Source organism: Paenibacillus dendrobii, assembly GCF_009807035.1.
Lineage (GTDB): Bacteria > Bacillota > Bacilli > Paenibacillales > Paenibacillaceae > Paenibacillus_AQ > Paenibacillus_AQ dendrobii.
The window spans coordinates 175,624-400,363 of the sequence record NZ_WUBI01000005.1; the positions used below are offsets into that span (position 1 = coordinate 175,624).

Consider the following 224,740-nt stretch of genomic DNA (forward strand, 5'->3'; position numbering starts at 1 on the left):
GATGGCATCCGTACCGACTGATCCTTCTGCCAGGTGTCGGGCCTGCACGATACCTGGCTGCAGCTGCTCCGTTCCCACCGCTTCTGCTGCCAAGTGTCGGTAGCTCACCGATCCGTCTTCGATGGCATCCGTACCGACTGATCCTTCTGCCAGGTGTCGGGCCTGCACGATACCTGGCTGCAGCTGCTCCGTTCCCACCGCTTCTGCTGCCAAGTGTCGGTAGCTCACCGATCCGTCTTCGATGGCAAGGGAATGTACTGCCCCTGCGCCCATATGTTCCTTGCCTACTGCCCCCTTGGCGATTTTGGATGAAAAGATGCTTCCATCCGCCAGCTTGCTGGACGTAACAGCCTGATCCTGGATTTTATCCGTTGTCACGCTTTCCGGTGACAGCTTAAGGGAAGTCACCGCATGATCTGCCAGGTGAACAGGAGACACAATCGCCGGGTTCAGATGCTTGGAGTGAATGCTTCCCGCCGCAAGCTGATCGGATGTGACCGAATCTTTGACCAGCATTTCGGTCTGAATAATCCCCCGCTGCAGATGTTCGGTTGAGATGGCACCTGGACGGATATGGCGGGATATGACTGCGTCATCAACGATCACTTCCGAGTTTACGCTCAAATCCGCCAATTGCAGACTGCCAACGGCACCTGGACGGATATGTTCGCTGCTAACTCCCTCTGCAGCAAGGATGTCACCGCCAACCGATTGTTTGGCCAGCTTTGCAGCTGTAATGCTCGCATCGGCCAACTTCTCTTCCGAAACCGAAGCGGTCTGAAGTTGGCTGTTTCCAACAGCTTCCTTTGCAAGATGTTTTTCCTCAACTGCTCCAGGGGCGATATGACTGCCCTGAATGGAAGATTGCTGCAAATGCCTGGATTCTACGCTATTCTGTGCCAGATGGTTCCCTCGAACGGCTTCCTGACGGATATGTTCTACGGTCACAGAATCCGGGGCAAGCTGCCCTTCCTGAACTGCACCCCGTGCTATATGACGTGTTTGGATCGCTTCATTGGCGATCTTGCTTGGAAGTATGCTCTGATCGGCAATTTTCGAAGAAGTGACGGTCTGCTCCACAATATGGACGGTTCCTACGGACTGCTCTTCCAGCTTTACGGAACCGATGCTATGATCGGCAATATGCACGGCAGTAATCTCACTTGCACCAATATGACTTCCATCTATGGTTCCTTTCGCAAAATGAATGCCCATCACCGCTGATGGGGCTATGATTTCCGAAGTTACAGCCCCCTTCTGAAGATGGCGATCTGTCAAGGATTTCTCGGCAAGCTGCCCGGAACCAATGCTGCCCGCCGCTATTTGCCCGCTGCCTATGGAGCCGTCCGCGAACAAATCTCCTGTAAGGGATTGGCTCCGGAGATGGAAGCCGTCAATAGAGCGTTCTTTGATTTTCTCCCCGCCGATTTCGCCGTCGCGGATCTTCGATGCCGTTACGGCCCCATCCGCCAACTTCGAGGTATCCACGGCTTCATTCGTCAGATGATGGGCGCGGATGCTTGCACCGGCAATTTTACTTTCCGTCACGGCTTCATTCTGGAGCAATTCACTAGAGATGACCATTTCGGCAAAATGACGGGAGCGAATGGATCCGTCAGCAATTTTATCCGCTGCGATCGCCTGATTCTGCAGTTTGGCTGACGATATACTGCCTTCGCTGATTTTATCGCCGTCGATGGAATGGTCCCGAAGCTTGCTTCCGCTGATTGAGTTATTTACCAAATGCTCTTCCGTAATCGATAGCGGTGCAATTTTGGAGGCCGTAACGGCACCTTCGGCCAGATGGATTTGGGCAACAGCATAATCGGCAATAGCCTCGCCATCCACGGCGCCATTTTTTATTCTCGCCGAGTCAACAGCTCGGAGAGCTATTTTGGAGGTGATCACGGCCCCGTCGCTCAAATCCTCCGAATAAATAAATGGCTGCGCCGTGTCCGGCAGCTTCTTTTCGGCAATGATGTCCTCCTTCACCTGTTGTGTCATACCTATCTCTTCGACCAATTCCTCGGCTGCAGTGTCTAGGGTACCTATGATTACCTCTTCAAGCTCTTCTATTTCTTCAGACTCTTCTATCCCTTCTATCCCTTCTATCTCCTCTATCTCTTCCCACTCTTCCTGACTTACCTCTTCATACTCCTCTTTGCCTACCGTTTCCGGATGTTCGGAGATTTCGCTCTCCGGCAAGGTTTCTGAGGTAACTGAACTGACCAGGGCATTCGCATCTTGATTCTTAGGTTCGTATATCCTGATCGGTTTGTCGATCAAGCCCAGCTCATGCAAATTCGGATTATCTACATAGTAACGGCTTCTGCCAGCTTTATTGGACCGTTTGTTACCCTTATTTTTCAAGTGTTATCGCTCCCTTCCTGACGGTATCATCCTTTGGCATCATATGCGTCGGAATAGGCCTTTGTCACTGAAGATCCAGCTTTTGCATCATTTCATGCCAGCGTGCAGCAGTGTGCTTCCATTGAAAATATTGTGCAGTTCTCAATCGCCCCGCCTGCCCGAGCGAGCGGCGCAGCTGTTCATCACAAAGGAGGCGGATCAGCGCAGGACCCAACCCCTCTTCTAGTGTGGTTTGCGGCAGCAAAATACCGGTGGCAGCATCCTCTACGATTTCCGGTATACCACCCGCATCGGATGCAACAACAGGTACCGCTGAAGCCATCGCCTCTACATTAACCAGTCCGAAGGCTTCTCCTTCAGCGGAAGGAACGACAACGACATCTGCCAAATGGTACCAGTATGAGATGGCGGGGTAGGAGACAAATGGAACAAAAGTCACATGGTTTGAATAGAGCTCTGCCAAATCATGTAAATGGACTTCATAGGCGGTCCTGCGGCTGGAGCTGTAAAAGGGGCTTCCGACAATAAGCACCATCACGTCCGGCACAGCCTGGACGATCTCCGGCAGGGCGCCAAGAAGATGATGCACCCCTTTGATCGGCAGCAATCTTCCCGCATACATAACCACGCGTCTTCCCTGCCATCCCTTGTTCACCAGCTTCGATTCGCGCAAGGCTTCGGAATACGGGTTCCAACGCGGCATGAAATCCAGCAGGCTCACACCAAGAGGATTCACGCTAATCTTGTGAACCAGAAGGGGATGACGGACAGCAAGCTCCTTTTTCAAATACTCGCTGTTCACTACAATTTCGTCCATTGGCAGCAGCATACGTTCAGCGGTCAGCCGATCAGCATAAGGCGAAGAAATATAAGTAAGCGAGTGGATGGTTGAGACAACCTTGGCCCCAGGCATTGCCTGTTTGATCCGGCGGGCCAACCAAGGACGGTTCTGTACGTCGATAACCCCGGGCTTCCATTCCAGCAAAGAACGGATGACGCCGGAGGCGTAACGGGTTCCGCCCTGCAACCGATACACCGGTAGTCCTCCGTCGAGGCTCCCTTTCACCGGCTGGTTTGGTTCCTGTACGCCATAAATCCTGATGTCGAAGCCTTCGGGCACCAAAGGCAGCATCTGCTCCACCACCCGCTCGACGGAGCTGCTCCGGCCTGATGGGATAAAAAATGAACCCGGCGTCACGACGGCAGCCTTTTGCTTTTGCACCTGCTGTTTCCTCCCATCCCGCTATATGTTTTTTATCTGAAATCGAGAATCTTCTTGCTCTAGCCTATACAGGTGATGGGTATCGCGGTGACACTCCAGGTGGATCAGCAATAAAAATAGGCGGCGCACGGACGGACAAACGTCCCTTACTGACATGAATCATGCCGCATAGACTATACAACCAAAGGAACGCCATTAGGCAAGGAGGGATATAACATGTGGTTTTCTTATGTCGGTATCCTACTGAATGCAGCCATGCACCGAGGAATTCCGCATGGAAGAACCGGGCAGGAATCCCTTGCCAATTATGAGGAAGCCGCCCGTATTTACGGTCTGATTCCATGTTACATCCGGCTTCAGGATATCAATATAGGAAGCGGACAATGCACGGGATACGTGCTCAGTGAGGAAACTTATAAGCCCATCCGCCTTCCCATTCCGCGTATCATTCATAACCGGGCCATCTATCTGGATGCAGGCTCGCAACATAAAATCAATTCCCTGATAGGTCAGGGTTATGTCATTTTCAACGCTTTTAACCGTTACGGAAAAGATGAAATCCATCAGCTTCTTCAAAAAGATCCGCTACTGTCGCCCCATCTTCCGGAAACCCGAAATGCCACATCCTCTTCCATTGCGGAAATGATGCGGCATTATGATGATATTATTATGAAGCCTTGCGCCGGAAGCATCGGACGCGGCATATTGCGGCTGCATAATTCAGGTTCCGGTTGGAAACTCACCTATTCGCCAAGCGGAAGGTCTCGTGGCTGGAGGACGGTCGCACTGCGTCAAAAGATGCTGCCGGCAATTCTCCAAAGACGTGTTGCCGCCATTCCTTACCTGGTTCAGGAGCGAATTCCCCTGGCGGAGTATAGGGGTCGGCCTTATGATCTGCGCATCTCCGTTCAGAGGGGAATCGACGGACACTGGAGCATTACCGGCATGTACGCCAAAGCCGCTTCCTCACGCACCTTTGTGTCGAACGTCGCGCAGGGCGGCAAAGCGATGTCCGTTGAGACCGTTCTAAGTGAAAGCCTCCCCAATCTATCCTCCGATAAGATCATGGCCGATGTGCGGAAGCTGGCTCTGCGTATCGCCGAAAGGCTGGAGTTTCATCTTCCCTACGCTGCCGATTTCGGTCTCGATATCGGGCTTTCCACATCCGGAAAACCCTATTTTATTGAATGCAACGGGCGCGACCAGCGTTACGGCTTTTGCAAGGCCGGACTCAAAGAGCTATGGATGGAGACATACCGCCAGCCCATGGCTTACGCCCGGTATTTGCTCAGCCGCTAATGTTCGCCAATCATGCCAGAGGACGCCAATCCTCAGGCATGGTAGCGGACATCCGTGATGCCCAGCCAAGGGAAATGGAGCGCGGCGGCATAGGCGGCGAAAGAAGCGAGGACAAGCAGCATGAGGACGATTCCGTCTATCCAGCAAATTCTCGAAGGGTAAAAGTAGGTCCGTTCCCTGCCCCCTTGTCCCTCAAACTGCTTGGCTTCCATGGCAACCGCAACGCGGTGGGCACGGCGGATGCTCTGAGATAACAGTGGAACTGCGTACATCCGAATATGCTCGGCCAATCCCTTCAGACCTTTGCCCCTTATCCGTGCACCCCTGACCTGGAGCGCCTGCCTACGGATCAGAAATTCCTCCCACACCATCGGCAGCAGCCGGATTGAAGCCATAAAGCTGTATGCATACCGCGGTGCCAACCTGAAGCTTTGCATCAACGCGTAGAAAAGTTTCACAGAAGGAGTCGTGCTTACGAAAAGAAGCCCTTCGGCTGCAAAAGCGATGGATCGAAAGCCCAGATGAATCCCTCTGTAAAAGCTTTCCTCGGTGATGCGTACCAGCCCCCACTGCCACCATAAGGTATCCCCTTTGCCAAATAAAATCATGGTACTGGAGGAAGAGATGAAGAGCAGCATAAAAGGCAGGACAATCAGCAGCGTTTTCCTGACCGGGAAGCCGCCAAGAATGAACAGGAGCAGGGTATAAACCGCAGCTTGATTAATCGCAAAATCGATGCTGCGCGTCTGCACGGTGACCAGAAACAACACGATGAATAAGACAAGCTTGAATGCAGGATTGGCACGCTGCAGAATCGTAGCGCGGGAAGGCGTCAGCAGCTCGATCATGTCCCCACCCGCCTTTCTTCGTGTAGTCCCGCATCCGGCCGTTCATTAACTACGCCATCCAGCACCTCCCAGACACGGGTGGCGGCATGCCGGACGATCCCTTCCTCATGCGTCACCATGACAATGGCAGCTCCCTTCGCCTGCATTTCCAGGCAATAATCCAGGATCGCAAATGTGTTTCTGGCGTCCTGTCCAAAGGTGGGTTCATCCAGCAGAAGGATTGGTTGCCCGCACACGACGGCGGCGGCTATGCTTAATCTTCTCTTTTGCCCCATAGATAGCTGATAGGGATGACGCTGCTCCAAGCCCTCCAGATGAAAGGAACGAATAAAACGACGTGAGGTTTCATCCACCTGATTCAGGGATGTCATCCCCGGGTTCTTCAAGGAAAATCCGATTTCCTCCTGCACAGTCTCCGCTACAAACTGGAACTCGGGATTTTGGAATACATAACCGATCCGGTCTGAAGGCGGACAGACCTTTTTTCTCCGTTTCCGACTAGCACCGGCTGTTTCCGGGATTCCTTCTCCGCATAACACATATTGCCCGCTGAAACGGAGAAGACACATCAGACTCAGCAAAAGGGAGCTCTTCCCGGCTCCGTTCGGACCGGTAACCGCAATAAAATCCCCCGGATAGACCTCAGCTGCCTCAACATAAATAACCGGACGGTTCGCGCGAAAGCCCGTATATTTCTTCAGTGCTAAAAGCGGAGTCAGACCGCTGCGTGATGCAGAATTTTCGGCTTCGGCCTGCCGGATCTCCATCAGCCGGATGAAATTCTCCCAAACGCCCGGATACCAGATGCCATACTGCGCAAGCTCCCGCCGGAAGGTACGGAATATCCACTCCGGGCTGCCGTCTCCAATAATGCTCCCGTCTGGAGAGAATAAAATAATCCGGTCCATTCGGTCCGCAATTTCTTCAAGGCGATGCTCCACCACCACCAACGTGCGCCCTTCCGCCGCATGCCACACGGCTTCCCACATCTGCTTCCTCCCATCGGGATCAAGAAGCGCGGACGGTTCATCCAGAAAAATAACCTCCGGCTCCAGAAGGAGCACCGAAGCCAGCGCGAGCCGCTGCTTCATGCCCTGGGACAGGCTGTCCACCGGCACATGAAGCTCATCCGGATGCAGTCCGACGGCATCGAGCACCTCCCGCATCTGCCGCACCATATGCTCACGCTCGATTCCGCGGTTCTCGAGGACAAAAGCCAGCTCTTCATCCACGTAGGGCATGCAGAACTGAGTGTCCGGGTCTTGAAAGACATATCCTCTGGATGCCGGAACTATAATTTCATCCGCTTTGAGCGGCACCTCAATGACATGCGGAATCAGTCCTCCCAGAATTTGCAGAAGAGTGGATTTGCCGCATCCGCTGGGTCCGAGCAGCAGAACCCTCTCCCCCTTTTGAATCGATAGGGATAGATCCTTGAATATAAAGCTGCCCTCTCCCGGAAATTTAAGCCGGAGCTCCGTTACGGATGCCGCAACCGTATCCCCTCCTTTTCCGGCAGTGCCATGGTTAATCATGGTCCAGTGCTTCATAATCCCGTTTGGACACCGGACGGAGCAGCTGCGTTACGCCTGTAGCTTCGAGTGCCTTCGCAAGCGCAAACGCCAGATACCCTGCCAAAATAGCCGAGCTGACGATACGAAGCGCGTATTTAAAGAGCATCATCCAAAGCGTATAATCCGTCACGTAGCCGTAATATACATCCACCAATAGAGATCCGAGCGCCGCCGCGGCGCCCGCAAACGCTGCCGTTCCCATTCGGAAGCTGCGGTAACGAAACACGGCGAAAATCAGCTCTGCCGCAAGCCCCTGCACCAAGCTGTACAGCACCAGTTGTATGCCCCACTCGCTGCCAAACATAATTTCCACATGAGCAGCCGCAACCTCTGCCAGAATGGCGACCCCAGGTTTGCGTATCAACAGCATGGCCAGTGTCGGCGCTAGAAACCATACCCCGTATACAAGCTCATCCGCCTGAAAAAACAGCGGTTTAAACAGATCGTACACCGAACCCCAAAAATGATACACAACACCGATCACGAGCGACAGCAAAATCGTTACCAGCAAATCGCTCAAACGGAGCCCCTTTCGTTTTTCCATAGTCAATGCGTGATTCATCTTACATCTTCCTCTCCTTTTTTTGAAAAACAGGCATTAAAAAAACCGCCTGGATATGCAAACAGAGACGGTCAAATAAGCCCCGGAGGGGACTATCACGAATTCTCTACGCTGGCATTATCCAGTTCAGATACCCGGTCAGCAGCGGACAACAGCTGCAATCTCAGCCTGATTCACTCAAGCTCCCGCATTCCATATGTAACAGACGAACCTTTCGCAAAGCTTGTACAAGCGAAGGCATCCGTATCCTGGTTCCAAAATACACCAAATCCTGCTTTGTTGGCAATAGAAAAAATCAGCGGCCGATGTCACTTACCTATCGTTATTGCTTAAAACGGTATTCTATGTCAATATATTTCAGAGTGTTCAAAAAACAGCATTTTGCAAAATTCGATCCCGGCCGCATCCTTTTGCAACCAACTAACGGCTGTTTACGTTAAGCTTATATATCGTCATAGCACCATCCGAAGGGAGATTAAGCATGGCAAAAGAATTTCTGAGACTGATGACAGAGCTCTCCTCGAGAAAGTGGCTTTCTGCATTGATGGGACGCTTCTCTCACAGCAGACTCAGCCGGGGAATCATCCCTACTTTTATCAAAAGCTATCAAATCCCCGCCCATGAGGCGGAGAAGGAAATACATGAATACCGAACCTTGAACGAGTTTTTCTCGCGCCGGCTGAAGCCGGGCATGCGTCCTGTCGCGGAAGGCTCTGATGTCCTGACAAGCCCAGTCGACGCCAAAATTACGGCGATGGGCGAAATCAGCACGGGAACGATCCTGAACGTAAAGGGACAAGACTACTCCGTGGCGGAACTGCTGAATTTTTCTCCTCATCTGGAGTTGTACAAACACGGATATTTCTTTGTTTTATATCTCAGCCCGACGGACTATCACCGCATACATTCGCCTGTCACTGGCGTCCGCACGGAAAGTGAGCATATTAAGGGACGCGCTTACCCGGTAAACGAATTCGGGATGACCCAAATGAAGTCGGTATTATGCCGGAACGAGCGGCTGATTACCTATATCGCCGGCGAATATGGTGAAGTGGCTGTCGTCAAAGTGGGTGCTATGAACGTGAGCAGCATCCGATACAATGATGAGTCCGTGTCACGCTGGAACAACGGCGATGATCTCGCCTATTTCGAGTTTGGATCAACTGTCGTGCTCTTAACCCAGGATGGAACCTTTACCCCTCGTTCAGATCTGAAGCACGGAGATCAGGTGAAAATGGGGCAGCTTCTCGGAACGCTTCATCCCCAGCTCCCACGCTCGAAAGGTTAACTACGACCGCCTGAGCACAGAAGCCATCATTCTCTGAAAGAGGCGACCCGGCAGTGCCGCCTTGGCTCCCAGGGTAAGCCTGGTGCTGCGGGGCAGCGCGTACCGGAATGCCGGACGCTTCTTACAGGCAATATGCGCGACCATCCGGGCGACCTCTTGGGGGTCGCCTCCTTGTTGTGCGCTTTTTTGCGAGAAGGCAAGCACTTTGTCCAGCATAGTCTGATAAGGTGATCCGGGTGCCGTACTCATTTGGGTGAAGCCTTTGTCCCAAATCGGCGTGCCATAGGCTCCCGGCTCCACCATAACGACATCAATGCCGAATGGCTCTGTCTCCAGCGCAAGGCATTCGCTGAAGCCTTCCACCGCGAATTTAGAAGCAGCATATGGACCGTAGCCCGGGAATCCGATCCGGCCGCTGATGCTGCTCATCTGGATGATCCGGCCCTTCCGCTGTTCCCGCATCAGGGGAAGCACCGCCTGTGTCACTCGCACCATCCCGTGAAAATTCGTATTCATCTGCTCCTGCCATACCTCGGCAGGCACGTCCTCAATAAATCCTCCGTATGCCGTCCCTGCATTGTTCACAAGTACATCCAAACGGCCATGTTGATTCTTTATGTATGCCGCAGTCCGCTTCACTTCGTCCTCACGGGTTACATCCAGTTGGACGATATGAACCCGGGCATTCACACCCGCCTGCTCCGCAGCATCCTTCAGCTTGCCTGCTGTCTCCATTCTACGGATGCCTGCAATCACAACAAAGCCGCGCAGCGCCAGTTCGATGCAAGTCAACAAGCCGAAGCCGCTGGAGCTGCCGGTTACCAGAGCAACCGGATCTCCTTGACATGATGTCATCATATCCCCTCCTTACACAGGAATGGCGTTGAATAAAAACGGCTTTCCATCCAGATAATGACGGATCAGCGACAAGCTGTACGGCTTGCTCTCCCGCAGCTCTGCCGCTTCCCATGGGTGCGGAGCATGGAAACTTTGGTTTTCTATCAACGATTTGATAAAAAAGGTTTCCAGCGAATGGACCGCATCCGAATCAGAGGGAAGAGGCAGAAGGCTCTCATAACCGTCCAGGAACATTTGCCGCTGCGCCGGATACAAGCCTATGAAAGCCTGCGCCAGATCATATGCATAATAGCCATATCCGCAGCGCCCAAAATCGATAGGGAACGACTCACCGTCTTTGAATACCAAATTTCCCTGATGGAAATCAGCGTGGATCATACCGAAGCGATGCCCGTCCCTTGGCATTCCAGACATATGGGCTGTGATTTTGCTAGCGGCTTGCTCATACAGGCCAAATTCCTCTGCTGTCAGGAAACAGCGGTAATGCTTTTGGAGTCGATCTACTTCCTGCTCGAACCTCTCTATTCCCCAAGTGGGACGAATAAAGCCCTCCGAAGGATGGAATGTCTGTGCTGCCTCATGCATCCTGGCCAGCAGAACCCCCATTTTGCGAACCAGGCTCTCGTTGAAATTCCCTTCCCAGTGTTCGCCTTCAATCCATCTCAACACGGATACCTTCCAGCTTTGTCCCCGTTCGGTTTCCACTTCAGTAACATAAGAGCCTTCCAGATTGGCTACTCCTGTCGGAACCGTTAAACCATGGTTTGCCGATAAATCATCAAGCCATTCTAGTTCCGAAGAAATTTCCCGCGAAGACGCCGAGCCCGGATGAATGCGCAGCAGATAGGAACTGGCAGCTCCATCCTCGATTTTATAGGTCACATGCTCCGAGACCTGAAGGAAAATAAGATTCTCTTCATGTAAATCATATTGCTCTAGCGCAGCCGTTAAAGCCGCTTCGGCCTGGACTAGCAGCAATCTTCGGCTGTCTTCCGTATCTGCATTAAATGCTTCGTTCATTGTTTGTATGCCCCCTCGTCAATATCTGCATTATGGCTGTATTGGTAGAATAACATATTTGCTGTAATCCTTTTTTCATTTGGGTACCGAGTAATCAAAAAAAGCAGCCACGGCTCCAAACTCCCGTGCTGCCCTTTATAATCAATACGTTCTCAAAACCACAAATCCATTGCAGGCTCGCTGGCCTTGTACCGGCGCATCCGTGTCCGGACCACGCTGCGGCCGCCATGGAAAATTTCGCGTCTGCGTATTCTCCGTCTGTACGTCATCCGCGCTAACCCCCCTTCGTTTCATGAACCATGTTGTGTACTTCACCCTATTTACCCGAGCTTGACATGGCCGAAACAAAACCAGGATTAACGGATTTCCGAAGGCTTTTTGCCTGTATACTGCTTAAATTGCCTGCTGAAGAAAAAGATATCACGGTAACCCAGCGCATCCGCTACTTCCGTCACATTCATTCCCGCATGCAACAGCAGATGCTGAGCGCGCTCGATTCTTGTCCGTATGATATAGGACTGTACCGGCGTTCCAATCAGCTCCTTGAACTTGATCGAAAAATAACGCGGGGAGAGGCCGGCACGGGCCGCAAGATCCTCGACGCGGTGAGGCTTGCCAGGATGCTGCTGAACGTAATTCGCAATTTCGTGAATCACTTCGGTCAGCTGGTTGCTGACTTTCTTCTCTTCCGGCTGCTCGCGGTCATGCCGCAGGAGATGGATCATCAGCTGCTTCAAGATCAGCTGTCCTTCCTCTTCGGCGGCAAACGTGTTGACAAGGAACAGCCTCACGTATCTGGCAAGCATATATTCAAAATCAACCGTATCCGTCAGGCGACGGTAAGGCAGCGGTACCTCGCTTACCGGCTCGGATATTCTGAAGTGGCTGTATGTAAGCACAAGAGGCTTCTGCGGATTATGAATCGCGCTCGTATGGTCTCCGGGTCTGAACAAAAAGCAGCTGCCCTTGCCGACCTCAAAAGATTCATCGTTGCGGATGACCGTCCCTTCGCCGCTCCACACATAAAATAGATCGTAGTTTTCAAGCGCTTTCTCGCGCTTTTGCCATTTCCACCCCGGCTCGCATACAATCTTCGCTAAAGAAGGCAGTATTTGAAAAGAAGATGGCGACGCATGCAGCATGTCGTCATTCCCCCTTGCTTATAAACTAAATTCACCTTGTTACATGCTGTAAATTCGAAATATTTACCTACTGATCCGCAGGTTAATACATACTTTGGATCACATATATGTACATCATACTCTTTCACGAGAAATTTTGCACATCCTGCCACGCAGCGCGCATTCTGAGGATTCCGTCCGTAATTCGCTCCTCCTCCAGATGAGCAAAACCGAAGCAGGCCGCGGGAGGCCCTTCATTCAGCCAGTATACCCTGGCATCCCGGAAGCAGATCCCATGCCGATGTGCCGCTTCATAAAACGCTCTGTATTCATCAGGCGATTTGCGCCACTCTGCATACACGTGCAGACCCGCATCGCCAGGCATCAGTTCAAAAAGATCGCCCATCTGTTCCTTCATCATTTCTGAGAAATGCCGATGTCTGGCACCGTAGAGCCTCGTCAAACGGCGTACATGCCTCATGTATCCCCCTTTGGACATAAATCGGGCAAGAGCCCGCTGCTCAAGAAGTCCGGGAGACATCGGTTCATACAAAGATTTGGCGCGCATTGCGGCCGCCACCAGTCCTTCCGGCAGCACCGCGTAGCCCAGCCTGAGCCCCGTGAACATTGTTTGAGAGAACGAGCCGATATAGATCACCCGCTCCTGCGTGTCCAGCGCCTTAAGCGGTTCAATCGGCTTGCCTCCGAACCTGAACTCGCTGTCGTAGTCATCCTCAATAATAACCGCATCATGCCGCTGTGCCCAATCGAGAAGCTCGCGTCGCCGCTCCAGGCTCAATACAGCTCCCGTAGGATATTGCCGGCTGGGTGTCACGAAAAGTATTCCCGCTTCCCAGTCCTTCGGCACAATGCCCTGCCTGTCCACGGTCGCAGGAGTGGCGATTCCTCCGCAGGCCTTGATGGCTCTGCGGATTCCGTGAAATCCGGGATCCTCCACCACAGCCGTCTCCCCCTCATTCATCAGCAGCTGGAACAAAAGTACAATGCCCTGCATCGAACCGCTGAATAAAACGATATGCTCCGGCCGAGCCATAATTCCGCGCGTCACGCGCAATTGGGCCGCTATGGCCTCGCGCAATTCACTATCTCCTTCCGGGGGAGCCTTATGCTGCAAACGGCTTCCTTTGCGGCCGCCTGCATAAGAAAGTGCGCTCCGCCATTCCTCATACGGAAAACGGCCCATCTCAAGTGGCTGATTTATGAAGCTGATTTCTGCCTGCTCCGCCGGATCCACGGGAATCCGCGGCAGTTGAAGCAGCCGTTCGCCCCAGTTTGAAAGCTTCACTGGCGTCTCCTTCATTTTTTCCTGCGGACGGGGCGAATAGCCTGCATGCGTAACAAAGGATCCCCTGCCTGTCTCGGCATGCACATATCCTTCTGCCATCAGCATATCGTAGCTCTGGGCCACTGCTCCCCTGGATAAGCCGTACAGTTCTGCCAGCTCCCGGGTCGAAGGCAGCTTCATTCCGCCAGGTAACCGCCCATCCTGAATCGCTTCCCTCAAAGCGTGATAAAGCGCCAAATACTTGAAGCGGTACTTATCGAGATAAGCTTCCATGTGGAGCGTCAGATCCATGTCCTTTACCCTCCCCTTCCATGACAATCCCCTCTGCCATTCGCTGACAGCAGCTGCATTGATATCTTCACAATAAATTGGACTATAAATTTTAATCTAAATTGGATCTTTTTCCTTGTCAATGACTCCGTTATGATGTCAACAACTTACAAATAGAAGTGGGGGAAGCCTGAATGAGAAGAAAGGAATTCAGCGTCAAGGAAGAGCAAGAGATTCATGATTTTTTATCCGGTATGAGCTTTGGTTTTCTAGGCACCATCGGGGAGGACGGCCGGCCGCGTGTCACTCCTTTGAATTATGTATACGACGGAGGGATTTTCTATTTTCACGGGAGCCGGATCGGCGAAAAAATGGAGCATTTAAAAGCCAATCCGCATGTCAGCTTCAGCGTAGCCGATGAGTATGCCGTCATTCCGTCCTATTTTACAGATCCAAGCCTCGCATGTCCCGCTACATCCTATTTCAAAAGCGTAACGGCAACCGGTACCGCTGAAGTGGTAAAGGATTTGGAGGAAAAAGCCGCCGCCTTCTCCATGCTGATGAAGAAGCTGCAGCCGGAAGGCGGTTATGAGCCGATTGAAGCATCCAATCCGGTGTACGCACCAAGACTCCGCAATGTAGCCGTGGTCAAAATCGTTGCGGACCATATCAGTGCCAAGTTCAAATTCGGACAGAATCTCACGAAGGGAAAAAGGGAACAAGTATTATGCGGACTCGAGTCTCGCGGCGCGGATAGAGACATGGAAACCGCTGACCATATACGCAGCTGCGTGCCGCTTGCCCGCAAACCGAAAGCGGACAAGGCAGCCCAAGGCTCGGAAGAAGATTATTGATCCATGTTTTCTTCGTCAAGAAGCCGTCTGCGAAGCCGAATTTTATGGAAGAACTTCCTCCTGTGGAGAGCAGTGTTCCGGCGAAGTCCGAAAGAAGCGGGTCCGTCGAAAACCCATGAATTCTTCCTCCTAAAAAGCTCCTTTTTCCGTGACGGTTCCTGCTGCAGGTGATATAATGTTAGGCAGTTAAAACGGATAATCTTACATGGGGATTTTGCAAAAAAATCCTGACATTACAACCGATTCGGAAGGATGGAAGAAATGTTAAACCCAATCGCTGAACAATTGAATGAAGGCGTTAAATCCGGCAACCCGCATGTGTATGAGATGCTGTCTACGCTGGGCAAAGAAATCTATTTCCCAAAAGAAGGTATTTTGAGCCAATCTGCCGAAGCGTCCGGACATGCTAAAAAGTACAATGCCACCATTGGTATTGCGACTGAAGGCGGCATCCCGATGCATTTGGACGTCATTCAAAGCAAGCTCTCCGCTTTCCAGCCTAAGGATCTGTACCCGTATGCTCCTCCCGCAGGCAAGCCTGAGCTTCGGACCGCATGGCTGACCAAGATGAAAGAGGAGAACCCTTCCCTGCGCGAGAAATCGCTGAGCAGCCCCATTGTAACCAATGCACTGACACATGGACTGAGCGTCGTTGCCGATCTGTTCGTCAATGAAGGAGACGCGGTCATTTACCCTGATAAAAACTGGGAGAACTACGAGCTGACCTTCGGTATCCGCCGTCATGCGGAAATCGTGAACTACCCGCTCTTCACCGATGAGATGATGTTTAACAGCCAGGGTCTTCGCGAAGCGCTTCTTGCCCAGAAGGACAAAGGCAAAGCAATCGTGATCCTGAATTTCCCGAATAATCCTACCGGCTATACGCCCGGCCTTAAGGAAGGCAATGAGATCGTTGATGCCATCAAGGAAGCTGCAGAAGCGGGCATCAACGTGGTTGTGGTAACGGATGACGCCTATTTCGGATTGTTCTTTGAAGATTCCCTGAAGGAATCCCTGTTCGGCAAGCTGGCGGATCTTCATCCGCGCGTGCTCGCTGTCAAGGTCGACGGCGCCACCAAGGAGGAATTCGTATGGGGCTTCCGCGTCGGGTTCATTACCTTTGCTTCCGACAGCAAGGAAGTGCTGAATGCACTGGAGCAAAAAACGCTGGGCATCATCCGCGCTACGATCTCAAGCGGTGCCCATCCTTCCCAAACCTTCGTGCTCGAAGCGCTCAAAGCGCCTGAATTCCATGCGCAGAAGGAAGAAAAATTCAATATTATGAAAGGCCGTGCCAACAAAGTTAAATCTCTGCTGGACAGCGGCAAATATAAAGACGTATGGGAATACTATCCTTTCAATTCCGGATACTTCATGTGCCTGAAGCTGAAGGATATTCATGCTGAAGAGCTGCGCACGCATATCCTTCATCAATACGGGGTCGGAACGATCGCTCTGGGTGAACATGATCTGCGCGTCGCCTTCTCCTGTATTGAGGAAGAATATCTGGAAGAGCTTTTTGATCTGGTGTATCAGGGTATTCAGGATCTGAAGAACAAATAAATCAGCCCGCACACGACATTTTCGAATAACAATGTTTTTTGATGAGGAACGGGTAATTGCCCAAGCACAGTCTTCCCCCGGGACATAAGATACGGTGTAACCAAAACAATCCATTGCAAAGGGGAATGAACAATGAGCGAAGAAGTAAGAGGCGGATACGGATACGGTTGTGGACACGGAATGTTTGGCAACACTGGTGCAATCCTGGTTCTCTTCATCCTCCTGGTCATCATCACTCGTTCTTTCTGGGTATAATCTCACACACTTAAATCAACAAGAATCAGCTGAAGCAAAAAAGCAGAAGGCCGGAAAATCCCCGGTCTTCTGCTTTTTTTATGTTTAGAAATTACAACAAAGCCGGATTGTTCTTCAACATTCATTGCTTTGAGCAGATTCCGGCACTATTCGTCATCGTCGTCATCCGCGGTTTTCTTGCGTCCCGCAAAAAAACGGAACAACAGGCAAAGAATCACGCCGGCGGCAAGCGTCATGAATGCCGTACCCAGCCGGCCCGCCCCGGTCCCTAGAAGCGGCAGCCAAATCAGCACCGCTAACAGAAGCTGAATCTGAAAAGCAAGACCGATCGCGTTCGTGCGTCGGCTTCCGGGAGGAATCGGATACACATGGAGCCAAAAGGATTCACTGTGATAGCGCAGCAGCGATGACAGCTGCACTCCTGCCAGAAACACGAAGAACAAATAAATCCCGCTTCCAAGCATGCCGCTCCGGGTCCACCAGACCAGAAGAGCCCCCAGAATGCCGGCTCTCAGAACAATACCAAATATGTCGCTCCGCACAAAGCTTTTCATCAAGAGATACCGGTAAGCGGCTTCCGGTTTCCATGGGATCCGGTTGCCCGCCCATGACAGCCACTTTCTTGAATAGATCCGTTGCTGTCTGCCCGGTACGTTGACAAACCAGCCCAGCATCATCAGAACGCGGCCGCTGTGGGTCTTCTCCTGCGCGATCAGTCTTTCCCATGCCACAAGATGCTTGGCGGGAATGCGAAGGGCTACGAAATAGGTGACGGCAAGCAATAGGATAAAGATCATGCTTCTACCTGCGGGCTGCCACAGCCATGCGGCTATGGAAAGCGCAAGAATCACGTACCGAAGCAGCCGATAGGCCATCGACGTCCGCCGCGATACCATCCGCAGTTCCTTCCAGCATCCATAGCTTGCAAGAAGTTTAAGCGCGACAAGAACGATCAGGAAAAACCAAAAGGCCTTCGGATGTGTATCACTACGTACATAAAGCGGCCATGAAATCAGAAATACGAGGGCGATTCCCAATAACTTATAGATTACGCCGCTGATCCAGCTTGCATTAAAATATTGGCTCATTTTGGATTCCTGCGGCAGCAGGAAAACGGTATCCGCCGGCTGCAGATACGTTCTAAAGCTGCTGTTGACCGTGAGCGGCACGAACAATATCAACATGATCCAGCGGATGGGAAGGCCTTCGGGAATATGCTGAACCAGCGAAGTGTACCATGCCGAAAAAGCGATTAGCAAAAACAACAGCAGAACGGCCACTCCGCTCTGGATGACGTAGCCGAGATATGGCATGACCTCTTTTCCCCAGAATCGGCCGCGGCGTTCCAACCTAAGCTTAGTCAAGTCCATATCAATCCCTGCCTTGCACGAGGGTATAGAACATGTCTTCCAGTCCTGCCCCGGTAGTTCCTGCCTGTGCGGCGATTGACTGCAACGATCCTTGGGCAATGACGTTCCCCTGATGCAGAACGATAAACCGGTCGCAATAATTTTCAATGGTCGATAGAATATGTGAGCTCAGCAATATTGATGAGCCGCCTTCCTTCAATTCAACCATGAAATCCAGCAGAGACCGGATGCCCAGCGGGTCCAGCCCGAGGAAGGGCTCGTCAATAATATAAAGCGAAGGACGCGCCACAAATGCGCACATAATCATCACCTTCTGGCGCATCCCTTTGGACAAATGCGTCGAAAGGCTGTCCATCTTGTCCTGCATCCGGAATATCCGCGCCAGCCTGTCCGCACGTTCCTCATAATCTCCGCGTGCCACATTATATGCTCTCGCCGTAAATTCCAAATGCTCGCGTACCGTCATTTCCTCATATAAAAGCGGGGATTCCGGAACAAAAGCCAGCGAGCTGTGATAGGTTTCCGAATCTTCTTCCCTCTTCTTGCCTTGGACCCGGATTTCCCCTTTCTGGGGATTCATCAGTCCGAGAATGTGCTTCATGGTTGTACTTTTACCCGCACCGTTCAAACCGATAAGCCCGACCATTTCTCCGGGCTTCACCTGAAAGGAAATATCATGCAGCACAGGACGGTTCAAGCTGTAACCGCCGCTGAGTCCCTGTATATCCAGCACCGTATTGCCGTTCATTGCTTCACCTCCATGAAATGCCAATCCGTTCTTCGTTTAAGGGCGTTTTTTGTCTTTCAACCATTTTGGTGCGCCTTTGTTCTTGCGCTCCCGCTCCCGTTCGCTGCGGCTTTGGCGTTCTGTGGGCTTGCCTCCACGGAAGGGTTCATTCTTGCTTTTCGCCGGACCGGATGGCTTACGGATATTTTCCTTGCCTTGCCGTCTCTCCGCGGAACCTTGATCCGAAGCTTCGGACGAGATTCGGGCTTTGTCATCCCTAACCGCTCCTATCGGCTTTCGAGGCGTAGATGATCTCTGAACGGAGGATGCCGCTCTGGGTTCAAGCACTTTCCCGCCGTACATTCTTCGTTCCTCCAGCGAAATGCCAAGCTCTTTTGCAAACTTGTTCATGATGAAAATCTGCCGGTTCGTTACCAGAGAGATGACAAGACCACTGCGTCCCATCCGACCTGTGCGCCCCGCCCGGTGAACATAATGTTCGGAGTCGAGCGCAGGATCGTAGTTCACAACCATCTCCAGCCCTTCGATATCCAGGCCGCGGGCCGCAACGTCGCTGGCCACGAGCACCTTGAACTTGCCATTTCTAAAGCCTCTTAGCACCCGGCTTCTGACCATCTTATCCGCATCCGCATACAACGCTTCTGCGGATAACCCCATAAAGTTGAGCTTTGCTTGCACTTCCGCGATCGATTCCGTCTGGTTCACGAAGACCATCGCTTTCTTGGGATTATAGTGGCGGATCACTCTGCGCAGGTTTTCCATCTTATCGCGCTCTTCGCCGGCGAAATAGATATGTTCGAGCCCCTTGGCTGTAGACTGGTCCGGATCAATTCCGATTTCCACCGGATTCTGCATTTCACGTTTCACCAGGGAAGCCGTTTCATTGCTAACCGTTGCCGATAAAAAGACCAATTGTCGGTCACGAAGGGCGCTCCGGAAAATCCGGTCTACATCGCCAGCACCTCCAAGCTGAAATACCTGGTCCACTTCATCCACCACAATGGTGTTGACCTGGTGCATTTTCAGCTTGCGGACTTCAATAAGCTCCCGCACTCTGCCCGGTGTACCTATGATTAGCTGCGGATGCTGCTTCAGCTTCTCCACCTGGCGTTTCAGGGCGGCGCCTCCGATCAGGCCAAGCACCTGAATGCCTCGAACCTGTCCATATTTCTCGCCTTCCCTGACGATCTGCATCGCAAGCTCCTGCGTTGGCGCAATCACGAGCTTTTGCGGCGATTTCAGATCAGGATCGATATTCTGTAGTATGGGTAGCAGGTAGGCAAGCGTCTTCCCGGTTCCTGTTTGCGAACGTGCCAGCACATCCGCTCCTTTCAGAATAGCCGGGATGGCCTCCGATTGCACCGGAGTCGGCTCCGTTATTCCGTATTCCGACAGGCCGTCGGCCAATGGCTGCTCAAGACCCAGCGTTGTAAATGAAGTTGCGTTCATCAAATTCCATCCTTTATATAAGTCATTACTATTCATTATATGATAAAAGAGCCGCCGTACCAAAAGTTAATTCGGAAAATGTGCCACAAATCCGATTCCAGAAGTTTCTACATCAAAAGAAAAAACCGGCTCACCTTGAGCCGGCCGGTTATTTTTTATTCATCATCCGGTATGTAAGTTTGTCTGAAAGGCGCGGAAACAGCTGATATATACGCATGGCGGCAGCCGCTTTGAATGGAAGGTTCAGCTCTTCCTTACCCGTCTTCATGAGCTGTACAATTTTGCGTGCCACTTGCTCCGGTTTCATCATCAGCCATTTCACATTGCTCACATATCCGCCCGAGGGATCCGCGATATCAAAAAAAGGCGTATCGATCGGTCCGGGGTTGACGGTTGATACGATGATTCCCGTCTCTCTCAGCTCCTGCCGCAGGGCATTGCTAAAACCAAGCACCGCATGCTTGGTTGCTGTGTAGGCGGTCGATTTCGCCGTACCGATCTTACCCGCCATAGAGGCGATGTTCACAATCTGACCGCACCGGCGTTCAAGCATATGGGGCAACACGGCTTTCGTGCAGCGCACGGTCCCCATATAATTCACTTCCATCATCCGCTGAAATGCTTCCGCGGGCATGTCCACCGCATTCTCGAATTTCCCGTATCCCGCGTTGTTTAGCAGAATATCGATCCGGCCGTATGTCTTGATGACTTCATCCATCATCTGTCTCACCTGGTCGTCCCGGGTCACATCCACCACTTTGATCTCATGCTTTCCGGCCATCCTGCGCGAGGCTTCAGTCAGTTTGTCATGCGATCTGGCCGCCAGTATCGGAACCGCTCCCTCGCTGCTAAGCATTTGTGCCGTCAGTAGTCCGATGCCGCTTGATGCTCCCGTGATAACAACCACTTTATTCTCCAACATGATTTCAGTTCCTCCCAAGGGATGCGTCGTTCAACTTCAATTTGAACTTCACGCATGAATACCCTTATTTTATGAAATCATGACCTGAATATCCAGTTCTCCGATACCATCCATTAAGAGAGGGATACTGAGCGCCTTTTGCGGAAGGAACGCTGTAACATGCTCGCTCTTGACGACTTTCGGCGGCGTAATATCGACGTTCACTCCCTGGTTGGACAAAATCGTACTGGCGTTACCGCTGATCATGTTTCCAAGCTCCGATATCGCGCTTTGTCCCATCTCGTCCATTTCGGTTAGCACGAAACCTCCCATCATGGCGGACACCATCCGCAAAGCAACACGCTCGTGAATGCCGAATATTACATTTCCGTTCATTTGTCCGGTCATTCCGATTTGTATCCATATATGGTCCTGAATGAGCTCCACATTTTTGATTCCCAGGCTTCCCGTCGAAGGCGATACCTGGATGACCTGCTCAATAACAAGCCGTGCGGATTCCAGAAAAGGATTAATAACCTCCGCTTTCATTTTCTGATAGACACCCCTTCCACTGTAGATTGCAGGACACGCTCCAAAAGTCCCATTTCTCTTTGAAACAATTATACGTTAAACCCTTAAATAAATCACCAAAAATTCACACTTGATTTTAGAACCAGGGCATAAATACCCTTATAAACGATTCTTTTTTCCTATTTAGGAAAAAAGAACACAAAAGCCTGATAAATATATCGGTCCTTTAGTTACAAATTTGAATACCATGGCGAATTTTGTAGAATCTATTTTTTAAGATGTTCCTACTTTTTCCTTCTTGTATGGAAGTCCGCGGCTTCCATTGCCGTGACTTTCCGAATCCCATATAATTAAAGGATATACATATGGTCGAAACTCAGCTGTAGGGTAGAAATAAGGTCTAAGGAGGAACTGCATGAACATCAGTCAACTGGAGACACTGATTACCATCTCGAAGACGATGAGTTTCCGCAAAGCCGGGGAACTGCTAAATTTGACCCAGCCTGCCGTATCCGCCCAAATCAAGAGTCTGGAAGATGAGTTCAAAACCGTTTTGGTAGACAGAAACCAACCGGTTACGCTAACGGACCGCGGAGAAGTATTTCTTGAACATGCCGAACGAATTTTGGCCGTTGTGGAAGAGCTTAAGCTGCGTCTTTTCGATCTGGAGCATATTCCCCAGGGGCATATCGTCCTTGGCACGACGACCTCTATTGCCATTCAAATTTTGCCTAGAGTGTTATCTTATTTTCAGAATCAGTTTCCTTTAATCAAAACCTCAATTCAGTCCATGGCATCCTCGCAGATTTACACGAGCGTGGAAAACGGGCAGATCGATGTTGGAATCGGTTACCTGATTGAACGCAATCCCAATTTAATGACATCGGTCCTTTATTATGATACTTTCGAGCTCATAGTTTCGCCGCGCCATCCGCTTGCCAAAAAGACGACGGTTTCCATGGATGTGCTGCAGGATATGCCACTGATTCTGCTCTCGCATGATACGGTCGGCAGACGTTTCACGGATGAAATATTCAAGAATCACGGCCTTGTCCCTAACGTTGTTATGGAGCTATCCAGCAGCGAGGAAATCAAGCGAATGGTCGAAATCGACCTCGGCGCCGCCATCATGTCCAAGCAATCGGTCGCAAGCGAGCTGCGCCAAGGCACGCTCAAGATCATTCCGCTGAGGGAGCTCGAAGTCAGTCATCCTGTAGGTGTGATATATAAATCGGGCAAATATCTCAATTCAGCCATGCAGCAATTTTTAAGCGACCTCAAGGGCATGCCTGAGACACAGTTCATCAGCTCTGAATAACATGTACAGCTATTTTTAAGGAAGGGAGTCTTTCTCATGAAATTCGATCTGCATACTCATCATTTCCGCTGTGGACATGCGGACGGAAACATCCGTGATTATATCGAGGCCGGCATTGCAGCAGGTCTGCAGGCGATCGGTATCTCTGACCACACTCCGTATTTCGGGGAAAAGGAAGAACAAGCCTTTCCGCGCATCGCAATGGGCAAGTCTGAACTCGCCCGCTATGTTCAGGAAGTGCTTGAACTCAAACAGGAGTATGAAGGAAAAATCGACGTGCTGCTCGGTATTGAATCCGATTATTTCCCCGAACATGCTGAAGTCTACCGTAAGGTTCTAGCGGAGTACCCATTTGATTACATTATCGGTTCGGTACATAGCGTTGGCGGAGTCAGCATTTTCAACAAAAACCGCTGGAAGGACCTAAGCGATAGACAGCATATCGAGGTCAAGGAAGAATATTATAGGCTAATCCAGGATTCGGCCCGGAGCGGTATGTTTCAAATTCTCGGTCACATCGATGCCATGAAGGGAAATTACCCCGCATTCTCTGATATTCCGGCTGAAGCTATTCTCGATGAAACGCTGAAGGTGATTGCGGAGAACGGCGTTGCCATTGAAATCAATACATCAGGCAAAACCAAGCTGAGCGGCGGATGGTATCCGGCAGAGGCCATACTTGAGCGGGCGTGTCATTTCGGGGTGAATGTTACCTTTGGCTCCGATGCGCATAAGCCTCAACGCGTAGCGGATGAGCTGGATCAGGTTGCAGAACGGCTGAAGGCGATCGGTTTTACCGAATGGGTATATTACAAAAATAAACAGCAGGTCCGCGTGCCGTTGTAAGGCTTAACCTGGGCAAAAAAAATGGACCCGTCACGTGCGGGTCCTCAAACATCATTTATATTTTCAAAAAGGGGGTCATGCAATAAGTGTACCCCGACTCTGTTAGAGACGCATAACAGCAATATTTCAATTGTGTTACAAAGCTTACCTTCGCATTACAAGCTTCTGCCAGCTTCCTTCTGAGCAAGGCCTTTCGCCCGTCTGGAGCGCCCGGAACGATTGACAATCACGATGCCGGCAACCACGAGCGCCAGTGACAATCCAATCCACGCAGAAACCCTTTCATCCAGCAGCACCGACGACAACAGCACGCCGAATACAGGAATCAGGAAAAGGTACAATGACACCTTGCCTACGGCATTGTATTTCATGACCGTGTTCCATAGCGCGAATCCTGCGGCCGACAGTACCGATAAATAGGCTAGCAGCAGCCAGCCCTTGGCGTCAAAATGAAACGGCGCAAAGCCGCTTCGTACCGCTCCTACGAGCAGAAGGCCCAATCCTCCAGCCAGCATCTGTTTCCCTGTCAACGCAATTACGGATTCCTGAGCACTTTCCTTGCGGAAAAGCACATTGCCGAAACCGCCGAAGGCCGCCGATGCCAACAGCAGCAGAGCTCCAAAGCCAAAATGGAACTGGACTCCCTGCTGGGCAAATCCCATAACCAGAATGCCGAGAAATCCCAGCATAAGCCCAAACCATTTCGCCGGGCTGAGTCCCTCCGTCTTGTCCATCATTCTTGCCGAAAGAATCTGAAACAACGAGGTGGAGCCGACCAGAATCGAGCCCTCAATCCCTGAACTGAAGCTGAGACCCGCATACAGCACCAGATACTGCATAAAGGTCTGAATAAAGCCCAACCGAAGAAGCCGTGGCATCGAGAGCGACTTTCTGCCGCTGCCTCGGTTCTGCCCCATCAGCATGGCCAGGATCATCAGAATCAGTCCTGCAAGCGCGAAACGGTAACCTGCAAATACCCATTCACCAAATACGTTCTTTGAATCAATTTGAAAATGCTCATAGCTGATCTTAATGACAGGCAGTGCGCTTCCCCAGAGCAATGTAGCCCCTGCGGAACTGATTAATATGCCTGCCGGATGTCTAAACCAAGTTTCTGCCTTCACCTTGCTGTCTTAATCTCCCTTCAATCCTTACCAACATGCTCAGAGCCTGCAGTATTGCGGGCTTGAAATTGTTGATCTGTAAGACTGTATATTTTCATCTCGAGCGGTGCCGCGAAAAACATTCTTTTCTGATTTAGCGTGCGTTCCAGCTCCATGCCGTTTTTTTGCATGACGCGTTCCGAAGCCTCATTCACGGCGTGGCATCTGCCCTCCACGCGCTGCAAATGAAGCTCATTGAATGCATATCGCAGCAGTATGCCCAGAGCCTCGGTGGCCAGCCCCCGATGCCAGAACCTGCGATCCAGCATGTAACCAATCATGGCGTCGCGGCGTTCCTGCCTCCAGTTCTGCAAAGATACGACCCCGACTGGCCCCTCCACCTCCGGCAGCCAGATTCCGTAATGCATCGAGTCCGGCCGTCTTGTATTCAGCAGCTCGGCGGCAACCCGGCGCGACTTTGTGAAGCTGAAAAAGGACCCCTGAGTGACATATTTCATCACAAGCGGGTCAGAAAGGATGGCCAAGAGGCAGGGAGCATCCTTTTTTTCAATCTGCTCCAGTCTCACCCTTTCACCCCTTAGCACTGGCGGAAATCGAAATTTTTCTGCGAACATCCCATCCCTCTCCTTCTTTCCAACTGAAACACGATAAACGGGTTCTCTTCTGCGGAAAACTACGCCCTGCCTGCTCTCAGCGTAAAGATCGTGAGCTCCGGTTTGCACAGGAAGCGTATCGGCAGATGGGTCTCTCCAATGCCCCGGTTGACGTACAGAGGCATCGAACGGTCTCCGATCGCATAAGCTCCCATAATATACTTTTTCGATCCGGGAGGCGTAAGCATCGCACCCAGGAAGGGAAGACGCACCTGCCCGCCGTGGCTGTGCCCGGAGAACTGCAGATCGAATGGATACAAGGCCGCTGTGTCGGCATAATCCGGTTCATGCATCATCAGAAGGGTAAACAAGCCTTCGGGAACACCGTGTAAGCCTTGTTCGGGATCCGGACGGCCCATAATCTGATCATCCAGCCCGACGACGGCAATGGTCCCGCCCTGATGCTTTACCAGCTTATGCTCATTTCGCAGCACGCTGAAGCCTGCCGTTGCCAGCATCTCGACGACGTAATCCGGGTGAACCAGATAGTCATGATTGCCGAGAATCGCAAACTTCCCGAGCCCAGCCTGCATTGAAGAGAGCAGCGGAAGATACTTCGGCAGTGCATCCGTTCCGGAATCAACCGTATCGCCGGTAAAGAGAATCATATCCGGAGATTCGCCGTCTATCGCCTCGGCCAGCTGTGAGATATCACTTTCGCGTGAATGAAATCCGAGATGCAGATCACTGAACTGAGCAAGCACGAGGCCATCAAATGCGGCCGGGAGCCTTGGACAGCGCAGAGTCAGCCGAGTCACCTCAAGCTGTCTCGGCTCCCAGAGCCAAGCATAGCCTCCAGTCATCATGCCGGCACCCAAAATGACCGCTCCGGAGCGCTTTAAGAACGCCCTCCGCGTCATCATGCCGGACTTCCGGCTATTTTTCATTTGCTGGAAACTCCCTGTATAATAGAAATATGAGAAATCCCTGTTAGTCTTGCGATGATAGAATGACCTTCCTACCGCTGAAAACTTAGAAATACGATAATCATAGAATGAATGGAAAAGGATGAAGCTATATGTATAACGATACCATGGCAGACCTTATTCAGAAACAAAAACATTTTTACAGAAGTGGCGCAACCCGTCCATTCGAATATCGCCTGCGCCAGCTGAAAAAACTCAGGGAGGCATTAATAGCCAATGAAAAACAGATCATCGAAGCTTTAAAAATGGATTTGAACAAAAGTGAATTCGAAGCGTATTCAACGGAAATCGGTATTGTATATGAGGAGTTATCCTTTACGATTAAACATCTGCGGAGTTGGATGGTTCCGAAGAAGGCCAAAACGGCATTGACCCATTTCGGAAGCAAGGGACGTATTATTCCCGAACCCTATGGTACAACACTTATTATAGCCCCGTGGAATTACCCCTTCCAGCTGGCTGTGTCTCCCCTGATCGGTGCACTGGCAGCAGGCAATACCGCTGTCATGAAGCCTTCTGAGCTGACGCCAACCATGTCAACACTGCTGGCCAAGATCCTTGGCAGCGTCTTTGAAGAGGAATACGTGGCTGTGATCGAGGGCGGTGCCGATGTCAGTCAGGAGCTGCTAGCCCAGCCTCTAGACTACATATTCTTCACAGGCAGCGTGAACGTTGGCAAAATAGTCATGCAGGCAGCCGCGAAGCAGCTGATTCCGTTGACATTGGAACTTGGAGGCAAAAGCCCGTGCATCGTACACGCGGATGCCCCTTTGAAGCTTACCGCCCAGCGGATCGTATTCGGCAAGTTCACCAATGCAGGGCAGACCTGCATCGCACCCGACTATTTGCTCGTGCACCGAAGCGTGAAGACCGAGCTTATCACCTGCATTCAGGAGGCTATTCGGGAATTTTACGGCCCTGACCCTTTATCCAACACATCCTACGGACGAATCGTATCTGAAAAGCATTTTCATAGACTCGCTTCCTTTCTTCAACATGGAAACGTTGTTTCCGGAGGCAGCACCTCGCCAGACAATCTGACCATCGAACCTACGCTGTTGGAACAGGTGACATGGGATATGCCCGTCATGCAGGAGGAAATCTTCGGCCCTATCTTGCCGATCATGGAATACGACCGCATCCAGGAAGCCGTGGATATGATCAACGCCCGTCCAAAACCGCTTGCGCTTTATTTGTTTACACGTGAACCTGAAATCGAAGAGACGGTTGTCGGCAACGTCTCGTATGGCGGCGGCTGCATCAACGATACGCTGATGCACATTGCGACCCCTTACCTGCCTTTTGGAGGCGTGGGCGAGAGCGGCATGGGAGCTTACCATGGCCGGGGCAGCTTCGATACCTTTACGCATTACAAAAGCGTCTTGAAACAAACCAATCTGTTCGATTTTACATTCCGTTACCCTTCCTCCAAAAACGGTTTGAAATACCTTCGCAAACTGCTGAAGCCTTAAGGCCATAGGCACATGCCTTACAACTCTTCCGGAAGTTTATCGTCCGGACCGGGACTGAAGATTCTGCGGAATACGCTGAGCATCGACAATGCATAAGCGACGGTAATAAAGCTAAAACAAATTTCCATGATGACGGCCAGTCTGGAGGTGCTGTCTACAGGAGCGATATCGCCATAACCCACAGTAACGAAGGTTGCCACGCTAAAATATAAGAAGGATATGAGCTGGCTCAGCAGGTCATTGCCGATATTATTTCCATCAAACGTATGATGCCCGAACAGCTTGTAGATGGATGTATAGATGATGGTGAAAAAGAAGACACAAGTCAGCGCGGCCGTACTGATCCGGATCAGCAGCGTCTTCATGTACACCTTCTTCTTCTTTAATACCGACTCCGCGATCCGGTTGAATATATACAGCACGTAAAAGATGACGGATACGAGACAAAACAGCAGGATAAGCGCCCTCATCCCCCCATTTCCGGGTACGATGGTCATCAGGTCAATCAGTCCGAACAAGTCCTCCAGCGATACCAGCACATAGATGATTATCGGTGCTAACAGTACGGCTTTGCTCGTCCATTTCTTCTCCAGGCTGTAGAAAATATACATCAGTACAATCAAACCGGATACATTGATAATCCACATCCACCATGACATGACGAGCACGCTCCCGCATATTACCGGTATCGCCGGTTTACTACTAAAGCGATCCGTAATCTTCGATTTGGGTCTATTAATAAGGCCTTAATTCTGATTACCCCGGCACAGCCTTTTAAACGCAGCCTTCGAAATATTCGGCATATCCCACACCGCCATTCACTCCTCTCCAGAATTCCAGAAAAAAGAGCCTCCGCTTCCGCAGCTGCGCGCTGCGATGACGGAGGCTCTTTCATATCTAGGCTTAGCGTTACACGCTCAACCATTTTTTGAACAAATGCTTGGTCGTTTGCTTGTTGATTTCGGCAATGGAAGTCGTCAGCGGGATGCCTTTCGGACAAGAGCGTACGCAGTTCTGCGAGTTACCGCAGCCTTCGATACCGCCATCCTCCATCAATGCATCCAGACGCTCTTCGGCGTTCATTTCGCCCGTTGGATGGGCATTGAACAGACGAACTTGTGAAATGGATGCAGGACCGATAAAGTCGGACTTGTCATTGACGTTCGGACAAGCTTCAAGACAAACGCCGCAAGTCATGCACTTGGAGAGCTCATAAGCCCATTGACGCTTTTTCTCTGGCATACGCGGACCAGGTCCCAGATCATACGTACCGTCGATCGGAACCCACGCTTTAACGCGCTTGAGCGCATTAAACATCCGGCTGCGGTCGATGATAAGGTCGCGGACAACCGGGAAAGTTCTCATCGGCTGTACGCGGATCGGTTGTTCCAATTTATCGATCAAAGCGGCGCAAGCCTGGCGCGGTTTGCCGTTGATGACCATGGAACACGCTCCGCAGACCTCCTCGAGACAGTTCGACTCCCAGCACACTGGTGCTACTTTTTCACCCTTGTTATTCTGCGGGTTACGCTGAATTTCCATCAGGGCGCTGATTACGTTCATACCCGGGCGATAAGGAAGCTCGAACTCCTCAACATATGATGCAGCGTCCGGGCTGTCCTGACGGGTAATGATAAACTTCACTGTTTTGGTAGAAGCAGTTTGTTCCGCCATGTCTAATCCCCCTTCTTACTTCTCTTTGGAATAGTCGCGGATCCGCGGCGGGATCAACGAAACGTCAACCGGTTCATAAGAAATTTCCGGACCATCAGGCGTCCAAGTCGCTTTGGTGGTTTTCAGGAATTCTTCATCGTTGCGATCCGGGAATTCCGGCTTGTAATGCGCACCGCGGCTCTCATTGCGCAGCAGCGCTCCGAGCGTCATGGCTTCGGCAAGCTCAAGCATGTTCCATAACTGACGCGTAAAGGACGCACCCGGATTGTTCCAGCGCGATTTATCGTTAATGTTAATGTTCTTGTAGCGCTGCTTCATGTCTTTGATTTTGCCGATCGTTTGCTCCAGCTTGTCGTTGTAGCGAACAACCGTCATGTTGGCATTCATCATTTCGCCGAGCTCTTTATGGATGCCGTACGCGTTCTCGTTGCCATCCATTTTGAGAATGTTCTCGTATTTGTCATCCTGCTGCTTTTTATATCTTTCGAACACACTCGACGATACGTCGGCAGCGGATTTCTTAAGTCCTTTGATATATTCGACTGCTTTTGGACCGGCTACCATGCCGCCATAAATAGCGGATACGAGCGAGTTCGCGCCCAAACGGTTCGCGCCGTGGTATTGGTAATCACATTCACCTGCAGCAAACAATCCCGGAATATTCGTCATTTGGTTGTAATCGACCCACATGCCGCCCATGGAATAATGCACAGCAGGGAAGATTTTCATTGGGATTTTACGAGGATCGTCGCCGACGAATTTTTCGTAAATTTCGATGATGCCGCCAAGCTTAACGTCCAGTTCCTTCGGATCTTTATGCGACAGATCGAGATAAACCATGTTCTCGCCGTTGACGCCGAGCCCTTGGTTCACGCACACGTCATGAATTTCGCGTGTCGCGATATCCCGCGGAACAAGGTTGCCGTAAGCCGGATATTTCTCTTCAAGGAAATACCAAGGCTTGCCGTCTTTGTACGTCCAGATCCGTCCGCCTTCGCCGCGTGCGGATTCGGACATCAGGCGCAGCTTGTCATCCCCTGGAATAGCCGTCGGGTGGATCTGGATGAATTCGCCGTTCGCGTAATGAACGCCCTGCTGGTAAACCGCGCTTGCTGCCGTACCCGTATTGATGACCGAGTTGGTCGTTCTGCCGAAAACGATGCCTGGGCCTCCGCTTGCGAGAATAACTGCATCCGCAGCAAACGTATGGACTTCCATCGTACGCAGATCCTGCGCGCAAATGCCGCGGCATACGCCATCGTCATCGATTACGGCGGACAGGAATTCCCAATGCTCATGCTTCGTAACAAGTCCTTCCGCCTCATGGCGGCGTACCTGCTCATCCAATGCATACAGCAGCTGCTGGCCTGTCGTTGCGCCCGCATATGCCGTACGGTGATGCTTTGTTCCGCCGAAACGACGGAAGTCGAGCAGACCCTCTGGAGTCCGGTTGAACATAACGCCCATACGGTCCATCAAGTGAATGATGCCTGGAGCCGCTTCGCACATTGCTTTTACCGGAGGCTGGTTGGCAAGGAAATCGCCGCCATATACGGTATCGTCAAAATGGATCCAAGGGGAGTCGCCTTCACCTTTGGTGTTAACAGCTCCGTTAATTCCGCCTTGCGCACAAACGGAGTGCGATCTTTTTACAGGTACCAAAGAAAACAAGTGAACATGGACGCCGGCTTCTGCTGATTTGATGGTTGCCATCAGACCAGCCAGACCGCCGCCCACGATAATAATATTATTTGTTGCCATGCACGCTCACTCTCCTTAACTAAGAACTGACTTCACTGTATCAAGCAATACCGTTGCTTCCTGGAATTCCGCTCTGCGGAATGCAACCATGGACAGCACCAGAATCAGGGCCACCAGAACAAACAGCGTCATGCAGATGTATGAAGATACACGCTGCGCGCGCGGTCCGACCGTGATGCCCCAGCTGACGAAGAAGGACCACAGACCATTGGCGAAGTGAAAGGATGCGGATACAACGCCGATGAGGTACAAGATAAACAGACCCGGCTGGATCATGATGTTATGCATCACGCTGCCCAGTTCTTCATGCGTTACATGACCGAGTGCCAGCTGTATACGAGTCTCATACACGTGCCAGATGATGTAGACAAAGGTAATCACACCCGTAATCCGCTGGAACAGATAACGCCAGTTGCGTGAATACTGGAAGCGTCCGTTATTCGGCTTGGCCTGGTAGGCAATGTACAAACCGAAAACGCCATGGTAAATCAGCGGAAGATAGATCAACACCCACTCAAGCAGAGTAATGAGCGGAAGATCGTTGATCAATTTTACACCGGCGTTAAAACGCGCGGGACCTCCCTCAAATGCGCCAAAATTCGTCAGCGCATGCTCAATGAAAAACAAGCCGAGCGGAATGACTCCAAGAAGCGAATGCAGCTTTCTGGAATAATAACCATTCATAGATTGACGTGCCCCTTTCTCACTATACAACGTTTTCAAAATTCATTTTTCGACATTTCACAGCCGTTCTCCTATCAAGTGTGAACAACTTGTGGCATATTTCATGTTACTCTTTTTTTTCTTATAATGGAATTGCAATATAATTATTAATCGTTATAATCTAGATGCATAAGTATAAACTTGCAGTGATCTATTTAACAAATCGAAAGAGAAGGTGAAACCGAATGTTCGAGGACTTGGACGTATTCGCCACCATTGTTGAGCAGTCCAGCCTCAATAAAGCATCCAAGCTGCTCAATTTATCACAGCCCGCCCTATCCCGTAAAATCTCCAAGCTCGAGGATGAGCTCGGCGTCAGTCTGTTCAACCGGCGCGGCAAAAGACTTGAACTGACCGCTTTCGGACAAACTGCGTATAATTTCGCCCTCGAACAGCGGCAGCAGAAGCTTAAATTCATGCAGATGATTGCTAAGTATAAAGGAGATGACCAAATCTCCGTAACGCTCGGAGCCAGCCTGACAACGCTGCAGACGACACTGCCGCCGCTGGTAACCGCCTTCATGGAAAAGCATCCGACTGCCGAGCTGAAGCTCATCACAGGCAAAACGCATGAAATCGTATCCGCTGTCCGCGACAAAAAGCTCGATGCCGGCATCGTTGCTTCCTCCATCGAGGAACCCGGGCTGCGCTGTACCACCCTATTCGACGATCATCTGGAGCTCGTTCTTCCCAAGAACCATCCGCTTGTTGAGCAGGAAGGTGTAAGCATGGACATGCTTCACGGACTCCCCATGATTATATTCTCAACGGGAACATGGTATCGTAAACTTACCGATGACCTTTTTCATCGTGCAGGTGTCGTCCCGGACATCAGAATGGAGATGGATTCATTTGAAGCCATCGTGCGTCTACTGCCTGCCTGCAAGGCCGCTGCACTGCTGCCCAAATCCTATTTGCGCAGCCAGCTGCTGGACGATAATGATCTCATTATCATTCACATACCTGCATTAAAAGAAACCCGGCGCACCACCTCGCTGATTTATTCGGAAAACGGAGGATTGAGTGCCGGGGCTAAACGATGGATTGAGGAAACCAGGGCCATATTCGGACAATATGTTCATCAGCATGATTCATAAATTCTCCAAGCTAAGCAATCTTCCTGGAGAATGGGCATACTGCTATATTATTTCTTGCAATGAATCTAAAGATACCGTACCGATGAACAAGAATCACTTTCTAGCAAAAACAAAGCTGCCCCTCAAAGTAGTTATGTCTACATCGAAGGGCCGTTTTCATATTTAGGGATGATAGTTTAAGGATCGATGCCATTACTTTTCATCGGCTGATCCAGCAGCCGCAGTAGTGGAGGCGACGGGCTTAATCTCCAGTCCCAGTTTGCGCGCAACGAGTCCGGTGGTGCTGGCCTGAAGCAGGATCGTCAGCATTATCGCCATAAAAGTCACCGCTGAAATCGTGCCCGCATGCGCGAGCCCCATTCCGGCAATCATTCCTGACAAAGCAGCGGGGATCACCCCGGTTTCACGTACCCACATCATAAACAGCAGCTCGCGCCATGACCACTTCACCTTGCGGTCTGGCAGCGCGCACAGCAGGACAGTTAACGGGCGGGCAATAAACATCAGCACCAGTACCGCCGCAAGACTCGGCCAGAAGTAATCGCCGAGGGAGCGGAAATCCACCTGGCTGCCCAGCAGAATGAAGATCAGCATCCTCATCATAACGCTGGTATTATCCGCGAAGGTCCCTGTCTCCTCCAACTTGTCGTCCATGGACAACCCCATCGTATCCGCATTCCCCCAGATCAATCCGGCTACAAAGGTCGCCATAAATCCGCTGACATGAAGCGTGTCTCCTATTAAATAGGAAGAAAGTGCGACAACGATCATGGCAATCGTCGTATAATCTTTCAATACGCCAAGCCGGAAATGAGCTACCAAGTAAGTAAGTACGATCGAAACGACAGCTCCCACGATGATGCCGCCGACGGCGGTTTTGACAAAGTCCCAGGCCATGGTTCCGATCTGCAGCGACTTGCCGCCTGTTACTGCTGCCAGCAGTGCAAAGGTTAGGATAGAGCCGGTAGCGTCATTAAACGCCGATTCGCTTTCTACCGTCTCTCTTACCCGCTCTTTGATTTTAACCTGTTTAAAGACCGGAATAATGGACGCCGGATCCGTCGAAGCAATAACCGCTGCCGCCAGAAAGGACAAAATCCAATCCAGTCCGAACAAAAAATGAACGGCTGCGCCCACAACACCTGTCGTGATAATCACGCCGGGGACACTTAGCAGTGAAAGAGTTATCCATACCTTTTTCAGTCCGCTCAGCCTGAGGTTTCTTCCGCCATCGAACAAAATTAGCGCTGAACCTACGGTCAGAATCAGCTGATTGATCAGCGAGCTGCTAGCGGTGTTAATGAGGTGAAGACCCCTGCCGAGCACCATGCCGGCAATAATAAATACAGCAACGTCAGGCAATCGGAGCCAGGATGCAAGTCGTCCGGACAGCATCCCGACGGTAATAATGAATAGCAGCAGGATTAAAATATGATGAATGATTTCGGTAGTCGAGGATTCCATGGCTGATCACTTCCCGCTCTTGCTTACATTAACGGCTTCGCTCTCGAATTGGTCGATATTCGCATTTGAACCGATGATGACCATAATATCCCCTGAATGAAGTTGATCCATCGCTGTCGGGGCAACTATTATTTTGCCTTCACGATGTAGAGCCACGATACTGCAGCCGAATTTCGCGCGGGTGTTGACCTCGCTTAAGGTTTTTCCGTTCAGGGATTCAGGTACCGTCATTTCGACGATGCTGTATTCCTTAGAAAGTTCGATATAATCGAGCAGATTCGGCGTAACGAGCTGATGGGCCACACGGATCCCCATGTCCCTTTCCGGAAAAATCACCCGGTCCACGCCAAGCTTGCCCAGCGCGCGTCCATGCAAGATCGATATCGCTTTGGCCACAACGGTGCGAACCCCAAGATCCTTCAGCAAAATCGCCGCAAGAATGCTCATTTGGATATCATCGCCAATGGCCACGATACCGCAGTCGAAATTGCGGATCCCGAGCGATTTCAGAACCTCCTCATCCGTGGCGTCCGCCACAACCGCATGAGTCAGATATTCGCTCATATTGCTGACTACTTCTTCATTTTTGTCAATGCCAAGCACCTCATACCCTAGATCGATCAGCTCCAGCGCAAGACTCGAACCGAAACGCCCCAGACCGATGACAACAAACTGCTGTGTTTTCATTTCTCCCCTGATGCTCCTTATATAATTAAATTTCTGTTATATATATCTACCCGATAATAATTTTCCCTTCGGGATGGCGATACAATTCCTTGCCCTTCTTTGGCCCCAGCGCGTACGCCAGCGTAAGAGGTCCTAACCGCCCGGCAAACATGGTGAGACTGATCAGAATCTTGCCGACCAGCGTTAAGTGCGGAGTAAGCCCCAAGGTCAGTCCGACCGTTCCGAAGGCAGAAGTTGTTTCATATAGAATGGTCAAGAAGTTGCTATCTTCGGTCGTTGATAACACCATGGACACCCCTACCACCAAAAACAAAGCCAGGAAGGTAATCGTCAAAGCCTTGAAAATACGTTCCTGGGCGAGCCGGTAGCGGAAAAGCACAATATCATCGCGACCGCGAATCATTGCCAATACGGCGCCGACCAAGATTGTAAAGGTTGTCGTTTTGATGCCGCCGCCCGTCGATCCCGGCGATGCACCGATAAACATCAATATAACCATAAAAAATTGGGAAGCCTGCCGCATCCCGGCCAAATCCAGCGTGTTTGCCCCCGCCGTACGCGGCGTAACCGACTGGAAGAACGAAGCCAGGATCTTGCCTCCCCAATTTAAGGATCCCAGCGTTTTCGGATTCGTGAACTCGAAGATAAAAATAACTACCGCACCGACAATGATCAGCGCCCCCGTCATGGAAAGCACCACTTTGGAATGCAGTGACAGCTTGCGGTTTTTGCGGAAATCCACCAGGTCTGACAAGACGATAAAGCCGATGCCTCCCGAAACAATCAGGAACATCACAACGATGTTCACGAGAGGATCGTATACATAACCCGTCAGGCTGTTAAAATGGCCGAAAAGATCAAATCCAGCATTATTAAACATCGACACCCCGTGAAAGATCCCGAAATAGATCGCCCGGCCGACCGGCATGTCAAATGACCAGCGGACAGCAAACAGAATAGCGCCGCAGGCTTCAATAACAAGTGAAAAAATCAGTACCTTGCGGATCAGGCGCACGATGCCTTCCATTGTGTTCTGGTTCATCGCTTCCTGCAGAATCAGACGGTCACGCAATGAAATTCGGCGTTTTAAGGCCAAAGAGAACAAGGTAGCCATCGTCATGAAGCCCAGACCGCCGACCTGAATCAACAGCATGATCACGACTTGTCCAAAAGTACTGAAGAACGTGCCTGTATCTTTGACGACCAAACCGGTTACACATGTTGCCGAGGTAGCCGTGAATAATGCATCAATAAAACGAAGCGGCTTGCCCGTTGTATTGGAAATCGGCAACGAGAGAAGTATGGAACCGATCAGGATAATCCCGGCGAACCCCAGGACGAGAATTTGCGGGGGAGCCAATCGAAACCACTTGAATTTAGCCGTCAACATAGTCACCTCTACTCAAAAAAGTCAAAATAAAAAAAGCATCGGAAATCCAATGCCTTTCGGTTTGGGCTCCTGCTGCATAGCGCCTACGAGGTTAGCTGACGGATTCGGGCATGCACAGGTTGCCCTATTCGCTCATTGCAAGCGAAATTCACCCCTAAATAATGGTTCCCCCGTTTTCGAACGGAAATTCGGCGTACGTATTTAATATTCAATTGCATCAAAATTATAATCCTAATTGTTTTACATCACAAAGCCATTTTTTGAATAAAAACCTTGAAATACAGCCTGATTACATCACAATTCCCATAAAAGTCTGCCATTCTCTCGCGTTTACAAAACTTTTCCTTGGTTTTCATCAATTTTTCATGCAAAAGCTCATGAAACTGGCTTTAGGTAGACATCGTATGCTATGTTTACGTTTATAATATGTATATAACCACAATATAACCATGTTAAAGGGGGGCAACCCATGAATCCCGTCGGACAACCACTCCACCTCAAGGCCAATTATAAAAGGCTGGGAGTGTTCGCGGTCATCGGTCTTGTTCTATTCATTCTGTTCCAGGTCCTGCCTTCTACCGCTTCGGAAACGCTGGAGCAGCAGAACACAAAGGTCATCAGCAAGGAGCAGGCTCAGAGCGCAGCCGTGACGTTCGCTCAAAATACCCTTCATCTACAGATCGACCTGAGTAAGGATGCGCTGGTTACCTATCAGTCCAGCTCCGATTTGTACGGATATTTATCCAAGGAAAAGCTGCTGGACAAATACAACAAAACATATGAAAAGAACTATCCTTATGACGTTTTCCGTGTTCGCTTGACCGAGCAGGGAGATAACGGGCATACCAGTGTCGACGTACATATGAATTCAGGCAAAGCGGTTGCTTTTTCCATCACGCCGCAGTATTCGAATTATGCGGCTGCGATGGCAGTAACGAATAAAGAGACGCGTAACAATAAGCTCCGGATTGTGGAGGGCGACATCAAGCTGGAGGATAAGGAACAGCTTGCCGAGCCTTGGCTCGAACAGCTTGGCTACGATCCTGATCAACTGAAGGTTTCCACCGGTGCCAACGACGCAGGACTTGTGTATACCGATCCAAACCAATCGATCGGGGGCTCGAATCTCCAGTTGAAATTCACCTTTGAGGACGGAGCGATTCATTCCTTCCAGCCTGCCTTCTCCATTCCAGATGCGCATACGTCCTATGTAGACAAGGAAACTTCGTTAGCCAGATGGCTCACGATTCTGGGGTATGGACTGTTTACTTTTGTGCTTGGCGTGCTTGCCATTGTGTACAGCGCGATAACCAGGCAGCATACCTCTTTTAAGAGGGGGATATTCCTAAGCGTTTTTTATTTCGCGGTAGCCACGTTCAGCACCTATAATATGCGGCCCTCGCTTGAAGCAGAGGGGCTTTCCGGCTTGGCATTTACCATCGGCATGATCGTTCAAACGTTTTTTAATCTCGTCATGGCTGCCCTCCTGTACTTCTCTCTGGTCGGCGGAGACGGGCTATGGCGCAAAACGGGCTCAAATGCCTGGGCACGGGTTAAAGAACCCGGATACGGACCTTACGTGCTTCACAGCATGTATACCGGATATCTTTGGGCATTTATCCTGATGGGTGTGCAATCCGTCATTTACATTGTGCTCGATAAAACGATTCACAGCTGGTCGACGACCGATGCGACCCAATCGCCTTACAATATGCTGTACCCTTGGCTGCTGCCGATTATGGCCTGGATGGCCGGCATTTCCGAGGAGGCAGTGTATCGTTTATTCGGGATTCCGATGCTCAAGAAGCTCGTACGAAATACCTTTGTGGCCTGTCTGATTCCCACGCTGATTTGGGCGCTCGGGCATACCCTTTATCCGATTTATCCGGTCTATACGCGGCCGATTGAGCTGACGGTGATCGGACTTATTTTCAGCTTTATCTTCCTGAAGCACGGCTATATAGCCGTCATGTTCAGCCACGTCGTCTTCGACAGCGTCCTCATGAGCTTCAGCCTGTTTGCCCTAGGGGACGTGCCGGACATCCTGGCAGGCATCGTCACCATTATCATGCCGGCGGTCGTCGCCTACCTTGTTTATTGGTTTAATCGCAAAAAGAAAAAGGAGCCATATGTCATGACTCCTCATCCTGAAGGGCTGCAATAATCTGCTTGGCAAGCTTATCACCTATAGAAAGAGGCCGGAAATCATCGATGCTGGCCTCTTTTATTTTTTTCAGGGATCCGAAATGCTTGAGCAGCAGCTTGCGCCGTTTCTCTCCAATGCCTGGAATCGAATCCAGTTTCGACACCACCATGGACTTGCCCCGTTGTTCCCGGTGAAAGGTGATTGCAAAGCGGTGAACCTCATCCTGAATCCGCTGCAAAAGATAGAACTCCTGGCTGTCGCGCGGCAGGTTCACTGGTTCGGCCGGGTCGCCAACCATCAGCTGCGCGGTTCTATGCTTCACGTCCTTGACCAATCCGCATACCGGAATAAACAAACCCAGCTCATTCTCCAGTACATCCACAGCCGCGGAGATTTGGCCTTTGCCTCCATCCACGACAATCAAATCGGGCATCTCAAGATTCTCCTTGAGAACGCGCTCGTAGCGACGGCGGATTACCTCCCGCATGGTTCCATAATCATCCGGTCCCTGAACCGACCTTACTTTATATTTGCGGTATTCCTTCTTATCCGGCTTTCCGTCAATAAACACGACCATGGCGGAAACGGGATTGGTTCCCTGGATATTGGAGTTATCGAAAGCTTCGATCCGGTGTAGATGCTCAATGCCAATGGATTGTCCCAGACTGGACGCCGCCTTGAGGGTTCTTTCTTCATCCCTTTCGATCAGTCTGAACTTCTCATCCAAGGACACCTTCGCATTTTCGATTGCCATCCCTACCATTTGCCGCTTCATGCCGCGCTGCGGTACCAGAACCTTAATGCCAAGCCATTCCTGAAGGGAAGAGGCTGCTCCGGCTGCATCGAGGATATCTGCACCATCCGCCTCTCCGTCAGCCTTTTCCTCCTCCGCATCCTTGGGCATTTCCGGCAGCAGGATCTCCTGTGGCAGCGCAGGATTATCGCTGTAATACTGGGTCACGAACGTCATGAAATCGCTGTAGGCCTCGCCATAGAAAGGAAAAGCCGAAGCGTGCCGCTGCACCATCTTCCCCTGTCGCATATACAGGATCTGTACGCACATCCAGCCTTTGTCCACGGAAAATCCGAGAACATCCCGATCCCTGGAATCTGCGGTCGTAATCTTCTGCTTCTCCATAATTGCATCAATGTTCATGATTTGATCGCGAAGTTCTTTAGCCCGTTCAAAATATAGCTCCTCGGCGGCCTCTTCCATCTTTCGCTGAAGCTCCTTCTTGATCTCCTCATGACCGCCGCTCAAGAATGATGTAATTTCTTGCGTAATCCGATCATACTCTGTTTGTTGGACTTCTTTTTCGCAAGGAGCTAGGCATTGACCCATATGGTAATAAAGGCAGACCTCTTTCGGCATCACGCCGCATTTGCGTAAGGGGTACATGCGGTCGAGCAGCTTTTTGGTTTGCTGGGCCGCATAGGCGTTTGGATAAGGGCCAAAATATTTGGCTTTATCCTTCAGGACCCTTCGGGTCACCTCAAGCCGCGGATGCGGTTCATTCGTGATTTTTATATATGGAAATGTCTTGTCATCCTTGAGCAGGACATTATATCTCGGTTGATGCGTTTTAATCAGATTACATTCCAGAATGAGTGCTTCAATGTTGCTGCCAGTAACGATGTATTCAAAATCCCGGATGTCCGTAACAAGCCGCTGCGTTTTCCCGTCATGACTGCCGGTAAAATAAGAACGAACACGGTTTTTCAGCACCTTGGCCTTGCCGACGTAAATAATTTTCCCTGCCGTATTCTTCATCAAATAACATCCGGGCAGATCCGGGAGAAGCGCGAGTTTGTGGCGTATATTTTCTATGGCCTTTTCGTAATCCTGTCGTGTTTCACTCATTTCGTCCATTGGTTTTCCTCCTCCCGAGACTGCAGCCTGATATCGCAATAAAAATTTCCGCTAAAGGCGGTCTGGCTTCTGTGGAATTTCTTCGATCAATATTTTTATTTAGATATCAGAATGCATCACTTCACAGTAAACTCTCCCTGATATCGCAATAAAAATCTCCGCTAAAGGCGGTCTGGCTTCTATGGAATTTCTTCGATCAATATTTTTATTTAGATATCAGAATGCATCACTTCACAGAAAACTCTCCCTGATATCGCAATAAAAATCTCCGCTAAAAGCGGTCTGGCTTCTATGGAGTTTCTTCGATCAATATTTTTATTTAGATATCAGAATGCATCACTTCACAGAAAACTCTCCCTGATATCGCAATAAAAATCTCCGCTAAAAGCGGTCTGGCTTCTATGGAGTTTCTTCGACTAATATTTTTATTATATGTGTAATCCGTCAAAATCCAAAGAGCGATTTATAATTGGAGAGGACTCATCGCAGCGAACAAAGCGCCTCCGGAAATCCGGAGGCGCATCATATGATGGATCGTGAATTGCTTGATTATTGATGTTTGGCAATGACGTTCTTCAGGTTTTCCTTGGAATTCAGACCTACCACTTTATCAACCGGTTGGCCGTCTTTGAAGAAGATCAGTGTCGGAATACTCATCACGCCGAAACGGGAAGCCGTTTCCGGATTTTCATCCACGTTCAATTTGGCAATTTTCAAGGAATCGCCCATCTCATTGGAGAGGTCATCCAAAATCGGAGCAATCATTTTGCAAGGACCGCACCATGGCGCCCAGAAGTCAACCAATACTGTACCTTGACCTTCAATTTCAGCATTAAAGGATTGGTCAGTTACATTCACAATAGCCATAAAATTTTTCCTCCTTATTAAACAGCTGAATTTCATCAAACTGATATGTCTTTGCGGACAGTTTAAGTATACCACATTTTTTCTGAAAATGTGAAATCCTTAATTACAGATCATGTGTATGAATCTGCCAAAAGTGTGAAACTGATGGTTGTACACTGTCCGAAGATTCAGTCTCCATGAATTAAATTAAACGGATTTAGTCAGGCTTAAACGGATGTCGCCATTCATAGCCTTTTCCTGGGCGCTCATGCCGGAAAAGTCCGTTCAATCTCTATAAAGTATTCACCATATATTCTTTACAAATTCTTTGGAAATTGGGTATACTAATGTTAACTCGGGTTTCTCTGTCAATGACCTTGCTCATTTACATAAAGTGAAACCATCCTGAGGAGGCATTGTAATCATGGATGCAAACGTTCACGCTAACGATCCGCGGAAACACGTAAACGAAGAGCCGCGCAATGACTTGATGGACCTCATGAATGGCTTTGGAGGCATGGCTTTGCTCATGACTCTCATCTTCGCCGTCATGGTCATCATTAAGTTTGTTATCTCCGGCTAACAAGCTCGAAGATGAGCTGAAGTACAAAAAGCCTGGCCTTTCGCCTCTTTCGGCAGAAGGTCAGGCTTTTTTCTATTTTCAGACGATATCGGTTCTAGTTCCTGCTGCGCCGCTGATTCTCACCATGCAGATGCACCACATCCACAAACGGCGAAATGCGGTCCATCAGCCGCTGCCCCTTGTGCATTTCTTCGCCGTCCTTGCTTGTAAAGCTGAGATGCTTTTCAAGGCCGCCCAAATCATAATTGGATGTATAGAAGGTTGGCTTGCGGTTCATACGGAAATTAAGAATGGCTCCCAATACGTGGTCACGTACCCAAGGACTAATATTCTCCGCACCGATATCATCAAAGATCAGCAGGTCGCAATTCTTCATGACCTCGACCGTATCCTTCAGCTTCTGATTGTCCTGCAGCATGGATTTCAGATCTTCCACAAATTCGGGCATATACACAATCACGCCGGTGTAGCCGCCAATGGCCAGTTCATGCAGCAGATAGCTCATCAGGAACGTCTTGCCCGTTCCGAAGGAACCGTACAGGTACAGTCCCTGTGGGGTAAGCCCCTGCTCCTTAACATCACGGATATAGCGAAAAACCTGATTTACCGCCGGTGCACGAAGACGGTCCTTACCCATAATTTCCACTTCATTGTATCCTTCTTGAAGAGCGCGCTCATCCACGTAAAAACTCCGGATGCGTTTCTTGATTTGGTCCTCATTCTGCTGTGCGATCTGCAGAGAGCAGGGAGCCTTGCGCTCGACAAGCTCAAGCTGTCCGTTCAGAACCGACGTCTCAAGCTTGCTGAAGTGCCCCTCAAAATCATTAGGACATTTCGCAAGTCCCGGACAATTGCCGCAGTTGCGGCGGTCATTTACATACTGGTACAATCGCGGAAGATTGGTTCGCAGCATGTCATGATCCAGCTCCGGATGTTCTTCGCGAAGCTCCTTGACAATCGGATCGCTCAGCAGTTCATCGAATATGGCCTGTGATCTTTTCAGAAAGGACGGTCCTTTCATTTGCTTCAATACCTGACCTAACGATTCCAAGCTAGCTCCTCCTTTCTTCCCCAAGCTTGTTGGCTTGCTTCAGATTATACTCCTTTTTTCTTGCTCGCCTGCATCTCGGCCGCCATCCGCAGCATGGCTTCGAATTCTTCCTCGCTAACCGCATCCATGGATTTATTTTCCTGGGCAATCGGAATTTCAGGCTTCATTCTCACGGGTTTGCTGCCGTATGTACGGGTTCTCCCGCCCCCGGAAGCGGCTGCCTGCTTTCCTTTGACCTTGGATTGGTCGCGTATATATTGAACGGCTTTCTCGTACGTATTTACTTGCTTCAGCAGCATGTTTGAGGCAATGGCTTCCACAAAGTTACGGTTGATACGCTGCTCGTTGCCGCTTGAAGTCAGAAGTGACATCAAATAATGGATGAGTATATTGATGACCTCTCCCGGCAGTTTGTAGCTATGATCGATTTTATCAAAAATATCAAAAAAGTTATCCGGTACAGAGCCTGGAAAAAAGGTCTTCAGCAGTTTCGTATACGGTTCATTGCGCAGCATCATATTATACTGGTGAATATCACATTTGGACTGGAATTGGACCGGAACATCGACATAATATTCCATCTCGACGGCATGCTCTAGCGGAGCCGGATCCTGGGCTTCCTCATTCTGGCGGAATGAAACCACCTTGCCTGCATAGACCTCGCGCTGCTCCTGCCGGCGTTTGTCCTGACGGAAGTGCAGGTTAGCGTTGCGCTGAAGTTCGTCAAGGGCAATGGAGCCGTCCGTGTCGAACACCCCATCCTCATCCAGCAGCCGGCACAAATCCTGTACGCTAAGATCATATTTGTTCACCACATATTGAATGATCCCCATCTGATCATGATTGAATCGAAGCTTCTCGACATGCGCCCGATTGACGGAATCCTTCGGAAAACGGAGGATAATGTCCGCATAATTCAGCGTATCCTCGTCCTCAGACAACCTGACTCCGGGCTGCCTTGCGGTAGATACTTCGGAAAGCGCCTGTTCCAGTTCATAATCGATGACATGCGTGTTCAATTCGAAGATGTCGTAAAAGGCCAGCGAAATATTCTCTTTGTGACCGGATGACGAACCCGAAAATTCCTCCGGTTCCCTTGCCCACAGCTCTTCGCGGAGCGCCAGCACGGCAAACTTGCCGATCTTGTCCCGAAGCAGCAGCGTCAGATGCTGGGTGTTAAAAAACTCCGCTGGCGTCAGCGGCTGCTGAAGCTCGTATTCATAAATATAATCCTCATGTTCCGGCATATACATGCGGCAGGTCTGAAGCAATCCTACCGCCTCCAGACGCGAGGCTTGCTCGATCAGAAATTTGCGTCCCTTTTCACTCGGCTCAAGCCCCAGTGTCAAAAAAAGGCGGCGCTGCTGCTCGAGCGGCGAATAACCCAATTTCTCTATAGGAATCTGCTGAAACAGCAGTTGATATAAACTGATTGCGAAGGCTCCGACCATGGGCTGGTAAATCGAGCTGAGCATTCTGCTGTCCAGGCTGCTTAAGCAAAAATCGCGATATACGCAGTACCTGTGATTTTCCGTAAAATGCAGCAGGCTCTTCATGTGCATATTTTTGGCTCCCCCCATCGTAACGTAGACTTTCTCTATTCTATCATAAATGGAAACTCTGCTCCGATATATTTCGACGATTATTTTGCCGCCAAATGAATCCAGTCCGCCATATCCCTAATGACAGCTTCAGGTACATTCGCGGCCAATCGGTACTCATCTCCCGTCGAGGGCTCCCCATATAAAGCATACATGTGATTCAGGCCAGGATATGATTTATACGTTACATCCTTCCTGCTGTCAAGCGCTTGTTTCCATACCTTCAAGCTGGAAGGAGGAACCTGCACATCATTTTCTCCCTGGAGGATGAGGAGCGGTACATGCTGGCTGCGCGCGATCAGAGGGCCGCTGTATCCGCGGATATCGTACCACCAATAAGGGCTTGGCAGCGGAAACAAGGCGGGCAGACGTTCCGTGGAGTACTCATCATCATGAAGCAAATCCACGGCGGTCTGCCACATTTCGACCTTCTCCTGCTTCCGCTCCAGTTCAGCGGCGCTTTCATGATTGTCGACGGCCCGCTTCAGAATGGCCTTGTATTGCCCGAGCATCAGATCCTCCAGCGATCCCGAAGGAGCCGACAGGAGCATCCCTCCTGCGACAGCTTCTCCTGATTCTTCCTCCAGAATTTTCGGGACAAGCATCCCTCCCTGACTATGACCAAGCACATAGATCCGGCCGGGATCGATTCGCTCATCCTTCTGGAGCAGCGTGATCGCAGATAAACTGTCATCTATCGTTTCTTCTTGAACCGTAAAATCAGGCGTTAACGAGCGGTTAGGATATTCGTAAGTCCGTTTGGAGTAGCGCAAAACGGCAATGCCTTCATTCGCCAGTCCGACGGCGATATCCCGGAACATTTTGCCTCCCCCGGTTGATTCATCTTGATCGTTCGGACCCGATCCGTGAACCAATACGACGGCAGGAACTTTTCCAGCGGAATGAACGGGAACAGTCAGCGTTCCAGGCAGCGGCAGGCTCTTGGTTCCAACGGTTATTTGCTGCTCCGTGTATTGCCCGGGACGATCATATGCGGGAGGAGTGTATGTATCGGGTGCGTTCCGAAGCAAGGCTAGATCATCCAGCCTGCTGCCCATATCAAAACGCAGTTCCATCCGAAAGCTTTTTCCGCGCGGTGTCTGAAAGGTTAGATTCGCATTTTTATGTACGCTGTCCTCTGTGGATTCAGCCCTGAGCAGTGTCCAGGAACCGTAGGTATCCTCCAGACTGGCCCTGTAATTCTCCAGCGCATCATCCGTAAAAATCCCCGCCAAGGAGGCATTCATCATCCCCCTGGCCAGCTCGAAGTCGCCCTGCTGCAAGAGCCTCATCCAGTACATTCCTCTTCCGATCGTATCCTCTTGGGCCGGCACCCACTGCCCGCTATGGAGTTCCATATTGACACCCAGGGCTTTGTTGAAGGATTCAAGCGGTATACAGACCCGGCCCTCCTCATTCATGGCTGCAGGTCGATCAAGAGCAAAATCCTTTTCATTTAACGTAGTCAGACTGCTGCCTAGGACCATCTTCCATTTCCGGCCGCCTAGCGTCACCTTCAGCATCTTCTCCCCGTTGACCCACAGCGTGCTTCCTCCCAGAGCCTGGGTGGCCGCCCGCACCGGTATCATCACCGGATCGGCAGCCGCTTCAGCGTTGTTCCCGGGAAAAAAACAGCATATCATGATGATCATCGCCAATAAAAGGCCATAAAATCTCTCTTTCAATACTACGCCTCCCTCCCAGTCAAAATGATTCTTTCATACGATACCCGTTCAATAGATGAAGCAAAACAGCCCTCCTGCAGGAGAGCTGTCCAATTTCGTCATGATTAAAACATTTTGAATCCGCTTTTGCGCAGTTTTTGAATCGACCATCCGCTGATGACAGCTCCCGCCAGACCTGCGAGGCCCGTCAAATAATCTACGACGCGGAAGGATTCCAAATGATTCAGGAAAGATACTTCGCCGCGGTCCCATAACGAATATACCACGAGCGGCAAAATAACGACGATAAACAAGTAAGAAGGAAACCATGTCGTCTTCATTAACATATTTAAGATGAAGCCGATACCGAACATCATCACGAAAAATAAAACCATTAGCACAAACACAGGAATAAACTGCATGTTAACCTGCTCACCTCTTCTTTTCTCTGACCCGCTCTTTCCGTTAGCAACCGTAACCGTTCACATATTCCGAAAATACCAGGATATTATAAAAATGAAATAAAGCTTGTTCTATCATCATCATGGTGTAAGTGCCAAAGAAAACCACCTTCTTAATCATCAAGAAGATGGGAGATTAAACTTTAATTCATTTTATGTAGTAAGTTTACTAGAAAATTTGTCACGAAGCAACGAACAATAATTGAATAGATTGTGACTTCATTTGCTCTTTCCCTTGCGGTTGGCTACAATATATAGAAGGTGTTTGAAGATAGAACGAGTTAAAGTGAACATCACTTTAGCCCATTCTATAAAGCAACTAAACTTGGGAGTGATCGATAAAATGAACGAAGCAGCATCCACTTTAGAAGGCTGGTACGCTCTTCATGATTTTCGTTCCATCAACTGGACAGCCTGGAAAACTGCAGACGACGAAGAACGCGCTATGGCGCTTGATGAACTGCAGGAGTTTATGAAAGAATGGTCTGAAGTCGAATCGGCCAATCAAGGCAGCACCGCTGTCTATACGATCGTGGGTCAAAAAGCCGATTTCATCGTCATGCATCTGCGTGAAACGCTCGAAGAACTTAACGCGGCGGAAACCGCATTTAATAAAACCCTGTTTGCCCGCTTTACAACGAAATCATATTCTTATGTTAGCGTAGTGGAGCTAAGCAACTATCTCGCAGGATCCGGCGACGGCGATCCTATGGAAAATCCGCATGTCATCGCGCGTCTGAAACCGATTCTGCCTAAAACGCAATACATCTGTTTCTATCCGATGAACAAAAAACGCGACCAAAATGACAACTGGTACATGCTCGACATGGATGAACGCCGCAACATGATGCGCAGTCATGGATTGATTGGCCGTTCTTATGCCGGCAAGGTGAAGCAGATCATTACCGGTTCCGTTGGCTTTGATGACTGGGAATGGGGTGTCACCCTGTTCGCCGACGATGCGCTGCAGTTCAAGAAGCTCGTATACGAAATGCGCTTTGACGAGGTCAGCGCGCGTTTTGCCGAATTCGGAAGCTTCTTTGTGGGAACGCTGCTTACCGCAGAAACATTCGAAGAGATGCTGAAGGTATAGACTCGATAACGAAGCATCAAAAAAGCTTGCTACCCTAAAGGGAGGCAAGCTTTTTTTGGTGACAGGTTGCAGGAATTATTCCTCCTCCTGCTCCTGGTTTTTTAGCGATTCCAGAAATTCCGCCGTTGCGCGGTCGCGGTCACGGCTTTTTTCCTTTAACCTTTCAATAGCAGGCAGAATCAGAATGTCTATTTCCTTTTGCACCGGATAAACCAGATCATAACGGTTCTGATCCTCCAGATAGCCTCCGACTTCCATTAAAGCATTGTAGCGGTCCAGCTCATCCCTCGTCAAAAGTGAGCGAACCTGAACGCTGCAGTGGCGCATCTTACAAGAACTTCCCTTTTTTCAATACCAGCGGAATCCCGCCGATAATGAAGAGATACCGCATATCGACCAGCTTCTTCAGCTGCGCAGCTCTCCAGCCTTTGATCAGCTTGTCACCAACAACGGCAATTCCCTCCCCTTTACCCAAGGAAGCAACGGTACCTTTGTTGCTGTACGCAAATTTTCTTGGCTGTTGGTTGCGGATCGCGGCCACGATATTATGGGCGCAGCATACGCCTTGCTGCATGGCGATCTGGGCGGTAGGCGGGTATGGACGGCCTTCCGGATTAAAGACGAGGGCATTGTCCCCAATAATATAAATATGATCATGGCCTGGCGCATGCAAATATTCATCGACCTTCACGCGCCCGCGGGCCGTTTCAAAACCAGCCGCCTCGATCATGTGGTTGCCCCGGATTCCGCCGGTCCATACCACTGTAGCAGCCTTAATTTCCTCACCGGTAGCAAGCAGAACGCCATCCGGAGTACACTCCTGAATTGCCACGCCAATCTTGAAGGTAACCCCTTTTCTTTTGAGCACATCCATGGCATATTCCACAAGTTCAGGCGCAAAACCTGGCAGCGCGGTTGGTGCTGCCTCAACGTTATATATGTTGACCAGATTCGGATCCACATCATACTCTTTGCAAAGCTCCGGAATCCGGTCTGCGAGTTCGGCCACAAATTCGATACCGCTGAAGCCTGCTCCGCCAACAACGAAGTTCAGACGCTCCTGCGGATGTCTTTCATTTTTATATAGCGCAAATTGATATTCAATATGCTTGCGAATCAGTCGGACCGAGTTGATGCTGCGGATCGTCATCGCATAGTCGGCTAGGCCAAGAATGCCAAAACTCTCAGATTCGCCGCCAAGAGAAATTACGAGGTAATCATAAGAAAGGGTTCCATCCTCCAGAATGACCTTTTTCTCATGTGGCCGGATTTCCTGAACGGAGGATTTCACCAAATCAATTTTAAATTCATCAATCAGCTTCGAAATGGGAACACGTGTATTTTCAACGCTATCCGTGCCGGCGGCAGGCATATGCAAATGGGTCGTAATATAATGGTAATCATGACGATTTACTAAAGTAACATCTGCTTCATTATAGTTCAATTCCTTTTGAAGTCGCTGTGCTGTCAAGATACCTGCGTATCCTGCGCCAAGGATTACGATCTTGGGAATGTTGCTCATCATCTTGCTCCTTCCAAATCCTTCTTTTTGTATATTTATATATTTGTGATACATTACAAAACTTATTGTGAAATTATACACTTTTATATTTAGGAAGCAGCCCGATCTCAACAGCTTATGAGACAGGAATCGCATCTATTCTGACAACTGTGGAAACTTTTATCAGCGGTCAATTAAAAATGATTAACACATAAGGCGAAAATGTCTGGAATTCGACAAAAAGATGGTAATGCACAATTGAAATGATAGCTACTTTCAGGCAAAAGATCAAGTCCTATTTGGCCCTGATTCTCCGCGTCCCACGCCGGATTTCGCGGGAATTTCCGCTGCTTTAGTCGTTTCGGCAATCTCTTGTTTTCATAAGTTCCCTTCCAAGGGCTTTCCAGCAAACTTTTCAGTCTGAGCCGGGATATATTATAATGAGAAAGGTTATTATCTTGATTATCAAGCTGGAGGTGCTTATATACAATGACTTCACACGCAGAAGGTGTTGAAATATCCGACCTGCTCATCATTGGAGGAGGTCCCACAGGTATGTTTGCATCCTTTTATTGCGGGATGCGCCAAGCGTCTGTCACTCTGATCGAGAGTATGCCTCAGCTCGGAGGACAGCTTACCGCCCTATATCCGGAAAAATACATCTATGATGTGGCCGGTTTCCCCAAAGTAACGGCTCAGGAACTCGTAGATAATTTGTCCAAGCAAATGGATTTGTTCCAGGCGAATGTACGACTGGAGGAAAGAGTCATTTCCCTCACGAAGCAGGACGAGCGTCATTTCATCGTGACGACAGATAAAGGAGAATATCATTCCAGATCCGTCATCATTACGGCGGGAGTGGGTGCGTTCCAGCCCCGGCGCCTTGAAGTTGAGGGAGCGGAGAAATACGAACACTCGAACCTCCACTATTTCGTGAATGATTTGAACAAGTTTAAGGGTAGAAAAGTTCTGATTACCGGCGGCGGCGATTCTGCCGTGGACTGGGCTCTCATGTTGGAGCCGATTGCAAAACAGGTTACGCTCGTTCACCGCCGCGACAAATTCCGCGCGCATGAACACAGCGTCGAGAATCTGATGAATTCCAAGGTCAACGTGGTAACTCCTACGGAAATTACCGGGCTTCGTGGCGAAGATGCCATCACTACGGTAACGCTCTCTCATGTGAAGACCAAGGAAACACAGGATATCGAAGTCGATGACGTCATCGTCAACTTTGGCTTCGTTTCTTCGCTGGGCCCTATTGCCGAGTGGGGCATTGAAATCGAGTCCAATTCCATTGTGGTGGACTCCAGAATGGAAACCAACATACCAGGTATCTTTGCTGCAGGTGATATTACCACCTATCCGGGCAAGCTTAAGCTGATTGCCGTAGGATTTGGCGAAGCACCTACCGCTGTAAACAATGCCAAGGTATATATTGATCCGGATGCCAAGCTATCTCCGGGACACAGCAGCAACATGAAGCTGTAGCAACCTTTTCCATAGATCAAACCACAAAAAAGGGTATCCTTGTTCTGGCTGCCAAAGCTGCAGTCAACAAAGGGTACCCTCATTTTTCATATCGGCTCTATGTATCTCGATAATAGATTCTACACCTCCAAAACGCCTTCAGATGGGAAGCCTATCGTAACCTTCATAAGGAAATCATAACGATGGATGTGTAGCGAATTCTTCTTAGTGAACGACGCTCGGCTGGACAGCCTCAAGATTCCGTTTATGAATCTCCGCTAGGAGCAGGGTTATGAAGTCCCGGTCCAGCATCAATTCAACCGCTGCGTGATAAGAATCCAGAAGCATTTCATCCGTTAAGATAGCCATTCTTTTCACATCCTTTCCTATTTTTTCCTCAAAACTATCATAGCAAACATTCATAAGTGGAACAAGCGTTCGCAGTATCCACAGGCTCTTGTGGAAATCCTGTGTATAATTTGTTAGCAAGTGTCGTAATATCAATGAAAATGCAGTGGATTCTGGGGATAATAGTTATACACAGGAGAGATTATGCTTTAAATGAGCTAAAATTTTTTTATTCTTTCTAGTAAAAATGTTCCAATCTATCCTTCATTACCCTCATTACGGTTAACTAAACATTCTTCCTTCTATTTTCAGGAAGACTTACTGAGGTCTCGTATTCACTTCAAAAATCCATATTTTCCCGCTATAATCCAATCCGTAATCAAAGCCGAGCTCCCCAATGCCAGGGAAATGCCTTTCCAGTATAGCCGTGCATTTCCGGGTGAGATGACGCATTTCATTCCGTTTGGCCGCCGAAGAAATGTGGGGCAGCGATCGACGAAGCCCTTCTCTGCAGCTAAGCAAATATCCGCCTTTGCTCAGATTGGTCACGAACAGACCGCTTTTGGCCAATCTTCCCACCATCGCCCTGAACTCCCATTGAGATCCGTTCTTCACATATTTAACCCGGTAATCAATGGGACGTCCGCTGATCCGCGCCAAATGAATTCCCTGCTGAATCAGATACTTCCGCTTTACCTTCACCCGCAAAAGCGCGTTATACATATTTTGAAAGGATGCATAGTGGCTCGTTTTGAAAGAATGGGTGATGCTGTAGCGCGTTCCGGATTGGGTGACCTTGATGACACCGTATCCCCCGCCCCCTACAATCGGTTTGACGACAACAAATCCATAGACTCCAAGCATCACCTGAAGATTTTCCTTATTCAGTCCTCTTGTTTGCGGTATATAAGGGGCCACTTCGGGATCTGTCAGCAGTGCTTCGGTTTTCAGCCACTTGCTTGCCAGCTGTCTTCCCCCCACTAGTACCGCCTCCTTTCCTCGCTCATATCTTTTAACATACTCGTAAGGCGAACTTCGCTCCTGTATGTTTGTACATGACGGATGAATCTACCAAAAAAACGGGGGAATGCGGAGTAAAACCTTCGTAATGTTGCCATAATAGTTCTATTGGCGTCTATGATTTTATGGGCTATAATGGGATTTGAATGTTACAAAGGGAGGAAACTTGACCGTGGCTGAATTTTTTAGAATATTGTATTGGATCGCGATTGTCGGCATGTCGATCTCGCTTGCTGCCGTAACCATTGGAATTTTCGCCATTGGATTTAAATTCATTAAAGATAAACGCAAGGGACTGGGTACAGGCTGCATCGTGTTTTCCCTTCTTGCAGCAGCCATGATAGTAATGATGGTCAACCACACCTTTATTGTTCCTGCGTCCTGAGATCTCAGCAGCACCCATACAAAGCAAAAGGCTCACACCCTGCTTCTAAGAAGCGGTGTGAGCCTTTTTATTATGCTTATCGCTTAAAAGTTGAGAATCAGCACTCTTCAGGAGCCGGCTTGCCAGCATTCGTAGCCGTACGGAAGGAAGCTCCGCAGCCGCATGTTGCCGTTGCATTCGGATTGCTCATGGTAAAGCCGCCGCTCATGCCCGCATCCTCAAAATCGATTTCAAGTCCGTTAATCAGTGGCAAGCTTTGTTTATCCACAACGACCTTCAGGTCTTTGACGTCCATGTACACGTCGTTTTCGGACTCTTCATCGTCAAACCCCATCGCGTAGGAAAAGCCGCTGCAGCCGCCCTCCTGCACGCCCAGACGAAGAAACATGTTCGGAATCTCCTGGTCGGCCAGCATTTCTTTAAGCTTATCGGAAGCGGAATCGCTAATGTTAATCATAGGTCACCCTCCTTAGTGTTACTTAAGCTCAGTATACTCCACAAATTTGATCCTCTCAAGTAACGGCTGCCTTTCATCCCTTCGGAATGCGGAGCTTTTTTACTGCCTACCGTATTGCGGAGCCAGAACGTGCGGTTTATAATAGGGTGGGTGACGAGGGAAAGGCAAATGTCGGAATTTTGTCACCGCCATGACAATGGTCTGCCATAAATTTTTGTTACTTTTTTCACAAAAGTACTTGATCTTCCAAAGCTTAAGGCAAGCAGACCTGCCGCCTATACTTAACCGGCCATTGCTCTTTCGGAGCGCATTAACAAGCCGTTATACAAGACTTGATTGAATGAAGCCGGACACCTTCCGACGAGCGGATTTTTTTGTGTTTTTTTACCTAAACCGCATCCCATTAAATGAACAGGAGGAATGGATATGTCCATAATCGTTACATCGAATTCCAGCAAGAGAATGGAAGAAATCGCTGAAAAAGTACGCCACGGGGAGCGTCTAAACCTCGAAGATGGTGTATTTCTTTATGAAACGGATGATTTATTGACCCTGGGCCAGCTGGCTAATGAAGTCAATCTGCGCAAGAACGGCAAGAAGGTCTATTTTATAGAAAATATGAGCCTTTACTTCACCAATGTCTGCGAAGCCAGATGCGCATTCTGCAACTTCAGAAAAGACCTTGACGATGAGGGTTCCTACACGCTGAACGGTCAGGAAATGATCGAATACGTTGAGCAGCATATTCACCCGGGCGTACGCGAATTCCATATTGTCGGCGGGCATAATAATCATATGCCTTTCCAATATTATGTGGATTCCCTGCAGGCGCTGACGGACCGCTTTCCCGAGGTTACACTGAAGGCGTATACGGCAGCAGAGATCGAATTCTACACCCGTATCAGCGGACTCAGCACCGAGGAAGTTCTGAAGGAGCTGCAAAAGGCTGGATTGAAATCGCTGACGGGCGGCGGTGCCGAAATTCTGTCCGATCAATACCGCAAAAAGATGAAGGTGGATAAAGCGAACGTAGAACAATACCTCGACGTTCACAGAACCGCGCACAAGCTGGGCATGAAAACCCACACGACCATGCTTTACGGATCGATTGAGTCGCATGAGGACCGCATCCGCCACATGATGCAGATCCGCGAACTGCAGGATGAAACGAACGGCTTCCTGGTCTTCATTCCGCTCTCCATGCAGCCAAGAAATAAAAATGCGGGCATCATGCGCCGCAACTCAGCATACGAGGATTTGAAAACCATCGCGATCAGCCGTCTGATGCTCGATAATTTCAATCACATTAAAGCTTACTTCATCAACATCGGACCGCAACTGACTCAAGTCTCCCTCTCCTTCGGCGCTTCCGACGTTCATGGCACCATTCTTAAAGAACGCATCAGCCATGCCGCTGGAGCCCTCACGCCGGAAGGATTGACCCGCGATGAGCTGATCTGGCTCGTTAAAGGCGCGGGACGAATTCCGGTTGAACGGGATACGTTCTACAATGAAATCAAAGTATATGAGTAAGAATACCTGAAACTCATTGCACCCCAGAACTCTGCACAAGTATTTATTTTTCCAACTGAGGATTTTTCTACACCATTAAAGCCGATGTAAAGAAAGGATAGACGGACCCCATGAGAAAATTTGTCATTCTAGGTGGAGGCTATGGCGGTCTTGCCATGATTCAAGGTCTGATCAGCAGCCACCTGCCGCCTGATATTGAGCTGGTGCTGGTGGACCGGATGCCGTTCCAGGGCATTAAAACGGAATACTACGCGCTTGCGGCGGGAACGGCTTCAGATTTTGATCTGCGGATCCAGTTTCCAAACCATAACCAGCTGACCAAACGGTACGGTGAAGTGACTTCCATTGATCTCGAAAACAAAATGATCCATATGGAGCAGGACGAACCGATCGAATATGATTATCTGGTGATTGCTCTTGGATGTACCGACCGTTATCACGGCATTCCGGGCGCCGAGCAGTTTACTAACAGTATCCAGACATTTTCCAGCACCAGACAGACGTATCAGCGCCTGAATGATGTCAAACCGTATGGGCAGGTTCATATTGTCGGAGGCGGCCTCAGCGGCGTTGAGACGGCTGCTGAGCTTCGCGAGAGCCGGCCTGACCTGAACATTACCATTCTGGACCGGGGCAGTCGCGTGCTTTCCGCTTTCCCCTCCACCGTATCTGCGTATGTCGAGCAGTGGTTCCGGGATCATGATGTCAATACCAGATCGCATATCTCCGTTTCCCATGTTGAGGACGGCGTTGTGTACAACGGGGACGAGCCGATCCATACGGACGTCATCGTATGGACCGCTGGGATTCAGCCGGTTAAGGTCGTCCAGGACCTGAATGTGCCCAAAGATCCGGGTGGACGCGTTCTGCTCAACTCCTACTCACAAATTCCGGATCATCCGGAAGTCTATGTTGTGGGCGACTGCGCAAGCATTCCTTTTGCGCCAAGTGCACAGGCTGCAGGCGCGCAAGCTGAACAGGTTGCAGAGATTCTGCATGCCCTCTGGCGCGGCGATACGCCGAAGCTTCATAAGATCCGCCTGAAAGGCACGCTCGGCTCGCTCGGCAGCAAAGCCGGCTTCGGACTGATGGGGAAGACCTCCGTAAAAGGAAGAGTACCCCGTCTCTTGAAGAGCGGGGTACTCTGGTTGTCCAGACGCCATTTCGGCTAATCCAGCTCGAGGCTGTCCCAGGCCTCGAGTTCTTTTATTTTCGCCATAATGGCTTCTTGCAGCTCGTCCGCGCTGTCGGCGTCGATAATCTCGCCGTTCACCATCGCGAAGGGCATCATGGCGCATTGGCCGCAGTTGCTAAGGCAACCGTATTCTATAACATCATAATCCGGATTCTCTTCCAGATTGTCCATGACTTCATCGGTTCCAAAATGCATGTTGTTCGTGCAGAATTCGATGATGGGTCTCACTTGGTATCACCTGCTTCAGTTATATAAATTCATGAAATGAAGGACTTATATCTTAGTTTAGCCATGGTTGGCTATAATATCAATGGTTGGCGTCCTTCAATCTAAAGAATAGAATATTTTTAACTTTCATGACCAGAGCAGATATAGCCATTTTATTTTATCTCCATTTGTAATATAATAATCATTATAGGAAAGGAGTTGAATCTAATGAGCGAAAACGCACAAAGCACCATGTATGATGACGTAGCAGAAGTGCTGGATAAACTTCGTCCGTTCCTTCAGCGCGATGGCGGTGACGTGGAACTGGTTGACGTGGAAGACGGCATCGTGAAATTGAAATTGATGGGTGCCTGCGGCAGCTGCCCAAGCTCCACGATTACACTCAAAGCCGGGATTGAACGCGCCCTCGTTGAAGAGGTTGAAGGCATCAACGACGTTATTCAAGTATTCTAATCCCATTCAATAATGGTACACAAAAGCCCTGCGCTTCGTAAGAAGGCAGGGCTTTTTTTTGTACTTGCTATGATTGGGCATTCGTCGCCGGTTCAATCCATGGACGTATAGGGTCCAAGCCGCCGGAAATATCCATGATATTTCCCGTAATAAAGTCCGAGTCATGATGGCATAAGTAGCGGATGACGCGCGAAATGTCTTCACCGCTTCCCGGTCTTCCGCGCGGTGTCTCCCCGTCCTTAAGGCCCGAAACCTCCGCGATGGACTTCTCTTTGTTGTCACCCCGGATATCTCCGGGACAGACCATGTTTACGGTAATACCAAAAGGTGCTTCTTCCACCGCCAGGGTTTTGGTAAAGGACACGAGCCCTGTTTTCGCTGCAGCATAGACGGCACGATGCGGCCAGGCTCTCGCTTCCGCTGCATGACCGTAACCGAAATGGATAATACGTCCCCACTTTTTATGACGCATGGCCGGCAACACGAAATGATCCAGCAGCATTGTCCCCACCAGGTTCCCCTGAATCAGCGACAGGATTTCTTCCTGGGTATACTCGGAGAACAGTCTCCTTTCCCGGATAAAGGGGCCGGCATTATTCACCACGATGTCTGCGCTCCCAAGCCGGGACTCCACTTGACGCACCAGTTCCTCGATCTGGGAACCGTCGGAGATATCCGCTTGAACCGCAATGCATCGGACTCCAAGTTCTTCAATCCTTTGTTTAAGCTCTTCAGCTTCGGATCGGCTGTGCACATAATTGAGCGCAATATCACAGCCTTGCTCCGCCAGGGTAAGCGCCGTCATTTTTCCTAGACCTTTTGCGCTCCCCGTAATAAGGGCGATTTTGTCCTTCAATGAAAATCCTCCTTTCCAGCCGAAGCGTCATTCACACATTCATCAGGGATGTAAGCTTAATTACCTATATCCAAAACCGATTTATATAACGTCTATAATTCATTCTTATGTAATCCCACTTCATCTAGTATAAAAGATTTAACGAGGCCTCACAACATGGGCAACTTTTCTCTGGGAAAGTCCCTCCCCTAACCCGCAAAAAAAGATCCGCGAGCAAATCCTGCTCGCGGATCTTGGTATGATGGTGTACGAAATATCTCAGATTTAAAATGCCGGAATGACAGCGCCTTTGTATTGGTCCTCGATGAATTTTTTCGTATCGTCGGAAGTCAGGGCAGCGGCCAATTTCTTGATGGCATCGGAATCCTTGTTGTCCGGACGAGCTACCAGAATGTTGGCATAAGGGTTATCCTTACCTTCAATGAAGAGCGCATCCTTCAGCGGATCGATACCGGCATCCAGGGCATAGTTCGTGTTGATGACTGCCAGATCGAATTCAGCCAATTGCCGCGGAAGCATAGCCGCATCGGATTCCTTGATTTTAATGTTTTTAGGATTTTCAACAATGTCTTTGACGGTAGCTTGGATCATGTTGTCTTCTTTCAGCTTGATCAGACCGTTTGCAGCGAGCAGGCTCAGTGCGCGTCCGCCGTTGGTTTTATCGTTGGGAATGCCTACAATCGCACCTTCTGGAAGCTCATCAACGGATTTGTGCTTTTTGGAGTATGCACCCAGCGGTTCCACGTGTACAGATACAACCGGTACCAAGTCCATTTTGCGTGTGGCATTTTCATCATCGAGATAAGGCTTGTGCTGGAAAAAGTTAGCGTCAAGCTGTTTCTGGAACGTCTGAACATTCGGCTGTACATAATCGGAATATTCCTTGATTTCGAGTTTTACGCCTTCTTTTTCAAGAGCGGGTTGGATATGCTTCAAAATTTCCGCGTGCGGTACGGCCGTTGCACCTACAGTCAATGTTACCGTTTTGGCTTCCGTACCTTTGTCATCTCCTCCGGCAGCCGGTTTTTCCTCGGTATTTTTATTGCCGCAAGCAGCCAATGCCACCACCAGAACCAAGCTGAGCAAAGCAAACAATCCTTTTTTCATTGTAAATCCCCCTTAAATTTATCGATTTAATATGATTTATGAATGGAAGGTTCCGTACATGTTATTTTTCTCTGAAGAAAAATCATGCATACGTGAACCTTCCTATATCACATCCGAGATTCGGATGGTATTACTGACATCAGTTATTTGCGTGTAAAATGCTTGACGAGCCGGTCACCGGCCATCTGCAGCACCTGCACCAGAATGATCATGGCGAGTACGGAGATGATCATGACTTCCTTCTGGTAACGATAATATCCATAACGGATGGCCAGGTCACCCAGACCCCCTCCACCTACCATACCGGACATTGCGGTATAAGATACGAGCGTAACCACGGTAATCGTGACCCCTGCGAGCAGACCCGGTCTTGCCTCAGGCAGCAGCACTTTCATAATAACCTGCCAGGTAGAAGCTCCCATCGACTGGGCTGCTTCCAGCACTCCCCGATCCACCTCGCGCAGCGAGGTTTCCACCAGCCTTGCAAAGAACGGAGCGGCTCCAATGACTAGTGGCGGTATAGTCCCGAGCACCCCAAAGGATACTCCGACAATCGCAACCGTTAAAGGGATCAGCGCCAAAATCAAAATGATAAACGGCACCGACCGCAAAATATTAACGATCACCGATAATATTGTATATACGGTCCGGGCCCATCCGTTCGTGGAACGCGAGGTCTGGTACAACAGCACGCCAAGCGGCAGACCCAGGATCAAGGTGAAGACCGCAGAAGCACCGAGCATTTTGAGCGTATCCAGACTGGCTACGCCAATCTCATTCCAGTCCAGCGTCGAAAAATCAAGTCCCCACATCAGTCAAGCACCTCCACATCCAAGCCTTCAGACGTCACCTTGTTAATGGTTTGCTCAATCTGACCGGGCTCCCCTTCCAAGCGAACAATCAGCTGCCCATAAGGGATATCCTTGATTTTGGAGATGGTTCCCTGCAAAATCGCAAAGTCTACGCCCGATTCCCTCGCTGTTCTGGACAGGATGGAATCATATGTTTTCTCACCCAGGAAAGTCAGCTTGCACAGACGGGATGAACCATCATGCGGCGCCTGCAGCGCCAGTTGGGCCGACTCGCCTGCCTGACCCAGGATGAATTCGCGCGTAACCGGATGCTGCGGCTTCAGGAATACTTCCGTAACCGCTCCCTGTTCCACAATCCCACCCTGATGAATGACAGCCACCCGGTCGCAGATACTCTGGATGACATGCATTTCATGCGTGATCAGGACGATAGTCAAATGGAACTTCTCGTTAATGTCCAGAAGCAGCCTCAGAATCGAGTCCGTCGTTTGCGGGTCCAGCGCTGAGGTGGCTTCGTCACACAGCAGGACCTGCGGATCGCTGGCGAGCGCGCGGGCAATGCCTACCCTCTGCTTCTGACCGCCCGATAGCTGCGCCGGATACTTGTCGCGGTGGACCTCCAGACCGACCAAATGCAGCAAGTCGTTGACCTTGGCCTCTATCTCTTCCTTGCCCATATGAGCCAGTCGCAGTGGAAAAGCAATATTATCGTATACGGTCGCCGAACTCAGCAGGTTAAAATGCTGAAAGATCATTCCGATCCCGCGGCGTTTGCTTTGCAGTTGTTGCTTGTTCAATTTCGTCAGATCCACGCCATCCACCCAAACCTCGCCGGAAGTCGGCCGTTCGAGCAGGTTCATGCAGCGTATCAATGTACTCTTGCCGGCGCCGGAATGTCCAATCACGCCGAAGATTTCCCCTTTGCGAATGGTCAGATCAAGGCCGGACAAAGCTTCAGTCGTTTTTGCACCCTTGCCGTATTTCTTGGTAACCTGTTTCAATTCTATCAATCTGAAGCTCTCCTTTCTTTGAACCTTTTGGACCTGGCCTTTTATAGCATCTATCGTTCATAACCGACTTAAAAAACGGTAACAGACAAAATAAAAAGCCCCTCTTGACGGAATCAAAAAGGGCTCTTCGTATATGAAGTCGCTTCCTTTCTCATCTGCCAAGCCGCAGGAATCACCTGCAGTTGTAGGAATTAGCACCATGTCATTTCAGAATTGGCTGTCGCCTCATTCTCAAATCGGTTGCCGGGCTTCATCGGGCCTGTCCCTCCGCCTCTCTCGATAAGAAAAAATGTATGCAATTAAAGTTGCTTTTTCATGATTTTCAGTATAATAACTTTTTCATTCTTTGTCAAAAGGAAAATTGTTGAACCTCCTACACTTTCATTCCTTTTTTGGCCCATAATTCGTTCGCGAAGCGATATGCGGCAATCATAGATTTGCAGACCATATCGAGCCCCTGCTTCAAATCATCCAGATGTTTATCCAAATCTTCCAGCTCCACCTTATCATGAAGTCCCTGATGGCGTTGCCACAGATCATCCTGCATTTCGGCATTCATGTAATGTATCTCCGCATTCCGCCGTTTCCGCAGCGCGCTTAGAGGGCTCCGGTAATCATCCTTGATTCGGGCCAACTCTTCCGCGAGTTCGGGATACTGCTTCAGGTAATGAAGCTGTCTTAGCACCGTGAAGTATGAGTAATGGGCTTTGACCTTGGAGGTATGCAAATCAAATAGTTCATTCAGCACCGTTCCCAGCTTATCCAGAATGGAAAACACACGAATAAAGCCATTTTTATAAAAATAGACATACCTTGCATACTCGCCCTGCTCTTGGATATTCATGTCATCAACGTAGCCGGTCTTCACCTGTTTGCGAAAAAAGCAGGCGGCATACCAGCTTTGTTCAAGCTCATCTACCGAAGATACCAGGCCGCGGGTCCAAATCTCCAGCTTGCGGAAGTCATGGCTGGGATCCTCATTTTTCTCGATCTCCTTTTGCAGCAGCTGAATCGTTTGGAACATGGTTTCAATCGCTTCTTCCAGAAGCCCGTTATTATGACGGGGCATTTCACCAAGCAGTGTTCGCAGCATAGGTTATCTCTCCCTGCATTATAATTACGTAAAATAGCTCTTTTCTCTTCAGGATCCGATGATATGTACGCCATACCTGAATCTTCTCACATGTAATTAAACAGTTCAGCATCGTGATTAAACGACTCGGGGACAAATCACTTGCTTTCATTTTTCAAATGCCACGCCCGCCACAGGTACACTGCACTCTGCTCTTAGCATGTCCCTAAGTAAACTCCGTTCATTCTCGCGGTCTTGCCCCATGCCTCATGGCCTCGCGTTCACAAACAAAGCCCCCGAATGGCTTCGCGGACTTTGTCGATGATGCTTATTCACGTTCTTCTACACGTTTGATGCGGTTCTTAATTCCTCCACAGGTTCTTTTCCAAGCTGCCATACCCTGACACTCAGATAGCAAAGTACGCCGAACAGCGAAGAAATCAGCAAATTATGGAGCAGAGCCGCAAAAATATAGACTTCAGGCTTGCTTAATGTATACACGATTCCTGCCCCGCTGAACACTTGCATCAGGCACAGAATCGCCGCTGCAATTCCCAGACCCGCAAGCTCGCGGCTGCCTCTATGGAGCTTGTAAGCAAAGTAGGCCATAACCACGACCGCGATAAACAGCAGAAGTGCAGCCAGACGGTGTATGAAGGCAACGGCTACGCTGCCGGTCAGTTCCGGGATCAGCTTGCCGTTGCAAAGCGGCCAACCCGAACAGCCTCCCGCCGAGCTGGTATGGCTTACATAAGCACCTACATAGACCACGATATACGAATAGATAGTAACCATCCAGACAAAGTTGCGGAAAGCAAAGCTTACCGGAGCATGCTCCTTCTTGACAGCCAAGTTCCGATCCTTGTCCATTTTCCGTGCTCCAAGCGCCAGCATCAAAGAACTGGCAAAAGCGATCAAAGAGAACCCGAAGTGAAACGCAAGCACGGCTGAAGACTGGTCATATATGACAGCCATGGCACCCATTAAAGCCTGTACAAGCACAAATATAAGCGTCAGTACAGAATACGTACGCAAGTCCCTGCGGTTTTTGGCGAACAGCCAGAAAGCCACGACGACGGCTACCGCCGTCAGCCCCGCCATGCCGCTGACCAAGCGGTGGGAATATTCGATTAACGAAGCAATGGTATGTGCTGGAACAAACTGCCCTCGGCACAAAGGCCATTCATGGCCGCAGCCGAGACCCGAATCGGTCTTGGTTACGACAGTCCCGCCGAACGTCGCGAAGAACATCACAACAAAGGTCAGGTAGCTGAGCCATTTCAATTGTTTGGTATTCAAATTTCTCTCACCTGCAGCTCAAATTAAAAACGCTCCATCCGTTCTGAAGCGCTTCGTATATTTACCAATCTCATCTATTATACCTGATAAAGGGCACGGGAATATACCCACTTTGTGACAAATTGCCAAGAAACCGCATTCTTTTTGCAAAAAAGACAAGAACACCGCTCTAATCCGGCCAGAGCGGTGCACATTTCATTAATATTTGTGGATGGTTCTGTACACATCCAGAGCCTGTTGCAAAAAGCCTTCAATTTCCTCGCGCGACTTACGCAGCTTGTTGACCAGGCGCACGAGCTCCCGGCCGTCGGAAAAGGCGACAAAGCTTGGAATCCCGAGAATATTCAGCTCCTGGCTGACATCCCCTACCTTGTCTACGTCTACTTCCACAAGGGTCATGTCATTGGCGAACTTTGTTTCGACATCCGGCATAAACGGATCCATAAATTTACAATCTCCGCACCAATCGGCTTTGAAAATGGCGACAGTTAAACGCGGCGATTGAATCGCAACTTGAAATTCAGCTTTTGAAGTGATCTTTTGCATCTATAATCAGTCCTTTCTGAACATTTCTTGTCCAATTCTTTCTTTAGTGAATCAAAATACAGAGTGGAAGTCAAATTTTTGAGCCATACTGTAACTAAGCTCATTTCACACGGAAAGGAAGATCCGTCCATGGCGGAGAAGGAGGAAGACCGTTCTACATTCCAGGGTGTTGTCCGTCTCGCAATGACGCTGCCACAAACAGCAGCTGAAGCGGTCAAAGGAAAATATGCCTGCTGGAAGGCATCTCAGCTTCTGACCAAGGAACGCAGGCCGTTCGGCTGGAAGGAATCGGCTGCGCACAGTATTCGCGATCAGCTGGAGCGGCTGCTGAGTGACCGCAGCCGTATACGTGACAGCGCATTTGGCAAGGAGGAGGCTGCAGCGCCACTGTTGCCGGAGGATCGGGATATCGTACAAAGGATACGTATATCAGCACTTGAAGCGAACCGGAGCAATATCACGCGTACAGAAGCTTATTATGAATGCTACCTGGAATTTCCGGAGCTGCATTGGGCTTTTCTCGCTCATATGGTTTCCCGAAACGCAGGCTGGAATATGACTGATTTGAAAGGCGGTCTGCTGTCCGACGTAGTTGCCGATCAGTTTCGTGAGGATATGTATCAAATGCTGGAGCGAAGCAATGCCCTGATTTTTCTGGACGCTTATCCGCAGCTTCTTCTCTACATGCACAGCCGAAAGCTTGGGAGAAGCCTGTTTCATCTTCTGCCTGAGTTTCGTGTTTCCGCTTTTATGCGCCCCTTCTGGGAAAGGTTCTGGATTGAGCGCGACAGTGCGCTGCTCGCGGTCGGTCTCATTATCAACGAGCAAAACTATATTGAGGGCAGGGTGGTCCAGAACAGCTATTTTCAAAAAAATATTTTGCGGAGCCCTGCCTTCACTCTACACGGCAGATTCCAGATGAATCAGGTTATTTTCCCGATGCTTGTCAAGAAGGAAATCCGGACAGACCAGGAGGATGCATCCGAACCCCCGTCTGCCAAATCCGAAGAATCGCGGGAAAATACCGGACATGAAGAAGAAACCTGCCTTAACGGATGCCGAGGCATGGTCGGCCTGGTTCTGGAGCAGTTTTCCAATCTCGAGGAGCGGATCGCATTCGGTAAAGCCTTATATGCCATGCTGTTCGGCTACAAGGATGTGCTGAACGGGGTGCAAGCATTTGCAGCCGAAACGGAACATCGCGGCTCCAGACAAGAGTATTGGCCCAAGCTGTTCACCAGCGACAAAAAAGCAGCCCTGAACTCTCCAGGGGAGAGTTCGGAGCTGCTCAAATCGGAATGGCTGCCACCAGGCAAAAGGTTATATAGCCCTTCTCTGAACGAGGTGTGGCATGACGTGCCTTATGAACCGATTACCCGGTATGACTGGTTCAAAAGCAGATCAGCCATCGATCAAGTGACGCGTCCGAAAAGGCCGGTATGGATTGAAATGACCCATGCCCACCGTTACGCCGTGCAAAAAACCGCTCTCACCCATGATGCGGAAAGAGCGGTAACCAAGTGAAATTCCAAATTAAAAACAGACGGTCTGCTGACAGCTCCTCGGTTTAAAGCTCTATTGGCCTTGTGAACCACCCGTCTTAAAGCGGGATGGCTGCAAACGCATCAAAGGACGAAGAAGCTTTTGCACCTTGCGCGGATAACTCGTAAGTTCATGCTGACGCAGCACGCCAAGCATGATCATCAGCACCAGGTAAAGCACGACGACCGCTCCTCCTACGATCATGCAAGTAATCAGAAAAGCCAGACGATCCGGCATAATGCGTGTCAGCTGAACCCCCGCCTCGTTTAATCCATAACCTACGGCTGCCGTCAGGATCACGGTTAACAAGAAGCCTGTCCAACGTTTGCCAAGAATTGAGAACGGCACGATGACCTTCAGCATTCTGAGATTGAGCAGCGTGATCACCAGGAAACAAAGTCCGGTCGCGGCAATGATGCCGTAGATACCTAGCCAAGGTGCGAGCAGGTAGCTGCCGGCCAGTTTCACCACGATCCCTACCATGACGTTCACCATGGACACCTTCGCTTTATTCACGCCAAGGAGAATGGAGTTCGTAGTCATCATCGTAATCTGGAAGATCGTACCGAAGGTAAGCAGCATAATGAGCCAGCTTCCGTCAAGGGTGCTGAACAGCAGTCCGTTAATGGAGTAGGCTGCCGTACACAGCGCGATCACGATCGGCATTCCCGTTAATACAGAAATGCGGAGCGCCAGCGTCATCTGCTGCTGCAAATGCTCCTGGTCCTTCCGGGCAAACGCCGCCGAGATGACCGGGATCAGCGAAGTACTGAGCGCAATGGCCAGAATCGGCGGAATGCCGGCGATGCTTTGGGCACGTTGTCCGAGAATTCCGAGCAGCTCCGTCGCCTTCGCCTCCCCGATTTGACCGATCAAGAGCGGATTGACAATAGACGAGTCAATAAAGTTAACCGCCGGAACGGTTAGCGACGAAAGAACAATCGGAATAGACAGCGTAAAAATGTCTTTGTAAATTCGCAACATTGGCAGCTGCGTGATAGAGCCTTCCTGGATCATCGCAGCCTTATCCTGCTTACGGATTTTCACCGTATAATACAGCATAATCGCAAATGCACCGATGCTACCGAGCACCCCTCCGAAGGAAGCGCCCGCAGCGACCCAGCTTCCGCTGTAGCCGGATTTCAGGAGGACATAGGCCAGAATAATGGCCGTACCTACACGCGCGAACTGCTCAACGATTTGCGAAATGCCGCCGGCAGCCATATTGTGCCTTCCTTGAAAATACCCCCGCATCATGGCAATGGCCGGAAACAGCAGCAGCGCAGGAGCCAAAGCACGGATGGATAAGGCGGCTTCAGGCACTTTGGAGACGTAAGTCGCATAATACGGTGCCAGAACATACAGCAGTACTGTAATAATGACACCCGCAAATACCGCAAACAGCAGCGCCGCATGATATATCTGCCGAGCCTCACCAGGCCGTTTTAAAGCGTACCGTTCCGATACCATCTTACTCAGCGTGCTCGGAATGCCGGCAGTCGCAACCGTAAGCAGCATCAGATACACGTTGTTGGCAATGGAGAATGAAGCCTTGCCGACATCATCAAACAAATGATCCAGGGGCACCCTTTGGACCAGCCCCAATACCCTTGCCACCAAAGCTGCAGCGGCCAGGATAAGCGTACCTTTTATAAACGATTCTTTTTTAGCCAAAACCCTATTCCCTTCTTTCCCCCAGCGAGCACACCCCATGGAGCATATGTCTTACACTTAAAAAACAGCAATCCAGATAAAGAATACGACAATCATGACAATTTGCAATATAATTTTCATAACCATGCTGCTGAACAGCCCAACCAGGGTTCCGTAGCCCACTTTTGCGGCTTTCGAAACCGAAGAGCCGACCAAAAGTTCACCCACAAAAGCCCCTAGAAACGGTCCGATGACGAGTCCGAAGGCCGGGATGACGAACGGCCCGATAATGACGCCGATGGTACTGAGTATAACAGACAGGCGGGAGCCGCCAAACTTCTTCGTTCCCCAGGCGCTGACCGCATAATCGGCTACGAACAATACGATGATGATCAGCGCCTGTATGATCCAGAACCATACATTGAAGTGCCCGAACGTAAAGAACCAGCCGTATACGAAAAAGGCAACAAAAATGGCCACTGCTCCCGGAAGTACGGGAAATATCGCTCCGGCCAGCCCGACGGCGAACAGGGCTATGATCAGAATCCATCCGAGTATAGCCATAGGCTTCGATCTCCTCTAATGATATAGATTGAATCCAATGCATCTATTCTTGGGCTCATTCTATACTAAAATAAATTTTTCAATCACTTTCGCAATTCCGTCTTCATCATTACTTGAAGTTACAAAATCCGCGGCTTCCCTCACCACCTGCTGCGCATTTCCCATGGCTACACCAAGTCCTGCAGCCTGGATCGCTGCCAGATCATTCATGCTGTCACCGACGGCAATCACCTCGTTCATCTCCAATCCGAGTAAACCGCAGACCTTTTGAATTCCAGCTGCCTTGTTCACTCCCTGCGGGTTCACCTCGAGATTATGAGGCGAAGAATTCGTAATTTCAAGTCCACCCATATCCTGAAGCTTCATCAGAATACGATGGCGTGCATCATCATCTTCCGTGTGAAAACCGAATTTAAGCCATTCCCCATCCATAATTCCGTCAGTCCATTCATCGCTGTTGTACATGCGGTCAATGGAATAAGCCCAGTACCAGCAATCTTCCTCCACCGCGAGATCATGCATGGCGATGATAAGCTTCGGATCCATTAAGGAGCGCTCATACAAATCATGCGGAGAACGCCATACCTCACTGCCATTCACCGTTATCATAGGAGTTGTCAAGCCCAGCTCCTCTCCGTAAGGAAGCGCACTCCCGAAACTTCTTCCGGTCGATAGACATACATGAATGCCCTGATCCTTGGCCTTCTGTATCCACTTGGACGTCACTGGCGAAATGATATGCTCACTTGTCAGCAGGGTACCGTCCATATCCAGCGCGAGCAGCTTATATTTGTTATTCATGCTGTTACCCCCTAAATATTCTCTTTTTCACGATTCACGCACACATACGGACATTTTACCATAAAGCCGGGGAGGGTCACAAAAAGGTTTTTCAACCAGGAACTGGCCGGGTTCATCTTAGATCCAGAGCAACCGGCTCTCGTTCGTTCTGGATATGAATCAGGGGCAGGCCCGGGTTTCCCCAAAGCCTGCCCCTGAAATGTTCCGGAATTAGAATCAATCAGATATTCCTAATGGCTGCCGGTTGCTGAATTGCCGCTGGCTTCATTGGTATCTGTGGACTTATTGCCTTTCGGCACCCCATCCAGCCCATACACCTTGTCATAAGCATCAAAGATTTTGCGCGCGATCGGCGCGGCACTCTGCGAACCAAAGCCGCCTTCCGGAATCATAACTGCAACGGCGAGCACAGGATTATCACGCGGTGCATAAGCGATGAATACGCCGTTATCCACCAGCTGATGGCCAACCTGCTGCGTCGAGGTACCCGTCTTCCGTGCGAAAGCATAAGGGAAATCACCGAAGGCCGACACATCACTCTTCATGCCGCGGCGAATTTCATTCCAATAGGATTTAGGGAAATCCGCCGTGTTCAGCACCTCCGGCTTGAAGGTCTTCACGATGTTCCCCTTCTCATCGGTGATTTTGCTGACCAACTGCGGTTTCATCCGCTTGCCTTCGTTGGCGAGCATCGCCGTATACTGCGCAAGCTGCAGCGTTGTATATTTACCCTGCTGTCCGAAAGACGCATAGGCCATCGCAGACTGCGTACTTCCTGCCTGTTTGACGTTCGTATATTCCTTGCGTCCCTTCCATTCGCCGGGAAGCCCGCTTCCCGTCAGAACGCCAAGACCGAATTTAGTCATATACTCGTCCCAGACAGTAATACTCTTATCCTTGTATTTGTTATAGAGCCTTGTGCCGATCATATCGACCATAAAAGCATTCGAGGATTTCTCGATCGCCCTTGCCGGATCCATGCCTCCGTACACATGCCCCTGGGAGTTTTGAACGCGGGTCTGATGACCTTCCTTACCGAAATAAGCCGCGCCTTTATCCTGATAATAGGTATTCGTCGTAATAAGGCCTTCATTCAGTCCCAGCAGTACGCTGAGCGGCTTCTGCGTAGAACCGAGAAGCACGACAGACTCCGGATGGTCCCCTTTTTTACCTGGGTTAAAGGAACGGATCGTACCGTTCATGTAGATATTCTGGATTTTCTTCCAATTTTCCGGCGTTACGCTGCCCGTCTGCCAGACATTCGTATCGTAATCCGGCATGCTGGCCATGGCTACCACATTGCCTGTCTTGACTTCCATCGCCACAGCAAACCCGGTCGTCGCATTGGGATGAAGCTTGCCGGAAACCGGGTGGCTGTGAAGCCAGCTCAATTGCTCCGTGATGGCCTGTTCCGTAGAAACCTGAATTTCCTTATTGATGGTCGAGTAAATATTGTCTCCTTTGACCGGCGGTACGATTTCATCAACGCCCTCCGGCATATTGCGCGGATTGATCGGAACCTTCTTGTAGCCGTTTTTGCCCCTGAGTTCGTCCTGGTACATCAGCTCAAGTCCGTCAAACCCAACAAATTCCGGCTCCGTATATACGAGGCCTGGGTCCTTCGTAACGTCGCTGCTGCGCTGCTGTTCATCAATCCCTTTATACTTACTTAAGGTTTTCGAACCGCTAAACGTACGGATGTACCCGATGGTTTGGACTGCTACAGTGTCCGGATCGTAATGGCGGACGCTTTCTTCCTCAATGGCGATGCCCGGAAAATCGGATTTATGCTCACTGAAATATGCGATCTCCTTATCCGTCAAATCCATTTTGATCCGGCGCGGCGAATAGCCCGCATACTTTTTGTAATCCAAATCCATGGCATCCATAATATCCTGCTTGGTCATTTTCTCCGCGTTCGGATTCCCGTATTTATCAAACACCTCCAGAAGCTGCTGCGCAATTTGCTCAGCCTCAGGCCGGTTTTTGCTGCCGTTCTTTTCGCTGTAATCCTTCATCAATGTAATATAAAGCGATTGTGTCGGAGTCGAATATGCCAGCTTTACGCCTGAAGCATCAAAGATCGTTCCCCGGATAGGAGGAAGCGGCACATCTTTGACAATATTGCTGGATTCCTTTTCAGTCAGGGTAGGCCCCTCGACAAACTGAAGGATGGCAAGTCTGATAATAATGACACAGAAGATGATAAAAGTGCTGAAAAAGAACAGATTGATTCTTAAATTCAGATTTCCTTTCTTTTTCGTTTCTTCCTGCTCCGGATGGTCCGGTGTGTATTCGCTCACCGGCTCCCCCCCTCTCTAACTACGATGTTCAAAATAACAATGTTTATTTTAGCATACATGAAGGGGGCTCGGCATCTTTCGCTAGGGTTTGATCTTTTTCGAGTAAGGGAAAGCGGCAGCACAGGTCATATTCTCCTGTACTGCCGCTTTAAAGTTCTCCTTATTGCTGTTTTTTGGAAGCCTGCTTGCCTGCCGTTTCACCAATGGCATCCTGATTTTGCGGCTGTTTTTTCGGTACGCCGTCCAGCCCGTAAGCCTGATCATAGGCATCGAAAATCTTTCGGGCTATCGGGGCAGCACTGTACGCGCCGAATCCGCCTTCCGGAATGACTACCGCAACCGCCAGCTTCGGATTATTGCGCGGGGCATACGCAATGAAGACCCCGTTATCTATAAGGCCGTCTTTTCCTGAGTCCTGCTGCGATGTGCCGGTTTTTCTGGCAAAATCATATGGAAATCCGGCAAAAGCTTCGCTTACGTTCGTATTCATTCCTTTTCGAATCAGCTTCCAATAAGAAGCGTCGAATTTAACCGTATTCAGCACTTCGCGTTTGTTTTGTTTAATTACCTTGCCGCTCGCATCCGTGATTTTGCTGACGATTTGCGGCTTGATGCGCGCGCCCTCATTCGCGAGCGTAGCTGTGTATTGGGCCAGCTGCAGCGGCGTATATCTGCCCATTTGACCGAAAGAACCATAGACAAGAGCAGCTTGGGGACTACCAACTTTGCTGTTCCGTTCCTTCGAATGAATATATTCCTTTCCCCCAAGCCATTCTTTCGGCAGATCAATCTCTGTCGCTACCCCCAAACCAAAGTCCGTCATGTAATGATCCCAGATGCCGATTCCGTCATCCCCGTATTTCTTGTACAGCTTGTTGCCTATCATGTCGACCATAAACACGTTGGAGGAATGCTCGATGGCGTCGGCAGGCGTGCGAAAATAGCCGTAGGGGTGTCCCTGGGAATTGCGGACGGGTTTTTGCTCCTTCCCAAAATAGGTGATCCCCGTGTCATTGTAAGTCGTAGTCGTCGTAATAAGCTTTTCATTTAATCCGACGAGCACGCTCAGCGGTTTAATCGTCGACCCGAGCAATACAGCTGAATCAAACTTATGTTTTGATTTGCCGGAGCTCAGCGGAGTAATGGCCCCATTTTGATAATTTCCGTTCAGTTTATTAAAGTCAGCCGTCGAGGCCGAACCCGTCCCCCATATGTTCGTGTCATAATCGGGAATGCTGGCCATCGCCACGATATTTCCCGTATCGACTTCCATGGCTACCGCGTAGCCGGTGACGGCTTCGGGATGCGTTTTGCCGGATACCGGATGGGAATGCAGCCAAAGCAACTGATCCTTAATGGCTTGCTCCGTTTTCAACTGGACATCTTTGTTGATCGTCAGCCAGACATCATTACCTTTGTCCGGCGCAACGATGTCCTCCACTTCCTCGGGAATATTGGCCGAGCTAACCGACATGACTTTATAGCCGTTTTTGCCTCTCAGTTCATCTTGAAAGGATAATTCGACGCCGTCAAAGCCGACAAGCTCATCCTTGGTATATGTATCTCCAGGTGCCGCCGTTCCTTCGGTGCTTTCAGCCCTTGCTTTATCGTAGACTTTTAGAATTTCCGTACTTTTAAAAGATTTGACATAACCAACCGTCTGGACGGCTACTGTATCCGGATCATACTGCCTGACCGTTTCTTCGATAATCTCAATCCCCGGAAAATCAGATTTATGCTCCATAAAATATTGGATTTCCTTCTGATTCAAATCCTTCTTAATGCGGCGGTGCACATATCCCTGATCCTGTTTGGACTCGAGATCCATCGCTTCCAGAACTTCTGCCGCAGTCATGGACGGGACGGAATGATTTTCGAACTTCTTAAAGGCCGCCGCCATCTGTTCGGCAATGTTCTCGATCTCCGGACGGTTCTTCTTGCCCTTTTCCGTTGCCTTGCTGTAATCCTTCATCAAAGTAATATACAGCGATTCGACAGGCTTCGAATACGCAAGCTTGACACCTGCGGCATCTAGAATATTACCACGGCTGGGCGGAAGGGGAATTTGCTTCGTATTTTGACTGGTTTCCTCTTCCGTCAGACTCGGAGCATCCATAAACTGAATGAATGCCAGGCGAACAATAACAATGCAAAAAACAACAAAAGTGCTAAAGAAAAACATATTGATGCGCATATTCTGGCTTGATTTATTCTCAGCTTCTATATCCTCCGGCGATTTTGCAGACGTGAACAAGCTCAAAGTCCATTCCCCGTTTCTTTGAGATCCAATATTAACGCTCAACATATAAATTTTAACATATATACCCAGCATAAGGAAATTCATTTCCCGGGCTATAACCGTAAAATCATGTGATCAGGTAAGGGTCATCAATGGATTTGGAAGGGGAGCCGAAATGATGGGGAGGGAAACATAATGAACGGCCCAATCAGGATAGAAAGAACGCTGGAGTCAGCCCTAGACGCGGGCCGGCATGGTGGCAGTTTAAATGATACTTGCGGGCCCGCTTCTCTGGTGAATTGATGTGATAAAGTGATGCAAGAATGTCACCCATACACCGCAAGCCATTTTTTCAATTGATGTTTCATCATTTCACGGTACTGAACGGGTTCAAGAATTTCCGCTTCAGATCCATATTGAGACAACCAGCTCAGAAATTCGCGAACATCCGAAATCGTAAGATCAATGATTATGCTTCCATCCGTTGCGGCCGTTTCTGCTATCGGGGTAATAAACGTCTTCTCCTTGTACTTCGGAATGACCGCCGAGGAGAGTCTGATCTTAAATGCTACCGATTCTTCTTCTTTCCCACGAAAATAGTTCTGCCATTCTTGCTGTGTATGGGTATGTACTTTAATAAAGACATCGTCCAGGACAACGACCCGCTCAAAACGGTTCAGACGGTAAGTATACATTTCACCCGTATTGTGGTTGCGTCCGACCAAATAAAAGCGGCGTTGCCACGGAATCAGCAGGTAAGGATCTATTTTACCGTAAAGAAGCTCATTTCGCTCCGGAATATAATATTCGGCCTGTATGATCTGCTGGGACAATGTTGCTAGTAAAATCGGCATAAGATACTCAGACTGCTCCTCCCCGGACTGCGTGCTCACCGTTTTCCCCGGCTGGTGATGCTCTCCTTCCTGTAGCTCGGTTTCCATTCGGTCCACTTTCTGTTTATGATAGGCTGCCATAACCTTCTCGTAGGCTCCTTCGAATCCTTCCGGAAGCAAAGGCTTGATCTGATTCATTACCTGGGCGACAGTCGTGAACGCCTCAAGCTCATCCTCAGTCCAGTCGAAGGGATATAAAGCAAAGCGGCCGATGAACTGATACCCTTTTCCGTATCCGAGATGGGTTATAGGTATGTGCATGGCACTAAGGGCTTCCATATCACGGTAAATGGTTCGTTCGCTGGTACTGCATCTTTCAGCCAACTCTCTGGCCAGTATCCCCGGTTTAGCTTGTACTAGTGTAATAATGCGCATTAAACGAATTAATCTGTCAGTCATGTGGATTCTCCTAGCTCATATAGTAAATTAGACTCATGTTAAAATTGCGTGATGTAGTCCATTCGACTTGTAGCAAAGCGAATCCTGCCTAAAAAACCCTGTCCTGTTTGCTCCTCCAGACGTATGTTTCAGACTGGTTTCTTCGAAGTTACGAAAAGAATTGAACACACATAAAATGAACTAAGGTTAATTCTGCTTGTCTCGTGAAAGATGAAGTCATACAGAAGAAAGTTACCTTTTCTTTGGTCCATTCAGTAACTCAAAAGTTTTTGATTTTTAACACCTTGCGATTTCGATACGTACTAACATAGTGCTCGCTGAGCTGATAAAGCATGTCAGCCTCTTCCAGCAAACGTGTATCCGTGAAACGCGCAGCTTCAATCAGGAGCTCATCGCCCTTTCGCCGAAGCAGCCACTCTCCTTGATCAATATCGCCGAATTCGAATAGCTGAATAGCCTTTTTCAGTACGGTCTGGGTTTCCAAAAGCTTGACATGCTTTCGCACATGGAAATCTTCCGGCTGCTGTAAAAGACCTGTATGATACGTGTAATTCATATATAATTCCTTCACGGGAAGTTCCTTAATGCGCTCTTTGTTCTTTTCCTTGAATTTCCATTGTGCAGACAAAACGCCATGCATGCCGGCATTTTGGGCTTGAAGAGCAAGTTCGATGGCTATAAACTGCTTTACACCATCGTACAGATGACCGAGAGGAATCATGATTGACTGTCCCAGGTTTTTCATTGCCTTCGCTCCGTGAACGCGGACCAGAGAAACTTGCGGTTCAAACCATAAATGCAGCTGCACATCTTGGGCGATCAGTTTGGGTGTATTTCTCTTTCTTGATTGACGGAAGGATCCCCCATACCATTCAACCAACAAAATGACTTTATTGGAGCCGCTTGCAAAGATATGACTGCGGTTCCATGTAAAATTTTCCTGAATACCTGACTGCATGGATTTCACCCCTTTTCTTGTCATCTTTATATCGTACCAATACGCGCTGACATCATAGTGTCACGGAACATACGTTCGTACGATATATTTCCTACATCCTACCATAATTTCTTCGAAATTTGAGTCATTCGTTGTATTCTTAAGCTTTAATTCCCCCCATCCTCGACAAAATGCGTAAAAAGACCTACACAAAACCTCTTATAGTATATAAGAACTACACCTAAATATATGTCGAAATATGTAACAAAGGCATGAAAAAACCGTTTTATTTTATTTATACGCAAATTTTTTCTCTTGTCCACTTGCACGGTTCCAGAAAATTACAAAAAACCCGTAATCCAGATGGATCACGGGTTTTTATCGCCTGGTTATGATATTATGATACAAAATCAGCTGATTGCTGCACCCACTCCAGGTTCAGACGGCTTACCCGTCGGTTCATGTGTAAGCACCGGTGCGTATGTTACTTTATCGATCCAAATCTCCCGTCCCACGGGCTTGCCGTTTACGGTGATCAGCATTTTTTTGTATTGTTGTTCTTTTTCCATTTCAATCTTCTCCTTTAACTTTGCATAGCCTGTGCTGCAGTCCATTCGTCGGCCTCAGCCTAATCTATGTTTATGAGTGTATTTTTTAATAGATGAAGTTCTCGGGAACGAACTCATATGTGAACGGGATTCTCGCGGCTACTTACTAGATATACCCTCTGAGAGCCATTCCTAAACTTTGAATACTTTATTCATCTCGATCCTTATCAATCAAATGCAAATACTTTGGGGTAATATTAGGTAACCAGGCATGTTTCATATTATGCGGCGGGTGGTGAACATATGAAAAAAAATCAAAAACTTTATCATAGATCTTCTTTTCGACAAATCAGCATGCTTGTCATCATGATTTTCGGCTTGTTCCTTACGGGCTCATTTGCCCATGCGAATTATTTTGACGATTTCTATAATGGAGTGGAAAAATTCTCCGATCTGCCAGGCCAGGTCAATCAGCTGAAACAGAATTACCAAGAGACCCTCGATGAGCTGGAACGAACAAAGCAAAGCGCAAAAGCCTTCGAGGAACAAAACGCGCAGCTCGTGGAACAGAACCGTCAACTGGCTGAAACTGTAGATCAATTGAAGGAAGTTAATGAGCTCAAGGATGCCAAGACCCATAAATTCAAAATCATGCTGATTACCGTTATCCTGCTCGTAGTAGGATATTTCGTCATCATTCGGGTTATCCGTTTCGCCATGCGGCAATCCAACCGGAGAAACCGATTGTAGATTCAATGACATGCTGAAAGGAGGAGAGCTTAGTTGAATATCGGAATCCGGGAATCCGGGGGAGGGAATGGACAAGCAGTGGATTTCTCGCTTGGAGAAGGAGAAGCCATGCATATTCTTCATCCGGAGCAAATTCTAACCTACCGAGGTCCCTCCGACGGTCGCAGTGACCGCCTGATGAATGTAAAGGGAATGTATCGAAAAAAGAGGCTGATTCAAGCAGATATGAGCGGTCCCTGCCAGTTTACTGCCGCGGTACCTCCTGGTTTTGCCATTAAGGCAGTTGAACTGAAAGATTACAGCGATCTGCTCTATGATTTTCGTAATCTTTTCTTTTACAGCTCGGGCATCGAGATGCATACCCGGATATTAAAAATCAAAAATATGCTGATCACGAAAGATGCAGTGAAAATGAAATTTTCCGGCGCGGGTACGGTCGGATTATTGACCGAAGGCGCTGTCTACGAAGCGGAGCTGCATCCCTCCGAACCGCTATATGTCGATGCTGGCAGTCTGGTAGCTTATCCTGAGAATGCCAGGCTCGAACTGACCGTCTACGGCAATACGCTGGCCAGCCAGCGCATGAATTATCACTGGAAAATGACCGGATCCGGTACGGTATTGTATCATGCCGGTCAGCAGACCAGCCGCTTGCAACAGGAAATGGAGCAAGACGGTTTATTGAAAAGAATTTTGCGTGAAGTGATTCCATTCGGCGGTGTGATTATCAAATAAGGGTATACGCATCGCCTTTTTCTGTCATATAATCTCTTTATCCATTTGATGAGAGCAGGAGGTTTATATGTCAGTTCCTACCCTAAACAGCGCGGCTCCGCAAAAAGAACGGCAGCCACTTGCCGGTTCCGATGCCAGCGCTACCGTCTTTCGTATACTGGTTGCAATCAGTCTCGTGCATCTGTTTAACGATTCGATTCAATCGGTAATCCCGGCCATCTTTCCTATTCTGAGATCTTCCATGCACCTGAATTATACGCAGATCGGGTGGATATCGTTTGCCATAAACTTTACTTCGTCCATCATGCAGCCCGTCGTCGGCTGGTTTGCAGACCGTAAACCGACACCCGCCCTTTTACCGATCGGGATGGGCTTCACCTTTACGGGCATGCTTTTGATGGCCTTCGCGGATACATACCCGGCAGTGCTGTTGGCTGTCGTATTCGTTGGTCTTGGCTCGGCAGCTTTCCATCCGGAGGGCTCCAGAGTATCCCATATGGCATCAGGTTCGCGCAGAGGTCTCGCCCAGTCCATTTTCCAGGTCGGAGGCAACGCAGGACAATCCCTTGCGCCGATGCTGACCATGTGGATCTTCATTCCGCTGGGTCTCTTCGGAGCGATCTGGTTCACGCTCGTTGCCGCTGCAGGCATTGCCGTACAGATCTATGTTGCCAGATGGTATGGCCGAAAGCTCCAAAGCGGCGCACAAGTGAAGAAAAAGGCGGCGGCACGACAGCTGAAGCCCGAGGTGCGTTCTAAAGTCCGGTTCGCCATTGTCATGCTCATTCTGCTTGTCTTTGTCCGGTCTTGGTACAGTTCCTCTATCAGCACCTTCTTCCCGTTCTACCTGATTGATCATTACGGATTAAGCGTGAATGACGCCCAAATCTTTATCTTTCTCTTTCTCGGTGCGGGAGCGGTCGGTACCTTCTTCGGCGGTCCGCTCGCTGACCGCTTCGGTAAACGGAATATGATATTCGCATCCATGGCGCTTGCCGCCCCGCTCGCCCTGCTGCTTCCGCATGTCGGTTTGTGGGGAGCAGGGATACTGCTCGCACTGATTGGCCTGATCGTCTTCTCAAGCTTCTCGGTGACCGTCGTTTATGCCCAAATGCTCTTTCCCGGTAAAATCGGCACGGTTTCCGGGCTGATCACTGGTCTTGCTTTTGGACTTGGCGGTCTCGGAGCGCTCGTTCTTGGCAAATGGATCGATATGGCTGGCGTCAATACTGTTATGACCATTTGCAGCTTCCTGCCGATCCTCGGCATCCTGACCTTCCTGCTGCCATCGGATAAGCTTCTGAACCGCTGGTCCAGCGGAAACGGGGAGTAACGAAACCATAAAGCCCTCAAACTCGTCCGGCGGTTTACTCCGCCAGACGGACTCGAGGGCTTTTTTATATTTTATTCGAATTCTCTTTCAGCCTCGCAAGAATTCTTCGCTTCCGATATAGCATTTTTCCCGCCTCCGCTACATCTTCCATCGTCCCCTTATTACTGATCGAACCGAACAAAATCCCGGCAACCGGCACAAGCTGGAACAGCTTTTTCCAGCCGAAGCTGTCCCGGTACGTTTGGACGACTTCACGCCAGCCTTGTATCTGCGAGAATACCTGCAGAGATTTATCCTCTTGCTCGAAATCTGCAAGCTCATCCAGCACTGCCTTTTTGCCGACGATATCGGCGGAAGCGAACTGCAGGCATTTGACGATAAACACCCTTTCCTGCTCCGAACGCGGATCGTAACCGTAGCATAGAGCCATTTCCTGCAACACCTTCAATGATAAGCCCAGCACCATCGGAATATCCACGGCCAGCGTAAACACGCCTCCGATACCGGTCGTAGCCCCCTGCGCCGCAGCGAACTTGACGCGGCGGCCGATCAGTTCATCCGCCGTCCGATCCATGACCTCAAGCGGCAGATGGGTGGCTTGTTCCAGCGTCAGATCATTCGTCTTCCCGCCATAATCACGTTCTTGCGACTTGCGCGCTTCTTCGCTCAGGGAGACCCGGGAGGCAGCTTGAAGCAGCTTCAACACGCTTTTTTCCTGGACGAGATACTGTCCTCCGGTTTGCAGAAACCGCCCCACCTCCCCGAGCGCATCGCCAAGCTTATCCCGAATCCGTTTCGGAGTCAGCTTGTCCAGCAACAGGAACGGTAACCGGCTTAGCTTCTCCCAGAACCACGCCTGCTTCTGATCCTTTTCCCACGCTTCGATTTTCTTCAGTTCTCCCGATAAATAAGCGCTATCTTCCACGGCTTCCATGATGAACACCTCTCTCGTCCGACTCCGCTTCCGTCGGATATGATAACTGCCTGTTTTTGCACGGGTAATGGGCTTTCGGTTGGGAAATACTTACGAGAGTATACCAGTCACCACCCGTATCATCAGATCAGCAGTCCCTCTCTTTCTTTAAAGCGTTTGATTAAAAATTCACTGTGAACGTTCGTAATGCCCTCTAATGTCCGAAGTCTTTGAAGATAACGTTCTACATGCGCCTGATCATCCATTAATGCGTGTACATGAAGATGCGGCCCACCGCTCATCTGGTACACGCTTGTGATTTCTTCATCGGACAGAAGCTGCTCCGCTACCTTTTCAAGCATGCTCCAATCCACGTCAATGTTGAAATACACTGAAAGGCTCTTCCCGGCTTTCAGCGGATTGACGCTCACCGTGAATTTATCGATAATACCTTGCTCGATCAGGTTGTTTACCCTTTCTCTGACCGCTGCTCGCGTCAAATTGACAAATCTGCCCAGCTCGGCGTGGCTGAGCCTGCCATTATTCAGCAAATGCTTCAGAATCAGCTCATCCTTTTCATCCAATTGATTAAATCGCATACATCTCTCCCCTTCCCCGGCCGGGACCATCCCATGCGGGCGCTTAAATTCATGAAATTATTTACAATGTAAATGAAAAATCAATATTTAATGTTCGATTGTATATTAATTATTATACAATCGTTGTATAATGGATCGGTAAATCACCCGCTTGTAAGGATGTACCACTCATAGTTTACAGGTACCCCGGACCGCATTGCAATCGGGTTTAAGTTTTTGAGAGGAAGGTGTCATCACTTGATTATGTTTTCGCTGCAAATCCTTCTGATCGCCATTCTGGCTGGTATCGTAGGATCCGTTCTGGGCCTTGGAGGAGGCATCATAGTGACTCCGGCTCTAACGCTGCTGTTCGGCGTGAGCATTGAGCATGCCATCGGGGCCAGTATTATATCGGTTATCGCCACTTCAAGCGGCTCGGCTATCGCGTATATCCGTGACCGGATTACCAATTTGCGCGTGGGCATGTTCCTGGAAATCGCCACAACGATCGGAGCGATTACGGGAGCCTTCATCGGCGGTCTGATCGCGCCCAATCTGCTCTACATTATCTTTGGACTGCTGCTGGTGTACTCGGCGGTCAATATGATCAAGAAAAAGAAAGGTGACCAGCAGGAGCTGGTTCCCATGCATCCCGCAGCAGCCAAGCTGAAACTCGCAGGAACTTATTACGACAAGGCCGTCCAACAGCAAATCCCGTACAATGTGGGCAATGTCTATGGCGGCTTCGGCGTAATGTATGGCGCCGGTGTCATATCGGGCCTGCTTGGCATCGGCAGCGGCAGCTTCAAGGTCATGGCCATGGATGTTTTCATGAAACTGCCGCTTAAGGTGTCCACGGCTACCAGCAACTTTATGATGGGCGTAACCGCTGCGGCAAGCGCCGGTGTCTACCTGCTCCGCGGTGATATCGATCCGCATATTGCCGGGCCTGTGGCACTGGGCGTTTTGGCTGGTGCAACGATTGGCGCGCAGATCATGCAGCGCATGAAAAGCAAGACGATCCGGATGCTTTTCATCCCCGTGCTGCTGTATGTGGCGCTTCAAATGATTTATGAAGGAATGGGGTTTGGCAAATGAATGAGAACAGTGAAATTCAGGACGTTGAGCTTGCTGTCAGCCGCTGGCTCCGGGTTGGCGTCATCATCAGCGCTGCGGTTATCATCCTGGGCCTGATCCTACTCTTTATCCAGGGAGGCAGCGGATATCCGGACAATTTCTACCCGCACAGCCTGTCGGATATATTCAACGGTACGGTCCAGTTTAAGCCGTATGCCGTCATTACTACCGGATTAATCCTGCTGATTCTTACGCCCGTGCTGCGTGTCGCCATCTCGATCTGGGTGTTTGTTCGCGAAGGCGATAAGCTGTACGTAATCATTACCTCCATCGTGCTTATCATTCTGATCATCAGTTTCATACTTGGAAAAGCCTAAGAACACGCGCCCCTCAGAGGCCAAAAGAGCCTGGAATCCTTCAGATGAGGGATTTCAGGCTCTTTATTCATCACTTGTCCTTTTCCTTTTCTTCTGTCGTTGGCAATATATTTGTTGCTTCTTCCACAGATTGCTTTTCCTCCGTCAGATGGACCACCGGCAGCGCAGGCGAAGTCAGAATGGTCTTCAACTGCTTGCGCTTGGACTTTGGACTCAGCATATACAGCGTATCTCCCGCCTCTATCCTCGTGTTCCCGCGCGGGGCAATGATCTGCTCATTGCGGATGATCGCCGTAAACAGGATATCTTCCGGCAGATCCAGCTCCAAAATTTCCTTGCCGGCGATCGCCATCGAGGTGTTCACCTCGATATGATTGATCTCGGATCTGGTCTTGCCGAGCGCCGTCAGTTCGAGCAGGGACGGATTGGACGGCTTGACATCGCCCGCCAGTCCCATTTTCTCCGCCAGCGGAGAAATGGTCGCCCCTTGGATAATCGCCGATGTAAGGACAACGAAGAAAACCACATTAAAGAATAGCCGTCCGTTTTCCATATGGGCCATTAGCGGATATGTAGCAAGTACAATCGGGACCGCTCCCCTCAGCCCCGCCCAGGAGAGCAGAATCTTTTCCCGAAACGAGTATTTCATGGCAATCGTGCTGATAAAAACACCAATAGGCCGGGCAAGCAGCATTAGAATCAGTGACAATAGAAGTCCCGGTCCAATGATAGCCGGCAGCTCACTCGGAAACACGAGTAGACCCAGCAGTACGAACATAACAATCTGCATCATCCAGCCAAACCCCTGGTTAAAATGCATGATGGACCGGCCGTAAGCCAGCTCCGAATTTCCCATCACAATCGCCGTGACATATACCGCGAGCAGGCCGCTGCCGCCAATGATCGAGGTCCCGCTGTATGAGAGAACGGCAAAGCCCAAAGCCATGACGGGATACAGACCGGAGGAATCAAAATTGATCTTGTTAATAACGTACACGGCCAGTCTGCCGATCAGCAGGCCGAGGATCAGACCAACCCCCATCTCCCATACAAAGGATAGGATCAGTTTAAGGATCGAGGTATCCGGATGTTCGAAAAGTTCGATCAGAGATATCGTCAGGAACATCGCCATTGGATCATTGCTGCCGGACTCCGCTTCAAGCGTGGAGGTCAGCCGTTTCTTGATATTTTTGCCGCTGAGCACCGAAAATACCGCAGCAGCATCCGTTGAACCGACAATGGCTCCAAATAAAAAGCCCTCCGTCCATGATACGCCGAGCACGAATTTGGCTGCGACCCCCACCACAAAGGTGGTTAACAGCACACCAACAGTCGCAAGCGATAAGGCGGAGCCGATGACAGGTTTAATATCGTCGAATTTGGTTTGCATCCCGCCTTCGAACAAAATGACAATCAACGCAAGTATGCCGACGATTTGAGTGATAAAAGCATTATCGAAGTAAATAAACCGGTTGAGTACCATCCCGACAACGATAAACAGGACCAATGCGGGCATGCCAAACCGGGATGAGAATTTGGTGGTCAAGACGCCGATCAGCAGCAAGCCGGCCATAAGTAGAACAAGTGAGTTTACCAGTGTGGTTGATTCCAAAAGCCTCGCCTCTTTAATATAGAATACGTTGCCTTATCATTTGTAGAATTCACTATATATAACCCTTCCGTACCTGGTTGCGAACCAAATCCCTTTGAGGAGAGCCGCTTCCATACGCATGAAGACAGCAGCACATCAGTACCGTCTCCAGATCGAATCTGTTTTATTACGGACTACGGATGCAGCTATCAATGGATCAACGCACTTTGGGGAATCTCGCTTCAAAATGTATGATGGCTTTTGCTTTCCGCTTCCCTTTATACTGAAAAAAGAATGTAAATGCGCATATGGAGGCGAAACCGATGAACATCCGCAAGGTACTATCACACGAGCTTGGCGAGGCTGCCGCCTTATCCGACTTTGTCTTCCGACAGCCCGATCAGAAATCCATGGGCACATTATTTCCATACCTGTTCCAGCCGGGAATCAGCCATTCCTATGGTGCTTTTACCGAGGAAGGAACCATGGTCGCTTTTATGGGCATGGTGCCGGAAGTGATCCGCGCAGGTGACGCCCGGCTTCAAGTGTTCGGCCTTGGCTCTGTTTGCACACATCCGGATTACCGGGGTCAGAACCTCGCCAGTCGGCTGCTGGAAGAGTGTATGGCACATGCCAAACGATCCGGTGCTTCCCTTGTTTTCATATCCGGGGACCGCTCCCTATATATGCGTTCCGGATGCCAATATTTTGGCCGGGTAGCATTCGCTGCCTTGAATCAATCCGCAGCTTCCGTCCTTGAGGCGAGCAGAACGGAGGAGTGGACGATTCGCAGCATGCAGCCGGAAGATATTTTCCAAGTATCTGCGCTCTTTTCCGCAGCCCGGACAGGATATGAACAAGGTCCTGCTCAGCTGCTCGCTCTGATGGGAGCCAGCGCGATACCGGACATTTACCGTCTGGAACCGCAAATGCTCGTAGCCATGAAGAATGGGAGAATTGAAGCTTTTGCGGTCGCTGCCGTACATTCTGAAGACGAGCGCAGCACAGCTTCCTCCGATGAGCCTTCGCGTGCTGTAGAATGGGCAGGCGACGTGCAAGGTTGTTCGCTGCTGTTAGCAGAAATGTACCGCCGGTTTCCTGCGAAGGAGATGATCATTCCCGTCCCGTGGCAGCAGAAGAAGCTGCTCGAACTGCTGAAGGCATCCGGTGCCAGTATCACGTCCGGGCGAAACAGCGGCACGGTATGGATTGCAGATGCGGCATCTCTGCTGACCCAATGCTCACCTCTCTTGCCAGAATTCTGGAACAGCGTATTCCGGGTAAGCGGCGATCCGGAACAGGAGCGAGCATATACGCTCCGCAAGGGAGAGAAAGATCTTCAATGGGATGACAACGACCTGCTGTCCCTGCTCTTTGATCCGGAATCACCGCATGTATCGATGGCTCCTGACGGCTTTACAACGATCCCGTTGCCATACCTGTCAGGGCTGCATTTTGTGTAATCCGTTACCTTCATACAATAAAGACTGCCTTCTTTCGCTTCGGAAGCGTTGAAGGCAGTCTTTTTATGCGAACCGTATTTATTTTATCTGTTGTGAGTTATAAGGAGATAAAGTCTTTCATAGATTTCACGCTCAGTTGTTCCGGTTTGGCAGGGATAAACGCTGCTTTATCCTTAGTCCGTGCCATAAACTGAACCGTATGGCTGACACCGGGGATCAGGTCAAAGAAGTTGTCGCTGAAGCTCCCTTCGGTTTCGCAGGAAATCCATACATGGTTGGCCAGCTTGTTCGTAAGCAGCATAATTGCCGTTCCCCCGCTGCCCTCAACTTCCCGAATTTCGATGTCAGCCTGTTCCAGGGCAAGCTCCTTCATCGGTACAAAGTAATGTATCTGACTATCCAGCGTTTCTCCGTTCACTTCAAGCCGTGCCAGCAGGAATATCTCGCTTGGGCTTCTGTCTTGCATAAACTGTCCGGTGGCGGCTGTATGAACCTTGAGCGATGTATTCCCCTCCATACTGAATGGCTCGTTCAGGTCGGCCAAAACCCTTCCGTCCATATCCATCAACTGGAGATGCACGGCGCCGGAAATCGGCTGAAGCACGTCGGATATCACGTAAAATTCCAGCTTGCTTGCATCCGTTCCGTCAATGGACAAGGCAATATCCCGAAAGCCGCGCTTGGCAGCATACTGAAGTGCCTTCCATCTGCCAAAATAGTCCATGCCTGCCCAGGAAGCGACTGGCCAGCAGTCATTCATTTGCCAGTAGAGCGTTCCCATGCAGTATGGTTTCTGGCGGCGATGCGCCTCAATAGCCATTTTCATCGCCTCGGCCTGAAGCACCTGGCTCATATACAAAAAGGAAGGAAAATCCTTGGGCTCACTCATATACATGTCCATATACTGCTTAATGAGACGATTCCCTTGGCCGTTCTTCTGATGTGCAAGCATAACGGGTGATTCGAGCTCCAAGTCTTTTTCCTCCGCATATCGGCGGACAGACTTAAACTCAGGGAATGACTGGAATCCGTATTCACTCATGAAACGCCCGACATATCTATTGTAATTCTCGAACGGCTCTACATTATGCCATACGCCCCAGTAATGGATATCCCCTGCGGCGGAATCGTTGGTCGCATGCTGTTTACTGTCTCCTGTCGTATCTATCATCGGCGAAGAAGGCCAGTAAGCCGCTCCCGGAGCATATTCGGCTACCGCCTCCGGCAGAATTCCATGGAAAATCGACTGATAATCGCTCCATATTTTCTCACGGATTTCAGATGTATAATGCTGCTTCCAGCCCCAGCCGCCCTTTTCCGTATAATGCGACCATGCCGTGTCGATCTCGTTATTGCCGCACCAAAGTACGATGCAAGGATGATTGCGAAGACGCTTGATGTTCTCCTCCGCTTCAGCGCGTACATTCTCCAGGAATGGTTCATCTCCGGGATACATGCTGCACGCGAACATGAAATCTTGCCACACCATCAGACCATATTCATCGCATAGACCGTAGAACATATCCTGCTCATAGATCCCCCCGCCCCACACGCGAAGCATATTCATGTTGGAAGCGGCTGCCGTGGCAATTTCATGCCGGTAGCGTTCTTCCGTAACGTCCGTTATGAAGCTGTCATTCGGAATATGGTTTGCGCCTTTCGCAAAGACCGGAACCCCATTCAGCTCAACGTAAAACGTCGATCCTGCCTCATCTTTCTCTCTTATCAGCTTGGCAGATCGAAGCCCTGTACGTACTGTTCTGGATGAGATTAACGTTTCATCTCTAATGATCTCAACCTGAAATTCATACATATGAGGCTCTCCCAGCCCCCTGCACCACCACAACTTCGGATCGGATATCACAAAAGGCATTTCGATGAACAGGGTCCCCGGGTGAAGCATTACCTTCTGCTCCCACACCAAGTTTCCTGTCTTGAGCCGAATAACCGCCTCCCCTTCCGTATCCGCTTCAATCTCCGTTACTGCCTTCAGTCTGGCTTCCGCCGGCGAAACGTCAAGCTGATCAATGAATAAATCGAGAACGCGGCCCTCCTTCCAGCCTTCAATCCAGACTTCACGCCAAATTCCACTGGTAACGAACCTAGGGCCCCAATCCCATCCGTAATGATATGGCGCTTTGCGGGCGAACACACTAACCTTCTGTTCGCCAAGTCCGCCAACTTCAGACTGGTCGTTTGAAGCCGGAAGCGGATAACCGAGCTTCTCCAATTTGGGCAAATCCTCCCGTACAGGAGAGCGAAAACGAATATGAATGTTATTGTTCTTCCTCTTTGCAATCTGTTTAATATCGGCTTTCCATGTACGGAACATATTATCCGCGGTAATCACCTGATGACCGTTTACGGTCACCACCGCATACGTATCGAGCCCGCTGAAGACAAGCTCCAAATGCGGGAGTGACAGCAGTTCTTCCGGCAGATCGAACTTGCTCTCATATTCCCAATCCTGCTTGTCAATCCACTGTACTTCCCTTTCATTCGTGCCGTAAAAGGGATCCGGAATCTTCCCGTTTGCCAGCAAATCCGTATGTACGCAGCCGGGGACCTTGGCCTTCATCCATTCCTGATCTTGGCAAGCTTTAAAACTCCAATCGCTGACGATCCATCTTGTTTTATTCATTTCGCCCTCCTGTTTCAACTCATCCAACTCGTTAGTATGATGCAATACAGCCAATGCTGAATATCTATGTACCCGGGACAGGTAATGCCGGCAGTAAATCCGCACATGGCATAAGGAACCCAATTTCCAGGGCAACCATCTAACTATTATAATATTGTTATTATATTTTTGATAACAAAAAATAACAACAATAAAATCCATTGGATCTTCTTCTCAATTACGCTCTTTTCCGTCTATTTTGCTTCTATTGCGGAACGGTAATCTGATAGCAGACATAATCTACATTAGTCCACAACGCACTTATGTCAGCTTACTAATGCACATGTCGCTGCATTCAAAGGAGTGTCCACGTGTGAAGCCTGTAAAAACACGAAGTATCAACCGTCCTGATTCCACAGCTCAAAGAGATCAAGTAGCCGTTATTTCCGCGGTGCTGTTTCTTATTGCTGCTTTGCTCAGTTTATGGGTCGCTTGGCAGGATTTAAGAACCGGGGGCAACAACGAAATCTTGATCTGAAATACGCAAAATGACGCCGCTGTGACAGCAGGCGCCATTTTGCGTATGCATTATTCTGCGTTCATGATGACAGGGTCTCCCCGCCGCTCGCGGCAGGAAAACGAACGATAACTTCCGTCCCCACTCCTTTTTTACTATGAAATGTCAATTCCCCCCTCATCACTTCGATAATGCGGAACGTCACCATCAGACCCAAGCCCGTTCCTTTCGTTTTGTTTGAAAAATACGGTTCGCCCAGCCTGGCCATTTCTGCCGGCTCCATTCCCTCTCCATTGTCACGAATATGAATGACGACTTCCTCTTGCTCCATATAGGCCCAGATATGAATCTGTCCGTCTTCCTGAAGCGCTTCGATACTATTTTTCACGATGTTGATAAAAGCCTGTTTAAATTTTGACGAATTCCCTTCAATATATAAACCCTTAGGAATTCTCGATGTCATTTTACTGCCTTGAAAGTTGGCAAGAGGAACCAGAATGCCTTCGATATGCCGGAACTCGTCAGAAAGCTCCAGCAGCTGCACATGATCGATTTCCGGTTTGGCGAAGGTCAGAAAATCGGTAATGATGCTTGAAGCCCGGTCGAGTTCTTTTAAAGCAAGCGTGATATATTCCCTATCCTTATTCTGGGATTTCCCCTGCAGCAGTTGGAGAAAACCTCGGGTCACCTGCAACGGATTCCGCACCTCATGCGCTACGGATGCGGCAAGCTCGCTGATAATCTCCATTTTTTCGGACCGCTGAAGCTCCCTGTTAAACATTTCGAGTTCCCTGGAGTATACCAGAATTTGCTGATGATTCTTGGCAAACTTCTGACCAAGGACCGCGATGAGCGCGATTGCGAATCCAAGCACGCCCCATTTCCACCATACCAGCTCGTAGCTCCCTTGGCTTGCCATGAAGCAGATCATTTCGATCAGAACCGTAAGGCCGAACACGCCGAATCCCAGCGTAAAAACAAGCGCATCCCGGCTGCCTTTGACCGTATAGGCAATCGCGCTCCCTACGACCAGGATAATCTGTAGAATGATCAAGTACCCAAGAATTTTGACCGAGAACAAATAATATAAGTCAAAATAACGGTCTTTCATCAGGACATTCATGGCCATAAACCCTAAGCAAAACAGGGAATAAACCATTTGGAACTTGCGGAAATGTCTGATGATCTGCTTGTATCCTGCTCCAACCGTCTTCTCAAAATAATAGGTCAGGGACGGCAGCAATGTCAGGAGTGCCAAATCATATACGATCAGAAACACTTCTCCATAACCGGTGAAAAGACTGTATAACAGCGGAGAATATGTTAGTATCATGGCTCCAATGGACAACAGAACGAGCATTAAAGCCAGCCAGCTGACCAGTTGGCTTTTTCGCATGAACAATGCGGCAATCAGCATGACCAGGCCGAGAAAAATCATGGAGCTGCCCAAAATCAGATCATCCAGATATGATTTCACATATTGCGTAAGCAGTTTTTGATAATCACCGTACACAACTTCTCCTTGAAGGCCCATCCGGTCCTTTTCCGCCAACACCTGTATGTACAGCGTTTTCCCCGCATCCCCGGCATTCAGCGGAAGCAGTATTTTACTGTCGTCATACATATAGCTGCGATTCTGTTCATATCTTTCATGCCCATCAAGATAAATGATAATATGCCGTCCGTAAATTTTTTTCAGCAGCAATGCTGATGAATCGGACTGAAGCTCGGGAAGAACGGTTTTATACCAAGCATCCTGGTTCTGCTGGTCTCGAGCCGGCAAGTTGTTCAGGGAATTCAGTCTCACCCAGCCGCCCCGATCCTGAGAAGGTGATTCTATCAGACCTGCTGCCGTGTTTGGCTGTTCCCATTTGAAATCCCATCCGGCAATTGGCGGGTAACCCGTATCTTGCGCCGCAAAAACGGAAACAGGAATCCAGAGAGAGATCAACGTCAAGGCAAGAACAAGCGCCACGGCCGTTTTGCTTACAATTTTCATAGAACACCTCTGATAGTCATTTCATACTCTATGAAGCGAAAGATATATTCACTTAATGCGCAAATCTCTGGACCTATTATGTAATATTTCGACATTTTTCGCAATTTATCTATAAACGTCTGCCTTACTCCCCTCCCCTTATTCCGCTGTTTCAGCAGCATAACCTTTGTTTATTTATGTACCAAGCGGAATAAATTTCCTGAAATACGAGCGAAGGAGGAGAAACAGCCATGCGTGAACCTCATCAGCAAAATGTCGAGGTGGACCGAACGGAAGTTCATAAAAAAACGGATTCCAGTTTGGTGGCCGCCACGTTTATTAAGTATGCAGCGTACATCATTATCTTTTTCGGATTTCTCTACTTCCTGATCAGATATGTGTTTCCTAAATTTTAGTCGCTCGAATAGAGTGGCGGAAGTACTTCCCGAGACCTCTGGTCCCGGGGATTTTTTTCTACTTTTATCCATAGAGGACGGCAAGGTTTATTCTCACCCGTTTAGGGTAAGGGTAAGGTATGAATGATTACTGAAGGAGATGAGAATAATGTCCGAATATAAAACAGAGGCCGACCTGGCATATGAACGCTATGACAATGCCGGAGAGCCGCCGCTGGAAGAGGGACTTCCGGAAGATGATTTCCGTGAAGTGAATACGCAAACAGTTCAAAGCATCACGCAAGAGCCGGGAGCGGCTGATGTCGAGTTCTACACTCGCTCCGAATGGAGCCCGCAGTTAGGGACGCGGTATCCGGAGAATACAGGTGAATATCCGGACCCTGCGGGCGTAAATGATCTAAGTGACGAAGATACGGAACTGGAGGATATTCCCGATGCAGATGATATCCAGGAAGACAGTCCGGTTGACCCTTCCGCAATGATCGAGGATATGCACGGAACGGATTTGATCAATGGATACGACGGGGATGATTCCGAATAAATATAGGAATAAACGGGCTCCATGAATGGAGTCCGTTTATTTTCATTCTTTATGCAAAACCAAGGACGTGTATCAAAGCATAGCCCATGATCGCCAATATAACCGACCCCATCAGCCCGGCTGCAAAAGGCTTCACCCCTTTGCGGCGGAAAAAGGCAAAATCAACGTTGAGGCCAAGCCCCGCCATCGCCATGGCGATGAGGATATAGGCAAGATTAATGATCTGCGTGGTCACTGCATGCGGAATGATGCCAAGTGAATTGACTCCGCTCATCAGCAGGAAGCCCAGCACGAACCATGGAATTTGTATTTTGCTTTTTTGATGCGTTTTCTCTTCTTGTCTCCGGCTGGCCCAGTATCCCACGCACAGCGAGACCGGTACCAGAAGCGCTACTCTCGTCAATTTAACGATAACAGCCATATCCTCCGCTTCTTTGCCGCCTGGCGCCGCCGCAGCAATCGCATGCGCGACCTCGTGCAGCGTGCCTCCCGCAAATGCCCCGTAACCCGTTGGTGTAAGTCCCAGAAAAGGATATAGTCCTACATAAATCAAGGTAAACAGTGTGCCCAGAATAGCAACCGTGGCTGCGCTGACCGCCGTTTCCTGATCTTTTGCTTTTATCAGCGGCGCAATGGCTACGACGGCAGCCGCACCGCAAATGGCCGTTCCGCATGCCGTCATCAGCGACATCGTACGGTCCACCTTTAACAGCCTTGCGAGTCCATATACGATAAAGATCGTCACCGTAATATTTACCGCAGCCAGCAACACGACTTTAGGACCGGCATGAGCGATATCCATCAGATTCAGCCGCATTCCGAGCAGGATGATCCCGAAGCGAAGCAGCTTTTTATTCGAAAAGGAAACCCCTGGCATGATATATTCCGGAACACCGACCGCTGCCCTGTAGATCATCCCAAGAATGATGGCCAGAACCAGCTGCCCCATAATGCTAAGGAAAGGAAACAACGATAATCCCTTGGCGAGCAACGATAAAATCAGCGTAAGCCCAATCCCTAATATGAATGCGTTTGTCTTTCTCTTTCTGCGTGGCACCGCAGAATCCTGTGAAATCATTGGCATTGCCATCCCCTTTGTCTTAACTCAGTTGTTCTTATAAGCTCACTATAAGGTTGACAGCTCAGGAAGTGAAATACCGATTTGCTATCTCTATCATGAGGAAAACTTATGGTCATAAGGATTCTCGTTCCAGTCCAACTTTATTCGATGGAATGTAACATATAAATCACATAATGTAATATATATGTTACAATACACGTATTAGGAGGTGCCCATTCTCTTTGATGAACCGAGTCAAATTAGCGCGTGTTCAAGCAGGTCTAACTCAGCAGCAGCTGGCAGACAAAACCGGCGTAACCCGCCAAACCATCAGTCTAATCGAAAAGGGAACGTACAATCCATCATTAAAATTATGCCTGGACATTTGCTATGCCCTGAACCGGAAACTCGATGATCTGTTTTGGGTAGATTCAGGAGGGAATGCGAAGGAATAAGCTTGATCACGAAAGTGAACCAAAAAACAAAAAAAGGATCTAGGGATGAGACCCTGAAGTCAAACCCCGCAGATTACCGGAGGTAAGCATCATGATTACGGATACATTAAAAGTGTTTGTTACGGTGGCCGAACAGCGGAATTTCTCCCAGGCCGCAAAGCTGCTTAATCTGTCACAGCCGGGCGTGAGCCTGCACATCCGCAATCTGGAAAATGAGCTGGGAGCCAAACTGATGCATCGCACTCCAAAGCTTGTCAAACTAACGGAAGCCGGTGAAATCTTATTCGGTAAAGCGCAGCAGATTCTTGCTCTGTACGAAGAAGCGAAGCAGGATATACATATGTTAAGGGATGAAGTTACCGGTTCCTTGTCGATGGGAGCCAGCTTTACAATCGGGGAATATATTTTGCCGAGAGTGCTTGCGGAGTATGCCCAGCAATATCCGCTTGTGGACGTGCAGGTCCATATCAGCAATTCGGACAATATTTTGCAGGATATCCGTGCGGGACGATTCCATATCGGTCTGGTTGAAGGACAGGTAGATGCCAAAGATCTTCAGGTCACCACCTTTATGAAAGACGAGATGGTCCTGATTGCCTCCCCGGATCATCCGCTCTCCTCCGGAAAAGCCGTGGACTTAAGCCAGCTTCAGGGGCAAATATGGGTGATGCGGGAGACGGGATCGGGCACGCGAACATACAGCGACAGATTGATTCAGGATGGAGGATTGTCCGTCAAGCGCAGTTTTGTGTTTAACAGCAGCCAGGGAGTCAAGGAAGCCGCAGCCTGCGGTCTGGGAATTGCATTGCTGTCGCGCTGGGTCGTCCGCAAGGAACTCGAAAGCGGCGAGCTGCGTGAGGTTCCCATCCGGGGAATGCAGATCAGCCGGGATCTCTCCCTGCTGCAAAGCAAGGATGAACCGGCTGTCATGGCGGTGCTGAAGTTTATACAGGCGTTAACTCAAAACGTGCAGTCCCTTTAAGCGGATTTCTGGCTTTCCTGTTGCTTTGGAAGGGCAGCCGAGCCGGCAGGCTGGCGGTAAGCGACGAAATAGGCTCCGGCTACGAACAACGCTCCGCCGACCAGGTTGCCGAGGAATACGGCGCTAAAGTTCGGGAAGTATTGTCCCCAAGTCATTTGCCCTGCGAAAATTGCGGCCGGAATGACGAACATATTCGCCACAACGTGCTGGAAGCCGATGGCCACGAACGCCATAACCGGGAACCAGATGCCGGCGATTTTACCGGAAAAGTCCTTCGCCCCGTAGGCGAGCCATACAGCAAGACATACGAGCCAATTGCAGCCGATAGCAGACACGAACGCCTGTCCGAACGAATCCCCGATCTTGGCATTCGCAATGGCGACCGTTTTGGCAAGGAACGCCCCCTCGGTCAAACCGACGATATGCCCGAAGAAATAAGCGACGAATACCGCGCCGACGAAGTTCGCAACGGTGACCAGGATCCAGTTTTTCAGCACGGAACCAAAACCGATTTTACGCGCAAACCAAGCCATCGGCAGCGTCATCATATTGCCTGTCAGAAGTTCCCCGCCTGCAAGCACGGTCAGGATCAGTCCCACAGGGAACACGGCGGCGCCAAGGAAACCCGCCACGGAGCCCCATTCCTTCGGCGCGGTGCCGATGACGCGGATATCCAGCAGAAAGCCAAGAGCGATGAACGCTCCTGCCAAAAAGCCCAGTACCAGTAAGGCGGACAGGGACAATCTGGCCTTCTTTTCTCCGGTTTCAACAGCAATGTCTTTAATTTGCTGTGGTGAGAAAAACGATGACATAAAATCATTCCTCCATAATCATTTCAAATTTTCTGCATCAAAACACAACAAAAAAACCGCCACGAATCCATTTTTTCGCCAGAACACGAAAAAATAAGGATTTGTGCCGGTTAATTCTCCTACCCGTTTCCTATAGGAGCATCGAACTCAATCACACGTTCAAGTAATCAATAGAGCAGCTGCAACACCTACAGCCCCTCCATTGCTATGACATTTCATACACATGATAACACAGGTCGCTTTTTTGTCAACATTGTGAACATCGACACAATGTTTTGGCATTAATCCCATACCCATATACGCAAATTAGCCGCCGATCCGGGACATTTCGACTTTGGCTCCCCCGCTGCGATCCTCTTTCGTGGTTCCGCGTTCCAACGAATATTGGTCATGTCGCCCTTCCCATATAGCCACAATTTTTTCCATGATTGCCTCATCGTCCGGCTCTGAACGCAGCAGTTTGCGCAGATCATGGCCTTTGGTGGCAAAAAGGCAAGTATAGAACATGCCGTCCGCCGAAAGTCTGCCCCGTGTGCAAGTTGAACAAAAGGCGTCGCTCACGGAGGAAATGACGCCGATCTCGCCTTTGCCGTCCAGAAAACGGAAGCGCGATGCCACTTCCCCCGCATAATTGGGATCCACGGGCTCTAGCGGAAATTCTTTTCCGATCCGCTCCAGTATTTCCTTTTTGCTGACCACGTGCTCCCAGTCCCAGCCATTCGTATTGCCCACGTCCATGTATTCGATCATGCGCAGAATATGGCCCTTTTCGCGGAAATAGCGAACCATGGGCAGCAGCGCGTGCTCATTCACGCCCTTTTGCAAGACCATGTTGACCTTCACCAGCAGCCCCGCTTCCGCCGCAGCCTCAATCCCTTCAAGCACCTGCTGTACGCGAGCTTTGCCGCCGTTCATCTTCATGAACGTCTCATCATCCAGAGCATCCAGGCTAACCGCCACGCGCATCAGTCCTGCGTCCTTCAGCTTGGATGCCTGCTTGGCGAGCAGGCTTCCGTTGGTCGTGAGGGCAATATCCGTAATCCCATCGATTTGGGAAATTCCAGCAATAATTTCTGGAAGCTCTTTGCGCAGAATGGGCTCACCGCCTGTTATCCGCATTTTCTGTACGCCAAGCCGCGCAAAAATCCGGGCGATCCGGATCGTTTCTTCCACGGAAAGAATATGGTCGCGGGATAAGAACGGATAATCCTTATTGAAAATCTCCTCCGGCATGCAATAACGGCACCGGAAATTGCAGCGGTCCGTCACGGAAATCCGCAGGTCTCGAAGCACACGTTTGTAATAATCATTGGTTTCCATGATGCTCACTCCATTTCTGTGCGCAAAAATAGCCCCCCTCGAAGCGGAGCCTATGCGGAAGAATGCCAATCCAAAGTCTTTGCGGAGATGCTCACAGTAAGAAGAACAGCCGGATGCCTTATGCACCCGGCTACTCCGCATCCGCCGCCGTATCGTGGTTAAACAGCCCCTTGCATTCGGTTATGCGCTGAGGGTGGGTGTACACATTGCAGGAGCTTCCGCGAACGAAGCCTACAGCGGTTATTCCCAAGTTTCCGGCGAGTTCCAGCGCCAGCTCGGTCGGAGCCGATTTGGAGAGAATGACGCCGCAGCCGATTTTCGCGACCTTCAGGAGAATTTCGGAAGAAATTCTGCCGCTGAAGACGATGATTTTATCGTTCATCGGTATGTTCTGCTTCAAACAGTGACCATAAATTTTATCAAGTGCATTATGCCGGCCGATGTCCATCCGTTCCAGCAATATACCGCTTCGGTCACATAAAGCCGCATTGTGTACCCCGCCTGTCTGGCTAAAGGTTTCGGCGTTATTTTGCATGTCCTTGACCAAACGGAAGATGTCCTCGAAGGATAGTTCCACCGGCACATCATGCAAGCGTTTCGCCGTTTTGGCGTCGTTGAAAAACACGAATCCCTGACGGCTTGCGCCGCAGCAGGAAGTCACGTACCGCTTGCTGTACAGTTGGCTGTGGAGCGGACTCCACCGGCTGACGGTGGCATGGACGAAACCTTCGTCCTCTTGTACCCACAGCTTCTGAATTTCATCGATACCCGATATGACTCCCTCCGATGCGAGATAGCCGATGGCCATATCTTCAATGTATTCAGGCGTGCAGACCAGCGTAGCGAATTCCTCGCCGTTTATTTTGATCGTTACGGGATGCTCAGTGACAACAAGATCCGTTTTTTGGGTGACTTTCCCCTGCTCGTAGCGGATGATATTCCCCTGTTCCCTCGTCACAGATTTCATCGATCCTCATCCCTAATCTATATTTTTTTCAAACATGAATACGGATATGGCCACATCCTCATCGACTTTGATATCCGAAAACAAATGAACCAGCTTCGATCCGCAAAGTTCTTCCAATCCTTCTGGAACCTGGTTTTTATATATTTCCTGGATCATATATGTTCTGGCGTTGTGCACCATTTTTTTGCCATCCGGCGTTTGTGCGATAAACTTTTCCGTAGGGGTAAAATTCCCGTACATCCGGGTGATCGCCATATTCTCGACGAAGGTCGTATGAATGCGCTCAGGCCCTTTGCCGAACGTGTCTTTTCTGACTTTCCGGATGATGTCGTTAAACGCAACTTCCTTTTTCATCCCTCAATCACCTCATTACAAGTTTAACACTATACTAAATCCTAGTAACAATGTACAGGACGATTTTTCAAAAATCTATAGCGCTGTTTCTGATCGGACGGATAATTCAACCTTGTTTTTTCAAACGGAAGTAGTATAATCATGGCGAGACACGATTTTGACAAAATAACGGGAATGATCAGTTTAGTAGGCCATTGCTAATCGGTTACTCCACTACAACCTGCCGCACCAGAACTAGCGGTCCAGGTTTAGTGGAGTTTTTTTGTTTGTGGAATTTTTTACGGACAATCCGCTTATGCTTTGGTAAATCAGCCCGTTATCGAGAAAAAATTGGGGAAATGAGGTTATTACGTGAGCAAGGAAACTGTAAGTATAGCTTTGAACGGACTGCAAGTGGAAGTCAAAGAGGGCATGACGGTACTCGAGGCGATTAACCTTGCCGGACTTGAACACCCTCAAATTTGTTATGTACCCGAAGTGGATCCAATTCAAACATGCGATACCTGCATCGTTGAAATTAACGGACAATTAAAAAGAGCTTGCTCCACCCCAGCAGCAAACGGGATGGACATCAAGCTTTCTTCGGATCGGGCCAAAGAAGCACAAACGGAAGCCATGGACCGGATTCTTGAAAACCACCTGCTGTATTGCACCGTATGCGACAACAACAACGGCAACTGCAAAGTGCATAACACTGCTGAACTGATGGAAATCGAACATCAAAAATATCCGTATCGGCCAAAAGTGGACTCCTCCGAAGTCGATATGTCCCATCCATTTTACCGGTATGACCCCAACCAATGTATCGCTTGCGGTCAATGCGTCGAGGTGTGCCAGAACCTTCAGGTCAACGAAACGCTGTCCATCGACTGGGAGGCGGACATTCCGCGCGTAAAATGGGATGCCGGAACCTCCATCAACGATTCCTCCTGCGTCAGCTGCGGTCAATGCGTAACGATTTGTCCTTGTAACGCGCTGATGGAAAAATCGATGCTCGGCGAAGCTGGCTTCATGACGGCCATCGACAAACCGATTCTCGATCCCATGATCGATCTGGTCAAAGAGGTGGAGCCGGGCTACAGCGGCATTTTTGCCATTTCCGAAATTGAAGCCGCGATGCGCGACACCAGAACACGCAAGACCAAAACGGTCTGCACGTTCTGCGGCGTCGGCTGCTCGTTTGAAGTATGGACCAAAGGCCGCAAAATTCTGAAAGTCCAGCCTTCCCACGACGCGCCGGTCAATGCGATTTCCACTTGCGTCAAAGGTAAATTCGGATGGGATTTCGTGAATAGCGAAGAACGTATTACTACTCCACTGATCCGTCAGGGAGATGCTTTCGTGGAAGCCTCATGGGACGAAGCCCTCTCCCTCGTTGCTGAACGTCTGGGCGGAATCAAGAAGGAATACGGCTCGAACGCGCTCGGATTCATTTCTTCCTCGAAGATCACCAATGAAGAAAATTACGTGATTCAGAAGCTGGCACGCCAAGCATTTGAAACCAACAATATCGATAACTGCTCCCGTTACTGCCAATCGCCCGCATCGGATGGCTTGATGTCCACGGTAGGTATCGGCGGAGATGCCGGTTCGATCAAGGATATCGCTGCCGCAGGTCTTGTCATTCTGATCGGCTGTGCGCCTGCGGAAGGACATCCGGTTCTTGCTACGCGCATCAAACGTGCCCACAAGCTTCATGGACAAAAGCTGATCGTAGCCGATCTGCGGAAGCATGAAATGGCAGAACGCTCGGATCTCTTTATTCGTCCCAAACAAGGTACCGATTTCGTATGGCTGAGTGCCGTGACGAAATACATGATCGATCAAGGATGGCATGATGAAGCCTTCGTACAGCAGCATGTTAACCAGTACGGTGAGTATTCACACCTGCTTGAGAAATTCACGCTGGAGTATGCGGAAAAAGAAACGGGCATTTCCAAGGACACGCTCATTTCGATCGCAACCATGATTCATGAGGCAGACGGAACGGCCATCTGCTGGGGCATGGGCGTCACCCAAAACGTGGCGGGTTCTCACACCTCCGCTGCCATTTCGAACCTGCTGCTTGCAACCGGCAACTACATGCGTCCAGGTGCAGGGGCTTATCCGCTCCGCGGCCACAACAACGTCCAAGGCGCTTGCGACATGGGAACGCTGCCGCCATGGCTGCCGGGATACCAGCATGTTTCGAACGATGAAGCTCGTTCGCGTTTCGAACAGGCTTATGGTGTAAGTATCTCGCCGAAACCCGGTATGGATAACATCCAAATGCTGGATGCCGTGGACCGCGGCGAACTGAAGGGGATGTACCTGGTCGGGGAAGATATGGCTTGGGTCGACTCCAATGCCAACCATGTGCATGAACTGCTCAGCAAGCTGGACTTCTTCGTCGTTCAGGACGTATTCCTGTCTCAAACAGCCCAGTTTGCCGACGTTATTCTGCCGGCAGCGCCTTCTCTGGAGAAGGACGGTACTTTCACCAATACGGAACGCCGTGTTCAGCGTTTGTACGAGGTGATGAAACCGATGGGCAATTCCAAGCCGGACTGGTGGATTACGACCCAGCTCGCGAAGCATCTAGGCTTTGATTGGAACTACAGCCATCCAAGCGAAATTTTTGCCGAAATGGCCAGCTTGACGCCATTCTTCAGCAAAGCAAGTTATGAAGTAATGGAAGGCTGGGGCAGCTTTACCTGGGGTTCTCCAACAGGTGAGAGCACGCCGCTCTTGTACACTGAAGGATTCCATTTCCCGGACAAGAAAGCCCGCTTCTCGCTGGTTGACTACATTCCTCCGGTGGAATTCCCGGCCGAATTCGATCTCGTGCTGAATAACGGACGTCTCCTGGAGCAGTTCCATGAAGGCAACATGACCAACAAGTCGCATGGCATCAACCTGAAGCTGCCGGAAGTTTTCGTGGAAATTTCTCCTGAACTTGCTGCGGAACGAGGCCTAGAGAGCGGATCGCTGGTTCGCCTTGAATCGCCTTACGGCGCCATCAAGCTGAAAGCATTGGTGACGGATCGGGTACACCGCAACGAAGTGTATGTTCCAATGCACTCCACCAGTCATGAAACAGCAGTCAATCTCTTGACCGGAGGGGCGGTGGATGTCCGTACGCATACCCCTGCCTACAAACAGACGAAAGTCCGGATGCAAATTCTGAACATTAAGGGAGCCAATCCGCTTCCTCTCAGCAATCCTCGTAACAAAAAGCGGCATCCGCAAAATGGGGTTGAGGTTCAGCGCAAATGGAACCGTCCGGATTATGTTTCCCTGGTGGATTAAAGGAAAGGTGGTATAAAGATGGCTGAGCCCATTTCTTTCATTAAAAAACGCGAACTTAGCGAAGAAGAATTAAAACAGCAGTCGCTGGACCAGCTCAAGGATTCCATTGCCGAACATGAACTGGCCATTGAAAAAGCGATGGCCGTTCTGGGCGAGCTGTACGGCAGCGGCATCCTCGAAGCAGCCGAATCCATGCTGAAGGCAAAAGCGAAAATTGCCGAAATCGCCCTTCATCAGGTCAATCGCCCTGAGATGACGAATATGATCAATAATGGCCTTGCAGCGGTTGGTGCCTTGTCCGCGATCGATCCGGATCAGACCACGAAGCTTCTTAGCAGTGTCGCTAAAGGTCTGGAGGAAGCAAACGAGCCGCATGACAAAAAGCTGAGCGTTTTCTCGCTGATGAGCGCCCTGAAAGATCCCGATGTGAACCGTGCCATTGGTTTCGGCCTGCGTTTCCTCAAAGGGATGGGCAAAGGACTCGGCGAATAAGCTTTCGGCATTCACTATTCACATTGCTCCCTGCTTGAAATCTAAAAAGGCAGATTCCATTAACGGAATCTGCCTTTTTTTCATGAAACCAATCTTGATGAAGGTTAAATTTCCCTGTACATAAAAAAACAGACCCTGGAGCATCGGGCTCCAGGGCATCAAGCAAATATATTATAAAAGGGGTATGGCTTTATTATAAGAGGCCTATCTTAAAATAAGATGAAAATAACCTTCAAGGCACCTTAAATTTGCGCTTGATTTATAGATTTATAGAGAATGGATATGTCCGCTCCATTTCTCCAATATCCGTTCCAGTTCGGGCACCAGAACGGGCTTGCTCAATACATCCTGCATGCCCGCGTCCAGGCATCTCTTGCGGTTCTTTGCATCAGCAAAAGCAGTAACGGCAATCATTACGGGCTGCGCATCTCTTGGTTGCCGGGCACCAATCAACTTCGCAGCCTCGATTCCATCCAGAACCGGCATCTGGACGTCCATGAAAATCAGATCATAGTTTTGGCTCTCTGATGCCCGGAGCGCCTCGGCTCCATTTACCGCGACATCAGGGTGATAGCCCATCTTATTCAATATAGCCGAAAAGATCTGCCGGTTAACCGGATGATCATCAGCCACCAAAATACGCAGCAGACCCCAACGCGGTACAGTTGTCTCGGGCAGCTTCAGGCGGCTTAGAGATACCTTGTCATTTTCCTGAGGAATCGGCCTTGAACGCTCTAGCTCTGCTGATGGAGAGATCTCCTCTTCAGTTTCCACTTTAGTAACTGGTGACGTCCATGCTCCGGTTTTGAGTGTAAAATAAAAGGTGCTTCCCCAGCTCTCCTCTTCTTCCTGGATCACCCCGATGCTTCCCCCCATCAGCTCGACGAGTTTCTTGCAAATGGAGAGGCCCAGACCCGTACCTCCGTATTTGCGGTTGATAGCCGGGTGGAGCTGGGAAAAGGACTGGAACAGCTGGTCCAGCTTATCGGATGGTATGCCGATTCCTGTATCCTTAACGAAAAATTCCAGAATCAATGCATTTTCAGGAGAATCATTAGCGATGTGAACGGATATGGTGACTTTCCCGGCATCGGTAAATTTAATCGCATTGCCGACCAGATTAATCAGTACCTGCCTCAGCCGTCCCTCATCGCCCCGGATCATATCCGGTATATCGGGTGCAACGTGGCAGCTCATTTCCAAATTCTTTTCAGCTGCCTTGGCCGAGAACAGTTCCGTAACCCCGCCCAGAACGGAACGAATTTGAATCGGATCTTCGCTCAGGACCATCTTCCCTGCTTCTATTTTGCTGAAATCAAGAATCTCATTCAGAATATGCAGCAGCGCATCGCTGCTTTGGCGGATGATATCCGTATAACTTTGCTGCTCCTCATCCAGCTGCGACTCCGCAAGCAGCTCAATCATCCCGATAATGCCGTTCATCGGCGTTCTCAGTTCGTGGCTCATGATAGCCATAAACTCGGACTTGGCTTTATCGGCACGCTCTGCGGATTCCTTAGCCCTAATGATTTGCTTTTCGTTCGTAATATCGTTGAATACGATAACGGCCCCCATCCGCTCGCCTTTATCAAAAAGCGGGGTCACGCGATATGATGCGAGAAAGCTTGAGCCATCCTGTCGCCAGAATACCGACTCCTCCTTGTAGAGTGCAATACCTTCACGAACAGCCCGCATCAACGGCGATTCACCAGGCAGATATTGGCTTCCATCCGCCCGCGTCTGTTGGAGCGTGCATAGAAAGGATTGCCCGATCCATTCTCCGGCGCTAAATCCGAGCATTTTGGCACCGGCCGGGTTCATGAACCCCGCCTTCCCTTCCAGATCGACCCCGAATATGCCCTCGGAAACCGAATTGAGGATGAGGGAATGCTCATAGCTGAGCTTCTCAATTTGCTCGACGTACCGTTTGCTGTCTGTGATATCGCTAGTAATCCCGAAGACGCCTACGATTTCACCATGCAAAATAATCGGCACGTTAATGACACTGACTTCAATCCGGTGACCGTCCCGGTGACGCAGGCCGGTCTCATAAGACTGTGGTACGCCCTTGGCCGCAAGACTGAAATGGTACGCCGTCTTCTCCACATCAACCGGATCGATCAAGGGAGTGAAATGGTTATTCACCATCTCTTGCTCCGTGTAGCCGCATAATATTTCCTGCCCGCGGTTGGCCGTCAGCAGGTTGCCGTCCAGATCAAGCGAAGCGACGCCTGCCGGATTATAATCAAACAACGATTTATATTCTTCCAACTTCAGATCAATCTGTTTGCGCTCCGTGATATCGCGGGAAATCGAGATGACCTCCTCTACTTTCCCTTGCGCATTATACGTATAGCGGCTGTTGGTCTCGAACCAGATGTAAGAACCGTCCTTGCAGCGGAAGCGGAAAACGAAAGCCTCCGGCGCCTCCACCCGCAAGGCGGACATCAGATGGCTTCTTACCATCTTGACGTCCTCAGGATGAATATAGCCGCGTGCGGCAGTGCCCTCCAACTCCTCCGGCTCGTAGCCAAGCAAAGCCCGGCACACGGGAGAAGCATAGATGAAGGTAAGCTCATCATTGACTTTATGGCGGGAAATGAAGTCCAGCGAATAATCCATGATGAGCTTGTAATTCTGCTCGCTTTGCTGCAGTCTCTTCTGCATAACCACCCGGTCCGTCACATCACGCCCTAAAGTCAGGACCCGTACGATGTTCCCCGCCGGATCACGCAGAATCTGAAATGACGTTTCGAGCCATAGATAATGTCCATCCTTATGCCGAACCCGCCGAGTAATGGTACCGTCGCTTGAATACAGACGTTCGCCCGTGATCATGTCGGCAGCATCTTCCGGGTGGTAAAACTCCGCACGGTGATGGCCCTTCATTTCGTCCTGCCCATATCCGAGGATCCGCTTCACGGATGGAGATACGCCCTCAAGAATGCCATCCGCACTGCTGGCGGAAAAAAGAATATCCGCATTTTTATCGAATAGACTTTGAAAATCCGGCTCGTTATCATGGGCGTCCTGTTTGATCGGTATCTCCGGCAGAACTGTCGCTTCCTGGACCAGATAACCGGCATCTCCGTCTTGTCCTGTCTTCGCCAGTGAAACTCGAAGATGTACCCGCACTTCATGTCCATTTTTATGTATATAACGTTTCTCCATTTGGATGCTTTCATCTGGTGAATGATGCAGAAGCTCGGCCAGACGCCTTGGAGAAGCCCATTTGTCATCGTCGGGATGTGTAATATCCGCCTCCGTCATGGACAACAGCTCTGCTTCAGTATATCCAAGCATAGCGGTATAGACGGTGCTGGCAGCAATCCATTGCCCGGTATCCACCGAAACGGCTGCCAGCGGAACCGAAGCATGCCGATAAAGCTGTTGAATAAAATTAAGCACGTAACCCACTGCCGGTCCTCCCTTCCAAAACCAAGCATGTTGCGACCTTAAGAAAAGCGACAATACATATATTCATTACAAAACGAAAGCCTCACTCAAAGGATCCCAGGCTGCTTGCCGCATATGAACAACAAACAAAGTGAGATGTATTTGAACGGGCTCAATAGCTGATTAACCCAGATTCCGGGCTTTTAAACCGTTTTTGTCATGATCCGGAGAAAACAGGCCTAAAGCCTCGGGGCTTTCCCGTACGGATTGATGATATCTATTATATATGAAAAATCCGCTTCACGACCGGAGTCATCGAAGCGGATTTTATATCTCATCATATACTTATATTCAGGAAGGCTGAACCGCCACCCGCTGCACCATGTCGCTCAGTTTGATAGACAAGCCTCCCTGAAGCCGTGATTCCTCTGCGGCAAAGGCGATTAAGTGGCTCTGCAGGGAAGCGGTTGCCGAGGTTAATCCCGGTCCGGCATCGCGGTCATGCTCCCGAACTTGATGCAGGAAATCGGCGACCATGCGGTCATCGCCGCCGCCGTGCCCGTCCCCTGTGATGCCGCAATGAAACTCGCTCCGTTCACCAGTGGCGAAGCGTATCAGCGTATAGCTTCCGTCTTCCATATTGCCGTAGATTTCGCCCTTCGTTCCCATAATGCGGACACTCCTGACTTCCTGCTCCGCAAAAGCCGACAGCGTAAAGGTCGCGTTGGCTCCGCCTGCAAACTCCATATTGACGATCTGATGATCGACCACATTGTTATCGCAGCGGTACACGCAGCGGCCAAACGGTCCTTCCTTCAAAGCCTTCATAATCCCTTCCGGCGACAGGTCGGACGTGATGTAACGCGCCCACGGGTGTTCCGGAGGCTGGTTGTACAGCTTAAGCGCCGAGAAAGCGCAGGTGCGTTCGACCGGGCAGCCGTCCGTGCAGCGGTCCGTAGAACCTTCCGGCGCATGCACTTCCCGGAAATGCAGCAGGGACCCGAACGAGCTGACGCGGGTACATGGCTGTTCCATCAGCCAGGAGATGATGTCCAGATCATGACATGATTTGGCCAGAACCATCGGGCTCGATTCGGACGAATTCCGCCAATTGCCCCTCACATAGCTATGCGTCATATGGCGGTAGCCCACATACTCCGAATGCTGGATCGTCGCAATCATGCCGACCTCTCCGGCCTCGATGCAGCGTTTGATGCCGGACCAGAAAGGCGAATACCGGAGCACATGGCTGACGGTTAGCACCCGCCGATGGGCCAGCGCAGCCTGCTCGATGCGGACACATTCTTCGGCTACGGGCGACATCGGCTTCTCCAGCAGGATATGATACCCCAGCTCCAATGCTTTCATCGCAGGCTCGAAATGCAGGCGATCGAGGGTGCTGATAATCATGGCATCCGCAATCCGCCCCTTTTCGAAGGCCTGCTCCCATGAGGCATATACTTGTTCGGGCGCGATGTCATGAATCGCGGCTGTACGTTCCCTGCGCTCCGCGTTTGGCTCCGCGACCGCCACAATTTTCAATTCATCAGGATGCTTCTCCGCATAAGGACCATAGATGTATCGTCCTCTGCTGCCTGCTCCCAGCAGTACGGCAGTTACTGTCTTCACTTTACGTTCCTCCTCGTCATGGTGAATACTTGCCCTGATTGTACGTCACCTGGCAGCGGAGCCGAAAGAGACTATTCGATACATTCATATACTGTTCTTGACTTCCCCCGTTTGGCGTTGCAGCCGGTATTCCTGGGGTGTCGCCTGATTTTGCTTCTTGAAAAAGCGAATGAAAGCCAAGGCCGAATTATAACCGAGAGCCGCGGCGATTTCATTCACCTTCATCGGACTATTCAGCAGCCATTCCTTCGCTTTAAGGTTCCGGTAATCGTTGATGTAATCGGATAATCCCATCCCTGTCAGCTGCTTATACAAACGCGAGAAATAGGAAGGATTCAAACCGATGTGATCCGCGATGGCGATCAGCGATATATCATGGGCCAAATGCTCCTCGATAAACCGGTGCACCTTTTTGACCAGATCGGCAGGCACTTGCCCGCCCTCCGCAGCCTGCCGCGTGAAAAAGCAATCGGCCATACTCCAGAAATACTGCTTTACATCCGGCCACGGAATGGTTTCTTCCTTATGATAAAGAAGCGCTATGTCGAATTTTTCATGAACAGTCTGCCGGAAGGATTCATGCTGGTCGATGCAGGAAAGAAAAATGGATGCCATCGAATGGTACAGCTCCATCTTGCGTCCATAGGCTTGGGAATTCAGCGTCCATATCCCCGTTAGATGCAGGTACAGCTTGTTGAATTCCTCCCTGTGATTGTTCTCCAGGCATTGCTGGAGCAGCTGCAGGCGGGTATGGTAGCAATAATCGTTCGTCTCCGCCCCGCTTTCCTGCAGCTTGAGCAAGTCCGAGTCGGTTACGATCACGGCGGGAGACAGGCCGTTGCCGTAAATGAAGCAGTATTTCAGCATATGGAAGCGCTCCGAGATCGCGGCCCAATCCGTTGGTTCGCTGCCCAGGGCGAACGAGACCGACACGCGCAGCAGCCGCATGCATGTCTGCTGAATGTTCTCCAGCATGGCACTGATATGCGAATACCCCTCTTTCCATGCCGCAGCTTCCAGTACACCGGTTTCCCGCGGCTGAAGCAGCCACACGATACGGGACCCGTCATATACGCAGGAGTAGCACTGCATACCTGCACCTGCATACTCTTCGGCAATGTTCTGAACGCCGTACAGCAACAGCGTTTTGTCGAGCGGCGTAAATGACTCCTTCCAGGTATCCACCCGCCCGAGCAGCAGCAGTACCTGACGATCGGCCTGCAAAGGAATGCCTAACTCCTCCAGATGGCGTGCCAGATGATGCGCTGCCTCCTGCTTGCCCTGAAGCAGCTCCCACAGATACTCCTTCTGCAGCAGCGGCAGCGCCTCACGCATCCGCTTGTTGGCGCGCTCCAGCATCTTAAGCTGCCCGCCCTCTTCATCAAGTTTGGCAATGGCGCGTTCGACGGAGAGGATAATCTTTTCGTCGCTCTCCACCTTCAATATATAATCGAAGCCGCCACATGCCATGGCGCTGCGGATATATTGGAAATCATTGTATCCGGTGAGGAAAATCACCTTGCAGGAAGGCCAATCCGTCTGAATGACCTGCAGCAGCTCGATGCCCTCGAGGCCTGGCATTTTAATGTCGGATATGACGATATCCACCGAAGTTCTGCGCATGACCTGCAGCGCTTCTTCTCCCGAATACGCTTTCAGCACTTCCAATTCCAAATGCTCCGTCGCCTGAAACAATTCCAGCAGCCCGTCTACAATGATAGGCAGATCGTCTACGATAAGCAGCCTGCGCATAGCTTTCGGTTCCTCCTTATTCAACGCCAAGATGTATAAATACTTTGAGTCCGCCAAGCGAAGATCGCGAAACTTCAAGACCGTATTCCGCACCATAGTGCAATTCAATCCGCCGATGCACGTTGATAAGCCCCGTCGTCTCTTCCATGCGGTCAGCCGAATGGGTTAACTTCGCACGCAATTGCTCCAGTTTATCGTCATCCAGATTGTTGCCGTTATCCTCCACACAAATCGTGTACCTTGCCTCTTCCATCAAGCCGGTGACGATTAGTTCCCCAGGGCCGGCCATTCCGCCGAAACCATGCTTGTAGGCATTTTCGATGATCGGCTGCAGGATCAATCGTGGCACCTGAAGCGGAAGCTCCTCGACGTCAAACCGGACACGGATGCGGTCGCCGTAACAGATGGTCTGCATGTCGAGATAGGTACGCGAATGCTTTACCTCCAGCCCAAGCGGGATCACATCCTCGTCGTCGCGGGTAATAAATTGAAAATATTCGCCGATGTATAGGCAAAATTGGTAGGCCTTATCCTTATTGTCGGACTTGATCAGCCGGCATAATACGAAAAAACAGTTATACAGGAAATGCGGGTTGATCTGCGACTGCAGCCGCTTGAGCTCCGAACGCTGATTACGTATCTGCTGCTCATAATTTTGCTCGATCAGCGTTTTAAGCGAATAAACTGTATCATTGAAGGCTTGGTACAGATATCCGAATTCATCGCGTCTGCGGTCGATGGGAACCGGTATCAGTTCCAGCTTTTGCACGCGTTTAAAGCCATGAATCAGCCGCATGAGGGGGCGGTACATCAGCTTGATCAGCGAATATGAAAAAAACGTTCCCACGACAATCGCAAGAGCGCAAGCCCACCAAAACCACTGACGGTACGTATGGATCGGTCCGAGCACGGCCTTCTCCGGGATACACGTGATTAAATACGTCTTCCATACCTCCGAGTATTTGAACACGGTAAGATAACGTTCGCTTCCAAAGTGAACCATGTCGTATCCCTGTTTTACATCCGCAAGCTGCTTCTTCTGAATGAAGGCCTGGAGCGACTCCTGCAATTCGGAATTGTCATTGCTGCGTATCACCCAGCCGCGCTCCAAGTTCAGCAGCATGCTCTCGCCGCTGAGCGACCCGGTAATCTGCCGCAGCGCCTCCCTGATCTTATCCGTGGACAGTTCGACTCCAACAACATACAGCGGACTCTTGAACGTATTCGCGGGGTAAGACATGGTCAGAAACAGACGGTCTTTCCAATAAATGAACGGATCATTGTAATAAGGACCGCCGTGCTGCATCGCTGCATATTCTTCCTCACTGAGTCCCGTCTCGTATTTGACGCTGAGCAGTGTACGTTGGATCAAGGGGACATAAGCTTTCGCTTCGCGGATGAACGGACTGGAGTTTTTCATGAGATCAAGCCGCTTTTGGATGAGCGTGATGCTTTGCGCCCGTTCATAATACGTCATATCCGTCCCGATCGCCGCCAGCTCCATCAAGTCGCTGTCCGTCACGTAATTGGGCAAATACTGCGAGATGCGCTCGACTTCCTTATCCAGCGAATCCAGATAGAAGCTTGCCGTATTGAGCGTGGAACGCGAGATTTCCGTCTGGATGCTGCTTGCCCCCCTCTCATTGATAAACCAGGTGATCATCATGAGAGGGAGCAGCACGCTCAGGAACACAGCCATCATTTTCATAAAAATTGAGGAGTCTTTCAGTCGAAATAACAGCTTCATGGTACGTTCCCCCAAGATGAGATGATCGGCGCGGAACTATTATTCTTTGACACTCCCCATCACAATTCCTTTAATGAAGAATCTCTGCAGAACCGGATAGATCACCAGGATCGGAAAAGCGGCGACGAAGATCTGCGCGGCCTTGCTCGTCCGGTCGGACAGCTTCTGCATCAGCTCGATGTCCTGGGACTTGAGGAATCGAAGGTCCATTTTGATGATAATCGACTGCAGAAAGGTCTGCAGCGGATAGCCGTCAGGGTGATTCATCAGAATCATGCCGTCAAACCAGCTGTTCCAGTGCCAGACAATGGTGAACAATCCCGTGGTCACGAGTGCCGGCAAGGAAAGCGGCGCATAGATTCTCCACAGCGTCGTGAAATGGCCGGCTCCGTCGATTTTGGAGGATTCCTCCAATTCCTTCGGCAGATTGCGGTAGAAGTTCAGCAGCAGAATGATATTGAATACCTGCACCGCGCCAGGAAGCACCAAAGCCCAGATCGTATCGATGAGTCCCACCGCTTTGACGGTCATATACCACGGAATAAGTCCTCCGTTAAACAGAATGGTGAATACAAAAATCCAAGCGTAAAAGGTGCGCATGCCGAACTGGCTGCTTTCTTTGGAGAGCGGATACGCCGTCAGGATGGTGAGGAACATGCTTATCGCCGTCCCCAGCACAACCCGCTGGATCGTTACCCAAAAAGCCCTCAAGTACTCCGGTTTGCCAAACACGTTCTGATACGCTGCCGGGGTGAATTCCACGGGCCACAGCACCACCTTGCCAGCCGATGCGGCTGTGCCCGAGCTGAATGAGATCGCTAAGATATGGATGATCGGCATCAGACATAAGCAAGACAGCAGCGCAAGAAACACGAAGTTGCAGCCCAGAAACAGTCGTCTGCCCAATGACTTTTTCATAAGTATGACCGTTCTCCTTTGCTAGAAAATGCGATAATTGGCGACGCGATAGGCGAGCACATAAGAAGCGGAAATTAAAATGAACGAAACGATGGACTTCAGCAATCCGACCGCCGTGGCGAATCCGTATTGCGCCTGCTCGATGCCCATCCGGTAGACGAAGGTATCGATGACATCCCCGCTTTCGTACACCTGCGGACTGTACAGATTGAAAATCTGGTCGAATCCCGCGTTCAAAACGTTCCCGATATTCAGAGTCAGCATCAGCACGATAATCGGCATCATGCCGGGCAGAGTGATATGAAGGGTTTGTTTCCAGCGGCCTGCGCCGTCGATTTCCGAGGCTTCATACAAGGACGGGTTAATATTGGTAAGTGCCGCCAGGTAAATGATCGTGCCAAAGCCGAATTCTTTCCACACATCCGTGATGACCATAATGTACGGAAACCATTGGTTATCGCCAAGGAAGAATACCGGCTTGATGCCGACCAGTCCGAGAATTTCGTTCAATATGCCTGTCGAGGGAGACAGCACGTCGATCACGATTCCGCTCAGCAGAACCCAGGACAAGAAGTGAGGCAGATAAACCATCGTCTGGAACGTGCGCTTCACCCATTCTTTGCGCAGTTCGTTTAATAGAATCGCAACCGTGATCGGCACGATCAGGCCCGCGATAATTTTCATCGTAGCGATGTACAACGTATTGAATACGATCCGGCTGATATCCGGATAATCCATCAGGAACTTAAAATTCTTCCACCCGACCATCGGAGAACCGAACAGGCCTTTTGTCGGGATGTATTTCTCGAATGCCATCAGTATGCCTACCATTGGGACATAGCTGAATATAATGATGAAGGCGAGTCCGGGAATGAGCATGATATGCAGCGGCCATTCCCGTCTCATTCTGCGTGTCAATTGAACCATTATGCATCGCCTGCCTTGAGTCAAATTAGAAAAACGGGGGAATCGAAGCAGTTCGATTCCCCGCGTGCGGCGTAACTTAGAGTTATTCCTGATTAAGCCATGATTCTTTTCATTCAAATTCAAATTCGAATTCAGATACGGAACATCCGATTATTTGCTTTTGGCGTACCAATCGTTAACTTCCTTCGTGATATCGTCCCCGCCAAGCTTCTTCCACTCGGCAACGAACTTGTCGAACTCATCGATGGATACCTGATTCATAATGATTTTCATAAAAATTTCGTCGCGTTTACGGTTTAGAATCTCGCGTTTCTCGACCATGGTCGGTGTTGGGGCACCGTAAAACTTGTTTTGGTGGAACAGGTTATGCTCCTTCAGATACGGAATATTCGACACCGCTCCGTTAGGCCCGGAAATGAGATACTCCCACCACATGCTGATGTCTTCTCCGTTCACGTATTTCATGGCACGTTCATAGCGGGTTTTTTGGTCCTTCGTCACCGCCAGGCTCGCATCCTTCGTCTCAATGGCCTTCGGCAGTACTTCCCCGTTGTTGCTCGACAGGTTGAATGCCATCACCGGATTCAAGAGCCAGTAGTTATTGCCTTTTTCCTTAAGATCTTTGCCGTATTCATATACCTTTTGCTCCGGAGTCGGATGGTTGTCTGTGGCAATCCATTGATTAAGCAGCTTGATCAGCGCTTCCGGATGTTTCGCTTTTTTGGATACGACGTAGTAGCTGCCCGTTCCCAGCTCAATCTGCGTTGAAGCTTCGGTACTGTCAATGGACGGCAAGCGGTATACGCTCCAATCCTGCACCACTTTGCCGTCCTTCACGGCTGCTTGCGCCAGATGAGCAGGGGTCCATTCGGCGCCGTACAGCACACCAATCTTATTGCTGAAAATAAGTTCCGATTCTTTCTGCATGTCCTTGACCGCGAATTCCGGATCGATCATGCCTTTTTTGAACATGTCCTGCAGTCCGCGGAGCGCTTCTTTCATCTCCGGCTGAATGTCGCTGTTCATCAGGCCGCCTTTGCCGTCATCCATCCACTGATTCAGGTAGGCATGGTAGCCGTTCATGAAGCCGACCAGCCCCAGCGCCCCTTCGTCGAGTTTTTTGTTCAGCGCGATACCGTAGGACTTGCCCGTTCCGCCGGGATCCTTCGTGGCGAAGGCTTCCATGATGTTCATCAGGTCCTGCATCGTTTTCGGTTCAGGCAGGTTCAGCTTCTTCATCCAATCGGAGCGGATCCACACCAGCTGCGGAGCAAACGGGTTGCCCGTCTGCGGAATCGCCATCAGCTTGCCGTCGAAAGTACCCGACTTCATCTGCAGGCCGCCGTCCTTCTGCATGAACTCCTTGGTTTCGTCGCTTGCGTATTGATCATATACGCCGGACAGATCCTGAATCATATCCGCTTCGATCAACTGCTGCACCTGCGCTGGCGTTGCCGGGAAGAAATCGGGAATGTCGTTGGTCGTGATCGCCATCTTCAGCTTCTCCTGAAACTGCGGTCCATCCACGGTACCGTCCACGACCCACTGGTTCGTAATTTTGACGCCAATGTCTTTCTCGTATGCATCGTACACGGCGTTCTTGTCAAAGCTCTCCCCTTCGTCGAACTTCAAATACGGGTCCTGCGCGCGTACCGTCGAAATCTCCAAAACGCCTTGATCCTTCGATACCTCCGGCTTCTCTGCTGCGGCGTTCTCCGCCGGCTGCTTCGTTTCCGCCGTTTTGGTGCTGCATGCCGTCATGCCGAGACTCAAGATAAGTGTAAGAATCAATCCCATTTTCCGTACTTTATGCACGTCTGGCCCTCCTAATTTTGAATGACATGATCTTGTTTGCTTCTATTCTCATTATAGGTAGCGTTTACAACATCGGGCTATATACCGGTCTTTACTTCCATATACAACTGTTGCGGAACGCCAAAAAACCCGAAGCAGATTAATCGCTTCAGGTTTTCTTATCCGAAATGCATATGAATGATTACAACAAAGCTTCGACGGCCTTTTCCATGTCAAGCGGATCTACCGGAGATTCAAAGCGCTCAACCACTTTTCCTTGACGGTCAATCAGGAATTTGGTGAAGTTCCACTTGATATCATTCCCCTCCAGCAGTTCAGGCTGTTCCTTCTGGATGAACGCCGACAGCATTTTAGCTTCCGAGTTGTCCATGTCAAAGCCCTTGAACGGAGCCTGCTCATCCAGGTAGCCGAACAGCGGATGCTTGTCCGCGCCGCGAACATCCACTTTTTCAAAAAGCGGGAACGTCACGCCGTAATTGATCTGGCAAAACGTGCTGACCTCATCATTGCTTCCCGGTTCTTGACCTCCGAACTGGTTGGAAGGAAATCCGAGAATCGTCAATCCGCGATCCTTATATTTTTCGTACAGCTTCTGAAGATCGGCATACTGGACGGTAAATCCGCATTCGCTCGCCGTGTTTACGATCAGAAGTACGCTGCCTTTATATTGTGACAATTCCTTTTCTTCGCCACGGATACTTTTGGCCTTGAATGAATATACGCTCATCTCTAGAACCTCCGTTGTTTTCACCTGGTGACAATAAGCAGGCGTCATTTATATTTCACTTAATTAAATTGTGTACAATCAAAATGTAACACACCTCATTCCCGAATGCAACTCAGAGATGTTTCAGGATATTTTTAGAAAAATGGGTACTATATAAACGAAGTTTAACGTCCAGTAGAATGTTTGCCGTTTGAAGCTTATTCATCTATTAAAGGAGAGTTGATCCATGAAATTATCCGGCAAAACAGCCATTATTACCGGCGGAGCCAGCGGGATCGGACAAGCCACTGCCCGCTTGTTCGCACAGGAGGGGGCGAACGTGGTCATTGCGGATTTTTCTGAAGCAGGACAGGAAGTCGCTGACCGGCTTCAGGAGGACGGTCACCGCGCCATTTATGTAAAGGTGGACGTGACGGTGGAAAAGGATATCGAAGCGCTGATCGAACGCACCGTGCATACCTACGGCCAGCTCGATATCATGTTCGCCAATGCCGGCGTAGCCAATGATGATCCGGCGGATTCGCTCTCGCTTGAGAAATGGCAGCGTACGCTCGATGTCAACTTGACGGGCGTATTCCTGTCCGATAAATATGCGCTGGTACAAATGCTGAAGCAAGGCACCGGCGGCTCAATCATCAACACGGCTTCGATCCACGGACATGCGGCGAAGGCCGGCGTAACGGCATATGGTTCCTCCAAAGGAGGCGTCGTGATGCTGACCCAGACGCTTGGCATCCAATACGCCAGCCGCGGCATTCGCGTGAATGCGGTTTGCCCTGGATACATTGATACGCCGCTGCTCAAGGCCTTGCCGCCCGAGGCGAAGCAGAAGCTTGTTGACCTGCACCCGATCGGTCGCCTCGGGAGTGCCGAAGAGGTCGCCAAAGCGGTCCTGTTCCTGGCCAGCGACGATTCCTCCTTCGTTGTGGGAAGCAGCCTGATGGTCGATGGCGGGTATACGGCCCAGTAACATGCAAGAAGCGTCCGTTATTCAGCCAAAGGCTGGGTACGGACGCTTCTTTTCGGTTACCATCTGCGGCAAACGGACTTCGGTTGCACGTCTGGGCCGTCTAATCGCTGACGCTGATCCGGGTACCCGACGGAGTTTCGTTTGCCCGCTTCCCTTTCACATGCCATAGCGAAGGCGTATCTTTAGCGTGCCCTATCTCGATATCGAACGGCCTGATTTCCGGCAGCCGGTTGAAGCGCAGCCACAACCTGTTGCCGTCCACTATGCTTTCTACCATACGGATTGCTTCTTTACCGGCTTCGTCAATGTCTTGGCCGCCCGTCACGATCCCGCCGGTTGAATCGGGATCCAACCGCTTATTAAAGGAGACGACTACCTCCGTTTCTCCTTGGATGCTGGCTGCCAGCGGAACCGGAGGCTCCTGATACATGTATCCTCCGAGATGATATTCATAAGCGGTCCAGGTCTGGTAGCCCAAATCATACACCGTGTTCTGGAAACGGTTCAGCCAGCCCCGATCCTTGACCATGTTCGCTCTGGAGCCGACATCAGCCTGTATTCCGAGCGGCAGCTCCGGGAAAGCCGCCCGGATGGGCGCGGCAAAACTTTCATAAGAGCCCGGATAATCCGCCTTCAGATTCCGTTTCATCCAGTCCGGCCAATGCGTCTGAAGCACATGTAGATCCGGCTTGACCCTTCCGATCATGGAGATGGCGTCAAGCCCCTGCCATTCCTTCAGCCGCAGCGTGGATACGGCCCCTCCGTCTACGGCCAGCGACCAGGTAGCCACCAGGATATCCTGCCGGGCCTCCCGTGCTCCGCCGCTCCCGTTAATGATTTCATCAATAAGTGCATTCACGGCGTCCACGCGAAAATCAATCCATTTGGCGTAAGCATCCGGCGTTTTTTTATAATAATGAGCCGCAAACCGGTTCAGGAATTCGGGCACCGGAAGTCCGTATTTTTCAAGAAATGCCTGCTCCGCCGCGATCCCAATATCTCCGTAGACGCCGCGGCGGATGCCGTCCCACTCGGGAAAATAAGGCTCGGCGATCTCAATGCCGTCAAATGGATACTCACGAAGCATTCGGGATACGGCTTCCTTCTTCCACTGTACATACTCCTTCGAGAAAGGTGAAAACCGTTCAAATCCGTCATTCAACTCTTTTAAAAGCCCCATTTTCCAGGTCGGCCATTCCGGCGGCAGATGGGAGGTTGAGAATGTCCCGTTTCCGATGACCAGCGCCCAGACAGCCATGCCCCGGTGATGAAAGGAATCGATTAATTCGGCATTCACCTGGCTTTCATTCACCACAAAATAATGGACCGTCCGGTAGCCGGCAAGCTGTAATTCTTCAGCGATGCTGTCAGCGGAGCGGTTCTGATAATAGGGAAACAGGGGATCGATTTGGATACTCGGGCCTTCGAGGGCCCAAGCTCTCGATGTGACGTAATCGCTTCTCACGTTGGTCTCCTTTCTGCGGATCTCACGCGCATCGGCCATTACATGCACAATATGCGCCTGCTATAGTAGCATTGCCGAAAATGGAAAATTTCACCCTTCGCCCGTTTCTTGGCAAGAACGTCACGAATCCTCTCACCGGCCCAAAATTTGTCTCATACAATAAAACAAATCTTGGAAGTGGAGGGGTGCTCCTTGTCAATACTCAAGCTCAGGAAAAGCATTACAATGCAGCAGCGGCTGGCTCAACTGACAGGCCATCTGGTAGAAATCAACGGCGAAGGGCTCGGTCTGGAACCGGGCAGGCTGCAGAGGGTATTCAAAAGAAATTTTATTCAGGTTCAAGGGGAATTGTTTGTTCCCTTAAGTCTTCAGACTGTACGCGTCTTTGACATCAAACCGGCCTCCTGTACCGTGCGTGTCGGTCTGCGGACCACCTTCAGCACCGGATCAGCCTTTTCCAGCATTCGCCTCGTACAGATCGGAACCGATTTTATTGAAGTGCAGTCTAAGGGAAAGTTTCCTTCGCGCATTCTGTTTCCGCTGAACAAAATCGAGGGCATCTTTCCCGTCCGCCTGAAATCGAAAAGCTAAACTACCATTCTGCCCATTTCAGCAGCGCCAGTCCCGCCAAATGAAGCGGATAGAAAGAACGCCATACCCATTTGCGCACCCGGATACCCTCAAGCCGTCTCCATAACCCTGGACCGTAAGCGATCAGCAATGTTGGAAGAATGCTCAGCATCTGTATCAGTCCGCCCGGACCATAGAGCAGCAGATAGAGCATATTCAGCAAGAGATGGGTAAGAAGCAGCCGCTCGTTCGCAAAATAACGGAATGACAATACCATTAGCAGCCCATAGGCTCCATAATCGAAAGGGAAAACCTGCATCACTACGCCTGCTGCCAGCACAATGCCTCCTTTTGCTCTTATCGAAGTCGTCAAATCCATGAGCTGCATGACGGAAGCAGCCATAAACAGTGTGGCAATGACATTTAAGCCATCCGGATTCAGCGCAAGCTGATACGGAAGTTGCGACAAAAGTGCAAGTATCAGCAGCCTTGCCAAATATTTTGTTCTTGATCTTGTATAGAGATGCCCCTTAACCAGCGCATAGGCATATATCGGGAAAGCAATCCTTCCGATCACGCGGAGCCAGAGCTGATTTTCAAAGCAAACAATGCCGATATGGTCCACCAGCATGGTCAACATGGCGATCAGCTGCACGCGAATTTCCTCCCTCCCGTCCTGGACTGTGTCTTTCATTCTATTTTACTTTGCATCAGCTCTTTCTCCAAGTTTCTCTCCGATGTGATATATTCTTAAAAGGAATCATACCATCTCACCTCAAGGAGGGTACTGCTTTGAATTTTGATAAACAAATCACTAGAAATCTTACCGGCTGCGATAAGTGGGACGGTATGCAACATATTTTCGGGACAACGGATGCGCTGCCGATGTGGGTGGCCGATATGGACTTTGAATCGCCTCCTTCGGTCATCGAAGCTATGCAAAAGCGAGTCGAGCATGGAGTATTCGGCTATACCATGCAGACCGATGAATACAAGAACTCTATCGTAAACTGGATGAAACAGCGGCATGGCTGGGAGGTTGAACCGGAGTGGCTCGTATTTTGCCCGGGAGTCGTCCCTGCGCTCAGTTTTGCCGTACAGGCCTTTACCCATCCGGGAGACAAGGTCGTCATCCAGCCTCCGGTATATCCTCCGTTCCACAGCGTCGTCAAGGATCATGGCCGCGAGCTTGTCCTGAATCCGCTGAAGTTCGAGAACGGCCAGTATTCCATGGATCTTGAAGCACTCGAACACATTCTGGATAACCAGCAGATCAAGATGCTGATTCTGTGCAGCCCTCACAACCCGGTTGGACGTGTATGGACTCGCGGGGAACTCGAAGCCCTGGTGGACCTTTGCGCTCGTCATGATGTGCTGATCGTTTCCGATGAAATCCACGCCGATCTGGTTTACGACAAGAGTACGCATATACCTCTTGCCAACATATCCGATGAAGCGAAGAACCGATCCATAATCTGTACTTCGCCGAGCAAAACCTTCAATATCGCCGGGCTGAACACGTCCAATATCATTATTCCGGATCCGCAAATCCGCAAAACCTTCCAAAAGGCGCTCCAGCTCTATCATGTGGGTTCGATCAGCGCAATCGGGAGTACGGCTGCCGAAGCGGCCTACACGGATGGCGGCGAGTGGCTGGACGACGTGCTTGCCTATCTCCAGCAAAATATCGAGTACGTGATTGAGTATGTGGAAAAGCATATCCCCGAGATCAAAGTCGGGAATCCCGAAGCAACGTATTTGCTGTGGATGGATTTCCGGTGTCTTGGCATGACTCCGGCCGAAACCGCCGACTTCCTGCTGACCAAAGCCAAACTCGCCCTGAACAATGGATCGGCATTCGGTCAAGGCGGGGCCGGGTTCATGCGCATGAATGTCGCCTGTCCAAAGTCCACCGTCGTCGAAGCCATGAAGCGCCTGGATAACGCGATGACAGCATGGCGGCTGGAGCAAAAGAACGTCTGACGAGTCGTCCTGATGCCTCGTTCCCTATCCATACCTTGATTCAGTTCATGCCATAAGGGTACTTAACTACTGATATGTTCATGACATTGAAGGAGGTTTTGGCCATGGCAGAACAACGGCTTGCAGGAAAAATTGCGGTAGTTACAGGAGGCGGTTCGGGGATCGGCGAGGCGGCAGCCATTCGCTTCGGGCAGCATGGAGCCAAAGTGTACATGCTGGACCGGACGCCGGAACATGCGGAGAAAACCAAACGTCGGATTGAAGAAGCCGGCGGCGAGGCCATCGTCCTCGAATGCGACATCTCCAAACCGGAGAATATTAAACAGGCTTACCAGCAAATCGCAGAGAACGATCCGCAAATTGATATCGTTTTTGCGAACGCCGGGATCAACGGTACGAAAGCGCCCATTGAGACGATGGAGATCGACGAATGGGACCAAACCATCAACACGAATTTACGCGGTACCTTCGCGACGGTGAAGTATGCCATTCCATTATTGAAAGACAAGGGCGGAAGCGTAATTGTCACCAGCTCGATCAACGGAAACCGCGTCTTCTCCGGCATCGGCTTCTCAGCCTATTCGTCGACGAAGGCTGGACAAGTTGCCTTTGCCAAGATGGCTGCCCTGGAACTGGCGCGTTACAAAATCCGGGTCAATGCCATTTGTCCCGGGGCAATCGATACCAACATCGGAGACAATACCTACCCCTCCGACGATTTGAAGAAAGTAGATATACCCGTGGAATTCCCGGAAGGAAATCACCCGCTTGAACAAAAGCCGGGAGATCCGAAGCAGGTGGCGAATTTGGTACTCTTTCTGGCATCGGATGAATCATCCCATGTTACAGGGACCGAAATCTACGTCGATGGGGCCGAATCCCTGCTTCGAGGCTAGTAACCCTTTCGTTTGGAAGCATCAAAAGAGAGTCCGGACAATTCAGACTCTCTTTTTTTGCATTCCAGAAGCTTCACAACATTAACCCCCTTCCGTTCTCTGCTACGATATATAGACAAAATCCATCCATTATGGTCTATATATTGCCGTTTGGTAGCTTCACTTTCGTTTTTTTCAAATCTTCAATGCAATTTTAGTAAATGCTATGAAAATTTTGCCTCAATTTGTCGAAATATAGAAAGGGATTCTTCAACAAAAGAAATGAAGAGTCCCAATTACATATACATACATCTGGGGGAATTATTTTGAAAACACAGCGGAAAGGAATCTTGCATCTCTTCAGGATCAAAAGACTCCGCAGCAGGCTCATGCTCATTATCTGCCTCATGGTTATTATTCCGAATCTTGTGCTGGCATTCTTTTCTGTCGACAGCGCGAAGGACCAACTTCGGAAAAAATTGGAGGATACGACTCAATCCAGCGTCACACTGCTGGATAAGCTTATTGATACAATGGTCCAAATGCAAGTATCCAACATCAATCAGTTGGCGAATCAGATCACCTCTGATGACATTGATCAGCATTCAGTACAAGCCCGGAAGTTGATTAATGATTACAAGGCCCAGCATCCGGAGGTTGAACTGGTATCGATCGGAAATGACAACGGAGCATGGATGAAATCACCGGATCCGGGACAACAGGATTTCGATCCGCGTACCCGGGCATGGTACACACTCGCCAAAAAGTATCCAAACCAGGCCATGGTCGCGGACCCTTCCATCTCGGTCACGACACAGAATTATGTACTGACGATCTCCAAATTGCTGCCCGACAAAAAAGGTGCCATTAACATCAGCTTCAGCATTACCGAGCTGGATAAAATCGTCCACAATATCCGTCTGGGCAACAATGGTTATATTTATCTGATGGACCGCAATGACAGAATGATGTCCCATCCAACCTTAAAAATCGGGGAAAAGGCCTCCGGGGAACAGCTGGATATGATGAAACTACAGCGGGAAGGATTTATCAGCTACGTCAATCCCGACACGGAAGTGCTTCAGCGCGGTTATTACGCGACGAATAGCGTAACTGCCTTTAAAATCGTGGGAATTCTACCAGACAGCGAGTATGATAAAGCTACTGCTCCGATCTTCTATACCGCCTTGATCGTGCTTGTCGTTGCTGTTGCGGTCGTCATCGTGATTCTGTTCTTCATTATCCGAGGCATGACGAAGCCGATTGAGGAACTGAATCGTTCCTCCATACGAGTCAGCGAGGGGTATCTGAACGAACAAATCGTGACGAAACGGACGGACGAAATCGGAACTTTGGCGAAGAATTACAACGGCATGGTCGCTTCTCTGCGCCGTATGGTAATGGATATGGGAGACACCTCAAGCCAGTTGGCGGCCTCCAGCGAGGAGCTGACGGCCAGCACCGAGATGAATTCCAAATCGGTAGAGCTCGTCACCGATCTGGTTTCCGATTCTTCCGAGGGTGCGAGAAACCAGGCACAGGCTACGGAAGAAACGGCACGCACCATTGAAGAAATGACGCGGGGAATTCAGAAAATAGCGGAATCTGCAGGTATGATCGTTGATTCATCGAGCCGCACCGAAGACGATGTGCATACAGGCAGCCAGAAGATTCGTCAGGTAAGCACACAGATGGATACGATCCGACAGTCCACGGTCGAATCCGCGGAGCTGATGGAACAGCTTCATGACCATAGCGCCAATATCGCGGCTATGAGCACGGCTATTTCGGAAATTTCCAAGCAAACGAACCTGTTGTCACTGAATGCTGCGATTGAGGCGGCACGTGCAGGCGAGCATGGGCGGGGATTTGCAGTCGTGGCGGATGAGGTCCGCAAACTTGCGGATCAGTCGAACGTTACCGCAGATGACATCCAGCAAACGATTGTGAAGATGACCGAGCTGATCACCAGCGCATTCGATGTCATGAAAAACAAAGTTCAAGCAGATGTCAATCAGGGGCTGGACGTCACAACACAAGCCATGGAGGCCTTTGTCAACATCGAGCAGTCTGCCAAGCAAATTGCCGATCAAATTCAGGATATCTCCGCGGTGACAGAGCAAATGTCGGCCAGCAGCGAAGAAATCTCCGCTTCGGTACACGAGGTGGCGGGTATCTCACGCCAGACAGTCGACTCGTTTGAACGCGTGAACGCGGCGAGCCAGGAGCAGCTTGCATCCATGGAGGAAATCACTTCTTCCGCTACCGGACTGTCCCGGATGGCGGCAGATATGCAGGCCATGATCGACCGCTTCAAGCTGGATAAATAAACTTTTAAACTAGATATACCTAAAATAAAAGAGCTGTTTCCCATGTCGAATGTAGCGACTGGAGAAACAGCTCTTTTTTTCATGGAACCATACTTCGAAGCAGCGTAGAGGATGAAACGATTCCGAAAAAGCAAAGCGGTCGCCTTTGCGCTCCAATTTCCACACTTTTATGAATTTAAAGAAATTGGAGCGCAACAGCGATTGGAGGAACGTTGCATACTCGAAGCGTCATACTAGGAAGATGCTTCCTTACTTCTTCATCCGCTCATGCAGGAAGTCTACGATATGAACCGCCTTCATTTGGCCGCTCATTCCCTGCTCCTCGATGCCATGCTTCATTTGCAGCAGGCATCCCGGATTGCTGGTCAGCAAGTAGCTGGCTCCGGTTGCTTCGACATGCTCCATCTTATGATCGAGGATTTGACCGGCCATGACCGGCTGCGTGATGTTATATATCCCTGCCGATCCGCAGCAGCGGTCAGCATTCTTCATCTCGATAAACTCCGCTCCCTGTACCTGACGCATCAATTTGCGCGGCGCATCCGCGGAACGCATCACGTTGCGGAGATGACAGGAATCCTGATACGTAATCCGGACAGGCTCTGCTTCTCCTTGCGCTTCATTCTGGCTGAAATCAAGGCTTCTTCCGGCGCGGATAAGCAGATCACTGATATCAATTACCCGATCGGCAAACCAGACGGCATCGTCACGCCACTGCGGATCCTCATGCAGCAGATGATCATATTCGGTTAAGATTGCCCCGCAGCCGCCAGCGTTGGAAACGATATAATCCACGCTCGCCGCCTTAAACGTCTTGATATTGCGTCTGGCCAGGTCTCTTGCACCCTCGGCTTCCCCGCTGTGCGCATGCAGCGCCCCGCAGCAGTTCTGCTCGCGCGGGATGACCACTTCAAAGCCTGCAGCCGTAAGCAGATCTACCGTATGGATGTTGGTTTGGGTAAACAGAACGTCCATGATGCAGCCCCTGAACAAGGCAACCGTGGCGATCTTTTCACCCTTAGCCGCATGGCGCTCGCCGATCTGCTCCACGACGCCGCGTCCGGACGCATCCGGCAGGACTTTTTCCATATCCCGCATATGCTTAGGGAATAGCTTCATGGCCCCCGAAGCATGTGCTACGGTACGAAGTCCGGATTTTTGGTAAAATTGCAGACCGCGTCCCACCCATTTCATTCGCTCCTGGTGAGGGAATACGGTCTTGAATGCAGCCTTGCGCGTTACTTTCACCCATGTCTTATGCTCTTTATGATCCTCGATGGCATCCCGTGCCTGCTCGATGAGCTGGCCATATTGAACGCCAGCCGGACATGCCGGCTCGCATGCACGGCAGCCGAGGCAGTGGTTCATCTGATCCTCAAATGCCTGATCCGGCTCCATAATACCGTCCGTGACAGCCTTCATGAGAGCGATCCGTCCCCGCGGGGACTCCGCTTCAAGTCCGGTTTCCGCGAAGGTCGGACATGCCGGAAGACAGAAGCCGCAGCGCATGCAGTTGGTCAGCTGATCCTCATCCAGGCGTAAACGGAGCTTTTCCGTAAGTGCGTTCATTTGTTGTTGTGTTTGCCCGTTAGCCACGCTGAATCACCACCCGTTTGCGTGTTTCCTTCGCGAATACCTTGCCGGGATTCAGAAGGTTATGCGGATCAAAAGAGCTCTTGATCGCTTTCATGACATCCATCCCCGCCGGGCCGACCTTCCATTCCAGATACGGTGATTTCACCATGCCGACCCCATGTTCTCCGGTAATGGTGCCGCCTAAACGGATGGCTGCTTCGAAGATCTCCTCGAACGCTTCGTCCACACGCTCGATTTCTTCTTTATTGCGCGCATCGGTCGTGGCCGTCGGGTGCAGGTTGCCATCACCGGCGTGGCCGAATGTACTGATCTGCACCTGATGTTTCTTCGCGATCCGGTTAATTTCCATGACCATCTCGGCGATCTTCGACCGCGGTACGGTCGCATCCTCCAGAATCGTCGTTGGACGCAGCCTTGCCAAGGCGGTGAATGCGCTGCGGCGAGCCGTTAACAGTTTCTCGGCTTCCTCCAGGCTTGCCGCGATGCTGACTTCGTCTGCATTCTCGCTTTTGCATACTTCCGTAATGATGGCAATATCCCGTTCCACCGCTTCTTCGTCGCCGTCCTGCTCGATAATCAGGATCGCTTCCATATCGAGCGGCAGACCCAGCTTGGCAAAGTCATCGACCACGCGGATCGTGGCGTTATCCAGAATCTCCAGCGTAGCCGGAATAATCCGGTTTTCGATGATTTTGGATACTGTCCGCGCCGCACCGTTCAAATCCTTGTACATCGCCAGCATGGTTTTCTTATATCTAGGCGGCGGAATCAGCTTCAAAATAGCCTCCGTGATGATCGCCAGCGTGCCTTCCGAGCCGACCAGCAGTTTCGTCAGATCATAACCTGCCACGTCTTTCATCAATTTGCCGCCGGTTCGGATAATGTCTCCATTCGCCAGCACTGCTTCCAGACCGATCACATAATCTTTTGTCGTCCCGTATTTGAGACCGCGCAGGCCACCGGAGCATTCTGCAATATTTCCCCCGATGGTGGAGATGGACATGCTGCTCGGATCGGGCGGGTAGAACAGACCCAAACTCTCGACATGGGTACTGAACTGCTTGGTGTTTAGCCCGGGCTGCACCGTAGCTGTCAGATTCTCGAGATCAATCTCCACAATCTGGTTCATCCGGTGCATGACCATGACCACACCTCCCTGCACCGGCACGGTTCCTCCGCACAGGTTGGTTCCCGAGCCTCTGCCGACAACCGGAATCTTGTAACGGCTGAGCACCTTCATTATTTGTGACACCTGTTCGGTGCTCGAAGGATACACAACAGCATCCGGAAGGGATTGGAGCATAGGCGTTCCGTCATAAGAATGGGTTACAAGGGACTGCGGATCATCTCTGAAATGTTCGCTTCCCAAAATGGAGATAAGTTCGTGTTTTACATCTTCTTGCAGCAAGGAAAGCACCCCTTTGATCGCTTGAAATGAATTAAATCGCCATAAAGTAGTCAGGTCATCTGATGACTTTTCATGTGAACAAGTATACACTAGAATATATGAATCGAAAATAGATCTGAAACGAAAAATTTAAAATTTTAACTTGTTCGCACTTGCGGTAAAATAAGGTAAGTTAAGGTATTTTAGGAAGGACGTTGAGTAGCTTTGACCAACCAGCAAAGGCCGCTTAAGCAATATGAGTGGGTTATGAATGATTTGAAAAAGCAGATGGATGAAGGGCTGCTTGTGCCCGGGGACCGTCTTTCTTCCGTAGTCGATCTGGCCACCCAATATAACGTAGGCAGATCGACCGTACGGGAAGCCCTCAGCGCGTTGAAAGCGATGGGGCTTCTGAATATCAAACAAGGTGGGGGTACTTTCGTCAAAGCTCCGCCAGTTGAGACTGCTCCGGTGCATCCGATGCAGCAATATGCCGACCTCTGGGAGGGGCGAGCTGCATCGCTGCGGCATGTCTTGGAGGTTCGCCGCGTGCTTGAGACAGGCTGTGCTTCGCTTGCCGCCCTGCATCGCACTGACGCGGATCTTGCTGTTTTCCGAAAGCTGCTTCAAGATATGGAGCATTCAAATGATGAGCATTTCATCGAGCAGACCGATGTCAAATTTCATCAGCAGATTGCGGCGTCAACCCATAATCCGCTGCTACATGACCTGATGGAGTCATTGTCCCATAAGCTGCATGAGAGCATGAAGGATATGCGGGCACTTTGGTTCTACGCGGAGCACTCCTCCGCTCAACGCCTGCTGCAGGAGCATATGCGGATTTACAAAGCGATCGAGCAGCAGGATGCCAAGGAAGCAACTGCACGGATGGATCTGCATATCTCCAAAGTAGAACAAGTTTTGAATGAAAAACAGGCTGGAGATCATCATCTCCAGCGATTGTAGCCGAAAGCTAGTTTTCAATCCGTATTTTTAATGTTCTGCCGACCGTGTGTAAATCCAGACTGGAGAGCACGCCTTCAATTCGCTCGAGCATTCTCTCCAGGTGTCCGTTCTCTATCCTTGGTAAAAAGGCGGCGTTTTCTGTTTCCGCAATGTATTGAAGTGCATTCAGAAATAATTCCGTCTCCAGATCAATCTCCGCAAATTCGCGCGTCCGGCTAATCAGCTCGTCATAGCATATATCGTCCGGAGGAAGCATGCCCTCGAACTGAAGATATACCTGCTTCAGCTTGGCCTTCAAGGCCATATGGGCAACAATCAGCGATGCTTTGCACAGCCCCTCTTCCATCAGAAGACGGGCTAGATTGATATGGCTTTGGGACAGATCATTCCAATTGCGAGCTTTAGTATACAGCGTGTATACATCCATTGAGTCCATATGGTTCGTCATACTGCTTCGTGGTAATTCCGAGTCGGGTAACATTCCCTTAACCTCCCAAGTTAAAACGCTTTAATTTCTGTGTCGGATTCAAGTTGACAGCTCGGGCAGCTGCAGCTGGCACAAGAGGCTTGGGGCGCCGATACCGGGATGGGAGTCTGGATTCAAAGATGATTGGTACCCTGTCAAACCGTATTATGTCTATGCTATATATTTCGGAATTGCATGCTAAAAAGTGAATATAAATCCAATAAAAAAGCGTGATGCATTACTCCCCCTCCAGCTTCCAAGTGGTGCTATAATGGAAAAGTTCCAAATACATCATGACCATTAAAGGAAGCTGAACTTATGATCGCTACAATTTTACTTGAAGTTGTGCTGCCCGTGTTCGTGCTGATCGGATTCGGTTCTCTCATGCAGCGCATCTTTCGCTTGGACTTATACACTTTGGCCAAAATCAATTTTTACTGCATTACGCCCGCAGCCGTCTTTATGAGTATGTATCACTCGGATATGTCCGGCGGGCTGCTTGGCACCGTCATTTTATTTTACGCGCTTTACGTACTGATCCTGTACCTGCTCGGCTCGCTTGTAGCCCGTCCCTTTAAATTCGCAAGCAGCATGAAGGCCGCTTTCAACAACAGCATTATGCTCGACAATTCCGGAAATTACGGGATGCCGATCAACGCCCTCGTGTTCAAGGGGGATCCTCTCGCGGCGTCGATGCAGGCCCTGATTATGTCCCTGCAGAGCCTCCTGACTTTCACTTATGGCGTCATGGCCATTCAAGGAGCCAAAATGAAGGGGAACTACCGGAGCATGCTGATCGGCTTTCTGAAAATGCCTGTTCCTTACGCCTTGGCGTTAGGCCTGCTGCTGCATTCGCTTCATGCACCTCTGCCTGTATTTGTTTCCCAACCTCTAACCTATGCCCAGCAATCGATGGTTGCCATAGCATTGCTCACACTGGGAGCCCAAATCGTCAAATATCCGCTACGCCTGCACCGTCTTGATATTTATGTCAGCCTGTTCCTGCGGTTAATCATTGGCCCAGCCATCGGCTGTGTCCTTGTCTTTGCCCTTGGCCTTAAAGGAATCCCCGCGCAAGCTCTCCTCATTGCCTCCGGGATGCCGACTGGCGTCAATACTTCGATTCTTGCCGAGGAATACGCGAACGAGCCGGACTTTGCGGCCCAAACGGTTCTCCTCTCCACCCTGTTTAACGTCATAACGATTACGGCGCTGATTTCCCTTGCCAAAATGTTTTAGCGTTCCAAAGGATTCATGAAGGGGTCTCCTATGGTATATTATGTACAGACAAAAGTACATAAATTTGGAATGCCAGGGGTGGATATCCATTGGATATATTGGAAAGAAGAATTGCACAACTTGAGGCTAATATGAGGCAAATGCAGCAGGAGTTAGCCGAACTGCGTCAAGAAAGGCGAGAGGCAGGCAGGACCGATGAACCTCAGCAGACATCGCACAACATGAACCCTCCTCCAGTCGATCGGCAGGGTTATGCTGCTTACGGACAACCCGGCATACAGGGGCAGCCCTATCCGCAGCAAAGCATGCCGGGTTACCCTCCGAACGTCAATCAAAACCAGCCTTATCAAGGCCAGCCGCCCTACGCTTACAACCCTGGGCCAAGGACACCTACGCCTCACCAGCCCGAATTCAATCCCTATGCTTACGACCGGCAGCAGCAGGGACATACTCCACCAGAGCCAAAACCTCCCGTGGACTGGGAGCACCTCATTGCGAGGGTATGGCTTCCGCGCGTCTTCATCGTGGTTCTGCTGCTTGGCGTGCTATGGGGTTTTACAGCTGCCGTCAGCGCGGGCTATTTGACCGAACCCGTACGCTGTCTTCTCGGCGTTGTCGCAGCCGCTGTCATGTACTGGCTTGGGGAGAGACAACTTCGGAGCCAACGTGAAGCTCTCGGACAGGTCCTTCTTGGGGGTGCCGTCGGCGTGCTGATCCTGTCCGTCTTCGCAGCACATGAACTGTATGATTTGATTCCTTCGGGACTTGCGTTCGCGCTGTATATTCTTTCGATTGCGCTTTGTGTTTTTACAGCGCTTCGCCGGCGCTCCCAAACGCTGATGATTATCGCAACCGTAGCCGGATATTTAATTCCTTTTCTCGTTCATTCCACGCATCCGAATGCATGGGTGTTCACGGGCTACGAGACCGTCTTCTCGCTTGCGATGATCGCTGTCGCCTTGAAGTTTGAATTTCGCGCAGCCTATTTCGTTGCTGTCGGCGTACTTCATCTTCCGCTTCTGATCGGTTACGCTGCAGGTGATTTTGGCGAAAGCCGCCATATCTTCATCGCGGCTGTGTTTATTCAGCATGCTGTGCTGCTGGGCTATGCCTTTTTCGCACCAAGCCTGCGCAGGCTTGACGAAACATTGTCGCTGTTTCCCGGTTATGGCATCATGGCGCTGTGGATTTATACACTGTACCCGTTTGCGGAGGGTTCCATTCACTGGAGGCCGCTCATGCTCATCGTCTGGGCCCTTGCTTACACTTTGGCGGCTTGGGGAAAACATATGCAGGGACAACGTGCTCCCGTGTTTGCTGCCGTTGCCACAAGCGCCTGGTTTTTGTGGACACTGGATATTCTGGACCAAAGCTATTCCCCGGCTGCCTCCATCGTCGTTGGAACCGCTGGAATCATCCTTGGTTTGAAGCTGAAAAGCTACATGCAGCAGATAACAGCCGCATTGGTGTTCTTTTACGGCTTATCCGGTACGCTTTTCCTGGTGATCCATGACATCCTGTCGGCGCAGACCCTATCCTGGGTGTTGCTGTTGATCGGCATTGCCGTGCTGGCCTACGTGCTCCGGAACACATCCGAACTCCCTATTTCGGAACGATTACCGGATATTCTGATGTGGGCCGATGCCCTGCTTGCGATCATCTTCATCTCTCAGATCACGAATGTATTCACGGCCGGTCTTTCCTATGACTTCCGCCATCTCGTTCTTTCGGCAGTATGGGCGCTTTATGCCATCGCAGTAATCGTATGCGGTATCGTCATTCAAAGACAGATGGTGCGGATCGCCGGAATCGGACTGCTCTTCCTGACGTTGATGAAGGTGATTATCGTGGATTTGCCAGGTGTAACTGTAGCCGTCCGGGCGATTCTGTTCATCGGACTGGGCGCACTCGGCATGGTGGTATCCCGTCTACTCTACAAACGCAAAAACAATGCGGTCCCACCTATATCTGAAGAAACGTCCATTGAACCTTAACGATTCCAAGATATTTTTGCGAAATAAAAAGCAGATGCCTTTCCGTTATGGGAAAGAATCTGCTTTTCTTATTACACTTTTTATGTTACGGAAGCAACACGCTGGCAAGTTCCTGATAATTGACGGCACTGTAATGCGGCTGATGAGCCGATTCGGGCTTCACATGACGGTGGTTGAACCAAAATGCGTTCCAGCCGGCTTCAAGAGCACCCACGACATCATTTCTCCACGAATCCCCAATATAGAAGCTGTTGGCGGCAGTTGTCCCCGTTACTTCATTTACCTGTGTGAATAAGCGCGGATCCGGTTTGTCATAACCCACGGCGCCGGAAATGAAGATGTTCTCCGGCTGGATCACCCGGTCCATTGCCAGCGCTTTTATTTTGGCCATCTGATGCTCCGCCGGTCCGTTCGTAATCAATCCGACGACATGTCCGGCGGCCTGGAGGCTGCGGATCAATTCGACTGCACCCGGAAAAGGACTGATATGGAACTGCTCCCTCAAATATTGATCCTGAATCCGTGCAGCTTCCGCCCTAGTCACATCGATTCGGAATTCGGCAAGCGCAAGCATGACCCGCTTCACTCTCATCTCCTGCAAATCCCGTTCTGCGCCGGCAGCATTTACCCCGCCATGGCGGGCAGACAATGCATCGCTGTAGTACCTGAATCTATGGTAAACCGCCTCGTACGGAAAATCCCCCTCCAAGGCCAATTCGCTATTAAGCGCCTGTCTTAGAGGCTGTAAATGATCATAAAGCGTATCATCCACATCGAAAAATATCCCCTTCGGGCCCTTTTGTATTTCTTTCACTTCCGTCCCCACTTTGTATTTGTGATTTTTGTTACAGTAAACGAATCTTTGTCTATTTTAGCACATTTTTTCCTTGTACAAGCCGCTTTTCAGCGGACTTTCAAGTTGTCCAAATGACCATTTTTCGGCTTTAAAACCCCTTTCAATTGTGACAGAACTGGCACAACCGATCTGGGCCCGTTCAATTATGAACAAAAATGAAAATCGCCGAATTTGCCTCTTTTCACGGGTTAATCGTAATATTTGACGTTTTTTTCGAAAGAATGTGAAGTTTGTCACAGAATAAATGTTATTTTATTACATTTATGTATCGTCTTGTATTTGTTTTCGATTTCTCAGATTACTATGCTAGGGCTATGAGGATTCGCGAATAATCCAAAGCACAGCAATGAAGACATGCTAGAAAGGAGTTTCCCGTGAAAAACAAAAAAAGATGGCTTTTAACTTCCATACTTATTTCCATCATCATGCTTCTCAGTGGATGTAATTCCATGGTTGTACTGAATCCGAAAGGGCCGGTTGCCAAAACGCAGTCTGACACCATTATTTTCTCGATTCTGATGATGGCTTTTGTTTTGCTTGTTGTTTACATCTTATTCGTTTTCATGCTGACCAAATATCGTGCCAGCAAAACAAGCGATGATTATGAACCGCCCCATATGGAGGGGAACAAATGGCTGGAATTGATTTGGACGGTGATCCCGATCATTATCGTCACGATTCTCTCCGTTGTAACGGTACGTACGACCAATGCAGTCGAAAAGGTGCCTGCCGGCTACGAAACTCAAAAGCCGCTTGTCATTTATGCTTCTTCTTCAAACTGGAAATGGCATTTCAGCTATCCCGAAGAGAATATTGAAACGGTAAACTACGTTAATATTCCGACGAACCGTCCGGTTGAGTTCCGTCTCTACTCTTACGGTCCGATTACAAGCTTCTGGGTTCCGCAGCTCGGCGGTCAGAAATACGCCATGAGCGACATGGTAACCAAGCTGAATCTGGTTGCCGAACATGAAGGTTCCTTCATGGGTAAGAACTCGAACTTCTCCGGTAAAGGCTTTGCTCAAATGGAATTCGAGGTACTTGCTCAAACACCTGCCGAATACGGCAAATGGGTTCAAGACGTTAAGAATACCGCGCCGAAACTCACGGAGCAGGAGTTTAACAAGCTGCTTAAGACCGAGATCGTCGGCCGCAAATCGTATACTTCCACCCACCTTGACTTCGCACCTGCTCCGATGGACATGTCCGAACACGGGCATGGCGGAGACAGCAAGACTGAAAGCACAGACTCCGGCAAGGAGCCTATGGATCATAGCGATATGAGCAATATGGATCATAGCAATATGGACATGAATGACAGTTCGTCCACGGAAAGTGGACATTAAGATCATGGAGAAAGGAGACTCAAATGCATGAAATGGGACGAATTTTTTGTAACCGGTGAGCCGATGATTTACGGAGCCATGGTCAGTATCGTGCTCGTATCCATCGCCATCCTCGTCGGATTGACCTATTTTAAGAAATGGGGATATTTATGGCGCGAATGGCTGACCACTGTTGACCATAAACGTATTGGTATCATGTATATTTTATCAGCTCTTATCATGCTGTTCCGCGGCGGCGTTGACGCCCTGTTGATGCGTACGCAGCTTGCAAAGCCGGAATCCGGATTTTTGGACTCGCAGCATTATAACGAAATTTTTACAACGCACGGGGTTATCATGATCCTGTTCATGGCGATGCCGTTTGTCATTGGACTTATGAACGTTGTCGTGCCGCTACAAATCGGCGCGCGTGACGTTGCTTTTCCAAGACTTAATGCCGTCAGCTTCTGGCTCTTCTTCGCAGGGGCTATGCTGTTCAACATCTCGTTTGTGATCGGGGGATCGCCGGATGCTGGTTGGTCCGCATACTTCCCGCTTGCAAGCCTTGAATTCAGCCCGACCGTAGGTAACAACTTCTACTCGCTCGCGCTGCAGATTTCCGGTATCGGTACATTGATGACTGGCGTTAACTTCATCGTGACGATCCTGAAAATGCGTGCACCAGGCATGAAACTGATGCGTATGCCGATGTTCACCTGGTCTGTTCTGATTACGAACGTTATCATCCTGTTCGCATTCCCGGTTCTGACCGTAGCGCTTGCCCTGATGATGTTCGATCGTATCTTCGGAAGCCAGTTCTTTACCATGGCCAACGGCGGTATGGATATGCTCTGGGCCAACCTGTTCTGGGTATGGGGCCATCCTGAGGTATACATTGTTATTTTGCCGGCCTTCGGTATATTCAGTGATATTATCTCTACTTTCTCGAAAAAGAATTTGTACGGATACAAATCGATGGTGTTCAGTATGGTCATCATCTCGCTCCTATCCTTCCTCGTATGGGCGCATCACTTCTATACGATGGGTGTCGGAGCCATGGTCAACGGCTTCTTCTCGATTACAACCATGCTGATAGCCGTTCCGACCGGGGTTAAAATATTCAACTGGCTGTTTACGTTAAGGAAAGGTAAGATTTCCTTCACCTCTCCAATGCTGTACGCGATGGCCTTTATTCCGATCTTTACCTTCGGCGGCGTCACGGGTGTTATGCTTGCGATGGCAAGTGCCGATTATCAGTACCACAATACGATGTTCCTGGTTGCTCACTTCCACTACGTACTCATTCCAGGTACCGTGTTCGGGGTGCTCGCCGGTCTTCATTACTGGTTCCCTAAACTCTTTGGCTTCCGTCTTAACGAAGCCCGTGCCAAATTAGCCTTCTGGCTGATTGTCGTCGGCTTCAACGTTGCCTTTATGCCATTGTTCTTCCTTGGACTTCAAGGGATGACACGCCGTATGTACACCTATTCGGCCGACACCGGCTTTGGTCCGCTGAACATGGTTGCGACGATTGGTGCGTTCGTACTCGCTGTTGGGTTCGTGGTTCTGTGCTACAACTTCTACTACAGCTTCCGTCACAGCCCACGCGATGAGCACGGGGACCCATGGGATGCACGTACGCTGGAGTGGAGCACACCAAGCCCGGTTCCAGTTTACAACTTTGCTAAAGTACCTCATGTTGAATCACTAGATGCCTTCTGGCATGCCAAAAAGCATAACGTTCCTCTCTACGAAGAGGGTCCTTATGAAGAGATTCATATGCCTAACAACAGTGGGCAACCATTCATTCTTGGTGTAATTATGTTCTTCCTTGGCTTCTTCCTCGTATTCAGCTGGTTCATTCCTGCGATTATTGCAGGCGTGGGTGTGGTCATCATGCTGGCGGTACGTTCCTTCGAACGTGATCACGGCTTCCACATTTCAGCGAAGGAAATTGCCGCTACCGAACAGAAATTGCGGGGTGATTCCGTATGAAAATAAATGATGCACTGCCGCTGGAGTACAGAACGGAAGAGAATAGCAATAAAATCTTCGGTTTCTGGCTTTTCCTCGGCGCTGAAATTGTCCTGTTCTCAACGCTGTTCGCGGTTTACCTGACTCTTTGGAACCGTACGGGCAGCGGCCCGACCGGCAAAGATATCTTTGAGATCAACGGTGTCATCTGGGAAACCGTTCTACTCCTGACAAGCAGCTTCACCTGCGGCCTTGGCATTCATGCCATGCGCCTCGGGCTGAAGAAGCCGATGATGATCTTCTTCGGCATCACGCTGCTGATGGGTCTCGGATTCCTCGGCATCGAGATTACCGAATTCGTGAATTATGTTCATGAAGGTGCAACGCTGCAAACCAGCGCCTTCCTGTCCAGCTTGTTCGTTCTCCTCGGAACTCACGGTCTTCACGTAACCATGGGCTTCCTGTGGGGAGCAGGTATCCTGATTCAAATCAAACGTCAAGGCTTTACAGATGAAACAACCAACAAATCGTTTATCTTCTCGCTGTACTGGCACTTTCTTGATGTGGTCTGGATCTTCATCTTCAGCTTTGTCTACCTGAAAGGATTGATGTAATATGGCACGATTATTCCCGATACGTCACGTGATGGGATATATCTTCTCGCTGGTCCTTTCACTCGTGGCACTTGGCGTAATATACTGGGACCTGACGTTTACCGCAGGTATAGTCATTCTGATCATTTGTGCAGCGATTCAAGCATCCTTGCAGCTGGTGCTGTTCATGCACATCGGTGAGACTTCTTCCAAGAAGCAGTTGTACCTCAATATCGCTTATGCCGTGTTCGTGGGCCTCGTTACGGTCTTCGGTACACTGTTTACGATGATTTGGGGAGTCCGGTAAGTTAGATGGGTTGAAAAAAAGGTTGTCCCGTAGGGGCAGCCTTTTTTTGTACATATAATCGTTCTTCCTCTCCGCTGAAGTTAACCTGGGAAGTCATTTCGATTAGCCCAATAGAAACAAAAAAGGCAGGACGCAAAGTCCAGCCTCTCTCGCTTACTCCCCGTGCTCCGCAATATACTCCGCCAGCTGCCGGTAAATACCTGTAATCTCCTCCATCGGCATCCTTACTAACCCGCTGGACGAAGGCGCCACGAATTCGTGGATTTCAGGGATGACCGGGCTTGGTTGAAATCCCCAGTTCACCTTGGACTTTTTGCTGTACTCGGTATATACGCCCTTGCCCACGAAACAGGCGACCTTCGGGCGGTATTGCTGCAGCTTCGCGTGCAGGATGTCCCTTCCCTCCGCATACTCGCTGCGGTCGATATCGTCAATGCCTCGCGTCGGGCGGGCGACGATATTGGTAAAGCCGTACCCGAGCTTCAGCAGATCCTGGTCTTCGGATGCATCATACAGCCGAGGCGTCAGACCCGCACGATGCAGAATGCGGTAAAAATTGTTGCGCGGATTGGCGTAATGATGACCAGTCTCTCCGGACAATAGACTTGGATTAAAGCCGATGAACAAAATGGAAAGCCCCTGATCAAGATGATCCGCTATTTCCGGCATCATGTCTACCTCCTTTTACTTGCTTGATACTGGATTGCTAATGATATATTAGGATAGCTTTTCCGCATCAGCGGAGAATAAAATTCCGTTGCCGGAATATCTCGACTCGTAACCGATATCTTCACGCTAGGCAATAGATACAGAATCCCCAATGATGCCGGGTTCAAAACATAGCCCTGCTCCTCATAATGGATCCGGAAATTGCCATCAGGCGTCGCCTGAAGATCATACAATACATCATACCATCATCCCACACAAAAAAAGACTCTCTGAGAGAGTCTTTAGATATCAGGCTGATTCGTTCTTTCGCTCTTCGCCACGCCAAGACCATCGCTTGGCTTCTCTCTTAATACAGCTTGTCCGAAGTCGCTTTCGCGGTGATTTCCCTGAATTTGATCGCTTCACTTTTCATTTTGAGAGACACGGCCACGTTCAAGATGTCGATAATGGCAAGCTGGGACATTTTGGCCGCTAGCGAGCTGCCCTGCAGCGGGTTTTCCCTGCCGACCATGATCAATACGATATCCGCCACCTTGGTGATCGGGGAGCGGGCGTTGCTCGTAATGGCAATGATGCGGGCCCCCGCTTTTTTGGCGATATTCAGGTTATCGATCGTATCCTTGGTACTTCCCGAAATCGACAACCCGACTGCGACATCCCCCTTATTCATCAGCGAAGCCTGCATCGCCTGAAAATGGGTATCCGTATTCGCGATGCTGTTTTTCCCGATCCGCGCAAAACTGTGCGCCCCCTGCGTTGCCGTTAATCCGGAAGAACCGACGCCGAAAAAATGAATATTGGAAGCATCCGTCAGCACATCGATCGCGTGATTCAGCTGATCCTCGTTAACCAGTTCGCGCGTCTGTTCGAGCGTCCGGAGATGCGTCCCGATAATCTTGTGGCTGAGTGTGAGCGGATCGTCATCCTCCGCGATTTCTTCATGGATATGATCGGTTGGTTTGACCAAATCCTGCGCCAAAGAGAGCTTGAAGTCCTGAAAGCCCTGGAACTTCATCTTGCGGCAGAAACGCAGCACCGTCGTCTCCCCGACATCCGCCTTTTCCGCCAGCTCTGTCACCGAATCGTAAATCAAATCCTGCGCATTCTCCAAAATATATTGTGCGACCTTCTGCTCGGTCTTGGTCAGACCGTTAAAATGACTCCGGATACTGAGCAGCGTTTTCCCCATTTCCTGCATGTTCGGCAAAGCTTCCGTCCCCTTTCAATTTCACGTCAACATTCCCTATCTATATGCTTATCTAGGATATTATTTCCATCGGTTTACAATCTGAAGGTTAATTCCACCTATAAGTTAATTCTATTGTACTCGGTCGAAGGAATAATTTGCAAGCGCTTCAAGGGACTGCGAAGCCAAATCGGCTTCCAGGGTCACGCACTCGGAAACTTATTGCATCTTGCTGAAATCCATGTACAGTACGTTCCAACGGTGACCATCCAGATCCGCGAATCCGGCTCCATACATCCCATTCTTATTCTCCGGCTTGCCGAAGACGGTTCCTCCTGCCAAAACAACCTTCTCCAGCAGCTCGTCCACCTCTTCCGGGCTTGCTGCATCAACGGATAACAATACTTGAGCAGACTGGCGCGTATCTGGAATTTCGTCATCCTATTCCATTGCCTTTTGGCGATTCGTTAATTCTTTACTCCTCTTTCAACCAAACGCGCAGCGGTCCTGCCGAAGACCAGCCGGATAAAAGAGCTGCTGAAGCGTTAAGTTCATATCCCACCATTGGCAGCCCGGGAAATGAGGCGGCTACACTGTTAACGATGTCCAGCCATATCCCTTCGCTCACTTCGGCTGTCGTAAAAACATTGGAGATCCCTACCGCATTTGCCCCCAAGCTGGCTATGAACCCCGATATCCCGTCGTGCGTCTCATGCATAAATATTTTCACATTCTCTTGCTGTAACAGTGCCTGCCTGATCACACCTTCTAAACCATTAGCAGCAGTCCATCGTGATAAGTCTTGTTCAGAAGTAATGACATGCCATGAACTTGAAAAGAACTCTGAGTTTATTTCCGGATCATGATAAATCCATTCTGCCTCGAATAGTATTCTAAATCCGTAAGAAAACAAATCCAGATTGGCGTAACTGTCTTTTATGCTTGCAACACTCCTGCTGCCGATGAATGCCATGACTTCCTCGCTGGTTGCGTCCCTTTCAGACGTAATGATATCGGGATAGAATTCAGGTGCTCTGGACTGCACTCCCCATAGATGCGCTGTTGATGTGTGAACAATCCCATGTATATCGCATACCATTGCGCACCAAATGATGTTATTCGCGACAGCAATGTCTATCCGCGTGTTCAATATGTCCCTCCTCTCCAAAATGCCAGGAAAAACTACATCCAAAAGCGGTCTGTCTTCTGTGAAAGTACGTCGATAGACGTTTTTCTTTCTATATGATACTTGTATCTCATGCCCTCCCTTTAAGCAACAGAAAAAAATAGAACCGTCCATGATGTATCCACGGCAGGTTCTATTTTCCTATTAGAATCTTCATCTAGCTTCGATTTTCTTCTCCACGCACCACTTGATTACGAAAAGGAACACGACGCAGAGAAGCGCTTCAAACATGAATGCTCCAAGCGTGTTCCAGCTCGTGTTCGCCGAAACCGGACCATGCTCCACTACTCCATTTTTGATCTCCACATGAAAGGTCACCAGACTAAAAAATGGGTCTGAGTCCTGATGGAACAGCAGATTTTCAATCCATCCGATCACGTTCGAGAGCACCAAAAACAGCAGCAGGCCGACCCAGAACACGCCTTTTCTTGTTATGCTGCGCGCCAATGCAATGATGACATAGAAGGCCAAGAATCCGTAAATGAGCGTAAAGATAAGCTCCAACACGATTTCGGTCCATGCATACGCAGGGAGATGAAGGACTTCCCTTAAAGCAAAGGTATCGATGTGATTGCCAAAATATAGAGCGGTGCCGGCTCCAATCAGGACCAGAACGAAGGTATTCATCACTCCATAAATCAGGGACGCCCACACGTAAGAGAGGGTCCGGACCGGAAGAAGGCGGCGGCTGATCGAATGGATGTTGTAATCGAACACCCTTAAATTGTTAATCGCGAAGATAACGACGGCCCCGATGAAGAAAATAACGCTAAAGCCTATCTTCACATCCAGGGCGGCACGCGACCACAACAATACCAGCTCGCAAAGGATCAGCACGGCCGTAACTCCGAGCAGCAGAGTCGCATTACGCCTCAGATCATATTTAAGCAGCTTGATCATTCGCCGAACACCTCTTTGAACATGTCGTCGACGCTCCTTCCGTTCTTCATGCGGATACTCTCCACTTCTTCATGCAGCGCGATGCTTCCGTCCTTCAAGAACATGACTTCGTCGAAAATCCGTTCCATGTCCCGCACCAGGTGGGTGCAAATGATCAAGCTGCTGTCCTCGCTGTAAAAGCGCACGATCGCATCCAGAATTTTGCCGCGAGCCACGGGATCCACCCCGCCGATCGGCTCGTCAAGCAAGTAAAGATTCACGTTCCGGGATAAGGCCAAGGTCAACTGAAGACGTTCGTTCATCCCCTTGGACAACACGCTGACACTGCTCTTTTCGTCCAGATGCATGAAATCGAGCATTTCGCGAGCCTTTTGCGCATCGAAATCCGCGTAAAAATCGCTGTAAAAGGCGACGGCATCCTTTATCCTCATCCAATTTTCGGTCAGCGGACGGTCGGGCATATAGGAGATCAGGCTTCTCGTTTCCCGGCCCACCTTCTTGCCCATGACCGAGATCTCTCCGGACGAAGAAGGGGTCAGCCCCGCGATGATTTGCATCAAGGTGCTTTTCCCGCTGCCGTTCGAACCCAGCAGACCGATAATTTTGCCAGGTCCGATGTCGAAGCTTACGTTGCCCAGCGCTTGCTTGGACCCGTATCTCTTGGATACGCCGTTAACTTTCAGCAATGTGTCCATCCGGATGCGCCCCCTTCCGGTCTTTGCTGCCGTCTGCCGCAACGGCTTCTTTCACGATGGTGACGATATCCTGGTTTTTGAACCCGAGTTCCTGCATGCCATGAATAAACTGATGGAGCAACTCGCCCGCCATTTCCTTTTTGATCGCCATAATTTTCGATTCCTCGCTTGTCACATATCTTCCGAGCCCGCGCTTCGTTTCAACCACTTCCTCACGCTCCAGTTCCTGAAACGTCCGTTGAATCGTATTCGGGTTAATCTGTAGATCCGCCGCAAGTTCCCTTACGGACGGAATTTTATCGCCGGGTTGAAGCAGACCGGATACAATCTGCCGTTTGATATAGTTCATAATTTGGAGATAGATCGGCAAATTGTTGTCAAATTCGATGCTCAAGTAGATAGACTCCTTTCGCCGTCAGCTTCGGCCTCCTGGCTGAATCAGGCAATATCACGTCTCTTAAACGTAACAAAGCTGGCGCCAAGAAACAAGACAATATATACCGCCAGGATCGCAATAGAAAAAGGAAGGGTCATTCCATCAATCGGCGGATGTCCTCCGTGACTGTAAACCGACAAATCCACGTTCGGGAACAGAACATATTTGTAAAAGCTTTTGGGGATCGTGATGCCGCTGAGCACGATGGCCGCCATGCCGACACCCATCGCAGCTCCCGTAGAGCGGGTCAATACGCCCATCATGAAGGTCAGCGACATATAAACAATGCTGTACACCAGAGAGCTTCCGCCAGCAATCCAAATGTCGCGCCAAGCCCCGGATGCGTGCTCCGTTCCGTACAGGACAGCCCCTGAAGCAAAGCTAATCACATTCAGCCATACGATCAGCGACAAAGCAAAGAGCAGGGCTGCCACATACTTCGAAGCAAGAACCTTTCCCCGGCTCTGCCCGCGGATGAGCAAAAATTTGATTGTTCCCATGCCATGTTCGCTGGAAATCATGCCCGCCGTGAATATGACGGCAAGCATAGCGACGAATTGACCAAAGCCGTGGGTACTGGACATCATGGCTGTATAATCAAAAGCAGATCCGACCATATCCCCCGCCCAACGTTTAAGGGCCCAAGCCAGCACGACCGCGACAACGGCGACGATCGCGTAAGGAATAAAAAAGCTGCGTTTCTTGGACATCTTAAGCCATTCGTTGATGACGAGCTTATTGAAGCTACGCAATGCGGTTTCCCCCTGTCCATTTCAAGAATTCGTCTTCCAAAGACTGCTTCAGTTCCGTAATCTGGTAAATCGGAATTTGGGCCGCGCCCAGAGCGGTGACCATATCGGGAATATCCTTGTACCGGAGCGCTACCAGTAATTCGTTCTGCTCCTGTGCAACCTGCAGAATCTCGGCATCGTTTTGGCTTCCGAGCACGTTCTTCGCTTCCTCCAGAAGTCCGACCCGAAACAGTACACGCACAAAATTTTTCTGTTCATGTCCGGACGCATTATTCTCGCCGATTGAGCGTACCGTTACCAGCTTGCCGTCCTGAATCACGACGACCCGGCTGCAGAGCTGCTCCATCTCCAGCAATAAATGGCTCGACACGAGGATCGATATGCCTTCTTCACGTGCAATGGTTTTGAGATAATCGCGCATTTCGCGAATTCCGGCAGGATCGAGTCCGTTGGTCGGCTCATCCAGAATGAGCACGGAAGGCTCGTGAAGCAGTGCCTGCGCAATGCCCAGCCGCTGGCGCATGCCAAGCGAGTAAGCCTTAACCTTCTTCTTCATTGCATTTTCAAGTCCCACAAGACGGACCACTTCATCGATCCGTTCATTGCTGATCCAGTCATTCATCCGCTGATATTGCTTCAGGTTGTCGTAACCTGTCATATAGGGATAAAATTCCGGGTTCTCGATAATGGCCCCGACATGGCGGATCGCCTTCTTCCACTCATGGCGGATACTGCTGCCGCGGACGAAGACATCCCCTTCGGTCATCGAGATCAGTCCCGCGATCATGCGAATGGTCGTGGTCTTGCCGGCGCCGTTAGGTCCGAGAAGACCGACTACCTCTCCTTCCTGGACATCAAAGGACAGCTGGTCCACGATCTTTTTGCTGCCGATTTTTTTGGAGACACCCCTCAGCGAAAGCACGGCGGCATCTACCTGTATATCATTAGGATGGTTCATGCTCACATCTCCTTTGTACTAGTGTTATAGTTAGATAGTACACTAGGACATTGATGTTGTAAAGCCCATTTTTTAGTTCACCAGAACAATAAATGAACAATAGAAAATAAGGACTACCCTTTTGAACGCACAAAAAAAGCCTCAGTAACTGCAACTGAAGCCTCACTATTATGCATATTCAGACTCGTTTTCCGGAGAAAATCCCGATTTTCGTCCATATCTTCTGCAGCTTTCCGGAATAATCTATCTCTTCTTAGATACGAAGATCAAAAAATCCATAAAACCCAATAGGATAAAACAATCAGTGTAAACAATACCGTAATTGGAATCACGACGATGGTTACCTTCAAATATTGACCCCAGCTGATTTTGACGCCGCCCTTTCGCACGATATGCAGCCACATCAGCGTTGCGAGCGTGCCGATCGGCAGCAGCAGTGATCCGATGTCGCTTCCGATGACGCTGGCCAAATAGGATATTTTCAAAGTAAGAGGATCTAACCCCATATGCGTCAACGTCAGCGTGCCAACCATGAGTGCCGGGTGGTTATTGAATATGTTCGACAAGATGCTGATCAGTCCGCCCATTAATACGCTCGCGTACAAGAGACTGCCCGATACGATCGGCTGGAGTATCTTGATCAACCAGTCGGTTAAACCGATATTGTTCAGGCCATAGATAATCACGTACATGCTGAAAGCGAAGATGAGAATGTACCAAGGTGTTTTCTTCAGCATGTCGGCAGGGGAAATTTTAAGATGATACCACCGCCAAGCCAGCAGAAACGCTGATCCGATAACGGCCATCAAAGACACGGGGAAATGAATAAATGAGGCTACAAACAGGCTGATTCGGACGCAAAAGACAAAGATCAGGATGTTTCTCATGAATTTGCCTTGGCTCTCCCGCTGGAGCGGACTCTGAAGGGGATGCTGTCCGGGTCCCAAGTTCCACTTGGCAGGTGCAGGAAGCTTCTTCGGAAGCGTGCGGTAAAACACGAGGAATAAAAGAACGGTAAGCAGAAGAAGACCTAATGTTGCGGGGATAAACATCATGGCTGTATGCATATACAGGTCCATGTGAACGATTTTGAGAGCAATCAGGTTGACGATGTTGCTTACGCCGATTGGGGCACTGGAAGCGGTTGCCACGATCGCACCCGAGATCAAATAGGGGATTTTCTGATGATTTTTAAGTCCCATGTTCTTCAGCATCATCAGCAATATAGGGGTCGTAATCAATATGCTGCCGTCATTATTCACGAATAACGTCATCAGGAAACAGAACAGGTTCGTCAGCCAGAACAACCGGATCCCCGAACCTCTGGCGCTTGTAGTCAGGAGTTCCGATGCCCAACGAAAAAAACCGAAGCTTTCCAGAACAATTGCCATGACAATGGTGGCCATAATTGTTACCGCTGCACCGCTGATTGTTTGCGTGATTTCGCCCAGATCCGCCAGCGTAACGCTGCCGCTAAGCAGGACCAGAATTGCGCCAATGGTTGCCGGGATCGCTTCATTTACTTGGGGACGCCAAAAGATGAAGCCGATGGTTAACAGGAAGGAACAAATCGTAATCAACACCATTAAATCATGCATGTTAAACCCTCATCTCTTACATAGAAATGTTATTCTTGGTTCGCAACTCTCCTTTGCCACAGGAATCTACAATCTCGTTTTCTATGAAAAATCCATCTTCCCTCCTCCTTCTTCATGAAATCTATTGTACTGGTGATAATGTATGATACGTGTCGCGAACGAGCTTCGACATGGTCAACAACACGGTTTCTATCAAAATCTACTAATGTCAATCATCGGTATTTAGCTATAGAGGTCACTAGCCGCCCTAGGCTGCTATACCTGATAAATGCTATTTTCCAGCTGATTTCAATAGAATTACCCGGCACTCGAAAAAAACATCCGATCGACATATCCAGGTCCATTTCGTTCGATCGTCCCAATCCTCTCCGGACTTGTCATTGGATAATAAAAAAGACCACAGCATTTACGCTGAAGTCTGTTGGGATTTCCGGTTCAAGCCTCATGAAAATTTATTCGAGCCAAAGCTGCAGATTGGCCTTAACAAAATCATCGTCATTCAGATGCGGATAGCTGTCATACACCCGCTCAATTTCCTCCAATTGTCCAGAAGATAACTCCTCCTTGGGGTTAAGGCACCAGCGTCCCTCCAGTAATCCCTGCCTGCGCAGCACTTCATGAATGCCTGGAATACAGCCATGGAACTCGTGGGCCGGATCGAAAAAGGCAGCATTGCTGTCCGTCACCTCAACTGCGCGTGTCAGCCACTCCGCAGGGATCTGCTCCTCTTCCCGTACCCTTTTAATCTCGTGTAACAGCTCAACGGCTTGATGCGTCCAGACAGCCCAATGCCCGAGAAGCCCGCCGACGATCCGCTTTTCCACGGTCTGCCCATTGACCTTGAAGCGGTATTTCGTCAGCAGATCGACAACGATGTTATCATCATTGCCTGTATACAGGGCAATCTCGTCACGCCGCTCCGATTCCATGACAGCACGAACGACATCCAGGGACTGGTAACGGTTGAACGGTGCCATCTTGATCGCAATAACACCCTCGATTTCGGCAAAAGCACGCCAAAATTCAAAGCTGAGCGTTCTTCCTCCAACCGACGGCTGCAGATAAAATCCGAATACCGGGATAATTTCCGCCACGCGGCGCGTACGTTTCAGCAGCTGTTCCTCCGTCCAGCCGCTGAGTCCGCCCATGCTGAGCAGTCCGGCATCATACCCGAGACTTGCGGCAAGTCCGGCTTCAGCCACAGCCTGCTCCGTCGGTCCACAAATGCCGGCGATCTTCATGAAAGGCCGGTCCAGTCCGGCGCGTTCCACCTCCTCGGCAGCCATACGCAATACCGGCTCCAGCAGATCAATGCCCTTGTCGCGGATTTCGAACTGCGTCGAGTGAACTGCCACGGCAATGCCTCCTGCTCCCGAAGCCATATAATATCTGGTCAGCGCACGCTGGCGTCGTTCATCGAGTTCACGGTCCGCATTCAGAGCAAGCGGGTGGGCAGGAATCGCCAGTCCGTCATGCAGGGCTTCCCCCAGTTCGAGAGATATCGGCTTGAAACCGCTCATCAGTATTTCCCCTCCCGCTGCTGAAAATGCGTCGGCTTGTTCCAGGTCGCTCCGTCCTGAAGCACCCAGTCCGAAATCCAGTCGATCATCTGCAGGACAGACACTTTCGGATACCCAAAGGTTTGCATGGCCTTCGACGCGTTGCTGAGCAGCGCGGTGGAAGCTTCCTCGCCGACCAGTACCGGTTCCACGCCGAGACGCCGCCCGAATTCCTCGGCTACCCAGCGGAGCGAAAGCGTCTCCGGTCCGGTCACGTTCATCGTCACCGCCGGCGATCTGCAGACACGCAGCGCCCTTAGGGCGATCTCATTGGCGTCCCCTTGCCAGATCACATTCGCATGCCCCATGGAAATATCGATCGGCGTGCCGTCTTGGATGGACTTGGCGAGTTCAAGCAGGACGCCGTATCTGAGATCGATGGCATAGTTCAGCCGGTAGATGAACATCGGGATCTGATATTTGTGAGAAAAGTGCTCAAACACCCGCTCCCGGCCCAGGCAGGACTGACCGTACTCGCCATTGGCGTTTGGCGTAACCTCTTCGGCAGCGCCTCCTGCGCCGACAGGCGTCAGCGGATATACATTCCCTGTTGAAAATACAACCATTCTTGAATTTTTGAACTTCTCGGCTACCCGGCCGGGCAGATAGGCATTCATCGCCCATGTAAAATGTTCATTGCCGGTCGTGCCGAATTTATTGCCAGCCATAAAGATGATATTTTTCACTTCAGGCAGTGCCTGAAGCTGCTCATCATCGAGCAGGTCGGCCGAGATGGTCTCGACCCCCATCTCCTCCAGCTCCTGCTTCAATGTGCCGCTGGAAAAGCGGGACACACCGATGACCTTTTTGTTCAAGCCGGCTTTGGCGATGGCGTTCATCGCGAGCCGGGCCATGCTCGGACCCATTTTGCCGCCAACGCCAAGCAGCATGATGTCCCCATCCAGCCGGCTCAGATCGTCCAGCAACTCATCCGAAGGTTCTGCCAGCCTCATTTCCAGTTCTTCAATCGTGTTGATTTTCATGATTCGCCACCATCTTTCTATCGTAAGTAATCTCTCATCTAAGGATCGAAATTCAGACAAATACCCGCACCGGCTTGCCTTCTTCTGCCGAGCGGTAGGCCTCCAAGGCTACCAAGGCAGACTTCATGCCGTCTTCTCCAGTAATGGGTACTTCTCTGCCTTCCAGCAGCGCGTTCACAAAGGCCCGAATCATAAGCACATTCATATCGTCTCCCCAAAAGGACCAACTGCCTTTGCCTGCGCCTCTTGCATATACGCTATTCTTCTGATTAAATGCATCAATGGATATGACGCCCTTGGTGCCGATCACATCGAGCGTAACGTCACCCCAGGTCGGGAACGACGGATTCCGCGACCAGCTTGGATCCAGTACGCCGAATATGCCATTTTGAAACGTCACATGGACCATTCCGGCATCATCGATTGTGCGTGTACCCTCGGGGTCGAACAATGTCTCCGCATAAGCGTATACCTCGGAGACCTTGGAACCACTGAACCAATTCATGAGGTCCATGACATGGACCGTATGATCCAGCACGGCGCCGCCCCCGGCAAGAGCCGGGTCCGAGAACCAAGCCGGGTCCGGGAATGAACCGCGGTTGGTTCCTTTAAATGCAATAATGTCGCCGATCTCGCCGCGCTCCAGCGCTTCCTTCGCCCGGATGACAGGCGTCAGGAAGCGGCAGGGAAATGCGGTCATCAGCTGCACCCCTGCCTCCCGGCAGGCTGCGATCATTCCTTCCATCTCCTCCGCGGAGAGGCCCAGCGGCTTCTCGCAGAGCACATGCTTGCCTGCCTTCGCCGAAGCCACCGTTATTTCCGCATGCCTCGCATTTTCCGAGCAGATGACAATGGCATCGATATTCGTCGCAAGCAATTCGCGATAATCACCGTAATAGACAACGGAGTGGGATTCCGCCAGCTCCCGGGTTCGTGTGGGATCCTCGTCCGCAATGCCTGCAACCTCCACGTCCTTCATCTTAAGTAGCGCGTCCAAGTAATCGAAAGCATGACTGTGCGCAAAACTGATCATTCCCAGCTTCAAACGTTTCATGATTTCGCAGCCTCCTTTTCCAGTCTGACAGGCAGCCCGCTCTGAGCAGATTCTTCGGCTGCACAAGCCCATTTCAGCGCATTCAGTGCATCAGCGGCGGTAACGGCCGGCTCCATACCAGAGCGGATACATTCCAAGAAATGAAACAGCTCCCGGTAATAGGGATCATGTACCAGCTCGCTCTGAGGCGTTTCCACGAAGCCGCCGTCCTGTTCCAGATCCGCTGTTCGCCTTACCCGCACGCTTTGCGCATCATTGCTGTCGTAACGGATTATGCCGTCTTTTCCGGCAAACTCGAAAGTCGTCGTGAACGGACCCGGATATCCCCAGAAGCCTTCCAGCTGGGCAATGGTGCCGTTTGTACAGCGGAACGTAGCCGACGCGTAATCGATGCCGCCTTGAACCCGGTGGAAAGCAAATACCTCCTCAATCTCGCCGAAAGCCCCGAGTACATAATCGATATCGTGAATCATCAAGTCTACAATGACCCCGCCGCTCTTCTGCCGGTCGTGATACCAATCCCGGACCAGACCCGGGTGGCTGCCGGCACGGCTCGCATGATAGATCCCCGCACTGCTGCTTCCCGCATGCTGAATCTGTTCGGCAAGCTGCTGATACTGCGGAAAGAAGCGGACCACCTGTCCAACGAAGAGTCTCACGCCCCGGCTTTCGCAAAAATCGATGGCCTCCGCGGCTTCGGCCGGAGACAGCGCGATCGGTTTCTCGCATATGATGTGAACCTTCTCCTCAGCCGCCTGCTTGATAAGCGGCACATGCATATACGTGGGTACCGCAATACTTACCACATCGGGTCTGGCTTCCCTGATCAGATCTTCCATACTGCTGAAATGGGTGGCCCCCGTCTTTTCTGCGAGCTTCTCGGCTGCTTGAACATCGATATCGCATACTCCCGTCAGCGTAATGCCCGGCATCGATGCATACCGGTCCGCATGGATTGTCCCCATGCCGCCGCAGCCGATGACTGCTACCTTCATCAATCCGATCATCCTCCCATGATTATCAGGCTTATTCATTCACAACGTACAGGCTTATTCATTCACAACGTACAGGCTTCTCACGCAAAATCAAATTCCCCTGCTCATGCCGGACCGACGCGCTCTCCTGCGGCAGGCCGCTGCGATCAACCGTTCTCTCGACATTGCCGTGATGCAGCATATATCCTCCGCCGAAGTAATCCCCCGAAACGGCATACTTCCCGCCTTCAAACGTGGAACCGGAGGCCGTAAACTCCCCATAACCGGAAGTGAGGCTGAAATGCGCTGTTTCCGCATCCGCTGCCTGACTGACCATATCGGACAGTCTCCATTCAGCCCGCCCGCATTCCTTTTCCGTTGCGAAAAACGACTTGGCGTGGTTGGTTCCGCTGATTCTCGCGCCCGAGCGTATCTCGACCCGCTGATCGCCGCTGCCGCACAGCAGAATGCCCGTATTCTTCATTTCCCCGCCCTGAAAGCTGAACCCTCGGCCTTCCATCCGCAGGGGCGCCGCATCCGCTGCCCCATGCAGACGGCAATCTCGGAAGTACAGGCTTCCCGGCGCATTCCAGTCATTGCCGTCCAGTCCGAGGAAATCGCAATTGTAAAAGGCAATGTCCCGAATAACTTGTTCTCGATTTAAACTTCTTCCCTTTGCCAGTTTGAACAAGCAGTTTTCCACGACGTTGGGCCGCTCTGATCGGCTTGCCGCCTGGAAGAAGGCCACCGTCTTTTCAGCCGAACAATTCTTCATCTGGACGCCATCCGCATTCACCCAGATCGAACCGGAATCGGGAATGCCTTCCTGTTCGAAGATATGTACATCCTCCACAGTTATGTCCGTGACCTTCCGGAAGGAAATAAAGCGGCTGCCGACATGCTTTTTGACCGTAATCCGCTTGGCGCTCTCCCCCCAGATCGGCCCGCTGTTGCCGAAGGACAGCAAACCCGAGTTTCCGGTGAATGCCAGGTCATGCTCATACTGGCCATGCGTGACGAAAGTTCCGTGCTCGTCGCCGTCGCCGTGGCAGTTTTCCACCTGGCAGTACGCTGAGCCTGTAAAATCGTTGAGATGGCGGGCATTGCTGGTCTGGCAATCGCGCACATGACCGTAAAGGCAGTAAATTTGCTGCGTCATGTAGCCGGTGCCGCCGATCACAACCTCCGTAGGATTGGTCAGGCGGCAGCGTTCGGTGACGAAATGCGTGCAGTGCCTGCGCATGACGACCGGCCAGAACGTGCGGAAAGCTTCGATCGCAATGGCGTTGCAATCCACCGCATACTCATACACCAGAGGATGCGAGCCTGTGATATCGGTATTGCCTGCGCCATGGAAGACCATATTTTTCACATGGGCCCGCACCACAGGGGTGATCTTCCGGTAACTGATGCTTCTCCCCGTTTCAATCCGCCAGCCGTTTTTATAGTTAAAACGCACATGCCTCGCGTCGACGATTTCCGTGACCATGATCAGCTTGTCGAGCTCGCGTTCGGTAACTCCTCCCCCTTCAACCTTGCTTACCTGGGCGGTCCACCACTCGCCGATGGCAAAAGCAGAAGAATCCCCGACTTCAAAAACCTCGGACATCTCGGCGGCATCCTCCGTCAGGATGACCGTCTGCTCCACTCCGGCAGCTTTGCCCCTGAACTGGAATACGGCCGAAAACGGATCATTCGGCGGAGCATCTTCGATCCCGTCGGTATAAACGGCAAACCCGTTAAAGTCGAGCTCGATATGACTCCGGTCCAGCCGGTGCCGCTTAACGAATCTCAAATCCGAACTTGCCTCGATGCGGTAAACGGTCGGGTCCGCCAGCCATGCCTCAAGCGCCTCATCCGCCGCATGCTCGCTGCCAAAAACACCGAAACACCGGTAATTCCCCACGCCCTGGTGGACCATGATCCAGCGGCCTTTCCCGCCATCCTCCGGCGCGTGAACCGTTCCGCCGTTATCAGGTGCGCTGCATTCTTCGTCCCAGCGCATCAGCTTTGCTCCGGGATCTCCTTCTTTGTAGTAGCCTCCGACCCATACCGGGGCACCCTGCTTGCGATGCTCTTCCGGAATCCGCTTCAAAGAATTTACGTCAGGCACGGAATACATCATCAATGTCCCTCCTATGCAGCCTTCAATTCACTTTTTGGTACAGACGGGGCCGGACTTATGGAATAAGCCGGCCCGTCTGTTAAGTTTTTTTCTATATAAGAACGGCTCTGAACTGAAATAAGTTCTTGATATCGTGCTAGGTGACTTCTTCGGTTACAGTTCGTTCTTCGGATCGCTGCCCGCCTTTTTACTCTCCCGTAAACGTGATGGTCTTGCCGGAAGCGTTAGATACCTGCTCCGCATAGTAAGTAAAGATTTCATTGCCGCCGTATTTGGTCATCAGCTCTTTGCGGTATGCAGGCCACTTCGAAGCATCTTTCTCGTCAAATACGATGGACACCATCATTTCGTTCATGCGCTTGCGGAGGGCGGCCAGGTCCATCCCTTCCTTCACGACCACGCTGGTGCCGATGGAAGGAACGATTTTGTAAGCGTCGATTGTTTTCACGATGGCCTTATCACGGTCCGTAATGCTTGGATCGTCCAATTCAAGACCCAACACTTCCGGAGCCGGCACCGGCGTAAACCATTGATAGACGGTCAGGAAGTTTCCGTTGTCCGTGACATCCTTCTTGAATGCTTCCTGATTGATCGAGATCTTATTGCCCTCACGGGTATAGTCCGTTCCGTCCTGGCCGTAATGGGTCAGCAGATAACCTTCCTCACCCGCCAGCCAGTCAAGAATTTCAACGGATTTTTTGATTTTATCATCGGATGATTGCGAGCTCAGCAGGAAGGGATTGCCGGGTACAGTTTCAATCCAGGTTCCGGTTTGCGCGAACGGATGGAACGGCTCCCAGTCTGCTTGGTCATTGCCTGTTATTTGCTTGGTTTTCATCTGCAGGCCTTCCGGATTGTTGTCAAACGCCAAGTTTTTGCCCATGCCGAGCACGATGCCGGCTTTACCCTGCTCGGCCTTTTCCAGCTGCTGACCATTTTTAGCCAGGAGCCAATCCGGATCCACTACGCCCATATCCATCACTTTTTTCACATCATTCAGTACTTGTTCCATGCGCAGATCCGTACGTGTATCGATAAATTGATCGCCTTCGGTGATGAAGTCCCCGATGAGGCCGTTCTTCACGAATTCAGGGAAATCGAGCGACATGTTCGTACCGCCGCCATAGGTGGTGAAGCCATACGTATCATTTTTACCGTTGCCGTCCGGATCCTGCTCCGTGAAGGCTTTCATGACCGCGATCATTTCATCGTAGTTGGTAGGCATTTGGAGTCCTAACTTATCCAGCCAATCCTTACGGATGTAATAGGAACGGTAGATATCCTTCGCATACGGGATCGGGGCACGTGCGAACTTATCCTGTACTTGATACATACTCAAGTCTTTTTCGGATACCCAGTATTTGAAATAGTTAGGCATCGTTTGCGTCGTCACCAGATCTTTGATTTCACGGGCAACCCCGTCCTTGATGTATTGATTGGAGGCAATCCCGTCGGAGTAGAACACATCCGGCGTGTCTCCGGAGGAGATCAGCGAGTTGAGTTTGTTCTGATAATCGGCTCCATACGGCATGTAATCGATTGTCAGATCTACGTTAAACTTCTCGTCAATCGCCTTCTTTACAAAATCCTTATCCTTCGCAGGAAGCTGCGCGTCGGCGGAAGCGACTACAAACCATTTCAATGGCATTTTGCCGCTGTTTTTATCTTTTCCGGCCTCTCCGCTCGAAGAATTGTCGCTTCCCGTGCCGCCAGCCGTTTCCTTCTTGTCGCCGCAGGCAGACAAAATCAGCATCATGACCATGAGTACAATAAAACCGGTTCGTTTCATTTGTTATCCTCCCCTTATTCATACAGTCAACAGTAACCAGGGTATTGCCTTGCTTCGGACTGACTCGCTGCTGATTGCTATACGGCTTTGGCCAGAGCATCCTTCCCTCAAGGCCCTGCGGCATACCCCCCTCTATATAATCTGGCGGCCGGGAACGACCGCTTGCGAGTATGGCTTCGGAGAATCATTCAGCCCTTGACGGCGCCGATCAGCATCCCCTTGATGAAATATTTTTGCAGAAACGGATACACCACCATGACCGGCAAAATCGCGACGACGACCGTTGCCATCTTGATCGATTCCGGCGGCAGTGCACTGAGCTGCGTCTGCGGCACAGACAGCTCCTGGCTGACGCTTGGCGTAATGATCATGTTTCGCAGCACCACCTGAAGCGGATAGAGGCTGCGGTCGTTGAGGTACATAATTCCCGGGAAATACGCATTCCAGTGCGTAACGCCGTAAAACAGTCCCAGCGTAGCCATAATCGGCATCGACAGCGGAAGAACGATCTTAACAAGCGTTGCCAGATCACCGCAGCCATCCACTTTGGCGGCCTCCTCCACTTCCTGTGGAAGGGCTTCGAAATAGGTTTTCATGACGAGCATATTAAACGTGGATACCAGCCCCGGGATAATAAGCGCCCAGATGGTATTCATCAGCCCCGTCATTTTGACCGTCAGAAAGGTAGGTATGAGTCCGCCGGAGAACAGCATCGTGAAGACGATCCCCATCAACACCACGTTTCTGCCCGGCAGGAACTTTTTCGATAGCGAGTAAGCCAGTAGGGTCGTGACCAACAGATTGAGTGCGGTACCCATGACCGTAACCAGAACGGTAACCCCAAGAGCCTTAGGCACGACACCACTTGTAAAAATGACTTTAAAAGCATCCAGCGTGAATTTATGCGGCACCAACAGGAACCCGCCGTTGCGCAGCACTTCGGTATAAGGCGTAAACGAAACAATCACCACATAGTAGAGCGGAAACAACGTTAGCAGGCCGAACAGCGAGAGCAATGCGTATATGCCGCCGTCCACGACACGGTCAGACCATGATCTTTTGAATAAAACAGGCATGTGCGTTCACCTCCATCGCTTACCAGATCCCCGAGCCGCCCAGTTTCTTGGCGATTTTGTTCGCTCCGAGCACCAGTACCAGACCAATCATTGATTTAAAGACCCCGACAGCCGCCGGAACGCTAAACTGCATTTGTTCAATACCTCTGCGGAAAATCCAAGTATCCAAAATATCACCGACATCGTAAACGCGGACGTTCAGGAAAATGTACACTTGCTCGAAGCCGGCATCCAAAATGTGACCCAGACGAAGAATCAGCATGAGCACAAATACATCACGTACACCAGGGAGCGTGACGTTCCACAACTGGCGCCAGCGCCCTGCGCCATCGATTGCCGCTGCTTCATACAGTTCCTGGTTGATGTTGGCAAGCGCCGCCAGATAAATAATGGCTCCATAGCCGGTACTCTTCCAGATTTCAGTCAAAATCAGCATCGGCCTGAAAACGGAGGAGTTGGTCAGCACGTCCACCGAGGACCAGCCCATATCGCGCATGAACGTCGTAACCAGCCCCGACCCTGGTGCGAAGAAGGCATACACCAGACCGTACACAATGATCCAGGACAAGAAATGCGGTCCGTAGGTCAGCGTCTGCACCCACTTCTTGAACCAACGGACACGGATTTCGTTGAGCATTAGGGCCAGAATCAGGTCCGGCAGCATGTTGAAGATGATGCGGTATACGCTCAGAAGGAGCGTGTTTTTCATGAGGACGGGAAAATCGGGGGAGGAAAATACCGTCCGGAAATTGTCCAATCCTACCCAAGGGCTGCCTGTAACGCCTTTCAGAAGGTTATAGTCCTGAAAAGCCACGACCAATCCAAGCATGGGAACGTATTGGTAAATCAAGTAGTAGATAATGCCGGGAACCATAAACAGGTAGAGCCAGCGATAACGCCAAAAGGTTCTCCTGCCGCTTCTCGGCTTGAGCCGCTTGCCTTGTCTGACGGATGCAGCTGCTGCGCTGTCACTCATCGGCTGCCACTCCTTTCTTCTGATTTAATCAATACTGACGGTAACACCCATAGTCGGGCGCGGATTTGCAATGATTCGGCCATAAAACTCGGGAAGTTGTTCGAAAGATAACCGGTCTGTAATCAAAGACCGGATATCAATGCGTTTTTCGTCCACCATCCGTAAAAACTCCTCGATATTCCGGCCCTCCGTCCAGCGGACATATCCGATCGGATAATCGAAACCGAACCGTTCATAGTCCTTGTCATAACGTCCCGGACCGCCGGCGCGTGAAATATGTACGCTCGCTTCCTTGCTAAAGAATAGGTCGCGGTCAAACTCGCAGCCCGTATCGCCGACAATGACAACGCTTCCACGATCTCTTAAAAAGCGCATTCCGTTGTCGATCAAGCTCTCACTGCGGGTACTTGCGCAAATGAGTACCGAATCCGCACCCTTGCCTCCCGTGATATGCTCAAGAGCCGCCATCATTTCTTCCTCATTCGAGCATACCTGCATCATTCCGGCAGCCACCAGCATATCGCGGCGTTCCTTCATCGGTTCCATGGCAATGACACGGTAGTTCGACGCATGGGCAATACGGGCGATAATTTGTCCTAGAATGCCAACTCCCATGATGACAACCGTTTCGCCAAACTGCAGGTTTGCCTGACGCAACGCGTGTATGCAAATGGCTCCGATCCCTGAGAATGCGGCTTCTTCAGCCGAAACTCCATCCGGTACGGGAACCGTCAGATGCTTCGGAGATATCATCATTTCCCGATGCGCCGGCGTGCCGTAGCAAGCAACCCGCTGTCCCGGCTTCACATGGGTTACCCCCTCGCCGATCTCCAGCACGATGCCGGTTGCGCTGTATCCCAAAAACGCCTCCGGATTGGTGCGAATCATCAGAAGCTCGGTTCCTACGCTCACGGAAGAATAATCGATTCGAACTTTAACATGCTGCGGCTTTACATCGGGATCGGGAAGCTCTGCAATAACTGCCGCCCCGTTCAGGCTTTTGATCGCTCTCATAGGCGCCTCCTGGTTTATATCTGATTCATATGGACATCGCAATCAAGATAAACATTAATTTTGATGTATTTCTGATGTACTGATTATACACACCTATTTTTTAGGGTGTCAACACTAAATCAGAAAATAAAACGGAATAAAATGATTCGAAAGCTTGTACTGCAAGCGGTTACAATTATTAACAACAAAATACCCCATCCCTCAAGGCATGGGGCTTCAGACTTATAAGACACCTATTTGTCTCCTGCTTGAATAAATCTAAGAATGTTCTACAACAGGCTTGAACTGTTCTCCTTCTTTTGACTGTATCATCAGTTCTTCCAATCTTTCATACAGTACATTTACATCAATCATCCCTGACCAATACTCTTTCAGAAACCTGCTGAAGATCCGCAGCTCCTGCATCTGCAAGCCGATCTCCTTGTGATAGAAATAAGACGGCAACATCTCGCGAAACATCGAATACCGGGACGGACGATTCAGGCCGCCTGAATCCCGCGAAGCTTCGGCCGCCTCTTTCCGCGCCGGGATACTGACCGTTTTCTCACGAATCAGCATCTGCGCATCCGCAGAAGACAGGAATTCCATAAACCGGCTGGCGGCCTCCTTGGAAGGCGAGTGATGGACGAGAGCGGTACCTATGGACAGCATCAGCGTCTTCTGCGGGTCCCCCCTATGCAGGCTTGGAAGCGGACAAATGTCGTATTCAAAATCCATATGAGCAAATTCATTCAAGTTAAAATAGGTAGCCAGAATGGCAGAAACCTGTCCTTCTGCAAACAGGCGAATCGTCTCGTCATTCCCCTGCGCCCAATAGTTGGGGAAAATCCGGCGGTTGTTGATGAGCTCGTTAAGCTTATCCAGACCTTCCAGCATATTCAGCCTGCTGCCTCCGTCCGGCATGTGCTTGCTTCCCTTGCCGCCCTGCAGCAGGAAGATGGAATAACGGTTCTCCGAAGCCGGCAAGAAATAAATGCCGTGCCTTCCCCGGATTGCCGCGAGACGAGAAGTTGCCTCGATTAGGTCATCCCAGCTCCAGTAGCTGTCAGGCTCGGGAATATCCGCCTCCCGGAAATGCTGCTTATTATAGCAAAGAACCACCGGAGAAAAAGACACCGGCCGTGCATACACTTTATCTCCGATCCGGAAGGCCGATTCCGTAATCGGATACATGGCCTTGTCGGTTTCAAGCTCCTCCAGCAAAGGCGTCAGACCGAGCTCATTCCACTCCTGAAACTGCGGGCTGTTGAAGGCAACCACATCCAGCAGACCGTTCTGCATCATTTCTTCGGCGGAGCGCACATATCCTAAGGGATTCAAGGTAATTCTCCGTACATGAATGCCCGGATTCCGCCGGCTGAATTCCGCAATCAGGTCATCGATCATAAAATCGCTGGTCAGAGACAGCGGGCAGCCATAATTAATGGTGACGGATTCTCTGGAATGCCGGGTAACCATGCTGCCGACGCGGTCAATCTTAACGATTAGCCCCTCCTCCACCAGTTGGTCCAATCCTTTGCGAATGGACTTATTGCTGAGTTGGTACTGCTTGGCAAGTGCACTTTCCGAAGGAAGATAGGTGCCCTCCTGTTTAATTCCGTTCAAAATATCGGTACGTATCACGTTCACGAAATGGTCCAGCCGCTCATGAAACGTTGGACGATCTGATTTATAACTCATGTATATTTCTCCTACTTATATATTAAATGGACATCAGTTTTATTTTAATGTATTTACATCAAATGTCAACTTTCGTAGTGACCTTCTTCACAAGAGGTATATTAGCTTTCGGGCCACACTTCCTAAAAAAGAAAAGATGGCGGAACAGGAATACGATTCCTGAAGCGCCATCTCACCATCATTACGATTTTCTTGATTACGTATAGTTTTGGGAGACAACCTTATCTAACTGAATTCGAATCATGAATGTATCTCAGCAGGCGATTCCTTCTGCCCTGGTTCGAGCTTTTGCGCTTCAATCTGTATGATGCGCGGGCCTTCCATATGCAGCGCCGTGAAGATGCAGTCGTCCGCCTGCAGCCTGTCACCCTCCTGCAGATCAAATTTCTCCGAGAGCATCCACCCGCCGATGGTGTATACCTCATCTCCAACCGGAATATGCGTCTTCAGTTTCCGGTTAATATCGTGAATAAGCACATGCGGATCAAGCAGGTAACGGTTATTTTCCGTCGTGGTAATCAGCGCGGCCGCGTCATCGGACACGGCATTCGGAGAAGAAGCAGATGGAATGTCTCCGACGATTTCCTCCAGAATATCCTCCATCGTCACAAGTCCCGACGTGCCGCCGTACTCATCCAGCAATACGGCCATGTGTATGCCAGTCTTCTGCATTTGGGTCAATAGATCACGCGCCTGTATCGTTTCGATCATTTGGAGGACAGGCTTGATAAAGCCGGTGATCGGCTCGTTCATACCGCAGCTCTGGCGCACTACCTCATGGAGCAGCTCCTTCATATGCAAAATGCCCGTCACTTTGTCCTTGTCACCATTCAGCATGACCGGAAGATAACTGAACGTCTTCCCTTCAATCGCCTCCATTACTTCGCTCACCTTGGCATCATGGGATACATAACGTATGGAAGTTCTCGGCACCATGATCTCTCTGGCATCGCGTTCGTCAAAATCAAATACATTGTTCAGATATCGGTATTCCGTCGGTGTAATTTCTCCGCTGCGGTATCCTTCTGACAGGGCAAAACGCAGCTCGGCCTCGCTAAGCGCCGCATCCTCCTCCGACATCATTTTAATGCCGAACAGTCCGGTAATCAGACGGGAGGAACGGCTGAGCACCCAGTTGAACGGGTACGTGATTTTATAGAAAATAATGATCGGACGGGCAAAAAACAAAGCCATCGGTTCGGCGATCTGGATCGCGACCGTCTTCGGCACCAGCTCTCCGACCACCACTTCGAAGTAAGTCAAAATCAAAAATGCGATAATAAACGATAGGACGCTTTCGACAGATCCGGGAATATGCAAAAGCTCAAACAGCGGATGCAGCAGTCGTTCCACTGTCGATTCACCGAGCCACCCGAGAGCCATAGAGGTCAAGGTTGTTCCCAACTGACAGGCGGACAGAAACTCATCCAACTTGGAGATGATATGTTTGACGGCCTTGGCATTCTTATTGCCCTCCGCAGCCAACTGATTCATTCTCGACAGCCGAACCCGGATAACTGAATATTCGGAAGCGACAAAAAAGGAAGTCAATAAAATGAGCACTATAACCATTAATAATTTCACAGTTTCCACATGTTATCCCGCTCCCGCTGTTGTCACAGGAACAGGGAGCACCTCCCTTAATCAGAACTGAAAACCAAAAGTCGTATTCTATTTCACTTATTACCCACTTTTCAGCGCGTTGCCTTTGTTCAAGCAAACCATTTGATACAAAAAAGGCTGCGACGAGCACCAAGAACAGTGAAGATCGACGCTAAAATAAGGCCCGAGGAAGAAGCTCAATGCTTAATCTTCATGAACCAAAAAGCCTGTATGACGATTTCGTCATACAGGCTTTTTTTAATCCAGAGGGATTTGACTAGAAAATGTGCCGCTGGAATTCAGCGATGGCTTTGTATTCCTCTTCCAGCTTGCGCGATATTTGAATGAAGATCGGCAGAAGCTGATGATAAATATGCGCGTTTTCCTTCACAGGCTTATGCTGGTGGGTAGATCCGACCATACCGGAGACAATTTGAAGCGAATCGGTTTTCCCAAGCGCGTACAATCCGAGCACGACAGCCCCGAGGCAGGAGCTTTCATAGCTCTCCGGTATAATCACTTCCTGGTCAAAAATATCCGCCATCATCTGGCGCCACAGCGGAGACCGCGAGAAGCCGCCTGTTGCATGGATCTTGGTCGGACGTCCGATAATCTCTTCCATCGCCAGCAGAACCGTATACATATTGAAGATAACGCCTTCCAGAACGGCGCGGATCATATGCTCCTTGCGATGATGCATGGTGAGGCCAAAGAAAGAACCGCGTGCATCCGGATTCCATAGCGGCGCCCTTTCCCCGGTCAGGTATGGATGGAAGAGCAGTCCGTCCGAGCCCGGGCTTACCTGCTCCGCGATTCGGGTCAACAGATCATAGGAGTCCAGGCCAAGCCGCTTCGCCGTTTCTACTTCGGAAGCGGCAAACTCATCACGTACCCATTGGAACAACATTCCGCCGTTGTTGACCGGTCCGCCGATGACCCACATCTTGTCGGTCAACGCGTAGCAGAAGATGCGGCCTTTGGGATCGGTCACCGGACGATCAACGACCGTGCGGATCGCTCCGCTGGTTCCGATGGTAGCCGCGACGACGCCCGGTTCAATCGCATTGACACCCAGATTGGACAGCACGCCGTCACTTGCCCCTACAATGAACGGAGTGGAAGCCTGCAGTCCCATCGCTTCCGCGAATACAGGATTGAGTCCCGTAACGGAATGCGTAGTAGGAACCGGCTCAGACAGCTTGTCCGGCCCGATTCCAGCAACCTGGAGAGCTTCCTCATCCCATTTCAGCTGCTCCAGGTTAAACATGCCGGTCGATGATGCAATCGAATAATCGATAATATACTGATTGAACAGTTTCGCGAAGATGTATTCCTTGATTGAAATGAACTTACCCGCCCTGCGAAAGATTTCCGGCTTGTCATGACGCAGCCACATCAATTTGGTCAGAGGTGACATCGGATGAATCGGGGTGCCCGTGCGCAGGTAAATCTCATGCCCGTTCAGATCCCTTTTCAATTTTTCCGACCATTCTGCGCTGCGGTTGTCCGCCCAGGTAATGCAGTTCATCAGCGGTTTGCCATCCGGGTCCACCGGAATGACGCTGTGCATCGCCGAACTGAAGGAAACGAACATGACCTGCTCGGGACGTGCTCCGCTTTTCTCCATCGCCTGCTTTACCGAATGTATGACTGCGGTAAAGATCTGATCCGGATCCTGCTCGGCAATCGACGAAGTCGGGGTATGTAGGGGATAACCCTCACTGCCCTTGGCCACCACTTTTCCATTTTCCTCGAACAAAACGGCTTTTGTACTTGTCGTTCCGATATCGATGCCGATCATCATTTTACTGCTCATGTTTCTACCTTCTTTCTTCTTCACTAACACCTTCGTATCTAGTAAAAATAGATTTCAGTTTGAATTGCTCAGAAACTTCCCTCTTATACGAATAAACTGATTGCCATAATAATGGCGAGTCCTACCACTGACAGCAGCGTTTCCATGACGGTCCATGACTTCAGCGTCTGCGGAACGGACATATTGAAGAACTCTTTTACCATCCAGAACCCGGCGTCATTGACATGGGACAACACAATGGACCCTGCGCCCGTGGCAAGAACGACCAGCTCTACATTAGCGCCAGGGTTCAGCGCAAGTACTGGAGCTACGATACCGGCAGCCGTCGTCATGGCCACCGTAGCCGACCCGGTTGCCACTCGGATAAGCGCGGCCACAAACCATGCGAACAAGATGATATTAATATGAGCGGAAGTCGCAATTTGCGCAATGGCATCGCCAACCCCACTATTAATAAGCACCTGTTTGAATGCTCCGCCGCCACCGATAATCAAGATGATGGTTGCTGTTGGAGCAAGACATTCACTTGTAAATTTGGAGACTTGCTCTTTCGTGAACCCGCGTGAGAAACCAAGCGAGAAAAAGGAAAACACGACCGCGATAAGCAGCGCAATAACTTCATGTCCGATAAATTCGCAGAATACGGTAAAGCCGCTAGTTGCTTCTGGATCGATGATGGTGGCGATGGAGCCGACCAGCATGAGGATAACCGGAAGCAGGATGGTAAACAAGGTAATCCCGAAGCCTGGAAGCTTCCGTGTGCTGCTTGCCGAGAACTGATCCGCGAGCTGCGCGGGCGGCTCGACCTGAATCCGTTTGCCGATCCATTTGCCGAACAAAGGTCCGGCCACAATTGCGGTTGGAATCCCCACAATCAGGGAATATAGGATGGTTTTACCCAAATTCGCCTGATAAGCATCAATCGCAATCATGGGTGCTGGATGCGGCGGAACCAAACCGTGCACGGTCGACAGGCCGGCCAAGATCGGAATGCCGATTTGGAGCAGGGACATTTTCGTTTTTCGTGCAACGGTAAAAATAATGGGGATCAACAATATAACGCCTACTTCGAAGAAAACGGGAATACCCACAATAAAGCCAACGATCATCATGGCCCAGTGAACCCGTTTTTCCCCAAAACGGTTTACGAGAGTCGTCGCGATTTGCTCGGCGCCGCCGGATTCGGCCATCATTTTGCCGAGCATCGTGCCTAGAGCGATAACAATGGCAATCGTCCCGAGCGTCCCCCCCAGACCCTTGGTTACGGAATCGACGATATCAAGCGGTTTCATCCCGGTCAAAAACCCGAGAATCAAAGCTGACAGCAGCAATGTCACAAATGGATTCCATTTGAATTTAGCGATAAACACGATCAGAAAAGCGATTGCTAGCAGGGTCCAAACGATGAGCGTCCAATTGTGACTCATACCGAAAATGCTGGACATCTAGGTGCCCCCCTTTTGATTTGGTTTAATTGAATGGTGAATTGCATCCTTATTTTTGTTCTCACGCTGCGCTTTACTCATTTTTTTCCTATTAGTTTTATCATACCCATTTATCCAACGATTGATTTCATTGGTATACTTGTCGACAACTTTAAAAGCGACATGCTCCCTGGAACATGCGCCGCTAGGGGAGTGTATTATCCCGGAATGCTGTTATGAAGTGTTTTTCTCGAATCTGCAAAGTACTCCTTAACCACCTGCTCTACCACATCTTTATCTCCGGAATTTAGCCCTTTCATGATAGCGTGGTGCTTGTCAATAACGGTATGCAGCTTCTGCTCCCCTTTGGAAAAGATCTCTTCCGTGGTTATCAGCATCACGGTCATGACGATCGGTCGGATGCTTTTCCAAAGATGCAAAATGCGGTTATGATCCGCAGCCGCAATGATCGCTTCGTGGAAGGACAGATCCTGGTATGAAAACTCAACGGCATCATGATGTTTCATGGCCAGTTCCATCTTATCCACGATCCGCCGGAGATTTTCAAGCAGTCCACCAACATCCGTCTGTGCCACACGCTGCTGGACAAAACATTCTATTAGGAAGCGAACATCGTACAGCTCTTCTACATCCGTAATATGCAAGCCGATCACAACGGCTCCCATCCGTTCAAGACGTATTAAGCCTTCATTTGATAATGTTTTTAAAGCTTCCCGCACAGGAGAGCGGCTGGTGCCGAACTCTGCAGCAACCCAATTCTCCGAAATGACCTCGCCGGTTTTGATCGTTCCATTGATGATTCGAAGCCTAAGTTCACAAGCAATCGTTTCTCCTAATGAGGCATTCTGCAACCAAGCCGAAGGATACTGCAACATGGGACAACTCTCCTATTTTGATGAGCTCTCACAAAAATCAATCGATTTATCATCCGTTTTTTGATCCATTTTTGTCTAACCCGATTTATATATATGACAATAGAAGTTTATCACATCGATGCAGTGCCGTTCCAACCTTCCGCTTCAAAAATAATCCCTTGGCAAAACGCCCTGTTCGCCGAATTCATTGCGGAGCGCAGCAGCCGCTTTGTCAGGGAAGGTATCCTCTTCCGGCGATTAGAAGCGTAGCAGAGACAATGGCGATAACTTTATGACCACAAGTATACTTGTCGACAACTTAAAAAAGCTATTTCATTTTAATTCATAACCTGACATATGTAAATATGTACTCCTTGTCTGCTATAAGCGCTCTAGAGGAATGATTTCCATTTTCTATCTTTTTCCCAACTGCGATTTCCCCTTTGTATAAGCCTGCTTATTTGCAAAAGATTCCCCTCCAGGGTGAAGTTAATTTGGTATATACTGGTTAACGTACGATTTTTCCAAAAAAGGAGATCATTGAAATGAGAAAATATCTAACCGCCATCTTTTTCGGCCTTCTGCTGTGCGTATCCGCCTGTTACTCCTTCGCAATTGCCTCCTCTGCACCCGCTTTCGCGAAGAGCCCTGTTTCCACTGCCAAGGCACCTGCCGGAGAGCTGCGCGCTGACCAGTTCATGTTTGGATATACGGATCAAACCGGCAAAAAAATTCTGGGACTCATGGGAGACCCCAGCCAAAAGCATCCTAGCCCTAAAACGCTAACCTCAGTACTGTATGCACCCGGCAAGCAATTCAGCGTAACCTATGTCAAACATCAAGCAAGCACCCGCAAAAGCAACGGCAGCCAAAGTGCCCATAATTTTATCAACGACGAGGGTGAGTTGTACAGACTGACTTATGCCTCCAACAAGCTCAATGTCAACGAAAGCGTTCTGCTCATGACGAAAAAAGCTTTCGAGGGGCATACGCTCCTCTCGTTCCAATCGGTTCAGAAAGGTAAGTTCAGTCCAACAACCATCCATGCAATTGAGAAAGCCAAGAATCGTAAAGTCGCCAGTCAAGGCCTGATCGCCACCACCGATAAAGGTACCCAAATCGGCCTTGTGAAATTTGCCCAGGGAAACGGCAAACCGCTTGCCAGTCTGGTTCTTGTCGATAAAAGCGGCATGGTATTTGAGGATTTCATTGGCAACAATGACTCCCAGTCCACATGGCGCGTGGATGACGGCGGCGAAATCAGTGCAGAATATTTTAACCTTCTGTTTGCTTCCTACAGCAAGGCAGGTTATGCCCTCGGCGTGGAGTGGTACGGCGCAGAAGGCTCCAACCTTTCCGTCATTCAGCAGAAAGGCGCCAAGTTTCGGGTCGTGACGGAAACCGGCCGTTATCAGGTCTACTAATCCATTTTCATAGGCTCCATCAATTGAACCTTTGAAGCACAAAAAGGGCTGCCCCAACCATAGGAGCAGCCTTGTGATACAAAGAGTTGAAATATACGGTTTACGCTGCGCTTCGGCGCGAAATAGAGAACAATGCAGCCCAGATCAGTATGAAGCCGCAAGCCTGCGCAATGGTTACCATCTCGTTGAATACGATCCAGTTAATGAGTACGCCCACCATCGGGAAGCTTAGCTCCGCGAGTGTGGCTACTGAAGCTTTGGTCGTTGTCAGACCTTTATAATATACGAGCAGACTGAACAGTCCAGGCAGAAGCGCCTGCCCCAGCAGGTTGAGAGATACGGCCGCTAGCGGTCCCGCACCTGTCGGAATCTGCCAAGGATCGCCCTGATTGATCGTAATTCCGATCAGCAGCGGCAGAGCCAGAATAAACCGCAGGGATGTTACAGTCTCGTATTCCATTTTACCGACCATCAAGCGGCCCATAACGGTCGAACCGCCCCAGAGAGCCGCAGCGCCCAGGGAGAGCAGGCTTCCGACTTTGACAAAATCATTCATATGGCCAAAAGGAAAGGTAAATCCGAAAGTCAGCAGGTACGTACCCGCCAAAGCCAGAACCAGCAGCCCGCCGAACTGCTTCGGAAGCTTTTCCTTCAGCAGCATGCGCGCCATGATAATCGCGAAAATCGGCTGCAGCTTTTGCAGCAGCAGTACGGCATTCAAATTACCGTGAGTCAACCCTAAGGTAAAGAGTATCGTGGCAATAGCCGAGCCGCCCCAGGACAGGAATAGCAGCGCGCCGATATGGCGCAGCTTGAGGCCTTTCATTTCGGAACGGTGTTTCCAAAGAACCGGGAAGACAAATAAAGCAATCACGATATGCTCCAGTAATACAATTTGCGTCGGCGTAATATGCTCCCGAAGCAAAATAATCCGGAAGAGCGGATCCGCTCCCCATAATGCCGCGCCCAGAACCACCAGCCAAAAGCCTGTTCTCGGTCGTTCCGCCTGCTTGCGCGCGGCAGGATTCAGCTTGATCTTGCTGCCTACGTTTTCCATTTTCTTGATCCCCTTGCCTGAATACGGAGTCAACATTGGAAAACCCCCGTTCATCGACTTTAATCGACACAACGGGGGCTGATCAAATAAGCTTGCCGAAATTGTAAAAATTTCGAACAAACCTATTTCTTTGATCTTCTCCCATCCGGACTTTACCGTCGGCCCTGGAATCTCACCAGGTCAGTCGCTGCTTCAATACTTCAAAACAGCGAGTCGCGGGCTTGACGTCTGTCTGCAAGAGTTGCAAAGGACGTTCACCGCCGGTCAGGAATTTCACCTTACCCCGAAGATCCATATTCATTTTTTTAGTATTTGGTAAACAGATCATACCATGATTTCAGATCATCGTATGTTAAAGCCATCACATTGGTTACTTACGATAGTATAGCACATATCTCAGTCACCGTGTCGGATTTTTTAATAAGGATTTTTTTCCACCTTATCAAAAGTTTCAATGGATTATTTTTGCTGCAGCAAAGCCAGAATAACCACAACGGACTCCGCGCGCGTCGCGTGGGCGCTTGGCGCAAACAAATTGCCGTTTCTTCCGTTCATGATCCCTTTCTTCGCTGCCTCCGCAGCATAGGGTTTGGCCCAGGCAGGGATTTGGCTGTTGTCCGCAAACTTGAGGCTCGCAGACTCTAGCGGAACCGCCACCCCGTTCAACGAACGAATCCCCATCGCTGCCATTTCGGCACGGGTAATGAGCTTATTGGGTTCAAACATGCCATTCGTATATCCGTTCATGATGTTCCTGCTGACCGCCTCTTCCACATACGGCAGCGCCCAGGCCGGAATCTGCTTCGCGTCCGCAAACTGTAACGGCTGATGGCTGCCTACATCGCTTCCTATGGCCCGGATCAACATGGCTGCAAATTCGGCGCGTGTCACTTCCTTGTTCGGCATAAAAGTGCCATTGGCATACCCGGTAATCCAACCCTGCTGCAAGGCTTGAAGGATCGCTGCATTCGCCCAGTGGCCTGCGATATCTTTCAAGGCGACTTCCGTGGATATCGCCCCATCCTCGACGGTAAGCGCAGCTTTGGCGAGGGTTCCCCCGGCATTCAGCTTGGAATCGACCAGCTTGACGTCATGAAGCGACAGCTGAGCCGCGCCGCTCTGCACCCGTTTGAAGTTGACGACAGCCAGCCGCTGCGTTCCGTTATCTCCCGCGATTTTGCCTACCTTGGTATGAGCGATCCGGACATCGCCGTTACTAACGATCGGATCGATAGAGAAGCCGGTGCTTCCTGAAGAGGCGTTTTGGTAGACAAGTTTCTGCGCGTCATATTTCAGTATAAAGTCGTATGCATATAAATCTTTGAGCTGATCACCGGTTACCACGACCGTAATCTCGCTTCCGCTGGCACTTGCTTTCAGGGAAATGGAAGGACTTGTTGAGTCCGCAGCCCAAGCTTGCGTTTCGGAAGCAAACGAAGCACCCCAACCAAGCATGATCACAATTCCGATTATAGCGGCTAATTTTTTCACGAATGCTTCCATCCTTTCAGACTGCAAATCGCAGGAAACAGCCTCAGGCTGCGTCCTGCGATTCGTTTTTTCATAACGGTTTACGTTTTGGCGTTATTTGGTGTACCAGTCCCCGATAATCATCTGGGCTACTGCAGCCAGGGCGCGGATCGAAATTTCACCCTCGCTGAAGATATCAGCCTGTGCCACGCGGCTCCAGTTGCTATCTGTCGATTTGATGCCGAAGTATTTGGCCATGATGGACAAGTCCTGAACGGAGATCTTGCCTGCGCCCGGCACCAGCGTAATCAGCTTGGTTTGGAAGGTTGCCACGGCGCTATTCAGCGCAGTGACCGCGGCATCCACCTGAGACTGGGTAGCGGAAGCACTATTTTTCACCGCTGTGGCCGACTGAATTGCAGACAACAACGTGGTTTTGGCAGCAGCCGGATATTGCCCGACCCTGTCACCGGTTCCAGCCCGGTCATAGATACCTTGTGCAGAAGCAATCGTTGAGGTCAGCGCCGTTTTGTCCGCAGGGACAGATGGCACCGGAATCACCGCATTTTTAAAGGTATTCACTGCGCTGGTCAAAGCTGCCAGAGCCGAATTGAGCTGTTCTTGGGTGGCTGATGCATTGTTATAGACAACGTTTGCTGCTTGAATGGCAGCCAGCAGGTCGGACTTCGCGACAGCCGGATATTGTCCGGGCTCCGTTCCGGTCACGGCTTCATCGGCCAGCTTCTGCGCATTCTGAATGGCTGCCAGAAGGGCGCTGCGGTCAGCCGTCGTCACCTGAATGCGAGCTTGAGCCGTGCCAGTAGCGATTTCCTGGGAAGGGCTATCCGAAGAGACCGTAAACGAAATCACGGATACGTTCGCGCTTCCGGAAGCATCCAGTTTCAATTTGCCATGCAGCTTGAACAGCTCACCGCTGTCTTTGACGGCATGTGCTTCTCCGGTGCTCGCCATCAGCAGGCGAATCTGGCCTTCCGACGGCTTGATGCCGGCAGCGAGCAGGCTAAGCCCCTCTCTGGAAGACGTGACGGCATTCTCTGCAAGAACCAGATTCCCATCCTGATTCGTTTGTGTATCAAACGTCATTTGGGATGGATCATATTGTATGGTGACGTCCATCGCCGTAAAGCTGTAGGTCAGCTTGCTGACGCCGACGGCCAGGTCAACGGATGAATCGGCAACAGCGGATGCCGGACCTGTCAGCGTTGCCGAATTTTCGGTTTCGCCTCCTGGTGCGGCCGTCACGTTAATCGTGACATTCAAGACGTCGCTGCCGCCTTTTCCGTCCTCCGCTTTAAAGGAAGCCATATAGCTCCCTTCGACTTGCGGCGTCCATGAGAAGCTGTGGAGAACCGGATCGAAGGCTGCTCCATCCGGCAGCGTTACCGCAGAGTATATCAGAGAATCTTGATCCGCATCGGCAGCATTAACCGTAAAAGTTACGGCAGAACCAGCTTGTACCGTTTGGGGAGCAACCGCATCAAAGACAGGCGGATGATTCTCCGTTCCGGATCCTGCCTGGCGGATATCGCTCAGGTTCAGCAGCTTGAGCTGAAAAGCATTTTTGAATATGGAAGAAATACCGGTAATGTCTACCGCCGTTCCTTCAGGGAACGACTGCTTTAATGTGTCCGTGTTGATGCCTGTACGGCTGTCCACGCGGACATGGTTGGTCGTGTTTCCGTTCACCAGATCAAATTCAAGCGAACCCGTTACGATCGCATAATTCTTGACGGTCACATTCTTCAGCGTAATCAGTTGCCCTTGATTGCCGTCGTTTACGGAATCTTGAACAAGGGGCGTAGGAGCCGGGATATTCGCTTGGTCATCCAGTTTGGTGAACTGAACGTCATTCATCAGCTCGACTTCGGAGTTGTAGATCGTTTTCTGTGCTGTCAGTTTAATTTTATCCCCGACATGATAGCCTGTGGCTTTGCCAGGATACACATAAACGCCGGCCGTGCCGTCCTGCAGGTAAAAACCATTTCCGCCGAACACACCGGGTTCGGAAGTAACGACGCCTTGAACCGTCACGTATGTGTTATCGGCAACCGTCCTGGCACTGCCGATCGTGGTCAAATCAGGAATGGTGACAACAGGTCCGCTTTGGCCGGATCCATAGGATCCGGCTTTATAGGTGGATGGGTCATACCATTTATAGCCTGCTGCCGGAGTGGTCCATGGCTCCGTCCCGGGAATTTCGGCCGAAGTCGCCGGCTCCTCGAGCGCTCCAAGCAGTGGAGTCGGCGAGTCCAACGTGATGCCCTTGTTTTCGAAAGTCGCGTAATCTTCGTGAACAGCAAGCCATTCGACGGTTTGAACGAGGAATACGGCATCTTGTCCTTCGTCTTTAAATCCGTCAAAAGTCGTTTTCTTGCCTCCGTTATCTTCGCGAACATAGGCAGGACTCGAATCTTCAACTGGAGAGGAGTCTCCGATGAATGCCGCTTTGCCTTTTTCCAGTTTGGAAATCGCCGCATAAGGTCCCTCGTCTACTCCACCGTTTTTATAGACGCCGCCGTTCGGAAAGTTTTTCTTATCGCTGTTTTCGACGGCGTTGCTCCAACCGGGAACATTTTTCGGAAGATACACGACGCCTTTGACCCGTTTAGGATCCAAAACGACGAGTGTCGAGCCGCTGTGCATTTCAACATCATTAACGCCTGCCGTGATGCCGAAGGTTTGATCGTATTTCACGGTATCCGTTTTGGTCACATCACCAACGGAGTTATAACGGAAACGAATTCCGAAGTTTTGGCCGAGCCAATCCGTGCTGGTCACGTCCTTCATTGCACCGGATGCCGCCTCGGCCGTCGACATACCTTTGGCCGGATCACCGAAAGCTCCGCGGCGGTAACCGTTCATGACCTCCGAGGAATCCCAGCGGTTCAGGTTCCGGTCGGAGTTGTAATGGTCCGAGATAAAGAAGATGCTGCCGCCTTCCTTCACGTATTGCAGCATCGCATCCTGTTCGGAAGCTTTGAAAGGGATGTTGGCCTCGCCGATGATAAACACATCGTACTGCTTCAGCTTACTGAGCGTAATGGTTGGAGAATCATAAGATTGTGCGTTCATCGGAAGCGTTCTTTGCAGTGCGTCCACCTGGAAGTTTGCTTTTTTCAGGCCATCCGCAAAATCGGAGAAAGCACCGTCAATAACCCAGTCAGCCGCGCCGGCGGTTTGTCCATGGGTCTCATCGAAGAGCACCTTTTTACCGGTTCCGTCCGGAAGCGTGGTCGGTACGCCGATATTTTCGCTGCCCGGATCGGCAGGGTTCGGCGTGCCGCCACCTCCGCCGGTGCCCGGATCTCCGCCGCCGGATTCACCAGATACGGACATCGCCGTTGGAGTCTTGATTCCGGACATGCTGCTGTATGCAGTCAATGTTCCTGTGACCTGAAGCTTTTTACCCAGATTACCAGGTACCGTCTTCAGTCCTATGGAAGGCCGAAAGGAAGCCGATACTTGAACATCGATAAGCTTGTCTTTGCTCGTTTCGCCAGGTGAGTCTGCGATCAGCACATTAAGGTCGTCCTGAAATCCGGAGAAGATCAGCTTGGAATTATAGACCTCACCAACAATATAACCTTCGACTGTAGCGTTCTCTCCGCTGTTGTTCTTGGCAAGGGCCTGGGCCACGGTAAGTACGGATGAAGCAGCATGTGCCGGCACATATCCAAGTACGCTGGATAATATCAACATGAGTGCAAATAAGGAACCTGCAAGCTTCCTGTTTCGGACTTTCAAATGATAAGGTATGTTCATTCTTTTTCTTTTCCTCCTCCATTTTCTATTTCAATCTAGATCCCCTTAAAGGTAGCATCCTTTTATTATTACAATTAGCTGAATCTGTAAAATTTTAATTCTTATAACACTTTCATAAGACCGCCTCCAGCACTATGGTAGTAGGATTTTATAATAGATAATGGGATCGAATAAGCGCCTTAATCCTTATATTTGTAAAAAAAATACAGAGGTCTCAGGTCATCCTGAGCCTCTGCTTTTTGGGCAGTAATATGGGATATGCTAACTATTGCATATCTGAAAACAAGTCCACTCTGTCAATTCTTGTATATTAATGTGGATATACTTTTTCTCCAAAAATAACGGCATTCTCCGCCTTCTGTACACTCAGGTTAAGTCTGAACAAACCGTATCCCTGTTCGTTGACACGCTCCGTATAATCGATGCGCGGACAACTACCGATATATTTCACCGCATCCGGCGAGGAAGGGAATGTGACATTCACCGGATGGGCAATAGGAACGAAGCTCCAATTTTTGTGCACTCTTCCCTCAAGGTACCCCTGCTCGGCAATATAATCAATGAGCACCTGGCGGTTCTCATCCGCGGAATCGAGCACCAATTCCGCCTCGCGGAGCCCCGGAAAATTACCTCCGCCAAATACCCTGTAATTACTCGACACCAGAATGAATTCCTGATCCGGATCAACCGGCCTGCCTTGATACTGCAAATTCGCAATTCGGCCTGCACAAGGGTTATGCAAGGACCCGTCCGGCTTGTATCTTGCAGGCTGGGTAACATCCACTTGATACGTGATGCCGCCGATCACATCAAAATTAAAAACGGCAAACAGCGGATTCAGCAGCGGCTGCTCTCCGGCTTCCGCTGGATCAATTTGGTTATAGATGCCGGCAGCCATTTCAAGCCATTCCTTCACGCCGACTCCGGTCATTTTTACGCCCTTGACCGTGTTATCGAACAAATACAGCTCCGTTGCGCTCTTGATGGCGACCGGCCCCGCCGGAATATCCGCGTAATCGTTGGGTCCGTTCCGTCCCGCCTTAAACGGCGATCCGACCGAGAGGACGGGAAGATGCCGCAAATGCGGCGCATATGAGGCGATCCAGCTTCGGGCATATGCACACTGTGCCTGGTTCAGAAGCTGAAGGGAGGCCTCCTCTTGAACGAGGGAAAAATAGCTGTGCAAAGGCGCTTCAACCCGGCCAATGGGAGCGTTCGCGTACATAACCGTATTCTGGTGCACCTCTCTCAGCAGCCTGGTGATTTCCAGGTCCGGTTCCGCAAGCTCGAGGCCATGAAGCCGGTCATACACTTCACGTACCATGGACCGTCCATGAACCACCTGCCAGTTTCCGTCCACCTGCTGCAGCGATAGATCAATGATGCCAAGCTGCGCTCCGCCGTAACCGGCTTGCACGGCGGGCAATCCATTAATGGTTCCGTCGCCCAGTTCGATAGCTGGCACAGGAGCACCTTGCTCCCCTTTGAAGGATGAATTTAACGAATGGAAATCCGGGACGGGAAAAATTTTATGTGTATGGGAAAATGCGATGGCATCTATGCCCGGTACCAGGCTGAGCGGCAGAACCGCGTTCTCCGCATTGCAGTCCATAAGGGAGACATCAGCGTCAAACCCCGTATGGGCAAGGGCAATGATGACATCCGCCCCCTCTTCCCTCATTCGCGGGATCCATTCCAGTGCGGACAGAACCATATCCTTCACTTGAATTCTGCCATTCAGATGGGCCGCGTCCCAATCCAGTATTTGCGGAGGAACCAGGCCAATGCAGCCGATACGAACGTTATGCCGCTCTCCCCGGCTGTCCAGGCAGCTTTTATTCAAAATGACATAAGGCGTGTAGCGGTTCACGGCACAGGCACTTCCGCTTACCTGTTCATGAACATATACATTCGCGTTCACATAAGGAAAATCCGCACCGGCGATTACCTGATCCAAATAATCCAATCCGTAATTAAACTCATGGTTACCGAATGTTGCCGCATCATACCCCATCGCATTCATGACTGCAATCGCCGGGTGAACGAAAGGCTCAGCTTCTGAAAAAATGGAGGAGTCAATACGGGCGGCAAACGTCCCGAGCGGCGTGCCTTGGATCAAATCCCCATTATCGACGAGAACCGCATTCTCGACTTCCGCCCTTGCCTGCTTCACCAGCGAGGCTGTGCGGCAAAGTCCCAGGGAAGGATCCCGCCGGTCCCGGTAGTAATCGTAATCCATCAGACAGGCATGCACATCCGTCGTTGACATGATCCGCAGCTTCATGGTTGGCTCAGCATCGGTTTGCATGTTCGATTCATGTTCATTTTGAATGCCGTTCACCGTTAACCACTCCCTTTTAAAAATATCAAAAATAAAATTCTCAGGAACACACACCTTGGTATCGCAAGGTAAACTTTCGCTTAGATGACATTGATTAAGGTCATTATACCGCCCAAACGTTAAGCGGAAGTAAAATCCTTCAAATCGCTTTTCTTCCATATATAGGGATTATTCTCTTGAATCTGACCCGAATCCACCAAGGTAGAAAACAGCCGCAATTTTAACATACATTCAACAAAAACAACCCTTTCCGTTGACCCTTGTCTTTCGGGCCTATGTTACGCTCGTTCCTGTCAGGCAAGATGCTCTGACCCAAAAAAGAAAAGTACGTGGAGGGGACCATCATGTTTAAAAAAGTACTGACCATCAGCATGACGCTGGCGCTCGCTGCCAGTCTAGCAGCATGCGGATCCAAAAATGCAGCCACAAGCAGCGGGGACACCGCATCCGGCACCGCAGAAGCAGCATCTTCGGCTTATGTACCGAAAGTGCTTAACGTTCAGTTTGTACCATCCCAGAATGCAGATACGCTTGAAGCCAAAACAAAGCCGCTTGAAAAACTCCTCGGCGACAAGCTTGGCATTCCTGTTCACGTGACCGTCTCCCCGGACTATAACACCATCGTAGAAGCCATGGCTTCCAAGCAAGTCGACGTTGGCTTCCTGCCGCCGAATGCTTACGTTCTGGCTCATGACAAGAAAAAAGCGGCCGATCTGCTGCTGCAAGCACAGCGCTACGGGGTGAAGGATGAAACCGGAGAAGATACGACAGACAAAGTCGATTTCTACAAAGCGATGGTCGTGGTAAAAAAGGACTCTCCGATCCAAAGCCTGAAAGACTTGAAAGGCAAGAAAATCGGCTGGCAGAACGTCACTTCTTCCGCAGGCTACGTCTTCCCGGCCGCTGAGCTGAAAAAAGAAGGCATCGACCCGGACAAGGACGTACAAGGCGTAACAATCAAAGGCCATGACGCCGCCATTATGGCACTGCTGAACGGTCAGGTTGATGCGGTTGCCGTTTTCCAAGATGCCCGCAATACCGTGAAAAAGGACGTTCCCGACGTATTTGAAAAAACACGCGTGATCCACTATACCGCTAAAATCCCGAATGACACGGTCAGCGTACGCAATGACATGGATCAAAGCTGGAGAGACAAGATCAGCCAAGCCTTCATTGATATCACCAATGATGCGGAAGGCGCGCAAATCATTAAAGACATTTACACGCATGTAGGTTATGTGGCCGGTGACGACAAAAATTTCGAACCCGTCCGTGAATATGCAGAAGCTGTAGGCCAAGAGATCAAGTAGTAATGGAATCCTGACCATCCATGCAATAACCAGGGCAGCACCGTCCATGATGTTTTATGGCGGTGTTGTTTCCCATTACGGACAATGCGGAAAATCTTCCCTTTCGAAACCCACTACAGAAAGTTGGTCCTTTCATGATTGAATTCGATAAAGTATCCAAAGTCTATCCTAATGGAACGGTCGGCCTGCGCAATATCAATCTCACCATCAACGAAGGAGAACTTGTCGTCATCGTTGGTCTCTCGGGTGCTGGAAAATCCACTTTTTTGCGAAGCATCAACCGCCTAACCGACATATCAACCGGAGAAATCCGGGTTAACGGCAACTCGGTGACCCATGCTTCCGGCAGCCAGCTCCGCCATATCCGGCGTGATATCGGCATGATCTTTCAGAGCTTTAATCTCATCAAACGATCTACCGTGATGCGCAATGTCCTGTCCGGCCGTGTCGGTTACCACTCCACGCTCCGTACGATGCTGGGCTGGTTTCCGAAGGAAGATGTGGACCTGTCCCTGGACGCGCTGCAGCGTGTAAATATCCGTGAAAAAGCCTACATCCGTGCCGATCAGTTGTCCGGAGGACAGCAGCAGCGTGTGTCGATTGCCCGTGCTTTGGCGCAGGAAGCCAGGGTCATTTTGGCTGATGAGCCTGTCGCTTCCCTTGACCCGCTGACCACACGGCAAGTCATGGACGATTTGAAGCGGATCAACCGGGATATGAATATCACTACCGTGATTAATCTGCATTTTATCGATTTGGCACGTGAATACGCGACGCGGATCATTGGTCTGCGCGCCGGGGAAGTCGTGTTCGACGGAACGCCCGCGGAAGCAACCGACGAAGCCTTTGCCGAAATCTACGGCCGTCCCGTGCTTCAGGATGAGCTGCTGGGAGGGGCATGATGAAAACCCCTGTTTCCACCTCCGCAACGCTGAAAGCGGCGGCTCCTGATCTCATTCCGCCGCGAAAATATAAGCAGTATGCCGGTTGGCTGGTTCTTATCGCCGTGCTGATCGCATGTTCGATCCGGACGGAAGTGACCCCTTACCAGCTCATCACCGGGCTGCCGCAGATGGGTAGTCTGCTGCGCGAAATGTTCCCGCCGGACTGGAGCTACTTGTCCACGATTTGGGGACCGATGATGGAAACGGTTCAGATCGCCATTCTTGGCACGACACTGGGGGGACTGCTAGCCATCCCTGTTGCGCTGCTGTGCGCCTCCAATCTGGCGATAAGCCGCTATGTGTCACTGCCCGCAAGAATGATATTGAACTTGATCCGAACCATTCCCGACCTGCTGTTCGCCGCCATTTTCGTCGCCGTATTCGGCATCGGACCATTTGCCGGCATGCTGGCACTTGTCTTTTTCTCGTTCGGCATTATCGCCAAGCTGACCTTCGAGGCCATCGAGGCGATTGATCCCGGACCGCTTGAAGCCATGACCGCCGTCGGAGCAAACCGGATGCAGCTCATTATGTTTGGCGTCGTACCGCAGGCTTTGCCTTATTTCATGTCTTATCTGCTCTATACCTTCGAAGTCAACGTACGGGCTGCCGCTGTCCTCGGACTTGTCGGCGCGGGCGGCATCGGACTCCTGCTGGACCGCGCGCTCGGACTGTTCCGCTATGACCGGGCTTCGGTCATCATTTTGTTGACACTCGTCATCGTGCTGGTCATCGATTACGGAAGCACGATCATCCGGAGGAAACTGCTATGAAAAATATGACGTCCCCCCTGTCCGGAAAACCGTCCGGCTCGGTGATTGGCTCACGTATACGTTTTGCGCTCATTACCTTATTCATCATTGCCGTTTATTATTGGTCCGTTCAGGGCATGCAGTTCGAAGGTATTCAGGGGACAGCCGGCACAGTCTCCAGGTCCATTCTGCAAGGCTTTCTGCATCCCGACTGGTCCTTCGTTTACATTGCGGAAGGCGAAGATTTGCTTCGCGGGCTGCTGGATACGCTGGTCATCTCCATCTTGGGCACGGTGGTCGCCGCCGTGGTCTGCATTCCGTTTGCCTTCTGGGCATCGACCAATATGAGCCGCCAGCTCGCCGTATCGGGCAGCGGCAAAATCGTGCTGAGCGTCATCCGCGTATTTCCGGAGATCATCGTCGCGATCCTGTTCATCAAAGCAGTTGGCCCCGGATCTTTCGCGGGTGTGCTCGCGCTTGGCATCCACTCGGTTGGCATGCTCGGCAAGTTGTATGCCGAGACGATCGAGAGCATCGACCGGGGACCCCAAGAGGCGTTGATCGCCAGCGGAGCGAATCGGCTGCAGGTGCTGCGCTACGCGGTATTGCCGCAAGTCATTCCTCAGTTCCTTTCCTACTCGCTATACCGGTTTGAGATTAACATCCGTTCCGCGACCACACTGGGTCTGGTCGGAGCCGGAGGCATCGGCACGCCGCTGATCTTCGCGCTTCAAGTCCGCAACTGGAACCGGGTCGGCATTATTTTGCTGGGCATTATCGTGCTGATTATTTTGACCGATCTGGTGTCCGGATGGGTGCGGAGACGAATTATTTAGTAGGCTCTCCATTCAAAATATCCTCTGCGTCTGTACTGCATCTCCCGCCAGACATTCTGTGCGCATGAACATACAAAAAGGACTGCTCCCAAGGTTTCCCCCTGGCGGAACAGTCCTTTTGCATTTTAAATAAAGTTTCTTCAGCAGTCCCGGCTGGAAGCCGTGATTCACGTGCCTAAATATGTTTTGCAAACCGTCATTCCCCTTCCTGAAGGCTTGGCATTTCAAAGAAAAAGAGCCGAAGGAAAATCCCTCAGCTCATGTTCTTCCCGTAATAGATTTCGTCCATTTCCTGCGTGATCCGTTCCGTGATCTCCTCCTGCTCCTCTTCGCTCAACTTATCCTTCGTATACCCGAAAAGGTAGTTGTCGAGGTCGAATTCCCTGAGTTTGCATTTGGTATGAAAAATATGTTCCTGATATACGTTCACGTCAATCATGTCGTACATCCCCTTCACCTTATCCGGGATGTAGTTCTGGATCGAATTGATATCGTGGTCGATAAACAGCTTGTGTCCGTTGATATCCCGCGTAAACCCGCGCACCCGGTAATCGATCGTCATGATGTCCGTATCAAAGGAATGGATAAGGTAATTGAGTGCCTTAAGCGGGGAAATTTCCCCGCACGTGGACACGTCGATGTCCGCCCGGAAGGTGCTGATGCCTTCGTCCGGATGAAACTCGGGATACGTGTGCACCGTGATATGGCTTTTGTCCAAAGCCATGACGACCGAGTCCGGAAGCGGGCCCGGCGATTCCGTATAAGATTCCTTCGGTACCTCGACTACAGGCCCTTCCGATACAAGAATCGTTACGCTTGCTCCCTGCGGCACGTAATCCTGCTTGGCTATATTAAGCACATGTGCGCCGATAATATCCGATACATGTTTCAGAATGGCTGTCAGCCTGTCTGCATTATATTGTTCATCAATGTATTCCAGATAAGCCTCGCGTTCTTCCTTGGTCCGGGTATAGCAGATATCGTACATATTAAAAGCCAAAGATTTCGTAAGATTGTTGAAGCCATGCAGCTTCACATGCTGTTCAGGCGTTATTTTCATCCTTCCTTCACCTCGCTGTGTCTCTTATTCACTGCCTAATATTCCCTTCTGGATGCCGGCTAATCCGTCACGCAGTGACTTTCTGGTTTATTTAAACCTTATACCCAATTCCCATCTGAAAAAATCAGCCTATGGCACACGATGCTGCATGTCGCTCATATATGCTGGAAAATGCTCCTCCTAGAATGGCTATAGGGATCATGCTTCTACGGCGTCAAAAGAAAAGCCCGAATGAACCACTGGGGTTCATCCGGGCTTGCCTGATCATCTCAATTCGTTTCGATCACAAATTCACGATATTTCTCATAGTCCATCTGTCTGCATTCCAGCGTAAGCCGGGTGCCTTCATTTTCATATTCCGTTTCCAAAATATCCGCTTGCTCGTTCAGGTACGACACCACCTGTCCCCGGTCGTATGGAATCAGCATCTGGCACTGGACGTAATCCTTGAAAATAAAGCCCCTGATCAGGGTTACCAGCTCATCGATGCCGATGCGTGGTTTAGCCGCCAGATAAATACTGTTCTGCTGGACCTCAGGGATGGTGTGTCCCGCCAGATCGCATTTGTTATAAGCAAAAAGAGTAGGAATGTCCGTTACGCCAATATCCTTTAGCGTATTTTCGGTAATTTGAATCAACTGGCCGTATTTCTCATTGGCATAATCGACCACATGGATCAGCAGATCCGCTTCGGCTACTTCTTCCAGCGTGGAGCGGAAGGCTTTGACCAGATGATGAGGAAGCTTGCTGACAAAGCCTACGGTATCGGTAAGAAGGAAGCTCTTGTTGTCTTCCAGCTGAATGTTCCGCACTGAGGTTTCCAGCGTGGCGAACAGCATATCCTTTTCAAATACCGATTTCTCGCCGCTTCCGCCTGCTCCTCCGAACTTTTCGATCATGGCATTCATGATCGTCGATTTACCGGCGTTGGTATACCCCACCAGCGAGACCACCGGCAAAGCATTCTTCTTACGCTGCTTTCGCTGCGTCTGGCGCTGGAATACCAGCGACTCCAGCTCCTTGTTCAGCGCAGTAATTTTCTCCTCGATCCGGCGGCGATCCAGTTCCAGCCTGGTTTCGCCGGCTCCCTTATTCTTCGTTCCGACACCACCGCTTTGGCGTCCCAGCGATTCGCGCAGTCCGATCAGGCGAGGCAGCATGTATTGCAGCTGGGCCACTTCTACCTGAAGCTGGGCTTCACGGGTCTTCGCGCGCTTCTCAAAAATATCCAGAATGAGAATCGTCCGGTCAATGACCTTGCAATCCAAATCGGATTCCAGATTGCGAAGCTGCGATGGCGAGAGCTCATCGTTGAAGATAATCAGATTAGCCTCGAGCCCTTGATACAAACCGGAGAGCTCACCCACTTTGCCTGTTCCGATGTAATGCGATTTATTGACCCGTTCCATGTTCTGCGTGAGCTGCCCAACCACTTCCACGCCGCAGGCCTCTGCCAGGTTGCCGAGCTCCTCCATGGAATAATCAAAATCCTGCTGATGATTCAAGTTAACGCCGACAATCACGGCGCGTTGCTCAAGTATATCGAGTTGTTCAGGTTGTTTCATATCTATCCCTCCAGATATCATTGTTTACTTAGAAATGCAAAAAAACCGCAGGTCTCTGCCTGTGGTCGGAGCGAACGGAAAATAAAAAGCTGCCGCAGTAAGGCTCCACTCTGAACAAATAGGTGGAGAGTCACGCGCACTATTTTGGCATGGCGTCTAGACGCAGCTTCAATTAAAGCCGCGGAAGATATCCGAAAACAGCAAAGGAGGGGCCAAAAGCCACTCCCGCTGCAACCCTGCGCGCCTTACGCCTAATGGCATCCGCGGCACGCATGTGTATATATTGGGTTCATCCGAAGATAAGCATACCAATCCCGTTCGCCCTGCACAGCATGCAGAGCCTTTGAGCACTATTCAATTAGCGGCACAAAGTGAAGAAACGGAATTTAATATTGATCATCTTCACGAACCCTCCGATCATTCTAATTGTTTCCATCGTAGCACAAATATTTCGGTTTCACAACATTTCCCATGGTTCGAAGATGTATTAAAAAACACAGCCGCTTATCAAAGCAACTGTGTCTTGATTCATTTCATCATGAGATGCGTTGGATTTACGGATCGGTTAATTTGCTAACCGTAGTGCGGTTGCGGCCGTCTTTCTTGGACTGATATAAAGCTTCGTCTGCTTTTTTGACCAGCTGTTTCACGGAGCGACCGTGCACCGGAAAAGCCGCAATGCCGGCCGACAGCGTAATCGCGGCACCCGTCGGGCTTTTCGTTACAGCCAGCTGCTCTCGCAGTCGGTCTGCTATATCCTTGGCTCTGCCAAGGCCGCAATGCTTGACGAGGATGCCGAATTCTTCTCCGCCGTACCGAAAACACAAATCATCTTCTGTGGACATCAGCTGCATGATGCGTGCCAGATAGCGTAGCACATCATCCCCCACCACATGACCGTAAGTGTCATTCACATGCTTGAAGTGGTCGATATCGATCAGGATCAGCGCAAACGGAATGTTGCTTTCGACCCATCCGGCCATCATGCCGTCAAAGGCTCTGCGATTCGCTAGACCGGTCAATTCATCGATTTTTACTTCATTGCGCAGATGCGTCAAATCCTGATTCATATTCTGAAGTGCAATTTTCACGCTTTGTGAGAGCAGTCTGACTTCATAATAATAAGAGCGAATATCCGGAATATTCTCAGCAGGCACGGGCCGGAGCGTGGCTTCATCCGAGAACTGGGCCAGCGTATGGAGCGGCTTGGCAATCCGGTTCGCAATCCACCACCCAAGCAGCAAGATCAGGAGCAGGAAGGGAAGCGACACCAGCAGCATTCTTTTGACCAGATTATAGAGAGGCTTGTCAATCACTTCCGCCGGAGTCTGGGAGATGATCCCCCAGGAGCTGCTCGGCTCGTAGGCATATCCCGCCAGAAAGCGGTTGCCTTCCGAATTCGTCACCCTCTGCGATCCGCTTTGGCCCTGTATTACCTTCCCGACCACGTCATTTTGCACGACCGATTGCCCAATCCGTTTTTGATTCGGATGAAATATCAGATCTCCGCTTTTTTCCACGACAAAAACATACGAACCGTCGCCGAAAAAATGCTCTTTCAGCATGTTGCTCAGCACATTTTTTTCTTCAAGATAGATCGTTCCGCCCACAAAACCTTTGTAATGGCCGCTTTTATCGATAATTGGAGCGGAAACCAGTATAATTAAACGCCCGGTGGTTGCTCGGTAAGGCTCCGAAATGAAAGGTTTTTTCGTATCTACAGCCATTTTGCTTTGCTCTGAAGTCAGCTTGTCGCCAATGGAAATGCCAACGGTACGCGGACTGAGCGCACGAATAATCCGGTTGTTATCAGCAACAACGATCGAATTAAAATATTGCGTATTCTCCTGAAACAAATCATCGAATAACTGAATATCCATCACGTCTTCACGTTCGGAAATCTTGGCGATCGCCCGGATATTCTCCTGCATCGTAATCAGAAGTTCATTGGTATTGGAAGCCAGCTTCTTTGCATAGGACTCATTTTTGTTCAAATAATTGCTTATCAAGGAGGCCCGGTTAACCTGCACAGCAGAGGTGATGCTTGTCAGCATAGTCAGCAAAATCGCCGTGATGACGAGTAAACTGATGGTAAACCGGAGTGTAAATCCCTTTTTGATAAAGTATTTCAAAATTGCATCCCGCCTGCGTAAAATATATGGAAGATGATGTAACTTCATGCCATCTACTCATTATACATCAGAGCTGAGGACACGAATATATCATAGATGATAAAATCTGTGCCGATATAAAAATATTTAACGGCATTAAAGGCAGACTTTAAAAAAGGCTTTAGCCGTACGCGTCGTTTGGCTTGCCACTTCCTCTGCGTCCTTTCCCATGCAAGAGGCGATGACATGAACAATATGCGTCAAAAAGGCAGGCTCGTTCCGGCCGCTTTTTGGCTTGGGCCGCATGTCCCGCGGAGTAAGATAAGGTGCATCCGTTTCGATCATGAGGCGATTCAGCGGAATATCCTTCACGAGTTCGCGCAAATGCTGCCCGCGCCGTTCGTCGCAAATCCAGCCGGTGATGCCGATGTGAAAACCCATGTCGAGATAAGCGTGAAGCTCGTCGCCCGATCCTGTAAAGCAATGAACGACCGATCTGGATATCATCCCTGGATGCTCTTGCATGATGCTGGCGAAATCGGCATGCGCATCCCGCTCATGCAAGAACAGCGGCAAATCCAGCTCCTCTGCAAGCTTAATCTGCTCCCGAAACCAATGACGCTGTACATCCCGCGGCGAAAAGTCCCGGTTGTAGTCCAGTCCGCACTCCCCAATAGCTACCACCTGCGGCAGCGCAGCAAGCTCCCTCAATCTGTCCAGGGTATCCGCAGTACACGCCTTCACATCATGCGGATGCACTCCTGCGGTTGAGTACAGCTTGCCGGGGAATTGTTCCGCATATTTCATGGCTTCCCTGCTGCTCTCCACGCTCGTGCCGGTAATGATCAGAGGCGACACGCCTTCAGCTTCGGCCCGGTTCAGCACCTCCTCCCGGTCCTTGTCAAATGAACGATTGGTCAAGTTAACTCCGATATCTATGATTTTAGGAAGCATCATACTGCCCCTTTCTTGTACATAGTCTGCATCGAAAAAACCGCAGCCTTCCGGCATGCGGTTCTTCTATGGCTCATGGGTTACAGAATAACATACTGGAACAGTCTAAGCCAAACTTATCGGTACTACAATGCGGCATAAGGAGCAGAGGATGCGGCTTCCGGCCTGATTGCTCACCGGGTACTGCGGACCTGCCATGCTGCCCGATTCCAGCCTCATGCTTTACACCTCCTCTTCCTTCATCGCGTTCTATCGCATGTACCGGTTATTTATGCCGATTCCTTCATCTTCCAAAGGTTTTCTAATTACTTAAGGTATAGTATACTGAAGTTACAGGAACACTTGTTCCTAATTAGGAGGTATTATCCATGCCCAAGAAGATCTATGAATCATCAACCACCAAACAAACGCTGAATCGGGTCAAAGCGGAAAGCATGCCCTTTGACTGGTCCATTAACCCATACCGCGGCTGTGCTCACGGCTGCAGCTTTTGTTACGCGAGAGCATTTCAATCCTTTATCGGCCGGGAAGCGGACGATGAATTTCAAAACCGCATCCTGCTCAAGACAAACGCGGCTGAAGCGCTTGAATCCCAGCTGTCGCGCATGGCCAAACGGTTCGATTACGACATCGGCCAACTGCGGGATCATGTAGGACTCGTCACTTTAGGAACGGCGACCGATCCATACCAACCGATCGAGATGAAGTCGAAGATTACGCGGGGATGCCTGGAGGTGCTTGCGAAATACCGGATTCGCACAACCATTACCACTCGTTCCCCGTTGATCCTGCGCGATCTGGATCTGCTGAGCCAGATGGACATTACTTCGGTCAACATCAGCTTGAATTCTCTGGATCCCGCCATCATCCGCATGATGGAACCTGGAGCTCCTTTACCTTATAAAAGACTGGAGGCGGTTCAAAAACTGTCGTCCGGCGGTGTGCGTACCGGCCTGTTTATCGCTCCTATCCTTCCCTTTTTGACTGATTCTAGGGAGAGTTTAGAAGAGTTAATGAACGCTGCCAAAAATCATCGCGCTTCATTTGCGATGACATCCCTACTTCGGCTCACCCCGGACGTAAAGGCATGGTTCATGCATTCGCTCGCGCAGCATCATCCGGAGCTGGTACCGAAGTACAGAAGGCTGTTTCACGGAGCCTATCCCGATAACGCCTATACCGACCGTATCAAGGCCCTTACCAGAGAATTGAAGCAGAAGCTTCAACTGAGCGGAGAAGTACCGGAGGACAGCGTACGTGACTGTAAATCGGATGCACATGCAGAATCCGCTAACTCGCCTAAACCTAACATGCCGCTTCCCGCTCCCGAGGTGGAGCAGCTGAGCTTTTCATTCTGAGACTCTATTTCATCATCTCCAGCAAACGGTCTAGCTCTGTTTGCTGGTATCGCGCCAAACCGCCGTTCGAAGAGCCGACGTACAGCTCTCCTCCGCTCATATTTAGAAGGCCTTCTATGCCTCTCCGGTAGTGAGCTTCGCTGAAGTCGAGCAGATTGTCACGTATTCTGCCCAATAAGCCGCCGTCCTCCTTGCGCAGCACCAGCATATCCGAACCATAGCCAATCACCACGGTCTTGGATAGCACGGCATAACGGCTTTTAGCCATTTCATCAAGCGTATAAGGACTAGACGATTGGGTGGTCGTAACGGGCATCTGCCAGAGTACGTTTCCTGTCGAACGGTCGACGGCTGCCGGCAATCCGTTTAATACCACATACAGCCGGGTGGAATCGAAAGCGCCGCTTACCGCTTTTCCATGTAAAGTCCAAATTACGCGTTGTTCGAAAACATCGTACAAGGACGTTTCCTTGATGTTAGAAGCGTCAAAGTATTCAGAACCGCCTGACCGCTGCACCAGTATATAGCGCTGCTCATTGGTTGTTTCAAATCGCTCCTGCTCGCTCCATGGATATTGGGCCAACACCCGGCCACTCTCCGTGTCGAGGAGCATCCATGCATTGCCGATCAGGAACCAGCGGCTGGATTGCCAAGGCTCCAGCGGTAAGTGGATCGTCCCGTAACTGTAATAGGGATGCGTTTGGGGATCTTGATTCAGATCTCCCCGTCCGGATACGCTCCATACTTTTGTACCGTCCTTCGGGTCCAGCGCCTTCAGCGTCAAACCCTCCTGGATTAGAATATAAGGGTCTTCCGAATCCGTACGGAGTATTTGCTGATTCCCCCTTAGGGATTGATTCCACAGCTGTTTACCCGTCGCACGGTCCAGAACGGTTAGCACTCCGGATGCCTGAGCCGAGTCTGCCACCTGATGCAAGAGAATGACGTCCTTGGCGGCGTACATCTGCAGTTGATGACCTTCGGGCAGCAGCTTTTCCCATAGCAGCTTCCCATCCTTCAAGTTTAACTCCCGGACATGATGCTCATAAATATTCTTCTTGGCGTCGTACTCGGTATATATGGCTGCCGTATCGCTTGATTCATCCAGAAAAGCATCCAGCATGCCAAAGCCCGCGTCGATCTGCCACAACTTGCGGCCTGAAGCCCGGTCCACCGCGTAGATGGATGAGTCATGATGCATGCCGCTGAATCCGCCGTCGTCCCCATTTAGCAGCAGGACCTCATTCGTTGCGCCGATCAGATAGGAATAATTCAGATCCCCTTGATTTCGCCAAACAGGCTTCGCGTTTAACGTGAGCCCAGCAGGCATGGATCGGAAATCATATGTCAATGTATAATTGTCACCCGAATACACGTTCATTTGCAGCATTCTGTCTGCCGGGAGAATCCATTTCCAAGCCTCTAGCTTGCCTTCCTTGGAGAAGCTTACCGTGAACTGAGCAAGCTGGCGTTCATAACGCCATGTGGTTCCCATCCGCATCGGGTCGCCCAGCTCTGCCAGATTGGCCGAATGCTCCGTAGCATCCGGTGTTCCGAGAAGCTTTTGAACACGCGCCTGATCCTCGCCTTTTTGAAGCCATATCTCCGTCATATTTCTGGCAAGCTCTGTAGGTACGTCGGAATCTTTACTCAGCACACCCGCTGGTATCATCGTCATGGAGCTGATGCTTGCACTGCTGACCCAGAACAGGACAGGTCTGTACACTGTGCCGCCTGACATCCAAGTCTGCGGGCTGATCAGCACCCCGGTCCAATCCTTCCACTTCGCAAGGGCTACCAGCTTCCCTCCTGGTTGAGGAGGCGCCCATTTCAAAGCACTTCCCGGGGCAAGGGACAGCTTGGCATTCGGATTCAAGGTGACATAGGCAGGCTCTGTTTCCGCAATGGCCTTGGCTGCAGCCGTGGTGTACCAAAGCGGAATCCACCTGCCGTCCTCACTATCTGAAGCAACCAGCCCCAAGTCTCCATTCACGGGCTTCGCTTTAACCGTTTCACCTATACTGCCGTAGTCCGCTGCCTTGAAATCCGCCCAAGCGGAGGATGCCGTAAGCCGAGTTGGAAAATATGGTGTTCGGTAATGAAAAACGAACTTGCTTGCAGCCTGCACCGGTTTTGATGCTGAGGGTTGCGAAGATAAGGCTGTTCCGGTGGCAGCAGGCAGAATCAGGATCAGCAGCATGCAGGAGACCAACATTAGAACTGCTGCACTCGTCTTTGACTTCAGCGGCTTCATTCGCTTCAGAACCCACCTTTCATGAATTCGAATTCAAGGCTTTTAGGTATATGGACGGTTAATTTTGGAAAATGTTCCGCTTCGCAAAAAAATAAGAAGCCCCATCTTAAAGATGTGAGCTTCTGTTCAGCTTCCCGTTCTTCAAATCCAGCGAGGCGATCACTTCCATCACCGTCTGCGTCTTGATCGGCTTGCTGATATACTCATCCATTCCCGCTGCCAGGCAACTCTCCCGGTCACCCTTCAGCGCGTTGGCGGTCACGGCGACGATAGCCGGGCAGCGCTCTTCAGGAAGCGTCCTCCGGATCGCCCGGGTCGCTTCGAAACCGTTCAATCCAGGCATTTGAATATCCATAAAAATAAGATCATAATAACCTTCCTGCGCTGCTTGAACCACATCTTTCCCGTTGGTAACAATGGTTGTCCGGTGACCTTGGTTCTCAAGCATCTTCCGGAGTACAATCTGATTGACCAGATTATCTTCAGCAATCAGAATATCCAAAGAAGAGGGACCCGATTCCTCATGATCCTCGAATCGATCTTCGGGATATGACCAGTTTTCCCTTGTCACCACTACCGTGAATACAAACGTGGCACCGGGTAGATCTTTCGGTTCCACCCATATTTGTCCCCCCATTAACTCAACAAGCTTTTTCGTGATTGCCAATCCGAGACCCGTTCCCTCATGATTTCGCGTCATGAAATTATTGACTTGCGAAAACGGCTCAAAAATATAGTCCACCTTGGAAGCAGGAATGCCGATTCCGGTATCCTTGACTTTAAACTCTAATTTGATTGTCCGCTTATCCTCAGAAAGCTTCCGTACTTGGGTAGTAATTCCGCCAGCAAACGTGAATTTCACTGCGTTGCCGATCAGATTCATCAGAATCTGCTTTAGGCGCTTCGCATCCCCGATCATCATCATAGGAACGTTATCGTCTATCTCAAAATTCATGTTCAGTTTCTTCTCATGGATTCTGGCGGACAACACATCAAAAGTCTCTTCAACACATTTTCTGACATCGAACAGCTCTTCCTGCAGCTCGGTTTTGCCAGACTCCACCTTGGAAAAATCCAGAATATCGTTAATGATGGCAAGAAGCGTCTCACCGCTTTGGCGGATAATTTTCACGTATTCGCTCTGCTCGTCATCCAGCTCCGTGGTCGTCTCGAGCAAATCGGTCATGCCAATGACGCCATTCATGGGAGTTCGGATTTCATGGCTCATCACGGCCAGGAATTCGCTTTTGGCCCTATTGGTATTCTCTGCGGATTCCTTGGCTACCAGCAGCTGCTTCTGCTCGGTTACATCCTTGGCAATGATATAAAAGCCTACGTTTTTGCCATTCACATAGATCGGCGCAATGGATGTTAGCACGTCTACCGCATGTCCGTCTTTATGATATATTTTATCGATATTCTTCTCGATCGAAGGATTCGTCAAGGATTCCATTAATAATTTCCGTTGGTTCTCCTCGCCTATGAAACGGGAAATCGGCTGTCCCGCCATTTGATTCACGCAGCAGCCGGTCATTTTCTCAGCCATCGTGTTGACGTTAATGATGTTCCCTTCCAGACCGAGGGAAATGACCGCATCATGATTATATCTTTTTAATGACGTATAGCGCTCCACCGACTCCTGCAGCTTCGACTCAGCCAATTTATTTTTGGTAATATCATTGATCTGGATAATATAAGACTGCGGATTCCCTTCCGGATCAAGCATGACCGAAGCAAATACGGACGCCCATACGATATCCCCATTTTTGCTGATATACCGCGTTTCCGTTTCAACGGTACCACCCGACCTGTTCTTCAGCTTGGTTTGGTAAAGCATGATATTGCGCTCCAAATCATCGGGGTGAATGAGATCCTGAAACCTTTGTTCCATCAATTCACTTTCAGAATAACCCATAATTCGGCAGATTGCCGGATTCCCCCTCAGCCAATCACCGTCAAGTGAAAGCATCGCGATTCCAAAAGGAGCAGCATTGTACACTTCCCGGAAAAATGCATCTGCTTTTATGGTACTCATTACGCGCCTCCGTCCGCTAAGTATTGATTATCGTAAGTCCAAATCTATTTATTATTCATCGAAAGGTTACAGATTTTAATATGTATAACATACGATAACTTGAAAATGAACGCAAAGACAGTTTTAACATTCATTAAACCGGATCCGGAACATAGAATCAGCCTTTCGCCGTAAAGAGAAATATTTCGACATCATTCTTTGAAAATATCAAAAGACTGGCGAATACAAAAAAGGAAGGGCTACCCCTTCCTTCGCTGCTATATTGGACGACTACCCGTTACTCTGGCTGAATAAAAAATGGAAGCTTCTCCACTCCAACCATCCGGAGGTAAATAAACATCTGGCCTTTATGATGTACCTCATGATCTTTGCACAACTGCAAAAGGCTTTCGCCGGTCACTTTTTTACGATTGAACTCAACCAAACCGGTAAGTTGTTCCGGGGTTAAAGACAATATCTCCGCTTTGGATTTAGCTGTGTACTCCCCCAAGATGCGGCGGACGTCGCCCATATCGGCAAATTCCGGTTTGGCGGGCAGCGCGAATGTTCCGGTGGTCACCAGATTGAGGAACATATCCATCGATGTGGCAATATGAACGACAAGCTCGCCTAAGGACATCGCTCCCTCCCAAGGTTTGAAATGAATATGCTCATCCTTCGCCAGTTCCGTGAGTTGAATCCATATTTCGCGATGCTGGGCCAACTTGGTCCAAATTTCTTCATTCTTATTCATCATTCTGCCTCCCCTATATGTACAGTCTCATGATAATAATTGACTCTTAAGCTCTTCCAATGAACGCATCGAATGCGAGATCAGCTCTGGTATGTCCTCCATCTGATCCTCATCGATTTTGCGCTCGAACCTCAGCTCCGCTTCATTTCTGTAGCTGTCGCGATCCCGCCCATAGATGCGGCTCAGCGTTTGAACGAGCGGAACCCCAGGCCAAATCTCCTGAAGAATTTGATCGATTTGCACGCACGCCTGCTCCGCTTCCGTCCGGCTGACCTCTATTCCGAAGCAAATCCGCAGCAGACATCCGGGCCGCTCTCCCTTCAGCTCGAGAATCTCGGCAGACAGATCGGCGACGGTTGCCTCCAGCCTGATCTCGGCCGAGATATCGGGTTCTTCCGCTAATGCAAAGCAGATGGCAAACTCGCGCGACATGACGGACATTTCCACACGGTCGGTACGGCCCGTGATTCGGATCGTACCATCCAGGTTATCCAGGTCGTACAGCTGATTTTCGAATGCAACCTTTAAATTGTCGAAAATGGTCGGATCGAACATTACCATGTATCCGATGCATACTTCAGACCAATCTGTCTACGAGCATCCTCCATCACTTCGGCAACCGCCAGCGAGGTTTCATGGGTGTTGATTTTACTGCAACGCTTGCCGCGCCCGATCATGCGGATAAACTCCTCCAGCTCGTAATACATCGATTCGTGAATCTGCTGCTGAGTCAGGTTTTCCACGCTGCCGTCCCGGTACTGTATTTTCACGTCATACGGCTGGTTGATCCGATCGATCACCATCGTTCCGTTTTCCCCCTGAATTTCGGCCGGCAGGAAGGAATCCGATATTTTGGAATACATCACGACCGCATCCATATCCGGATAGCGCATCACCAGACTGCCTTCGCCGTCCACGCCCGAAGACAGCATGACGCCCACAGCCTTGACCGTCTCGGGTTTGCCGAATAGGGACACCATCGGATAAATGCAGTAAATACCCAAATCCATTAGAGCGCCATTCGAATATTCCGGGTTGAACGCATTCAGCACGGTTCCCTGCTTAAACGCGTCGTAACGTGATGAATACTGGCAGTAACCTGCGAAATAACGGCGTACCTGGCCGATTTTATACAGATTCTCTTTCATGATTCTGAAGTTCGGCATCAGGGTGGATTTCATCGCTTCCATGAGCACCACGTTGTTGGCCTCCGCTGCCGCAATCATGAGGCGTACCTCTTCGCTATTCGAAGCAAGCGGCTTTTCGCACAGGACATGCTTGCCGTGATTCATGCACAGAATCGCCTGCTCCGCATGAAAAGAATTCGGGCTCGCGATATAAACCGCATCAATTTCGTCGCTTGAGACCATGGCAGCAAGATCCGTAAATACCTTGGGTCCGCCGAACTGGGCCGCAAACTCCCGTCCCTTCTCCTCCGCACGGGAATATACAGCCGTCAGTACGAAATCGTCATTCTCCTCCGCCGCGTGAAGAAAACGTTCCGTAATCCAATTGGTGCCAATCGTTCCGAATCGGATCAATTTCATCATTCCTTTCCTCATATGTAATAAGCGCTCAGCTCATATCCATACCTTCATCACTCCAGCCGGAAGCATCCTCGTCCGCCAAGCTTTGAATATCCTCGGTACTGATGCTTAAGAAGCCGTATCCCTCTTCCTGCTGCTTCTTCAGTGCTCTTTCCTTGTAAAAGCGCGCACTGCTGCCTTCGCCCGTTTCCTCGTCATACACGAGAATAATGCCGTCTGTTTTCCGGAACAGCAAATCGTCTCTGGCTTTGAACTGCCACGGTCCGTCATAAGGCTGGCGGCTAACCGTTTCGTAAAAATCAATGCCCTGCAAAATCCGGTTATAATACTCCTTCTTGTCCTCTTTCCAGTTCTCCTCAGGATTCGCAAACGCCGTTATAACAGCGACTTTCAAGTCAGGATATTGTGTTTTCAGGTTCATCGCCGCTTCGCATGCCCATAAATCCACACCATACTGCCCTGGTGAAATGACCCATTCCAGCCCCTCTTCGGCAAGCTGCGCCAGCTTGGCGGTAATGGCCTTTTGAATATAAACGATCCCTGGATGCTTCTGACCGAATATATTCAATTCATGCGCGCGGTAACCTGTCACCAGCACATTTTTCATCGTAAACCTCTTACTTTCCGCTCTTGCCTATTCTAATGATCGCTTTCTTCCTATCATACCCTGATTCTTTCGGTGATTTCCACTGATATATAGGAGATTGAAGCAAAAAGAGCCCTGTGTTTCCCATAGAAACACAAGGTTCTCTTCCGAATTCAAAGAAATATTCGCTTTTTACAGAGATATTTTCACTTCGGCATTCATGCCGGGCAACACTCTGGCCGAAGCCTGGTTGATCGAAATTTTCACCGGAATCTTCTGGGTCACCTTCGTGTAGCTGCCCGTGGAGCTTTGCTGCGGGAGAACCGAAAACACGGAGTTGGTTGCAAATCCGATCTGTTTTACGACGCCTTCGAATTTAGCACTAGAATCGCCGTCTACCGTAATGTCCACACTTTGGCCGACCTTGATATCTTTCAACCGGGTCTCCTTGATGTTGGCGACGATGTACATATGGTCCATATCCGCTTCCTGCGCAAGCACCTGGCCGGCCTGCACCAGTTGGTTTACGCGGGCATCATTTTTAATGATCTTCCCATTCATCCGGGAGCTTACGGGAACGACCTTGGTACCGTCAGAAACGCCGCCGACGATATTTTTGTCGCTCACATCGGTGCCCTCCTGAATGTTCCAACTGGACAATACGCCTGGAGCCGGAGCGATGACAGGCATCATATCCGCTTCAACGACGGCGTCCTCCGTTTTGATAAAGTTAACTTTTTCATAGTAAAAATAGGCGCCTGCCGCGATAAAAAAGCAGATCACCAATATCCCTATAACATTTGCGATGATCAAACGACTGCGGTTTATCATGAATATGAATTCTCCTCACTTCGTAGTATGAATTGCGCTTGGATGCAGATCCGCTTTTTCCGGTTTCGGCATCATCAATCTTTTTTCTTTTTGCACCAAGGATCTGCCCTTGCCTGTCACGATTTTGCCTATCGAAGCAAGCAGCATGATGACGCCCACGCAGGCCATGATCGTAAATAAATGGTGATATGCTCCCAGAATGGCGGCTCTCTTGGTATTCGCGATCAGCTCGTATGATGCTGTACTCTGGGCTTGAGCGGAGGACATGCCATTGCTCATCAGTTTGCGGGTTAACCCTGCGATTTCGGACTTGGCTTCATTATCCATGACACCGAGTCGTCCGCGAATTCCCTCGTAATTAACGGCGTTTTGCCGAGTCAGATACCAGCCGAGCAGCGGCGTAATGACGGCTCCCGCAAAATTCCGGATCGAATGCAGCGTGACCGATCTCATGGACGCCTGGTGGATATCCCCCGCAAGCGCGGTACCAAGCGCCCCGCCGACCAGCGTCATGCTCACACCGGCACCCAGCAGTGCAATTTGGAAATACAGGAGGTTCAGCGATACATCCGGCCCCATCGTTCTCCACTGCAGACTGACGTATATTACAGCAATCGAGCCGATAAAGCCGAGAATTCCCGCACCCACACGGTCGTACAGCAAGGTTTTGAGAATTGCCGTGATCAGGATACCGACGAAAAACCAGATATAAAAGTGAACCAAATATCGGAATGGCAAGTTCAGGTTATTTCGCAAAAATCCGTTGATTCCGGCCATGGCGAAAATCAGGCAGATATGAGATGCAATCGCCATAACGGTACCTGAGATCGGCTTGGCAGCTTTTAGCGTCCGGAATGGGACGATCGGCGTCTTAGCCTGAAGTTCAAACCCGATAAACAAGATCAAAATGATGAATGCCGCGATCAGGAACGGCCACACATACAGGGAGCTAAAACCTTGCTGCATCAGATTGCACAGCGGTACCGTCAGCATGAACATGAGTGCAACCAGCAGAAAGACATTGAACCTCCTCACAGGCTCCGCATGATGATCCTCCTCCTTGCCATGCGGCAATCCCAAGAACCCTACGATCAGGCACAGAACCGCTGATACGATGTTCAAAATAAACAGCCAGCGCCATGCATCCATGCTAAGCGACACGGAGCCGAATATAGCCCCCACCGCACTTGCGCCGAATAATCCGGTGATCACCATCAACAGGAAATAATTGCGGATTTTATTCGGAAATGACTTTAAGCTGACGGGCAGGATGGTCAGAAACAGAAAACCTGAGCTCAATCCTTGGATGATTCTCCCCATCGTTAAAGAAACGGTATCCTCTGAAACGGCATTGATTGCCGATCCCAGCAGAAAGACGGTCACGAACATAAGGTAGGTTTTTCTCACGCCGAGTTTTCTGCATATCACCGGCCCTAACGGAACGCCAAGAGCAAAAGCAATATTAGACAAGGTGGAGGGGAGAAGCAGATCGCTCGAGCTGAGGTTCAAGCCGTTTTGAATAATGACCTGATTCATGATGTAAGATAAATTGATAAAATACTGCGGACCGATCGCAAATATCGTCAAAATCGAAATGATCAGATATTTGGGCAGCGGCATTTTTACCGTCTCGGATATGGCAGCCGTGCGACTTGACTCTCTATTCATCAAACTCCTCCTTTCCTTTAGTGGTCTGTATTAACATTCGTCGAGCAGCATGAACCACTCATATATTGTAAACAGCAAGTTGTATTATACAATATATTTTCGGATTATAGCAATATCCAGATTTTGTCCCATGCCAAAAAAAGCTGCCTGCGGGCACAACAGCCCGGAAGCAGCTTACACATGTATCCTAAGTTATTTGCGCCATGCTTTGAAATCCTGGTTCAGTCTTGTAAGGTTGGACTTCAGTTGCTCCAGCTCCTCAGGCGACCAGTCCGCCAGCATTTCCTCGTAAGCATCATAGCGCGCCTTTTGCACCTTATGCAGCATTTCCAATCCCTCCGGAGTAATCTCAACCAAACTGATTCTTCCGTTGTTCGTATCCGGGTAACGCCGGATATAGCTTTTACCTTCAAGCACGGCTACCTGCCGGCTCGCCGTCGAGAGATTCAGCAGCAAATGGTCCGCAAGGGCGTTGATTGCCAAAGGACTGTATTTTTCCAGCTCGCTCAGCAAAAGATATTCAGAGCGGTCCAAACTACCGAGCTTTGGACTATGAGCCGTCGTGAGTCTGACCAGCAAAGCGATTTCATATTCAATCAAATGAAACGGGGCATCCATTTCCCTGTCCTTCCTCCTCTTCAAGCTGCCAGGTTCCACCTGCCTATTTCGTTAAATCAAGTATAGCATATAGGCGGCAGGCAGCCGAATCAGATGTCTTTCCCGTTCGCTAAACCGCGGCCGATCAAGTTCGCCGAGACAGGCTTCCTTCCGATCTCGCGTGACCATACGGACAGCTGGCCGATATGATGAATTTCATGGGCAATCATGTGCCTCATCACTTCTCCCCAGGTATCCAGCGTTTCTCTGCCGCCCTGGCCTACATCCCGGAACTCCCGGTCCTCCATGATTTCATTCCAGTTCCGAACGAACGCTTCCACTTCGGGACGAACGCTTCCACTTCGGGACGAAAGGCGGCTTCCAGTTCGCGAATCTTAGGAATGCTGCTGTATTGCTCAAAGCTTTCATTGAAGTCGCTTTTGCCCTGAAGGGTCCGAACCCAGCTCCATTCCACATCGATAATATGAAACAGCGTGTGCAGGATTCCGCCGACGCCGCCTGAACGCTCCTCCAGAATCTCGGCCACGCTGAGTTCCTCACACCATTTGAACCAATCCTCGCGCACGCCCCAGTTATATTTGAACAACATTTGCAAAAGGCATTCCTCCTTGTATCTTGAAAATAGTGTACACGCAAAGCATTTCAATCCTCCAGTGCCAGTTTGGTTATAATAAATGTTTCTGTTTTTTTCGCTTTAATCCGCCGTTTCGTGTACAATTTAGGAAAGAGGTGTTGTATATATGTCTAATGAAGAACTTATTTTGACCCCGGAGGGTCTGGCTGAACTGAAAGCAGAGCTCGAAGAGCTGAAAACCGTAAAACGGAAAGAGCTTGCAGAACGCCTCAAAGTAGCCATCAGCTACGGTGACTTGAAGGAAAACAGTGAATATCATTCCGCTAAAGATGATCAAGCTTTTATGGAGACGCGGATTTTGCAGCTGGAGAAAACGCTAACGAAAGCACGGGTCGTAAAAAGCAGCGATGCTTCTACCGTAGGCGTTGGCACTTATGTCAAACTCAATGATATTGAGTTTAAAGAAATCGTGGAGTACCGGATTGTCAGTCCGGCCGAGGCTGATGCACATAACAATAAAATTTCGTACGAAAGCCCGCTCGGCAAAGAGCTGATCGGCAAAGCGGCCGGCGATGTCGTCAGCGTGACCGCACCTATGGGCATTATCAAGTATGAAATACTCGAAATCCGCGCCAATTAAGCAAAAGGATCTTATTTTCTGCATCGACAGAGAATAAGGTCTTTTTTTATGTCCGTCTATGACAAACATCATTGAAATCCAGTTGACAATGAGGTTGAAGAGGCGCATAATCATTTTTGTTAGTAAGTACTAACTTATGGCTATACTAAAAAATTTAATTTCATCAAATTCATTGTTCATACCAATCAAGGAGGCATTTTTATGTCCACAAAAAGAGTTGCAGTCATCACCGGCGGAGCCAGCGGGATCGGTCGCGAAACTTGTCTCAAGTTTGCTTCCAAAGGGGATCGGGTTGTCGTCGCAGATTTTAATGAAGCAGCCGGTCAAGAAACCGTAGAGATGATTCAAAAAGCAGGCGGAGAGGCCATTTTCGTCCAAACCGATGTGTCCAAGCCGGAACAGGTGGAGGCACTTGTCAACCAAGCGGTCGAAACTTACGGCCGGATCGACGTTATGTTCAATAATGCCGGTATCGGTTTGCAGACTCCCGTGATGGATCTCGATCTTGAAAAATACCACAGAACCATTAACGTGAACCAACACGGCGTTACCTATGGTATCATCTATGCCGGACGCAAAATGAAAGAGCTGGGTATCAAGGGCGTTATCATCAATACGACTTCCGTATTCGGCATCTTGGCATCTCCTGCTACGTATGCATACCATGCCGCCAAAGGCGCCGTGAACATGATGACCAAATCTGCAGCGCTCGAGCTGTCCCCTTACGGCATTCGTGTGGTGGGCGTAGCTCCTGGCGCGGTGGATACTCCGATCATTTCCGGTTACAAGGCATCTGGTATGCTGGACAGCATGAAAGCCAAGGTTATGGGTGGCGAACTCACCAAGCCCGAATCCATCGCCAACTCCGTCTACCTGATCTCCCTCGACGAGGCTGATGCCATTAACGGCAGTGTGGTTATGGTGGACCAAGGCTTCGCTTCTTTCAAATAATCCTGATATAATGATTGCAAAAATGGAAGACCAGCTCCTTGCTGGTCTTCTTTAATTCATAAAGGGGACAAATAAATCGTGAACAAAGGGGAAATAACGAAGCAAAGGATCGTCGTGGAGGCCAGAGCCTTATTCTCGAAAACGGGTTATGATGCGACCAAGACGAGTTCGATTGCCAAAGCCTGCGGGATATCCGAAGCCGCCATGTACAAATATTTTGGGAGCAAAAAGGAGCTTCTTGAAGCCAGCGTCATCATTGATTTTGCTTCAGAACCTTCGGCTAACATAGATTTCAGCCAACGCAGCAACAACCAATTGGTCGAGTACTACATTAACCGGCTTATCACAACCATTGAGGAAAACATGGAGCAGTTCAACATTCTGTTCACCGAATCCCTCCATCACCCGGAGTTGTCCGCTTATTTCGACCGGTCAGTGTATCGAAAAAGCCCCGAGGTGCAGGAAATGCAAAAGCGAATTCAGGATGGAACGATGAATCCGATGACGGATATTTTTCTGTTCGAACTGGGGACAACCACCAGCATCTGGTCCATTCTTCATTATGATCGCATGAAATTGGGACGCGAGGACGGAAAATCCGAGCAATTCCGAAAGGAAGTCATCCGCTTCGTCAAATTCGGAGTGATGGGAACAGGCAGCCAGGAAGCGCCCTCTCTTTCTGCCGATTCATAGTATCCTGCAAAAGGAAAGCATTTATAGGTACCCTACATGCTGCAGAGTGAATTCCAGCTTACTGATCCAAAAAAGCTTTTATTAATGTATTTGCTGACGGATCTGAAACATGGGCATGATGTCCTCCCAAAAGCGCTTGAGTAGTCACGAACCGATTTTTGATTTCAGGTTTACTTTGCCCAGACGGTTGCCCACTATATATTCATGAAGCCAATCTGCGGCATCCTCCATTTTCACGATTCCCTTTAGTCCTTCTCCATATGTTATAGCATAGTGCCTCATTCTTGGTCTGGCTCCTTATATGTATTGGGATAGCTGTTGTAATGGTAATTGGGCTATCCCTTTATTATAGTTATTTAGATGGGCAGTCATCGGTCTAAAGCATGGTCCACGTTCTGCTAAAACGAAAAAACAACGGCTCTTCTGAATCAGAGCCGTTGTTATCCTAACTTCACACCCTACTCGTCTTCCTTAAATACCGGACGCAGCTGCAGCGAGAATTCAAATTCCTTCTCATCTAGCCTGTACTTCTCCAGAAGCTCCGGCCCGCAGGAGTTCGAGCCGATCCCGCTCATTTTGTAATCCAGATGAACGACGGTTTCGTTCCGTTTCGTCAGCTCATGGAGATGAGCCGCCTGATCGAGATCTTCCGGCAAGTAGTGGGATACATTCAACGAGAACGGCTGACTACCGGTAAACAGCAGCCCCATGCCAAGATCATTCGTGACAGACGCCCATTCCGTCCCGTACCGCGATCCGTTCTCCTGCGGCATCACGTACGGCTCGAACATATCGTCCACGCGCAGCAGGTACTTGCCCATACGTGTACTATGGCGTTTATCGATATAGCTTTCATGAGGACCATAGCCGAAATACTCCACTTCCTCATTCCCTTTCGGCATGGTCAACTGAAGACCAAAGCGCGGCAGGAACGGTAATCCCTCTCTCACCTTGATTTTCGCGGCTATCCCTACTTCACCTGAACCGTCAACGCGCCATACAGCCTGCCCTTTAAGCACCGGATGCTTCATATATCCGCCCAGGGAGAACTCGGTGACGATCTCCAGCACATGCTCCGTTTGCTTACGGATGGAGCATGTATACACCTTCATACCGGCACGGTGATAGCCCTCTTCCATCCAGCGATGCTTGATGTTGCGGTCATTGTCGGTCGGAGCCCGCCAAATGCTGAATGCAAGCGGCGGATGAATCATGTCCACGCCCTGCTTCGATAATCGGACAAAAGTGCCCTTCACCTTATCGAACACATGGCAAAAGTCCGGGCCTTCCACGGTGACCAGATTTTCTTCCTCGCGAATGTGCATTGGACGCTGTCGGATTTCTTCCATCCAAGCCGGATTCTGTGCCGATCCTGCCGATTCCTTGCCGATTTCAAACTGGGCAAATGCAATCTCATAGCCCGTCTCCGCCCAAGCTGCTGCTTCTTTCAAGCGAACCGTAACCGTCAGGAAATTCCGTCCTTCGCCCTGTTTATGTTTAATTGGTACTATAACTATAGAAGATTGCTGCGGTCCGGCTTCAACTGTCTCCAGAACGCCCTGCTCGATCATGTCACCATCCGCCTCAAGCTTCCAGGCAAATGAAAGATGGCTCAAAGTGCTGAAATCATACAGATTCGTCACGCGTAATTTTCCAGCCTTGAGATCTTCGGCTTCGATGCGTACCGGCGCGATTATCTGCTTCAATTCAAGCAGCCCGGTGTGAGGAATACGGTCAGGCGAAACCAGGCCGTCGATACAGAAGTTGCCGTCATTCGGCTGATCTCCGAAGTCGCCCCCATATCCGAAATACTCGGTGCCTGCGCTTGTTTGCGTACGGATTCCATGATCATTCCACTCCCACACGCATCCGCCCATCAGCTTAGGATATTTGTAGAACAAATCCCAATATTCCTTCAGATCTCCCGGTCCATTGCCCATCGCATGGCTGTATTCGCATAGGAACAGCGGCTTGCTGCGACTCTCATCCGCTCCGTATTCCTCCACATGAGCCAGCGAAGGATACATTTCACTCTCGATATCGAGATCCTCCGTATCGGTATCGCCCAGATATCGCTCCGCGGCACCTTCATAATGCACAAGACGCGTGTCATCGCGCTTTTGCGCCCACTTGGCCATCGCAATATGATTGGGACCATATCCGGACTCATTACCGAGCGACCACATGATCACAGAAGCATGATTCTTGTCCCGCTCCACCATCCGTTCCACCCGGTCCACAAAAGCCTTCTCCCAAGACGGATCGCGCGTCAGCTGATGAAAATCACCGGAAACTGCCAGACCATGGCATTCCAGGTCCGATTCATCCACTACATAGAAGCCGAACCGATCACACAACTCAAGGAAACGCGGATCATTCGGATAATGCGAGGTACGCACCGTATTAACGTTATGGCGCTTCATCAGCATCAGGTCTTGGATCATATGATTTAGAGGGATCGTTTGTCCGAGATCGGGGTGCGAATCATGGCGGTTGACCCCTTTCAGCTTGATCGCCTGACCGTTGATGGTGAAAATTCCGTTCTCAACGGAAACCGTGCGGAAGCCTACCGGAAAATGAAGAATTTCCTGACCGTCACTCAAATACAGCTCATACAAATAAGGCTTCTCCGCATTCCATAATACCGGCTCCTGCAGGCTGAGTGTAAGCTCTGCCTGTCCATTCGCCTCTACATGTCCGTTCGCGCACAAATTCCCTTCCGCGTCACGCAGCTCCGCCTGAAGCGAAATCGGGCCGGTCGTGTCCAGCTCGCAGCGGAGATGCCCTTCCGAATAATCACCCGAAAGCTCCGGTTTGATAAAACAATCGCGAACATGCGCAGGATCCCGGCCAAGTAAATACACGTCCCGGAAAATCCCCGAGAAACGCCATAAATCCTGATCCTCCAAGTAGGTTCCGTCACACCATTTCAACACCATGACGGCCATCCGGTTGAGACCAAGCTGCACGAACGGGCTGACATCGAATTCAGCCGGAATCCGGCTTCCCTGGCTATAGCCGACAAATTTGCCGTTCACCCATACATAGAAGCAGGAATTCACTCCCTCAAACATCGTATAGATCTGCTTGCCGTTCCACGAATCTTCGATACGAAAATCACGTACGTACAATCCGGCCGGGTTCTCATCCGGCACAAACGGAGGATCACAAGGGATCGGATAATTCACGTTGGTATAATGAAGCTGGTCGTAGCCCTCGGTTTGCCAGCAGGAAGGCACCAGCAAGTCATCCCAGCCTGAAGCGTCATAATTTGTTTCATAAAATGATTCCGTGATGTTATGTACGCTGCTGTAATATGTAAACTTCCAGCCTCCGTTCAGCGTCCGGTAAAACGGGGATCTGGATCTTTTGCCTGTCTTCGCCGATACTGCGTCCGCATAAGGAATGTAATATGCCCGCGGTTGTTGCCGGTTGACTTCAAGGATTTGCGTGTTTTCCCAGTATTTTTCCAAACTTAGCATGTCATCAGCTCCTTTAACGTTATCCTAACAAATGAAAACGGAGCGAGGTAGCTCCGTTTTTGAGAAATTATATATATTTTATTACGATATAGCCATTTATCTTCAGGCTTCTTTCAGCTCAAGCCGCAGCACATGGGCGATTGGAGCTTCGCAGCTGTGGTTGCCCGCAGGAAGCTTCACACGGACCGTACCCTTCTCCGCGGTGAAAGGAAGAGATATGTCCCTGCCCTTTCTTGCTCTACCAGAAGGCACGGCGTACCGGCAGCGGATCCTGATCCTGCATAAGCCGGTGTATGAATATTTCCATGAGCCGCTGCTTGATCTCGAGATGCGACGGATCGGAAAAGAGGTTATGCCGCTCCTTGGGATCAGCTTCCAGATCGAACAGCTCACCGTATGCCTCATCCGCGAAAATAACCAGCTTGTATTTATCCGTGCGCAAGCATTTGGCGTGCACGCCGCGGTCATGCGCATCGTATGAGGTCATCGCCGAGCTGCGTATTCGCTCCGCATGTCCCGCGGCTACCGGCTGCTGCGAAACGCCCTGAATCCCTTCCGGCATGTCAGGCCGGCCGATCAGTTCAAGCAGCGTAGGCACAATATCAACATGCTCCATCAGTGCGTCGGTAACCGCACCTTGCCGGACGCCCGGTCCTCTGACAATCATCGGGATGCGCGTAAGTCCCTCATAGAACCATGGACCTTTGTATAAAAGACCATGGTCTCCCAGGAGCTCGCCGTGATCACTCGTAAATACGACTATCAGTTCATCATCCATCCCCTTCTCCTTCCAGGCATGACGAATCCGTCCGATCTCTTCGTCAATGAACGTGATCATGGCATAATAATTGCGGGTGAGCCGCTTCATATGCTCCCGATCCCGGGAGTGAGGTTCTCCGCCACCCGGCCAATAACCATTGGACTTCTGGAGCCGCAAATGCTCCGGTCGTCCCAAAATGTCTCCATGATCACCGCACGGATCCGGTATGTCCGTCTTTTCATACCTTTTCGCATATTCCTCCGGAGGATTGAAGGGATGGTGTGGATCCACAAAGCTGCTCCACAAAAACAACGGCCCCTCCGGGGAATGCTCCTCAATCGCGCGGATGCTCTTGTCCGCAATCCACCGGGACTGATGAAGCTCGGGAGAAAGTGCGCTTTCCCATACATCTTCTTCCGCATCCTCGGATCGGTACAAATCCTTTTTCAGGCGTGCAGCCGCTTCAGGAGAGCGTTCCGCAAGGTCGTCCACATATTCTCCGATCATGTTGTCTTCTGAAATATGATGTTCATCGAAACCGTAGTATGTGCCGTCCCGTTCTCTTCCACGGTCCCGGACGGACACTTCTTCGGCTTCATAGACGAATCCCGTTTTCAGCTGCTGCCTGAAGTGCATTTTGCCGACACCAACCGTGCGATACCCGGATTGCTTCAAATGATCGCAGAGCGTCTGATCCTCTTCACTCAGCGATAAACCGATATTCCATGCTCTGTGCACATGGGGATAACGTCCGGTAAAGATGGATGCACGTGAAGGCGTGCAAACCGGACTCGCGCAATATGCTCTATTAAAAACCGTTCCTTCATCGGCCAGTGCGTCCAGATGAGGTGTGATGACCGCTGCATTCTCGAAGCCTTGGGCATCGGCTCTCATTTGGTCGGTCGTAATTAACCAGATATGCTTTTTATTGGACATGAGCGGAAAACTCCCCTTTCCATATCTCAAAATAATGAAACAACTAGTAAGCGTTTACAATTTAACTTATCAAAAAAACTTTTTCCATTAAAGAGGAATGATCTAATAACCAACAGTAAAAAGCCAAGACTCCGTGATACAAATCAGCCTGACCAAATGGCATGATCACTTGGCCAGGCCTACATCATTTTACAGCAGACATTTATTCACTGCGGATATGCGAAAGAACGGTAACAGGCTTCTGTCCGGCAATCAACTGCTTGCCATCAGAGTAACCTTCCTCACGGCCTTCCAGCTCCTTAACCAACACCGAACGCCAGTAATTCACCCGATCCTGATAGACTACATCATGAACGGCATTATGCAGTTCCTGAGGGTCTTTCTCCAGCATAAAGAACTGCTCCTCGCCGGTTTGTGAGAACCAGATATACTTCTCTTTGCCGTCCGTGAGCCAATGATTCGACTGCGCACCCTGCGTATGCTCCCCGTGCAGGTATGAACGCCACTCCTTTCTGCCGCTTTCTTCAGCGGCAAGCTTCAGCACGCTGCCGCCATCCGCGGAATCCGGAATGGCTACACCCGCCGCATCCAGCAGCGTAGGCATAATGTCGCGCATCTCCACCACTTCCTGCACCACCTTGCCGTTGCCCAGACCGAGACGGTTGCCGGGATCGTTCACGATAAACGGTACGCGCGCGCTTCCGTCATAAGGAAGAGATTTGCGGAACAGGTTATGATCTCCCATGAGCTCCCCATGGTCCGATGTGAAGAGGATAACCGTATTGTTCTTCTCCCCATATTCAGCCAGCACCTGCAGGAAGCGTCCGATCTGATGGTCAATATGCGTGATTAAAGCGTAATACGCTGCCATCGCTTTCTTCAGGCGGCGCTTCGGCACGAGTCCTTTGCTCGTATATGGGCTCAGTCCGTCCAAGTCGGGATCGTCGGTCATCGCCCAGTCGCCTATAGGCGGATCCGGAATATCCGCATCTTCATAGAGGTCGAGATACGCCTGCGGCGGATCTAGCGGCGAATGCGGGCGGACGAATGACATCCACAGGAAGAAAGGCTTGTCCGGATCCCTGCGGCGGAGGAAATCGATCGACTCGGTAACGACCCAGTTCGTCGGATGCAGCTTCTCCGGCAAATGCCATGGACGGGCCACCGTGGAGGAATTGCAATCCAGTCCGAGATCGGTCAAATCCGCTCCAGGCACCTGCTGACGCAGCCAATGCAGATAGTCATCCACTTCGTCATAATGCTCTTGAACCGGAATGCTGTACTTATTGCGGTTATGATGCAAATAACCGTCATGCAGGACAACGTTATGGAATCCCATCAGATTTCTGGCAGGATAGACATGCATCTTCCCTACGCACTGCGTATGATACCCCGCCTTGGAGAATTCTCCCGGCATCGTATGTTCATATTTCCAAGGCACACAGTCCTGATAACCCACGCGTCCATGCTTTTCTTGAGATTGTCCGGTAAAAATCGCAGCTCTCGCGGGCACGCAGCTCGGGGTTGCCGAGTAGGCACGGTCAAAGCGAACCCCGGTCCGGGCGAGCTCATCCAGATTGGGCGTTTCCACCACAGGATGCCCGGCAATGCTTAGGCAGTCATATCGCATTTGATCCACGGTAATCAGCAGAATATTCGGTTTAGAGTCCTGTTTATTCGGTTTCAAGCAAGTTCCCCCTCCTTCGAATTTCAATTGCCTGTAGATTTTGAATTAATCCCATTAAACCTCCAATGTGATGAAAAGTAAATGGACATATTGATGAATTTACCTGTACAAAAGTATGAATATGGAATGTAAAACCTATTTTTACGAATCTTTATTCCAAAAAGAATTAAAGTAGGATATACTGATTCTCGAACCCTGCAGTTTGAAACGAAAGAAGGCTAATGGATCGATGGAACTTCGCAATGAAAGTAAGCTTAAGCTAAGCGCCAAGCTGTTTGTTTCTTTTCTTAAAATCGGACCTACCACCTTCGGAGGCGGTTATGCCATCCTCCCGGTGATTGATAAAGAAGTAACGGAACGACGCGGGTGGCTATCCTCCAAGGAAATGAGCGAGATTACCGCCCTCTCGGGAGCTGCTCCCGGAGGAATCGGCGTTAACGTGGCAGCCCTTGCAGGTTACCGCATTGCCGGTATTCCCGGCCTGCTCTCCGCCGTTGTGGGCATATCCTTGCCTACCATTATCATCATGTTGATTCTATGCGCCGCAGCCTCAGGTTTCAGCGATAACCGCTATGTGCAGGCTGCTCTTCATGGCATCAAGCCTACAGTCGTTGCCCTGATTGTATATGCCGCTATACGCATGAAAAAACAGGCACTCTATAACCCGGTAACCTGGGGCGTTGCTGCCACGTGCCTGATTTTGCTGCTTTTCTTTCCGGTTCAGCCTCTGTTTGTCCTTGCTATCGGCATTGTCATCGGTCTTGTAGCCGAGGCTGTCTTTTCCTCGAAAAGTACCGGCGGGAAAAAGCAGGAGCAGGGCAAGCACCACTCGATGTAACCTCGGCACCTTGGAGATTTCCGCAACAATTCAGGATTGACATCAAATCCTTATTCGCAGAAAAGAGGTTGTACCATGCTGCTTGAGCTGTTTTGGACTTTTTTTAAAATTGGATTCATGTCCTTCGGAGGCGGCTATGCCATGCTTCCTGTCATCGAGCACGCCGCTCTTAAGGAAGGCTGGATGACCACGCAGCAGTATACGGAAGCTATTGCGCTGGCTGGGATGGCTCCAGGGCCGGTGGCGATGAACAGTGCCGTATATGTTGGCTATACGGCCGGTGGACCCGCCGGAAGCTTAATCGCCTCTCTGGGCATCGTTTTTCCATCGGCGATCATCATGTTTCTGGTTGCTACGATTTTTTACCGTGTGTATGATAATCATTGGGTACAGGCAGCGCTAAACGGCATGAAGCCGGCTGTCATCGCTTTGATTGCTTACGCCGCCTATACCATGACCATACATTCCGGCTTTATTACCGGTTTATCCGTCAGCACCTTTGCCAGCATCGCGATCTTTATTGCGGCACTGATCGCCATGGTCCGTTTTCGCGTGAATCCGCTGGCCATGATTTTGATTTCAGGGATTGTGGGGATTTGGATATATGCCTAATGAGAAAAAGCAACAAATTGACGTTAAGAAACGCATTCCTTCACCCAAAGCGAAGGAACTGTTCCACGATATTCGCCGTAAGCATGAAATCGGCAAAAATGATTTGCTCATCTCCAGCGGCTTGACCGTCAGCACGCTAACCCGAGTGCTGGATGAGCTTGTCGGATCTGGAATCATCTCCGAGAGCGGGCTTGGGGTTTCGACGGGCGGACGCCGGCCTATCCTGTATCAGGTTCAAGGGGATTATGGATATGCATTCGGGCTCGATATCTCACGGGTCACTTCACGGCTCGTGCTGCTCGATCTGGCCGGCGATAAGCTGGATGCCACGGAATGGCGTATGACCGAAGAAACGACACCCGAGCGATTTATGGAGCAGATCATCATGCAGGTGCATGAGTGGATGGATAAGCATCATATCGATTTTGAACAGGTGATAGGCATGGGCATCGGCGCAGTCGGGCCGCTGAACCGTGAGATCGGTATGATCGAGGAGCCCGAATGGTTTGCCGCCCCGGGCTGGAACCATGTACCGGCAGTGCACATGCTGGAGGATCGCCTCGGTATTCCCGTCATTCTGGATAACGGGGCCAATACGGCGCTGATCGCCGAATCCTGGGCCAACCGAACCAAGGATTTCCGCCATATGCTCTATGTCCACGGAGGCACGGGTCTTCGGCTCGGTATGATGACGGACAACAAGCTGATCCACGGCGCCGTGGATATGGAAGGCTCCTTCGGACAAATGATCATTCAGGCGGATGGTCTTCCATACCGTACGACTCAGGGAAACTTTGGAGCGCTGGATACTTATGCGTCTGTGTATGCTATCGAACGCGAGGTCAACTCAAGGTTGCGGACCGGCCGAAGCAGCGTTTTGCGGCAGCTTCTGCCATCTGGAGAACCCGCCAAATTCCCGGATATCATGCAGGCGCTCAAAGCGATGGACCCGTTGGTCACGGAAATCGTGACGCAAGCTGCGACATATTTCGGAATCGGGCTGGCCAATTTGCTGAACATTATGAACCCGGAGAAGGTCATATTGGGCGGGCCGCTGATGACGGACTCTAATCTGTTCTTCTACACCGCCACCCAAACCGCCATACGCAAAACCTACCATTATCCCAAATACCAGGTTATTTTCAGCAAGGGCACTTACGGCGAAGAAGCCATCGCCATCGGTGCTGCGCAGCTGATGCTAAGTCAACTCACCGTATAAACCTTCATACCGTCATCTTTCCATCAGAGAGAGGAGTTTACGCCCATGTCAGCCGATTCCAAATCCAATATTCCGTCAAGCAAGCCTGAACAAGAAGCCTCCGCAGACAACGTTCCTTCCTGTTGTGCCGCAAGACGAGTGGCTGTGGACGCTGCGTCCGGCTGCGGAACCCCGTCCATGGAGCAAGAACGCAAACTGCCGGAGAGCATTGGTATAGAGGAATCCGTGAAAACAAGAACAGAAACTGCCGGCACCATCGCACGACCGGATACCTCCTCATGGCCCGTCATCCCGGAAGGCACTTACATCCTTGGCACCAATGACGGAGAAGGCTTCGCCTCCGATGCCGAAGGTCCGGCAAGACCGGTACATATCCAATCCTTTCGCATCTCCCCTTATACCGTCACGAATGCCGATTATGCCGCTTTCGTTGACGCAACGGGCTATGTAACCGAAGCAGAACGCTTCGGGTGGTCCTATGTGTTCCATCTGCTGATTCCCGATATGAAACGCGTCAGCATCGTCGGTTCTCCGCAGCAGACACCGTGGTGGCACGGCGTGGAAGGCGCCTATTGGCGCGAACCGGAAGGGCCTGGCAGCAGCTTGGATGAACGCATGGACCATCCTGTCGTGCATGTCTCCTGGAATGATGCCCTGGCTTACTGCGAATGGGCGGGCGTCCGTCTGCCGACTGAAATCGAGTGGGAGGCGGCGGCGCGCGGCGGACTGGAAGGCAGACGCTATCCCTGGGGAGACGTACTGCGTCCGGACGGCGAACATCGCTGCAACATTTGGCAGGGCGTTTTCCCGACGAAAAACCACGGAAGTGACGGATACATCGGAACTGCTCCGGTAGATGCCTATAAGCCCAACGGCTACGGTCTTTACAATGTCTCCGGGAACGTATGGGAATGGTGCGCAGATTGGTTCACGCAGAATCCGGACAAGCGCGGCTCGACGAAGCAGCCGCAAGGACCGGATCAAGGCGTTTCCCGCCTCATGAAAGGCGGCTCCTATCTATGCCATCAATCCTACTGCAACCGTTATCGCGTCGCTGCCCGCAGCGGCAATACGCCGGACAGCTCCACGGGAAATATCGGTTTCCGCGTGGTTGTTGATAACTAGACGTCATACATGAGAAAAAGTCATGCTGGTATCTGATGGACAGATCACCTCGAGCATGACTTTTTTTGCTATGACTTCAAGTTACATTTTCATGGCGCTGCCCGCCAATCCCTCGGCGAACTGCTTGCTTGCGAAAATAAACAGTATGATTAGCGGGATTGAAGCAATCACGTAACCCGCGAACAGCGGGCCGTAGTTGGTGACAAACTGCTGCTGGAACGATACCAGTCCAAGCGTGAGCGGCTTCAGTTTGGCATCGTTGATCACCATCAGCGGCCACACGTAATCATTCCAAGTATTCAAAATGTTAAGCACGCCTAGCGTCGAGATAATCGATTTGGACAACGGCATGACGATCATCAGCAGAATCCGCAGCTCTCCGGCTCCATCCAGCCGCGCCGCTTCGAACATCTCTTCGGGAAGCGAGGCAAAAAACGAACGGAGCACAAAGATGCAAAACACTTGTCCTCCGGCAATATACGGCCCCCAGAGCCCAAGCCAACTATCCACCATGTGAAACTTGTTCACCAATCCGAACAATGGCACCAGACTCAGCACACTCGGAATCATTAGAAGCGCAATGATCAGAAAATAGATCTGTTCCTTCATGAAAAAACTCATCCTGGCCAGCGGGTAAGCTGCAAGACAGGCAAAAGCAAGCACCCCGATGACCGTCACTCCGCTAATGATAAAGCTGTTCCAGATATAGTCCGAGATCGCTGCCCAGGCATCCTTATAATTCGCAAGGGTGAACGGAAACGTGACTGTCCAGCGGTGCAGGTTGAACTGGTTCGCATCCTTGAAAGACAGATTGACGAGCATGAGCAGCGGGATGAAGGTCAACACCCCCAGAATGATCAGCACGATATTGCGAATCCATACTCCCTTATCGACTTTCAAATGTAGCCGCCCCCCTTTCAATCCGGACTGTATTCCGTATCCGACTTGATGTATTTGTTATTGATCAGCGTGAATATGAAGATAAGAACAAACAACACGAGTCCGATTGCGCTGGCATAACCGAACCTGCTTGCGCTCATGGCCGATTGGTACATAATAAAGCCCGGAACGGTCGTCGAATACCCGGGGCCTCCTCCCGTCAGCACCAGCTGATTCTGGAAGGCCTGAATTCCCCCGATAATATTCAGGATCGCAATCAGCTTAATCTGGGAGGTGATCAGCGGTATTTCGATTCTCCAAATCAGCGACCAACCCGTGGCTCCGTCCATTTGGGCCGCTTCAATAACGGATCTGGGGATATTCTGGAACCCCGCCAGATAGATCAGCACCCCTACGCCGTTCACCCAGGGAAAACCGATCAGCATGAAGGAAGCCAGCGCCGTATCGGGCGAACCGAGCCAGAGCGGCAGATGCTCCTCGCTTACTCCGAGTGAGGACAGGACCGAGTTGATGAGTCCGACCTCCGGATTCAAGAGAAACTGCCACAGCAGCAGGATGACCATTCCGGGGATCACGAGCGGAAACACGAACATCAAACGGTAAAAATGCTGAAGCCCGGGCTTTTGAATCTTATAGATAAACTCCGCGGCAATGGCGGGAATCGTAACCGAAACGAAAACGGAAAATACGGTGATGATCAGCATATTGCGAAAGCCGGTCTGAAAATCCAGGGACTTCACCATTTCCACGAAATTATCAAAACCGATGAAATGAGGTGCATTAAAGCCGTTCCAGTCCGTAAAAGAATAATAGATCGCGGACAGCGCCGGATAATAGTTAAATGTCAGCAGGGAGATCAGCGTAGGCGCAAGAAACAGATAGGGAATCCATCGCTTCATGCCTTGCAAGCCCCGGGTCTTCATGGATGTCACCCCTTTGCGCGGGAAAGGATTGAGAGACCTTTCCCGCAAATGTATTAAAGTGCCCTTATTTCGTCCAATCCGGATTTTGCTTGATCAGGTTCTCCGAGGATTTCTTCGATTGCTCAATCACTCTGGAGATGAACTTCTCCAAGGAATCCGATCCCGTTAAATAGGTCTGAAGCGATGCCAGAAATACGTTGGAGTAGGATTTATCCATGCGGGAGTTATAGCCCTGCATGTTCGCGATATCGATGTCCTCGTGGAAAACTTCATGCCCCGGCGGCGGTTCTGCGCCCACGATATTCGGTTCTCCGTCGGATTCCAGATCAACCTTGCTGACGTTTTCCGGTTTGCTGAGGAACATCAGGAAATCCATGATGACCGGAATTTTTTCAGGATCCTCTTTGGCCAAGTACCCCGGAACCAACCACTGGAGTGCCCCCCATGCGCCATAAATCTTGGTCTGCTGTCCGGTTGCAAGCGATGCGTCCTGCTGCGTGATGACCGGGAAATTGAAAGCCCCGAATTCAAAAGGAACCTTCGCCTGCTTCAACTGCCCGTTCGTCCAGCTGCCGCCGAAGATCATGGCAACTTTGCTTTGCGCGAACATCTGCAACGAATCCGTAGCGCTCGTAAATCCTTTGTTCCAGTATTGGGACCAATCCTTCACCAGTTTCCACTGCTGGGATAACTGTTCTTGATCGGGATACTTGCCGTTTTGCACCGCAAGCGCGATCTCGTTCACTTCGAGATTATTGTTATTATTCCGGTCCATATCCGCGATCTTGCCCATGTAGAATTGGCTGCTTATCAGCGAGTCGATCCAGTGCAAGTGGCAGCAGTCGCCTTTCCCCTCGATCGCAAACGGCGTGATGCCCGCCGCCTTGATCTTGGCCTGCGCATCCATGAACTCGGACCAGGTTTTCGGTATGCTGAGTCCAAGATCACTGAATATTTTCTTGTTGTAATAAATAGCCACACCTACGCCATCTGCCGGAACCACATACAGCGCGCCGTCAGGGGCACGTACCGAATCCAAAATCCCGGGAACGAACATATCCTTCCAAGGCTTGTTATCCTGATACGGATTTGGCTTCTGCAGCCAGTCGTCCATTTTCAGGAACCAGCCCTTTTGGTAGTGAAGCCAAGTATCATCGTAATTATCCCAAAATACGTCCGGTGCATCCTTGGATAGCATACGCGCCTGCATCCAGGCGCTGCGGTCTTGATTGCCGACGTCGACGAATTCGATTTTCACGTTGGGCTTCAGCTTTTCATATTCGGCCACGATCTCTGTGAGCGCTTTAATTTCACGCGGGTCGGTTGCCGTCGCCTTTCTCGGCAGATTGTTTTGCGGATCGATCTTGATCACCCACTGCTTTTCCTTGGCAGGCTCCTGGCCGTTTTTTTCCCCTGCTGCTTCCTTCTGTCCGCCATCCCCGCCCGAACACGCATTCAGCAGCAGAACAATGGACATGAAAAAGGCGATGATAAAGCCGTGCTGACGTCTGAGCATATGCATAAACTCCTTTCAAGGTATGAAGCTGCTTCATTCTTAACCGAAGTATAGGGGCTTTTGCATGGAAACAACATATCTGTTCTTTACCTGGCTAGGCTGGAATTGACTTTATGGATGTCTTCGGGGATGCCGTCTATTTCGCTAACATGGATTCGCGGTATTCCGTCGGCGTCACGCCAACCGTTTTTTTGAACAGCTGGCTGTAGTGGGCCGGGTCCTTAAAGCCAACCTGATATGCAGCCTCGTAAGATTTCATATCGCTCTGCTTCAACAATGCCTTGGAAGCCTCAATTCGATATTCCCACAGTAAATCCCGGAAATTGCGTCCCGTTTCCTTCTTGATCAGACGGCTTAAGTATGAATGGTTCATATGCAAATGCTGCGCCAGCGAAGTGAGCGTAATTTCCCCTTGATAATGGGTCTCGAGGTATTTCGTCACCCCTCTGAGCACTCTGGCGGCAGCGTGGTTTTCACCGGTCCGGCAGTACTCGGCTGTCTGGCTCAAGACCCGCTCCAGATAAGTCATCAAATCCTTCAGCGTATCGTAAGACAGCAGGCTTTTATGAACATCTTCCATCGGCTCTTGCCCCTTGGCAGGCATGTACTCATTCAAAATGTTCCCGGCTTCGATCACTAGCATCGAGGCATACCGCTGCACTTGAGACTTGTTCAAGCCCTTGCTGAGCATTTCCCGGTATACGGACCTCAGAAAATCCCTAATGGCTGCATCTTCCCCCTGTCTCAAGATGACCGCAAGCTCTCGCATTCTTTCCGCTTCGATCTCCATCCGCTTCCGCTCCAGAAAGCCGATCACGTCACTTGAAACGATGGAGCCTTTTCCGAGCAGCATCCGGTAATCCAGACACTCCCGGTTGGCCTTACGCGCATTTTTCAGCTCCCCGGGAGATGTGAGGCAGTCACTAATGCCAATCGAAACCGTATGCCCAAAAGATCCCTCGGCAGCAGCCACAATCTCCCGCGCTAGCCGGCTTCCTGCATGTTTGAGCTCACCCGGTGAATGTTCATGCGCGATTAACAGCACTCCGATTCCTTTGGGTTCCAGATACGTCCAGTACGGAAAAGGATGATATTTCAGCATGCAGCACACCATTTCCCTCAGCGCGAGCATGGATACGGGTTTCCCTGTATGATGCAGCAGCTCGATGTTGTCCACCTCGACTGACATCAAAAGAAGCTCTTTTCCCAACAACTCGGCGTACGCAGGGTCTTCTGGTTCCGGACTTTCACCCGCAAAAAGCACTTGCAGGCATTTTTCTTCACGAAGCCTGTTGTCTTGATTCCATTGCCTTACGCCTTGCTTCAGGAGGTCCACCGCAAGGGTCACCTCTTCGGTTTGCACCGGTTTGGTGATGAAATCAGCCACTCCCAGCTTGATCGCATGCCTGGCATACTCGAAATCCCCGAATGCCGTTACAAAAATCACCGATATCGACGGATACAACGCGCGTACTTTTTCGGCTAGCTCCATCCCATCCATCACGGGCATTCGGATATCTGTAATAATAACGTCGGGTCTGGTACGTGGAATATATTCCAGCGCTTCCTGGCCATTGCATGCTGCCGCTACAATCTCACAGCCCATGCTGTGCCACACGGGAAGATGAGCCAAGCTGTCCCGAATCATCGCTTCATCATCTACGATCATAATACGCATACTGATTTCTCCTCCTCCATAAAACGCATCGGGATGGTGACTCTGACGATGGTACCGCTGCCTGCATCAGTCTTTTGAATCAAGAGCCCGTAAGGTTCGCCATACAATAATCGAATCCGTTGGTTGACGGTGGCAAGCCCCGTACCCAGCCCTTCGGATCGGTAGGTGTCGTCGTTTCTGTAACCGGGTCCGTTATCCTCCACTTCCAGCACAAGATCGTAATCGCGCTCGAAAGCCCGAATCGTAATCCAACCAGGCCGGTCCACCTGCTGAATGCCGTGGATAACCGCATTTTCGATAATAGGCTGAAGCAGAAGCTTGGGGACCTGGATCATGAGCAGTTCCTCTTCAATCTCGGTTTTCCACCGGATTTTGTCACGATAGCGCTGCTGATGAAGCTGGAGATAGTAGACGGCAAAGGAGATTTCCGTTTCCAGCGGGACATGGTCCATGCCGGGCGTGATGGAGAACCGTAATATTTTGGATAATAACTGTACCATTCTGGGAACTTCGACAGACCCGGATTCCTTCGCCATGATCGAGATCGTTTCCAGCGTGTTATATAGAAAATGAGGGTTAATATGTGCCTTGATGGCGGAGAGCTCCGCTTCCTTTTTGACCAGTTCCACTTTATAGACCTTCTCGATCAGGTTTTTGATCTGGGTAATGAGGCTGTTATAGCTGCGGCAGATTTGAGCGATTTCATCCGTTGTCTTGATATCTGAAATCGTCTCGAAGATTTGTCTCTCCGCCTTGCGCATCAGCCGGTTTAGCCTAAGCAGCGGGTTCGTGATATGCCTCAGGATGGCAAACGTCAATATCAATACCCCCAGCCAGGTCAGCAGAGTGATCAAGACTGCATAATAAGCGAGCTCCCTGATCTCCTTGCCAAAGGCGTTCCTGGGCATATGGCTGATATAGTTGTATGAAGAGTACATCGAGGTCCGCTTGTTGATGATGCTTTGACCCGCACCAAGCGGCTTATAGATGGAGTTGATCTGCGTTTCATCGGTGGAAGCGAGAATGAGACCGCTCAGATTCGTAATGAAAAAAGCCCCTTGCTTGTAGGATGCCAGCGCCTCGGACATCCCAGCCGAGCTCAGCGTTATGGCCAACACCCCGTACTTCATTCCGCTCCGCTGGTCGTATATTTCCATGGCCGAAATCATTCGTCCCTGATCGGTAAAGGGTGCCCAAATCATATGCCCCGGCGTCATATGGGCAATCCCGGCCAAGGCATTCTCCGACTCCAGGCCAGGTGCCCCCGTATTTGCGTACATTCCGCCATCATTGTTGAAAATATAAATGGAATCGATCAGACCATAAGCCTCTTTTTCCCGGTCAAGAAAGACGTTCACTTCTGCCTGGTACACACGCTGATCCATTTCGCTTAAAGGATACAGCGTGCTGTCATTGCTGTTTCGGAGCAGCGCCTCGACTTCCCGCTGAACCGATATATTCTTAGCCTTTTGATAGATGCTGTTCAGCATTTCATCCAGTTTATCGGATGTTTCCACAATGTTTTGTTTGCTGGATTCACGGATTTTCGTTTCGATGATCTGCATGGAACGGTAATAGAACAGCCCTGTCACCAAGGCCAGTGGAATGACGGTCAGAAGCGAGTAAATAATAAGCATTTTGTAAAACAGCTTGGAGTTTAACTGACTCCACAATCTCCGCAGCACCACAATCCCTCCCCAATAGTATCCTAAAGGCCTTTATAGCTGGTACTGCCTCTGATTCCGGTATTGTCCAGGGGATATGCCAATGCGTTCCCGGAATAACCGGCCAAAATAGCTGACACTCGGAATACCCACGCGCTCTGCGATTTCCTGTACGGACAGCGTCGTTTGCTCGAGCAGCGTTACCGCGTGGGATATCCGCAAGTACTGCACATATTGAAGCGGCGTCATCCCCGTATATTTTTTCATGCAGCGCGTAAGATGGTCGAACTGGAAATGCAGCGATTCTTCCATGTTTTTGGAGTGAAAAGGCTGGGTCCAGTGCTTCTGCAAGTAGCTCACCGTTTCCCGTGCCAATTCGGATGCCCGCGAACCTGGTCTCGCCTTGGCCTCCGTTTGAAGCGCTTTCAGCAGCTCGCAGAACAAGGTCTGCAGCTGCAATGAGTGCTCTACAGACAGCTGCATATGCATTTGAACCATTTGATTTAGTAAAGGCTGCAGTCTGCCTATGGGCACGTCTCCATACTTTGGAAGATACATCGTCTGATCTGAGGGGCTCGTATCGCTGTCATGCCCTTGAGGAAGGACCGCTGACCAAGGAATCTCTGCGGCATCCAGACTTCTCAGTGCTTTCGGATGCTTGAAATGTACCCAATATACCTCCGTTTCTTCCGTACAGGGTGCGCTTCCGGCATGAGTTTTACCCGGTTCAAGTACAAGCAGCTGGCCTCCGTTTACGGCATATTCCGTTCCATCCTCTTGCATGTACATGGCGCCTCGCTTAACCAGGATCACGTCGTACACATCAAAGGATCGTTTAAAATGACAATTTCCCGGCAACCACACCGCATGCCCCACGGTCAGGAGCGACGGCAGTGGCGGAATCGCAAGTTCCAGGTATTTCATTCACAGCCCCTCCCCGGTTTTGATCGATATTGTTTTAACGAATACATGATTTCACATCTATATTAGCACCCCGCCAAGCTTTGGTCATGAATCTCAAGTCGATATTGTGTTATTTTAAGTCGCTATTCCGCATAGTCTCGCATCTTTTTTTCCGTTACCTTATGAAGGAAATCACTTCGATTAACAGGGAGGACATTAGGCGATGCGTTTTCGGCAGGTACATCTCGATTTTCATACATCGGAAGCGATTGACCGCATTGGCAGTCAGTTCGACAAAGAGCAATTCCAGGAAATGCTCAAGCGAGGGCATGTAGATTCCATCACCGTTTTTTCCAAATGCCATCATGGGTGGGCATACCATCCGTCGGAGGCTAACCGGATACATCCGGGACTGTCTTTCGATCTTCTGGGTTCTATGATTGAATCAGCTCATGAAATCGGCGTCAAAACTCCCGTGTATTTGTCAGCGGGACTGGATGAGCGTCTCGCGGTCCTCCATCCCGAATGGTGGATACGTCCCCGTTACGGCAGCAGTGAGGATCTGTTCAGACCCGGTTATCATCAGCTGTGCTTGAATACACCGTATCTCGATATTCTGCTGTCCCAAATTGCCGAAGTCGTTCAGAACTATGACGCGGACGGCATATTTCTTGACATTGTTGGCGTACGGGAATGCTACTGTGCAAGCTGCGTTTCTGATGCACTGGCAGAAGGACGTGACCCGCGAAACATTCAGAGTATGCAGCCTTTATGGGAACAAACGTATGCAAACTATACACGGCGGGTAAAGGAAACGGTAGATAGCTATAAACAAGGCCTGCCGATATTCCATAACGGGGGCCATATCCGGCGGGGTAGACGCGACCTGACGCATATGAACACGCACCTGGAACTGGAATCGCTTCCTACCGGCGGCTGGGGTTACGATCACTTCCCACTATCAGCCCGTTATGTGCAGCCGCTGGGAATGCCTTACCTCGGCATGACGGGCAAGTTCCATACGACATGGGGAGAATTCGGGGGTTACAAGCATCCCAACGCCCTGCGTTATGAAACGGCCCTCAGTCTCGCACATGGGGCAGCGTGTTCCATCGGCGACCAGCTCCATCCGTTTGGACGGATGGATGAGGCGACTTATCGCCTCATCGGCACCGCTTATGCGGAGGTACGGGCCAAAGAGGAATGGTGTAGCAATGCCGTCCATGTAGCGGATGTGGCCCTGCTCTCCGTCGAAGCCGCAGGCGGGCATACAGCCGACGGCGGACATGATAGCTTTACCGGCCAATCCGATGCGGGAGCTGCCCGTATGCTGATTGAAGGAAAAATCCTGTTCGACGTGGTTGACCTTGATAGTGACTTTAATGCTTACCGGGTCCTTATTCTGCCCGATCGTATCCGGATCACTGAAGCACTGCACGAGAAAATTACGGCCTATCTCTCCCAAGGAGGCCAGTTGCTTGCTACCGGAGAATCGGGCCTACATGCGGACAAGGACGGTTTTGCGCTGGATTTGGGAGTGCGCCATACCGGGGTCAATCCGTACCGGCCGGATTACTATCGGCCGCTTCAGCCCCTTGCCAGTCTAGGGGAAGCAGCCTTCGTCTTTTATGCAGAAGGCCAACGAATCGAGCTGACTGAAACAGGAACCACCCTCGGTAGAAGGGAAGATCCCTTCTTCAACCGGGATTCGTTTGCCTTTTGCTCCCATCAGCACACGCCCGATAGTGGAAACGATGGCGGACCGGGTATGGTTGAAAGCGCGAACGGCATATATATTGCCTGGAATATATTCGAGGATTACGCGACCAAGGGCAGCCTCGCGCTGAAGGAAACCGTCTTGTTCGCGCTAAGCCGCCTGCTGCCGCAGCCTACGCTGCGCACTTCCCTGCAAGCGCAGGGTTCGGTCACCTTGCAGAAACAGGCAGCGGAATCCCGCTACGTGCAGCATACTCTTTACGCTTCCCCGGTCAAACGTGGCGACGGTATCGAGGTCATTGAAGACATCCTGCCTATATATCAGATTTCCATGGAGCTGCGGATTCCCGAGAAAGTTCATCAAGTCTATTTGGCTCCGCAAAGAATACCGCTGGATTTTGAACAGCAGGGAGAGCATGTGGTATATACGATTCCCGAGCTGGAGTGCCATCAAATGGTCGTGCTGGAGTATGAGGAAAATAATTAATACTGCCTCACTTGCTTCCTGATTGCTATAGAAAGAAGACTGCCATGATATGTCATGGCAGAAAGCAATCAAAGCAATCACGATGACCTGTTAGCGGACAATAGAATGAATTTGCTGCTAATCCAAGCACGATGAATATATGTTCTGAACGTAAAAAGCCGGCGTACCCATGTACGCCGGCTGTCTGCTTTTCTATATAGAGCCACTCTTATTTCCGTCCGAAATCCGCTTTGATCTCTCCCCATTTCTCCGTATTCCATTTGAGGATCTTGTTGTCGTACTTATTGTTCTGGAGCCATTCCACCGCACGATCCGTCATTTCCCAAATCTTGCGCGTTGATTCGTTTCTGACAAGCGTCGTCGCGGGCTTTTTGTTTCGGATCCAAGCGAGGGCGGTTCTCGAATCGGAGTAGATCGTTTTGCTGCTGCCCAGCTTTTTCAAGTAAGCCAGGCCATGCACGATCGCGATGAATTCGCCCAGATTGTTCGTCCCGTTCTCCACAGGCCCGACGTAGAACAGGATTTCTCCCGTTTGCGTATCTACGCCCTTGTACTCCACCGGGCCGGGATTGCCGCGGGTGCCGACGTCAACCGAAATGCTGTCATAGATGATCTCTTCCTGATCCTCCGCTGCAGACGTCCTGCCGGCAAATTTACTGCTTCCTGTTCCTTTGGAGGTGGAAGAGGATTTGCCCTGCCCCCAGTTCCCCTTCCAGCCGCCTTTGAAGGCAGCCTCCGCTTCCGCGCGGGATTCATAGGATTTATATTTTGCATCTTTATAACCGTTCACCTGCGCCTGACAATCTGCCCATGATGTGTAGACTCCCGGTTTCTTCCCTTCCCAAACCACGTAAAACTTGGATTTCGCCATATGTAAAACTCCTTAAGTGAAAATAGACTGCAATGTTTAGAAGGATAGAGATTTTGCCTTTAGTATCTTCTCACAAAAAAACACCCGCCGCAAACAGGTGCTTTTGCCATTATCCATCAAATCTCTTAAGCCCCGTCCAAACCTTCCTTCTCAAAAGAAGCAATGACATGGCGGACCGCGTCCGGAATCGGCGTGCTCTTTCCGCTTGCCGTATCGATCAGCACAATCGCTCCGCGTCCGGCAGCCTTCAGCTGATCCTCCACCACGATAGCATACTCCACATCAAGGGAAGATCTGCCGATCGACGCCACTCTCACGTGAAGGTTCACCTTGTCGCTGCGATACATTTGCGCCAGATACTGGCATTCCAGATCCGCAACGACAGCCACCTTTTCACTGCCAAACATCGAATCGAAAAGACCCAAATTCTCAAAATATTCAATGCGGCCCTGCTCAAAATACATGAAATAGCTTACGTTGTTCACATGTCCCAGCATATCCGTCTCACAGTAGCGGACTTTGATCGGGATGGAATAATGGAATTTATCCAACCAGCTTGCAGGATCAGGTGTAATGAAGCTTTCTTTTCTCATTATCTAATCTCCTCGTTTTTTCCGGACCTCCCGTTTCGAAGATCGCTCTGTAAAGCCTAAGCACCTTGAACGCCTTCAATCCGGCCCGGATCCCTTTTTAATTCCATGCCGCGCTTACCTGCCGCTACGTCTGAACTCGCCCGGCGTTAATCCTACAACCTTCAGGAATATGCGGTGGAACTGGCTTGCGCTTGAAAATCCCAGGCTGCAGCTTATCTCCGCAATGGAAGCCGAACTATTCCTCAATTGAATTCTGGCATCCTCTATTCTCAGTCGAAGCAGGTACTGATAAGGGGTCACGCCGGTATATGCGTGGAACATGCGCATGAAATGGTATCGGCTTTGACCGGCAATGGCTGAGAGTTCCTCGATCGAAACGGCGCTCGAGTAACATTCGTGCATATACTCCAGCACCCGGTCGAGATGAACATCCCGGACAAAGTGATTCCCCCTATTTTCTAATTTTCCGTCAAACATGGAGGAACCGTATAACGCTTCTTTCAAGTAATGCAGCACCTGAATCTCCGTTTCCTGCGCAGCGAGGGGCTCCTTCTCTTCGGTAAACATCAGTTCCGTGGTCCAATGCTGGAATCTTCGCGAAAGGTCCAGCGGATTCATCCACTGTCTCTCTGCAAATTCAGGCCGCGTATTCGGACCGTTATCCAGTTGGAGCGCGTCTTGCCTGAATTTGATGATAATAACGCTCGACGCATCGTCCAGATGCAGATAATGCTCCGCTCCCGGATGCTGGACCAGCCCATCGCCTTCATGAAGGCGGAATGGCCTATTGTCCATCGTAAAATGGCAGATTCCTTGAACGGGCACGGTAAATTGGTAAAAATGCCTGTGGTTATGGGGCTGATTGGAGAAACTGTCCGCACCTTTGAACAGCTCCATTCGGTCCGTACGAATACTCATTTCCATTTCTGCTTCACCTGATGACATTATAGCAAAAAATGCTATTCAAGCCAGCACCTATCGCGGCGACATCCTTTCCAATGTTAGTGTAACATGGATAAAATGATGAAGTTTTTTTAAAACGATGGTATTGACAGCTTTAGGATTTGTTTTAACATGTGAAGATAAACTAAAAGAGATCAGAAGAGAGGGATTACGCATGATCATAGATGTCGAACATATTACGTGGAAAAGCGGCCAGCACACCCTGATGAAAGATGTCAGCTGGCAGGTGCGTCAAGGAGAGCATTGGGCGCTGCTTGGCCTGAACGGCTCGGGAAAAACGACGCTGCTGAACATCGTCAACGGCTACATTTGGCCATCGGAAGGTTCCGTACGGGTGCTTGGACATTTGTTCGGTGAGGTTGACCTACGCGAGCTGCGCAAATCCATTGGGTGGGTGAGCAATTCGTTTCAGGAACGACTGTATGCATCAGACCGCACACAGCATATCGTCATCAGCGGCAAGCATGCCACCATCGGATTGTACGACAAAACCAGCGAGGAAGATTATGAGCAAGCCCGCGAACTGATGAGAACGCTCAGTTGTGATCATTTGTGGGACCGTGAATACCGCACCTGTTCTCAGGGGGAGAAGCAGAAGCTCCTGATCGCACGCGCGCTGATGGCCAATCCCCGCATTCTGATTCTCGATGAGCCGTGCAATGGACTCGATATCTTCTCCAGAGAGCGTCTGCTCGAGAGCATAGCTGAGCTGGTGCGCAAGCCGGATGCACCTACGCTTATTTATGTCACACATCATACCGAGGAAATCCTCCCCGTATTTAGTCATGTGCTGCTGATGAGACGCGGTGAGGCCGTGGATAGCGGAAAAACGGAGGATATACTGACGGCCGGGAACCTGAGTGGTTTTTTTGAGGCTCCCGTGGATGTAGATCGGCATGGTGACCGGTTTTATGTACGGGTTGCCGAGTAACGCTAAACGCATCCCTCAATGTTTCGAAGATATGTCTACAGACCTTGTTTTTGCCTAACAAGTGATAAAAGTCCCGATTCCCCTTCAACTTCAGTATGATTTTTCCGATATTACAATAGCAGGAATAAATCACACAATAAGGGGAATCTCAGTCAAAATGAAGAAAAAATCAATCGTATTTCTAGTTCTGGTATTTATGTTAATGATGCCTTCAGCCTTCGCGGCGGCGCCTCCGAAGAACATGGTCATCCTGGATGCCAAAAGCAATCATTCCTTTGTATCCGTCCGCTTTTTAAACGGTTTTGACGGCAATCAGGTCGTGTGGAATGAAGCGTCCAAACAAATTGCCATCACTCATGGCAGTGTACATATTGCAATGACCCTGGGACAAAAGGCAGCAAGCGTGAACGAGCAAGCCCTCGTTCTTCAGGATGCACCCTTCAGGGACAATGGCTCAATTTATGTGCCTCTTCAAATCCTGAGCAAGGAACTCGGTTATCAGCTCCAGTGGCTTAAAGAAAGCAATGCCGTTAAAATCTCAGCATCGGAGTCTTCGTCATTGCTCCCAGTGGTCACACGCACCGCCGGTCAAAATCTTTCCAAACCGGTTATCAGCGAAAAGAAGACCTTTAAAGTAAGCGGAAGAGCGTTTAACGTGCAAATGGTGACCGTTTCCCTCATGCATCCACAGGTTCAAATGGATGTTGTGCTTGCGGGTAATACGCCGGGGAAGGTTGAGGATCTCAGCAGCATCGCCAAACGCAGCGGAGCCACAGTTGCAATGAACGGAACTTTCTTCGATGCGTATACCTCGGGCAGCTACAAAGCCCCTTACGGATATATCCTGAGCAAGGGTGACATCAAGATGGCGAGTTCTGGCGATAAGAGAGTCATTTTCACCTATGATGAGAATCAGCTTGCAAGCTTAATCGCCGGGGCAGATTTTCAGAGCAAGTATAGTCAAGGTCTGATTGAGGGCGGGCTGCAAGCGGGGCCACGACTTCTGGTTGATGGCAAGGTCTCGCTGAACGTGAAACAGGAAGGATTCAAAGACCCGAAAATTTTGACCGGCGGCGGCGCACGCAGCGCGCTTGGCATTACCAAAGATCATAAGCTGATCCTTCTGACCACCGGGGGAGCAACCATCCCTCAGCTTGCGGAGATCATGCGACAGGCAGGAGCTTATCAGGCAATGAACCTGGACGGAGGTGCGTCAAGCGGACTGTATTATAACGGCAAATACTTGACGACTCCTGGACGTAAAATCAGCAATGCCATTGTAATTAAAGTGCAATAATTAAAGTGCAATAAATCCGTATTAGTCGATAAATAAATCGTAAGAACAGTAGACTAACTCTTGGATTCATGGATCGATAAAATTAAAATTTACACTTTAGTTCAATTTGTATAAATATCATGACAAAATAAAGAGGCTGAGTCCGAAACATCATTTTGATGATTCGGCTCAGCCTTTGACTGTTATACAAAATTTAGTTGTTCGCGTTAAGTCCCTTTTTCACCCAATCTGCTACGGTAACCGTACGTTTAGCCTGATGAAGGACTGCGCCTTTCACATCCTCAACCATCTTGCCGTCTTGACCAACGGTCACGGATGTACCGTAAGGATTGCCGCCAGCTCCGAAAATCGCAGGATCCGTGAAGCCCGGCGCAGCCACGATCGCTCCCCAGTGGTACATCGTGGTGTACAAGGACAGAATGGTTGCTTCCTGACCACCATGAGGGTTTTGTGCAGAAGACATGGCGCTGACAACCTTATTGGCCAGCTTGCCTTGGAACCAAAGTCCGCCTGTCAGATCGAGGAACTGTTTCATTTGAACCGGCATATTGCCAAAGCGGGTCGGGATGCTGAAGATGATGGCATCTGCCCATTCGAGGTCAGCCAGCGTTACTTCCGGAACGTCCTTCGTTGCCTCATGATTGGCTTTCCAAGCCGGGTTGGAGTCAATGGCAGCTTGAGGAGCCGTTTCTGCCACTTTCAGAACTTTAACCTCGGATCCCGCCTGTTTCGCACCTTCTGCAGCCCATTGCGCAAGCTGGTAGTTCGTACCGCCGGAGCTGTAGTAAATAATTGCTGTTTTCACGTTAGACATCTTGAATTTCCCCTTTTCCGATTGAGTTTATGTTGAACAAGAGTTTTTCCTATTTTGCCATTTTTAATCATGAAATATACTTGGTTAGCATGCCGAAGGCGGATGCTATTCCATCTTCATCCAACATTATACCTTAACATAATATATTTCGATTTAAAGATAATAACTCAAAAAAATATGCCTTTAAGTAATTTATCTTTAATATGAGATAATATTAACACTCCATTTCCTTCTTGTCAACACTGCAATCATAATCTATTTGAAGCCAAGTATGCAGTACAAAAAGGCCGACAAGCGTAGACTTGTCAGCCTTCTAAGCAAGATCATTGCAGCTTCCGATAATTTAACGGGTCATCCATTTGCCGTTGGTGAAATCAGGAATAGCTACCGGATGTCCACCGAGAGCGATCGATTCCTCCGACAGTGCCGAAATACACATCCACGCAGCCATATCGTATACGTCCAGCGGTGTTTGCGTTCCTTGTCTCACGCTTTCGAAGAAATCTGAGAACACGAGCCAATCCATGCCGCCATGTCCACCCTTAATGCCTTCCTCCATATATTCTTTCCAAAGCGGGTGGTCATACTGTTCTCTGAACTTCTCTACATTGCCCCATTGCTCATCCCAACTCATATGAAATTCATCATGCGTACCGTCCAGGTAAATCGAATGGTTGTCCTCTGTAAACATGCCTTTAGTTCCCCTTACAGTGAATCCACGGGAATAATAACGCGGCAGCGTGGTATCCAGTGTAATCGTGATCGTTTCTCCATGCGCACATTTAATGATCGTCGTAACGATATCGCCCTGCATAAACTCGGTTTGCGCCAGCTCCGAATCCTCCCCCTTCGCGGTACGGAGATAGGCCTGCATCCCCTTGGCCTTCGAAGCCATCGATACCAGTGACACCATGCGGTTGCCATGGTTTATATTCAGAATACGTGCAATGGGACCGATCTCATGCGTCGGATAGTTCTCACAGTTACGGTGTATGTAATTATTCAAACGGTAATGCCTGTTTTCTTTGCCAAAAGCGATCTCTTCTCTCAGGTCATGATGATAGCCGCCTGCACAATGCACGATATCGCCGAATACTCCTTGCTTCACCATATTCAGCACCATCATTTCATCGCGGCCGTAGCAACAGTTCTCCATGATCATGCACGGTACACCAGTGCGCTCGTAAGTTTCTATTATTTTCCAGCATTCCTGGATCGAATACGCTCCTCCTACCTCGCAGGCGGCATAGATACCTGCTTCCATTGCAGCGATAGCTATCTCCGAATGATCAGCCCAGGATGCTCCGATGACCACGGCATCGATATTTCCCATCGCCATCACTTCACGATAATCCCGAGTCGCCAGTGGACGGGAGATGCCCGTTTCCGCTACCGCGTCCGCCGCCTGATCGCAGCGATCCTGATACAAGTCGCATACTGCCACAACCTCTACGTCGTCCATATGTAAAACAATGCCCTTCAGCAGCCCAAACCCGCGGGCACCCAGTCCAATCATCCCAACTCTGATTTTGTTCTTCATCGCAGCCTCCCAAGAGTAATTAAACTTCTCCTTGATGTTCGCTTGATTGCCGCAATATGTCAATATTCATATTTTTACCTGTATGAACGGATTTTAAGATTTCATAGATATTACATCATATATTAGAGTTAATGCTGCTTTATCGTCGTGTATGATCCACTTACGATGTATTTCACTTGAATTTCTTCATCGTCATAAGCGTCATAAGGAATTAAGAATATAGCATTTCTTTTCTACAGGGTAAAATGCAAAGAACCCCGAAGACTCATATATGAGTTCTTCCGGGTTGCTGTTTACAAGTAGAACTGGTATTGAATTTTCTCAATAACCGGTTGATATGTGGGTCTGCGGTTCATTATTAATGCTAGATATTGAGGCGCTGCGTGACTGGATCTGCTCTATCGAGCACGCACGGACAGTCGTAACCACTCGCATGGTTTCTCTTCCCTACGACCAATCAAACAAAAAAACGCCTTTCGGCGTTGTGTTTTTATATATGGAGCGGGTGATGGGAATCGAACCCACGCTATCAGCTTGGAAGGCTGAAGTTCTACCATTGAACTACACCCGCGTGAAAATAAAATATCGGGATGACACGATTTGAACATGCGACCCCCTGGTCCCAAACCAGGTGCTCTACCAAGCTGAGCTACATCCCGATGTAAAGTAATACAGTTAAATGGAGCGGACGACGGGAATCGAACCCGCGACCCTCGCCTTGGCAAGGCGATGCTCTACCGCTGAGCCACGTCCGCATAACAATGGTGCGCGTGGAGGGACTTGAACCCCCACGTCAAAGACGCTAGATCCTAAGTCTAGTGCGTCTGCCAATTCCGCCACACGCGCACACTTTTAAAGAACTGGTGAGCCATGAAGGACTCGAACCTTCGACACCCTGATTAAAAGTCAGGTGCTCTACCAACTGAGCTAATGGCTCAAATATTCACCGGGGTTCCGAAAGTATTCGGAGTTCCCTAGGAAGCATTTGCTTCTATTTGAGGTGAAAAATGGCTGGGGATATAGGATTTGAACCTATGCATGACGGAGTCAAAGTCCGTTGCCTTACCGCTTGGCTAATCCCCAACAGTTAAATGGGGCGATCGAGGGGACTTGAACCCCCGAGTGCCGGAGCCACAATCCGGTGCGTTAACCCCTTCGCCACGACCGCCATATGAAAATCTGGTGCCGGCGAGAGGACTTGAACCCCCAACCTACTGATTACAAGTCAGTTGCTCTACCAGTTGAGCTACACCGGCACGGTGTAATTAATATTTCATGGGATTCTCATCCCTGAAGCAAATTTAAATGGCGGAACCGACGGGATTCGAACCCGCGATCTCCTGCGTGACAGGCAGGCATGTTAGGCCTCTACACCACGGTTCCACAGAGGCACTTTCTATGTAAGAAAGTAATTGCGGGGGCAGGATTTGAACCTGCGGCCTTCGGGTTATGAGCCCGACGAGCTACCGGGCTGCTCCACCCCGCGTCAGTAATAAAAGTATATATGGTGGAGGCTGAGGGGATCGAACCCCCGACCCTCTGCTTGTAAGGCAGATGCTCTCCCAGCTGAGCTAAGCCTCCATGGGATTGTATTAAAGTAATGGTGACCCGTAGGGGATACTCTCACTTCGTTCGAGACTGCGAAGCAGTGCTACCGAACTTCATGCTCCGACGAACCCTTATGGATTCTCATCCCCAATCGAAGCTAAATCGTAATGGTGACCCGTAGGGGATTCGAACCCCTGTTACCTCCGTGAAAGGGAGGTGTCTTAACCCCTTGACCAACGGGCCTTAATATGTAATGAAAATGAATGCTGGCGGAGAGAGAGGGATTCGAACCCTCGAGACGCTTTTGGCGCCTACACGATTTCCAATCGTGCTCCTTCGGCCAGCTCGGACACCTCTCCACATGTGGCTCCCCGAACAGGACTCGAACCTGTGACAACTCGATTAACAGTCGAGTGCTCTACCAACTGAGCTATCAGGGAACAATATAAGCTATGTAAATGTAAGGATTGGGCAAAAAAAATACCACAAAAGTGGTTTCCGCTTGGCAGCATCCTACTCTCCCAGGACCCTTCGGTCCAAGTACCATCGGCGCTGGAGGGCTTAACGGTCGTGTTCGGGATGGGTACGCGTGGAACCCCTCCGCCATCGCCACCAAACGGAGCATTCTTTACAAAATGCTTATATTCAGGAATCAGCATCGCCAAATGCTGAAAGCCATTTTTTCTCCTCAAGACTGCTAGAGCCTTGAAAAGCTTCATTGACTCCCTGAAGACTAGATACGAAACGAATTTGTGTTTTAGTTATTAGGATAAGCCCTCGACCGATTAGTATTGGTCAGCTCCATGCATTGCTGCACTTCCACCTCCAACCTATCTACCTCGTCGTCTTCAAGGGGTCT

190 protein-coding genes, 14 tRNA genes, 2 rRNA genes, 2 pseudogenes and 4 riboswitches are annotated in these 224,740 nt (G+C 50.2%); of the genes and pseudogenes, 59 read left to right on the forward strand and 149 right to left on the reverse strand.

The genetic code is table 11. The features are described from left to right. Together GRF59_RS24995 and GRF59_RS30170 are read right to left on the reverse strand one after the other, a co-directional pair. A pseudogene (locus GRF59_RS24995) lies at window positions 1-2,370 on the reverse strand (WIAG-tail domain); the annotation flags it as partial. 64 nt (window positions 2,371-2,434) lie between these two features. Beyond that, entirely contained in the window at window positions 2,435-3,592 is a 1,158-nt protein-coding gene (locus tag GRF59_RS30170) for a glycosyltransferase (RefSeq protein WP_160500456.1), read from the reverse strand. A 216-nt stretch (window positions 3,593-3,808) separates the two neighbouring features. Between GRF59_RS30170 and GRF59_RS25005 the strand changes: the two genes are divergently transcribed. Then, window positions 3,809-4,891: a YheC/YheD family endospore coat-associated protein gene (locus tag GRF59_RS25005; protein ID WP_160500457.1), complete on the forward strand. Its 1,083-nt coding sequence runs from the start codon at window positions 3,809-3,811 to the stop codon at window positions 4,889-4,891. A 32-nt stretch (window positions 4,892-4,923) separates the two neighbouring features. Here GRF59_RS25005 and GRF59_RS25010 read toward each other — a convergent pair whose 3' ends face one another. From GRF59_RS25010 to GRF59_RS25020, 3 genes are read right to left on the reverse strand one after another with little or no spacing between them, the layout of a single operon-like run. Beyond that, a complete protein-coding gene (locus GRF59_RS25010; protein WP_160500624.1) occupies window positions 4,924-5,736 on the reverse strand; it encodes an energy-coupling factor transporter transmembrane component T family protein in 813 nt (270 codons plus the stop codon). Then, complete coding sequence (locus GRF59_RS25015; protein WP_237392039.1) at window positions 5,736-7,289, reverse strand: ABC transporter ATP-binding protein; 1,554 nt, start codon at window positions 7,287-7,289, stop codon at window positions 5,736-5,738. Before GRF59_RS25015 ends, GRF59_RS25010 begins: the two co-directional genes overlap by 1 nt. Then, a complete protein-coding gene (locus GRF59_RS25020) occupies window positions 7,267-7,857 on the reverse strand; it encodes an ECF transporter S component (protein ID WP_237392040.1) in 591 nt (196 codons plus the stop codon). Before GRF59_RS25020 ends, GRF59_RS25015 begins: the two co-directional genes overlap by 23 nt. Window positions 7,858-7,961: 104 nt before the next feature. Next, window positions 7,962-8,074: riboswitch (TPP riboswitch) on the reverse strand. A 282-nt stretch (window positions 8,075-8,356) separates the two neighbouring features. Here GRF59_RS25020 and asd point away from each other — a divergent pair. Beyond that, complete coding sequence (gene asd / locus GRF59_RS25025) at window positions 8,357-9,163, forward strand: archaetidylserine decarboxylase (protein ID WP_160500460.1); 807 nt, start codon at window positions 8,357-8,359, stop codon at window positions 9,161-9,163. Here asd and GRF59_RS25030 read toward each other — a convergent pair whose 3' ends face one another. From GRF59_RS25030 to pdxR, 4 genes are all read right to left on the reverse strand, one after another. Further along, on the reverse strand, window positions 9,164-10,018 hold the full coding sequence (locus GRF59_RS25030; RefSeq protein WP_160500461.1) for an SDR family oxidoreductase: 855 nt from the start codon (window positions 10,016-10,018) through the stop codon (window positions 9,164-9,166). Between the two features lie 12 nt (window positions 10,019-10,030). Then, window positions 10,031-11,041, reverse strand: coding sequence for a phosphotransferase enzyme family protein (locus GRF59_RS25035; RefSeq protein ID WP_160500462.1), 1,011 nt, complete (start codon window positions 11,039-11,041; stop codon window positions 10,031-10,033). Between the two features lie 356 nt (window positions 11,042-11,397). Next, window positions 11,398-12,183 (reverse strand): AraC family transcriptional regulator, encoded by a 786-nt coding sequence (locus GRF59_RS25040; protein ID WP_160500463.1) that lies wholly within the window; start codon window positions 12,181-12,183, stop codon window positions 11,398-11,400. 124 nt (window positions 12,184-12,307) lie between these two features. Further along, window positions 12,308-13,759, reverse strand: coding sequence for a MocR-like pyridoxine biosynthesis transcription factor PdxR (gene pdxR / locus GRF59_RS25045; protein WP_160500464.1), 1,452 nt, complete (start codon window positions 13,757-13,759; stop codon window positions 12,308-12,310). 173 nt (window positions 13,760-13,932) lie between these two features. Here pdxR and GRF59_RS25050 point away from each other — a divergent pair, with 173 nt between their 5' ends. The 3 genes from GRF59_RS25050 (at window position 13,933) to GRF59_RS29855 (ending at window position 16,410) form a co-directional block, all read left to right on the forward strand. Then, entirely contained in the window at window positions 13,933-14,592 is a 660-nt protein-coding gene (locus GRF59_RS25050; RefSeq protein ID WP_160500465.1) for a pyridoxamine 5'-phosphate oxidase family protein, read from the forward strand. Between the two features lie 261 nt (window positions 14,593-14,853). After that, the gene (locus GRF59_RS25055; RefSeq protein ID WP_160500466.1) at window positions 14,854-16,155 is read left to right on the forward strand and encodes an aminotransferase class I/II-fold pyridoxal phosphate-dependent enzyme; all 1,302 of its coding nucleotides are present in this window, start codon (window positions 14,854-14,856) and stop codon (window positions 16,153-16,155) included. A 132-nt stretch (window positions 16,156-16,287) separates the two neighbouring features. Beyond that, window positions 16,288-16,410 (forward strand): YjcZ family sporulation protein, encoded by a 123-nt coding sequence (locus GRF59_RS29855; RefSeq protein ID WP_211147087.1) that lies wholly within the window; start codon window positions 16,288-16,290, stop codon window positions 16,408-16,410. Window positions 16,411-16,556: 146 nt separating this feature from the next. On the opposite strand, the gene GRF59_RS25060 is transcribed toward GRF59_RS29855, so the two are convergent. The 5 genes from GRF59_RS25060 to GRF59_RS25080 form a co-directional block, all read right to left on the reverse strand. After that, window positions 16,557-17,780: an ABC transporter permease gene (locus GRF59_RS25060; protein WP_160500467.1), complete on the reverse strand. Its 1,224-nt coding sequence runs from the start codon at window positions 17,778-17,780 to the stop codon at window positions 16,557-16,559. A gap of 1 nt (window position 17,781) precedes the next feature. Further along, window positions 17,782-18,528 (reverse strand): ABC transporter ATP-binding protein, encoded by a 747-nt coding sequence (locus GRF59_RS25065; protein ID WP_160500468.1) that lies wholly within the window; start codon window positions 18,526-18,528, stop codon window positions 17,782-17,784. A 36-nt stretch (window positions 18,529-18,564) separates the two neighbouring features. After that, on the reverse strand, window positions 18,565-19,977 hold the full coding sequence (locus GRF59_RS25070; protein ID WP_160500469.1) for a DEAD/DEAH box helicase: 1,413 nt from the start codon (window positions 19,975-19,977) through the stop codon (window positions 18,565-18,567). A gap of 148 nt (window positions 19,978-20,125) precedes the next feature. Next, window positions 20,126-20,899, reverse strand: a complete 774-nt coding sequence (locus GRF59_RS25075; protein WP_160500470.1) for an SDR family NAD(P)-dependent oxidoreductase — start codon at window positions 20,897-20,899, stop codon at window positions 20,126-20,128. Window positions 20,900-20,968: 69 nt separating this feature from the next. Continuing rightward, window positions 20,969-21,427, reverse strand: a complete 459-nt coding sequence (locus tag GRF59_RS25080) for a chemotaxis protein CheX (protein ID WP_160500471.1) — start codon at window positions 21,425-21,427, stop codon at window positions 20,969-20,971. 397 nt (window positions 21,428-21,824) lie between these two features. Here GRF59_RS25080 and GRF59_RS25085 point away from each other — a divergent pair, with 397 nt between their 5' ends. Both GRF59_RS25085 and GRF59_RS25090 read left to right on the forward strand, forming a co-directional pair. Then, window positions 21,825-22,727: a LysR family transcriptional regulator gene (locus tag GRF59_RS25085; RefSeq protein ID WP_160500472.1), complete on the forward strand. Its 903-nt coding sequence runs from the start codon at window positions 21,825-21,827 to the stop codon at window positions 22,725-22,727. Between the two features lie 36 nt (window positions 22,728-22,763). Then, on the forward strand, window positions 22,764-23,573 hold the full coding sequence (locus GRF59_RS25090; protein WP_160500473.1) for a histidinol-phosphatase: 810 nt from the start codon (window positions 22,764-22,766) through the stop codon (window positions 23,571-23,573). 155 nt (window positions 23,574-23,728) lie between these two features. On the opposite strand, the gene GRF59_RS30175 is transcribed toward GRF59_RS25090, so the two are convergent. The 3 genes from GRF59_RS30175 to GRF59_RS25105 are packed head-to-tail and all read right to left on the reverse strand — an operon-like array spanning window position 23,729 to window position 26,237. After that, entirely contained in the window at window positions 23,729-24,697 is a 969-nt protein-coding gene (locus GRF59_RS30175) for an EamA family transporter (protein WP_160500474.1), read from the reverse strand. 20 nt (window positions 24,698-24,717) lie between these two features. Next, entirely contained in the window at window positions 24,718-25,311 is a 594-nt protein-coding gene (locus GRF59_RS25100; protein WP_160500475.1) for a GNAT family N-acetyltransferase, read from the reverse strand. Between the two features lie 59 nt (window positions 25,312-25,370). Then, window positions 25,371-26,237 (reverse strand): metallophosphoesterase, encoded by an 867-nt coding sequence (locus GRF59_RS25105; RefSeq protein ID WP_237392041.1) that lies wholly within the window; start codon window positions 26,235-26,237, stop codon window positions 25,371-25,373. A gap of 131 nt (window positions 26,238-26,368) precedes the next feature. Here GRF59_RS25105 and GRF59_RS25110 point away from each other — a divergent pair, with 131 nt between their 5' ends. Continuing rightward, window positions 26,369-27,748 (forward strand): aldehyde dehydrogenase, encoded by a 1,380-nt coding sequence (locus GRF59_RS25110; protein WP_160500476.1) that lies wholly within the window; start codon window positions 26,369-26,371, stop codon window positions 27,746-27,748. Between the two features lie 17 nt (window positions 27,749-27,765). Here the strand turns inward: GRF59_RS25110 and GRF59_RS25115 are convergent, their stop codons facing one another. The 4 genes from GRF59_RS25115 to GRF59_RS25130 all read right to left on the reverse strand — a co-directional run bounded on the left by GRF59_RS25115 (window position 27,766) and on the right by GRF59_RS25130 (window position 31,867). Beyond that, window positions 27,766-28,407 carry an ion channel gene (locus GRF59_RS25115; protein ID WP_160500477.1) on the reverse strand — a complete coding sequence of 214 codons (642 nt, stop codon included), beginning with the start codon at window positions 28,405-28,407 and terminating at the stop codon, window positions 27,766-27,768. Window positions 28,408-28,657: 250 nt separating this feature from the next. Then, the gene (sdhB, locus tag GRF59_RS25120; protein WP_160500478.1) at window positions 28,658-29,422 is read right to left on the reverse strand and encodes a succinate dehydrogenase iron-sulfur subunit; all 765 of its coding nucleotides are present in this window, start codon (window positions 29,420-29,422) and stop codon (window positions 28,658-28,660) included. 15 nt (window positions 29,423-29,437) lie between these two features. Beyond that, window positions 29,438-31,183: a succinate dehydrogenase flavoprotein subunit gene (gene sdhA, locus GRF59_RS25125; protein WP_160500479.1), complete on the reverse strand. Its 1,746-nt coding sequence runs from the start codon at window positions 31,181-31,183 to the stop codon at window positions 29,438-29,440. Between the two features lie 15 nt (window positions 31,184-31,198). Beyond that, window positions 31,199-31,867 (reverse strand): succinate dehydrogenase cytochrome b558 subunit, encoded by a 669-nt coding sequence (locus GRF59_RS25130; protein ID WP_160500480.1) that lies wholly within the window; start codon window positions 31,865-31,867, stop codon window positions 31,199-31,201. 224 nt (window positions 31,868-32,091) lie between these two features. On the opposite strand from GRF59_RS25130, the gene GRF59_RS25135 reads away from it, so the two are divergent. After that, a complete protein-coding gene (locus GRF59_RS25135; protein ID WP_160500481.1) occupies window positions 32,092-33,003 on the forward strand; it encodes a LysR family transcriptional regulator in 912 nt (303 codons plus the stop codon). Between the two features lie 192 nt (window positions 33,004-33,195). Here GRF59_RS25135 and GRF59_RS25140 read toward each other — a convergent pair whose 3' ends face one another. From GRF59_RS25140 to GRF59_RS25150, 3 genes are read right to left on the reverse strand one after another with little or no spacing between them, the layout of a single operon-like run. Further along, window positions 33,196-34,467: a cation:proton antiporter gene (locus tag GRF59_RS25140; protein WP_160500482.1), complete on the reverse strand. Its 1,272-nt coding sequence runs from the start codon at window positions 34,465-34,467 to the stop codon at window positions 33,196-33,198. A 6-nt stretch (window positions 34,468-34,473) separates the two neighbouring features. Next, the gene (locus GRF59_RS25145) at window positions 34,474-35,154 is read right to left on the reverse strand and encodes a potassium channel family protein (RefSeq protein WP_160500483.1); all 681 of its coding nucleotides are present in this window, start codon (window positions 35,152-35,154) and stop codon (window positions 34,474-34,476) included. Window positions 35,155-35,200: 46 nt separating this feature from the next. Next, a complete protein-coding gene (locus GRF59_RS25150; protein ID WP_237392042.1) occupies window positions 35,201-36,541 on the reverse strand; it encodes a TrkH family potassium uptake protein in 1,341 nt (446 codons plus the stop codon). Between the two features lie 68 nt (window positions 36,542-36,609). Beyond that, a riboswitch (cyclic di-AMP (ydaO/yuaA leader) is annotated at window positions 36,610-36,748 on the reverse strand. A 265-nt stretch (window positions 36,749-37,013) separates the two neighbouring features. Between GRF59_RS25150 and GRF59_RS25155 the strand changes: the two genes are divergently transcribed. Next, window positions 37,014-38,708: a CPBP family intramembrane glutamic endopeptidase gene (locus tag GRF59_RS25155; RefSeq protein WP_160500485.1), complete on the forward strand. Its 1,695-nt coding sequence runs from the start codon at window positions 37,014-37,016 to the stop codon at window positions 38,706-38,708. On the opposite strand, the gene uvrC is transcribed toward GRF59_RS25155, so the two are convergent. Continuing rightward, window positions 38,677-40,560 carry an excinuclease ABC subunit UvrC gene (gene uvrC / locus GRF59_RS25160; protein ID WP_160500486.1) on the reverse strand — a complete coding sequence of 628 codons (1,884 nt, stop codon included), beginning with the start codon at window positions 40,558-40,560 and terminating at the stop codon, window positions 38,677-38,679. The two genes, GRF59_RS25155 and uvrC, sit on opposite strands and share 32 nt — an antisense overlap. Window positions 40,561-41,109: 549 nt before the next feature. Further along, window positions 41,110-41,427 carry a thioredoxin gene (gene trxA / locus GRF59_RS25165; RefSeq protein ID WP_160500487.1) on the reverse strand — a complete coding sequence of 106 codons (318 nt, stop codon included), beginning with the start codon at window positions 41,425-41,427 and terminating at the stop codon, window positions 41,110-41,112. A 403-nt stretch (window positions 41,428-41,830) separates the two neighbouring features. Here trxA and GRF59_RS25170 point away from each other — a divergent pair, with 403 nt between their 5' ends. Then, window positions 41,831-41,989, forward strand: coding sequence for a YqzM family protein (locus GRF59_RS25170; RefSeq protein WP_127605276.1), 159 nt, complete (start codon window positions 41,831-41,833; stop codon window positions 41,987-41,989). Between the two features lie 94 nt (window positions 41,990-42,083). Here GRF59_RS25170 and dnaI read toward each other — a convergent pair whose 3' ends face one another. The 4 genes from dnaI to GRF59_RS25190 all read right to left on the reverse strand — a co-directional run bounded on the left by dnaI (window position 42,084) and on the right by GRF59_RS25190 (window position 46,727). After that, window positions 42,084-43,040, reverse strand: coding sequence for a primosomal protein DnaI (gene dnaI, locus GRF59_RS25175; protein WP_160500488.1), 957 nt, complete (start codon window positions 43,038-43,040; stop codon window positions 42,084-42,086). A 44-nt stretch (window positions 43,041-43,084) separates the two neighbouring features. Continuing rightward, a complete protein-coding gene (locus GRF59_RS25180; RefSeq protein WP_160500489.1) occupies window positions 43,085-44,602 on the reverse strand; it encodes a replication initiation and membrane attachment family protein in 1,518 nt (505 codons plus the stop codon). 80 nt (window positions 44,603-44,682) lie between these two features. Further along, entirely contained in the window at window positions 44,683-46,326 is a 1,644-nt protein-coding gene (locus GRF59_RS25185; protein ID WP_160500490.1) for an alpha/beta hydrolase family protein, read from the reverse strand. A 104-nt stretch (window positions 46,327-46,430) separates the two neighbouring features. After that, window positions 46,431-46,727: a YuiB family protein gene (locus GRF59_RS25190; protein WP_160500491.1), complete on the reverse strand. Its 297-nt coding sequence runs from the start codon at window positions 46,725-46,727 to the stop codon at window positions 46,431-46,433. A gap of 382 nt (window positions 46,728-47,109) precedes the next feature. Between GRF59_RS25190 and hemQ the strand changes: the two genes are divergently transcribed. Beyond that, complete coding sequence (gene hemQ / locus GRF59_RS25195; protein WP_160500492.1) at window positions 47,110-47,859, forward strand: hydrogen peroxide-dependent heme synthase; 750 nt, start codon at window positions 47,110-47,112, stop codon at window positions 47,857-47,859. 75 nt (window positions 47,860-47,934) lie between these two features. Here hemQ and GRF59_RS25200 read toward each other — a convergent pair whose 3' ends face one another. Both GRF59_RS25200 and GRF59_RS25205 read right to left on the reverse strand, forming a co-directional pair. Next, window positions 47,935-48,186 (reverse strand): hypothetical protein, encoded by a 252-nt coding sequence (locus GRF59_RS25200; RefSeq protein WP_160500493.1) that lies wholly within the window; start codon window positions 48,184-48,186, stop codon window positions 47,935-47,937. A gap of 1 nt (window position 48,187) precedes the next feature. Next, complete coding sequence (locus GRF59_RS25205) at window positions 48,188-49,381, reverse strand: NAD(P)/FAD-dependent oxidoreductase (protein WP_160500494.1); 1,194 nt, start codon at window positions 49,379-49,381, stop codon at window positions 48,188-48,190. A gap of 468 nt (window positions 49,382-49,849) precedes the next feature. Between GRF59_RS25205 and GRF59_RS25210 the strand changes: the two genes are divergently transcribed. Then, a complete protein-coding gene (locus GRF59_RS25210) occupies window positions 49,850-50,851 on the forward strand; it encodes an NAD(P)/FAD-dependent oxidoreductase (RefSeq protein ID WP_160500495.1) in 1,002 nt (333 codons plus the stop codon). Between the two features lie 204 nt (window positions 50,852-51,055). Here the strand turns inward: GRF59_RS25210 and sda are convergent, their stop codons facing one another. Both sda and GRF59_RS25220 read right to left on the reverse strand, forming a co-directional pair. Continuing rightward, window positions 51,056-51,199 (reverse strand): sporulation histidine kinase inhibitor Sda, encoded by a 144-nt coding sequence (gene sda, locus GRF59_RS25215; RefSeq protein ID WP_136608445.1) that lies wholly within the window; start codon window positions 51,197-51,199, stop codon window positions 51,056-51,058. Between the two features lie 297 nt (window positions 51,200-51,496). Next, window positions 51,497-52,159 carry a YheC/YheD family protein gene (locus GRF59_RS25220; RefSeq protein ID WP_160500496.1) on the reverse strand — a complete coding sequence of 221 codons (663 nt, stop codon included), beginning with the start codon at window positions 52,157-52,159 and terminating at the stop codon, window positions 51,497-51,499. 211 nt (window positions 52,160-52,370) lie between these two features. On the opposite strand from GRF59_RS25220, the gene GRF59_RS25225 reads away from it, so the two are divergent. After that, window positions 52,371-52,583: a hypothetical protein gene (locus GRF59_RS25225; protein ID WP_160500497.1), complete on the forward strand. Its 213-nt coding sequence runs from the start codon at window positions 52,371-52,373 to the stop codon at window positions 52,581-52,583. A 97-nt stretch (window positions 52,584-52,680) separates the two neighbouring features. Here the strand turns inward: GRF59_RS25225 and GRF59_RS25230 are convergent, their stop codons facing one another. Then, on the reverse strand, window positions 52,681-53,040 hold the full coding sequence (locus tag GRF59_RS25230) for a HesB/IscA family protein (RefSeq protein WP_160500498.1): 360 nt from the start codon (window positions 53,038-53,040) through the stop codon (window positions 52,681-52,683). Between the two features lie 426 nt (window positions 53,041-53,466). On the opposite strand from GRF59_RS25230, the gene mqnE reads away from it, so the two are divergent. Together mqnE and GRF59_RS25240 are read left to right on the forward strand one after the other, a co-directional pair. Beyond that, entirely contained in the window at window positions 53,467-54,573 is a 1,107-nt protein-coding gene (gene mqnE, locus GRF59_RS25235; protein WP_160500499.1) for an aminofutalosine synthase MqnE, read from the forward strand. Between the two features lie 110 nt (window positions 54,574-54,683). Next, window positions 54,684-55,745: an NAD(P)/FAD-dependent oxidoreductase gene (locus GRF59_RS25240; protein ID WP_160500500.1), complete on the forward strand. Its 1,062-nt coding sequence runs from the start codon at window positions 54,684-54,686 to the stop codon at window positions 55,743-55,745. Here GRF59_RS25240 and GRF59_RS25245 read toward each other — a convergent pair. Beyond that, complete coding sequence (locus tag GRF59_RS25245) at window positions 55,742-55,996, reverse strand: DUF1450 domain-containing protein (RefSeq protein ID WP_160500501.1); 255 nt, start codon at window positions 55,994-55,996, stop codon at window positions 55,742-55,744. The two genes, GRF59_RS25240 and GRF59_RS25245, sit on opposite strands and share 4 nt — an antisense overlap. A gap of 207 nt (window positions 55,997-56,203) precedes the next feature. Here GRF59_RS25245 and GRF59_RS25250 point away from each other — a divergent pair, with 207 nt between their 5' ends. Next, complete coding sequence (locus GRF59_RS25250) at window positions 56,204-56,449, forward strand: NifU family protein (RefSeq protein WP_094599257.1); 246 nt, start codon at window positions 56,204-56,206, stop codon at window positions 56,447-56,449. Between the two features lie 67 nt (window positions 56,450-56,516). Here GRF59_RS25250 and GRF59_RS25255 read toward each other — a convergent pair whose 3' ends face one another. The 7 genes from GRF59_RS25255 to GRF59_RS25285 all read right to left on the reverse strand — a co-directional run bounded on the left by GRF59_RS25255 (window position 56,517) and on the right by GRF59_RS25285 (window position 63,151). After that, a complete protein-coding gene (locus tag GRF59_RS25255) occupies window positions 56,517-57,305 on the reverse strand; it encodes an SDR family oxidoreductase (protein WP_160500502.1) in 789 nt (262 codons plus the stop codon). 264 nt (window positions 57,306-57,569) lie between these two features. Further along, window positions 57,570-58,412 carry a MetQ/NlpA family ABC transporter substrate-binding protein gene (locus GRF59_RS25260; RefSeq protein ID WP_160500503.1) on the reverse strand — a complete coding sequence of 281 codons (843 nt, stop codon included), beginning with the start codon at window positions 58,410-58,412 and terminating at the stop codon, window positions 57,570-57,572. 143 nt (window positions 58,413-58,555) lie between these two features. Beyond that, window positions 58,556-59,224 carry a methionine ABC transporter permease gene (locus GRF59_RS25265; RefSeq protein WP_160500504.1) on the reverse strand — a complete coding sequence of 223 codons (669 nt, stop codon included), beginning with the start codon at window positions 59,222-59,224 and terminating at the stop codon, window positions 58,556-58,558. Further along, complete coding sequence (locus GRF59_RS25270) at window positions 59,224-60,234, reverse strand: methionine ABC transporter ATP-binding protein (RefSeq protein ID WP_160500505.1); 1,011 nt, start codon at window positions 60,232-60,234, stop codon at window positions 59,224-59,226. The genes GRF59_RS25265 and GRF59_RS25270 overlap by 1 nt, the downstream gene beginning before the upstream one ends. Before the next feature lie 148 nt (window positions 60,235-60,382). Then, window positions 60,383-60,520: riboswitch (SAM riboswitch) on the reverse strand. Between the two features lie 87 nt (window positions 60,521-60,607). Next, window positions 60,608-61,327 carry a Cthe_2314 family HEPN domain-containing protein gene (locus tag GRF59_RS25275; protein WP_160500506.1) on the reverse strand — a complete coding sequence of 240 codons (720 nt, stop codon included), beginning with the start codon at window positions 61,325-61,327 and terminating at the stop codon, window positions 60,608-60,610. A gap of 321 nt (window positions 61,328-61,648) precedes the next feature. Next, on the reverse strand, window positions 61,649-62,605 hold the full coding sequence (locus tag GRF59_RS25280) for a COX15/CtaA family protein (protein ID WP_160500507.1): 957 nt from the start codon (window positions 62,603-62,605) through the stop codon (window positions 61,649-61,651). Between the two features lie 198 nt (window positions 62,606-62,803). Then, window positions 62,804-63,151, reverse strand: coding sequence for a thioredoxin family protein (locus GRF59_RS25285; protein WP_160500508.1), 348 nt, complete (start codon window positions 63,149-63,151; stop codon window positions 62,804-62,806). Between the two features lie 129 nt (window positions 63,152-63,280). Here GRF59_RS25285 and GRF59_RS25290 point away from each other — a divergent pair, with 129 nt between their 5' ends. Further along, complete coding sequence (locus GRF59_RS25290) at window positions 63,281-64,675, forward strand: DUF2515 family protein (protein ID WP_160500509.1); 1,395 nt, start codon at window positions 63,281-63,283, stop codon at window positions 64,673-64,675. Between the two features lie 51 nt (window positions 64,676-64,726). Here GRF59_RS25290 and GRF59_RS25295 read toward each other — a convergent pair whose 3' ends face one another. The 8 genes from GRF59_RS25295 to GRF59_RS29520 form a co-directional block, all read right to left on the reverse strand. Then, the gene (locus GRF59_RS25295) at window positions 64,727-66,367 is read right to left on the reverse strand and encodes a putative polysaccharide biosynthesis protein (RefSeq protein WP_160500510.1); all 1,641 of its coding nucleotides are present in this window, start codon (window positions 66,365-66,367) and stop codon (window positions 64,727-64,729) included. A 57-nt stretch (window positions 66,368-66,424) separates the two neighbouring features. Next, window positions 66,425-66,910, reverse strand: coding sequence for a DUF456 domain-containing protein (locus GRF59_RS25300; protein WP_160500511.1), 486 nt, complete (start codon window positions 66,908-66,910; stop codon window positions 66,425-66,427). Between the two features lie 60 nt (window positions 66,911-66,970). Then, window positions 66,971-67,711 (reverse strand): Cof-type HAD-IIB family hydrolase, encoded by a 741-nt coding sequence (locus GRF59_RS25305; RefSeq protein ID WP_160500512.1) that lies wholly within the window; start codon window positions 67,709-67,711, stop codon window positions 66,971-66,973. Between the two features lie 230 nt (window positions 67,712-67,941). Beyond that, window positions 67,942-70,014 (reverse strand): peptidoglycan D,D-transpeptidase FtsI family protein, encoded by a 2,073-nt coding sequence (locus GRF59_RS25310; protein ID WP_160500513.1) that lies wholly within the window; start codon window positions 70,012-70,014, stop codon window positions 67,942-67,944. A 160-nt stretch (window positions 70,015-70,174) separates the two neighbouring features. After that, complete coding sequence (locus tag GRF59_RS25315) at window positions 70,175-72,274, reverse strand: peptidoglycan D,D-transpeptidase FtsI family protein (RefSeq protein ID WP_341480139.1); 2,100 nt, start codon at window positions 72,272-72,274, stop codon at window positions 70,175-70,177. Between the two features lie 305 nt (window positions 72,275-72,579). Continuing rightward, complete coding sequence (locus tag GRF59_RS25320; RefSeq protein WP_160500515.1) at window positions 72,580-73,545, reverse strand: helix-turn-helix transcriptional regulator; 966 nt, start codon at window positions 73,543-73,545, stop codon at window positions 72,580-72,582. Between the two features lie 259 nt (window positions 73,546-73,804). Further along, window positions 73,805-74,503, reverse strand: a complete 699-nt coding sequence (locus GRF59_RS25325) for a hypothetical protein (protein ID WP_160500516.1) — start codon at window positions 74,501-74,503, stop codon at window positions 73,805-73,807. 389 nt (window positions 74,504-74,892) lie between these two features. Then, window positions 74,893-75,051, reverse strand: coding sequence for a hypothetical protein (locus GRF59_RS29520; RefSeq protein ID WP_202128862.1), 159 nt, complete (start codon window positions 75,049-75,051; stop codon window positions 74,893-74,895). A 282-nt stretch (window positions 75,052-75,333) separates the two neighbouring features. Between GRF59_RS29520 and GRF59_RS25330 the strand changes: the two genes are divergently transcribed. The 3 genes from GRF59_RS25330 to GRF59_RS25340 all read left to right on the forward strand — a co-directional run bounded on the left by GRF59_RS25330 (window position 75,334) and on the right by GRF59_RS25340 (window position 77,848). After that, window positions 75,334-75,780 (forward strand): hypothetical protein, encoded by a 447-nt coding sequence (locus GRF59_RS25330; protein WP_160500517.1) that lies wholly within the window; start codon window positions 75,334-75,336, stop codon window positions 75,778-75,780. Between the two features lie 108 nt (window positions 75,781-75,888). Then, a complete protein-coding gene (locus tag GRF59_RS25335) occupies window positions 75,889-76,515 on the forward strand; it encodes an AIM24 family protein (protein ID WP_202128883.1) in 627 nt (208 codons plus the stop codon). A gap of 67 nt (window positions 76,516-76,582) precedes the next feature. Continuing rightward, entirely contained in the window at window positions 76,583-77,848 is a 1,266-nt protein-coding gene (locus tag GRF59_RS25340; RefSeq protein ID WP_160500519.1) for an MFS transporter, read from the forward strand. Window positions 77,849-77,912: 64 nt separating this feature from the next. Here GRF59_RS25340 and GRF59_RS25345 read toward each other — a convergent pair whose 3' ends face one another. Then, complete coding sequence (locus GRF59_RS25345) at window positions 77,913-78,782, reverse strand: EcsC family protein (protein ID WP_160500520.1); 870 nt, start codon at window positions 78,780-78,782, stop codon at window positions 77,913-77,915. Window positions 78,783-78,904: 122 nt separating this feature from the next. Continuing rightward, window positions 78,905-79,360 carry an Lrp/AsnC family transcriptional regulator gene (locus GRF59_RS25350; protein WP_160500521.1) on the reverse strand — a complete coding sequence of 152 codons (456 nt, stop codon included), beginning with the start codon at window positions 79,358-79,360 and terminating at the stop codon, window positions 78,905-78,907. Between the two features lie 243 nt (window positions 79,361-79,603). On the opposite strand from GRF59_RS25350, the gene GRF59_RS25355 reads away from it, so the two are divergent. Beyond that, window positions 79,604-80,437, forward strand: coding sequence for a sulfite exporter TauE/SafE family protein (locus tag GRF59_RS25355; protein ID WP_160500626.1), 834 nt, complete (start codon window positions 79,604-79,606; stop codon window positions 80,435-80,437). Next, window positions 80,434-80,793: a DUF1634 domain-containing protein gene (locus tag GRF59_RS25360; protein ID WP_160500522.1), complete on the forward strand. Its 360-nt coding sequence runs from the start codon at window positions 80,434-80,436 to the stop codon at window positions 80,791-80,793. The genes GRF59_RS25355 and GRF59_RS25360 overlap by 4 nt, the downstream gene beginning before the upstream one ends. A gap of 70 nt (window positions 80,794-80,863) precedes the next feature. Here the strand turns inward: GRF59_RS25360 and GRF59_RS25365 are convergent, their stop codons facing one another. After that, window positions 80,864-82,405, reverse strand: a complete 1,542-nt coding sequence (locus GRF59_RS25365; RefSeq protein ID WP_160500523.1) for a potassium/proton antiporter — start codon at window positions 82,403-82,405, stop codon at window positions 80,864-80,866. A 302-nt stretch (window positions 82,406-82,707) separates the two neighbouring features. Between GRF59_RS25365 and GRF59_RS25370 the strand changes: the two genes are divergently transcribed. Further along, window positions 82,708-83,847, forward strand: a complete 1,140-nt coding sequence (locus GRF59_RS25370; RefSeq protein ID WP_160500524.1) for a GNAT family N-acetyltransferase — start codon at window positions 82,708-82,710, stop codon at window positions 83,845-83,847. A gap of 97 nt (window positions 83,848-83,944) precedes the next feature. Here the strand turns inward: GRF59_RS25370 and GRF59_RS25375 are convergent, their stop codons facing one another. Next, the gene (locus tag GRF59_RS25375) at window positions 83,945-86,488 is read right to left on the reverse strand and encodes a beta-mannosidase (RefSeq protein ID WP_160500525.1); all 2,544 of its coding nucleotides are present in this window, start codon (window positions 86,486-86,488) and stop codon (window positions 83,945-83,947) included. 352 nt (window positions 86,489-86,840) lie between these two features. On the opposite strand from GRF59_RS25375, the gene GRF59_RS25380 reads away from it, so the two are divergent. Next, complete coding sequence (locus GRF59_RS25380; protein ID WP_160500526.1) at window positions 86,841-87,005, forward strand: hypothetical protein; 165 nt, start codon at window positions 86,841-86,843, stop codon at window positions 87,003-87,005. 61 nt (window positions 87,006-87,066) lie between these two features. Here GRF59_RS25380 and GRF59_RS25385 read toward each other — a convergent pair whose 3' ends face one another. Continuing rightward, the gene (locus tag GRF59_RS25385; protein WP_160500527.1) at window positions 87,067-88,983 is read right to left on the reverse strand and encodes a sensor histidine kinase; all 1,917 of its coding nucleotides are present in this window, start codon (window positions 88,981-88,983) and stop codon (window positions 87,067-87,069) included. A 230-nt stretch (window positions 88,984-89,213) separates the two neighbouring features. Here GRF59_RS25385 and GRF59_RS29525 point away from each other — a divergent pair, with 230 nt between their 5' ends. Next, window positions 89,214-89,378, forward strand: a complete 165-nt coding sequence (locus GRF59_RS29525; RefSeq protein WP_202128863.1) for a hypothetical protein — start codon at window positions 89,214-89,216, stop codon at window positions 89,376-89,378. Between the two features lie 148 nt (window positions 89,379-89,526). Continuing rightward, window positions 89,527-89,919, forward strand: coding sequence for a hypothetical protein (locus GRF59_RS25390; protein WP_160500528.1), 393 nt, complete (start codon window positions 89,527-89,529; stop codon window positions 89,917-89,919). 49 nt (window positions 89,920-89,968) lie between these two features. Here GRF59_RS25390 and GRF59_RS25395 read toward each other — a convergent pair whose 3' ends face one another. Then, a complete protein-coding gene (locus GRF59_RS25395) occupies window positions 89,969-90,997 on the reverse strand; it encodes a YeiH family protein (protein ID WP_237392062.1) in 1,029 nt (342 codons plus the stop codon). A gap of 224 nt (window positions 90,998-91,221) precedes the next feature. Between GRF59_RS25395 and GRF59_RS25400 the strand changes: the two genes are divergently transcribed. Together GRF59_RS25400 and GRF59_RS25405 are read left to right on the forward strand one after the other, a co-directional pair. Beyond that, window positions 91,222-91,434, forward strand: coding sequence for a helix-turn-helix transcriptional regulator (locus tag GRF59_RS25400; RefSeq protein WP_160500530.1), 213 nt, complete (start codon window positions 91,222-91,224; stop codon window positions 91,432-91,434). Window positions 91,435-91,525: 91 nt separating this feature from the next. Beyond that, complete coding sequence (locus GRF59_RS25405; protein WP_160500531.1) at window positions 91,526-92,416, forward strand: LysR family transcriptional regulator; 891 nt, start codon at window positions 91,526-91,528, stop codon at window positions 92,414-92,416. Here GRF59_RS25405 and GRF59_RS25410 read toward each other — a convergent pair. From GRF59_RS25410 to GRF59_RS25425, 4 genes are all read right to left on the reverse strand, one after another. After that, entirely contained in the window at window positions 92,413-93,228 is an 816-nt protein-coding gene (locus GRF59_RS25410; RefSeq protein WP_160500532.1) for a formate/nitrite transporter family protein, read from the reverse strand. The two genes, GRF59_RS25405 and GRF59_RS25410, sit on opposite strands and share 4 nt — an antisense overlap. Window positions 93,229-93,534: 306 nt before the next feature. After that, on the reverse strand, window positions 93,535-94,548 hold the full coding sequence (gene moaA / locus GRF59_RS25415) for a GTP 3',8-cyclase MoaA (protein ID WP_160500533.1): 1,014 nt from the start codon (window positions 94,546-94,548) through the stop codon (window positions 93,535-93,537). 130 nt (window positions 94,549-94,678) lie between these two features. Next, window positions 94,679-95,515, reverse strand: coding sequence for a formate dehydrogenase accessory sulfurtransferase FdhD (gene fdhD / locus GRF59_RS25420; protein ID WP_160500534.1), 837 nt, complete (start codon window positions 95,513-95,515; stop codon window positions 94,679-94,681). Between the two features lie 12 nt (window positions 95,516-95,527). Continuing rightward, window positions 95,528-95,869, reverse strand: coding sequence for a Na-translocating system protein MpsC family protein (locus GRF59_RS25425; RefSeq protein WP_160500535.1), 342 nt, complete (start codon window positions 95,867-95,869; stop codon window positions 95,528-95,530). Between the two features lie 372 nt (window positions 95,870-96,241). Between GRF59_RS25425 and fdhF the strand changes: the two genes are divergently transcribed. Further along, window positions 96,242-99,157, forward strand: a complete 2,916-nt coding sequence (gene fdhF / locus GRF59_RS25430; RefSeq protein ID WP_423802985.1) for a formate dehydrogenase subunit alpha — start codon at window positions 96,242-96,244, stop codon at window positions 99,155-99,157. Between the two features lie 18 nt (window positions 99,158-99,175). Then, window positions 99,176-99,649 carry a helical membrane plugin domain-containing protein gene (locus GRF59_RS25435; protein ID WP_160500537.1) on the forward strand — a complete coding sequence of 158 codons (474 nt, stop codon included), beginning with the start codon at window positions 99,176-99,178 and terminating at the stop codon, window positions 99,647-99,649. Between the two features lie 267 nt (window positions 99,650-99,916). On the opposite strand, the gene GRF59_RS25440 is transcribed toward GRF59_RS25435, so the two are convergent. From GRF59_RS25440 to GRF59_RS25475, 8 genes are all read right to left on the reverse strand, one after another. Further along, window positions 99,917-103,066, reverse strand: a complete 3,150-nt coding sequence (locus GRF59_RS25440) for a PAS domain S-box protein (RefSeq protein ID WP_160500538.1) — start codon at window positions 103,064-103,066, stop codon at window positions 99,917-99,919. A 330-nt stretch (window positions 103,067-103,396) separates the two neighbouring features. Then, window positions 103,397-104,674 carry a Gfo/Idh/MocA family oxidoreductase gene (locus GRF59_RS25445; RefSeq protein WP_160500539.1) on the reverse strand — a complete coding sequence of 426 codons (1,278 nt, stop codon included), beginning with the start codon at window positions 104,672-104,674 and terminating at the stop codon, window positions 103,397-103,399. Between the two features lie 84 nt (window positions 104,675-104,758). Next, on the reverse strand, window positions 104,759-106,426 hold the full coding sequence (locus GRF59_RS25450; RefSeq protein ID WP_160500540.1) for a response regulator: 1,668 nt from the start codon (window positions 106,424-106,426) through the stop codon (window positions 104,759-104,761). 16 nt (window positions 106,427-106,442) lie between these two features. Continuing rightward, window positions 106,443-108,173: a sensor histidine kinase gene (locus GRF59_RS25455; protein WP_160500541.1), complete on the reverse strand. Its 1,731-nt coding sequence runs from the start codon at window positions 108,171-108,173 to the stop codon at window positions 106,443-106,445. A 39-nt stretch (window positions 108,174-108,212) separates the two neighbouring features. Beyond that, window positions 108,213-109,091, reverse strand: a complete 879-nt coding sequence (locus GRF59_RS25460) for a carbohydrate ABC transporter permease (RefSeq protein WP_160500542.1) — start codon at window positions 109,089-109,091, stop codon at window positions 108,213-108,215. Between the two features lie 21 nt (window positions 109,092-109,112). Beyond that, window positions 109,113-110,018: an ABC transporter permease gene (locus GRF59_RS25465; RefSeq protein WP_202128864.1), complete on the reverse strand. Its 906-nt coding sequence runs from the start codon at window positions 110,016-110,018 to the stop codon at window positions 109,113-109,115. 150 nt (window positions 110,019-110,168) lie between these two features. After that, a complete protein-coding gene (locus tag GRF59_RS25470; RefSeq protein WP_341480140.1) occupies window positions 110,169-111,833 on the reverse strand; it encodes an extracellular solute-binding protein in 1,665 nt (554 codons plus the stop codon). A 181-nt stretch (window positions 111,834-112,014) separates the two neighbouring features. Next, a complete protein-coding gene (locus GRF59_RS25475; protein ID WP_160500543.1) occupies window positions 112,015-112,560 on the reverse strand; it encodes a glutathione peroxidase in 546 nt (181 codons plus the stop codon). Between the two features lie 226 nt (window positions 112,561-112,786). On the opposite strand from GRF59_RS25475, the gene GRF59_RS25480 reads away from it, so the two are divergent. Then, entirely contained in the window at window positions 112,787-113,530 is a 744-nt protein-coding gene (locus GRF59_RS25480; RefSeq protein WP_160500544.1) for an SDR family NAD(P)-dependent oxidoreductase, read from the forward strand. Window positions 113,531-113,630: 100 nt separating this feature from the next. Here GRF59_RS25480 and GRF59_RS25485 read toward each other — a convergent pair whose 3' ends face one another. After that, window positions 113,631-115,034 carry an alpha-amylase family protein gene (locus tag GRF59_RS25485; protein WP_160500629.1) on the reverse strand — a complete coding sequence of 468 codons (1,404 nt, stop codon included), beginning with the start codon at window positions 115,032-115,034 and terminating at the stop codon, window positions 113,631-113,633. 153 nt (window positions 115,035-115,187) lie between these two features. Between GRF59_RS25485 and GRF59_RS25490 the strand changes: the two genes are divergently transcribed. Further along, complete coding sequence (locus GRF59_RS25490) at window positions 115,188-115,586, forward strand: hypothetical protein (protein ID WP_237392044.1); 399 nt, start codon at window positions 115,188-115,190, stop codon at window positions 115,584-115,586. Between the two features lies 1 nt (window position 115,587). Here the strand turns inward: GRF59_RS25490 and GRF59_RS25495 are convergent, their stop codons facing one another. Beyond that, the gene (locus GRF59_RS25495) at window positions 115,588-116,259 is read right to left on the reverse strand and encodes a TraX family protein (RefSeq protein ID WP_202128865.1); all 672 of its coding nucleotides are present in this window, start codon (window positions 116,257-116,259) and stop codon (window positions 115,588-115,590) included. 98 nt (window positions 116,260-116,357) lie between these two features. Here GRF59_RS25495 and GRF59_RS25500 point away from each other — a divergent pair, with 98 nt between their 5' ends. The 3 genes from GRF59_RS25500 to GRF59_RS25510 all read left to right on the forward strand — a co-directional run bounded on the left by GRF59_RS25500 (window position 116,358) and on the right by GRF59_RS25510 (window position 120,753). After that, window positions 116,358-117,548, forward strand: coding sequence for a MalY/PatB family protein (locus GRF59_RS25500; protein WP_160500545.1), 1,191 nt, complete (start codon window positions 116,358-116,360; stop codon window positions 117,546-117,548). Between the two features lie 104 nt (window positions 117,549-117,652). Next, complete coding sequence (locus tag GRF59_RS25505) at window positions 117,653-118,444, forward strand: SDR family oxidoreductase (RefSeq protein WP_160500546.1); 792 nt, start codon at window positions 117,653-117,655, stop codon at window positions 118,442-118,444. 305 nt (window positions 118,445-118,749) lie between these two features. Next, a complete protein-coding gene (locus GRF59_RS25510; protein ID WP_341480141.1) occupies window positions 118,750-120,753 on the forward strand; it encodes a methyl-accepting chemotaxis protein in 2,004 nt (667 codons plus the stop codon). Window positions 120,754-121,002: 249 nt separating this feature from the next. Here GRF59_RS25510 and GRF59_RS25515 read toward each other — a convergent pair whose 3' ends face one another. After that, entirely contained in the window at window positions 121,003-122,322 is a 1,320-nt protein-coding gene (locus tag GRF59_RS25515) for a (Fe-S)-binding protein (protein ID WP_160500633.1), read from the reverse strand. A 19-nt stretch (window positions 122,323-122,341) separates the two neighbouring features. Beyond that, a complete protein-coding gene (locus tag GRF59_RS25520; RefSeq protein ID WP_160500547.1) occupies window positions 122,342-123,757 on the reverse strand; it encodes an FAD-binding oxidoreductase in 1,416 nt (471 codons plus the stop codon). 246 nt (window positions 123,758-124,003) lie between these two features. On the opposite strand from GRF59_RS25520, the gene GRF59_RS25525 reads away from it, so the two are divergent. Next, window positions 124,004-124,702, forward strand: a complete 699-nt coding sequence (locus tag GRF59_RS25525; protein ID WP_160500548.1) for a FadR/GntR family transcriptional regulator — start codon at window positions 124,004-124,006, stop codon at window positions 124,700-124,702. Between the two features lie 7 nt (window positions 124,703-124,709). On the opposite strand, the gene GRF59_RS25530 is transcribed toward GRF59_RS25525, so the two are convergent. Continuing rightward, window positions 124,710-125,183, reverse strand: a complete 474-nt coding sequence (locus GRF59_RS25530) for a hypothetical protein (RefSeq protein ID WP_237392045.1) — start codon at window positions 125,181-125,183, stop codon at window positions 124,710-124,712. 303 nt (window positions 125,184-125,486) lie between these two features. On the opposite strand from GRF59_RS25530, the gene GRF59_RS25535 reads away from it, so the two are divergent. Both GRF59_RS25535 and GRF59_RS25540 read left to right on the forward strand, forming a co-directional pair. Further along, complete coding sequence (locus GRF59_RS25535) at window positions 125,487-126,407, forward strand: AEC family transporter (protein ID WP_160500550.1); 921 nt, start codon at window positions 125,487-125,489, stop codon at window positions 126,405-126,407. A gap of 140 nt (window positions 126,408-126,547) precedes the next feature. Next, window positions 126,548-128,401, forward strand: coding sequence for a DUF2339 domain-containing protein (locus tag GRF59_RS25540; RefSeq protein ID WP_160500551.1), 1,854 nt, complete (start codon window positions 126,548-126,550; stop codon window positions 128,399-128,401). A gap of 85 nt (window positions 128,402-128,486) precedes the next feature. Here GRF59_RS25540 and GRF59_RS25545 read toward each other — a convergent pair whose 3' ends face one another. Continuing rightward, on the reverse strand, window positions 128,487-129,215 hold the full coding sequence (locus tag GRF59_RS25545) for an HAD-IA family hydrolase (protein ID WP_160500552.1): 729 nt from the start codon (window positions 129,213-129,215) through the stop codon (window positions 128,487-128,489). Window positions 129,216-129,631: 416 nt separating this feature from the next. Here GRF59_RS25545 and qoxA point away from each other — a divergent pair, with 416 nt between their 5' ends. Genes qoxA through qoxD form a run of 4 tightly spaced genes read left to right on the forward strand, consistent with a single transcriptional unit; the run spans window position 129,632 to window position 133,456 of the window. Then, the gene (gene qoxA / locus GRF59_RS25550) at window positions 129,632-130,603 is read left to right on the forward strand and encodes a cytochrome aa3 quinol oxidase subunit II (protein WP_341480142.1); all 972 of its coding nucleotides are present in this window, start codon (window positions 129,632-129,634) and stop codon (window positions 130,601-130,603) included. 27 nt (window positions 130,604-130,630) lie between these two features. Further along, window positions 130,631-132,577 (forward strand): cytochrome aa3 quinol oxidase subunit I, encoded by a 1,947-nt coding sequence (gene qoxB / locus GRF59_RS25555; RefSeq protein ID WP_160500553.1) that lies wholly within the window; start codon window positions 130,631-130,633, stop codon window positions 132,575-132,577. Beyond that, window positions 132,574-133,170 carry a cytochrome aa3 quinol oxidase subunit III gene (gene qoxC, locus GRF59_RS25560; RefSeq protein ID WP_160500554.1) on the forward strand — a complete coding sequence of 199 codons (597 nt, stop codon included), beginning with the start codon at window positions 132,574-132,576 and terminating at the stop codon, window positions 133,168-133,170. The genes qoxB and qoxC overlap by 4 nt, the downstream gene beginning before the upstream one ends. A 1-nt stretch (window position 133,171) precedes the next feature. Next, entirely contained in the window at window positions 133,172-133,456 is a 285-nt protein-coding gene (gene qoxD, locus GRF59_RS25565; RefSeq protein ID WP_160500555.1) for a cytochrome aa3 quinol oxidase subunit IV, read from the forward strand. A 153-nt stretch (window positions 133,457-133,609) separates the two neighbouring features. Here the strand turns inward: qoxD and GRF59_RS25570 are convergent, their stop codons facing one another. From GRF59_RS25570 to GRF59_RS25685, 24 genes are all read right to left on the reverse strand, one after another. Then, window positions 133,610-134,125 (reverse strand): mismatch-specific DNA-glycosylase, encoded by a 516-nt coding sequence (locus tag GRF59_RS25570; protein ID WP_160500556.1) that lies wholly within the window; start codon window positions 134,123-134,125, stop codon window positions 133,610-133,612. Window positions 134,126-134,471: 346 nt separating this feature from the next. Beyond that, window positions 134,472-135,323: a MurR/RpiR family transcriptional regulator gene (locus GRF59_RS25575; protein WP_160500635.1), complete on the reverse strand. Its 852-nt coding sequence runs from the start codon at window positions 135,321-135,323 to the stop codon at window positions 134,472-134,474. A 207-nt stretch (window positions 135,324-135,530) separates the two neighbouring features. Then, a complete protein-coding gene (locus GRF59_RS25580; protein WP_160500557.1) occupies window positions 135,531-135,713 on the reverse strand; it encodes a VOC family protein in 183 nt (60 codons plus the stop codon). 73 nt (window positions 135,714-135,786) lie between these two features. Then, window positions 135,787-136,461, reverse strand: coding sequence for a hypothetical protein (locus GRF59_RS25585; protein WP_160500558.1), 675 nt, complete (start codon window positions 136,459-136,461; stop codon window positions 135,787-135,789). A 189-nt stretch (window positions 136,462-136,650) separates the two neighbouring features. After that, complete coding sequence (locus GRF59_RS25590; RefSeq protein WP_160500559.1) at window positions 136,651-137,397, reverse strand: hypothetical protein; 747 nt, start codon at window positions 137,395-137,397, stop codon at window positions 136,651-136,653. Next, on the reverse strand, window positions 137,394-138,092 hold the full coding sequence (locus tag GRF59_RS25595) for an ABC transporter ATP-binding protein (RefSeq protein WP_160500560.1): 699 nt from the start codon (window positions 138,090-138,092) through the stop codon (window positions 137,394-137,396). The genes GRF59_RS25590 and GRF59_RS25595 overlap by 4 nt, the downstream gene beginning before the upstream one ends. Beyond that, window positions 138,070-138,486: a GntR family transcriptional regulator gene (locus tag GRF59_RS25600; RefSeq protein WP_160500561.1), complete on the reverse strand. Its 417-nt coding sequence runs from the start codon at window positions 138,484-138,486 to the stop codon at window positions 138,070-138,072. The genes GRF59_RS25595 and GRF59_RS25600 overlap by 23 nt, the downstream gene beginning before the upstream one ends. 44 nt (window positions 138,487-138,530) lie before the next feature. Further along, window positions 138,531-139,280, reverse strand: coding sequence for an ABC transporter permease (locus GRF59_RS25605; RefSeq protein WP_160500562.1), 750 nt, complete (start codon window positions 139,278-139,280; stop codon window positions 138,531-138,533). Continuing rightward, window positions 139,273-140,238: an ABC transporter ATP-binding protein gene (locus GRF59_RS25610; protein ID WP_160500563.1), complete on the reverse strand. Its 966-nt coding sequence runs from the start codon at window positions 140,236-140,238 to the stop codon at window positions 139,273-139,275. Before GRF59_RS25610 ends, GRF59_RS25605 begins: the two co-directional genes overlap by 8 nt. Before the next feature lie 266 nt (window positions 140,239-140,504). Continuing rightward, window positions 140,505-141,836, reverse strand: coding sequence for an arsenic transporter (locus GRF59_RS25615; RefSeq protein WP_160500564.1), 1,332 nt, complete (start codon window positions 141,834-141,836; stop codon window positions 140,505-140,507). A 452-nt stretch (window positions 141,837-142,288) separates the two neighbouring features. Beyond that, window positions 142,289-143,356: a dihydrodipicolinate synthase family protein gene (locus GRF59_RS25620; RefSeq protein WP_160500565.1), complete on the reverse strand. Its 1,068-nt coding sequence runs from the start codon at window positions 143,354-143,356 to the stop codon at window positions 142,289-142,291. Then, window positions 143,356-144,372, reverse strand: coding sequence for an NAD-dependent epimerase/dehydratase family protein (locus tag GRF59_RS25625; RefSeq protein ID WP_160500636.1), 1,017 nt, complete (start codon window positions 144,370-144,372; stop codon window positions 143,356-143,358). The genes GRF59_RS25620 and GRF59_RS25625 overlap by 1 nt, the downstream gene beginning before the upstream one ends. Window positions 144,373-144,430: 58 nt before the next feature. After that, window positions 144,431-145,432, reverse strand: coding sequence for a Gfo/Idh/MocA family protein (locus GRF59_RS25630; RefSeq protein WP_160500566.1), 1,002 nt, complete (start codon window positions 145,430-145,432; stop codon window positions 144,431-144,433). Continuing rightward, entirely contained in the window at window positions 145,429-146,427 is a 999-nt protein-coding gene (locus GRF59_RS25635; protein ID WP_160500637.1) for a Gfo/Idh/MocA family protein, read from the reverse strand. The genes GRF59_RS25630 and GRF59_RS25635 overlap by 4 nt, the downstream gene beginning before the upstream one ends. A 58-nt stretch (window positions 146,428-146,485) precedes the next feature. Continuing rightward, complete coding sequence (locus GRF59_RS25640; RefSeq protein ID WP_160500567.1) at window positions 146,486-148,531, reverse strand: peptidase C14; 2,046 nt, start codon at window positions 148,529-148,531, stop codon at window positions 146,486-146,488. 187 nt (window positions 148,532-148,718) lie between these two features. Further along, window positions 148,719-150,320 carry an extracellular solute-binding protein gene (locus GRF59_RS25645; protein ID WP_160500568.1) on the reverse strand — a complete coding sequence of 534 codons (1,602 nt, stop codon included), beginning with the start codon at window positions 150,318-150,320 and terminating at the stop codon, window positions 148,719-148,721. 188 nt (window positions 150,321-150,508) lie between these two features. Then, entirely contained in the window at window positions 150,509-151,396 is an 888-nt protein-coding gene (locus tag GRF59_RS25650; RefSeq protein WP_160500569.1) for a carbohydrate ABC transporter permease, read from the reverse strand. Window positions 151,397-151,415: 19 nt separating this feature from the next. Further along, window positions 151,416-152,372, reverse strand: a complete 957-nt coding sequence (locus tag GRF59_RS25655; protein ID WP_160500570.1) for an ABC transporter permease — start codon at window positions 152,370-152,372, stop codon at window positions 151,416-151,418. A gap of 24 nt (window positions 152,373-152,396) precedes the next feature. Beyond that, window positions 152,397-153,386, reverse strand: coding sequence for a zinc-dependent alcohol dehydrogenase (locus tag GRF59_RS25660; RefSeq protein ID WP_160500571.1), 990 nt, complete (start codon window positions 153,384-153,386; stop codon window positions 152,397-152,399). A 258-nt stretch (window positions 153,387-153,644) separates the two neighbouring features. Next, entirely contained in the window at window positions 153,645-155,066 is a 1,422-nt protein-coding gene (locus GRF59_RS25665) for an extracellular solute-binding protein (protein WP_160500572.1), read from the reverse strand. Window positions 155,067-155,306: 240 nt separating this feature from the next. Beyond that, window positions 155,307-156,659, reverse strand: coding sequence for a hemolysin family protein (locus tag GRF59_RS25670; RefSeq protein WP_160500573.1), 1,353 nt, complete (start codon window positions 156,657-156,659; stop codon window positions 155,307-155,309). Between the two features lie 286 nt (window positions 156,660-156,945). Next, a complete protein-coding gene (gene gntK, locus GRF59_RS25675; protein WP_160500574.1) occupies window positions 156,946-158,484 on the reverse strand; it encodes a gluconokinase in 1,539 nt (512 codons plus the stop codon). An 83-nt stretch (window positions 158,485-158,567) separates the two neighbouring features. Then, entirely contained in the window at window positions 158,568-159,929 is a 1,362-nt protein-coding gene (locus GRF59_RS25680; protein WP_160500575.1) for a GntP family permease, read from the reverse strand. A gap of 197 nt (window positions 159,930-160,126) precedes the next feature. After that, complete coding sequence (locus tag GRF59_RS25685; RefSeq protein ID WP_160500638.1) at window positions 160,127-160,801, reverse strand: GntR family transcriptional regulator; 675 nt, start codon at window positions 160,799-160,801, stop codon at window positions 160,127-160,129. 527 nt (window positions 160,802-161,328) lie between these two features. Between GRF59_RS25685 and GRF59_RS25690 the strand changes: the two genes are divergently transcribed. Continuing rightward, the gene (locus GRF59_RS25690) at window positions 161,329-162,207 is read left to right on the forward strand and encodes a hypothetical protein (RefSeq protein ID WP_160500576.1); all 879 of its coding nucleotides are present in this window, start codon (window positions 161,329-161,331) and stop codon (window positions 162,205-162,207) included. A gap of 100 nt (window positions 162,208-162,307) precedes the next feature. Here GRF59_RS25690 and GRF59_RS25695 read toward each other — a convergent pair whose 3' ends face one another. From GRF59_RS25695 to GRF59_RS25710, 4 genes are all read right to left on the reverse strand, one after another. After that, complete coding sequence (locus tag GRF59_RS25695; protein ID WP_160500639.1) at window positions 162,308-163,264, reverse strand: DMT family transporter; 957 nt, start codon at window positions 163,262-163,264, stop codon at window positions 162,308-162,310. A 129-nt stretch (window positions 163,265-163,393) separates the two neighbouring features. Next, window positions 163,394-163,559: riboswitch (FMN riboswitch) on the reverse strand. A 164-nt stretch (window positions 163,560-163,723) separates the two neighbouring features. Continuing rightward, window positions 163,724-164,755, reverse strand: a complete 1,032-nt coding sequence (locus tag GRF59_RS25700; protein ID WP_160500577.1) for an S-layer homology domain-containing protein — start codon at window positions 164,753-164,755, stop codon at window positions 163,724-163,726. 93 nt (window positions 164,756-164,848) lie between these two features. Further along, window positions 164,849-168,517 carry a DUF6359 domain-containing protein gene (locus tag GRF59_RS25705; protein WP_160500578.1) on the reverse strand — a complete coding sequence of 1,223 codons (3,669 nt, stop codon included), beginning with the start codon at window positions 168,515-168,517 and terminating at the stop codon, window positions 164,849-164,851. 310 nt (window positions 168,518-168,827) lie between these two features. Further along, a complete protein-coding gene (locus tag GRF59_RS25710) occupies window positions 168,828-170,858 on the reverse strand; it encodes a bifunctional 2',3'-cyclic-nucleotide 2'-phosphodiesterase/3'-nucleotidase (protein WP_341480143.1) in 2,031 nt (676 codons plus the stop codon). A gap of 344 nt (window positions 170,859-171,202) precedes the next feature. Between GRF59_RS25710 and GRF59_RS25715 the strand changes: the two genes are divergently transcribed. From GRF59_RS25715 to phnE (GRF59_RS25730), 4 genes are all read left to right on the forward strand, one after another. Beyond that, window positions 171,203-172,168: a phosphate/phosphite/phosphonate ABC transporter substrate-binding protein gene (locus GRF59_RS25715; RefSeq protein WP_160500579.1), complete on the forward strand. Its 966-nt coding sequence runs from the start codon at window positions 171,203-171,205 to the stop codon at window positions 172,166-172,168. Window positions 172,169-172,302: 134 nt separating this feature from the next. Continuing rightward, window positions 172,303-173,070 carry a phosphonate ABC transporter ATP-binding protein gene (phnC, locus tag GRF59_RS25720; protein ID WP_160500580.1) on the forward strand — a complete coding sequence of 256 codons (768 nt, stop codon included), beginning with the start codon at window positions 172,303-172,305 and terminating at the stop codon, window positions 173,068-173,070. Further along, on the forward strand, window positions 173,070-173,885 hold the full coding sequence (gene phnE / locus GRF59_RS25725) for a phosphonate ABC transporter, permease protein PhnE (protein ID WP_160500581.1): 816 nt from the start codon (window positions 173,070-173,072) through the stop codon (window positions 173,883-173,885). The genes phnC and phnE (GRF59_RS25725) overlap by 1 nt, the downstream gene beginning before the upstream one ends. Next, a complete protein-coding gene (gene phnE, locus GRF59_RS25730; protein WP_423802983.1) occupies window positions 173,882-174,700 on the forward strand; it encodes a phosphonate ABC transporter, permease protein PhnE in 819 nt (272 codons plus the stop codon). The genes phnE (GRF59_RS25725) and phnE (GRF59_RS25730) overlap by 4 nt, the downstream gene beginning before the upstream one ends. Before the next feature lie 253 nt (window positions 174,701-174,953). Here phnE (GRF59_RS25730) and speD read toward each other — a convergent pair whose 3' ends face one another. From speD to GRF59_RS25750, 4 genes are all read right to left on the reverse strand, one after another. Further along, the gene (gene speD, locus GRF59_RS25735; protein WP_160500582.1) at window positions 174,954-175,760 is read right to left on the reverse strand and encodes an adenosylmethionine decarboxylase; all 807 of its coding nucleotides are present in this window, start codon (window positions 175,758-175,760) and stop codon (window positions 174,954-174,956) included. Between the two features lie 269 nt (window positions 175,761-176,029). Next, a complete protein-coding gene (gene hflX / locus GRF59_RS25740) occupies window positions 176,030-177,325 on the reverse strand; it encodes a GTPase HflX (protein WP_160500583.1) in 1,296 nt (431 codons plus the stop codon). Window positions 177,326-177,879: 554 nt separating this feature from the next. Further along, window positions 177,880-179,457, reverse strand: coding sequence for a sensor domain-containing diguanylate cyclase (locus tag GRF59_RS25745; protein WP_237392046.1), 1,578 nt, complete (start codon window positions 179,455-179,457; stop codon window positions 177,880-177,882). A 135-nt stretch (window positions 179,458-179,592) separates the two neighbouring features. Then, window positions 179,593-180,390: a TatD family hydrolase gene (locus GRF59_RS25750; protein WP_423802984.1), complete on the reverse strand. Its 798-nt coding sequence runs from the start codon at window positions 180,388-180,390 to the stop codon at window positions 179,593-179,595. A gap of 368 nt (window positions 180,391-180,758) precedes the next feature. On the opposite strand from GRF59_RS25750, the gene GRF59_RS25755 reads away from it, so the two are divergent. Further along, window positions 180,759-181,748, forward strand: coding sequence for an SPL family radical SAM protein (locus GRF59_RS25755; protein ID WP_160500586.1), 990 nt, complete (start codon window positions 180,759-180,761; stop codon window positions 181,746-181,748). Window positions 181,749-181,752: 4 nt separating this feature from the next. Here GRF59_RS25755 and GRF59_RS25760 read toward each other — a convergent pair whose 3' ends face one another. The 10 genes and pseudogenes from GRF59_RS25760 to GRF59_RS25805 form a co-directional block, all read right to left on the reverse strand. Continuing rightward, window positions 181,753-184,002 carry an outer membrane protein assembly factor BamB family protein gene (locus GRF59_RS25760; RefSeq protein WP_160500587.1) on the reverse strand — a complete coding sequence of 750 codons (2,250 nt, stop codon included), beginning with the start codon at window positions 184,000-184,002 and terminating at the stop codon, window positions 181,753-181,755. A gap of 106 nt (window positions 184,003-184,108) precedes the next feature. After that, window positions 184,109-186,037 carry a PAS domain S-box protein gene (locus tag GRF59_RS25765; protein ID WP_160500588.1) on the reverse strand — a complete coding sequence of 643 codons (1,929 nt, stop codon included), beginning with the start codon at window positions 186,035-186,037 and terminating at the stop codon, window positions 184,109-184,111. 277 nt (window positions 186,038-186,314) lie between these two features. After that, window positions 186,315-186,770, reverse strand: a complete 456-nt coding sequence (locus tag GRF59_RS25770; RefSeq protein ID WP_160500589.1) for a DinB family protein — start codon at window positions 186,768-186,770, stop codon at window positions 186,315-186,317. 27 nt (window positions 186,771-186,797) lie between these two features. After that, the gene (locus GRF59_RS25775) at window positions 186,798-187,331 is read right to left on the reverse strand and encodes a hypothetical protein (RefSeq protein ID WP_341480144.1); all 534 of its coding nucleotides are present in this window, start codon (window positions 187,329-187,331) and stop codon (window positions 186,798-186,800) included. Then, window positions 187,325-188,320, reverse strand: a complete 996-nt coding sequence (locus GRF59_RS25780; protein WP_272915025.1) for a Gfo/Idh/MocA family protein — start codon at window positions 188,318-188,320, stop codon at window positions 187,325-187,327. Before GRF59_RS25780 ends, GRF59_RS25775 begins: the two co-directional genes overlap by 7 nt. 25 nt (window positions 188,321-188,345) lie before the next feature. Then, window positions 188,346-188,924 carry an SLOG family protein gene (locus GRF59_RS25785; protein ID WP_160500591.1) on the reverse strand — a complete coding sequence of 193 codons (579 nt, stop codon included), beginning with the start codon at window positions 188,922-188,924 and terminating at the stop codon, window positions 188,346-188,348. A gap of 171 nt (window positions 188,925-189,095) precedes the next feature. Then, window positions 189,096-189,731: an HlyD family secretion protein gene (locus GRF59_RS25790; RefSeq protein WP_160500643.1), complete on the reverse strand. Its 636-nt coding sequence runs from the start codon at window positions 189,729-189,731 to the stop codon at window positions 189,096-189,098. Window positions 189,732-189,749: 18 nt separating this feature from the next. Then, on the reverse strand, window positions 189,750-191,402 hold the full coding sequence (locus GRF59_RS25795; RefSeq protein ID WP_237392047.1) for an MFS transporter: 1,653 nt from the start codon (window positions 191,400-191,402) through the stop codon (window positions 189,750-189,752). Between the two features lie 192 nt (window positions 191,403-191,594). Then, the gene (locus tag GRF59_RS25800) at window positions 191,595-192,020 is read right to left on the reverse strand and encodes a MarR family winged helix-turn-helix transcriptional regulator (RefSeq protein WP_160500592.1); all 426 of its coding nucleotides are present in this window, start codon (window positions 192,018-192,020) and stop codon (window positions 191,595-191,597) included. Between the two features lie 89 nt (window positions 192,021-192,109). Then, window positions 192,110-192,615 (reverse strand): annotated as a pseudogene (locus GRF59_RS25805) (DinB family protein). A gap of 145 nt (window positions 192,616-192,760) precedes the next feature. Here GRF59_RS25805 and greA point away from each other — a divergent pair. The 3 genes from greA (at window position 192,761) to GRF59_RS25820 (ending at window position 194,878) form a co-directional block, all read left to right on the forward strand. Continuing rightward, complete coding sequence (gene greA / locus GRF59_RS25810) at window positions 192,761-193,234, forward strand: transcription elongation factor GreA (RefSeq protein ID WP_160500593.1); 474 nt, start codon at window positions 192,761-192,763, stop codon at window positions 193,232-193,234. 201 nt (window positions 193,235-193,435) lie between these two features. Further along, window positions 193,436-194,185 carry an SDR family NAD(P)-dependent oxidoreductase gene (locus GRF59_RS25815; RefSeq protein WP_160500594.1) on the forward strand — a complete coding sequence of 250 codons (750 nt, stop codon included), beginning with the start codon at window positions 193,436-193,438 and terminating at the stop codon, window positions 194,183-194,185. Between the two features lie 78 nt (window positions 194,186-194,263). Then, window positions 194,264-194,878 (forward strand): TetR family transcriptional regulator, encoded by a 615-nt coding sequence (locus GRF59_RS25820; RefSeq protein WP_160500595.1) that lies wholly within the window; start codon window positions 194,264-194,266, stop codon window positions 194,876-194,878. Window positions 194,879-195,022: 144 nt separating this feature from the next. Here the strand turns inward: GRF59_RS25820 and GRF59_RS29860 are convergent, their stop codons facing one another. From GRF59_RS29860 to GRF59_RS25835, 5 genes are all read right to left on the reverse strand, one after another. Beyond that, window positions 195,023-195,160: a hypothetical protein gene (locus GRF59_RS29860; RefSeq protein WP_237392048.1), complete on the reverse strand. Its 138-nt coding sequence runs from the start codon at window positions 195,158-195,160 to the stop codon at window positions 195,023-195,025. A 176-nt stretch (window positions 195,161-195,336) separates the two neighbouring features. After that, a complete protein-coding gene (locus GRF59_RS25825; protein WP_160500596.1) occupies window positions 195,337-198,360 on the reverse strand; it encodes a glycoside hydrolase family 2 TIM barrel-domain containing protein in 3,024 nt (1,007 codons plus the stop codon). Between the two features lie 102 nt (window positions 198,361-198,462). Further along, window positions 198,463-198,612 (reverse strand): hypothetical protein, encoded by a 150-nt coding sequence (locus tag GRF59_RS29865; RefSeq protein ID WP_237392049.1) that lies wholly within the window; start codon window positions 198,610-198,612, stop codon window positions 198,463-198,465. Beyond that, the gene (locus GRF59_RS25830; RefSeq protein WP_160500597.1) at window positions 198,599-200,056 is read right to left on the reverse strand and encodes a sulfatase family protein; all 1,458 of its coding nucleotides are present in this window, start codon (window positions 200,054-200,056) and stop codon (window positions 198,599-198,601) included. The genes GRF59_RS29865 and GRF59_RS25830 overlap by 14 nt, the downstream gene beginning before the upstream one ends. 202 nt (window positions 200,057-200,258) lie before the next feature. Next, window positions 200,259-201,743, reverse strand: a complete 1,485-nt coding sequence (locus tag GRF59_RS25835) for an arylsulfatase (RefSeq protein WP_480242990.1) — start codon at window positions 201,741-201,743, stop codon at window positions 200,259-200,261. 202 nt (window positions 201,744-201,945) lie between these two features. On the opposite strand from GRF59_RS25835, the gene GRF59_RS25840 reads away from it, so the two are divergent. The 4 genes from GRF59_RS25840 to GRF59_RS25855 all read left to right on the forward strand — a co-directional run bounded on the left by GRF59_RS25840 (window position 201,946) and on the right by GRF59_RS25855 (window position 205,537). Continuing rightward, window positions 201,946-202,581: a chromate transporter gene (locus GRF59_RS25840; RefSeq protein WP_237392050.1), complete on the forward strand. Its 636-nt coding sequence runs from the start codon at window positions 201,946-201,948 to the stop codon at window positions 202,579-202,581. A 75-nt stretch (window positions 202,582-202,656) separates the two neighbouring features. After that, window positions 202,657-203,193, forward strand: coding sequence for a chromate transporter (locus GRF59_RS25845; protein WP_160500599.1), 537 nt, complete (start codon window positions 202,657-202,659; stop codon window positions 203,191-203,193). Then, a complete protein-coding gene (locus GRF59_RS25850) occupies window positions 203,186-204,412 on the forward strand; it encodes an ROK family protein (protein ID WP_160500600.1) in 1,227 nt (408 codons plus the stop codon). Before GRF59_RS25845 ends, GRF59_RS25850 begins: the two co-directional genes overlap by 8 nt. A gap of 177 nt (window positions 204,413-204,589) precedes the next feature. Continuing rightward, a complete protein-coding gene (locus tag GRF59_RS25855; protein ID WP_160500646.1) occupies window positions 204,590-205,537 on the forward strand; it encodes a formylglycine-generating enzyme family protein in 948 nt (315 codons plus the stop codon). Between the two features lie 81 nt (window positions 205,538-205,618). Here the strand turns inward: GRF59_RS25855 and GRF59_RS25860 are convergent, their stop codons facing one another. The 6 genes from GRF59_RS25860 to GRF59_RS25885 all read right to left on the reverse strand — a co-directional run bounded on the left by GRF59_RS25860 (window position 205,619) and on the right by GRF59_RS25885 (window position 213,142). Beyond that, window positions 205,619-206,437: a carbohydrate ABC transporter permease gene (locus GRF59_RS25860; RefSeq protein ID WP_160500601.1), complete on the reverse strand. Its 819-nt coding sequence runs from the start codon at window positions 206,435-206,437 to the stop codon at window positions 205,619-205,621. Window positions 206,438-206,454: 17 nt separating this feature from the next. Beyond that, the gene (locus GRF59_RS25865) at window positions 206,455-207,360 is read right to left on the reverse strand and encodes a carbohydrate ABC transporter permease (RefSeq protein ID WP_160500602.1); all 906 of its coding nucleotides are present in this window, start codon (window positions 207,358-207,360) and stop codon (window positions 206,455-206,457) included. A 64-nt stretch (window positions 207,361-207,424) separates the two neighbouring features. Beyond that, a complete protein-coding gene (locus GRF59_RS25870) occupies window positions 207,425-208,876 on the reverse strand; it encodes an ABC transporter substrate-binding protein (protein WP_160500603.1) in 1,452 nt (483 codons plus the stop codon). Between the two features lie 136 nt (window positions 208,877-209,012). After that, entirely contained in the window at window positions 209,013-210,554 is a 1,542-nt protein-coding gene (locus tag GRF59_RS25875; protein WP_160500604.1) for a response regulator transcription factor, read from the reverse strand. Further along, window positions 210,542-212,239, reverse strand: a complete 1,698-nt coding sequence (locus GRF59_RS25880; protein ID WP_341480145.1) for a sensor histidine kinase — start codon at window positions 212,237-212,239, stop codon at window positions 210,542-210,544. The genes GRF59_RS25875 and GRF59_RS25880 overlap by 13 nt, the downstream gene beginning before the upstream one ends. A gap of 33 nt (window positions 212,240-212,272) precedes the next feature. Next, the gene (locus tag GRF59_RS25885) at window positions 212,273-213,142 is read right to left on the reverse strand and encodes an AraC family transcriptional regulator (protein WP_160500606.1); all 870 of its coding nucleotides are present in this window, start codon (window positions 213,140-213,142) and stop codon (window positions 212,273-212,275) included. A 202-nt stretch (window positions 213,143-213,344) separates the two neighbouring features. Here GRF59_RS25885 and GRF59_RS25890 point away from each other — a divergent pair, with 202 nt between their 5' ends. Next, window positions 213,345-215,324, forward strand: a complete 1,980-nt coding sequence (locus tag GRF59_RS25890) for a beta-galactosidase trimerization domain-containing protein (protein WP_160500607.1) — start codon at window positions 213,345-213,347, stop codon at window positions 215,322-215,324. A 208-nt stretch (window positions 215,325-215,532) separates the two neighbouring features. On the opposite strand, the gene rnhA is transcribed toward GRF59_RS25890, so the two are convergent. The 3 genes from rnhA to GRF59_RS25905 form a co-directional block, all read right to left on the reverse strand. Continuing rightward, window positions 215,533-216,195, reverse strand: a complete 663-nt coding sequence (gene rnhA, locus GRF59_RS25895; protein WP_160500608.1) for a ribonuclease H — start codon at window positions 216,193-216,195, stop codon at window positions 215,533-215,535. A gap of 125 nt (window positions 216,196-216,320) precedes the next feature. Beyond that, a complete protein-coding gene (locus tag GRF59_RS25900) occupies window positions 216,321-216,788 on the reverse strand; it encodes an acyl-CoA thioesterase (protein ID WP_160500609.1) in 468 nt (155 codons plus the stop codon). A 114-nt stretch (window positions 216,789-216,902) separates the two neighbouring features. Next, the gene (locus tag GRF59_RS25905) at window positions 216,903-217,712 is read right to left on the reverse strand and encodes an AraC family transcriptional regulator (RefSeq protein ID WP_160500610.1); all 810 of its coding nucleotides are present in this window, start codon (window positions 217,710-217,712) and stop codon (window positions 216,903-216,905) included. 193 nt (window positions 217,713-217,905) lie between these two features. On the opposite strand from GRF59_RS25905, the gene GRF59_RS25910 reads away from it, so the two are divergent. Continuing rightward, the gene (locus GRF59_RS25910; RefSeq protein ID WP_160500611.1) at window positions 217,906-218,682 is read left to right on the forward strand and encodes an ABC transporter ATP-binding protein; all 777 of its coding nucleotides are present in this window, start codon (window positions 217,906-217,908) and stop codon (window positions 218,680-218,682) included. A 157-nt stretch (window positions 218,683-218,839) separates the two neighbouring features. Beyond that, window positions 218,840-219,979, forward strand: coding sequence for a phosphodiester glycosidase family protein (locus tag GRF59_RS25915; RefSeq protein ID WP_160500612.1), 1,140 nt, complete (start codon window positions 218,840-218,842; stop codon window positions 219,977-219,979). Between the two features lie 193 nt (window positions 219,980-220,172). Here GRF59_RS25915 and wrbA read toward each other — a convergent pair whose 3' ends face one another. From wrbA to GRF59_RS26005, 18 genes are all read right to left on the reverse strand, one after another. Then, the gene (gene wrbA / locus GRF59_RS25920; protein ID WP_160500613.1) at window positions 220,173-220,793 is read right to left on the reverse strand and encodes an NAD(P)H:quinone oxidoreductase; all 621 of its coding nucleotides are present in this window, start codon (window positions 220,791-220,793) and stop codon (window positions 220,173-220,175) included. 343 nt (window positions 220,794-221,136) lie between these two features. Then, entirely contained in the window at window positions 221,137-222,333 is a 1,197-nt protein-coding gene (locus GRF59_RS25925) for a Gfo/Idh/MocA family protein (RefSeq protein WP_160500614.1), read from the reverse strand. Between the two features lie 497 nt (window positions 222,334-222,830). Beyond that, a tRNA-Gly gene (locus GRF59_RS25930) sits at window positions 222,831-222,904 on the reverse strand. Window positions 222,905-222,918: 14 nt separating this feature from the next. Next, window positions 222,919-222,992, reverse strand: a tRNA-Pro gene (locus GRF59_RS25935). A 21-nt stretch (window positions 222,993-223,013) separates the two neighbouring features. After that, a tRNA-Gly gene (locus GRF59_RS25940) sits at window positions 223,014-223,088 on the reverse strand. A gap of 7 nt (window positions 223,089-223,095) precedes the next feature. Then, a tRNA-Leu gene (locus tag GRF59_RS25945) sits at window positions 223,096-223,179 on the reverse strand. Window positions 223,180-223,194: 15 nt separating this feature from the next. Continuing rightward, window positions 223,195-223,270 (reverse strand) — tRNA-Lys (locus GRF59_RS25950). Window positions 223,271-223,341: 71 nt separating this feature from the next. Next, window positions 223,342-223,416 (reverse strand) — tRNA-Gln (locus tag GRF59_RS25955). Window positions 223,417-223,425: 9 nt separating this feature from the next. After that, window positions 223,426-223,501, reverse strand: a tRNA-His gene (locus tag GRF59_RS25960). 12 nt (window positions 223,502-223,513) lie between these two features. Beyond that, window positions 223,514-223,589 (reverse strand) — tRNA-Thr (locus GRF59_RS25965). 50 nt (window positions 223,590-223,639) lie between these two features. Further along, window positions 223,640-223,716, reverse strand: a tRNA-Asp gene (locus GRF59_RS25970). Window positions 223,717-223,745: 29 nt separating this feature from the next. Beyond that, window positions 223,746-223,819, reverse strand: a tRNA-Met gene (locus GRF59_RS25975). Window positions 223,820-223,838: 19 nt separating this feature from the next. Then, window positions 223,839-223,914: transfer RNA gene (locus tag GRF59_RS25980), tRNA-Val, on the reverse strand. Between the two features lie 135 nt (window positions 223,915-224,049). Continuing rightward, window positions 224,050-224,124: transfer RNA gene (locus tag GRF59_RS25985), tRNA-Glu, on the reverse strand. Between the two features lie 24 nt (window positions 224,125-224,148). Next, window positions 224,149-224,240: transfer RNA gene (locus GRF59_RS25990), tRNA-Ser, on the reverse strand. Window positions 224,241-224,245: 5 nt separating this feature from the next. Continuing rightward, window positions 224,246-224,321: transfer RNA gene (locus GRF59_RS25995), tRNA-Asn, on the reverse strand. A gap of 60 nt (window positions 224,322-224,381) precedes the next feature. Further along, window positions 224,382-224,498: ribosomal RNA gene (gene rrf / locus GRF59_RS26000) — 5S ribosomal RNA — on the reverse strand. Window positions 224,499-224,646: 148 nt separating this feature from the next. Further along, window positions 224,647-224,740 (reverse strand): 23S ribosomal RNA (locus GRF59_RS26005); the annotation flags it as partial.

Excerpts from the sequence above, each read along its gene's own strand:
- GRF59_RS25885 (WP_160500606.1), bottom strand. The coding sequence starts at position 213,142 with ATGAAATACCTGGAACTTGCGATTCCGCCACTGCCGTCGCTCCTGACC.
- phnE (WP_160500581.1), top strand. The coding sequence starts at position 173,070 with ATGAAAACCCCTGTTTCCACCTCCGCAACGCTGAAAGCGGCGGCTCCT.
- GRF59_RS25350 (WP_160500521.1), bottom strand. The coding sequence starts at position 79,360 with ATGCGATTTAATCAATTGGATGAAAAGGATGAGCTGATTCTGAAGCAT.
- GRF59_RS25390 (WP_160500528.1), top strand. The coding sequence starts at position 89,527 with ATGTCCGAATATAAAACAGAGGCCGACCTGGCATATGAACGCTATGAC.
- GRF59_RS25620 (WP_160500565.1), bottom strand. The coding sequence starts at position 143,356 with ATGAGCGGTTTCAAGCCGATATCTCTCGAACTGGGGGAAGCCCTGCAT.
- phnC (WP_160500580.1), top strand. The coding sequence starts at position 172,303 with ATGATTGAATTCGATAAAGTATCCAAAGTCTATCCTAATGGAACGGTC.
- GRF59_RS25405 (WP_160500531.1), top strand. The coding sequence starts at position 91,526 with ATGATTACGGATACATTAAAAGTGTTTGTTACGGTGGCCGAACAGCGG.
- GRF59_RS25005 (WP_160500457.1), top strand. The coding sequence starts at position 3,809 with ATGTGGTTTTCTTATGTCGGTATCCTACTGAATGCAGCCATGCACCGA.
- GRF59_RS25115 (WP_160500477.1), bottom strand. The coding sequence starts at position 28,407 with ATGTCATGGTGGATGTGGATTATCAATGTATCCGGTTTGATTGTACTG.
- GRF59_RS25505 (WP_160500546.1), top strand. The coding sequence starts at position 117,653 with ATGGCAGAACAACGGCTTGCAGGAAAAATTGCGGTAGTTACAGGAGGC.
- phnE (WP_423802983.1), top strand. The coding sequence starts at position 173,882 with ATGAAAAATATGACGTCCCCCCTGTCCGGAAAACCGTCCGGCTCGGTG.
- GRF59_RS25750 (WP_423802984.1), bottom strand. The coding sequence starts at position 180,390 with ATGCTTCCTAAAATCATAGATATCGGAGTTAACTTGACCAATCGTTCA.
- GRF59_RS25795 (WP_237392047.1), bottom strand. The coding sequence starts at position 191,402 with ATGAATAGAGAGTCAAGTCGCACGGCTGCCATATCCGAGACGGTAAAA.
- wrbA (WP_160500613.1), bottom strand. The coding sequence starts at position 220,793 with ATGTCTAACGTGAAAACAGCAATTATTTACTACAGCTCCGGCGGTACG.
- asd (WP_160500460.1), top strand. The coding sequence starts at position 8,357 with ATGGCAAAAGAATTTCTGAGACTGATGACAGAGCTCTCCTCGAGAAAG.
- GRF59_RS25525 (WP_160500548.1), top strand. The coding sequence starts at position 124,004 with ATGAATGATTTGAAAAAGCAGATGGATGAAGGGCTGCTTGTGCCCGGG.
- GRF59_RS25130 (WP_160500480.1), bottom strand. The coding sequence starts at position 31,867 with ATGAATGGTTATTATTCCAGAAAGCTGCATTCGCTTCTTGGAGTCATT.
- GRF59_RS25530 (WP_237392045.1), bottom strand. The coding sequence starts at position 125,183 with ATGTTACCCGACTCGGAATTACCACGAAGCAGTATGACGAACCATATG.
- GRF59_RS25110 (WP_160500476.1), top strand. The coding sequence starts at position 26,369 with ATGTATAACGATACCATGGCAGACCTTATTCAGAAACAAAAACATTTT.
- qoxD (WP_160500555.1), top strand. The coding sequence starts at position 133,172 with ATGGCACGATTATTCCCGATACGTCACGTGATGGGATATATCTTCTCG.
- GRF59_RS25610 (WP_160500563.1), bottom strand. The coding sequence starts at position 140,238 with ATGAACCATCCTAATGATATACAGGTAGATGCCGCCGTGCTTTCGCTG.
- sdhB (WP_160500478.1), bottom strand. The coding sequence starts at position 29,422 with ATGGCGGAACAAACTGCTTCTACCAAAACAGTGAAGTTTATCATTACC.
- GRF59_RS25875 (WP_160500604.1), bottom strand. The coding sequence starts at position 210,554 with ATGCGTATTATGATCGTAGATGATGAAGCGATGATTCGGGACAGCTTG.
- GRF59_RS25485 (WP_160500629.1), bottom strand. The coding sequence starts at position 115,034 with ATGGCCGATGCGCGTGAGATCCGCAGAAAGGAGACCAACGTGAGAAGC.
- GRF59_RS25040 (WP_160500463.1), bottom strand. The coding sequence starts at position 12,183 with ATGCTGCATGCGTCGCCATCTTCTTTTCAAATACTGCCTTCTTTAGCG.
- GRF59_RS25030 (WP_160500461.1), bottom strand. The coding sequence starts at position 10,018 with ATGACATCATGTCAAGGAGATCCGGTTGCTCTGGTAACCGGCAGCTCC.
- GRF59_RS25410 (WP_160500532.1), bottom strand. The coding sequence starts at position 93,228 with ATGTCATCGTTTTTCTCACCACAGCAAATTAAAGACATTGCTGTTGAA.
- GRF59_RS25570 (WP_160500556.1), bottom strand. The coding sequence starts at position 134,125 with ATGCCGGAAATAGCGGATCATCTTGATCAGGGGCTTTCCATTTTGTTC.
- GRF59_RS25240 (WP_160500500.1), top strand. The coding sequence starts at position 54,684 with ATGAGAAAATTTGTCATTCTAGGTGGAGGCTATGGCGGTCTTGCCATG.
- GRF59_RS25845 (WP_160500599.1), top strand. The coding sequence starts at position 202,657 with ATGCTGCTTGAGCTGTTTTGGACTTTTTTTAAAATTGGATTCATGTCC.
- GRF59_RS25305 (WP_160500512.1), bottom strand. The coding sequence starts at position 67,711 with ATGAATAACAAATATAAGCTGCTCGCGCTGGATATGGACGGTACCCTG.
- GRF59_RS25465 (WP_202128864.1), bottom strand. The coding sequence starts at position 110,018 with ATGGTTCAATTGACACGCAGAATGAGACGGGAATGGCCGCTGCATATC.
- GRF59_RS25450 (WP_160500540.1), bottom strand. The coding sequence starts at position 106,426 with ATGCGCAGGCTGCTTATCGTAGACGATCTGCCTATCATTGTAGACGGG.
- GRF59_RS25090 (WP_160500473.1), top strand. The coding sequence starts at position 22,764 with ATGAAATTCGATCTGCATACTCATCATTTCCGCTGTGGACATGCGGAC.
- GRF59_RS25070 (WP_160500469.1), bottom strand. The coding sequence starts at position 19,977 with ATGAACGCAACTTCATTTACAACGCTGGGTCTTGAGCAGCCATTGGCC.
- GRF59_RS25825 (WP_160500596.1), bottom strand. The coding sequence starts at position 198,360 with ATGCTAAGTTTGGAAAAATACTGGGAAAACACGCAAATCCTTGAAGTC.
- GRF59_RS29525 (WP_202128863.1), top strand. The coding sequence starts at position 89,214 with ATGCGTGAACCTCATCAGCAAAATGTCGAGGTGGACCGAACGGAAGTT.
- GRF59_RS25325 (WP_160500516.1), bottom strand. The coding sequence starts at position 74,503 with ATGCAGTCAGGTATTCAGGAAAATTTTACATGGAACCGCAGTCATATC.
- GRF59_RS25155 (WP_160500485.1), top strand. The coding sequence starts at position 37,014 with ATGAATCCCGTCGGACAACCACTCCACCTCAAGGCCAATTATAAAAGG.
- GRF59_RS29520 (WP_202128862.1), bottom strand. The coding sequence starts at position 75,051 with ATGGAAAAAGAACAACAATACAAAAAAATGCTGATCACCGTAAACGGC.
- GRF59_RS25760 (WP_160500587.1), bottom strand. The coding sequence starts at position 184,002 with ATGAAGCCGCTGAAGTCAAAGACGAGTGCAGCAGTTCTAATGTTGGTC.
- GRF59_RS25285 (WP_160500508.1), bottom strand. The coding sequence starts at position 63,151 with ATGCAAAAGATCACTTCAAAAGCTGAATTTCAAGTTGCGATTCAATCG.
- GRF59_RS25890 (WP_160500607.1), top strand. The coding sequence starts at position 213,345 with ATGCGTTTTCGGCAGGTACATCTCGATTTTCATACATCGGAAGCGATT.
- GRF59_RS25460 (WP_160500542.1), bottom strand. The coding sequence starts at position 109,091 with ATGAAAAAGTCATTGGGCAGACGACTGTTTCTGGGCTGCAACTTCGTG.
- GRF59_RS25635 (WP_160500637.1), bottom strand. The coding sequence starts at position 146,427 with ATGAAGGTAGCAGTCATCGGCTGCGGCGGCATGGGGACAATCCATGCG.
- GRF59_RS25650 (WP_160500569.1), bottom strand. The coding sequence starts at position 151,396 with ATGCCTGTTTTATTCAAAAGATCATGGTCTGACCGTGTCGTGGACGGC.
- GRF59_RS25590 (WP_160500559.1), bottom strand. The coding sequence starts at position 137,397 with ATGATCAAGCTGCTTAAATATGATCTGAGGCGTAATGCGACTCTGCTG.
- GRF59_RS29855 (WP_211147087.1), top strand. The coding sequence starts at position 16,288 with ATGAGCGAAGAAGTAAGAGGCGGATACGGATACGGTTGTGGACACGGA.
- GRF59_RS25775 (WP_341480144.1), bottom strand. The coding sequence starts at position 187,331 with ATGGTAATGTTCGATCCGACCATTTTCGACAATTTAAAGGTTGCATTC.
- GRF59_RS29860 (WP_237392048.1), bottom strand. The coding sequence starts at position 195,160 with ATGAGGCACTATGCTATAACATATGGAGAAGGACTAAAGGGAATCGTG.
- GRF59_RS25320 (WP_160500515.1), bottom strand. The coding sequence starts at position 73,545 with ATGACTGACAGATTAATTCGTTTAATGCGCATTATTACACTAGTACAA.
- hflX (WP_160500583.1), bottom strand. The coding sequence starts at position 177,325 with ATGAAACAACCTGAACAACTCGATATACTTGAGCAACGCGCCGTGATT.
- GRF59_RS25575 (WP_160500635.1), bottom strand. The coding sequence starts at position 135,323 with ATGCAGGAAATGGGGAAAACGCTGCTCAGTATCCGGAGTCATTTTAAC.
- GRF59_RS25800 (WP_160500592.1), bottom strand. The coding sequence starts at position 192,020 with ATGGATGCCCCGTTTCATTTGATTGAATATGAAATCGCTTTGCTGGTC.
- GRF59_RS25515 (WP_160500633.1), bottom strand. The coding sequence starts at position 122,322 with ATGAACGCACTTACGGAAAAGCTCCGTTTACGCCTGGATGAGGATCAG.
- GRF59_RS25905 (WP_160500610.1), bottom strand. The coding sequence starts at position 217,712 with ATGGAAATGAGTATTCGTACGGACCGAATGGAGCTGTTCAAAGGTGCG.
- GRF59_RS25275 (WP_160500506.1), bottom strand. The coding sequence starts at position 61,327 with ATGCTGCGAACACTGCTTGGTGAAATGCCCCGTCATAATAACGGGCTT.
- GRF59_RS25205 (WP_160500494.1), bottom strand. The coding sequence starts at position 49,381 with ATGAGCAACATTCCCAAGATCGTAATCCTTGGCGCAGGATACGCAGGT.
- GRF59_RS25915 (WP_160500612.1), top strand. The coding sequence starts at position 218,840 with ATGAAGAAAAAATCAATCGTATTTCTAGTTCTGGTATTTATGTTAATG.
- trxA (WP_160500487.1), bottom strand. The coding sequence starts at position 41,427 with ATGGCTATTGTGAATGTAACTGACCAATCCTTTAATGCTGAAATTGAA.
- GRF59_RS25695 (WP_160500639.1), bottom strand. The coding sequence starts at position 163,264 with ATGGAAAACGTAGGCAGCAAGATCAAGCTGAATCCTGCCGCGCGCAAG.
- GRF59_RS25425 (WP_160500535.1), bottom strand. The coding sequence starts at position 95,869 with ATGAAAAAGGAAGTTGCGTTTAACGACATCATCCGGAAAGTCAGAAAA.
- GRF59_RS25065 (WP_160500468.1), bottom strand. The coding sequence starts at position 18,528 with ATGAACGGCAATACGGTGCTGGATATACAGGGACTCAGCGGCGGTTAC.
- qoxC (WP_160500554.1), top strand. The coding sequence starts at position 132,574 with ATGAAAATAAATGATGCACTGCCGCTGGAGTACAGAACGGAAGAGAAT.
- sda (WP_136608445.1), bottom strand. The coding sequence starts at position 51,199 with ATGGCTATCTTAACGGATGAAATGCTTCTGGATTCTTATCACGCAGCG.
- GRF59_RS25055 (WP_160500466.1), top strand. The coding sequence starts at position 14,854 with ATGTTAAACCCAATCGCTGAACAATTGAATGAAGGCGTTAAATCCGGC.
- GRF59_RS25535 (WP_160500550.1), top strand. The coding sequence starts at position 125,487 with ATGATCGCTACAATTTTACTTGAAGTTGTGCTGCCCGTGTTCGTGCTG.
- GRF59_RS25615 (WP_160500564.1), bottom strand. The coding sequence starts at position 141,836 with ATGCATGATTTAATGGTGTTGATTACGATTTGTTCCTTCCTGTTAACC.
- GRF59_RS25085 (WP_160500472.1), top strand. The coding sequence starts at position 21,825 with ATGAACATCAGTCAACTGGAGACACTGATTACCATCTCGAAGACGATG.
- GRF59_RS25815 (WP_160500594.1), top strand. The coding sequence starts at position 193,436 with ATGTCCACAAAAAGAGTTGCAGTCATCACCGGCGGAGCCAGCGGGATC.
- GRF59_RS25080 (WP_160500471.1), bottom strand. The coding sequence starts at position 21,427 with ATGAAAGCGGAGGTTATTAATCCTTTTCTGGAATCCGCACGGCTTGTT.
- GRF59_RS25360 (WP_160500522.1), top strand. The coding sequence starts at position 80,434 with ATGAATGAGAACAGTGAAATTCAGGACGTTGAGCTTGCTGTCAGCCGC.
- greA (WP_160500593.1), top strand. The coding sequence starts at position 192,761 with ATGTCTAATGAAGAACTTATTTTGACCCCGGAGGGTCTGGCTGAACTG.
- GRF59_RS25770 (WP_160500589.1), bottom strand. The coding sequence starts at position 186,770 with ATGAATAAGAATGAAGAAATTTGGACCAAGTTGGCCCAGCATCGCGAA.
- moaA (WP_160500533.1), bottom strand. The coding sequence starts at position 94,548 with ATGGAAACCAATGATTATTACAAACGTGTGCTTCGAGACCTGCGGATT.
- GRF59_RS25785 (WP_160500591.1), bottom strand. The coding sequence starts at position 188,924 with ATGAAAAATGTGCTGGTGACAGGTTACCGCGCGCATGAATTGAATATA.
- GRF59_RS25135 (WP_160500481.1), top strand. The coding sequence starts at position 32,092 with ATGTTCGAGGACTTGGACGTATTCGCCACCATTGTTGAGCAGTCCAGC.
- GRF59_RS25020 (WP_237392040.1), bottom strand. The coding sequence starts at position 7,857 with ATGGAAAAACGAAAGGGGCTCCGTTTGAGCGATTTGCTGGTAACGATT.
- gntK (WP_160500574.1), bottom strand. The coding sequence starts at position 158,484 with ATGAGCAGTAAAATGATGATCGGCATCGATATCGGAACGACAAGTACA.
- uvrC (WP_160500486.1), bottom strand. The coding sequence starts at position 40,560 with ATGGACGAAATGAGTGAAACACGACAGGATTACGAAAAGGCCATAGAA.
- GRF59_RS25780 (WP_272915025.1), bottom strand. The coding sequence starts at position 188,320 with ATGATGAAATTGATCCGATTCGGAACGATTGGCACCAATTGGATTACG.
- GRF59_RS25035 (WP_160500462.1), bottom strand. The coding sequence starts at position 11,041 with ATGAACGAAGCATTTAATGCAGATACGGAAGACAGCCGAAGATTGCTG.
- GRF59_RS25645 (WP_160500568.1), bottom strand. The coding sequence starts at position 150,320 with ATGAAACGAACCGGTTTTATTGTACTCATGGTCATGATGCTGATTTTG.
- hemQ (WP_160500492.1), top strand. The coding sequence starts at position 47,110 with ATGAACGAAGCAGCATCCACTTTAGAAGGCTGGTACGCTCTTCATGAT.
- GRF59_RS25210 (WP_160500495.1), top strand. The coding sequence starts at position 49,850 with ATGACTTCACACGCAGAAGGTGTTGAAATATCCGACCTGCTCATCATT.
- GRF59_RS25865 (WP_160500602.1), bottom strand. The coding sequence starts at position 207,360 with ATGAAGACCCGGGGCTTGCAAGGCATGAAGCGATGGATTCCCTATCTG.
- GRF59_RS25655 (WP_160500570.1), bottom strand. The coding sequence starts at position 152,372 with ATGAGTGACAGCGCAGCAGCTGCATCCGTCAGACAAGGCAAGCGGCTC.
- GRF59_RS25340 (WP_160500519.1), top strand. The coding sequence starts at position 76,583 with ATGTCAGTTCCTACCCTAAACAGCGCGGCTCCGCAAAAAGAACGGCAG.
- GRF59_RS25265 (WP_160500504.1), bottom strand. The coding sequence starts at position 59,224 with ATGTGGGGACTTGATTTTTCGACGCTGGACTGGAATGAGATTGGCGTA.
- GRF59_RS25100 (WP_160500475.1), bottom strand. The coding sequence starts at position 25,311 with ATGTTCGCAGAAAAATTTCGATTTCCGCCAGTGCTAAGGGGTGAAAGG.
- GRF59_RS25540 (WP_160500551.1), top strand. The coding sequence starts at position 126,548 with ATGCAGCAGGAGTTAGCCGAACTGCGTCAAGAAAGGCGAGAGGCAGGC.
- GRF59_RS25870 (WP_160500603.1), bottom strand. The coding sequence starts at position 208,876 with ATGCTCAGACGTCAGCACGGCTTTATCATCGCCTTTTTCATGTCCATT.
- GRF59_RS25435 (WP_160500537.1), top strand. The coding sequence starts at position 99,176 with ATGGCTGAGCCCATTTCTTTCATTAAAAAACGCGAACTTAGCGAAGAA.
- GRF59_RS25060 (WP_160500467.1), bottom strand. The coding sequence starts at position 17,780 with ATGGACTTGACTAAGCTTAGGTTGGAACGCCGCGGCCGATTCTGGGGA.
- GRF59_RS25830 (WP_160500597.1), bottom strand. The coding sequence starts at position 200,056 with ATGTCCAATAAAAAGCATATCTGGTTAATTACGACCGACCAAATGAGA.
- GRF59_RS25250 (WP_094599257.1), top strand. The coding sequence starts at position 56,204 with ATGAGCGAAAACGCACAAAGCACCATGTATGATGACGTAGCAGAAGTG.
- GRF59_RS25260 (WP_160500503.1), bottom strand. The coding sequence starts at position 58,412 with ATGAAAAAAGGATTGTTTGCTTTGCTCAGCTTGGTTCTGGTGGTGGCA.
- GRF59_RS25765 (WP_160500588.1), bottom strand. The coding sequence starts at position 186,037 with ATGAGTACCATAAAAGCAGATGCATTTTTCCGGGAAGTGTACAATGCT.
- GRF59_RS25300 (WP_160500511.1), bottom strand. The coding sequence starts at position 66,910 with ATGGCTATACTCGGATGGATTCTGATCATAGCCCTGTTCGCCGTCGGG.
- GRF59_RS25705 (WP_160500578.1), bottom strand. The coding sequence starts at position 168,517 with ATGAACATACCTTATCATTTGAAAGTCCGAAACAGGAAGCTTGCAGGT.
- GRF59_RS25690 (WP_160500576.1), top strand. The coding sequence starts at position 161,329 with ATGAGAAAATATCTAACCGCCATCTTTTTCGGCCTTCTGCTGTGCGTA.
- GRF59_RS25910 (WP_160500611.1), top strand. The coding sequence starts at position 217,906 with ATGATCATAGATGTCGAACATATTACGTGGAAAAGCGGCCAGCACACC.
- sdhA (WP_160500479.1), bottom strand. The coding sequence starts at position 31,183 with ATGGCAACAAATAATATTATTATCGTGGGCGGCGGTCTGGCTGGTCTG.
- qoxB (WP_160500553.1), top strand. The coding sequence starts at position 130,631 with ATGAAATGGGACGAATTTTTTGTAACCGGTGAGCCGATGATTTACGGA.
- GRF59_RS25850 (WP_160500600.1), top strand. The coding sequence starts at position 203,186 with ATGCCTAATGAGAAAAAGCAACAAATTGACGTTAAGAAACGCATTCCT.
- GRF59_RS25640 (WP_160500567.1), bottom strand. The coding sequence starts at position 148,531 with ATGATGTATTCCGTGCCTGACGTAAATTCTTTGAAGCGGATTCCGGAA.
- GRF59_RS25370 (WP_160500524.1), top strand. The coding sequence starts at position 82,708 with ATGAACATCCGCAAGGTACTATCACACGAGCTTGGCGAGGCTGCCGCC.
- GRF59_RS25495 (WP_202128865.1), bottom strand. The coding sequence starts at position 116,259 with ATGAAAGACACAGTCCAGGACGGGAGGGAGGAAATTCGCGTGCAGCTG.
- GRF59_RS25140 (WP_160500482.1), bottom strand. The coding sequence starts at position 34,467 with ATGGAATCCTCGACTACCGAAATCATTCATCATATTTTAATCCTGCTG.
- GRF59_RS25455 (WP_160500541.1), bottom strand. The coding sequence starts at position 108,173 with ATGAAGCTGTTATTTCGACTGAAAGACTCCTCAATTTTTATGAAAATG.
- GRF59_RS25595 (WP_160500560.1), bottom strand. The coding sequence starts at position 138,092 with ATGGACACATTGCTGAAAGTTAACGGCGTATCCAAGAGATACGGGTCC.
- GRF59_RS25375 (WP_160500525.1), bottom strand. The coding sequence starts at position 86,488 with ATGAATAAAACAAGATGGATCGTCAGCGATTGGAGTTTTAAAGCTTGC.
- GRF59_RS25925 (WP_160500614.1), bottom strand. The coding sequence starts at position 222,333 with ATGAAGAACAAAATCAGAGTTGGGATGATTGGACTGGGTGCCCGCGGG.
- GRF59_RS25665 (WP_160500572.1), bottom strand. The coding sequence starts at position 155,066 with ATGAGTTATAAATCAGATCGTCCAACGTTTCATGAGCGGCTGGACCAT.
- GRF59_RS25145 (WP_160500483.1), bottom strand. The coding sequence starts at position 35,154 with ATGAAAACACAGCAGTTTGTTGTCATCGGTCTGGGGCGTTTCGGTTCG.
- GRF59_RS25105 (WP_237392041.1), bottom strand. The coding sequence starts at position 26,237 with ATGAAAAATAGCCGGAAGTCCGGCATGATGACGCGGAGGGCGTTCTTA.
- pdxR (WP_160500464.1), bottom strand. The coding sequence starts at position 13,759 with ATGGATCTGACGCTCCACATGGAAGCTTATCTCGATAAGTACCGCTTC.
- GRF59_RS25395 (WP_237392062.1), bottom strand. The coding sequence starts at position 90,997 with ATGATTTCACAGGATTCTGCGGTGCCACGCAGAAAGAGAAAGACAAAC.
- GRF59_RS25290 (WP_160500509.1), top strand. The coding sequence starts at position 63,281 with ATGGCGGAGAAGGAGGAAGACCGTTCTACATTCCAGGGTGTTGTCCGT.
- GRF59_RS25170 (WP_127605276.1), top strand. The coding sequence starts at position 41,831 with ATGGATGCAAACGTTCACGCTAACGATCCGCGGAAACACGTAAACGAA.
- GRF59_RS25480 (WP_160500544.1), top strand. The coding sequence starts at position 112,787 with ATGAAATTATCCGGCAAAACAGCCATTATTACCGGCGGAGCCAGCGGG.
- GRF59_RS25660 (WP_160500571.1), bottom strand. The coding sequence starts at position 153,386 with ATGAGAGCGATCAAAAGCCTGAACGGGGCGGCAGTTATTGCAGAGCTT.
- mqnE (WP_160500499.1), top strand. The coding sequence starts at position 53,467 with ATGTCCATAATCGTTACATCGAATTCCAGCAAGAGAATGGAAGAAATC.
- GRF59_RS25900 (WP_160500609.1), bottom strand. The coding sequence starts at position 216,788 with ATGAGAAAAGAAAGCTTCATTACACCTGATCCTGCAAGCTGGTTGGAT.
- GRF59_RS25190 (WP_160500491.1), bottom strand. The coding sequence starts at position 46,727 with ATGCAGTTTATTCCTGTGTTTGTGCTAATGGTTTTATTTTTCGTGATG.
- speD (WP_160500582.1), bottom strand. The coding sequence starts at position 175,760 with ATGAAAATAACGCCTGAACAGCATGTGAAGCTGCATGGCTTCAACAAT.
- GRF59_RS25180 (WP_160500489.1), bottom strand. The coding sequence starts at position 44,602 with ATGCACATGAAGAGCCTGCTGCATTTTACGGAAAATCACAGGTACTGC.
- GRF59_RS25335 (WP_202128883.1), top strand. The coding sequence starts at position 75,889 with ATGCATATTCTTCATCCGGAGCAAATTCTAACCTACCGAGGTCCCTCC.
- GRF59_RS25230 (WP_160500498.1), bottom strand. The coding sequence starts at position 53,040 with ATGATTAACATTAGCGATTCCGCTTCCGATAAGCTTAAAGAAATGCTG.
- GRF59_RS25680 (WP_160500575.1), bottom strand. The coding sequence starts at position 159,929 with ATGTCCAGCATTTTCGGTATGAGTCACAATTGGACGCTCATCGTTTGG.
- GRF59_RS25345 (WP_160500520.1), bottom strand. The coding sequence starts at position 78,782 with ATGGAAGCCGTGGAAGATAGCGCTTATTTATCGGGAGAACTGAAGAAA.
- GRF59_RS25330 (WP_160500517.1), top strand. The coding sequence starts at position 75,334 with ATGAAAAAAAATCAAAAACTTTATCATAGATCTTCTTTTCGACAAATC.
- GRF59_RS25715 (WP_160500579.1), top strand. The coding sequence starts at position 171,203 with ATGTTTAAAAAAGTACTGACCATCAGCATGACGCTGGCGCTCGCTGCC.
- rnhA (WP_160500608.1), bottom strand. The coding sequence starts at position 216,195 with ATGGCGAAATCCAAGTTTTACGTGGTTTGGGAAGGGAAGAAACCGGGA.
- GRF59_RS25755 (WP_160500586.1), top strand. The coding sequence starts at position 180,759 with ATGCCCAAGAAGATCTATGAATCATCAACCACCAAACAAACGCTGAAT.
- GRF59_RS25200 (WP_160500493.1), bottom strand. The coding sequence starts at position 48,186 with ATGCGCCACTGCAGCGTTCAGGTTCGCTCACTTTTGACGAGGGATGAG.
- GRF59_RS25385 (WP_160500527.1), bottom strand. The coding sequence starts at position 88,983 with ATGAAAATTGTAAGCAAAACGGCCGTGGCGCTTGTTCTTGCCTTGACG.
- GRF59_RS25050 (WP_160500465.1), top strand. The coding sequence starts at position 13,933 with ATGAGAAGAAAGGAATTCAGCGTCAAGGAAGAGCAAGAGATTCATGAT.
- GRF59_RS25855 (WP_160500646.1), top strand. The coding sequence starts at position 204,590 with ATGGAGCAAGAACGCAAACTGCCGGAGAGCATTGGTATAGAGGAATCC.
- GRF59_RS25630 (WP_160500566.1), bottom strand. The coding sequence starts at position 145,432 with ATGAAACGTTTGAAGCTGGGAATGATCAGTTTTGCGCACAGTCATGCT.
- GRF59_RS25355 (WP_160500626.1), top strand. The coding sequence starts at position 79,604 with ATGTTTTCGCTGCAAATCCTTCTGATCGCCATTCTGGCTGGTATCGTA.
- fdhD (WP_160500534.1), bottom strand. The coding sequence starts at position 95,515 with ATGAAATCTGTGACGAGGGAACAGGGGAATATCATCCGCTACGAGCAG.
- GRF59_RS25075 (WP_160500470.1), bottom strand. The coding sequence starts at position 20,899 with ATGTTGGAGAATAAAGTGGTTGTTATCACGGGAGCATCAAGCGGCATC.
- GRF59_RS25015 (WP_237392039.1), bottom strand. The coding sequence starts at position 7,289 with ATGAAGCACTGGACCATGATTAACCATGGCACTGCCGGAAAAGGAGGG.
- GRF59_RS25475 (WP_160500543.1), bottom strand. The coding sequence starts at position 112,560 with ATGAGCGTATATTCATTCAAGGCCAAAAGTATCCGTGGCGAAGAAAAG.